Source organism: Pseudomonas sp. PDM04 (genome assembly GCF_014851765.1).
Lineage (GTDB): Bacteria > Pseudomonadota > Gammaproteobacteria > Pseudomonadales > Pseudomonadaceae > Aquipseudomonas.
In genome coordinates this window covers 57,148-285,211 of record NZ_JACVAI010000004.1, presented here as the reverse complement: position 1 = coordinate 285,211, position 228,064 = coordinate 57,148, and the positions used below count along the sequence as shown (strand labels likewise).

At 62.2% G+C, this 228,064-nt stretch carries 207 protein-coding genes, 1 tRNA gene, 1 pseudogene and 1 riboswitch (2 of these 210 running past the window's edge); of the genes and pseudogenes, 102 read left to right on the top strand and 107 right to left on the bottom strand.

What is annotated here, in order from left to right:
• From IB249_RS17370 to IB249_RS17355, 4 genes are all read left to right on the top strand, one after another.
• Positions 1–20, top strand: the 3' portion of a protein-coding gene (locus IB249_RS17370) for a putative 2-aminoethylphosphonate ABC transporter permease subunit (RefSeq protein WP_192306898.1). 1,705 nt of this gene lie to the left of the window's left edge; 20 of the gene's 1,725 nt are visible here — the last part of the coding sequence; its start codon lies off the left edge, out of view; the stop codon is at positions 18–20.
• Between the two features lie 45 nt (positions 21–65).
• Positions 66–1,091, top strand: a complete 1,026-nt coding sequence (locus IB249_RS17365) for a putative 2-aminoethylphosphonate ABC transporter substrate-binding protein (RefSeq protein WP_192306896.1) — start codon at positions 66–68, stop codon at positions 1,089–1,091.
• Positions 1,092–1,216: 125 nt separating this feature from the next.
• Positions 1,217–2,350, top strand: coding sequence for a TIGR03364 family FAD-dependent oxidoreductase (locus IB249_RS17360; RefSeq protein WP_192306894.1), 1,134 nt, complete (start codon positions 1,217–1,219; stop codon positions 2,348–2,350).
• Positions 2,350–2,910 carry a phosphonate degradation HD-domain oxygenase gene (locus tag IB249_RS17355; protein ID WP_192306891.1) on the top strand — a complete coding sequence of 187 codons (561 nt, stop codon included), beginning with the start codon at positions 2,350–2,352 and terminating at the stop codon, positions 2,908–2,910. Before IB249_RS17360 ends, IB249_RS17355 begins: the two co-directional genes overlap by 1 nt.
• Before the next feature lie 79 nt (positions 2,911–2,989).
• Here IB249_RS17355 and IB249_RS17350 read toward each other — a convergent pair whose 3' ends face one another.
• Together IB249_RS17350 and IB249_RS17345 are read right to left on the bottom strand one after the other, a co-directional pair.
• The gene (locus IB249_RS17350) at positions 2,990–4,366 is read right to left on the bottom strand and encodes a GTPase/DUF3482 domain-containing protein (protein ID WP_192306889.1); all 1,377 of its coding nucleotides are present in this window, start codon (positions 4,364–4,366) and stop codon (positions 2,990–2,992) included.
• Positions 4,359–5,729, bottom strand: coding sequence for a DUF2868 domain-containing protein (locus IB249_RS17345; RefSeq protein WP_192306887.1), 1,371 nt, complete (start codon positions 5,727–5,729; stop codon positions 4,359–4,361). Before IB249_RS17345 ends, IB249_RS17350 begins: the two co-directional genes overlap by 8 nt.
• Positions 5,730–5,814: 85 nt before the next feature.
• Here IB249_RS17345 and IB249_RS17340 point away from each other — a divergent pair, with 85 nt between their 5' ends.
• Entirely contained in the window at positions 5,815–6,327 is a 513-nt protein-coding gene (locus IB249_RS17340) for a dihydrofolate reductase (protein ID WP_192306885.1), read from the top strand.
• Positions 6,328–6,421: 94 nt separating this feature from the next.
• Here IB249_RS17340 and IB249_RS17335 read toward each other — a convergent pair whose 3' ends face one another.
• A complete protein-coding gene (locus IB249_RS17335; protein WP_192306883.1) occupies positions 6,422–7,813 on the bottom strand; it encodes an L-cystine transporter in 1,392 nt (463 codons plus the stop codon).
• 254 nt (positions 7,814–8,067) lie between these two features.
• Between IB249_RS17335 and IB249_RS17330 the strand changes: the two genes are divergently transcribed.
• Complete coding sequence (locus IB249_RS17330) at positions 8,068–9,132, top strand: haloacid dehalogenase-like hydrolase (protein WP_192307366.1); 1,065 nt, start codon at positions 8,068–8,070, stop codon at positions 9,130–9,132.
• A gap of 164 nt (positions 9,133–9,296) precedes the next feature.
• Here IB249_RS17330 and ilvD read toward each other — a convergent pair whose 3' ends face one another.
• The 3 genes from ilvD to IB249_RS17315 all read right to left on the bottom strand — a co-directional run bounded on the left by ilvD (position 9,297) and on the right by IB249_RS17315 (position 14,677).
• On the bottom strand, positions 9,297–11,138 hold the full coding sequence (gene ilvD, locus IB249_RS17325) for a dihydroxy-acid dehydratase (RefSeq protein ID WP_192306882.1): 1,842 nt from the start codon (positions 11,136–11,138) through the stop codon (positions 9,297–9,299).
• 338 nt (positions 11,139–11,476) lie between these two features.
• Positions 11,477–12,616: an MFS transporter gene (locus tag IB249_RS17320; RefSeq protein WP_225607076.1), complete on the bottom strand. Its 1,140-nt coding sequence runs from the start codon at positions 12,614–12,616 to the stop codon at positions 11,477–11,479.
• Positions 12,617–13,480: 864 nt separating this feature from the next.
• The gene (locus tag IB249_RS17315; protein ID WP_192306878.1) at positions 13,481–14,677 is read right to left on the bottom strand and encodes a class I SAM-dependent rRNA methyltransferase; all 1,197 of its coding nucleotides are present in this window, start codon (positions 14,675–14,677) and stop codon (positions 13,481–13,483) included.
• Positions 14,678–14,884: 207 nt separating this feature from the next.
• On the opposite strand from IB249_RS17315, the gene IB249_RS17310 reads away from it, so the two are divergent.
• Genes IB249_RS17310 through IB249_RS17300 form a run of 3 tightly spaced genes read left to right on the top strand, consistent with a single transcriptional unit; the run spans position 14,885 to position 16,920 of the window.
• On the top strand, positions 14,885–15,700 hold the full coding sequence (locus IB249_RS17310) for an HDOD domain-containing protein (protein ID WP_192307365.1): 816 nt from the start codon (positions 14,885–14,887) through the stop codon (positions 15,698–15,700).
• Positions 15,701–15,729: 29 nt separating this feature from the next.
• Entirely contained in the window at positions 15,730–16,542 is an 813-nt protein-coding gene (mutM, locus tag IB249_RS17305) for a bifunctional DNA-formamidopyrimidine glycosylase/DNA-(apurinic or apyrimidinic site) lyase (protein WP_192306876.1), read from the top strand.
• 54 nt (positions 16,543–16,596) lie between these two features.
• The gene (locus tag IB249_RS17300) at positions 16,597–16,920 is read left to right on the top strand and encodes a multidrug transporter (RefSeq protein ID WP_192306874.1); all 324 of its coding nucleotides are present in this window, start codon (positions 16,597–16,599) and stop codon (positions 16,918–16,920) included.
• A 109-nt stretch (positions 16,921–17,029) separates the two neighbouring features.
• Here the strand turns inward: IB249_RS17300 and IB249_RS17295 are convergent, their stop codons facing one another.
• The 5 genes from IB249_RS17295 to IB249_RS17275 form a co-directional block, all read right to left on the bottom strand.
• Positions 17,030–17,281 carry a YfhL family 4Fe-4S dicluster ferredoxin gene (locus IB249_RS17295; RefSeq protein ID WP_003195146.1) on the bottom strand — a complete coding sequence of 84 codons (252 nt, stop codon included), beginning with the start codon at positions 17,279–17,281 and terminating at the stop codon, positions 17,030–17,032.
• A gap of 100 nt (positions 17,282–17,381) precedes the next feature.
• Entirely contained in the window at positions 17,382–17,861 is a 480-nt protein-coding gene (gene coaD, locus IB249_RS17290; protein WP_045059801.1) for a pantetheine-phosphate adenylyltransferase, read from the bottom strand.
• A gap of 115 nt (positions 17,862–17,976) precedes the next feature.
• On the bottom strand, positions 17,977–19,572 hold the full coding sequence (locus IB249_RS17285; RefSeq protein WP_192306872.1) for a GMC family oxidoreductase: 1,596 nt from the start codon (positions 19,570–19,572) through the stop codon (positions 17,977–17,979).
• A gap of 143 nt (positions 19,573–19,715) precedes the next feature.
• Entirely contained in the window at positions 19,716–20,261 is a 546-nt protein-coding gene (locus IB249_RS17280) for a twin-arginine translocation pathway signal protein (RefSeq protein WP_192306870.1), read from the bottom strand.
• Positions 20,262–20,288: 27 nt separating this feature from the next.
• Positions 20,289–21,719, bottom strand: coding sequence for a coniferyl aldehyde dehydrogenase (locus tag IB249_RS17275; protein ID WP_192306868.1), 1,431 nt, complete (start codon positions 21,717–21,719; stop codon positions 20,289–20,291).
• Positions 21,720–21,868: 149 nt separating this feature from the next.
• On the opposite strand from IB249_RS17275, the gene IB249_RS17270 reads away from it, so the two are divergent.
• Together IB249_RS17270 and IB249_RS17265 are read left to right on the top strand one after the other, a co-directional pair.
• A complete protein-coding gene (locus tag IB249_RS17270) occupies positions 21,869–22,540 on the top strand; it encodes a TetR/AcrR family transcriptional regulator (protein WP_192306866.1) in 672 nt (223 codons plus the stop codon).
• Between the two features lie 44 nt (positions 22,541–22,584).
• A complete protein-coding gene (locus IB249_RS17265; RefSeq protein WP_192306864.1) occupies positions 22,585–23,439 on the top strand; it encodes a sulfurtransferase in 855 nt (284 codons plus the stop codon).
• Positions 23,440–23,549: 110 nt separating this feature from the next.
• Here IB249_RS17265 and IB249_RS17260 read toward each other — a convergent pair whose 3' ends face one another.
• The 5 genes from IB249_RS17260 to IB249_RS17240 are packed head-to-tail and all read right to left on the bottom strand — an operon-like array spanning position 23,550 to position 28,890.
• A complete protein-coding gene (locus IB249_RS17260; RefSeq protein ID WP_192306862.1) occupies positions 23,550–24,386 on the bottom strand; it encodes an AraC family transcriptional regulator in 837 nt (278 codons plus the stop codon).
• A gap of 1 nt (position 24,387) precedes the next feature.
• Complete coding sequence (locus IB249_RS17255; protein WP_192306860.1) at positions 24,388–25,386, bottom strand: hydrolase; 999 nt, start codon at positions 25,384–25,386, stop codon at positions 24,388–24,390.
• Positions 25,387–25,440: 54 nt separating this feature from the next.
• A complete protein-coding gene (rsmD, locus tag IB249_RS17250) occupies positions 25,441–26,052 on the bottom strand; it encodes a 16S rRNA (guanine(966)-N(2))-methyltransferase RsmD (RefSeq protein WP_192306858.1) in 612 nt (203 codons plus the stop codon).
• Positions 26,052–27,542: a M16 family metallopeptidase gene (locus tag IB249_RS17245; RefSeq protein ID WP_192306856.1), complete on the bottom strand. Its 1,491-nt coding sequence runs from the start codon at positions 27,540–27,542 to the stop codon at positions 26,052–26,054. The genes rsmD and IB249_RS17245 overlap by 1 nt, the downstream gene beginning before the upstream one ends.
• Positions 27,535–28,890 (bottom strand): M16 family metallopeptidase, encoded by a 1,356-nt coding sequence (locus tag IB249_RS17240; protein ID WP_192306854.1) that lies wholly within the window; start codon positions 28,888–28,890, stop codon positions 27,535–27,537. Before IB249_RS17240 ends, IB249_RS17245 begins: the two co-directional genes overlap by 8 nt.
• A gap of 342 nt (positions 28,891–29,232) precedes the next feature.
• Between IB249_RS17240 and ftsY the strand changes: the two genes are divergently transcribed.
• The 4 genes from ftsY (at position 29,233) to rpoH (ending at position 33,338) form a co-directional block, all read left to right on the top strand.
• Positions 29,233–30,684, top strand: coding sequence for a signal recognition particle-docking protein FtsY (gene ftsY / locus IB249_RS17235; protein WP_192306853.1), 1,452 nt, complete (start codon positions 29,233–29,235; stop codon positions 30,682–30,684).
• Entirely contained in the window at positions 30,681–31,352 is a 672-nt protein-coding gene (ftsE, locus tag IB249_RS17230; RefSeq protein WP_192306851.1) for a cell division ATP-binding protein FtsE, read from the top strand. Before ftsY ends, ftsE begins: the two co-directional genes overlap by 4 nt.
• Positions 31,349–32,371: a permease-like cell division protein FtsX gene (gene ftsX, locus IB249_RS17225; RefSeq protein WP_192306849.1), complete on the top strand. Its 1,023-nt coding sequence runs from the start codon at positions 31,349–31,351 to the stop codon at positions 32,369–32,371. The genes ftsE and ftsX overlap by 4 nt, the downstream gene beginning before the upstream one ends.
• Positions 32,372–32,483: 112 nt before the next feature.
• Entirely contained in the window at positions 32,484–33,338 is an 855-nt protein-coding gene (gene rpoH / locus IB249_RS17220) for an RNA polymerase sigma factor RpoH (protein ID WP_192306847.1), read from the top strand.
• 106 nt (positions 33,339–33,444) lie between these two features.
• Here rpoH and mtgA read toward each other — a convergent pair whose 3' ends face one another.
• The gene (mtgA, locus tag IB249_RS17215) at positions 33,445–34,167 is read right to left on the bottom strand and encodes a monofunctional biosynthetic peptidoglycan transglycosylase (RefSeq protein ID WP_192306845.1); all 723 of its coding nucleotides are present in this window, start codon (positions 34,165–34,167) and stop codon (positions 33,445–33,447) included.
• Positions 34,168–34,241: 74 nt separating this feature from the next.
• Here mtgA and IB249_RS17210 point away from each other — a divergent pair, with 74 nt between their 5' ends.
• From IB249_RS17210 to trmB, 4 genes are all read left to right on the top strand, one after another.
• Positions 34,242–34,622, top strand: coding sequence for a DUF423 domain-containing protein (locus IB249_RS17210; protein WP_192306843.1), 381 nt, complete (start codon positions 34,242–34,244; stop codon positions 34,620–34,622).
• Between the two features lie 71 nt (positions 34,623–34,693).
• The gene (gene thiS / locus IB249_RS17205; RefSeq protein WP_008026157.1) at positions 34,694–34,894 is read left to right on the top strand and encodes a sulfur carrier protein ThiS; all 201 of its coding nucleotides are present in this window, start codon (positions 34,694–34,696) and stop codon (positions 34,892–34,894) included.
• 63 nt (positions 34,895–34,957) lie between these two features.
• Positions 34,958–35,752, top strand: a complete 795-nt coding sequence (locus IB249_RS17200; RefSeq protein WP_192306841.1) for a thiazole synthase — start codon at positions 34,958–34,960, stop codon at positions 35,750–35,752.
• Positions 35,753–35,761: 9 nt separating this feature from the next.
• On the top strand, positions 35,762–36,487 hold the full coding sequence (gene trmB, locus IB249_RS17195) for a tRNA (guanosine(46)-N7)-methyltransferase TrmB (protein WP_192306839.1): 726 nt from the start codon (positions 35,762–35,764) through the stop codon (positions 36,485–36,487).
• 130 nt (positions 36,488–36,617) lie between these two features.
• Here trmB and IB249_RS17190 read toward each other — a convergent pair whose 3' ends face one another.
• The 9 genes from IB249_RS17190 to IB249_RS17150 all read right to left on the bottom strand — a co-directional run bounded on the left by IB249_RS17190 (position 36,618) and on the right by IB249_RS17150 (position 43,287).
• Positions 36,618–36,941 (bottom strand): DUF3392 domain-containing protein, encoded by a 324-nt coding sequence (locus IB249_RS17190; protein ID WP_192306837.1) that lies wholly within the window; start codon positions 36,939–36,941, stop codon positions 36,618–36,620.
• 9 nt (positions 36,942–36,950) lie between these two features.
• Entirely contained in the window at positions 36,951–38,156 is a 1,206-nt protein-coding gene (gene hemW, locus IB249_RS17185) for a radical SAM family heme chaperone HemW (RefSeq protein ID WP_225607072.1), read from the bottom strand.
• Positions 38,153–38,749 carry an RdgB/HAM1 family non-canonical purine NTP pyrophosphatase gene (rdgB, locus tag IB249_RS17180; protein ID WP_192306835.1) on the bottom strand — a complete coding sequence of 199 codons (597 nt, stop codon included), beginning with the start codon at positions 38,747–38,749 and terminating at the stop codon, positions 38,153–38,155. The genes hemW and rdgB overlap by 4 nt, the downstream gene beginning before the upstream one ends.
• Positions 38,746–39,180, bottom strand: coding sequence for a DUF4426 domain-containing protein (locus IB249_RS17175; protein ID WP_192306833.1), 435 nt, complete (start codon positions 39,178–39,180; stop codon positions 38,746–38,748). Before IB249_RS17175 ends, rdgB begins: the two co-directional genes overlap by 4 nt.
• A 26-nt stretch (positions 39,181–39,206) precedes the next feature.
• A complete protein-coding gene (gene metW / locus IB249_RS17170) occupies positions 39,207–39,827 on the bottom strand; it encodes a methionine biosynthesis protein MetW (protein ID WP_192306830.1) in 621 nt (206 codons plus the stop codon).
• 7 nt (positions 39,828–39,834) lie between these two features.
• Positions 39,835–40,974, bottom strand: coding sequence for a homoserine O-succinyltransferase MetX (gene metX, locus IB249_RS17165; RefSeq protein WP_192306829.1), 1,140 nt, complete (start codon positions 40,972–40,974; stop codon positions 39,835–39,837).
• A 172-nt stretch (positions 40,975–41,146) separates the two neighbouring features.
• Positions 41,147–41,737, bottom strand: coding sequence for a YggT family protein (locus IB249_RS17160; RefSeq protein WP_192306827.1), 591 nt, complete (start codon positions 41,735–41,737; stop codon positions 41,147–41,149).
• A 10-nt stretch (positions 41,738–41,747) separates the two neighbouring features.
• Entirely contained in the window at positions 41,748–42,566 is an 819-nt protein-coding gene (gene proC, locus IB249_RS17155) for a pyrroline-5-carboxylate reductase (RefSeq protein WP_192306825.1), read from the bottom strand.
• A 34-nt stretch (positions 42,567–42,600) separates the two neighbouring features.
• Complete coding sequence (locus IB249_RS17150) at positions 42,601–43,287, bottom strand: YggS family pyridoxal phosphate-dependent enzyme (protein WP_192306823.1); 687 nt, start codon at positions 43,285–43,287, stop codon at positions 42,601–42,603.
• Between the two features lie 56 nt (positions 43,288–43,343).
• On the opposite strand from IB249_RS17150, the gene IB249_RS17145 reads away from it, so the two are divergent.
• Positions 43,344–44,378 (top strand): type IV pilus twitching motility protein PilT, encoded by a 1,035-nt coding sequence (locus tag IB249_RS17145; RefSeq protein ID WP_192306821.1) that lies wholly within the window; start codon positions 43,344–43,346, stop codon positions 44,376–44,378.
• A 67-nt stretch (positions 44,379–44,445) separates the two neighbouring features.
• On the opposite strand, the gene IB249_RS17140 is transcribed toward IB249_RS17145, so the two are convergent.
• A complete protein-coding gene (locus IB249_RS17140) occupies positions 44,446–45,066 on the bottom strand; it encodes a C40 family peptidase (RefSeq protein WP_192306819.1) in 621 nt (206 codons plus the stop codon).
• A 249-nt stretch (positions 45,067–45,315) separates the two neighbouring features.
• Between IB249_RS17140 and IB249_RS17135 the strand changes: the two genes are divergently transcribed.
• Positions 45,316–45,747 (top strand): NINE protein, encoded by a 432-nt coding sequence (locus IB249_RS17135; protein ID WP_192306817.1) that lies wholly within the window; start codon positions 45,316–45,318, stop codon positions 45,745–45,747.
• 78 nt (positions 45,748–45,825) lie between these two features.
• Here the strand turns inward: IB249_RS17135 and IB249_RS17130 are convergent, their stop codons facing one another.
• From IB249_RS17130 to gshB, 7 genes are all read right to left on the bottom strand, one after another.
• Positions 45,826–47,097, bottom strand: coding sequence for a dihydroorotase (locus tag IB249_RS17130; protein WP_192306815.1), 1,272 nt, complete (start codon positions 47,095–47,097; stop codon positions 45,826–45,828).
• Positions 47,094–48,113 carry an aspartate carbamoyltransferase catalytic subunit gene (locus IB249_RS17125; RefSeq protein WP_192306813.1) on the bottom strand — a complete coding sequence of 340 codons (1,020 nt, stop codon included), beginning with the start codon at positions 48,111–48,113 and terminating at the stop codon, positions 47,094–47,096. The genes IB249_RS17130 and IB249_RS17125 overlap by 4 nt, the downstream gene beginning before the upstream one ends.
• Positions 48,114–48,140: 27 nt before the next feature.
• Entirely contained in the window at positions 48,141–48,644 is a 504-nt protein-coding gene (gene pyrR, locus IB249_RS17120) for a bifunctional pyr operon transcriptional regulator/uracil phosphoribosyltransferase PyrR (protein ID WP_192306811.1), read from the bottom strand.
• A 94-nt stretch (positions 48,645–48,738) separates the two neighbouring features.
• Positions 48,739–49,176 (bottom strand): Holliday junction resolvase RuvX, encoded by a 438-nt coding sequence (gene ruvX / locus IB249_RS17115; RefSeq protein WP_192306809.1) that lies wholly within the window; start codon positions 49,174–49,176, stop codon positions 48,739–48,741.
• Positions 49,176–49,748, bottom strand: coding sequence for a YqgE/AlgH family protein (locus tag IB249_RS17110; RefSeq protein ID WP_192306807.1), 573 nt, complete (start codon positions 49,746–49,748; stop codon positions 49,176–49,178). The genes ruvX and IB249_RS17110 overlap by 1 nt, the downstream gene beginning before the upstream one ends.
• A gap of 99 nt (positions 49,749–49,847) precedes the next feature.
• Entirely contained in the window at positions 49,848–50,747 is a 900-nt protein-coding gene (locus IB249_RS17105) for an energy transducer TonB (RefSeq protein WP_192306805.1), read from the bottom strand.
• A 77-nt stretch (positions 50,748–50,824) separates the two neighbouring features.
• Entirely contained in the window at positions 50,825–51,778 is a 954-nt protein-coding gene (gene gshB, locus IB249_RS17100; RefSeq protein WP_192306803.1) for a glutathione synthase, read from the bottom strand.
• Between the two features lie 267 nt (positions 51,779–52,045).
• Here gshB and pilG point away from each other — a divergent pair, with 267 nt between their 5' ends.
• The 15 genes from pilG (at position 52,046) to madM (ending at position 69,514) form a co-directional block, all read left to right on the top strand.
• The gene (gene pilG / locus IB249_RS17095; RefSeq protein WP_192306800.1) at positions 52,046–52,462 is read left to right on the top strand and encodes a twitching motility response regulator PilG; all 417 of its coding nucleotides are present in this window, start codon (positions 52,046–52,048) and stop codon (positions 52,460–52,462) included.
• Between the two features lie 46 nt (positions 52,463–52,508).
• On the top strand, positions 52,509–52,874 hold the full coding sequence (gene pilH, locus IB249_RS17090; protein WP_007987790.1) for a twitching motility response regulator PilH: 366 nt from the start codon (positions 52,509–52,511) through the stop codon (positions 52,872–52,874).
• Between the two features lie 10 nt (positions 52,875–52,884).
• The gene (locus tag IB249_RS17085) at positions 52,885–53,424 is read left to right on the top strand and encodes a chemotaxis protein CheW (protein ID WP_192306798.1); all 540 of its coding nucleotides are present in this window, start codon (positions 52,885–52,887) and stop codon (positions 53,422–53,424) included.
• Between the two features lie 143 nt (positions 53,425–53,567).
• Complete coding sequence (locus IB249_RS17080) at positions 53,568–55,625, top strand: methyl-accepting chemotaxis protein (protein WP_192306795.1); 2,058 nt, start codon at positions 53,568–53,570, stop codon at positions 55,623–55,625.
• 17 nt (positions 55,626–55,642) lie between these two features.
• Positions 55,643–61,549, top strand: a complete 5,907-nt coding sequence (locus tag IB249_RS17075) for an Hpt domain-containing protein (RefSeq protein WP_192306793.1) — start codon at positions 55,643–55,645, stop codon at positions 61,547–61,549.
• Positions 61,542–61,997: a chemotaxis protein CheW gene (locus IB249_RS17070; protein WP_192306790.1), complete on the top strand. Its 456-nt coding sequence runs from the start codon at positions 61,542–61,544 to the stop codon at positions 61,995–61,997. Before IB249_RS17075 ends, IB249_RS17070 begins: the two co-directional genes overlap by 8 nt.
• Before the next feature lie 249 nt (positions 61,998–62,246).
• Positions 62,247–63,917 (top strand): malonate decarboxylase subunit alpha, encoded by a 1,671-nt coding sequence (gene mdcA / locus IB249_RS17065; RefSeq protein WP_192306788.1) that lies wholly within the window; start codon positions 62,247–62,249, stop codon positions 63,915–63,917.
• Positions 63,917–64,792 carry a triphosphoribosyl-dephospho-CoA synthase gene (locus IB249_RS17060; protein ID WP_192306786.1) on the top strand — a complete coding sequence of 292 codons (876 nt, stop codon included), beginning with the start codon at positions 63,917–63,919 and terminating at the stop codon, positions 64,790–64,792. The genes mdcA and IB249_RS17060 overlap by 1 nt, the downstream gene beginning before the upstream one ends.
• Positions 64,792–65,091 carry a malonate decarboxylase subunit delta gene (locus tag IB249_RS17055; RefSeq protein ID WP_192306785.1) on the top strand — a complete coding sequence of 100 codons (300 nt, stop codon included), beginning with the start codon at positions 64,792–64,794 and terminating at the stop codon, positions 65,089–65,091. Before IB249_RS17060 ends, IB249_RS17055 begins: the two co-directional genes overlap by 1 nt.
• Complete coding sequence (locus tag IB249_RS17050) at positions 65,084–65,935, top strand: biotin-independent malonate decarboxylase subunit beta (RefSeq protein ID WP_192306784.1); 852 nt, start codon at positions 65,084–65,086, stop codon at positions 65,933–65,935. Before IB249_RS17055 ends, IB249_RS17050 begins: the two co-directional genes overlap by 8 nt.
• The gene (gene mdcE, locus IB249_RS17045) at positions 65,932–66,735 is read left to right on the top strand and encodes a biotin-independent malonate decarboxylase subunit gamma (protein WP_192306782.1); all 804 of its coding nucleotides are present in this window, start codon (positions 65,932–65,934) and stop codon (positions 66,733–66,735) included. Before IB249_RS17050 ends, mdcE begins: the two co-directional genes overlap by 4 nt.
• Positions 66,729–67,349 (top strand): malonate decarboxylase holo-ACP synthase, encoded by a 621-nt coding sequence (locus IB249_RS17040; RefSeq protein ID WP_192306781.1) that lies wholly within the window; start codon positions 66,729–66,731, stop codon positions 67,347–67,349. The genes mdcE and IB249_RS17040 overlap by 7 nt, the downstream gene beginning before the upstream one ends.
• Positions 67,346–68,266 (top strand): malonate decarboxylase subunit epsilon, encoded by a 921-nt coding sequence (gene mdcH / locus IB249_RS17035; RefSeq protein WP_192306780.1) that lies wholly within the window; start codon positions 67,346–67,348, stop codon positions 68,264–68,266. The genes IB249_RS17040 and mdcH overlap by 4 nt, the downstream gene beginning before the upstream one ends.
• Before the next feature lie 65 nt (positions 68,267–68,331).
• A complete protein-coding gene (madL, locus tag IB249_RS17030) occupies positions 68,332–68,748 on the top strand; it encodes a malonate transporter subunit MadL (RefSeq protein ID WP_192306779.1) in 417 nt (138 codons plus the stop codon).
• Position 68,749: 1 nt separating this feature from the next.
• Positions 68,750–69,514 (top strand): malonate transporter subunit MadM, encoded by a 765-nt coding sequence (gene madM / locus IB249_RS17025; RefSeq protein ID WP_192306778.1) that lies wholly within the window; start codon positions 68,750–68,752, stop codon positions 69,512–69,514.
• 111 nt (positions 69,515–69,625) lie between these two features.
• On the opposite strand, the gene IB249_RS17020 is transcribed toward madM, so the two are convergent.
• On the bottom strand, positions 69,626–70,540 hold the full coding sequence (locus IB249_RS17020; RefSeq protein ID WP_192306777.1) for a LysR substrate-binding domain-containing protein: 915 nt from the start codon (positions 70,538–70,540) through the stop codon (positions 69,626–69,628).
• A gap of 132 nt (positions 70,541–70,672) precedes the next feature.
• Between IB249_RS17020 and trhA the strand changes: the two genes are divergently transcribed.
• Positions 70,673–71,290, top strand: a complete 618-nt coding sequence (trhA, locus tag IB249_RS17015; RefSeq protein WP_192306776.1) for a PAQR family membrane homeostasis protein TrhA — start codon at positions 70,673–70,675, stop codon at positions 71,288–71,290.
• A gap of 50 nt (positions 71,291–71,340) precedes the next feature.
• On the opposite strand, the gene IB249_RS17010 is transcribed toward trhA, so the two are convergent.
• Complete coding sequence (locus IB249_RS17010; RefSeq protein WP_192306775.1) at positions 71,341–72,258, bottom strand: LysR family transcriptional regulator; 918 nt, start codon at positions 72,256–72,258, stop codon at positions 71,341–71,343.
• Between the two features lie 108 nt (positions 72,259–72,366).
• Between IB249_RS17010 and IB249_RS17005 the strand changes: the two genes are divergently transcribed.
• Genes IB249_RS17005 through IB249_RS16995 form a run of 3 tightly spaced genes read left to right on the top strand, consistent with a single transcriptional unit; the run spans position 72,367 to position 74,918 of the window.
• Entirely contained in the window at positions 72,367–73,608 is a 1,242-nt protein-coding gene (locus IB249_RS17005) for a D-amino acid dehydrogenase (RefSeq protein ID WP_192306774.1), read from the top strand.
• 27 nt (positions 73,609–73,635) lie between these two features.
• Positions 73,636–73,986: a RidA family protein gene (locus IB249_RS17000; RefSeq protein WP_192306773.1), complete on the top strand. Its 351-nt coding sequence runs from the start codon at positions 73,636–73,638 to the stop codon at positions 73,984–73,986.
• A gap of 29 nt (positions 73,987–74,015) precedes the next feature.
• Positions 74,016–74,918, top strand: a complete 903-nt coding sequence (locus IB249_RS16995) for a transporter substrate-binding domain-containing protein (protein ID WP_192306772.1) — start codon at positions 74,016–74,018, stop codon at positions 74,916–74,918.
• A gap of 30 nt (positions 74,919–74,948) precedes the next feature.
• Here IB249_RS16995 and IB249_RS16990 read toward each other — a convergent pair whose 3' ends face one another.
• Complete coding sequence (locus IB249_RS16990) at positions 74,949–75,668, bottom strand: 16S rRNA (uracil(1498)-N(3))-methyltransferase (RefSeq protein WP_192306771.1); 720 nt, start codon at positions 75,666–75,668, stop codon at positions 74,949–74,951.
• Positions 75,669–75,798: 130 nt separating this feature from the next.
• Positions 75,799–77,205, bottom strand: coding sequence for an adenosylmethionine--8-amino-7-oxononanoate transaminase (locus tag IB249_RS16985; RefSeq protein ID WP_192306767.1), 1,407 nt, complete (start codon positions 77,203–77,205; stop codon positions 75,799–75,801).
• Between the two features lie 223 nt (positions 77,206–77,428).
• Between IB249_RS16985 and IB249_RS16980 the strand changes: the two genes are divergently transcribed.
• The 3 genes from IB249_RS16980 (at position 77,429) to IB249_RS16970 (ending at position 80,648) form a co-directional block, all read left to right on the top strand.
• The gene (locus tag IB249_RS16980) at positions 77,429–79,177 is read left to right on the top strand and encodes a flavin monoamine oxidase family protein (RefSeq protein WP_192306766.1); all 1,749 of its coding nucleotides are present in this window, start codon (positions 77,429–77,431) and stop codon (positions 79,175–79,177) included.
• Positions 79,178–79,486: 309 nt separating this feature from the next.
• The gene (locus IB249_RS16975) at positions 79,487–80,038 is read left to right on the top strand and encodes a cytochrome b (protein WP_192306765.1); all 552 of its coding nucleotides are present in this window, start codon (positions 79,487–79,489) and stop codon (positions 80,036–80,038) included.
• A gap of 31 nt (positions 80,039–80,069) precedes the next feature.
• Positions 80,070–80,648, top strand: coding sequence for a YceI family protein (locus IB249_RS16970; RefSeq protein ID WP_045121911.1), 579 nt, complete (start codon positions 80,070–80,072; stop codon positions 80,646–80,648).
• Between the two features lie 153 nt (positions 80,649–80,801).
• On the opposite strand, the gene IB249_RS16965 is transcribed toward IB249_RS16970, so the two are convergent.
• The 4 genes from IB249_RS16965 to ahcY all read right to left on the bottom strand — a co-directional run bounded on the left by IB249_RS16965 (position 80,802) and on the right by ahcY (position 86,307).
• Entirely contained in the window at positions 80,802–82,673 is a 1,872-nt protein-coding gene (locus IB249_RS16965; protein ID WP_192306764.1) for a DEAD/DEAH box helicase, read from the bottom strand.
• 222 nt (positions 82,674–82,895) lie between these two features.
• Positions 82,896–83,699, bottom strand: a complete 804-nt coding sequence (locus tag IB249_RS16960; RefSeq protein ID WP_192306763.1) for a substrate-binding periplasmic protein — start codon at positions 83,697–83,699, stop codon at positions 82,896–82,898.
• A gap of 193 nt (positions 83,700–83,892) precedes the next feature.
• Positions 83,893–84,738, bottom strand: a complete 846-nt coding sequence (gene metF / locus IB249_RS16955) for a methylenetetrahydrofolate reductase [NAD(P)H] (protein WP_192306762.1) — start codon at positions 84,736–84,738, stop codon at positions 83,893–83,895.
• A 159-nt stretch (positions 84,739–84,897) separates the two neighbouring features.
• Entirely contained in the window at positions 84,898–86,307 is a 1,410-nt protein-coding gene (gene ahcY / locus IB249_RS16950; RefSeq protein ID WP_192306761.1) for an adenosylhomocysteinase, read from the bottom strand.
• A gap of 22 nt (positions 86,308–86,329) precedes the next feature.
• A riboswitch (S-adenosyl-L-homocysteine riboswitch) is annotated at positions 86,330–86,428 on the bottom strand.
• Positions 86,429–86,626: 198 nt separating this feature from the next.
• On the opposite strand from ahcY, the gene IB249_RS16945 reads away from it, so the two are divergent.
• Positions 86,627–87,031: an acyl-CoA thioesterase gene (locus IB249_RS16945; RefSeq protein ID WP_192306760.1), complete on the top strand. Its 405-nt coding sequence runs from the start codon at positions 86,627–86,629 to the stop codon at positions 87,029–87,031.
• A 218-nt stretch (positions 87,032–87,249) separates the two neighbouring features.
• Entirely contained in the window at positions 87,250–88,137 is an 888-nt protein-coding gene (locus IB249_RS16940; protein WP_192306759.1) for a formate/nitrite transporter family protein, read from the top strand.
• Between the two features lie 24 nt (positions 88,138–88,161).
• Here IB249_RS16940 and IB249_RS16935 read toward each other — a convergent pair whose 3' ends face one another.
• Together IB249_RS16935 and IB249_RS16930 are read right to left on the bottom strand one after the other, a co-directional pair.
• Positions 88,162–90,045: a patatin-like phospholipase family protein gene (locus IB249_RS16935; RefSeq protein ID WP_192306757.1), complete on the bottom strand. Its 1,884-nt coding sequence runs from the start codon at positions 90,043–90,045 to the stop codon at positions 88,162–88,164.
• Between the two features lie 388 nt (positions 90,046–90,433).
• Positions 90,434–91,603: an MFS transporter gene (locus IB249_RS16930; protein ID WP_192306755.1), complete on the bottom strand. Its 1,170-nt coding sequence runs from the start codon at positions 91,601–91,603 to the stop codon at positions 90,434–90,436.
• Between the two features lie 214 nt (positions 91,604–91,817).
• Between IB249_RS16930 and IB249_RS16925 the strand changes: the two genes are divergently transcribed.
• Both IB249_RS16925 and IB249_RS16920 read left to right on the top strand, forming a co-directional pair.
• Positions 91,818–92,651, top strand: coding sequence for an EamA family transporter (locus tag IB249_RS16925; protein ID WP_192306754.1), 834 nt, complete (start codon positions 91,818–91,820; stop codon positions 92,649–92,651).
• A 48-nt stretch (positions 92,652–92,699) separates the two neighbouring features.
• Entirely contained in the window at positions 92,700–93,083 is a 384-nt protein-coding gene (locus IB249_RS16920) for an MAPEG family protein (RefSeq protein ID WP_192306753.1), read from the top strand.
• Positions 93,084–93,228: 145 nt separating this feature from the next.
• On the opposite strand, the gene IB249_RS16915 is transcribed toward IB249_RS16920, so the two are convergent.
• Entirely contained in the window at positions 93,229–94,398 is a 1,170-nt protein-coding gene (locus IB249_RS16915) for a murein transglycosylase A (RefSeq protein ID WP_192306752.1), read from the bottom strand.
• A 128-nt stretch (positions 94,399–94,526) separates the two neighbouring features.
• Here IB249_RS16915 and IB249_RS16910 point away from each other — a divergent pair, with 128 nt between their 5' ends.
• Positions 94,527–94,976 (top strand): c-type cytochrome, encoded by a 450-nt coding sequence (locus IB249_RS16910; RefSeq protein ID WP_192306750.1) that lies wholly within the window; start codon positions 94,527–94,529, stop codon positions 94,974–94,976.
• 51 nt (positions 94,977–95,027) lie between these two features.
• On the opposite strand, the gene IB249_RS16905 is transcribed toward IB249_RS16910, so the two are convergent.
• The 4 genes from IB249_RS16905 to IB249_RS16890 form a co-directional block, all read right to left on the bottom strand.
• Positions 95,028–95,423, bottom strand: a complete 396-nt coding sequence (locus IB249_RS16905) for a DUF1090 domain-containing protein (protein WP_192306748.1) — start codon at positions 95,421–95,423, stop codon at positions 95,028–95,030.
• 95 nt (positions 95,424–95,518) lie between these two features.
• On the bottom strand, positions 95,519–97,195 hold the full coding sequence (ligB, locus tag IB249_RS16900) for an NAD-dependent DNA ligase LigB (protein ID WP_192306746.1): 1,677 nt from the start codon (positions 97,193–97,195) through the stop codon (positions 95,519–95,521).
• A gap of 253 nt (positions 97,196–97,448) precedes the next feature.
• On the bottom strand, positions 97,449–98,639 hold the full coding sequence (gene metK, locus IB249_RS16895) for a methionine adenosyltransferase (RefSeq protein ID WP_192306744.1): 1,191 nt from the start codon (positions 98,637–98,639) through the stop codon (positions 97,449–97,451).
• An 18-nt stretch (positions 98,640–98,657) separates the two neighbouring features.
• Entirely contained in the window at positions 98,658–99,653 is a 996-nt protein-coding gene (locus IB249_RS16890) for an ArsR/SmtB family transcription factor (RefSeq protein WP_192306742.1), read from the bottom strand.
• A 260-nt stretch (positions 99,654–99,913) separates the two neighbouring features.
• On the opposite strand from IB249_RS16890, the gene tkt reads away from it, so the two are divergent.
• The 6 genes from tkt to fba all read left to right on the top strand — a co-directional run bounded on the left by tkt (position 99,914) and on the right by fba (position 106,178).
• The gene (tkt, locus tag IB249_RS16885) at positions 99,914–101,911 is read left to right on the top strand and encodes a transketolase (RefSeq protein ID WP_192306738.1); all 1,998 of its coding nucleotides are present in this window, start codon (positions 99,914–99,916) and stop codon (positions 101,909–101,911) included.
• A gap of 152 nt (positions 101,912–102,063) precedes the next feature.
• A complete protein-coding gene (epd, locus tag IB249_RS16880; RefSeq protein ID WP_192306736.1) occupies positions 102,064–103,131 on the top strand; it encodes an erythrose-4-phosphate dehydrogenase in 1,068 nt (355 codons plus the stop codon).
• Between the two features lie 12 nt (positions 103,132–103,143).
• Positions 103,144–104,307: a phosphoglycerate kinase gene (locus IB249_RS16875; protein WP_192306735.1), complete on the top strand. Its 1,164-nt coding sequence runs from the start codon at positions 103,144–103,146 to the stop codon at positions 104,305–104,307.
• 34 nt (positions 104,308–104,341) lie between these two features.
• Positions 104,342–104,563, top strand: a complete 222-nt coding sequence (locus IB249_RS16870; protein ID WP_192306733.1) for a hypothetical protein — start codon at positions 104,342–104,344, stop codon at positions 104,561–104,563.
• Between the two features lie 55 nt (positions 104,564–104,618).
• Positions 104,619–104,951, top strand: a complete 333-nt coding sequence (locus tag IB249_RS16865; RefSeq protein ID WP_192306731.1) for an MliC family protein — start codon at positions 104,619–104,621, stop codon at positions 104,949–104,951.
• Between the two features lie 162 nt (positions 104,952–105,113).
• Positions 105,114–106,178, top strand: a complete 1,065-nt coding sequence (fba, locus tag IB249_RS16860) for a class II fructose-bisphosphate aldolase (RefSeq protein ID WP_007913760.1) — start codon at positions 105,114–105,116, stop codon at positions 106,176–106,178.
• Positions 106,179–106,257: 79 nt separating this feature from the next.
• Here fba and IB249_RS16855 read toward each other — a convergent pair whose 3' ends face one another.
• Entirely contained in the window at positions 106,258–106,926 is a 669-nt protein-coding gene (locus IB249_RS16855; protein WP_192306730.1) for a polysaccharide lyase family 7 protein, read from the bottom strand.
• A 319-nt stretch (positions 106,927–107,245) separates the two neighbouring features.
• Here IB249_RS16855 and IB249_RS16850 point away from each other — a divergent pair, with 319 nt between their 5' ends.
• The 3 genes from IB249_RS16850 to IB249_RS16840 are packed head-to-tail and all read left to right on the top strand — an operon-like array spanning position 107,246 to position 110,217.
• On the top strand, positions 107,246–109,369 hold the full coding sequence (locus tag IB249_RS16850) for a putative bifunctional diguanylate cyclase/phosphodiesterase (protein ID WP_192306728.1): 2,124 nt from the start codon (positions 107,246–107,248) through the stop codon (positions 109,367–109,369).
• Positions 109,370–109,413: 44 nt separating this feature from the next.
• Positions 109,414–109,905, top strand: coding sequence for a M48 family metallopeptidase (locus IB249_RS16845; RefSeq protein ID WP_192306726.1), 492 nt, complete (start codon positions 109,414–109,416; stop codon positions 109,903–109,905).
• Between the two features lie 15 nt (positions 109,906–109,920).
• The gene (locus IB249_RS16840) at positions 109,921–110,217 is read left to right on the top strand and encodes a winged helix-turn-helix domain-containing protein (RefSeq protein ID WP_008033286.1); all 297 of its coding nucleotides are present in this window, start codon (positions 109,921–109,923) and stop codon (positions 110,215–110,217) included.
• Positions 110,218–110,323: 106 nt separating this feature from the next.
• On the opposite strand, the gene IB249_RS16835 is transcribed toward IB249_RS16840, so the two are convergent.
• Complete coding sequence (locus IB249_RS16835; RefSeq protein ID WP_192306724.1) at positions 110,324–110,776, bottom strand: GNAT family N-acetyltransferase; 453 nt, start codon at positions 110,774–110,776, stop codon at positions 110,324–110,326.
• Positions 110,777–111,032: 256 nt separating this feature from the next.
• Between IB249_RS16835 and IB249_RS16830 the strand changes: the two genes are divergently transcribed.
• Complete coding sequence (locus IB249_RS16830; RefSeq protein ID WP_192306722.1) at positions 111,033–111,770, top strand: substrate-binding periplasmic protein; 738 nt, start codon at positions 111,033–111,035, stop codon at positions 111,768–111,770.
• Between the two features lie 101 nt (positions 111,771–111,871).
• Here IB249_RS16830 and yccS read toward each other — a convergent pair whose 3' ends face one another.
• The 9 genes from yccS to betI all read right to left on the bottom strand — a co-directional run bounded on the left by yccS (position 111,872) and on the right by betI (position 125,673).
• Positions 111,872–114,058 carry a YccS family putative transporter gene (gene yccS, locus IB249_RS16825; RefSeq protein WP_192306720.1) on the bottom strand — a complete coding sequence of 729 codons (2,187 nt, stop codon included), beginning with the start codon at positions 114,056–114,058 and terminating at the stop codon, positions 111,872–111,874.
• A 223-nt stretch (positions 114,059–114,281) separates the two neighbouring features.
• Entirely contained in the window at positions 114,282–115,460 is a 1,179-nt protein-coding gene (locus IB249_RS16820; RefSeq protein ID WP_192306718.1) for an NAD(P)/FAD-dependent oxidoreductase, read from the bottom strand.
• Between the two features lie 141 nt (positions 115,461–115,601).
• Positions 115,602–116,939 carry an ATP-dependent RNA helicase DbpA gene (gene dbpA, locus IB249_RS16815; RefSeq protein ID WP_242525479.1) on the bottom strand — a complete coding sequence of 446 codons (1,338 nt, stop codon included), beginning with the start codon at positions 116,937–116,939 and terminating at the stop codon, positions 115,602–115,604.
• A gap of 141 nt (positions 116,940–117,080) precedes the next feature.
• Entirely contained in the window at positions 117,081–118,508 is a 1,428-nt protein-coding gene (mdtD, locus tag IB249_RS16810; RefSeq protein WP_192306714.1) for a multidrug transporter subunit MdtD, read from the bottom strand.
• Positions 118,509–118,660: 152 nt separating this feature from the next.
• Complete coding sequence (locus IB249_RS16805; protein ID WP_192306712.1) at positions 118,661–120,010, bottom strand: TldD/PmbA family protein; 1,350 nt, start codon at positions 120,008–120,010, stop codon at positions 118,661–118,663.
• Positions 120,010–121,452, bottom strand: coding sequence for a TldD/PmbA family protein (locus IB249_RS16800; RefSeq protein ID WP_192306710.1), 1,443 nt, complete (start codon positions 121,450–121,452; stop codon positions 120,010–120,012). The genes IB249_RS16805 and IB249_RS16800 overlap by 1 nt, the downstream gene beginning before the upstream one ends.
• 242 nt (positions 121,453–121,694) lie before the next feature.
• A complete protein-coding gene (gene betA, locus IB249_RS16795) occupies positions 121,695–123,395 on the bottom strand; it encodes a choline dehydrogenase (RefSeq protein ID WP_192306708.1) in 1,701 nt (566 codons plus the stop codon).
• A gap of 149 nt (positions 123,396–123,544) precedes the next feature.
• Positions 123,545–125,017 carry a betaine-aldehyde dehydrogenase gene (gene betB / locus IB249_RS16790; protein WP_192306700.1) on the bottom strand — a complete coding sequence of 491 codons (1,473 nt, stop codon included), beginning with the start codon at positions 125,015–125,017 and terminating at the stop codon, positions 123,545–123,547.
• Positions 125,018–125,079: 62 nt separating this feature from the next.
• Positions 125,080–125,673, bottom strand: a complete 594-nt coding sequence (gene betI, locus IB249_RS16785) for a transcriptional regulator BetI (protein WP_192306698.1) — start codon at positions 125,671–125,673, stop codon at positions 125,080–125,082.
• Between the two features lie 380 nt (positions 125,674–126,053).
• On the opposite strand from betI, the gene IB249_RS16780 reads away from it, so the two are divergent.
• Complete coding sequence (locus tag IB249_RS16780) at positions 126,054–128,003, top strand: BCCT family transporter (protein WP_318653504.1); 1,950 nt, start codon at positions 126,054–126,056, stop codon at positions 128,001–128,003.
• Between the two features lie 108 nt (positions 128,004–128,111).
• Here IB249_RS16780 and choV read toward each other — a convergent pair whose 3' ends face one another.
• From choV to IB249_RS16765, 3 genes are all read right to left on the bottom strand, one after another.
• Positions 128,112–129,290: a choline ABC transporter ATP-binding protein gene (gene choV, locus IB249_RS16775; protein WP_192306694.1), complete on the bottom strand. Its 1,179-nt coding sequence runs from the start codon at positions 129,288–129,290 to the stop codon at positions 128,112–128,114.
• The gene (gene choW, locus IB249_RS16770; protein ID WP_192306691.1) at positions 129,287–130,132 is read right to left on the bottom strand and encodes a choline ABC transporter permease subunit; all 846 of its coding nucleotides are present in this window, start codon (positions 130,130–130,132) and stop codon (positions 129,287–129,289) included. The genes choV and choW overlap by 4 nt, the downstream gene beginning before the upstream one ends.
• A gap of 65 nt (positions 130,133–130,197) precedes the next feature.
• Entirely contained in the window at positions 130,198–131,145 is a 948-nt protein-coding gene (locus IB249_RS16765; RefSeq protein ID WP_192306689.1) for a choline ABC transporter substrate-binding protein, read from the bottom strand.
• A 436-nt stretch (positions 131,146–131,581) separates the two neighbouring features.
• Between IB249_RS16765 and IB249_RS16760 the strand changes: the two genes are divergently transcribed.
• Positions 131,582–132,958 (top strand): L-serine ammonia-lyase, encoded by a 1,377-nt coding sequence (locus tag IB249_RS16760; RefSeq protein ID WP_192306687.1) that lies wholly within the window; start codon positions 131,582–131,584, stop codon positions 132,956–132,958.
• Between the two features lie 537 nt (positions 132,959–133,495).
• Entirely contained in the window at positions 133,496–134,599 is a 1,104-nt protein-coding gene (locus IB249_RS16755) for a GlxA family transcriptional regulator (protein WP_192306686.1), read from the top strand.
• Positions 134,600–134,701: 102 nt separating this feature from the next.
• On the opposite strand, the gene IB249_RS16750 is transcribed toward IB249_RS16755, so the two are convergent.
• The 6 genes from IB249_RS16750 to IB249_RS16725 form a co-directional block, all read right to left on the bottom strand.
• Positions 134,702–134,968 (bottom strand): hypothetical protein, encoded by a 267-nt coding sequence (locus tag IB249_RS16750; protein WP_192306684.1) that lies wholly within the window; start codon positions 134,966–134,968, stop codon positions 134,702–134,704.
• Between the two features lie 338 nt (positions 134,969–135,306).
• Positions 135,307–136,470, bottom strand: coding sequence for a gamma-butyrobetaine dioxygenase (locus IB249_RS16745; RefSeq protein ID WP_192306682.1), 1,164 nt, complete (start codon positions 136,468–136,470; stop codon positions 135,307–135,309).
• A 13-nt stretch (positions 136,471–136,483) separates the two neighbouring features.
• Positions 136,484–136,960: a thioesterase family protein gene (locus IB249_RS16740; protein ID WP_192306680.1), complete on the bottom strand. Its 477-nt coding sequence runs from the start codon at positions 136,958–136,960 to the stop codon at positions 136,484–136,486.
• Between the two features lie 117 nt (positions 136,961–137,077).
• Positions 137,078–138,043 carry an L-carnitine dehydrogenase gene (locus tag IB249_RS16735; protein ID WP_192306678.1) on the bottom strand — a complete coding sequence of 322 codons (966 nt, stop codon included), beginning with the start codon at positions 138,041–138,043 and terminating at the stop codon, positions 137,078–137,080.
• A 151-nt stretch (positions 138,044–138,194) separates the two neighbouring features.
• Complete coding sequence (locus tag IB249_RS16730; protein ID WP_192306676.1) at positions 138,195–139,082, bottom strand: 3-keto-5-aminohexanoate cleavage protein; 888 nt, start codon at positions 139,080–139,082, stop codon at positions 138,195–138,197.
• 115 nt (positions 139,083–139,197) lie between these two features.
• Entirely contained in the window at positions 139,198–140,142 is a 945-nt protein-coding gene (locus IB249_RS16725; protein ID WP_192306674.1) for a choline ABC transporter substrate-binding protein, read from the bottom strand.
• Between the two features lie 208 nt (positions 140,143–140,350).
• Here IB249_RS16725 and IB249_RS16720 point away from each other — a divergent pair, with 208 nt between their 5' ends.
• Complete coding sequence (locus IB249_RS16720) at positions 140,351–141,334, top strand: GlxA family transcriptional regulator (protein WP_192306672.1); 984 nt, start codon at positions 140,351–140,353, stop codon at positions 141,332–141,334.
• Here the strand turns inward: IB249_RS16720 and IB249_RS16715 are convergent.
• The 4 genes and pseudogenes from IB249_RS16715 to IB249_RS16700 all read right to left on the bottom strand — a co-directional run bounded on the left by IB249_RS16715 (position 141,328) and on the right by IB249_RS16700 (position 145,301).
• Positions 141,328–144,030: an RHS repeat-associated core domain-containing protein gene (locus tag IB249_RS16715; protein ID WP_192306670.1), complete on the bottom strand. Its 2,703-nt coding sequence runs from the start codon at positions 144,028–144,030 to the stop codon at positions 141,328–141,330. The two genes, IB249_RS16720 and IB249_RS16715, sit on opposite strands and share 7 nt — an antisense overlap.
• A 178-nt stretch (positions 144,031–144,208) precedes the next feature.
• The gene (locus tag IB249_RS16710; protein WP_192306668.1) at positions 144,209–144,625 is read right to left on the bottom strand and encodes a DUF3010 family protein; all 417 of its coding nucleotides are present in this window, start codon (positions 144,623–144,625) and stop codon (positions 144,209–144,211) included.
• 33 nt (positions 144,626–144,658) lie between these two features.
• Positions 144,659–144,889: pseudogene (locus IB249_RS16705) on the bottom strand (helix-turn-helix domain-containing protein); the annotation flags it as partial.
• Between the two features lie 10 nt (positions 144,890–144,899).
• The gene (locus IB249_RS16700; RefSeq protein WP_192306664.1) at positions 144,900–145,301 is read right to left on the bottom strand and encodes a lysozyme inhibitor LprI family protein; all 402 of its coding nucleotides are present in this window, start codon (positions 145,299–145,301) and stop codon (positions 144,900–144,902) included.
• A gap of 234 nt (positions 145,302–145,535) precedes the next feature.
• On the opposite strand from IB249_RS16700, the gene IB249_RS16695 reads away from it, so the two are divergent.
• The 7 genes from IB249_RS16695 (at position 145,536) to IB249_RS16665 (ending at position 154,025) form a co-directional block, all read left to right on the top strand.
• Positions 145,536–146,513, top strand: coding sequence for a dipeptidase (locus tag IB249_RS16695; RefSeq protein ID WP_008033250.1), 978 nt, complete (start codon positions 145,536–145,538; stop codon positions 146,511–146,513).
• Positions 146,514–146,591: 78 nt separating this feature from the next.
• Positions 146,592–147,122: a DUF5943 domain-containing protein gene (locus IB249_RS16690; protein ID WP_011336290.1), complete on the top strand. Its 531-nt coding sequence runs from the start codon at positions 146,592–146,594 to the stop codon at positions 147,120–147,122.
• Positions 147,123–147,137: 15 nt separating this feature from the next.
• The gene (gene dgcA, locus IB249_RS16685) at positions 147,138–149,198 is read left to right on the top strand and encodes a dimethylglycine demethylation protein DgcA (protein ID WP_192306662.1); all 2,061 of its coding nucleotides are present in this window, start codon (positions 147,138–147,140) and stop codon (positions 149,196–149,198) included.
• A 163-nt stretch (positions 149,199–149,361) separates the two neighbouring features.
• A complete protein-coding gene (gene dgcB, locus IB249_RS16680; RefSeq protein WP_192306660.1) occupies positions 149,362–151,308 on the top strand; it encodes a dimethylglycine demethylation protein DgcB in 1,947 nt (648 codons plus the stop codon).
• Positions 151,308–152,528: an electron transfer flavoprotein subunit alpha/FixB family protein gene (locus IB249_RS16675; RefSeq protein WP_192306658.1), complete on the top strand. Its 1,221-nt coding sequence runs from the start codon at positions 151,308–151,310 to the stop codon at positions 152,526–152,528. The genes dgcB and IB249_RS16675 overlap by 1 nt, the downstream gene beginning before the upstream one ends.
• 15 nt (positions 152,529–152,543) lie before the next feature.
• A complete protein-coding gene (locus IB249_RS16670) occupies positions 152,544–153,314 on the top strand; it encodes an electron transfer flavoprotein subunit beta (RefSeq protein ID WP_192306656.1) in 771 nt (256 codons plus the stop codon).
• A gap of 138 nt (positions 153,315–153,452) precedes the next feature.
• On the top strand, positions 153,453–154,025 hold the full coding sequence (locus IB249_RS16665; protein ID WP_192306654.1) for a GNAT family N-acetyltransferase: 573 nt from the start codon (positions 153,453–153,455) through the stop codon (positions 154,023–154,025).
• A gap of 694 nt (positions 154,026–154,719) precedes the next feature.
• Here IB249_RS16665 and gbcA read toward each other — a convergent pair.
• A complete protein-coding gene (gene gbcA, locus IB249_RS16660) occupies positions 154,720–156,015 on the bottom strand; it encodes a glycine-betaine demethylase subunit GbcA (RefSeq protein ID WP_192306652.1) in 1,296 nt (431 codons plus the stop codon).
• A 291-nt stretch (positions 156,016–156,306) separates the two neighbouring features.
• Between gbcA and gbcB the strand changes: the two genes are divergently transcribed.
• Complete coding sequence (gbcB, locus tag IB249_RS16655) at positions 156,307–157,407, top strand: glycine-betaine demethylase subunit GbcB (protein WP_192306650.1); 1,101 nt, start codon at positions 156,307–156,309, stop codon at positions 157,405–157,407.
• Between the two features lie 106 nt (positions 157,408–157,513).
• Here gbcB and IB249_RS16650 read toward each other — a convergent pair whose 3' ends face one another.
• On the bottom strand, positions 157,514–158,338 hold the full coding sequence (locus tag IB249_RS16650; RefSeq protein WP_192306648.1) for an SDR family oxidoreductase: 825 nt from the start codon (positions 158,336–158,338) through the stop codon (positions 157,514–157,516).
• Between the two features lie 202 nt (positions 158,339–158,540).
• Positions 158,541–159,581: a low specificity L-threonine aldolase gene (locus IB249_RS16645; RefSeq protein WP_192306646.1), complete on the bottom strand. Its 1,041-nt coding sequence runs from the start codon at positions 159,579–159,581 to the stop codon at positions 158,541–158,543.
• A 133-nt stretch (positions 159,582–159,714) separates the two neighbouring features.
• On the opposite strand from IB249_RS16645, the gene IB249_RS16640 reads away from it, so the two are divergent.
• The 8 genes from IB249_RS16640 (at position 159,715) to fdhA (ending at position 169,678) form a co-directional block, all read left to right on the top strand.
• Positions 159,715–160,428 carry a TraX family protein gene (locus tag IB249_RS16640; protein ID WP_225607068.1) on the top strand — a complete coding sequence of 238 codons (714 nt, stop codon included), beginning with the start codon at positions 159,715–159,717 and terminating at the stop codon, positions 160,426–160,428.
• A gap of 179 nt (positions 160,429–160,607) precedes the next feature.
• The gene (gene glyA, locus IB249_RS16635; RefSeq protein ID WP_192306644.1) at positions 160,608–161,861 is read left to right on the top strand and encodes a serine hydroxymethyltransferase; all 1,254 of its coding nucleotides are present in this window, start codon (positions 160,608–160,610) and stop codon (positions 161,859–161,861) included.
• Between the two features lie 23 nt (positions 161,862–161,884).
• On the top strand, positions 161,885–163,135 hold the full coding sequence (locus IB249_RS16630; protein WP_007980419.1) for a sarcosine oxidase subunit beta: 1,251 nt from the start codon (positions 161,885–161,887) through the stop codon (positions 163,133–163,135).
• Between the two features lie 15 nt (positions 163,136–163,150).
• Positions 163,151–163,480 carry a sarcosine oxidase subunit delta gene (locus IB249_RS16625; protein ID WP_192306643.1) on the top strand — a complete coding sequence of 110 codons (330 nt, stop codon included), beginning with the start codon at positions 163,151–163,153 and terminating at the stop codon, positions 163,478–163,480.
• Positions 163,477–166,494, top strand: coding sequence for a sarcosine oxidase subunit alpha (locus IB249_RS16620; RefSeq protein ID WP_192306640.1), 3,018 nt, complete (start codon positions 163,477–163,479; stop codon positions 166,492–166,494). Before IB249_RS16625 ends, IB249_RS16620 begins: the two co-directional genes overlap by 4 nt.
• Positions 166,495–166,648: 154 nt before the next feature.
• Positions 166,649–167,281, top strand: a complete 633-nt coding sequence (locus IB249_RS16615; protein WP_192306638.1) for a sarcosine oxidase subunit gamma — start codon at positions 166,649–166,651, stop codon at positions 167,279–167,281.
• 154 nt (positions 167,282–167,435) lie between these two features.
• The gene (gene purU, locus IB249_RS16610; RefSeq protein ID WP_077046872.1) at positions 167,436–168,293 is read left to right on the top strand and encodes a formyltetrahydrofolate deformylase; all 858 of its coding nucleotides are present in this window, start codon (positions 167,436–167,438) and stop codon (positions 168,291–168,293) included.
• A gap of 185 nt (positions 168,294–168,478) precedes the next feature.
• Positions 168,479–169,678, top strand: coding sequence for a formaldehyde dehydrogenase, glutathione-independent (fdhA, locus tag IB249_RS16605; protein WP_192306636.1), 1,200 nt, complete (start codon positions 168,479–168,481; stop codon positions 169,676–169,678).
• Between the two features lie 309 nt (positions 169,679–169,987).
• Here the strand turns inward: fdhA and IB249_RS16600 are convergent, their stop codons facing one another.
• Positions 169,988–170,290, bottom strand: coding sequence for a DUF6124 family protein (locus tag IB249_RS16600; RefSeq protein WP_192306634.1), 303 nt, complete (start codon positions 170,288–170,290; stop codon positions 169,988–169,990).
• A gap of 692 nt (positions 170,291–170,982) precedes the next feature.
• Between IB249_RS16600 and IB249_RS16595 the strand changes: the two genes are divergently transcribed.
• Positions 170,983–171,531 (top strand): DUF2780 domain-containing protein, encoded by a 549-nt coding sequence (locus IB249_RS16595; protein WP_192306632.1) that lies wholly within the window; start codon positions 170,983–170,985, stop codon positions 171,529–171,531.
• Position 171,532: 1 nt separating this feature from the next.
• Here IB249_RS16595 and IB249_RS16590 read toward each other — a convergent pair whose 3' ends face one another.
• Complete coding sequence (locus tag IB249_RS16590) at positions 171,533–172,420, bottom strand: acyltransferase (RefSeq protein WP_192306630.1); 888 nt, start codon at positions 172,418–172,420, stop codon at positions 171,533–171,535.
• Between the two features lie 265 nt (positions 172,421–172,685).
• On the opposite strand from IB249_RS16590, the gene IB249_RS16585 reads away from it, so the two are divergent.
• The 5 genes from IB249_RS16585 (at position 172,686) to IB249_RS16565 (ending at position 177,122) form a co-directional block, all read left to right on the top strand.
• Positions 172,686–173,189 carry an ATP-dependent zinc protease gene (locus tag IB249_RS16585; RefSeq protein ID WP_192306628.1) on the top strand — a complete coding sequence of 168 codons (504 nt, stop codon included), beginning with the start codon at positions 172,686–172,688 and terminating at the stop codon, positions 173,187–173,189.
• Positions 173,190–173,263: 74 nt separating this feature from the next.
• Entirely contained in the window at positions 173,264–173,944 is a 681-nt protein-coding gene (gene creB / locus IB249_RS16580; RefSeq protein ID WP_192306626.1) for a two-component system response regulator CreB, read from the top strand.
• Positions 173,944–175,362: a two-component system sensor histidine kinase CreC gene (gene creC / locus IB249_RS16575; protein ID WP_192306624.1), complete on the top strand. Its 1,419-nt coding sequence runs from the start codon at positions 173,944–173,946 to the stop codon at positions 175,360–175,362. The genes creB and creC overlap by 1 nt, the downstream gene beginning before the upstream one ends.
• Positions 175,363–175,536: 174 nt before the next feature.
• On the top strand, positions 175,537–176,907 hold the full coding sequence (creD, locus tag IB249_RS16570; protein WP_192306622.1) for a cell envelope integrity protein CreD: 1,371 nt from the start codon (positions 175,537–175,539) through the stop codon (positions 176,905–176,907).
• A complete protein-coding gene (locus tag IB249_RS16565) occupies positions 176,904–177,122 on the top strand; it encodes a hypothetical protein (protein ID WP_192307378.1) in 219 nt (72 codons plus the stop codon). The genes creD and IB249_RS16565 overlap by 4 nt, the downstream gene beginning before the upstream one ends.
• Here the strand turns inward: IB249_RS16565 and IB249_RS16560 are convergent.
• From IB249_RS16560 to IB249_RS16525, 8 genes are all read right to left on the bottom strand, one after another.
• Positions 177,083–177,712 (bottom strand): glutathione S-transferase, encoded by a 630-nt coding sequence (locus IB249_RS16560; RefSeq protein ID WP_192306620.1) that lies wholly within the window; start codon positions 177,710–177,712, stop codon positions 177,083–177,085. The two genes, IB249_RS16565 and IB249_RS16560, sit on opposite strands and share 40 nt — an antisense overlap.
• A 164-nt stretch (positions 177,713–177,876) precedes the next feature.
• On the bottom strand, positions 177,877–178,056 hold the full coding sequence (locus IB249_RS16555) for a hypothetical protein (RefSeq protein ID WP_192306618.1): 180 nt from the start codon (positions 178,054–178,056) through the stop codon (positions 177,877–177,879).
• Positions 178,053–179,183 (bottom strand): PepSY-associated TM helix domain-containing protein, encoded by a 1,131-nt coding sequence (locus IB249_RS16550; protein ID WP_192306616.1) that lies wholly within the window; start codon positions 179,181–179,183, stop codon positions 178,053–178,055. Before IB249_RS16550 ends, IB249_RS16555 begins: the two co-directional genes overlap by 4 nt.
• Before the next feature lie 69 nt (positions 179,184–179,252).
• Entirely contained in the window at positions 179,253–181,661 is a 2,409-nt protein-coding gene (locus tag IB249_RS16545) for a TonB-dependent siderophore receptor (RefSeq protein WP_192306614.1), read from the bottom strand.
• Between the two features lie 211 nt (positions 181,662–181,872).
• Complete coding sequence (locus IB249_RS16540) at positions 181,873–182,844, bottom strand: FecR domain-containing protein (protein WP_192306612.1); 972 nt, start codon at positions 182,842–182,844, stop codon at positions 181,873–181,875.
• Positions 182,841–183,359, bottom strand: a complete 519-nt coding sequence (locus IB249_RS16535; RefSeq protein WP_192306610.1) for an RNA polymerase sigma factor — start codon at positions 183,357–183,359, stop codon at positions 182,841–182,843. Before IB249_RS16535 ends, IB249_RS16540 begins: the two co-directional genes overlap by 4 nt.
• Positions 183,360–183,598: 239 nt before the next feature.
• Positions 183,599–184,306: a PolC-type DNA polymerase III gene (locus IB249_RS16530; RefSeq protein WP_192306607.1), complete on the bottom strand. Its 708-nt coding sequence runs from the start codon at positions 184,304–184,306 to the stop codon at positions 183,599–183,601.
• Positions 184,303–186,243 carry a putative nucleotidyltransferase substrate binding domain-containing protein gene (locus tag IB249_RS16525; protein WP_192306605.1) on the bottom strand — a complete coding sequence of 647 codons (1,941 nt, stop codon included), beginning with the start codon at positions 186,241–186,243 and terminating at the stop codon, positions 184,303–184,305. Before IB249_RS16525 ends, IB249_RS16530 begins: the two co-directional genes overlap by 4 nt.
• Positions 186,244–186,497: 254 nt before the next feature.
• Here IB249_RS16525 and IB249_RS16520 point away from each other — a divergent pair, with 254 nt between their 5' ends.
• Entirely contained in the window at positions 186,498–186,944 is a 447-nt protein-coding gene (locus tag IB249_RS16520; protein WP_192306595.1) for a response regulator, read from the top strand.
• 82 nt (positions 186,945–187,026) lie between these two features.
• Here IB249_RS16520 and IB249_RS16515 read toward each other — a convergent pair whose 3' ends face one another.
• Positions 187,027–189,204 (bottom strand): malate synthase G, encoded by a 2,178-nt coding sequence (locus tag IB249_RS16515; protein ID WP_192306593.1) that lies wholly within the window; start codon positions 189,202–189,204, stop codon positions 187,027–187,029.
• 542 nt (positions 189,205–189,746) lie between these two features.
• On the opposite strand from IB249_RS16515, the gene IB249_RS16510 reads away from it, so the two are divergent.
• The gene (locus IB249_RS16510; protein ID WP_192306591.1) at positions 189,747–190,265 is read left to right on the top strand and encodes a glycine cleavage system protein R; all 519 of its coding nucleotides are present in this window, start codon (positions 189,747–189,749) and stop codon (positions 190,263–190,265) included.
• 216 nt (positions 190,266–190,481) lie between these two features.
• Here the strand turns inward: IB249_RS16510 and rarD are convergent, their stop codons facing one another.
• The 5 genes from rarD to IB249_RS16485 all read right to left on the bottom strand — a co-directional run bounded on the left by rarD (position 190,482) and on the right by IB249_RS16485 (position 196,340).
• Positions 190,482–191,369 (bottom strand): EamA family transporter RarD, encoded by an 888-nt coding sequence (gene rarD / locus IB249_RS16505; RefSeq protein ID WP_192306589.1) that lies wholly within the window; start codon positions 191,367–191,369, stop codon positions 190,482–190,484.
• A 200-nt stretch (positions 191,370–191,569) separates the two neighbouring features.
• Positions 191,570–192,544 (bottom strand): serine/threonine protein kinase, encoded by a 975-nt coding sequence (locus tag IB249_RS16500; RefSeq protein WP_192306587.1) that lies wholly within the window; start codon positions 192,542–192,544, stop codon positions 191,570–191,572.
• 161 nt (positions 192,545–192,705) lie between these two features.
• Positions 192,706–194,607, bottom strand: a complete 1,902-nt coding sequence (locus IB249_RS16495) for a PhoX family protein (protein WP_192306577.1) — start codon at positions 194,605–194,607, stop codon at positions 192,706–192,708.
• A gap of 57 nt (positions 194,608–194,664) precedes the next feature.
• On the bottom strand, positions 194,665–195,429 hold the full coding sequence (locus tag IB249_RS16490; protein WP_192306575.1) for a TOBE domain-containing protein: 765 nt from the start codon (positions 195,427–195,429) through the stop codon (positions 194,665–194,667).
• A gap of 176 nt (positions 195,430–195,605) precedes the next feature.
• A complete protein-coding gene (locus IB249_RS16485) occupies positions 195,606–196,340 on the bottom strand; it encodes a ComF family protein (protein ID WP_192306573.1) in 735 nt (244 codons plus the stop codon).
• A 109-nt stretch (positions 196,341–196,449) separates the two neighbouring features.
• On the opposite strand from IB249_RS16485, the gene bioB reads away from it, so the two are divergent.
• The 10 genes from bioB (at position 196,450) to IB249_RS16435 (ending at position 209,048) form a co-directional block, all read left to right on the top strand.
• Positions 196,450–197,505 (top strand): biotin synthase BioB, encoded by a 1,056-nt coding sequence (bioB, locus tag IB249_RS16480; protein WP_192306571.1) that lies wholly within the window; start codon positions 196,450–196,452, stop codon positions 197,503–197,505.
• A 151-nt stretch (positions 197,506–197,656) separates the two neighbouring features.
• Positions 197,657–198,835 carry an 8-amino-7-oxononanoate synthase gene (bioF, locus tag IB249_RS16475; protein ID WP_192306569.1) on the top strand — a complete coding sequence of 393 codons (1,179 nt, stop codon included), beginning with the start codon at positions 197,657–197,659 and terminating at the stop codon, positions 198,833–198,835.
• Entirely contained in the window at positions 198,828–199,559 is a 732-nt protein-coding gene (locus IB249_RS16470) for an alpha/beta fold hydrolase (protein ID WP_192306567.1), read from the top strand. The genes bioF and IB249_RS16470 overlap by 8 nt, the downstream gene beginning before the upstream one ends.
• Positions 199,552–200,364 (top strand): malonyl-ACP O-methyltransferase BioC, encoded by an 813-nt coding sequence (bioC, locus tag IB249_RS16465; protein WP_192306565.1) that lies wholly within the window; start codon positions 199,552–199,554, stop codon positions 200,362–200,364. The genes IB249_RS16470 and bioC overlap by 8 nt, the downstream gene beginning before the upstream one ends.
• The gene (gene bioD / locus IB249_RS16460; protein ID WP_192306563.1) at positions 200,361–201,041 is read left to right on the top strand and encodes a dethiobiotin synthase; all 681 of its coding nucleotides are present in this window, start codon (positions 200,361–200,363) and stop codon (positions 201,039–201,041) included. The genes bioC and bioD overlap by 4 nt, the downstream gene beginning before the upstream one ends.
• Before the next feature lie 122 nt (positions 201,042–201,163).
• Positions 201,164–201,460 (top strand): pyrroloquinoline quinone biosynthesis protein PqqE, encoded by a 297-nt coding sequence (locus IB249_RS16455; protein WP_192306561.1) that lies wholly within the window; start codon positions 201,164–201,166, stop codon positions 201,458–201,460.
• A gap of 276 nt (positions 201,461–201,736) precedes the next feature.
• Positions 201,737–203,542, top strand: a complete 1,806-nt coding sequence (locus IB249_RS16450) for a phenylacyl-CoA dehydrogenase (protein WP_192306559.1) — start codon at positions 201,737–201,739, stop codon at positions 203,540–203,542.
• Between the two features lie 347 nt (positions 203,543–203,889).
• Positions 203,890–205,179 (top strand): GGDEF domain-containing protein, encoded by a 1,290-nt coding sequence (locus IB249_RS16445; protein WP_192306557.1) that lies wholly within the window; start codon positions 203,890–203,892, stop codon positions 205,177–205,179.
• Positions 205,180–205,268: 89 nt separating this feature from the next.
• A complete protein-coding gene (locus IB249_RS16440) occupies positions 205,269–207,065 on the top strand; it encodes an acyl-CoA dehydrogenase C-terminal domain-containing protein (protein WP_192306555.1) in 1,797 nt (598 codons plus the stop codon).
• A gap of 204 nt (positions 207,066–207,269) precedes the next feature.
• On the top strand, positions 207,270–209,048 hold the full coding sequence (locus IB249_RS16435; RefSeq protein ID WP_192306553.1) for an acyl-CoA dehydrogenase C-terminal domain-containing protein: 1,779 nt from the start codon (positions 207,270–207,272) through the stop codon (positions 209,046–209,048).
• A gap of 227 nt (positions 209,049–209,275) precedes the next feature.
• On the opposite strand, the gene IB249_RS16430 is transcribed toward IB249_RS16435, so the two are convergent.
• On the bottom strand, positions 209,276–210,196 hold the full coding sequence (locus IB249_RS16430; protein ID WP_192306551.1) for a LysR family transcriptional regulator: 921 nt from the start codon (positions 210,194–210,196) through the stop codon (positions 209,276–209,278).
• Positions 210,197–210,365: 169 nt separating this feature from the next.
• Here IB249_RS16430 and IB249_RS16425 point away from each other — a divergent pair, with 169 nt between their 5' ends.
• From IB249_RS16425 to IB249_RS16410, 4 genes are all read left to right on the top strand, one after another.
• Positions 210,366–211,649, top strand: coding sequence for an aspartate aminotransferase family protein (locus IB249_RS16425; protein WP_192306549.1), 1,284 nt, complete (start codon positions 210,366–210,368; stop codon positions 211,647–211,649).
• A gap of 251 nt (positions 211,650–211,900) precedes the next feature.
• A complete protein-coding gene (locus IB249_RS16420) occupies positions 211,901–212,263 on the top strand; it encodes a type II toxin-antitoxin system RelE/ParE family toxin (RefSeq protein ID WP_192306547.1) in 363 nt (120 codons plus the stop codon).
• Positions 212,256–212,576, top strand: a complete 321-nt coding sequence (locus IB249_RS16415; RefSeq protein WP_192306545.1) for a helix-turn-helix domain-containing protein — start codon at positions 212,256–212,258, stop codon at positions 212,574–212,576. The genes IB249_RS16420 and IB249_RS16415 overlap by 8 nt, the downstream gene beginning before the upstream one ends.
• 84 nt (positions 212,577–212,660) lie before the next feature.
• Entirely contained in the window at positions 212,661–212,819 is a 159-nt protein-coding gene (locus IB249_RS16410; RefSeq protein WP_003228885.1) for a YqaE/Pmp3 family membrane protein, read from the top strand.
• Positions 212,820–212,960: 141 nt separating this feature from the next.
• Here IB249_RS16410 and IB249_RS16405 read toward each other — a convergent pair whose 3' ends face one another.
• From IB249_RS16405 to IB249_RS16360, 10 genes are all read right to left on the bottom strand, one after another.
• Entirely contained in the window at positions 212,961–214,781 is a 1,821-nt protein-coding gene (locus IB249_RS16405) for a S9 family peptidase (RefSeq protein WP_192306543.1), read from the bottom strand.
• A complete protein-coding gene (pqqE, locus tag IB249_RS16400; RefSeq protein ID WP_192307362.1) occupies positions 214,747–215,889 on the bottom strand; it encodes a pyrroloquinoline quinone biosynthesis protein PqqE in 1,143 nt (380 codons plus the stop codon). Before pqqE ends, IB249_RS16405 begins: the two co-directional genes overlap by 35 nt.
• Positions 215,890–215,893: 4 nt before the next feature.
• On the bottom strand, positions 215,894–216,169 hold the full coding sequence (pqqD, locus tag IB249_RS16395) for a pyrroloquinoline quinone biosynthesis peptide chaperone PqqD (RefSeq protein WP_192306541.1): 276 nt from the start codon (positions 216,167–216,169) through the stop codon (positions 215,894–215,896).
• Complete coding sequence (gene pqqC, locus IB249_RS16390) at positions 216,166–216,918, bottom strand: pyrroloquinoline-quinone synthase PqqC (RefSeq protein WP_192306539.1); 753 nt, start codon at positions 216,916–216,918, stop codon at positions 216,166–216,168. The genes pqqD and pqqC overlap by 4 nt, the downstream gene beginning before the upstream one ends.
• 50 nt (positions 216,919–216,968) lie before the next feature.
• The gene (pqqB, locus tag IB249_RS16385; RefSeq protein ID WP_192306537.1) at positions 216,969–217,880 is read right to left on the bottom strand and encodes a pyrroloquinoline quinone biosynthesis protein PqqB; all 912 of its coding nucleotides are present in this window, start codon (positions 217,878–217,880) and stop codon (positions 216,969–216,971) included.
• Between the two features lie 87 nt (positions 217,881–217,967).
• A complete protein-coding gene (gene pqqA, locus IB249_RS16380) occupies positions 217,968–218,042 on the bottom strand; it encodes a pyrroloquinoline quinone precursor peptide PqqA (RefSeq protein WP_009045898.1) in 75 nt (24 codons plus the stop codon).
• Between the two features lie 153 nt (positions 218,043–218,195).
• The gene (pqqF, locus tag IB249_RS16375; RefSeq protein WP_192306535.1) at positions 218,196–220,622 is read right to left on the bottom strand and encodes a pyrroloquinoline quinone biosynthesis protein PqqF; all 2,427 of its coding nucleotides are present in this window, start codon (positions 220,620–220,622) and stop codon (positions 218,196–218,198) included.
• Positions 220,623–220,660: 38 nt separating this feature from the next.
• Entirely contained in the window at positions 220,661–221,455 is a 795-nt protein-coding gene (locus IB249_RS16370; RefSeq protein WP_192306533.1) for a carbon-nitrogen hydrolase family protein, read from the bottom strand.
• A gap of 12 nt (positions 221,456–221,467) precedes the next feature.
• On the bottom strand, positions 221,468–223,150 hold the full coding sequence (locus tag IB249_RS16365) for a flavin monoamine oxidase family protein (RefSeq protein ID WP_192306531.1): 1,683 nt from the start codon (positions 223,148–223,150) through the stop codon (positions 221,468–221,470).
• Positions 223,151–223,319: 169 nt separating this feature from the next.
• Positions 223,320–223,781 carry an Lrp/AsnC family transcriptional regulator gene (locus IB249_RS16360; protein ID WP_192306529.1) on the bottom strand — a complete coding sequence of 154 codons (462 nt, stop codon included), beginning with the start codon at positions 223,779–223,781 and terminating at the stop codon, positions 223,320–223,322.
• 214 nt (positions 223,782–223,995) lie between these two features.
• Between IB249_RS16360 and IB249_RS16355 the strand changes: the two genes are divergently transcribed.
• A complete protein-coding gene (locus IB249_RS16355) occupies positions 223,996–224,622 on the top strand; it encodes a peptidase M41 (protein ID WP_192306527.1) in 627 nt (208 codons plus the stop codon).
• 38 nt (positions 224,623–224,660) lie between these two features.
• Here IB249_RS16355 and IB249_RS16350 read toward each other — a convergent pair whose 3' ends face one another.
• Both IB249_RS16350 and IB249_RS16345 read right to left on the bottom strand, forming a co-directional pair.
• Positions 224,661–225,872 (bottom strand): glycosyltransferase family 4 protein, encoded by a 1,212-nt coding sequence (locus IB249_RS16350; RefSeq protein WP_192306525.1) that lies wholly within the window; start codon positions 225,870–225,872, stop codon positions 224,661–224,663.
• Between the two features lie 342 nt (positions 225,873–226,214).
• The gene (locus IB249_RS16345) at positions 226,215–226,490 is read right to left on the bottom strand and encodes a DUF6124 family protein (RefSeq protein ID WP_318653503.1); all 276 of its coding nucleotides are present in this window, start codon (positions 226,488–226,490) and stop codon (positions 226,215–226,217) included.
• 152 nt (positions 226,491–226,642) lie between these two features.
• Between IB249_RS16345 and IB249_RS16340 the strand changes: the two genes are divergently transcribed.
• On the top strand, positions 226,643–226,861 hold the full coding sequence (locus IB249_RS16340) for a hypothetical protein (protein ID WP_192306523.1): 219 nt from the start codon (positions 226,643–226,645) through the stop codon (positions 226,859–226,861).
• A 344-nt stretch (positions 226,862–227,205) separates the two neighbouring features.
• On the opposite strand, the gene IB249_RS16335 is transcribed toward IB249_RS16340, so the two are convergent.
• Positions 227,206–227,282, bottom strand: a tRNA-Ile gene (locus IB249_RS16335).
• 15 nt (positions 227,283–227,297) lie between these two features.
• Positions 227,298–228,064, bottom strand: partial view of an EAL domain-containing protein gene (locus tag IB249_RS16330; protein WP_192306521.1) — the end only. 2,980 nt of this gene lie beyond the right edge of the window; only the last 767 of its 3,747 coding nucleotides appear in the window; its start codon lies beyond the right edge, outside the window — the gene reads right to left on this strand; the stop codon is at positions 227,298–227,300.

Below are 228,064 nucleotides of genomic sequence, written 5' to 3'. Positions count from 1 at the left end.
AGACCGCCCCCGGTCATTGATTCGCCTTGTCCTTGTCCCCCACCCCTCAACACAGGAAAAAGATCATGTTCAAGCCCATGGCCCTGGCCGCTGCTGTCCTCACTGCTTTCAGCCTGAACGCCTTCGCGGCGAAAACCGAGTTGACGGTGTACACCGCGCTCGAAGCCGAACAACTGAAGACCTACAAGGAAGCCTTCGAGAAGGCCAACCCGGACGTCGAGATCAAGTGGGTACGCGATTCCACCGGCATCATCACGGCCAAGCTGCTGGCGGAAAAAGCCCGCCCGCAGGCCGACGCGGTGTGGGGTCTGGCGGCGTCCAGCCTGGCGATCCTCGACCAGCAGGGCATGCTGCAAAGCTACGCGCCAAAGGACCTGGGCAAAATCGGCGGCAACTACCGCGACGCCGCCAACCCGCCTGCGTGGGTGGGCATGGACGTCTGGGCCGCGACCATTTGCTTCAACACGGTCGAAGCCGAAAAGCAGGGCCTGAGCAAACCGGTGAGCTGGCAGGACCTGACCAAGCCTGAGTACAAAGGCAAGATCGTGATGCCGAACCCGGCGTCGTCCGGCACCGGTTTCCTCGACGTCAGCGCCTGGTTGCAGACCTTCGGCGAGAAGCAGGGCTGGCAGTACATGGACGACCTGCACCAAAACATCGGCCAGTACGTTCACTCCGGTTCCAAGCCGTGCAAACTGGCGGCGGCCGGTGAATTCCCGATCGGCATTTCCTTCGAATACCCGGCCGTTCAGCTCAAGCGCCAGGGCGCGCCGCTGGACATCATCCTGCCGAAGGAAGGCCTGGGCTGGGAGATTGAAGCCACCGCCGTGATCAAGGGCACGCCACACGAGGACGCGGCGAAAAAACTGGCGGACTTCTCGGCCAGCCCGCAGGCGATGGAGCTGTACAAGGAGAACTTCGCCGTGCTCGCCCAGCCCGGCATCGCCAAGCCGCAGACCGAACTGCCGGCCGACTACGAGCAGCGCCTGATCAAGAACGACTTCGCCTGGGCCTCGAAGCATCGCGACGAGATCCTGGCCGAATGGCGCAAGCGTTATGACGGCAAGTCCGAGAAAGTGGCCGCCAAGTAGATCTCCATCGGCAGGAATGCCGCCATCGCGAGCAGGCTCGCTCCCACATTAATTGTGTGCAACACAGATCTATTGTGGGAGCGAGCCTGCTCGCGATAGCGGTCGTCAATTCAGGACATTTTCAGATGACCCAACACAACGACATGCTGATCGTCGGCGCCGGCATCCTCGGCCTGTCCCACGCCTACGCCGCCGCCAAGCGCGGCTTGAAGGTCCGCGTTTTCGAACGCAGCGAAACGCCTCTGGGCGCTTCGGTGCGCAACTTCGGCCAGGCCCTGGTCACCGGCCAGCCGCCGGGTCCGATGCTCGAACTGGCCAAGGCCACTCGCGACATCTGGGGGCAGTGGGCGCAGCTCGCCGGCCTGCATCTCAAGCGTAACGGCTCCTACCTGTTCGCCCGCACCGAGGCACAGGAGCATTTGCTCGAGGCGTTCTGCGCAGGTCGCGCCGTGCAACACGGCTACCGCGTCGAACTGCTGCAAGGCGCGGCGTTGCGCGACCTGTACGGCGGCCAGTTCAGCCATCACCGCGCCGCGTTGCATGGCCTGGACGACCAGCAACTGTATTCCCGCGAGGCGCTGCCGGCGTTGATCGACTACCTGCGCCGCGAGTTGAAGGTCGAGTTCCACTTCTCCACCCTGGTGCGCGACATCGAGCCAGGCCGCCTGCACAGCACGGCAGGCACCTTCAGCGCCGAGCAGATCATCGTTTGCTCCGGTCACGATTATCAGACGCTGCTGGCGGAGCCGATCGCCGAACTCGAACCGCGCATCTGCCGCCTGCAAATGCTCCGCGCCCGGCCACAGGTCAATCTCAACCTGCAACACGCGCTGCTCACCGGGTTGAGCGGCGTGCATTACGGCGCCTTCGCCGATCTGCCGGAAGCGGCGGCGGTGCAGGCGCAAATCCTTCGCGACGAACCGCACCTGCACGACAACGGCATCCACTTGCTGATCAGCCCGACACCTTACGGCGAACTGATCATCGGCGATTCCCACCACTACGGCCGCGACGCCTCGCCCTTCAACAGCGAGCAGGTTGACGACTGGATGATCGAACTGGCCGAACAGACGCTGCGCTGCAAGGTGAAAGTGGTCGAGCGTTGGCAGGGTGTCTATGGCGCGCGCGGGCCGGGTCCCTTCTCGTTCCTGCGTCCGGCCCCGGGCCTGGGCGTGGCGCTGATGCACACGGGCGTTGGCATGAGCGTCGGGCCGGCCATGGCTGAACACAATGTCGCGACTGTGCTGGGAGAATGTTGATGGACCGTCATGCGCAGGTGATCGATGAGGTCTTCGCCCTGTACCAACGCTTCGGCGACAGCGACTACATCGGCGAGCCGGTGTCGCAGATCGAGCACATGTCCCAGGCCGCCGAACTGGCCATGGCCGAAGGCTTCGATGACGAAGTGGTGCTGGCGGCGTTCTTCCATGACATCGGGCACATCTGCGTCGAACACGCAGACAACATGGGCGGCTTTGGCGTGGTCAGCCATGAACGGCTGGGCGCCGATTACCTGCGTCGCGCCGGTTTCAGCGAGCGCCTGGCGCGATTGGTGGAGTATCACGTGCAGGCCAAGCGTTACCTGACACTCACGGAGCCGGGGTACTACGAGCGCCTGAGCGAAGCGAGTCGGCGGACCCTGGAATACCAGGGCGGGGTGATGAGCGCTGCCCAAGCGCAGGCTTTCGAGCGGGACCCGCTGTGCGCGATCAGCCTGCGCATGCGCCAGTGGGATGAGCTTGCCAAGAAAACGGGGGTGCCGGTGATGGACCTTGAGGTGTTGAAGGGCAAGGCAGCCGAGGTTCTAGCCAGGACCTGAACCGAGTCACGGCTATCGCGAGCAGGGATCACCTCGAACCTGTGGGATCGAGCCTGCTCGCGATGGGGGCGTCAGAGAACTAAAGCTGCTGCGCCAACAGCTCGACCTGCTCCTGGCGTTCGGCCTGGCTCAACTTCGCAAGCGGGTTGAGCGATGACCACTGCGGATGCGCCCGCGCCTTGTTCAGGGCTTCGGGCAGTTTGCCTTCGCGCCAGGTCTTGTCCTGAGGCGTGGCGACCTGGATGCTGTCCAGCGCCGCATGGCCACGGGCATTCAATGCTTGCAGCAGTTGCCGCTGACGCAGGGCCAACAGACGCAGCACGCTGTCGTCGACCGTCAGTTCGCGCTGGCCCCTGATCTTGCCCAGCAGGCGACTGCCATAGCTGCGTGCCGTCTGCAGGGCGCCGCCGGCAATCGCCCCGGCCAGGGCGGCGGCGCCCAGGGTAATGCCGCCCACCAGCAGATCGACGCCGGCCCCGGCCGCTGCGCCGGCTGCGATGCCGCCGCCGACCCGCACGCCCAACAGCTTGAGGGTTTCGGGGTTGAACAGGTCGTCGCCCCAGCGACCATCGAGCAGCGGCAGGTCACTGGCGGCGGCGTCCTGCGGGCGGAAGGCGTAGAGCTTGAGCAAGGCTTCGACGCAGCGTTGTTCGCGTTGCCGAACGGCTTTGCGCAACTCGCCCACGGCGTGCTGTTCTTGCGCCGCCTCGCTGGCCACGCTGCGTCGGCAGGCGGCGCAATCGATCAACAATTCGGCAATCAACCGCTTCGCACTGTGCTGGCGAGCCAGACGTTGGGCCTGTTGATCGGCGATCAGTCGCTGCAGGGGCTCGCGGGCGTTTTCCAGCAGCAACGCGAGGCTTTCATAGAGCCGGCGTTCGCCATCCTCCGGCGGGGCGACGCTGTCGAAACGCACCAGGGCGTGCAAGCCCAGGCGTGCCAAGGCTTCGCGCCAATCCGGCTCGCGGTGGTGGGCGCTGCTGACAAAGTTCAGCACCGGCAGCAGCGGTTTGCCGCAGCTGGCGAGCACTTCCAGCTCGTCGCGGTACTTGGCCAGTACCGGTTCGCGGGCGTCGATCACGTAGAGGCCGGCGTCGCAGGTCAGCAGTTGCCGCAACACCTTGGCCTCCTGTTCGAAACGCTGCCGGGCTTCGCTGCCTTCGAGGAAGCGGGCCAGGCGCGCCGGGCCGTCGAGGCGCTCCCCCGGTCGTTCCAGGCGTTCGAGGTAGTCGAGCAAGGCGATGGCGTCTTCCAGGCCGGGCGTATCGAACAGGTCGAGCAAGGGTTCGCCATCCACCGACAGCCGCGCGCCTTCGACATGTCGCGTGGTGCTGGGGCGATGGGACACTTCGCCGAAGCCGACATCCCGGGTCAGCGTGCGCAGCAACGAGGTTTTGCCGACGTTGGTGTGACCCACCACGGCGAGCTTCAGCGGCGGTTTCCAGGATTCAGTCATGACCGGTCTCCAGCCAGTTCAGCGGGGCGCAGTCGGCGTACGGCAGTTCCAGCTGTTGCAACGCCACATGCCAGTCGCCCAGGCGTTCGGCATCCAGCGCTTCGCCGGGCGGTGCCTGGAGCAACCAGATACGCGTGGCGCTGGCGTTGCGCGCCAGTTCGGCGATCAAGGCCAGGCTGCCGCGATCCGGTGAGCGACGCGGATCGCAGGCGATGACCAGGCGCGCCGCCGGAAAGCGGCTCAGCTGTTCGAGGAGCCGGTGGCGAGATTCGCGGCTGTCGAGGATGCCCGCGTCACTCACGGTTTTCGGCAGGGGCGGCGGCCAGGGGCGCTGACCGTCGAGCTCGATGGCCACCAGCAGCGCACCCTCGCTTTGCAGCTCGCTGGCCGTGCTTTGCTCGTGATGCAACTGCTCGGGCGCGGCGTCGCTGATGCCCAGGCGTTCGCTGGTGGGCATCAGACGCTCGCGCAGTTGCGCGTAGCCGGGCAGGTTCAGGTCCAGGTGCAGCCGGGCGCGTCCGCGTTTCCAGCGCCACAGGCACAGCAGCGCCAGCAACAGGCGCGGCAGCAGGCCGTAGACCACGAGCACCCCGACCAGCCAGGTCGCCCAGGCCTGACGGGCGCTTTCGATGTTCAGGGCGGCGTCGCCACTGGCGCGGATCATCTCCACCGTCGGCACGTTGAATCCCAGCAGCGCCGGCAGGGTGCCGAGGGCCTGGGTCAGGGTCACGAAGGTGTCGGCGCCGAGCAGGGTGGTTTCCCAGACGAAGCCGTAGCGCCGGGTCGCCATCAGCGCCAGCAGAATGACCAGGGCGCTGAACATCGCCAGCAGCCATACGCCGTTGACCAGCACGCCGAGTGCCCAGCGATTGAGTTTGTGTCGTTGCAGCAACAGCAGCAGGGCGGGGGCCAGTTGCGCAGCCTTGGCATCGCGCGCGAGTTTCTCGCTGAGCCACAACCACAGGCGCCCCAGTGTCGCACCGTGCTCGCCGGCAAACACCAGCCCCAGCGCCCAGCTCAGCAGCAGAATCAGGTTCAGCCCGAGCAGGCTGCCCAGGGCCCAGAACACGTTCACCGGCGCCTGTCCGTTGCCCAGCGCGGCGAAGGCCAGTCCGGCGCCGCTGACCACGGCCAGCACGGCCAGCACCAACAGCGCCAGGCGCGCGCCCTGCAGCCAATGCCGCAGAGCATCGCTCAGCCCATCGCGCTCGGCCAGCCACAGGGCGCGACGTTGAATCCGTGCCGACAGGTCGCCGCCGGCACTGCGGGCCACTCGATTGGCTTCGGGGTCGTCCAGCGGGCCCGCGTGCTCTTCACGCAGGCGAATGGTTTCCGTCAGCCAGAGGTTGTTCAGTTCAGTCACGCGCCATCCCGTCGCTCCATTGAGCTGTGAGCATAACCGCTGTGGCGCTTATCGGGGTACGGGAGGCTCTGGTATCCTCGCCGGCATGACTAAATCACTTCCTCTCAGCCTGATCGCAGCCCTCGGTGAAAACCGCGTGATCGGCGTCGACAACAGCATGCCCTGGCACCTGCCGGGGGACTTCAAATACTTCAAGGCCACCACCCTGGGCAAGCCGATCATCATGGGGCGCAAGACCTGGGATTCGCTCGGTCGTCCGCTGCCGGGGCGCCTGAACATCGTGGTCAGCCGTCAGGCGGGCCTGGTGCTGGAAGGCGCGGAGGTTTACCCGTCGCTCGAAGCGGCGGTGATTCGCGCCGAGCAATGGGCGAAAGAACAGGGCGTCGATGAGCTGATGCTGATTGGCGGCGCGCAGTTGTATGCGCAAGGGATGGCCGAGGCGGACCGGCTGTACCTGACCCGCGTGGCGCTGAGCCCGGAGGGGGATGCGTGGTTTCCGGAGTTTGATTTGAACCAGTGGCAATTGGTGTCGAATGTGCCTAATCCGGCTGAAGGTGATAAACCTGCCTACGCCTTTGAGGTGTGGGAAAGAGCTTGAAAGCTTCGCGGCAAGCCCGCTCCCACGGTTGACTGCGTTCTTTCCTGTGGGAGCGAGCCTGCTGGCGAAGCGGCCCGCCCAGTCGCTGGAAGCCTTAAGCGTGCGCCAACTCCCCATGCTCATCCGCTTCGAGCAGCGCTTTATCGGTCTGCTGCATCACCTGGCTGGTGATCGCCCCGGCCGTGATCGAACCGCTCACGTTCAACGCCGTGCGCCCCATGTCGATCAGCGGCTCCACCGATATCAGCAACGCCACCAGTGACACCGGCAAGCCCATGGCCGGCAGCACGATCAGCGCCGCGAACGTCGCGCCACCGCCCACGCCGGCCACGCCGGCCGAACTCAGGGTCACGATTGCCACCAGTGTGGCAATCCACAACGGGTCCAGCGGGTTGATGCCCACGGTCGGCGCCACCATCACCGCCAACATCGCCGGGTACAGGCCGGCGCAGCCGTTCTGGCCAATGGTTGCGCCAAACGAAGCGGCGAAACTCGCCACCGACTGCGGGATGCCCAGGCGGCTGGTCTGCGCTTCGATGCTCAACGGAATGGTCGCGGCGCTCGAACGGCTGGTGAAGGCGAACGTCAGCACCGGCCAGATCTTGCGGAAGAAGCGCAGCGGATTGATCCCGGCCGCCGACACCAGCACGCCGTGGACCACGAACATCAGACCCAGGCCGAGGTAGGACACCACCACGAAACTGCCGAGCTTGATGATGTCCTGCAGGTTGGAGCCTGCAACCACTTTGGTCATCAGTGCCAACACGCCGTAGGGGGTCAGCTTCATCACCAGGCGCACCAGACGCATCACCCAGGCTTGCAGGGTGTCGATGGCGTTGAGCACTTTCTGACCTTTTTCCGCGTCATCCTTGAGCAGCTGCAGCGCGGCCATGCCGAGGAACGCCGCGAAGATCACCACGCTGATGATCGACGTCGGCTTGGCGCGGGCCAGATCGGCGAACGGGTTCTGCGGGATGAACGACAGCAGCAGTTGCGGCACATTCAGGTCCGCGACCTTGCCGGCATAGTCGGTCTGGATGGTTTGCAGGCGCGCCATTTCCTGAGTGCCAGCCACCAGCCCTTCGGCGGTGAGGCCGAACAGGTTGGTCAAGCCGATGCCGATCAACGCCGCGATGGCGGTGGTGAACAGTAGGGTGCCGATGGTCAGAAAGCTGATCTTGCCCAGCGACGAGGCGTTGTGCAGGCGGGCCACAGCGCTGAGGATCGAGGCAAACACCAGCGGGATCACGATCATTTGCAGCAACTGCACGTAGCCGTTGCCCACCAGGTCGAACCAGCCGATCGAGGCTTTTAGCACCGGGTTGCCGGCGCCATAAATCGTGTGCAGAGCAACACCGAATGCCACGCCGAGCCCCAGCGCGAGCAGGACTTTTTTGGCCAGGCTCCAGTTCGTGTGGCGGGTTCGTGCCAGGCCCAGGAGCAGGGCAAGGAACACCAGTAGATTGAGAATCAGCGGCAGATTCATAAACACTCCGAAGTGACGTGTGCCAGCCACCGTCCGGGGCAGCTGCGAGCCGGCAAGCCTAACAGCTTGATTTTCAATGAATTAATACCAAAAAAATCTGAGAGCTGTCGTTTTTGGAATAAGCCGGTGTCGCTGTCGGGGATGCAGCTGGCGCGAAAGGGATGTGTGCGGTCGCTGACAGGCGTGGGCTGTCACACTTATTTGTTAGCGTCGGGGTTCTTGAATCAGGACCTTTCAATGAGGGAAGCATGCCAATGAAACGTGCACCGAAATTTCTGGCCGCTTTGGGATTGAGCTTGAGCCTGGGCCTTGCCGGCCACGCGGGCGCAACGGATTTGAAACACTGGCCCGCCGATCAGGCCAAGGCGCTGGACGCCATGATCGCGGCCAATGCCAACAAGGGTAACTACGCGGTGTTCGACATGGACAACACCAGTTACCGCTATGACCTTGAAGAGTCGTTGCTGCCGTTCATGGAGAACAAGGGCCTGATCACCCGCGACAAACTCGACCCCTCCCTTAAATTGATGCCGTTCAAGGACACCGCCGATCACAAGGAAAGCCTGTTCAGCTACTACTACCGCCTCTGTGAAGTCGACGACATGGTCTGCTACCCCTGGGTCGCCCAGGTGTTCTCCGGCTTCACGCTGCAGGAACTCAAGGGTTATGTCGACGAACTGATGGCGTCCGGCAAACCGGTGCCGGCCACTTACTACGAAGGCGACGTGGTCAAGAACCTCGACGTCAATCCGCCGAAAATCTTCACCGGCCAGCAAGAGCTGTACAACAAGCTGATGGAGAACGGCATCGAGGTCTACGTAATGACCGCCGCTTCCGAAGAGCTGGTGCGGATGGTGGCTTCGGATCCGAAGTACGGCTACAACGTCAAGCCGCAGAACGTGATCGGCGTGAGCCTGCTGCTCAAGGACCGCAAGACCGGTGAACTCACCACCGCGCGCAAGCAGGTCACCGCCGGCAAGTATGACGAGAAGGCCAACCTCGGCCTTGAACTGACCCCCTACCTGTGGACCCCGGCCACCTGGATGGCCGGCAAGCACGCGGCGATCCTGACCTACATCGACGAGTGGAAAAAGCCGGTCCTGGTCGCTGGCGACACCCCGACCAGCGACGGCTACATGCTGTTCCACGATGTGGACGTGGCCAAGGGCGGCATTCACCTGTGGATCAACCGCAAGGACAAGTACATGACCCAACTCAACGGCATGATGGCCAAGCATGCGGCGGCCCAGGCCAAGGAAGGGTTGCCAGTCACGGCGGACAAGAACTGGGTGATCGTCAAGCCTGAGGAGATTCAATAAAGCCCGCTGTGGGAGCGAGGTGAACGCGAGGCGGGGTGTCAGCCAGCCTGTACCTCGACGGGCACGACGCTTTCGCGAGCAGGCTCGCTCCCACATGGACTGAGGTGAACGCGCAAAAAAATGCCCCGCACTTGGCGGGGCATTTTCATTGTGGCGGCTGACGCTTACAGGCCGTCGAGCATCGCCTTGTTGCGTACCGCACCCTTGTCGGCGCTGGTCGCCAGCAGGGCGTAGGCTTTCAGGGCGGTGGTGACCTTGCGTGGGCGTTTTTCCACAGGCTTCCAGCCTTTTTTATCCTGCTCGACCCGGCGCGCGGCCAGCTCTTCGTCGCTGATCAACAGGTTGATCGAGCGGTTCGGAATGTCGATCAGCACCTTGTCGCCGTCTTGCACCAGGCCAATCGCGCCGCCGGCCGCCGCTTCCGGAGAGGCATGGCCGATGGACAGGCCCGAGGTGCCGCCGGAGAAACGGCCGTCGGTGAGCAGGGCGCAGGCTTTGCCCAGGCCCTTGGATTTCAGGTACGACGTCGGGTAAAGCATTTCCTGCATGCCCGGGCCGCCTTTCGGACCTTCGTAGCGAATGATGACGATGTCGCCTTCCTTCACTTCATCGGCGAGGATGCCGCGTACGGCGCTGTCCTGGCTTTCGAAGATCTTCGCGTTGCCTTCGAAGACGTGGATCGACTCGTCGACGCCAGCGGTTTTCACCACGCAGCCGTCCAGGGCGATGTTGCCGTACAGCACGGCCAGGCCGCCTTCTTTCGAGTAGGCGTGTTCGAAACTGCGGATGCAGCCGTTTTCACGGTCGTCGTCCAGGGTTTCCCAGCGGGTCGACTGGCTGAACGCGGTTTGCGTCGGGATGCCCGCCGGACCGGCCTTGAAGAAGTGATGCACCGCTTCGTCGTCGGTCTGGGTGATGTCCCACTTGGCGATGGCTTCTTCCATGCTGCGGCTGTGCACGGTCGGCAGGTCGGTGTGCAGCAGGCCGCCACGGGCCAGCGAGCCGAGGATGCTGAAGATCCCGCCGGCACGGTGCACGTCTTCCATGTGGTACTTCTGGATGTTCGGCGCGACCTTGCACAGTTGCGGCACCTGGCGGGACAGGCGATCGATGTCGCGCAGGTCGAAATCGATCTCCGCCTCCTGGGCCGCCGCCAGCAAGTGCAGGATGGTGTTGGTCGAGCCACCCATGGCGATGTCGAGCATCATGGCGTTTTCGAACGCCTTGAAGTTGGCGATGTTGCGCGGCAATACCGACTGGTCGTCCTCGCCGTAGTAACGCTTGCACAGCTCGACGATGGTGCGACCGGCCTGAAGGAACAGCTGCTCGCGGTCGCTGTGGGTGGCCAGGGTCGAACCGTTGCCCGGTAGGGCCAGGCCCAGGGCCTCGGTCAGGCAGTTCATCGAGTTGGCGGTGAACATGCCGGAGCACGAACCGCAGGTCGGGCAGGCACTGCGCTCATACTCGGCGACCTTCTCGTCAGAAGCGCTGGAGTCGGCGGCGATCACCATGGCGTCGACCAGGTCGAGACCGTGGCTGGCCAGCTTGGTCTTGCCGGCTTCCATCGGGCCGCCGGACACGAAGATCACCGGGATGTTCAGGCGCAGGGCGGCCATCAGCATGCCAGGGGTGATCTTGTCGCAGTTGGAAATGCACACGATGGCGTCGGCGCAGTGAGCATTGACCATGTACTCGACGGAGTCGGCAATGATCTCGCGGCTCGGCAGCGAATAGAGCATGCCGTCGTGGCCCATGGCGATGCCGTCGTCCACGGCGATGGTGTTGAATTCCTTGGCCACACCGCCTGCGCGTTCGATTTCACGGGCCACCAGTTGACCCAGGTCCTTGAGGTGGACGTGGCCCGGCACGAACTGCGTGAAAGAGTTGGCAATGGCGATGATCGGCTTCTTGAAGTCGTCATCCTTCATCCCCGTGGCACGCCACAGTGCACGGGCGCCGGCCATGTTGCGGCCATGGGTGGATGTTTTCGAACGGTAATCAGGCATGAAGCACTCCGGGCGGCTAATCAGGTATCAAAAGGGAAGTGAGCTTCTATGAACGCCGGGAACACGCGGAAATGGCCGTGTGTCGGGACGCTGCCGATAACTTTGCGGGATCGCCGCGCGCTTCAGCTTGAGCTCATAAACCCGCCGGGGGATGAATGGCGATGAATGTTCGCGATTCTACACGGCTGGTGGCTGGAGGGAATGGGGGCGAGACGTCTGGCTTGCCTCAAACCCTGTGGGCGCGAGCATATTCCAGGCGGCATTCCGACGATGGTTCCGGGAACGTCGCTGGGTAACAGGTCGCCCCCTTCATCATTGGCGACCATCGGTAACCAAAATTACACCTCCCTCCTGTGGCTTGTGCATATCCAGTAATTGAGTCCCAATCCAGCGCCGCTTAACAACACGCAAGCCACCGCCAAGGCTATCTGCAAATTTGTCCCACTCAGATTTACCAAAGCGCTGATCGCCCCCCCACAGATAAATATCAGGGTATTGCCGGCAGATGCCGAGGTACCTGCACTGTCCGCAAATACGTCCATGGCTTTCGAGGTGGCGATCGGGCGGGCGATGGTGATTCCGGCCGTACAGATGATCATCGGAGTCAACACCGTCAGGACCGAAAGCTTACAAATAGCCGAGAACAGGAGTAGCGCCAAACCTGAAAACAGAATCATGCCCAGACCTGCGATGATCTGGGTATTGGCCTTGATACGACTGGCGAGTAAGCGCGCTGCGATACCCCCGAAAATGTAGGCGGTGCCATAAAGCAGGAGAGTCAGGGAATATTCGTACGTCGACATGTGCAACTGATCCATGAAGATCAACGGCGAAACGACAATGAATGAGAAGTGGCATGAGAAGGTGGCCGCAGCGATCAGCCAGTAGCTGTTGAAAACCGCATTGCCGTAGACCCTTCGGTATGACTGAAGAATGCCGGTGTGTAAGACCGTCTCAGAGCGTGGGCTTTCTTGCATGAACCATGTTTTCACCAACACCACGGTGCTCAAACAGATAAATACAAGAAAACTGCCGGGCCAGTCCGCGGCCTGCTGCAGCACACTGCCGAGCAATGGGGAAACCGTGATGAACACCCCGCTGGCAGTCACCAGCAGAATTCTTAGCTGTTCGCGTTCTTCGCCCTGAAACAGGTCCTGAATCAGCGCTTGCGACAGCACGAAACATCCGCAGCCAATCGCCTGGATCACGCGAAATATCATGAATACCGTGAAGTCGTCGGTCAGCAGACAACCCGCTGCCCCCCCAATCGAAGTCGCCATACCTGCCAACAGCAGACGCTTGCGCCCAAAAGTGTCCGAAAGCGGACCCACGAGCAGTTGAGACAACGAGATGCCAAACGCGAACAGGCTGACGGACAGTGCAATGTCGGCTGGCGTTGTTTGTAAATGGTCAGCCAGAGCCGGGAAGGATGGCAATAACACATCAAGGGGAAAGACCCCGAGCAACACCATTGTCATCAATAGAATGACCGCAGCGCGTTTTTTATCTGACCGACCAACCCTCGTTCTTTTAGCGAATAGGTTCACAGTTTTCGTATTCAGGATTGGCATTTGGCGGGGTGGGTGAAGATAGCACGTCGGTGCAATGTGAAAGATACTGTACAGCCCACTCACTGACATTTTGAGGAATGTTATTGAATGGTATGTTTTTAGTGCCTATATGAAATATTTTCGATAAGTCGTCCCAGCCCCATTTGGGTGTCTGATGCGGTGTACTTGTCAAAATCCCGGCATTTAGCAGCTCGAGGTCTATTGTCTTTGAATCGTCGAATAGCGTTGGCTCGTTTATCAGTTCTATGAATCTGGTTGCATACGTTTTATTTAATTCAAATTGATTGTGGTTTTTGTAGTCCCAAATAATAAGATTGGGCGCGCGCGGAAGCATGAATAGGTAGGGGTAGATATTCATGTGGGTAATTCTCTGGATGCTCGATCAAAAGACGCTGGGTAGCCGGCACTCCCCAGCGACTCATTTACTTAGCAATTTTTTGGGGCGACCAAAAAAGCCAGGTTGGCGATGCAGTTTACTTCCAGAGAGATTGATTTCATTTTGAAGCTCCTTTTCATTGATGTCGAGCGTCACTTGTTGTGACGAATAAATCGTAGTTCCTGATCGATATTTTATCCATTAAATATCAAGTCGGATATTTCCAGTTTTTTTGTGGGGCGCGTCTTACGGATTATTTTTATTTGCAGATTCGTATAGTCAATAAAAAGTCGTCGAGGAAATTTCCCACGACTCTTCAGGAGTTTGGTGTAGGTAAGCGGATTATTTGTTAATTCAAGAAATGGCGGGGAATGCCCCCGCCATTAGCGATAGAATTAGCTATTGGGCAACAACCGGCAAGTAATGCTCTTGATATAGCGCGTCTCGGCAATCGCCGGGTGTACCGGGTGGTCCGGGCCCTGGCCGCCGCGTTCGAGCATCTGGATGTTGCGGTCCAGGTGGCGGGCGCTGGTGAGCAGGATGTTCTGCAGGTCGTCTTCGGGCAGGTGCATCGAGCACGATGCGCTGACCAGGATGCCGTCCTTGGTCAGCAGGCGCATGGCTTGCTCGTTCAGGCGGCGGTAGGCGCCTTCGCCGTTTTTCATGTCTTTCTTGCGTTTGATGAACGCGGGCGGGTCGGCGACGATCACGTCGAAACGCTCTTCGCTGGCCTTCAATTCCTTCAGGGCTTCGAAGACGTCGCCTTCGATGCAGGTCATTTTTTCGGCGAAGCCGTTCAGCGCGGCGTTGCGCTCGACGCCGTCGAGGGCGAAGGCCGAGGCGTCGACGCAGAACACTTCACTGGCGCCGAACGCTGCGGCCTGCACGCCCCAGCCGCCAATGTAGCTGTACAGGTCGAGGACGCGTTTGCCTTTGGCGTAAGGGGCCAGGCGGGCGCGGTTCATGCGGTGGTCGTAGAACCAGCCGGTTTTCTGGCCCTGAATGACCGGCGCTTCGAATCTTACGCCGTTCTCTTCCAGCGCCACCCACTCCGGCACCACGCCGAACACAGTGTCGACGTAGCGCTCCAGGCCTTCGGCATCACGGGCTGCCGAGTCGTTCTTGAACAGGATGCCGCTGGGCTTGAGCACCTGGGTCAGCGCCGCGATCACGTCATCCTTATGCGCTTCCATGGTCGCCGAAGCGATCTGCACCACCAGGATGTCGCCGAAACGGTCGACCACCAGGCCGGGCAGCAGGTCCGAGTCGCCGTAGACCAGGCGATAGAACGGCTTGTCGAACAGGCGCTCGCGCAGGGACAGGGCCACGTTCAGGCGATGCACCAGCAGCGATTTGTCCAGCGGCAGCTTGATGTCGCGCGACAGCAAGCGGGCGCAGATCAGGTTGTTCGGGCTCATGGCGACGATGCCCAGCGGCTTGCCGCCGGCGGCTTCGAGGATCGCCTGGTCGCCGGCCTTGAAACCGTGCAAAGGCGTTGCGGCTACATCGATTTCGTTGCTGTAGACCCACAGATGACCGTTTCGCAGGCGACGATCGGCGTTGGCTTTGAGGCGCAGGCTAGGCAGGGACATGTCGTCGCTCCGGAAAAAAGAGCGGGAGTATACCGTGTCGAGGCCCTTGCAGGTTCGGCGCTGGACATGTGGCGAGGGCATTGGCTTGAGATTTGATATGTCGGATCCAACATTTAGAAGCTAGAATCAGCGCCTGCCCAAGAGTGTGTACTTATGTCCCAAGAACTGACTTCCGAACAGATCCAACAGTCCCTGCAAGGCATCAGCGTGCCCGCCCAGCCGCAGATCATGGTGGATCTGCAGATGGAGCAGTACATGCCCGATCCGGACCTCGAGGTGATCGCCAAGCTGATTTCCCAGGACCCGGGGCTCTCCGGCTCCCTGCTGAAAATCGTCAACTCGCCGTATTACGGCCTGAGCAACAAGATCGCCTCGATTCAGCGTGCGGTGAACCTGCTGGGCAGCCGGTCGATCATCAACCTGATCAACGCGCAGTCGATCAAGGGTGAAATGAACGATGACACCATCGTCACCCTGAACCGTTTCTGGGACACCGCGCAGGACGTGGCGATGACCTGCCTGACCCTGGCCAAGCGCATTGGCGTCGAGGCCGGTGATGAAGCCTACGCGCTGGGCCTGTTCCACGACTGCGGCGTGCCGCTGATGCTGCAGCGCTTTCCGAACTACATGACGGTGCTGGAAGAGGCCTACGCCAGCGCGAGCGTAGAATGCCGGGTGGTGGACACCGAGAACCGGGTGTTCAACACCAACCACGCGGTGGTCGGTTACTACACGGCCAAATCCTGGCGCCTGCCGGAGCACGTGAGCACCGCGATTGCCAATCACCACAATGCGCTGGCGATCTTCCGCGATGAATCTTCACGCAACAGCCAGCTGAAAAACCTGCTGGCGATCCTGAAGATGGCCGAACACATTTGTGCGTCCTACCGGGTGCTGGGCAACCAGACCGAGGACCACGAATGGAACTGCATCGCGCCGTTGGTGCTCGACTACGTGGGGCTGTCGGACTACGACTTCGAAACCCTCAAACAAACGATTCGCGACCTGGGCACTCACCACTGAGTACCGTGGGCGCCTGATCCGAGAGCACCATGCCTGAACTGCCGGAAGTCGAAACCACCCGTCGCGGGATCGCGCCCCACCTGGAGGGCCAACGCGTCAGTCGGGTGATCGTGCGTGACCGGCGCCTGCGCTGGCCGATCCCCGAAGACCTCGATGTGCGGCTATCCGGCCAGCGCATCGTGCTGGTCGAGCGGCGCGCCAAATACCTGTTGATCAATGCCGAAGTGGGCACGCTGATCAGCCATCTGGGCATGTCGGGCAATTTGCGCCTGGTGGAAATCGGTATGCCGGCCGCCAGGCACGAGCATGTGGATATCGAACTGGAGTCGGGCCTGGCCCTGCGCTACACGGACCCGCGCCGGTTTGGTGCAATGCTCTGGAGCCTGGATCCGCTCAACCACGAGTTGCTGATTCGCCTGGGGCCGGAGCCGCTGACCGACCTGTTCGACGGCGAGCGCCTGTTCCAGCAGTCCCGGGGGCGTTCGATGGCGGTCAAGCCGTTCATCATGGACAACGCGGTGGTGGTGGGCGTCGGCAATATCTACGCCACGGAAGCGTTGTTCGCGGCCGGTATCGACCCGCGGCGCGAGGCGAAAAGCATATCCCGGGCGCGTTACCTCAAGCTGGCCATCGAGATCAAACGCATTCTGGCGGCCGCCATCGAGCGGGGCGGCACCACGCTGCGCGATTTCATCGGCGGCGATGGCCAGCCCGGTTATTTCCAGCAGGAATTGTTCGTCTATGGCCGTGGTGGCGAGGCGTGCAAGGTCTGCGGGACGGCGTTGCGAGAGGTCAAGCTCGGGCAGCGCGCCAGCGTGTTTTGCCCGCGTTGCCAGAGCTGAAACGCCCTACGGTCTATAGTCAGTGTTCCCACTGCCAAGTCGAAGGACCGTGCCATGAACCTGTTTCGAACCCTTGCCGTTGTTGTGCTGCTGAGCGTCGGTACGCCGGTGCTGGCGTCCAACACCGGCAGCGGCGACCCGCGCTACACCATTCAGAATCCCCCGGCGTACGCCATGCTCGGCGACCTGCTGATCGCCCGTCCCTTGCTGGTCGTGGCCACGGTGATCGGTGCGGGGGCGTTCGTGGTGTCCCTGCCGTTTACCGCGCTTGGCGGCAATGTTGGCGATGCGGGGCAGGCGCTGGTGGTCGATCCGGGCAAAGCGGCGTTCGTGCGGTGCCTGGGGTGTATCGGGGAGGGGTTCGAGCAGCGGGAGTGAATCAGACATTTTTTTGCCCGATCGCGAGCAGGTTCGCTCCCACCGTTGAAGTGCACTTCCCGTGGGAACGAGCCTGCTCGCGATTAGGGGGCCACAGACGGTAAAAGACTCACGCCTTCCCGGTGATCTTGCGGTACTTCTCCATCAACTGCTCTTCAGTTTCCGGATGCGCCTCGTCCAGCGGGATGCAGTCCACCGGGCAGACCTGCTGACACTGGGGTTCGTCGTAGTGGCCGACACATTGAGTGCACAGGTTCGGGTCGATCACGTAGATCTCTTCGCCTTGGGAAATCGCCGCGTTCGGGCACTCGGGTTCGCAGACGTCGCAATTGATGCAATCGTCGGTGATGATCAGGGACATGCTAACTCCAGCCGGGGCGGACAACCATGGCGCAATAAACCAATGGGCGTAATTGTGCCGCATTGGCGCTGCTGGAGCCAGCAGGCTGGCTCCAGCAGGGTTATTTCTTGAAGCGCTCGGTCAGGGCATCGGCCACGGCAGGGTGGACGAACTTGGTGATATCGCCGCCCAGGGCTGCGATTTCACGGACCAGCGTCGAGGAAATGAACGAATAACGTTCGGACGGGGTGAGAAACAGGCTTTCCACATCCGGCGCCAACTGACGGTTCATGTTGGCCAGCTGGAATTCGTATTCGAAGTCCGATACCGCGCGCAAGCCACGCAGGAACACATTGGCGTTCTTTTCTTTGGCGAAATGTGCGAGCAGTGTCGAAAAGCCGACCACTTCCACGTTCGGCAGATGTTTAGTGACCTCGCGGGCCAGCTCCACACGCTGTTCCAGGGGAAACAACGGGTTCTTCTTCGGGCTGGCGGCAACGGCGATGATCACATGATCGAACAGGCGCGAGGCACGCTCGACCAGATCGCCATGGCCCTTGGTAATAGGGTCGAAGGTACCTGGGTACAACACTCGGTTCATCGCGTCGTCCTGGCGGGAGTCCGTTGGGGAGTCGGATGGTATCGCAGCCGTCCCGGTCGGCCAAGTCGCCTGATCGGTAAGAAAGCACTATAGACCATCGCAATAATCACTCTTTTCAGGGCGTTTTCAAACGTTCGGCAAGGTCCGTCGCCAGTTGCGCGGTCAGTCCGTAGACTGATAATTGCGGGTTTGCGCCAATGCTGGTGGGGAACAGCGAGCCATCGTGAACGGACAGGTTACGGAGTTGATGATGCCGGCCAAGGCTGTCGGTGACCGCCTTTTTCGGGTCTTCGCCCATGGCGCAACCGCCCATCACATGGGCGCTGCCCAGGCGTGTGCGATACAACTCGAGGCTCAGGCCGTCGATCAGCGTGCGGGCTTCGGCCAGGGTGTTCACATAGCGGGCATCGGCGTGCATCGGCATCACGGCCCGGGCGCCACCGGCGAACTGGATCTGCGCCATGCTGTGGAAGGCTCGGCGCACCCCATCCCAGGCGTAGGGCGATACCTGGTAGTCGAGCACGGGCGTGTTGTCGCCGCGCAGCTCGACGCTGCCGCCGGGGCTGTCCGGGTGAAAACCGTCGCGCAGCAACGCCAGCATGGCATGGGTATGGGGCAGTTGTTCCATGCGTTGCGCATTGTCCTGGCCGAAGCCGCCGAGCAGGGTGGCGGCCAGGGCCGGATGCAGGGGCGGCACCTCGAGTTTGTAGGCCATCCTGCCGGTGGTGCCGTCCCGCCATTGGAAATGGTCGGAGTAGATTGACTGTGGCGCGCCGTAGAACGGGTTGATCACCTCGTCGAACAACCCGGCGGACATGTTCACCAGGTGCAGGAACGTGCGTTTGCCCAGCCGCTTGTGCGGGTCTGGCGCGTCGGACCGCAACAGCAGCGCGGGGCTGTTGATCCCGCCTCCGGCCAGCACGTAATGCCTGGCCTTGACCGTGATGGTCGTGCCCGTGGGCGCCACGCTGCGCTCGTCCATCGCCACGCATTGCAGGCCGGTGACCTGATCGTCCTTGATCAGCAGTTTTTCAGCGCGGGCCAGGTAGAGCAGTTCGCCACCCTTGTCCAGGGTCGCCGGAATCGTCGTCACCAGCATCGACTGCTTGGCATTGACCGCGCAGCCCATGCCGCAATAACCAAGGTTCCAGCAACCGCGCACATTGCGCGGGATGACGTGCCAGGCGTACCCCAGTTGCTCGCAGCCCTTGCGGATCACGTCGTTGTTGGCGTTGGGCGGAACCCGCCAGGGCGCGACGCCGAGGCGCTGTTCCATGGCCTCGAACCAGGGCGCCATGTCGGCCGGGCTGTGGCCCCGGACGTCGTGTTCCCGGGCCCAGTGTTCGAGTGTCGGGTCCGGGGTGCGAAAGCTCGACGTCCAGTTGATCAGGGTCGAGCCGCCCACCGCACGGCCTTGCAGGATGGTGATGGCACCGTCCTTGCTCATGCGGCCTATGCCTTCCTGATAGAGGCTGGTGTAGGCCTGGTCTTCGAGCAACTTGAAATCGCTGCTGGTCTTGAGCGGGCCTTCTTCGATCAGCAACACCTTGTAGCCGGCGGCGCTGAGTATCTCCGCCGTGGTGCCGCCGCCCGCGCCGCTGCCGATGATGGCCACGTCGGCCTCCAGGTGCAGGTCTTCGTTCAGTTGCGCGCCGTTGCGGGTTTTCCAGCCACGGGCCATGCCTTCGCGGAACGGGTCGGGTACGGGCATCTTGGGTTCTCTTGTTTTTATGGTTAAGAGCTGTGTCGTTCCTGGAATCGCTATCGCCAGCAGGCTCGCTCCCACAGGGGTTGCAAGGCCGCCTCAGACCCTTGTGGGAGCGAGCCTGCTCGCGATGGAGTCGACTCGGTCGATCAGACCACCGGCGGCCCGGGGTACCCGCAATGCGCCCACGACTCCCGACGGCTGTACCACGCCATCATCACCATCTGCTGCAATGAGCTGTGCCCCATGCGCAACAGGGTCAACGAGCTGTTTTCCCAGCGTCGGAGAAAGTGCCGCATCTGCTCGGGGCTGGCGTTCTCCCAACTGCCCCAGATGCCGGTCAAGGGCCCGCGGGTCACGGCCATGGCCAGCACATCGAACAATTGACGGGTCAGCTTGAGCATTTCCGGCGACAGGTGGGCCAGGCCGGTATCCAGGGTTTTCAGGGTGCCTTCGAGTGCTTGCGGCATTTGCTCGGCGGCCACGCCACCTTCGAGCATCACCGGGATCAGCGCCCGCAGGAACAACAGGTCGGCGCTGCGCAATATCGCAAAACCGTTGGCCGAAAGGCCCGAAGAACAGCCGCTCAGGCTCGCGCCCAGCCCGGCCGTGGCCAGGAACGCCGTGGCCCCGACACTCAATTGCAGCAGGCCGCGCCGTGACAGCGCGGGTGGATCGGACAGGCCTGGGTTCATTGTTGTTATTGCCCGAGCAGTGAATCGTTAGCGGATGAACAGCTTCTGGATCAGTTTCTGAATGGATGTGCCGTAGGGTGGGTAAACCAGTTTTGCGGCGTTGAAGCGCTGCTTGGTCAGCACGCCCTTGGCCTTGCTGAAGGTCAGGAAGCCTTCGTGGCCGTGGTAGTGGCCCATGCCCGAGGCGCCGATGCCACCGAAGGGCATGTCGTCCTGGGCGACGTGCAGCAAGGTGTCGTTCAGGCACACCCCACCGGAGTGGGTCTCATGCAGCACGCGGTTTTGTTCGCGCTTGTCGTAGCCGAAGTAGTACAGCGCCAGTGGGCGCGGTCGCTGGTTGATGTAGGCAAATGCCTGATCAAGATCGGTGTACGGCACGATCGGCAACAACGGTCCGAAGATCTCGTCCTGCATCACCACCATCTCGTCGCTGACGTTGAGCAGCAGGCTGTGGTTCATGCGGCGTCGCTGGCCCTGATCGAACAGCGGAATCAGCAGCGCGCCTTTGCTGGTGGCGTCGCTGATGTAGCCGCTGAGCCGAGCCAGTTGTCGTTCGTTGATGATTGCGGTGTAGTCCGGGTTATCCGCAAGGGTCGGATAAAACCCGCGAACCGCCTGGCGATAGGCTTCGACGAAAGCGCCTACGCGGTCCTCCGGCACCAATACGTAGTCCGGGGCCACGCAGGTTTGACCGGCGTTGAGGGTCTTGCCGAAGGCGATGCGTTCGGCGGCGTCCTTGAGTGGCACATCGCGGGAGACGATGGCCGGGGACTTGCCACCCAATTCCAGCGTGACCGGTGTCAGGTTCTCGGCGGCGGCGCGCATCACGTGCTTGCCGATGCTGGTGGCTCCGGTGAACAGCAGGTGATCGAAGCGCAGGCGGGAGAACGCGACGCCGATGTCGGCTTCACCCAGCACCACGCCCACCAGGTCTTCGGGAAAGATCCGCCCCAGCAACTCCTTGAGCAGCAGGCCGGTGGCGGGGGTCGATTCGCTGAGTTTGAGCATCACCCGGTTGCCCGCCGCCAGTGCCCCGACCAAGGGGCCGATGGCCAGGTAGAGAGGGTAATTCCACGGCACGATCACCCCGACCACGCCCAGCGGCTGATAAACCACCTTGGCCGAAGCCGGCTGGAATGCCAGGCCGACCTTGCGCCGGGACGGCTTCATCCAGCCGTTGAGGTGCCGACTGGCGTAGTGAATGCCGTGCAGGCTGGGCATCAATTCGGCGAGCAGGGTTTCGTCGGCGCTGCGGTGGCTGAAGTCCTGGCTGATTGCATCGATCAGCGCCTGGCGCTCGGCACTCAACAGCTCTCGCAAGGCTTTGAGCCATTGCTGGCGCTGCGCGGCGGGCGGCATCGGGTTGGCGGCGTAGGCGGCGCGCTGGGCCTCGAACAGGCTTTGGAGTGCGTCCAGAGGCTGCTGCAGGGTCTGCAGGTAGGCAATGTCAGCCGTCATGGTCATCTCCCTGGTTTTATTGTGATGAAGAGCTTTTTAGAGTCTATGCTCTATAAAGTCAAATGACATCCCGACGCGGCTTTGTTTTATCCCCTTGCGGATAGGTCGTAAGATGCCCGTCAACGCACCCTGGAATTAAAGCTCAAGTCATGGCCCCACGGATCAAAACCAGCGAGCGCATCGTGCAGAACAGCCTGGAGTTGTTCAATCAGCAGGGCGAGCGCAGCATCAGCACCAACCACATTGCGGCCCATATGGAAATTTCCCCGGGCAACCTCTACTACCACTTCCCCAACAAGCAGGCGATCATCGCCGTGTTGTTCAGTGAGTACGAAAGCCTGGTGGACAGTTTCCTGCGCCCGCCCCAGGGGCGCGCCGCCACGGTCGAGGACAAGCGCTACTACCTCAAGGAGTTGCTGGCGGCCATGTGGCGCTACCGCTTTCTGCACCGTGACCTCGAACACCTGCTCGACAGCGACCCGGAACTGGCGGCGCGCTACCGGCGTTTCTCCCAGCGCTGCGTGATCCAGGGCACGGCGATCTACAAGGGGTTCGTCGAGGCCGGCATCCTGAAGATGGACCGCGTGCAGATCGAATCCCTGACGATCAATGCCTGGATCATCCTGACGTCCTGGGTTCGCTTTCTGTGCACCACGCGGGAGAACTCCAATCACCTGAGCGAACAGGCGATCAAGCGCGGGGTTTACCAGGTGCTGGTGTTGGAGGCCGGGTTTGTCACGGACCAGTCCCGCGATGCGGTCAACGCCCTGTTCGAAGAGTTTTATGTACCGCTCGCCCAGGCGCTGGAGGAAGTGGGATAGGTAACTGGGGTAGGATTCGGTAACGCCCACCACAGGAGCCTGTTATGCCCATTGCGCGATTGATCAGCCCGCAAGCGTTGGACCTGAAGAAGGAGCAGCCGGGGCGGGTGATCCTTGATTGTCGTTTTGCCCTCGAAGACCCGGACTACGGTCAGCGCAGCTATGCCGAAGGGCACATCGCCGGATCGAGCTTTGCCGATCTCGAACGTGACTTGAGCGGGCCTGTGACCAAGGGCGTGACCGGGCGGCATCCGTTGCCGGATCCTGGCGCCTTGATCGAGCGTTTGCAGGCCTGGGGCATCAATGCCGACAGCGAAGTGATTCTGTATGACGACGGCCCCGGTGCCTTTGCGGCGCGGGCCTGGTGGTTGCTGGCCTGGCTGGGCAAGCGTGAGGGTGTGTTCATTCTCGATGGCGGGCTCAAGGCCTGGCATGCGGCGGGCCTGCCCCTGAGCCTGGATGCGCCGCAGATTCAGCGCGGCACCTTCAGCGGGACGCCGGACACGACACTGCTGCTCAGCGCCGACCAGCTTCAGCAGCGCCTCGGCCAACCGGCCCTGACCCTGCTCGATGCCCGGGCCTTGCCACGCTTCAAGGGTGAAGTCGAGCCCATCGACCCGATTGCCGGGCACATCCCCGGTGCGCAATGCGCAGCGTTCACTGACAACCTGGGCAGCGACGGGCGCTTCCTGCCGGCCGATCAGCTCAAGCAACGGTTCGCGGCGAAACTGGGCAGCCGCTCACCGAGCGATCTGGTGGCGTATTGCGGCTCCGGCGTGACGGCGTGCCATAACCTGTTCGCCCTGTGCCTGGCCGGTTATCCGTTGGGGGCGTTGTATGCCGGGTCCTGGAGCGAGTGGATCAATGATCCTGCGCGTGGTGTCGCGACGGGCGAGTGATAATTGGGGGAGCGGGCTTGCCCGCGAAAGCGGTGCGACATCGGACATAACAGTCGACTGACACTCCGCTTCGCGAGCAAGTCCGCGCCCACAGGGGCGCTCCAGTGATTTCAAGCGTCTGGCAACTGCCGCGCCCTGCGATAGGCCCCCGGCCCGACCCCGTAAACCTGCTTGAACTGCCGACTCAAATGGCTCTGGTCAGCGAAGCCCAACTGTGTGGCCACTTCCAGCGGCAGGCATCCTCCCTGCAATAACGTCCGCGCCCGGGCGATGCGCTGCTGCATCAGCCAGGTGTGCGGCGGGATGCCGGTGGCGTGGCGGAATACTCGGGCAAAGTGAAACGGTGACAGGTTCACCGCTGCCGCGAGCTCTTCGAGGGATGGCGGCGCTGCCAGTTGCGCCTGCAGCAACTCCTTGGCCCGGCTCACAGCCCGGTGTTCCTTGCCGGGTTTTCCAGGGTCCGCAACAGCCGCGTGGCGTTGCAGCAACGAGAGCATCAGTTCCCGCCAGGCGGTTTGCTGTTGCAGCGCGCTGGCCGGACTTTCGAGCAGGCGATGCAACTGGCAGAACCCCTTGACCAGGTCCGGATCGCGATAGAGCGTGGCGCCAAACGCCGGCAAGCTGTGGGTGGGCAGTTCAAGTTCGTTCAGCAGCGCGAGGATCTGCCCGCTGTCGGGATAAAACGCCCGATACAACCAACCGTCTTCCGTGCCCTTGTGCCCGGTGTGCACTTCATCGGGGTTGATCAGCACCAGCGTGCCGCTGCCCGCCAGGTGCTCGGCACCGCGATAGCGATAGCGCTGGGCGCCGGCCATGATCATGCCGATCACGAAACCGTCGTGCACATGAGGGGCAAAGCGGTGCTCGATGTAACGCGCGGACAACAGCTCGACCCCCGCCAGCGGCGCGGTTTGCCAGAAACGGATCGATTCACCCCCGGTGTTCATGTCACGCATGCCCCTGTGCGGCCAGCCACTGCGGTATGCGTCGTTCCAGGTAGTAACCCGGGTGGCGGAACGAGCCATCGACGAAGCCGACATGCCCGCCTTTGGCATGCAGCTCGAACTGCGTGCAGGCGGACAGCTCCTCGGCCTGGGGCAGGCTGTGGGGGAACACGAACGGGTCGTCGGCGGCCTGGATGATCAGCGTCGGCGTGCGAATCTCGCCGAGGTAATAACGGCTCGAGGCACGGCGGTAGTAGTCCTGCGCGTCGGTGAAACCGTGCAGCGGCGCGGTGATCCGGCCATCGAAATCCCAGAAGGTGCGCATGTTTTCCAGCGAGCCCAGCGCGGCCAGTTTCGCCAGGCCATCCTCGCGCCCGTCATGCTGGAACTGGCGTTGCTTGTTCTTGATGTAGGCGACCATCTCGCGCATGAAGTGCGCCTGATAGACCCTGGAGAAACCCTGGCCGATACGGTCTGCGCATTGATCGAGGCGAAACGGCACCGACACTGCCACGGCGCCGAGCACGCCACTGTCGCTGCCGGCCTCGCCCAGGTGCTTGAGCAGAACATTGCCGCCCAACGAATAGCCGACCGCGTAGAGCGGCGCCAGGGGCCGCCTGGCCCGCAGGTGCCTGATGGCTTCGGCCAGGTCTTCGCTGGCGCCGGAGTGATAGCTGCGCGGCAACAGATTCGGCTCGCCCGAACAACCACGCCAGTTCAGCGCTACGCTGGCCCAGCCCTGGGCACCCAGCGCTTTTTGCAGGCCGGCCACGTAGGGTGAATTGGACGAGCCGGTCAGGCCGTGCAACAGCAGCACCAGTGGGGTATCGGCGTTGTGCGGGCCGTGCCAGTCCAGGTCAAGGAAGTCGCCATCCTCGAGCCAAAAGCGTTCGCGCTCGCGTTCGATGTGCGTGGTTTTGCGCCAGAGCGGCCCCCACAAGGTCTGCAAGTGCGGGTTGCCAAGGCCGAAGGCGGGGCTGAAGCGTTCTGACGGAAGGGACACGATTGCTCTCGATGCAGCGGTGCGCAACCTGTGCGCACCTTTCAGGCCGGTCGGTTAACCAGCGATCTCTGCCATACGTTGCCACAACGAGTAGTACACGCGCCCGGATTTCTGCTCGCGGTGCAGGCGCCAGTTACCCGGCAGACCGAGCGTCGAGGGGGCGCTTTCACTTTCGGTGTAGATCCAGGCGTCGGCCGCCAGCCATTGGCGCTCTTCAAGCAACGTGCACACGGCCGGCAGCAGGTTCTGGTTGAACGGTGGGTCGAGGAACACCAGGTCGTACGCGCTGGCGGGCTGGGTTTCCAGATAACGCAGGGCGTCGGCGGTCTGCACCTGGCCGTTGGTGCAGCGCAGTGTGCCCAGGTGTTCCTTCAGACTGGACACCGCCACATGGCTGGCGTCCAGCGCCTGGCCCGTGGCTGCGCCGCGGGACAGCGCTTCGAGAAACAGCGCACCGCTGCCGGCGAACGGATCGAGCACCCTGGCCCCGGGCACGTAGGGTGCGAGCCAGTTGAACAGGGTTTCACGTACCCGGTCCGGGGTAGGGCGCAACCCCGGCGCATCGGGAAAGCTCAGTTTGCGGCTGCGCCATTCGCCGCCGATGATGCGCAGCTGGTTCACACCGTTGTGCACGTTTTGCGCAGGTTTTTTAGGACGGGTAGCCATTAATGCTCCGGAACCCCGAGCGGTTGCTCGGCAGGTTTGTCAGTGGGGGCCGGCAACGGCTTTTGCGGCACGGTCGGGCCAGCGGTGACGATGACCATCTTGTCCGCGCTCAGGTGTTTGTTCAGTGCGTTTTTGACTTGCTCGACCGTCAGGCTCTGGGATTGCTGCATGAAGTCTTCCAGGTAGCTCAGTGGCAGATTATAGAAGCCCATGGCGCCGAGTTGGCCGACGATGTCCGCGTTGCTGGCGGTGGACAGCGGAAAACTGCCGGCCAGTTCGCGTTTGGCGTCTTCGAGTTCCTTCTCGGTCGGGCCGGTCTTGAGGTAGTCGGCCAGCACGTCTTGCACCAGCTTGAGTGTGCCTTCGCTCATCTCGGCGCGGGTCTGCAGGTTGATCATGAACGGGCCGCGCGCCTGCATCGGGGTGAAGCCCGAGTACACGCCATAGGTCAGGCCGCGTTTCTCGCGCACCTCGCTCATCAGGCGGGTGCCGAAACCACCGCCGCCGAGGATCTGGTTGCCCAGGGACAGGGCGGCGTAATCCGGATCGTCCCGGTCGATGCCCAGTTGCGCGAGCATCAGGTTGGTCTGCTTGGACGGGAACTCGATGTGGCCGATGCTGGCCTTGGGGTCAACCGGCTGCGCCAGTTTTGCCAGCGCCGGGCCTTTTGGCAGGGCGCTGGACACCTGGGCGGCAATCGCTTCGGCTTCGGCACGCGACAGGTCGCCCACCAGCGCAATCACCACGTTGCCCGCCGCGTAGGCTTTCTCATGGAAGGCCTTGAGTTGCGCCAGGGTAATGCCCGGAATGGTTTTCGCCGTGCCATCGCTGGCATGGGCGTAAGGGTGGTCGCCGTACAGGCGATTCATCAACTCGATACTGGCCAGTTTGCCGGGGTTCTGTTTCTGGTACTCGAAGCCGGCCAGCATCTGGTTCTTGATGCGGTCGAACGAGTCGGCGGGGAAGGTCGGCTTGCCGACGACCTCGGCGAACAGTTTCAGTGCGGGCTCACGTTTGTCCACAGCGCTGAGGCTGCGCAGGGAGGCCAGCGCCATGTCCTTGAACGCGCCGTTGCCGAAGTCGGCCCCCAGGCCTTCGAACCCTTCGGCGATGGCGCTCACGTCCTTGCCGGCAACGCCTTCGTTGAGCATCGCGTTGGTCAGCGTCGCCAGGCCCGGCGCATCGCCGTCCTGACTGCTGCCGGCGGCGAAGATCAGGCGCATGTCGAACATGGGCAGCTCGCGAGCCTCGACGAACAGCACTTTGGCGCCTTCGGCGGTACTCCAGTTCTGAACGTTCAGGGTGCGCCGACTGGGCGTCTTGCCGTCGAGCTCGGCCAGCGATTGCAGCTTCTGGCTGGACTTGGCCTTGTCCAGCGCTTCGCTGGCGATGGATTCATCGGTCTTCGAGAAATAGAAGGCAGCCGACCCGATCAGGGCGACAGCGATCAGGCCCAGCAGGGCCAAACGTGGTTTTTTACGCTCACTCATGAGTCGTCTCCAGTGGCAGGACATGGGCGACGCTCAGACGTTCGCGGGTGAAGTACAGCTTGGCGGCGTTCTGGATGTCTTGCGGCGTGACCGCTTCCAGTTCGGCCAGTTCGGTGTCCATCAGTTTCCAGGACAGGCCGACGGTTTCCAGTTGCCCGATGGCGGTGGCCTGGCTGGTGATCGAGTCACGCTCGTAGACCAGGCCAGCAATGACCTGTGCTCGTACCCGTTCCAGTTCGTCGGCGGACGGTGCAGTGGTCTTCAACTGCTCGAGCAGTTTCCACAGGCCGGCTTCAGCCTGGGCGATGGATTTGTTTTTCTGCGTGTTGGGGGTGGCGGACAGGGTGAACAGGCTGTCGCCCCGGGTGTAGGCGTCGTAACTCGACGAGCCGCCGGACACCAGTTCTTCACCGCGTTCCAGTTGGGTCGGGATGCGTCCGCTGTAGCCGCCGTCGAGCAGGGCCGAGATCAGGCGCAGGGCGTTGACCGAACGCTTGTCTTCGGCCGTGGCGATGCTCGGTACGTTGAAGCCCAGCATCAGGCTCGGCAATTGTGTCTGCACGTGCAGGGTGATCTGCCGCTCGCCGGGTTCGGCCAGTTCCAGCGGGATCTTCGCCGGTGGCACGTCGCGCTTGGCAATCGGGCCGAAGTAGCGCTGGGCCAGCGTCTTGACTTCATCCGGGGTGACGTCGCCGACCACCACCAGCGTGGCGTTGTTCGGCACGTACCAGGACTGGTACCAATGGCGCAGTTCTTCGACTTTCATGCGGTCCAGGTCGGCCATCCAGCCAATGGTCGGCGTGTGGTAGCCGCTGGCCGGGTAGGCCATGGCCTTGAAGCGTTCGTAGGCCTTGGACATCGGCTTGTCGTCCGTGCGCAGGCGACGCTCTTCCTTGATGACTTCGATTTCGCGGGCGAACTCGTCGGCCGGCAGGCGCAGGCTGGCCATGCGGTCGGCCTCCAATTCGAAGGCGACGCCCAGGCGGTCGCGGGCCAGCACCTGGTAGTAAGCGGTGAAGTCGTCGCTGGTAAAGGCGTTCTCCTCGGCGCCGAGGTCGCGCAGGATCAGCGACGCCTCGCCGGGGCCGACCTTCTCGCTGCCCTTGAACATCATATGCTCCAGGGCGTGGGACAGACCGGTCTGGCCCGGCGTCTCGTAGCTTGAGCCGACCTTGTACCAGACCTGGGAAACCACCACCGGCGCGCGATGGTCTTCGCGCACGACAACCTTCAGACCGTTGTCGAGGGTGAACTCATGGGTCGGTTGCGGATCGGCAGCGAGGGCTGAAAATGGCAGGCAAACTGTGCTGAACAGCAGGCCTGCAGCGCGGCGGGCAAGAGCATTCATTCGTTTTTTAACCTTTGGGGCTGCCCGCTAGGTCTTAGCGTCGGCGGGCGAGAGGGTGCTAGGATACTGATCCGTTTTAGTGGCGGCCACGCCTATCAGGCCATTACGTTTGATCAGGTTGAAAGGGTTTGCGGCATTCGGCGCTGGTTTGTCGACTAAACTCTGCGTTTTCGCCGATTTTGCTGCGTCAGTCCTTCGTAAAGTCGTTTTTGTAAGGCGCTGTTTGCGCCTGTGCAAAGGTTGCGCGTGAACAAGCTGGGTCAATTGCAGTCTGTTCTGCATCGAATATTTATTTACCGGGGCGCCCTTTGGCGCGTCGCTACCGTGAGATAGCCGTCCTCCATGTTTGGTTCCAACGACGACAAGAAAGCCCCAGCTGCGGCTGGCGAGAAGAAAAGCCTGTTCGGATGGCTGCGCAAAAAGCCGCAGGAAACCGTCGTCGAACAGCCCCAGCCACTCCCTGAGCCTGCACCTGCGCCCGTCGCTGAAGAGCCGGCGCCGATCGTCCTGGAGACGGCCGAACCGGTGCTGCAGCCGGTCGTCGAAACCGAGGCGGTCGTTGAACAACCCCTGACCCCGGCCGCCGAGCCGTGGCTGCAATTGCCGGTGGCCGAAGAGCCGGTCGCGCTGGTCGAGGACGATCTGGCCCCGCACGTCGTGCCGCCGATCCCGGCACCCGGCGAGTTTTCTCCCGAGCCTGTCGAAGTGCCTTCATTGGCGGTGGCCGAGCCGGTTCCGGTGGTTGATCACGCTGTGGTTGCAGCTCCGGTCGTTGCTGAGCCTCTGCCGATCCCTGCGCCTGTCGCTGCCGCGCCTGCGCCCGTCGAAGCGCCCGTCGAGCCGGCGCCCACGGCGGAAACCAAGGCCGGTTTCTTCGCCCGCCTCAAGCAGGGCCTGTCCAAGACCAGCGCCAGTATCGGCGAAGGCATGGCCAGCCTGTTCCTCGGCAGGAAGACCATCGATGACGAACTGCTCGACGACATCGAAACCCGCCTGCTGACCGCCGATGTCGGGGTCGAGGCCACTTCGGTGATCATTCAGCGCCTGACGCAAAAGGTCGCGCGCAAGGAGCTGGCGGATGCCGATGCGCTCTACAAATCCCTGCAGGCCGAGTTGGCCGCCATGCTCAAGCCGGTCGAGCAGCCACTGAAAATTGCTTCGCAGAACAAACCGTTCGTCATTCTGGTGGTCGGCGTCAACGGCGCGGGCAAGACCACCACCATCGGCAAGCTGGCGAAGAAGCTGCAACTGGAAGGCAAGAAAGTCATGCTCGCCGCTGGCGACACCTTCCGCGCCGCTGCCGTCGAGCAGTTGCAGGTCTGGGGCGAGCGCAACAAGATCCCGGTGATCGCCCAGCACACGGGCGCCGACTCGGCCTCGGTGATTTTCGACGCCGTGCAGGCCGCCAAGGCCCGCGGTATTGACGTGCTGATCGCCGATACCGCCGGGCGCCTGCACACCAAAGACAACCTGATGGAAGAATTGAAGAAGGTGCGCCGGGTCATCGGCAAGCTCGATGCCGACGCGCCGCACGAAGTGTTGCTGGTGCTCGACGCCGGCACCGGTCAGAACGCCATCAACCAGGCCAAGCAATTCAACCAGACCGTCGAACTGACCGGCCTGGCGCTGACCAAGCTCGACGGTACCGCCAAGGGCGGGGTGATTTTCGCCCTGGCCAAGCAGTTTGGCTTGCCGATTCGCTACATCGGCGTCGGTGAAGGCATCGACGACTTGCGCACCTTTGAAGCCGAACCCTTTGTCCAGGCATTGTTTGCCGAGCGGGAGCGTTCATGATTCGTTTCGAACAGGTCGGTAAACGCTACCCGAACGGTCACGTCGGCTTGCATGAGCTGAGCTTTCGAGTCCGTCGCGGTGAATTTCTGTTTGTGACCGGCCACTCCGGCGCCGGCAAAAGCACCTTGTTGCGTCTGTTGCTGGCGATGGAGCGCCCGACCACCGGCAAATTGCTGCTGGCAGGCCAGGACCTCGGCACCATCAGCAATGCGCAGATTCCGTTCCTGCGCCGTCAGATCGGCGTGGTGTTCCAGAATCACCAACTGCTGTTCGATCGCACGGTGTTCAACAACGTCGCGCTGCCGTTGCAGATTCTCGGCCTGTCCAAGGTCGAGATCGCCAAGCGCGTGGATTCGGCCCTGGAGCGCGTGGCGTTGTCGGATAAATCCGATCTGTACCCCGGCGACTTGTCCACCGGTCAGCAACAGCGGGTCGGCATTGCCCGGGCCATCGTTCATCGTCCGGCCCTGCTGCTGGCGGACGAACCGACCGGTAACCTCGATCCGCGCCTGGCGGCCGAAATCATGGGCGTGTTCGAAGACATCAACCGTCTGGGCACCAGCGTGCTGATCGCCAGTCACGACCTGGCGCTGATCGCCCGCATGCGTCATCGCATGTTGACCCTGCAACGCGGCCGATTGATCGGCGACGGGGAGGCCGGCGTATGAGTGCGACACGTAGCCCCAAGGTTTCCGAACGCGTGGCGCCAAAGGCCGCCGATCCGCAACCGCAGAAGAAAAAGCGCGACGACGATGACGGTCCGGATTTCGCCACCTTGTTCCACGCCTGGATCGAAAGCCACCGCGCCAGCCTGCTGGACAGCCTGCGGCGCCTGGGCAAGCAACCCATTGGCAGTTTCTTCACCTGCATGGTGATGGCGGTGGCCCTGAGCCTGCCCATGGGTCTGTCACTTTTGCTGAGTAACGTCGAACGCCTGGGTGGTTCCTGGCAGCGTGCGGCGCAGATTTCCCTGTACCTGCAACTCGAGGCCAGCCCGGCCGAAGGCGAATCGCTGCGTGACCAGATCAAGCGCATCCCGGGCGTCGCCGATGCCGAGTACGTGGGTCGCGACCAGGCGCTGGAGGAATTCCAGCAGCAGTCCGGGCTGGGCGATGCCTTGAAGGAACTGCCGGAAAACCCGCTGCCGGGCGTGGTGCTGGTGACCCCGAACGAGGTCGACAAGCCCGCGCTTGAAGCATTACGACAACAACTTTCCGAATTGCCCAAGGTACAACAGGCGCAACTTGATCTAGTCTGGGTCGAGCGTCTGGCAGCCATCCTCAAGCTGGGTGACCGTTTTGTCTTCGGTCTGACCGTCCTTCTGGTTTCTGCATTACTTTTGGTGATAGGCAATACCATTCGTCTTCATATTGAAAACCGCCGCACAGAGATAGAAGTGATTAAACTCGTCGGCGGCACTGACAGTTATGTGCGCAGGCCCTTCCTTTATATGGGCGCGTTGTATGGCTTCGGTGCGGGGATACTGTCCTGGGGTGTATTGGCGTTTGGCCTGGACTGGCTGAACGATGCGGTGGTCGGGCTGGCCGGTTTGTACGGCAGCGATTTTGCGCTGGCCGGTGTGCCGGTAGCCGACGGTCTGTCGCTCTTGCTTGGCGCGGTGCTGTTGGGGTATATCGGTGCATGGATTGCAGTCGCACGCCACCTGAGGGAGCTTGCGCCTAAGTAGTATCATTTTGCTCGTATTGACCTTTCAGCGTTTTTGGGAACTTGTCTTTCGGTTTCCGGTCAATTTTCGCAGTGCTGAACTGCACGAGTTTGTAAGTGGGAGGTTTTGTCGTATGACCAATTCTTTGCAACCTGCGTATGCGCTGGTCCCGGGTGCGAACCTGGAAGCCTATGTGCACACCGTCAACAGCATTCCTTTGCTGACGCCGGAGCAGGAGCGTGAACTGGCCGAGAGTCTCTACTATGAGCAGGATCTGGGGGCGGCTCGGCAGATGGTGCTCGCCCACCTGCGTTTTGTCGTACATATCGCCCGTAGCTACTCCGGCTACGGCCTGGCTCAGGCTGACCTGATCCAGGAAGGCAACGTCGGCCTGATGAAGGCCGTGAAACGCTTCAACCCGGAAATGGGTGTGCGTCTGGTTTCGTTCGCCGTGCACTGGATCAAGGCGGAAATCCACGAGTTCATCCTGCGCAACTGGCGCATCGTGAAAGTCGCGACCACCAAGGCTCAGCGCAAGCTGTTCTTCAACCTGCGCAGCCAGAAGAAACGCCTGGCGTGGCTGAACAACGAGGAAGTCCACCGCGTAGCGGAAAGCCTCGGCGTGGAGCCACGGGAAGTGCGCGAGATGGAAAGTCGCCTGACCGGCCAGGACATGGCCTTCGACCCAGCCGCCGAAGCGGACGACGACAGTGCTTTCCAATCGCCGGCCAACTACCTGGAAGACCACCGGTATGACCCGGCGCGTCAACTGGAAGACGCCGACTGGAGCGACAACTCCAATCACAACCTGCACGAAGCGCTGGAAGTGCTGGACGACCGCAGCCGTGACATCCTCTACCAGCGCTGGCTGGCAGAAGACAAAGCCACGCTGCACGACCTGGCGCAGAAGTACAACGTGTCGGCCGAGCGTATTCGTCAGCTCGAGAAGAGTGCGATGAACAAGCTCAAGTTGTCGATCGCTGCCTGACCTGCGAACCGGTAACGCAAAACGCCCCGATCAATGATCGGGGCGTTTTTGTTTGTGCTCGATTGTCAGCCCTGACTCATACCCTGTGAAAGGGGGCTTGATCATGTCACTTCGCCCAAGGCGCTCGGCGCGAATCATTGAGCCCAACCAGATAGCCGTCGCCCCCGAGCTGGTTCATCTGCTGGCGAATCCAGCCCGCGCGGCGCGCAACATAGCTGCTCGGATGGCTGGCGCTCCACACGCGCGGGTTGGGCAAGACCGCCGCGAGCAGGCTCGATTGCTGGCGACTGAGGTTCTTCGCGCTCACGCCAAAGTGATGCCGGGCCGCCGCTTCCGCGCCAAACACACCGGCGTCCCACTCGACACTGTTGAGGTAGACCTCAAGAATTCGCTGCTTGGGCCAGAACACTTCGATCAGCCCGGTAAACCAGGCTTCCAGGCCCTTGCGCAGCCAGCTGCGGCCGGACCACAGGAACAGGTTCTTCGAGACTTGCTGGCTGAGCGTGCTGGCGCCGCGAACCGATCCGCCCAACTCGTTGTGGGCCAAGGCCGCACGAATCGCCCCGAGGTCGAAGCCCCAATGCTCGGGAAACTTCTGATCTTCCCCGGCGATTACCGCGACTTTGAGGTCGTCGGAGATTTCATCCCAGGGTTTCCAGGTGCGTTGCAGGTCAATCGGCTCGCCGTCGAACCAGGATTCGACCTTGCGCTCGACCATCAGCGCCGTGCCCGGTGGCGGCACCACGCGAAAAATCAGCACCAGCACGACGCTGCCCCCGGCGAACCAGAGCAGGGCCTTCGTGAATCGTCGCAAAAATAAACGCAGCATAGAGATGGCTTGGCCGAACCCGTCGAGCGGGCCATTATACAGACCCTGTTGATCGAGTCTGACTGGAGTTCTTCATGCTGCGTGGCTTTCTGATGCTGGCCGCTTTCTTCGGTTTCACCGGCGTCGCCCTGGGCGCGTTTGCCGCCCATGGCTTGAAAAGTCGCCTCACCCCCGAGTACCTGGCGATCTTTCATACGGGCGTAACCTATCAGTTGGTGCATGCCCTGGCGCTGTTCGGGGTGGCATTGCTGGCCGCGTACATCCCGGGCCGGCTGGTCACCTGGGCCGGCCTCTCGTTCACGATCGGCATCCTGCTGTTTTCCGGCAGCCTGTACCTGCTGACGACGGTGGGCATCGGCAAGCTCGGCATCATTACGCCTTTCGGCGGCCTGGCCTTCCTGATCGGCTGGCTGTGCCTGGGGCTGGCCGCCTGGCGCCTGCAGGCGACCGCTTGACGCTTGTTACTGACCTTTAGGTCATGATCGGGCTAGAATGCCACCCCCTAAAAATGATGGCGGCATTTGGCATGCGCATTCAGTTGAACGGCGAATCCCTTGAACTGCCCGACGGTGAAACCGTTGCGGCCCTGCTGACCCGTCTGGAGTTGACCGGACGCCGGGTGGCGGTCGAGCTCAATCTGGATATCGTCCCGCGCAGCCAGCACGCAGACACCACGCTCAATGACGGCGATTCGGTCGAAGTGGTGCACGCCATCGGCGGCGGCTAGCCGTCTGGCCCGAGCGGCCACAGAATCATTGTGCAAGAACCTCACCCCAACAGAGGATTTCCCATGAGCATCGTTCGCACCGACAAGCCCTTCGTCCTGGCCGGTCGTACTTACCAGTCGCGTTTGCTGGTCGGTACCGGCAAGTACCGTGACATGGAAGAAACCCGCCTGGCCATCGAGGCTTCGGGTGCCGAGATCGTCACCGTGGCCGTGCGCCGGACCAACATCGGCCAGAACCCGGGCGAACCGAACCTGCTCGATATCCTGCCACCGGATCGCTACACCATCCTGCCGAACACGGCCGGTTGCTACGACGCCACCGAAGCCGTGCGCACCTGCCGCCTGGCCCGTGAGTTGCTCGATGGCCACAACCTGGTGAAGCTGGAAGTGCTGGCCGACCAGAAAACCCTGTTCCCCAATGTGATCGAAACCCTCAAGGCCGCCGAAGTGCTGGTCAAGGAAGGCTTCGACGTGATGGTCTACACCAGCGATGACCCGATCATCGCTCGCCAACTGGCGGAAATCGGCTGCATCGCCGTGATGCCACTGGCCGGCCTGATCGGCACGGGCCTGGGAATCTGCAACCCGTACAACCTGCAGATCATCCTCGAAGAGGCCAAGATCCCGGTGCTGGTGGATGCCGGTGTCGGCACCGCCTCCGACGCCACCATCGCCATGGAACTGGGCTGCGAAGCCGTGCTGATGAACTCGGCCATCGCCAACGCGCAACAGCCGATCATGATGGCCGAAGCCATGAAACATGCGATCGTCGCCGGCCGCCTGGCGTACCTCGCCGGCCGCATGCCGAAAAAACTCTACGCCAGCGCCTCTTCGCCGCTGGATGGTCTGATCAAGTAAGAGCCATTGATGACTGAATCAAACGACACGCCAATCCAGACGGAAGAAGGCGACGAGCGCCAACACCGCCGCATCAAGAGTTTCGTGATGCGCGCCGGGCGCATGACCGAAGGCCAGCAGCGCGGCCTCGAGCAGGGCGCACCGCTGTTCGTGCTGCCGCTGGCGGACGCGCCGGTGGACTATGACCAGGTGTTCGGCCGTTCGGCACCGCGCTCGCTGGAAATCGGTTTCGGCATGGGCCATTCGCTGCTGGAAATGGCGGCGGCTGCGCCTGAACAGGATTTCATCGGCGTGGAAGTGCACCGTCCGGGTGTCGGTGCGCTGCTCAACGGCGTGCTGACCCAGGGCCTGACCAACCTGCGGGTCTACGATTGCGATGCCATCGAGGTGCTCAATCGCTGCGTGGCCGATAACAGCCTAGATCGCCTGATGCTGTTTTTCCCGGACCCGTGGCACAAGAGTCGCCATCACAAGCGTCGGATCGTCCAGGCCTCGTTTGCCGAGCTGGTGCGCAGCAAGTTGAAGGTCGGCGGGGTGCTGCACATGGCCACCGACTGGGAACCTTACGCCGAGTACATGCTGGAAGTGATGAACGTCGCGCCGGGTTACCGCAACCTGGCCGAAGACGGCCAGTGCGTCCCGCGCCCGGCCGAGCGCCCGATCACCAAGTTCGAACGCCGCGGCGAGCGTCTTGGGCATGGCGTGTGGGATTTGAAGTTCGAAAAACTGGCGTAAAAGATAGCGTCTTCTACTGTGGGAGCGAGCCTGCTCGCGATAGCGTCAAGCCAGTCGATATCAATGTCGAATGACAGAACGCCATCGCGAGCAGGCTCGCTCCCACAGGGGTTTAGGGGTGTTGCACAATTCAGCGGCGATCAGCGACCACGCCAATCAGCACCAGCACCACCAGCAACACTGGCGCCAGGCTGTAGTTGTTGAACTGGCTCAGGCCGCGAATGACCCAGGGGGTCGCGTAGATCAGCGCGGCGCCGCTGCCGATCATGCACAGCAGGGCCATCAGCGGGACGCGCAAGGCGCCGGCGATGCTGCCCAGGCGTTGCTCGACCCAGCCTTTGAAATCTGCACCGAACAGCACCAGCAGGCAACCCACCAGGGCCAGGGCGATTTCCGAGAGGTTGCTGCGGCTCCAGCGAGACACGGTGGCGAGCAGGTCGAGTACCAGATCCATTCGATTTCCTTAAGTCAGAAATTTTTGCAGCAAGTCGTTGAGAAACAGCTGGCCGCGTTCCGTGGCCGCCAAGCGTGACGGTTCGACCCGCAACAGGCCACTTTGTTCGGCGTCGCGACGGCCTTCGGCAAGGCTGTTCAGCGACAGGCCGGTGCGTTCCGGGTACAGCCGCGATTCGACGCCCTCCGTCAGCCGCAAGGCGTTCATCAGGAACTCGAACGGCATTTCATCATTGGTCAGCGCCTTTTCGCCAGCCTTGAAGCTTTTCGCCGGGTTGAGGTAATCCTTGGGCAGGCGCGTCTTCCAGGTGCGCACGATGCGCCCGTCCGGATGGCTGAGCTTGCCATGGGCGCCGGCGCCGATGCCGATGAAATCGCCGAAGCTCCAGTAGTTGAGGTTGTGCCGCGCCGCCCGCCCGGGTTGGGCGTAGGCCGAGACCTCGTATTGCGCGTAGCCATGCTCGGCCAGCAGTGCCTGCCCGGCTTCCTGGATGTCCCACAACGTATCGTCTTCCGGCAGCGTCGGCGGCTGGTTCCAGAACACTGTGTTCGGCTCCAGGGTCAGCTGGTACCAGGACAGGTGTGTCGGCTTCAGGGCAATGGCGGTGTGCAGGTCGGCCAAGGCGTCATCCAGGGACTGGTCGGGCAAGCCGTGCATCAGGTCCAGGTTGAAGTTGTCGAACCCGGCCTGGCGCGCCATGCCGGCGGCCCGCACGGCTTCGTCGCCGTTGTGGATGCGCCCCAGCGCCTTGAGCTTTTCCTGCTGGAAGCTCTGGATGCCGATCGACAGGCGATTGATCCCCAGCTTGCGGTACGCGACGAACTTGTCCTGTTCGAACGTGCCAGGGTTGGCTTCAAGGGTGATTTCGATGTCGTGGGCAAACGGGATGCGCTGTTCGACCCCCTGGAGCAGCCGCCCCAGGGCCTGAGCGCTGAACAGGCTGGGCGTGCCGCCCCCGAAGAAGATCGAACTGAGCTCGCGACCGTAGACGGCGTGCAGGTCCTGGTCGAGATCGGCCAGCAACGCGTCCACGTATTCCTCTTCCGGCAGCACCGGGCTGGCGGTGTGGGAGTTGAAGTCGCAATAAGGGCATTTGCGCACGCACCACGGAATGTGGATGTACAGCGCCAGGGGTGGCAGCACCGGCAGGCCCGAGCGAGGCGATGCGGCGTCGCCGCCGTAGATCAGCGACGACGCGGATGATCCGGGGGTCATTTCAAGCCCAGACGCTGGCGCAGCAGATCCATTGCGCGGGCGCGGTGACTGATCTGGTTCTTGTCGCCGGGCGTGAGCTCGGCGCTGGAGCAGTCGCGCTCAGGCACCCAGAACAGCGGATCGTAGCCAAAGCCATGTTCGCCGCTGGCCTGGGTCAGGATGCGGCCGTGCCACAACCCTTCGCAGAGGATCGGCAAGGGGTCGTCGGCGTGCCGAACCAGGGCCAGCACGCAGACGAACTGTGCGCCGCGCTCGGCTTCAGGCACGTCCTTCATCGCGTCGAGCAGCTTGGCGTTGTTCGCCGCATCGCCCTTGCCATCGGCATACCGTGCTGAGTAGATCCCCGGCGCACCGCCGAGGAAATCCACCGCCAGGCCCGAGTCGTCGGCCAGTGCCGGCAAACCGGAAATGCGTGCGGCATTGCGGGCCTTGAGGATGGCGTTTTCGACGAACGACAGGCCGGTCTCGTCAGGCTCGACGCTGCTGAACTCGCCAATCGAGCGCAGTTGCACCGACTGGCCGAGCATGGCCTGGAGTTCCTTGAGTTTGCCGGCGTTGTGGCTGGCCAGTACGAGTTGCGTGAAGTTGATCATTCGCCGGGGAAGAGCTCTTGGTTGAAATTGATGGTGTTGATGTTGTCACCAGTCTGCACCTTGATCTGGAAGGTGCGGGTTTCCTGCTGCGGTACCGGGTACTGGGCGATGTAGTAGATCGCGCCCTGTTCAGTCACCTGCTTGAAGTTCAGGGTCACGCTCTGGCTGGTCAGGTCCTTGACCGTGCCGCTGACCTGGGCCATTTGCGGCTTGCCGTCCTTGAGCACCGAAATATTGATCACACCCTGGTTCTTGCTGCGGGTGAGTTCCGCGGCCTTGGCGACTTCCGGCGTCAGGTACGTGGAATTGAAGGTGTTGTAATGCACCGTGGTGTCGCCGAATTTCTCCTGGCGATCACTCTTGATGGCATCAGCGGCCATGGCCGTGACGCTCAGGCAGGCAGTGAATAAAAGCAGCGCTAGACGACCCATGACCGTTCTCCTTGCAATGGCGCGGTTCAGACCGCGATCTTGTGGTCCTGCAGCCCGGGGCTGCTGACACGGTAGATACCGATCTCACCTAATAGATTAGGCCATAGCTTACTGGCCCACCCGTGGCGGTGCTGTTGATCCACGGCAAGCCGATCAATGACCTTGGCTTCACGTTCGCTGCAAAGTGCTTCAAAGTCTTCGAAGGTGCAGAAGTGGATGTTCGGCGTGTTGTACCAGGTGTAGGGCAGGAATTCCGAAACCGGCATCCGGCCCTTGCTCGCCAGGTACCAGCGGCAGCGCCAGTGACCGAAGTTGGGGAAGGTGATGATGCACTGACGACCGACGCGCAGCATTTCGTCGAGGATCTTGTCCGGGTAGTGCACCGCTTGCAGCGCCTGGGTCATGACCACGATGTCGAAGCTGTTGCTGGCGAAGTTGCCCAGGCCCTTGTCCAGGTCCTGTTCGATGACATTGATGCCCTTGGCCACGCACTCGGCGATGTTGTCCGGGTCGTTTTCCAGGCCGTAGCCGGTGACTTGCTTGTTGTCGCGCAACCACGTCAGCAGTTCGCCGTCGCCGCAGCCCAGGTCGAGCACGCGGCTGCCGGCGGGGATCCATTCCTGGATGATTTCCAGATCAGCTCTCATGGCTTTCTCACAACGCAATACGGTTCATGTAATTGCCGAACGCCTGCAGGTAGCGCGGGATCGGAATCAGGAAGGCGTCATGGCCTTGCGGAGCATCGATCTCGAGGTAGCAGACGTCTTTCCTGGCCGCCATCAGGGCGTCCACCAGTTCCCGCGAGCGGGCAGGGGAGAAGCGCCAGTCGGTGGTGAAGGACATCACGCAGAACTTCGCGGTGGCGTTGGCGAAGGTTTTCGCCAGGTCATCGTCGAAGTTCGCCGCCGGGTCGAAGTAGTCCAGCGCCTTGGTCATCAGCAGGTAAGTGTTGGCGTCGAAACGCCCGGAGAACTCTTCGCCCTGGTAACGCAGGTAGCTCTCGACCTGGAACTCGACGCTGTGGAAGTCGTAGTTGAGCTTTTCGCTCTTCAGGCCGCGGCCGAATTTCTCGCCCATGGAGTCGTCGGACAGGTACGTGATGTGCCCGACCATTCGCGCCAGCATCAGGCCGCGCTTGGGGATCACGCCCTGTTCCTGGAACGAACCGCCGTGGAACTCGGGGTCGGTGAGGATCGCCTGGCGCGCCACTTCGTTGAACGCGATGTTCTGCGCCGACAGCTTGGGGGCCGAGGCGATGGCCAGGCAGTGCCGCACGCGGTCGGGGTAAGTGATGGTCCACTGCAGGGCCTGCATGCCGCCGAGGCTGCCACCAATCACCGCCGCCCATTGGCCGATGCCGAGCCGGTCGGCCAGGCGTGCCTGGCTGTGGACCCAGTCTTCCACGGTCAACACCGGGAAGTCGGCGCCGAACGGTTTGCCGGTTTCCGGGTTGAGGCTGCTGGGACCGGTGGAGCCGTTGCAACCGCCGAGGTTGTTCAGGCTGACCACGAAGAACTTGTTGGTGTCGACCGGTTTGCCGGGGCCGATGCAGCTGTCCCACCAACCGGGCTTGCGCTCGTCGGGGCTGTGGAAACCGGCAGCGTGATGGTGGCCGGACAAGGCGTGGCAGATCAGCACGGCGTTGCTCGCCGTGGCGTTCAGCGTGCCGTAGGTTTCGTAGATCAGGTCGTACGCCGGGAGCGAACGGCCGCAGGCCAGGGCCAGGGGCTCGCTGAAGTGCGCCACTTGCGGCGTCACCAGACCAACAGAATCGGGGGGGAAGGCAGCTGGCATCGACCCTGCTCTCGTTGAAATGAGGCGTAAGTCTAAAGACCGGTGGGGTCAGCGGCAAGCGAAGGGCGGGGTTGATTGTGTCCAGCTGGATCGGGGTGGATCCATCGCAACAGGCTCGCTCCCACAGGAGGGGTATGCACTCCCGTGTTCGAGCGAGCCTGCTGGCGGTGGATCAGATCAGCAGACGCAGGATTTCCGGCATCATGGTCATGGCGGCGAGGTTGTTGATCACCAGCATGTCGATCAGCTTGAGCACCATGAACGCGAGGATCGGCGAAATATCCAGGCCGCCCATGCTCGGCAGGATCCGGCGGAACGGCGCCAGGGCCGGCTCGCAGATCTGGTTCACCAGTTCGGCGCCCGGGTTATGGCTGCCCGGGGCAACCCACGAGAGGATCACGCTGATGATCAGCGCGAAGAAGAAAATCTTCAGGAACAGCGCGGTCACGCCAATCAGCGACCAGATCACCAGTTGCAGCGGATTGCCGGTGGTGCCGTAGGTCAGCAGCAGGGTCAGAGCCATCAGCGCCATTTGCACCAGGATCGCCAGCACCAGCGAGGACATGTCCAGGCCGAACAGGCTCGGGATGATCCGTCGCAGGGGCTTGAGCAACGGCTGGGTGGCCTTGACCACGAACTGGCACAGCGGGTTGTAGAAGTTCGCCCGCACCAGTTGCAGCACGAAGCGCAGCAGCACGATCAGCAGGTACAGGCTGCCGAGGGTTTGCAGCACGTAAACCGCTGCGGTGTTCAATCCAATCATGTAAGGCTCCTTATTGACCCAGTTGTTCGGCCATCTCGGCCGAGCGGTGCGCGGCGGCGCCGAGTGCTTTTTCGACCAGGGCTTCGAAGCCTCCAGCCTGGAAGGATTTGATTGCAGCTTCTGTGGTGCCGGCCGGAGAGGTCACGCGGCGACGCAGTTCGGCGGCATCGACATCGCTGGAAACCGCCATGTGCGCGGCGCCCAGGGCCGTTTGCAGGGTCAGTTGGGCGGCGATGTCGGCGGGCAGGCCAAGCTTCACGCCCGCAGCGGTCATGGCTTCGATCAGCAGGAAGAAGTACGCAGGGCCGGAGCCTGAAACGGCGGTGACCGCGTCCAGTTGCCGTTCTTCGTTCAACCACAGGGCGATGCCCACGGCGGACAGCAGTTCCTGTGCCTGCTGGCGTTGTTCGGCGCTGACCTCGGCGGTGGCGAACAAGCCGCTCACGCCCTGACGCAGCAGCGCCGGGGTGTTGGGCATGCAGCGCACAATCGGCTGTGCACCCAGCCAGTTGTTCATGCTGGCGCAGGTGATGCCGGCGGCGATCGATACCACCAGTTGATTGGGCTGGAGGCTGGAGCGCAGCGCTTCGCACACGGCTTTCATCGCCTGGGGCTTGACCGCCAGTACCACCACGTCGGCGCCCTGGATAGCCTCGGCGTTATCGGCAAAGGTTTCGATGCCGTGCTCGGCGTTCACTTTGGCGCGGGTCTCGGCACCCGGATCGCTGGCGCGGATCTGCGCAGCGTCCAGGCCCTTGGCGCGCAGGCCACCGATCAGGCTGGCGGCCATGTTGCCTGCACCGATGAAGGCAATGCGAGTCTTGCTCATGTGAGGTCCTTATAAAGAAGAGAGTCAGCCATGTTCACGGCTGGGAATAGTCGCGGGCGCCAAACAGGGCCGTACCGATACGAACCCAGGTGGCGCCCTGGGCGATGGCCGACTCGAGGTCGTGGCTCATGCCCATGGAAAGTGTGTCGAGTGGCAGGTCGAGGCTGGCTTGCAGGCTTTGCACGGCAGCAAATGCAGCGTCCTGGGCGGCGCGATCTTCCGTCGGCTCGGGGATGGCCATCAACCCGCGCAGCTGCAGGCGCGGCAGTTCGCTGATGGCTTTGGCCAGGGCTGGCAGGTCGGCGGGGGTGCAGCCGGACTTGCTGGCCTCGCCGCTGACATTGACCTGAATGCAGATGTTCAGGGGCGGTAGATCGGCGGGGCGTTGTTCGGACAGGCGTTGTGCGATTTTCAGACGATCCACGGAGTGCACCCAGGCGAAGTGTTCGGCAATAGCGCGAGTCTTGTTCGACTGAATGGGGCCGATGAAGTGCCAGATCAAGGGCAGGTCGGCCAATTCGAGCTGTTTGCCCAGGGCTTCCTGCAGGTAATTCTCGCCAAAGTCGCGCAAGCCGGCGGCATGGGCTTCGCGCAAGGCGGCGGCGGGCTTGGTCTTGCTGACCGCCAGTAACTGCACGCTGTGCTCGTCGCGGTGAGCGGCAAGGGCGGCAGCCCGGATGCGTGAACCAACCTGTGCAATGTTGTCTGCTATCGTGGACATTCAAGAGGCGCCAGCGGTCTGAGGTTGGCGGCATTCTACTGGAATTGAGGAGTGCTATGGATATCACTGAGCTGCTGGCTTTCAGCGCCAAACAGGGGGCGTCCGACTTGCACCTGTCTGCCGGGCTGCCGCCGATGATTCGCGTTGACGGCGATGTGCGGCGCATCAACCTGCCCGCGCTGGATCACAAGGAAGTCCAGGCGCTGGTCTACGACATCATGAACGACACCCAGAGGATGGAGTTCGAAAAGCACCTGGAAACCGATTTTTCCTTCGACGTGCCCGGTGTCGCGCGGTTTCGGGTCAATGCCTTCAACCAGAACCGGGGGGCTGGCGCGGTGTTCCGCACCATTCCCTCCAAGGTCCTGAGCATGGACGACCTGGGCATGGGCGAGGTGTTTCGCAGGATCACCGATTCACCCCGTGGCCTGGTGCTGGTGACCGGGCCGACCGGCTCGGGCAAGTCCACCACCCTGGCGGCGATGATCGATTACCTCAACAACCATCGTCATCAACACATTCTGACCATCGAGGACCCGATCGAATTCGTTCACGAATCGCGAAAATGCCTGATCAATCAGCGCGAAGTTCACCGAGATACTCGCAGTTTCGCCACTGCCCTGCGTTCGGCGCTGCGCGAAGACCCCGATGTGATCCTGGTCGGGGAGATGCGCGACCTGGAAACCATTCGCCTGGCGCTGACGGCGGCCGAAACCGGGCACCTGGTGTTTGGTACGCTGCACACGACGTCGGCGGCGAAAACCATCGACCGGGTGGTGGACGTGTTTCCGGGCGACGAGAAGTCCATGGTGCGTTCGATGTTGTCCGAGTCGCTGCTGGCGGTGGTCTCGCAGACACTGGTGAAGAAGGTCGGTGGCGGGCGGATCGCGGCACACGAAATCATGTTGGGCACGTCGGCGATCCGTAACCTGATCCGTGAAGACAAGGTCGCGCAGATGTATTCGTCGATCCAGACCGGCGGGAGCCTGGGGATGCAGACGCTGGACATGTGCTTGAAGGAGTTGGTGACCAAAGGCTTGATCACCCGCGATCACGCGCGGGAGAAGGCGCGGTCGCCGGATAATTTCTGAGGGGGATTTGCAGCCATTTCAAAAGGCGCCATCGCGATCAGGTCGAATCGCGATGGCGTTGCAGAGGTTAGCGCTGAACAACCTGCAAGCTGTTCTTCTCTTTCGGCAGAACCCGCTTGGCAACGACGTAGTGCTTTTCCCAGTACGGTTTCTTCAGGGTGTCGATGGTCACCGACTTGCCACGGCGTGGTGCGTGGATGAAGCGATCGTTGCCCAGGTAGATGGCCACGTGATTGACCCGACGGCTCTTGATGTTGAAGAAAATCAGGTCGCCCGGCTTCAGGTCGTTGCGATCGACTTTCTCGCCATGACCGCTGGCCATGGCGTTCGAGGTGCGGGGCAGGTCGAAGGTGGCGTCGTTGAACGCGTATTTCACCAGGCCGCTGCAGTCGAAGCCTTTACTTGGGCTGCTGCCGCCCCAACGGTAGGGTGTACCGAGGACGTTGACGGCACGGCTCAGTACGTTGCTGCTTTCCTTGCTCCCCATCGGCGGGACCAGGCCGCTTTTGCTGGAGCTCAGTTGTGGAGCGTTCTTGATCGACTTCTTGCTTTTGCTCGAAGGAGCAGAAGCATGGGATTTGGGCGTGTAACCATTGACGTTCGGAAGACGTTGCTCACGATTGGTGGCGTGGGCGGCCAGTGGCAGCAATAGGCAAATGGTTAGCCATGTCTTGAAAAATGGACGCATTAGGCAAGGCTCATATGGGTTAGCGCGCAACTTTATAACAGCTTTTTTTGGCTTCCCGAGGCCGTTGGTCGATTCCATCGGCTGCCAATGGAACCAAATACGCGGCAAATGCACGCAATTGTCGGACAGAAGTCAGCTGCTACAAGGGTTTGACGGCATACAAGGTACCACCTGCCATCCGTCGGCCACTCGTAAAAAAGTCACAAAGATTTAAAGAAAATTTATCTATCGTGTGTATTGAGGTCATCCATGAACACCTATCAACACCCCGTTTCGCATCACGACACCCACAGCAAGGTGATTGGCTACCTGTTGTGGATTTTCGGATTTACCGGTGCCCACCGCTTTTACTACGGCAAGCCGGTGACCGGGACGATCTGGTTTTTCACCTTTGGACTGTTGGGCATCGGCTGGCTGATCGACCTGTTCCTGATCCCGGCCATGGACCGCGAGGCCGACCTGCGTTTCACCGCCGGGCCGATCGAATACAACGTTGCGTGGATTCTGCTGACATTTCTCGGGGTGTTCGGCGTACACCGGATGTACCAGGGGAAATGGATCAGCGGGTTGCTGTACCTGGTGACAGGCGGGTTGTTCTTCCTGGGGGTCCTGTATGACTTCTGGACCCTGAATGACCAGGTGTCGGTTCGCAACGCACTGAACCGCGGGACCTTCCAGTAAGCCCGCGCGAGCGGCCTCGCTCCCGTACATGCAGTGTGGGAACGAGGCCGGCTTGCCGTCGAATGCCGGCGGCGCGGCTTATGCCTGGTGGCTGATGCGGCCATCCACCAGGGTGTAACGCACCACGCCCGGCAAGCTGTGCCCGATGAACGGGCAGTTCTCGCCCTTGGACAGCCAGGTTTCACCGGCCACGGTCGACGCTGTCGGGTCGAACAGCACGATGTCCGCCGCTCCCCCCACCGCCAATTGCCCGGCTGGCAGGCGCAACGCCTCGGCAGGTCCGGCGCTCAGGCGCGCCAGCAGGGTCGGCAGGTCCAGCAAACCATCCTCCACCAGCGTCATCGCCAGCGGCAGCAGGAGCTCAACGCTGCTGATGCCCGGCTCGGTCGCACCGAACGGCGCGAGCTTGGCATCGCGCTCGTGGGGTTGGTGATGGCTGGAGATGGCCGAAACCACGCCCGACTTCACCGCCTCACGCAGACCATCGCGGTCGGCGCGGGTGCGCAGCGGCGGCTGGACGTGATACAGGCTGCTGAAGTCGATCAGGGCTTCGTCGGTCAGGATCAGCTGATACAGGGCGACATCGGCGGTCACCGGCAAACCGCGGGCCTGGGCCTGGGCAATCAGGGCCACGCCGCGAGCGCTGGTCAATTGGCTGAAGTGCGCGCGTACGCCGCTTTGCTCGACCAGCAGCAGGTCCCGGGCCAGGGCGACGGTCTCGGCGGTTTCCGGGATGCCCGGCAAGCCGAGGAAGCTGGCGGTCGGGCCTTCGTGGGCCAGACCGCCTTCGGCCAGGTCATGGTCCTGGGAATTGAAAATGACGGTCAGGTCGAAGGTCGCGGCGTACTCCAGCGCCCGGCACAGGGTGCGGGTGTTGCGGAAGCTGTCCAGGCCGTTGCCGAACGCCACGCAGCCGGCATCGCGCAATGCCACGAGCTCGGCCAGTTGTTCGCCGTCCAGGCCCTTGCTCAAGGCGCCAATCGGGAAGACCTTGGTGTTGCCGGCCTCGCGGGCGCGGTCGAGGATCAACTCGGCCACCGCCGAGGTGTCCAGCACCGGTTTGGTCTTCGGTGGGCAGCACAGGCTGGTCACGCCACCGGCCGCAGCGGCACGGGTTTCGCTGACAATCGAACCTTTACGGCTATAACCGGGTTCGCGCAGGGCGACGTTCAGGTCGACCAGCCCCGGTGCGGCCACCAGGCCCTTGGCGTCGATCGAATCGACGGCGACGAAGCCGGCCGGCGCGGCGCCAAGGGCGACGATCTTGCAGGCTTCGATGTGGATATCGGTTACTTGATCCAGGCCGCTGGCTGGATCGATGACACGGGCGCCGAGAATGCTGAGCTTCACTGGGCGTTCTCCTGCTCGAATTGGCCTTGATCTAATTGGCGCTGCGCCGTCTGCCCGCTCATGGCCATGGACAGCACTGCCATGCGGATGGCGATGCCGTAGGTCACCTGGTTGAGAATCACCGAGTGCGGGCCGTCGGCCACCGCCGACTCGATTTCCACGCCGCGGTTGATCGGTCCCGGATGCATCACGATGCAGTCCGGCTTGGCGCCGGCCAGGCGCGCAGTGGTCAGGCCGAACAGGCGGTAGAACTCGCCTTCGCTCGGCAGCAGGCCGCCGGCCATGCGTTCGCGCTGCAGGCGCAGCATGATCACCACATCGACATCTTTCAGGCCTTCGGCCATGTCGGTGTAGACCTTCACGCCGTATTGCTCGATGCCGATCGGCAGCAGGGTTTTCGGTGCGATCACCCGAATATCCGGGCAGCCGAGGGTTTTCAGGGCCAGCATGTTAGAGCGCGCCACCCGCGAGTGCAGGATGTCGCCGACGATGGCCACGGACAGGTTTTCGAAGCCGCCCTTGTGCCGGCGGATCGTCAGCATGTCGAGCATGCCCTGGGTCGGGTGCGCGTGACGGCCGTCGCCGCCGTTGATGATCGCCACCTGCGGGCACACGTGTTCGGCGATGAAGTGCGCGGCGCCGGAGTCACCGTGGCGCACGACGAACATGTCGGCAGCCATGGCTTCGAGGTTGCGCAGCGTGTCGAGCAGGGTTTCGCCCTTGCTCGCCGACGAGGTGGACACGTTCAGGGTGATCACGTCGGCTGACAGGCGCTGGGCTGCCAGTTCGAAGGTGGTGCGGGTGCGCGTGGAGTTCTCGAAGAACACGTTGCACACGGTCTTGCCGCGCAGCAACGGGACTTTCTTCACGGCCCGGGCGCCGACTTCGAGGAAGGAGTCGGCGGTGTCGAGGATTTCCGTCAGCAGCTCGCGGCGCAAGCCGTCGAGCGAGAGGAAGTGGCGCAGCTGGCCCTGATCATTGAGCTGCAGCGGGCGCTTGGTTTCTAGAGGCGTCATCGCGAAGGGGACTCTCAATAGGGCGGATTAAAGGGAGAGGTCTTGCAGTTCGAGCTTGAGTTCCGGGCCGGACAGTTTCACCCGCTCATGGGCGGCCAGCGCCAGGGTCGCACCGACGACATTCGGTCGGATCGGCAGTTCGCCGGCGTCGAGGTCGAGCAGGCACACCAGCGTTACGCTGGCCGGACGGCCGTAGTCGAACAGTTCGTTCATGGCCGCGCGGACGGTCCGGCCGCTCATCAGCACGTCGTCGATCAGCACCAGGTCCTGGCCTTCGATCTCGAATGGCAACGCCGAAGGGCGCACTTGCGGGTGCAGACCGTTCTGGCTGAAGTCGTCGCGGTAAAAGGAAACATCGAGCGTGCCGAGCGGCGCAGCGCTGCCCAGCTCCTTGAGCAGGGCCTGGGCAACCCAGACGCCGCCGGTCCGGATGCCGATGTAGCGCGGCTCGCTGATGCCGCGTTTGGCCAGGTAGGTGTCAAGACGGATCGCCATCTGGCTGATCAGTTCGGCGGGATTTGGCAAGCTCATGGTTGCTCCTTTTTGGGCCCGGGGCCGCTACGGCTTGAGATGGCCCGGGGTATCACTAAAAGAGCCGCTAGGCGGCTCTTTCGGGTTGAATGCATCAGGTTTCGAACAGCTCGCCGTTTTCATCGAGCCAGCCTTGCAACAGCAGGGCGGCGGCGATGGCGTCGACCGGGTTGTCGCGGTAACTGCCTTTCTGCCCGCCACGGGCCAGGCGCTCGCCCTTGGCTTCGAAGGTGGTCAGGCGCTCATCGTGGGTATAGAAGGGCAGGTTGAAACGGCCGTTGAGGCGGCGGGCGAACTTCTCCGCGCGGGCACACATGTCGCTGGGCGTGCCATCCATGTTCAGCGGCAGGCCGACGACCACGGCGTCGGGTTTCCACTCCTTGATCAGCGCTTCGACCTGGTTCCAGTCGGGAATGCCATTCTGTGCCTTCAGCGTGCACAGCTCGCGGGCCTGGCCGGTCACGACCTGGCCGACCGCTACGCCGATCTGTTTGGTGCCGTAGTCGAAACCCAGGATCAGGCGCAGGGCCATCAGGCGTGCCCCGCCTGGCTGGTGAGCAGGCTGAGGTTGACGCCCAGGTGCCGGGCCGCTGCTTCGAGGCGCAGTTCGCTGCTGGTGTTGAACAGGATGTCGGCGTCGAACGGGCAGGTCAGCCAGGCATTCTGCGCCAGCTCGGACTCCAGCTGCCCGGCTTCCCAGCCGGCGTAACCCAGGGTGATCAGGCTCTTGGCCGGGCCGACGCCATCGGCGATGGCGAACAGAACGTCCTGAGAAGTGGACAGCGAGAGCTCGCCTTCCAGATCAACGGTCGCCTGATATTTCTGTCCGGAGGGGTGCAGGACAAAACCGCGATCGGTCTGCACCGGCCCGCCGATGAAGATCGGCACGTGCTGGCAGAGCAGCGGCGGTTCGATATCCGGGCGCAATTGCTCGAGGATATCGGCCAGGTTCAGGTCCTGCGGGCGGTTGACCACCAGCCCCATGGCCCCATTGGCTGTGTGCTCGACGATGTAGGTCAAGGTGTGCGCAAAGTTCGGGTCGGCCATGTGAGGCATGGCGATCAGGAAGTGATGCTTGAGGTAGCTGGGGCTGACATTTTTCATGAGCGCTAGTGTGGCGTTGGAGGGGCGAACTGACAAGCTGGGGATGTGTAGGAAATGCCGCAAATCCCCATAAACGACCCTGAATCCTGTGGGAGTCGATCAGTTACTGGACAACCGATCCCCGCGCGCAAATTTCCAGGTGCGGATGATTTCCAGGCGGTCGATGTCCGACAGGTCGCCGGTAAACGGGGCGAACGGCGCCGCCAGCCTGACGATGCGCTGGGCCGCCTGGTCGAGCAGCGGTTGGCCGGAGGATTCCAGCACCAGCACTTCATACAGCGAGCCGTCGCGGTTGATCGAGACCATCAGCCGCAAATTGCCGTAGATCTGCTTGCGCCGCGCTTCCTCGGGGTAATTGAGGTTACCGATGCGCTCGACCTTCTTGCGCCATTCGTCCTTGTACCAGGCCCCCTTGTCGCGCATGGTCGAGGCCGCGCTGAGGCGGTGGATGCGCGGGCGCTTGGCATACAGCTGTTGTTCGTTGGCCAGCTCGGCTTCCAGGCTGGCGATGTCGCTGGACAACTGCTCGGCATCAAACGTCGGGGCGGCCACGGCGGGTTTGGTGACGGGCTTGGGTTCTTCGGTCTTGGGCGCCGCTTTTTTCGGCTTGGGCGCGACGGTGGTCACCGCAGCCTTGGGGGCCGTTTCCTGGACTTGCGGCTTGGCGGCCGGTGGTGGCGTGACTTTCTGCACCTTGTTGTCCTGGAACGGCGCGACCTCGGTGGTCTTGGGGATCGCTTTTTTATCCAGCGTGCCGCTGCCTTCCTGGTTTTCCTGCGCCAGAAAATCAGCCTTTTGCGGCTTCTTTTCGCTTTTGAAGGTGGCGAGGGTGATTTCCAGGGTTTTGCTGATCTGCTGGGGTTCGACCATGGTGAACCCGACACCCAGCAGCAGCGCCAGGTGAATCAGCGCCGCGAGAAACAGGGTAAATCCGAGGCGATCGGCCGGGCGCACGCCACGGTGGGCGAGTTCGGCGGGCAGGTCGGACGGCAGTGTCATGACAAGAGAACCAACATCGCGTTTTTTACAGGTCGCGGATGATAACGCAATGTTGGTTCCAACTTGGGTGTTCTACATCAACGAGCGTTGAGCTTCTGATCGATGGCATCCATCAGCAGGCCGCCGATGTCGGTACCGAACGCATTATCGATCTCGCGAATGCAGGTCGGGCTGGTGACGTTGATCTCCGTCAGATGCTCGCCAATCACGTCCAGGCCCACGAACAGCAGGCCCTTTTCACGCAGGGTCGGGCCGACTTGCGCGGCGATCCAGCGATCCTTGTCGGTCAGCGGACGGGCCTCGCCACGGCCGCCGGCGGCAAGGTTGCCACGGGTTTCGCCGACGGCCGGAATCCGCGCCAGGCAGTAATCCACAGGCTCGCCGTCGATCATCAGGATGCGTTTGTCGCCGTCCTTGATTGCCGGCAGGTAGGCCTGCCCCATGATCTGCTGGGTGCCCAGCGCCGTCAGGGTCTCGAGAATCACCGACAGGTTCGGGTCGCCCGCGCGGTGGCGGAAAATCGAGGTGCCGCCCATGCCATCCAGCGGCTTGAGGATCACATCGCCATGTTTCGCCGCGAATTCGCGCAGCACGTCGGCACGGCGGCTGACCACGGTGGGTGGCGTGCAGTGCGGGAACAGCGTGGCAAACAGTTTTTCGTTGCAGTCGCGCAGGCTCTGCGGCTTGTTCACCACCAGCACGCCCGCGCGCTCGGCCTGTTCCAGCAGGTAGGTGGAGTACACGAACTCCATGTCGAACGGCGGATCCTTGCGCATCAGGATCACGTCCAGGTCGCTGAGCAGCGAGTCTTGCTCGGCGTCCAGTTCGAACCATTTTTCCGGGTTGGCGAACACTTTCAGGGGACGCATCCGCGCCCGTGCCTGGCCTTCGGCCTGGTACAGGTCCGGCTGCTCCATATAGAACAGTTCCCAGCCGCGTTTCTGCGCGGCCAGCAACATGGCCAGCGAGCTGTCCTTTTTATAGGAGATGCTGGCAATGGGGTCCATGACAATCCCGACGCGAACGCTCATGGGTTTTTCCTCGAAATGGGGGGTATGTCGATCTGCGGGAGCGAGCGGGCCCGCGCCTGCAAAAGACCGTAAAAAGTGGCGTCAGAGTGGCGCCGAGTGTGTCCCCGGTCAAGGAAAAACCATCGAGCAGGCTGGCCGATAGATTGCGTTTGGAGACTGTGCTAAAAAGGCTGCCATGTCGTACGGACCCTTGCGTATCAAGGGTTTCGAGCCACCGAAGGTCCGAAAACGGACAAAATGATTCGCAAAGGCGACGGTAGAGCATTTATGGATCAGCATTCCAGCGCCTTGAAGGTCATGGTGATCGACGATTCGAAGACGATTCGCCGCACCGCCGAAACGCTGCTGAAGAACGTGGGATGTGAGGTCATCACGGCCGTCGACGGGTTCGATGCCCTGGCCAAGATCGCCGACAATCATCCGGGCATTATCTTTGTCGACATCATGATGCCGCGCCTGGATGGTTATCAGACCTGCGCCCTGATCAAGAACAACAGTGCGTTCAAGTCCACGCCGGTGATCATGCTGTCGTCCAAGGACGGGCTGTTCGACAAGGCCAAGGGGCGCATCGTCGGCTCCGACCAGTTTTTGACCAAGCCTTTCAGCAAGGAAGAACTGTTGAATGCGATCCAGGCCCATGTACCGGGCTTCGCCGCCGTTTTGCCGCAACAGGACACGCAGTGACGCCCGGCCATCGGGCCCGGCGTCGACAAGAAGAATGGGGAAAACCATGGCACGTATTCTGATCGTCGACGATTCGCCGACCGAAATGTACAAACTGACCGGCATGCTGGAGAAGCACGGTCATGAAGTCTTGAAAGCCGAGAATGGCGCCGATGGCGTGGCGCTCGCCCGCCAGGAGAAACCCGACGCCGTGCTGATGGACATCGTCATGCCCGGCCTCAACGGTTTCCAGGCGACTCGCCAGTTGACCAAGGATCCGGAAACGGGGCATATCCCGGTGATCATCATCACCACCAAGGACCAGGAAACCGACAAGGTCTGGGGCACGCGCCAGGGCGCCAGGGATTACCTGACCAAGCCGGTCGATGAAGACACCCTGATCAAGACCCTGAACAACGTGCTGGCCGGCTGATACCCCAACCATGACCGAGTCGCTGACCGCTTTCGAACTGCTGTTGCAGATCGACCAGCGCTGTCGCCTGCTGGCGGCGGACCTGCCGTCGCAGCCTGCCCGACAGGACAGCTGGAGCGGCATCGGTTTTCGCCTCGGCGAGCACTGGTACGTCGCGCCCATGGGCGAAGTCAGCGAAGTCCTGCACGAGCCGCGGCTCACCCCTATGCCCGGCGTCAAGCCCTGGGTCAAGGGTGTGGCCAACCTGCGCGGGCGTCTGTTGCCGATGATGGATCTGTGCGGCTTCTTCGGTCATGAACTGTCGACCGTGCGCAAGCAGCGACGGGTGCTGGTGGTGGAGCATCAAGAGGTGTTTGCCGGGTTGCTGGTCGATGAAGTCTGCGGCCTGCAACACTTCGAACAGGACAGTTTCGAGCCGCTGCCGGTGGGTGAACGACAGGGTGCCAAGGCCGAGTTCGTTCGCGGGCATTTTCGCCGCGAGCGAGACTGGCGGGTGTTCAGTCTGTTTGCGCTGGCGCGGTCCGTGAGTTTCATGAACGTAGCGATATAGCAGTAACGACACAGAGCATCTGTGGGCGCGAGCCTGCTCGCGATTGAACGATAACGCGGTGTGCCTGGCTCACCGTGGCGCCCGAATCGCGAGCAGGGCCCGCTCCAACAGGACTCCGGTAAGGTTCAAATGGGCGAGGACCGATGACGAAAGCAAAAACAGGCAAGCCGGAAGGGTCGCGCAGCCGATCGCAGATCATCGTGCTGTTCATCGCGCTGATTGTCTTCATCATGCTGTTGTTCGCCAACTTCGCTTACCTCAACACGCAAGCCACGTACGACAAGCAGTACATCGGCCACGCCGGCGAGTTGCGCGTGCTGTCCCAGCGCATCGCCAAGAACGCCACTGAAGCGGCTGCCGGCAAGGCGGCAGCGTTCAAGTTGCTGAGCGATGCGCGCAACGACTTCGCCCAGCGTTGGGGCTACCTGAAAAAAGGCGACCCGGCCACCGGCCTGCCGCCTGCGCCGTCCACCGTGCGCCCGGAAATGCGCGCGGTGCAAATGGACTGGGAGCGCCTGCTGAAAAATACCGACGCGATCCTGTCCAGCGAGCAGACCGTGCTGTCCCTGCATCAGGTGGCCGCCACCCTGGCCGAAACTGTGCCGCAGTTGCAGGTCGAGTACGAGAAGGTCGTCGAGATCCTGCTGCAGCGTGGCGCGCCGGCGACCCAGGTGGCCATGGCCCAGCGCCAGTCGCTGCTGGCGGAGCGCATTCTCGGCGCGGTGAACACTGTGCTGTCCGGCGACGAAAACTCACAGCAGGCGGCCGATGCGTTCGGGCGCGACGCCACACGTTTCGGCCAGGTGCTCACGGGTATGCTGCAGGGCAACCCGGCGTTGAAAGTCAGCCAGGTCGAAGATCGCGATGCCCGTGCCCGGCTGATCGAGATTTCCGAGCTGTTCGAATTCGTCTCGGGGTCGGTGGACGAAATCCTCGAAACCTCGCCGGAGCTGTTCAAGGTCCGCGAGTCGGCGACCAATATTTTCAGCCTGTCGCAAACCCTGCTCGACGAAGCCTCGCAGCTGGCCATCGGGCTGGAGAACCTGGCCGGCGGACGCGATACCGACACCATTGGTGGCTATGTGCTGGGGCTGCTGGCCTTGATGTCGATCATCCTCATTGGCCTGGTGATGGTTCGCGAAACCAACCGCCAGTTGCGCGAGACCGCCGAAAAGAACGAGCGCAACCAGAACGCGATCATGCGCTTGCTCGACGAGATCGAAGACCTGGCCGACGGCGACCTGACCGTGACAGCCTCGGTGACCGAGGATTTCACCGGCACCATCGCCGACTCGATCAACTATTCCGTCGACCAACTGCGCGACCTGGTGGCCACGATCAACCTCACCGCCGGCCAGGTGGCGGCCGCTGTGCAGGAAACCCAGGCGACCGCCATACACCTGGCGCAAGCCTCGGAGCATCAGGCCCAGCAGATCAGCGAAGCATCCACGGCGATCAACGACATGGCGCAATCCATCGACCAGGTGTCGGCCAACGCCGCCGAATCCTCGGCGGTCGCCGAGCGCTCGGTGGAAATCGCCAACAAAGGCAACGAGGTGGTGCACAACACCATCCACGGCATGGACAATATTCGCGAGCAGATCCAGGACACCGCCAAGCGCATCAAGCGCCTGGGCGAGTCCTCCCAGGAAATCGGCGACATTGTCAGCCTGATCGATGACATTGCCGATCAAACCAACATCCTCGCGTTGAATGCGGCGATCCAGGCCTCCATGGCTGGTGATGCCGGACGCGGTTTTGCCGTGGTGGCCGACGAAGTCCAGCGCCTGGCCGAGCGTTCGTCCGCCGCGACGCGGCAGATCGAGACACTGGTGCGGGCGATCCAGGCCGACACCAACGAAGCGGTCATCTCCATGGAGCAGACCACCACCGAAGTGGTGCGCGGCGCACGTCTGGCGCAGGATGCCGGAGTGGCCCTGGAAGAAATCGAAGGGGTCTCCAAGACCCTGGCCGCGCTGATCCAGAGCATCTCCAATGCCGCCCAGCAGCAGACCTCGTCGGCCGGCCAGATTTCCCTGACCATGAACGTGATCCAGCAGATCACCACGCAAACCTCGTCCGGCTCCTCCGCCACGGCCGAGAGCATTGGCAACCTGGCGAAAATGGCCAGCCAGTTGCGCCGCTCGGTATCCGGTTTCACCTTGCCGGCCGCCAAGGCGCAGACTGTGGATAAAGTGTGACGCGCACGGGAGTCGTTATGGGTGATCGGCACGACTATGTAGCCCTCGAGTGGGTCAAGGGCGAGATTGCCGAAACGTTGAAAGTGGCGCATCAGGCGATAGAAACGCTGCTGGATGACCCACAGGCGCCGCACGCCCTGGACGAGTGCCTGGCGTGCATCCATCAGGTTCACGGCAGTTTGCAGATGGTCGAGTTCTACGGCGCGGCCCTGCTCGCCGAAGAAATGGAGCACCTGGCCAGCGCCCTGCAACAGAGCCGGATCAGCCATCGCGACGAGGCGACTCACCTGTTGCTGCAAGCCTTGGGGCAATTGCCGGTCTATCTGGACCGTGTCCAGGCTGCGCGTCGCGATCTGCCGCTGGTGGTGCTGCCGCTGATCAACGATCTGCGCAGCGCCCGGGGCGAAAGCCTGCTGTCGGAAACCAGCCTGTTCGCCCCGCAATGGCCGGAGTTGCCGCCGCTTGACGACGAGGCGCTGGCGTTGCTGGAACCGGCGGACCTGCCGAATGTGTTGCGCAAACTGCGCCAGATGTTGCAGATGGCCCTGGTCGGGTTGCTGCGCGAACAGGACGATGAAACGCACCTCGGTTACCTGGCCAAGGTGTTTTCCCGCCTGGAAGGGTTGTGCGGCAACGCGCCCCTGAGTCCGTTGTGGCAGGTGGCCTCGGCGCTGGTCGAAGGCATGCGCGGCGGCGCGATAGCCAACAGCCCGGCCCTGCGCAGCCTGTTCAAGGACGCCGACAAGGAACTCAAGCGCGTGCTCGAACAGGGCATGACCGCGATCAACCAGCCGGCGCCGCCGGAGCTGCTCAAGAGTTTGCTGTTCTACATCGCCAAGGCCGAACACCCCACCGGACAGATGCTGACCATGAAAGACCGCTACGCACTGGACGATGCGCTGCCTGACAGCGCGATGGTCGATGAAGAGCACGCACGGCTGGCCGGCCCCGACCGCGATGCCATGCGCTCGGTGCTGGCCGCGCTGTGCGAGGAACTGGTGCGCGTGAAAGAGCGCCTCGACCTGTTCGTGCGCAGCGACCGCCAGCACACCTCGGACCTCGACAGCCTGCTCGCGCCGTTGCGGCAGATCGCCGACACCCTGGCGGTGCTGGGCTTCGGCCAGCCGCGCAAGGTCATCATCGATCAACTGGCGGTGGTGCTGAGCCTGGTCCAGGGCCAGCGCGCACCCGACGACGCGGTGCTCATGGACGTCGCCGGTGCCTTGCTCTACGTCGAGGCGACGCTGGCCGGCATGGTGGGCACCGTCGAACCGGAGAATCCGGAAGACAGCGGGCTGCCGACCACCGACCTGACGCAGATCCATCAGATCGTGATCAAGGAAGCCCGCATCTGCCTGCAGCAGGCCAAGGACATGATCGTCGACTACATCGACGCCGACTGGGACCGCCAGACGCTGCAACCGCTGCCGGCCCTGCTGACCCAGGTGCGCGGCGCACTGGCGATGATCCCGCTGAGCCGGGCGGCGAGCCTGATCGACACCTGCAACCATTTCATCCGCGATCATTTGCTGGTGGAGCCGGGGCAGCCTGACTGGGAAGAATTGGACAGCCTGGCCGACGTCATCACCAGCATCGAGTATTACCTGGAGCGCTTGAGCGACGACCCGGAGACCACCAGCGAACAGTTGCTCGACGTCGCAGAGACCAGCCTCGCCTCGCTCGGGTTTTTCCCCAGCGAACACGATGTGCCGGTGCTCGACGATGTGCTCAGCCCGAGTGAGGCGCAGGTGATGCAGGACTTGCAGGAACTGGACGATCCCGATGTCGTTCAGACCTTGGCCGATGTCCTCGCCAATCCGCTATCGGCGGTCAATCCGCCAGCACTGAGCACGCCGGGCAGCCTGTTACCGCCGCCGGCAGGCGAAGCAGCGGTGGACGAGGAACTGCGCGAGGTGTTCCTCGAGGAGACCGAGGAAGTCCTGGACATCCTGCGCGAGTACCTGCCCCGCTGGCTGGCCGATCCCGCCGATGAGTCGAGCCTGGGGGAATTGCGTCGGGCCTTCCATACGCTCAAAGGCAGTGGGCGCATGGTTCGTGCACTGGTGCTGGGCGAACTGGCCTGGGCTGTGGAAAACCTGCTCAACCGTGTGTTGGAACGCAGTGTCCAACCCGCTCCTGCGGTGCACAAACTGTTGGACGATGTGCTGGGCCTGCTGCCGGAGTTGATCGATGAATACGCCGATCATGCCCAGCGCCAGCGTCTCGACGTCGACCAGTTGGCCGCCCGTGCCCATGCCCTCGCCAAGGGCGCTGAGCCGCTGGCCGATGAAGACGTGCAGGACGTCGCGGCCCTGGACCCCTTGTTGCTGGATATCTTTCGCAAGGAGGCCGAGACCCACCTGGCAAGCCTCAACCGGTTCCTCGATCAGGCGGCCGAGCATGTGCCGTTGCCCGCCAGCGACGAGTTGCAACGGGCCTTGCACACGCTCAAGGGCAGCGCCTCGATGGCCGGCGTGTTGCCGATCGCCGAACTGGCGGCGCCCCTGGATCAACTCGCCCGCGAATACAAGGCACACCTGATCGCCCTGGACCTGGACGAAGTCGAGCTGCTGCTGGAAGCCGAAGGCGTTTTCCGCCTGGGGCTGCGTCAGCTCAAGGTCGATCCGCTGGCGCCGATCCCCGGCGCCGCGCCGCTGATCCAGCGGACCCAGGCCGTTCTGGCCGAACGTCTGGAGAAATTGATGGCGGCGCCGAGCGCGACGCTGCGAACCAAGCGCGATCCGCAGTTGATCAACAATTTCCTGGCCCAGGGCATGGACATCCTGCTGGACGCCGAGAGCCTGTTGCAGCGCTGGCAGGAGCATCCCGGCGAACGCCAGGAACTCAGTGCGCTCCTGGATGAATTGACCACCCTGGGCGAGAGCGCGCACCTGGCCGACCTGCACCCGGTGGACGAACTCTGCGAAGCCTTGCTCGACCTGTATGGCGCGGTGGAAGAAAGCAGCCTGGCGGTTGACCAGCGGTTTTTCCACGAAGCCCAAGGGGCCCACGAGGCGCTGATCAACATGCTCGACGAACTGGCCGCCGGCCAGGAAGTCAGCCCGCAACCGGCGCGTGTCCAAGCTCTGCGCGACCTGCTCGATGAAGGCCTCGACCCGTCGGCCCTGGGTCTGGTCCGCAGCGACGGCAGTCGTCCCCTGAGCATCCGTGACCTGAGCGATGCCACCGCGGAACTCGAGCGCACGCGCACCGTCGCTCCCACCGCGGACCTTGACGACGAGATCGTCTCGATCTTTCTCGAGGAGGCGGTGGACATCCTCGAAAGCGCTGGCCAGGCCCTGCAGCGCTGGCTGGACGACCCGGAAAACGCCGCGCCGCTGCTCTCGCTGCAGCGCGATCTGCACACCCTCAAGGGCGGTGCGCGGATGGCTGAAGTCGAACCGGTCGGCGACCTCGCCCATGAGCTGGAAAGCCTCTATGAAGGGCTGGTCGATCGGCGCTACAACCACGCCGAGGCGTTGGCGCAGTTGCTGCAAAAAAGCCATGACCGGCTGGCCCAACTGCTTGAACAACTGCAGACCGGCAAACCCTTGAGTGACCCGGCAGAATTGATCGAGGCCATCCGTGCGTTCCGCCAGGGCAAGGCCGGCGCGCCTGAAATCGCCGAGTCGTCACGGGCGCAGGAGTCGGCGGGGCATGATCCGGAGCTGCTGGACATCTTCCTCGAGGAAGGCTTCGACATCATCGAGAACTCCGGCGCGGCGTTGCTGCGATGGCAGGCCGACCCCTCCAATCGCCAGGAGGCGGAGACCCTGCTGCGTGATCTGCACACGCTCAAGGGCGGTGCGCGAATGGTGGAAATCACGCCGATCGGCGACCTCGCCCATGAGCTGGAATTCCTCTACGAAGGCTTGTCTGCCGGGGTTCTGAAGCCCACCGAGGCCCTTTTCGAACTGTTGCAGAGCAGCCATGACCGGCTGGCGCACATGCTCGATGCCACCCGCGCCGGGCTGGCCTTGCCGTCGGCGGACCGACTGATCGAAGCGATCCGCAACTTCAGTCATCAGGCGCAGGATGCGGCGGTGCCGGTGCCCGTTGCGCCCAAGATCGAAGCGCCGACCCCACCAGCCGATGCCGGTGCCGACCAAGTCAAGGTGTCGGCGGAACTGCTCGACGACCTGGTCAACCTGGCCGGTGAAACGTCGATCTTCCATGGCCGCATCGAGCAGCAGGTCAGCGATGCGCAGGTGACGTTGAGCGAGATGGAAACCACCATCGAGCGCATGCGCGACCAACTGCGCCGGCTCGATACCGAAACCCAGGGGCGGATTCTCAGTCGCCAGCAGGTCGATGCCGAGCGTTCCGGCTACGAAGAATTCGATCCGCTGGAAATGGACCGCCACTCGCAGTTGCAGCAACTGTCGCGGGCGCTGTTCGAGTCCGCCTCGGACTTGCTGGACCTCAAGGAAACCCTCGACCGGCGCAATCAGGATGCGGAGAACCTGCTGCAACAACAGGGCCGCATCAACAGCGAACTGCAGGAAGGCCTGATGCGTACGCGCATGGTGCCTTTCGAGCGCATGCTGCCGCGTCTGAAACGCATCGTCCGCCAGGTCGCCGGGGAGTTGGGCAAGGACGTGGCCTTCGTGGTCGGCAATGCCGAAGGCGAGATGGATCGCAACGTGCTGGAGCGCATGGCGGCGCCACTGGAGCACATGCTGCGCAATGCCGTCGACCATGGCCTGGAGCCCGCCGACGTGCGCCTCGCGGCGGGCAAGCCGGCGCAGGGGCGGATCACCCTCGACCTGTCCCGCGAAGGCGGCGACATGATTTTCGATATTCGCGACGACGGCGCCGGCGTGCCGCTGGAGGCGGTCCGGCGCAAGGCGATCAAGCGCGGCTTGCTGGCCCCGGACAGCGACATCAGCGATCGCGACGTGCTGCAGTTCATCCTGCAACCAGGGTTCTCCACGGCCGAGAAGATCACCCAGATCTCCGGGCGTGGCGTGGGCATGGACGTGGTGCATGAAGAGGTCCGGCAGTTGGGCGGCAACATGAGCATCGACTCCGTGCCGGGGCAGGGCGTGCATTTCCGTATTCGCCTGCCGTTCACCGTCTCGGTCAACCGGGCGCTGATGGTGCATTGTGCCGAGGATCAATACGCGATCCCGCTGAACACCATCGACGGCATCGTGCGCGTGCTGCCCAACGAACTCGAGGAGCATTACCGGCTCGATCCACCGACCTACCGGTATGCCGGGCAACGCTACGAACTGTGCTACCTGGGCGAACTGCTGAAGACCGGCCCCCGTCCGAAGCTGCTGGGCCAGAGTCAGCCGTTGCCGTTGTTGCTGGTGCAGTGCAACGAGCGGCACATCGCGGTGCAGGTCGATGCCATGGCCGGCAGCCGGGAAATCGTGGTGAAAAGCCTCGGCCCACAATTTGCCACGGTCCAGGGCCTGTCCGGGGCGACGATCCTCGGGGACGGTCGGGTCGTGCTGATTCTCGATCTGCTGGCGCCGCTGCGCGCCATGCAGGCACAGCTCGCGCAACGCGCGCAGGCACCGGCCAGCGAGCCCGAACCGCACAAGCCTTTGCTGGTGCTGGTGGTCGATGACTCGGTCACCGTGCGCAAGGTCACCAGCCGCTTGCTCGAACGCCACGGCATGAGCGTGCTGACCGCCAAGGACGGGGTCGACGCCATGCTCCTGCTCGAGGAGCACATGCCCGACCTGATGCTGCTGGACATTGAAATGCCGCGCATGGACGGTTTCGAAGTCGCCACCCAGGTGCGCGCCGACGAGCGCCTGAAGCATCTGCCGATCATCATGATCACCTCGCGCACCGGCCAGAAACACCGCGATCGCGCCATGGCCATCGGCGTCAACGACTACCTCGGCAAGCCCTATCAGGAATCGGTGCTGCTCGACAGCATCGCGCTGTGGAGCAAAACCCATGCTTGAGCACCGCACCAGTCAACTCACGGGCCTGCTGTTGCCGATGGCCGACCGCCATCTGATCCTGCCCAACGTGGCGGTTGCCGAGTTGATCGACTACCAGCCCGCCGCCTTCGACCTCGACACCCCGCCGTGGTACCTCGGCCGGGTCGTGTGGCGTAATCGGCAGATTCCCCTGATCAATTTCGAATCCGCCTGCGGCCAAAAAATCGTCATTGGTGAGCGCGCCCGCATCGTCATCCTCAATGCCCTGGGCGGGCGGCCTGAACTGAAATTCATCGCGATGCTGGTCCAGGGCATCCCGCGCTCCTACAAGCTCGACAGTCAGTTGAGCTATGTGGATGTGCCGTTGTGCCCGCTGGAAAAAGCCGCGGTGCAGGTGGCCGACCAGGTGGCGAGGGTCCCGGACTTGCTGGCGCTGGAGGAGATGCTGGTGGCGGCGGGTTTGGGCTGAGAATTGAAGATTCCCAAAAACGGATCAGTGGTTCCTTTTTGCGACTGATAGGGTGACATCGACGAGATCGCTCGATGGGCTCAGACAGTGCGATCGTTCGCGTTGTGTCACGAACGGCGCAATCTTGCAGAATACGAAGGCTATGTAGATTCATTACTCTGACCGTAACAATCGTTCGCCGGGCTTGATTGATGCTTGCCGCCCAACCCTCCTAAGGTGACCCCACGACAGCGAACCCGTGGAGTGGTCATGACAACAAGAATATCCCCCGACTCGCGATGGAGCCGGCGGCGCAGCGAGAAGCAGCGACGTCTGGAGCTGGTCAAGGGCCTGGCTGACGGTGTGGTCCTGCCCACCGAGCACATTGTGGCGGCACTGGAGGCGTTGATCCTGCCGGGCGACCGTGTGGTGCTGGAGGGCAACAACCAGAAGCAGGCGGATTTCCTTTCGCGCTCCCTGGCCAAGGCCGATCCGGGCACGCTTCACGACCTGCACATGATCATGCCCAGCGTCGGTCGCGCCGAGCACCTGGACCTGTTCGAGCGCGGCATTGCCCGCAAGCTCGACTTCTCCTTCGCCGGCACCCAGAGCCTGCGCATCAGCCAGCTGCTGGAGGACGGCCTGCTGGAAGTCGGGGCCATCCACACTTACATCGAGCTCTATGCGCGGCTGGTGGTGGACCTGATTCCCAACGTCGTGCTCTCGGCCGGTTTCATGGCCGACCGCGCCGGCAACATCTACACCGGGCCCAGCACCGAAGACACCCCGGCGCTGATCGAACCGGCCGCGTTCAGCGACGGTATCGTCATCGTCCAGGTCAACCAGTTGGTGGACGACGTCAGCGACCTGCCTCGGGTCGACATTCCCGCCTCCTGGGTCGATTTCGTGGTGGTGGCCGACAAGCCGTTCTACATCGAGCCGCTGTTCACCCGCGACCCCCGGCACATCAAGCCTGTGCACGTGTTGATGGCGATGATGGCGATCCGTGGCATTTACGAAAAACACAACGTCCAGTCCCTGAACCACGGCATCGGTTTCAACACTGCCGCCATCGAGCTGATCCTGCCGACCTACGGTGAGTCCCTTGGCCTCAAGGGCAAGATCTGCCGCAACTGGACGCTCAACCCGCACCCGACTCTGATCCCGGCCATCGAAAGCGGCTGGGTGGAAAGCGTGCATTGCTTCGGCACCGAGCTGGGCATGGAGCAGTACATTGCCGCACGGCCGGACGTGTTCTTCACCGGGCGCGATGGGTCCTTGCGTTCCAACCGGATGTTCAGCCAGCTGGCCGGGCAGTACGCGGTGGACCTGTTCATCGGCGCCACCCTGCAGGTCGATGGCGATGGCCATTCCTCCACTGTGACCCGTGGCCGCCTCGCCGGTTTCGGCGGTGCGCCGAACATGGGGCATGACCCTCGCGGGCGGCGCCACGGCACGCCGGCGTGGCTCGACATGCGCCACGGCGGTGCGGCCGAGCCGATGCTCGAACGCGGCAAGAAACTCGTGGTGCAAATGGTCGAGACGTTCCAGGAGGGCGGCAAACCGACCTTCGTCGAAACCCTCGACGCCGTGGAAGTGGCCAGGAAAAGCGGGATGCCCCTGGCACCGATCATGATCTACGGCGACGACGTCACTCACCTGCTGACCGAAGAAGGCATCGCCTACCTGTACAAGGCGCGTTCGCTGCAAGAGCGTCAGGCCATGATCGCCGCTGTTGCCGGCGTGACGGCCATCGGACTGCGGCACAACCCGAAAGACACCGCGCGCCTGCGCCGCGAAGGGTTGATCGCCTTGCCCGAAGACCTCGGCATCCGCCGCACCGACGCCACCCGCGAACTGCTGGCGGCGAAGAGCGTGGCCGATCTGGTCGAGTGGTCCGGTGGCCTCTACAACCCGCCCGCCAAGTTCAGGAGCTGGTAATGCACGCCTTCAATCTGCAACCCAAACCTCTCACCCTGGCTGAACGGCTGGCGGACCTGGCGGTGGACGCGTTGATCGACGAAGCCGACCTGTCGCCGAAACCGGCACTGGTGGACCGTCGCGGCAATGGCGCACACACCGATTTGCACCTGGGCTTGATGCACGCTTCGGCGTTGTCGTTGTGGCCGGCGTTCAAGGAAATGGCCGAAGCCGCCATCGAGCTGGGTGAAATCGCCTTGCCGCTGCGCGAAGCCATTGGGCGGATCGGCCGGGAAGGGGAGCACGCCATGCTCGCCACGACCGGCGGGGTGAACACCCATCGCGGGGCCATCTGGGCCTTGGGCCTGTTGGTCAGCGCCGCCGCCCTGGCGCCGCAATCCTGCATGGCCAGCTCGATCACCTTGCGCGCTGCGCGCCTGGCATTGCTCGACGATCGCTACGCGCCACGCCCCTTGAGCCATGGCGCGCAGGTGGCCCAGCGCTACGGCGCGCATGGTGCCCGTGAAGAAGCCCAGCTCGGCTTCCCCGCCGTGATGCAACGGGCGTTGCCGCAACTTCAGCGCAGCCGCGCCGCCGGTCATGGCGAACAGAACGCCCGACTCGATGCGTTGCTGGCGATCATGACGCGCCTGGCCGACACCTGCGTGCTTTATCGCGCCGGTGAAACCGGCCTGCACACCATGCAACAGGGCGCCCAGGCCGTGCTCGACGCGGGCGGCAGCGCCAGCCTCGTCGGTCGCCGGCGCCTGCATGAACTGGACGAACAATTAATCGCCTTGAATGCCTCGCCCGGCGGTGCAGCGGACTTGCTCGCTGCCTGCCTGTTCATCGACCGTATCGGCTCGGCTGACGGCATCCACCCGGGAGCGTTTTGATGGAAACCTTGACTTTTGAATTTCCCGCCGGGCAGCCGCCGCGCGGACGGACCCTGGTCGGCTGTGTCGGCTCGGGCGATCTGGAAGTGCTGATCGAACCGGGGCAACCCGGCACACTGAGCATCACCGTACAGACGTCGGTCAACGGCAGCGAACAACGCTGGCAGCATCTGTTTGCGCGGATGTTCGACGGCCAGACACCACCGGCCATGACCATCGACATCCACGACTTCGGCGCGACGCCGGGGGTGGTTCGCTTGCGCCTGGAACAAGGCTTCGAGGAGATTGGCCATGACTGATAACGCCGCACTCCTGCACAAGCGCAGTTTTATCGAACTGGGTGCGCGGCAGCGGGCGAAAGCCTTGCTCGATGCCGGCACCTTCCGTGAATTGCTCGACCCGTTTCAACGCATCATGTCGCCATGGCTGGCGCGCCAGGGCGTGGTGCCGCAAGCCGATGACGGCGTGGTGATCGCCAAGGGCAGCATTGGCGGTCTGCCAGTGGTGCTGGCGGCCATCGAAGGCGCGTTCCAGGGCGGCAGCCTCGGAGAAGTCGGCGGGGCGAAGATTGCCGGCGCCCTGGAACTGGCGGCCGAAGACAACCGCAATGGCATTCCCACGCGCGCCGTGTTGCTGCTGGAAACCGGCGGCGTGCGCTTGCAGGAAGCCAACCTCGGGCTGGCGGCGATTGCCGACATCCATGCGGCGATTGTCGACCTGCGCCAGTACCAACCGGTGGTCGGGGTGGTGGCGGGCAGTGTGGGCTGCTTTGGCGGGATGTCGATTGCCGCCGGGTTGTGCAGCTACCTGCTGGTGACCCAGGAGGCCCGGCTGGGCTTGAACGGTCCGCAAGTGATCGAACAGGAAGCCGGGCTGGCGGAGTACGACTCCCGCGACCGGCCGTTCATCTGGAGCCTGACCGGTGGCGAACAGCGGTTCGCCAGTGGCCTGGTGGATCGGTATGTCGCCGACGACGTGGCGCAGATTCAGCAGCAGGTCAGCGAGTTGCTGCACCAGGGGTTGCCGGAACAGCCCCGCAGCCGTCAGGCCGATCTGTTTCTGCAACGGCTGGCCCGCCTGGACGCCGAGCCGCAAATCGAGCCGGCAACGGTTCGCCACCTGTACCAAGGAGAGCGCCCATGAGTTCGTATTCCCTGAGGGGTTTGCACTGGTTCAACGCCCTGAGTGCAGGGGCGAACACTGTTGAAGGCTTGCCAACGTCGTTGAAAGTCGCCGATGGCGTATTGGGCGAGCAGGCGGTGCGCTTCATTGCGGTGGTGGCCGATCCCGACAACCGTTTTGTCCGGGCACGCAACGGCGAAGTCGGTTTGCTCGAAGGCTGGGGACTGGCCAAGGCAGTGGATGACGTCATCGTCGCCGATGCGCAGAAAGCGCAAAAGCGCCCCTTGATCGCCATCGTCGACGTACCGAGCCAGGCCTATGGCCGACGCGAAGAAGCGCTCGGCATTCACCAGGCCTTGGCCGGCGCGGCGGACAGCTACGCCCGCGCACGGCTGGCCGGCCACGCGGTCATTGCGCTGCTGGTGGGCAAGGCGATGTCGGGAGCGTTTCTGGCCCACGGTTATCAGGCCAACCGCTTGATCGCGTTGCGCGATCCGGGGGTGATGGTGCATGCAATGGGCAAGGCTTCGGCGGCGCGGGTGACCCTGCGCAGCGTCGAAGAACTCGAGGCGCTGGCCGCCAGCGTGCCGCCGATGGCCTATGACATCGACAGCTATGCCGGCCTGGGTTTGCTGTGGGAAACCCTGTCGGTGGAGCGGATCGAACAACCGACCGCAGCCGACCTGACGCGGGTCACTGAGTGCCTGAGCCAGGCCATCGGCGATGTGGCCGCCAACGGCCGCGATTTGAGCAGCCGCCTGGGTGCCGGCAATCGCGCGGCGTCGAGCCAGGTTCGCCAACTGCTGAGAGCGCAGTGGTGAGTACTTTTCTGGCCCACGACCTGCTCTGGGGCATGTCCCCCGGGCAGTTGCCGTCGGACGCGCCGGGCTGGGCGGTCGAGTCGCTGCGCGCCGGTCAGCCGGTGGTGGTCCGGCGTGCACTGAGTGCGGCGGGCCAGGTCGCGGTCGGCGTGCGTGGGCGCCTGCGCGAACAGCGTTACGCGACACTGATGGCGGTCGAGTCGGTCCAGCGTTGCGTGAGCCCGGAAGCCCTGTGTCATGTCTCGACGGACCGCGACTTGCCGGCCCTGCGTGCGCTCGACCAGTTGCGTCCGATACTGGATGAGTGCGGTTGGACCTGGGGTGTCAGCGGCAGCGCCGGCTTCGAGTTGGCCAGCGGTATTCGGGCCTTGCACGAGGGCAGCGATCTCGACCTGATCCTGCGCACGCCACAACCGATGGAGCGCTCCCGGGCGCAGGCCTGGGTGAAGATTCTGGACTCGGTGGTGTGCCCGGTCGACATGCAATTGCAGACGCCGTTTGGCGCGGTTGCCCTGCGTGAGTGGGCCGGTGCGGCACACCGGGTGTTACTGAAAAATGCCAGCGCAGCCTGTCTGGTCGCGGATCCGTGGCAGCCGCTGGAGCAGGTGGCATGAGCAGCCTGCTGGTGTTTCCCGGCCAGGGCGCGCAGCAGCCGGGCATGCTTCATCGCTTGCCGGCGCCAACGCTGATCGAGGCCAGTGACGTCTTGGGCGAGGACGTCCTGCGGCTGGATGCGGCCGACGCGTTGAAGTCGACACGGGCCGTTCAGCTGTGCCTGCTGATCGCGGGGGTGGCCGCCGCACGTCAGCTGGCGATGGCGCCGGACTACGTCGCGGGCCTGTCCATCGGTGCCTACCCGGCGGCGGTGGTGGCGGGCGCATTGAGTTTCAGCGATGCATTGCAACTGGTGAGTCTGCGCGGTGAGCTGATGCAACAGGCCTATCCGCAGGGCTATGGCATGACGGCAATCATCGGTCTGGACCTGGCGACAGTGGAAGCTTTGCTGGCGCAGGTCCACAGCACCGATTCACCGGTTTACCTGGCCAACATCAACGCCGATAACCAAGTGGTGATCGCCGGGAGCGATGAGGCGATGAAGGCCGTGGCCGGGCTGGCGAAGGCGCGTCGCGGGGCGTGTACCTGTGTGATCAAGCGTCTTGCGGTCAGCGTGCCCTCCCACTGCCCGCTGCTGGAGGCACCGGCGAAAGCCCTGGCGCAAGCGTTCGCCAGTGTGACACTGAACACCCCGGTTTTGGGTTACCTGAGCGGCAGTCGTGCACGGCCCTTGGTCAAGCCCGACGCCTTGCGCGACGACCTCGCGTTCAACATGTGCCGCGTGGTGGATTGGCGCGGCACGGTGCAAAGCGCCTACGAGCGCGGCGTACGTCTACAGATCGAACTGCCGCCCGGTGCGGTGTTGACCGGGCTGGCGCGCCGGGTGTTCGAGCAGGGCACCGTGATGGCTTTCGACGGTGCGCGGCTGGACACCTTGCAGGCGCTGTTGCGAGAGGAGGGAAGCCGCCAACTTTAAATCACCGACTCAGGCCTTCGAACAACAAAAACAACATTCGACGATGCACTTTGAGGACAACAACAATGATTATTTACGGTGTGGCGCTGTTGGCGATCTGTACGCTGGCAGGGGTGATCATGGGCGACATGCTGGGCGTGTTGCTGGGTGTGAAATCCAACGTGGGCGGGGTCGGAATCGCGATGATCCTGCTGATCTGCGCGCGGTTGTGGATGCACAGGCGCGGCGGCATGACCAAGGAATGCGACATGGGCGTCGGCTTCTGGGGCGCGATGTACATTCCGGTCGTGGTGGCGATGGCGGCGCAACAGAATGTGGTGACGGCCCTGCATGGCGGTCCGGTGGCGGTGCTGGCGGCGATCGGCTCGGTGGTGCTCTGCGGTTGCACCATTGCCTTGATCAGCCGGACCCACAAGGGCGATCCCTTGCCCGATGAGCCGCAAGACCTGTCTCCCGCTGGCACGCCGGTAGGAGGTCGCTGATATGTGGGATCTCATCGAGAAAGGTCTGGAGCATAACGGTCTGATCACGGCGTTCGCCTTTGTGGGCGTGATCATGTGGGTATCGGTGATTCTGTCGAAACGCCTGACGTTCGGGCGTATCCATGGCTCGGCGATTGCGATTGTCATCGGGCTGGTCCTGGCCTGGGTCGGCGGCACCATGACCGGCGGGCAAAAGGGCCTGGCGGACCTGACGCTGTTTTCCGGCATCGGGTTGATGGGCGGTGCGATGCTGCGCGATTTCGCCATCGTCGCCACCGCGTTCGAGGTGCAGGCGACCGAGGCGAAAAAGGCCGGTCTGATCGGTGTGATCGCGCTGCTGCTGGGAACGGTGCTGCCGTTCATAGTCGGGGCCTGCATGGCCTGGGCGTTCGGCTACCGCGACGCGGTGAGCATGACCACCATCGGCGCGGGCGCGGTGACGTACATCGTCGGGCCGGTGACGGGCGCCGCGATCGGTGCGAGTTCGGATGTGATGGCCTTGTCGATTGCCACCGGCTTGATCAAGGCGATTCTGGTGATGGTCGGCACGCCGGTGGCGGCGCGCTGGATGGGCCTGGACAACCCGCGCTCGGCCATGGTGTTCGGTGGGCTCGCCGGAACGGTCAGCGGTGTCACGGCAGGGCTGGCGGCGACGGACCGGCGATTGGTGCCTTATGGCGCGCTGACGGCGACGTTCCATACCGGGCTGGGCTGCCTGATGGGGCCTTCGGTGTTGTACTTCATTGTTCGCGGGGTTGTGGGATAACCCCTTGCACCGTCATTGACAGTGCCGGCGCCATCGCCGGCAAGCCGGTCTCGCTCCCACCCTGGATTTCCTTGTGGGAGCGAACCTGCTCGCGACAGGGACGACTCGCTCTCAAGCCTGCCGATTGGCGTACATCCGGCACTCCGCCAACAATGCCAGCAGGTTCGGATCGCGCTCCTTGGCCTTGAGAAACACCACCCCGATGTGCTGCTGCAACCGATACTTTTCCTGCAACGGGATCAGCTTCACCCGGTTCTCGTACACCGCCGCGATCCGCCCCGGCAGCAGCGCATAACCCACCCCCGAACTGACCATGCTGAGCAAGGTGAAGATGTCGTTGACCTGCATCGCCACCTTCGGCTCGAACCCGGCCTGGCTGAACACGCGGTTCCCGTCCTGGTGAGTGGCGAAGCCCTGGGTCAGGGTGATGAAGGTTTCGTCGCGCACTTCGGCCAGGTCGACCTCGGAGCGCTGAGCGAACCGCGAATCTGCCGGGGTCGCCAGGAAAATGTCATCGGAAAACAGCGGGATATGTTCGCAATCCGGGTCATTCACGCTGTCGTCCAGCGACACCAGGATCGCATCGACCTCCATGTTCTTGAGCTTGTAGAGCAGGTCGAAATTCGAGCCCAGGATCAAGTCGATGTTGAGTTCGCTGCGGCGGATTTTCAGGCCCATGATCAGCTGCGGCACCGTCTTCACCGTCAGTGAGTACAGCGACCCCAGCTTGAAGCGCTCGGCGGAGAAACCGGCGGCTTCGCGGGTCAGGCGCACGCTTTCGACCACGTCCTGGATCAGCTTCTGCGCCCGTTCTTCCAGCACATAGGCGCTTTCCAGCGGCGTCAGGTTGCGGCCTTCGTGCTTGAACAGCGGGCAGCGCAAGGCGCTTTCCAGGGAGTGGATGGCGCGGTGCACGCTGACGTTGCTGGTCTGCAACTCGGCGGCGGCCCGAGCCAGGTTGCCGGTACGCATGAAGGCCAGGAACACCTCGAGTTTTTTCAGGGTCAACTCTTCGTCGATCAGCATGGGCCGGACTCTTATTGGAATGAGCTGATTGTGCCCAATTATTGTTGTCGATGTCGTTTGGAAACATTGCGCTTTTACGCTCGAAGCCTGAGCCTTGCGCAATGCGGTATTGGTTTTGGAGGTGAGCGACGCATGTATCACGGGGAAAAACTGAACGCCTGGACGCATCTGGTCGGGGCAGTGGCGGCGACGGTCGGGATGGTCTGGATGCTGGTGATCGCGGCCGTGGACGGCAGCCCATGGAAGATTGTCAGCGTGGCGATCTACGGTTTCACCTTGATGGCGCTCTACAGTGCGTCGACGGTGTATCACAGCGTGCGCGGGCGCAAGAAAGCGATCATGCAGAAGGTCGATCACTTTTCGATCTATCTGTTGATTGCCGGCAGTTACACGCCGTTTTGCCTGGTCACCCTGCGCGGGCCGTGGGGCTGGACGTTGTTCGGCATTGTCTGGGGCCTGGCGCTGATTGGCATCCTGCAGGAAATCAAGCCGCGCTCGGACGCGCGAATCCTGTCGATCGTGATCTATGCAGTGATGGGCTGGATCGTGCTGATAGCGGTCAATCCGTTGCTCACCGTGTTGGGCACGACCGGGTTCGCCTGGCTGGCGTCGGGCGGGATCCTGTACACCGTGGGGATTATCTTCTTTGCCCTGGATCATCGCCTGCGGCATGCCCACGGAATCTGGCATCTGTTCGTGATTGCCGGGAGCTTGCTGCACTTCGTGGCGATTCTGGTGTATGTCCTGTAGTCCCTGGGATCGGGCGCGGGTCCGCGCCCACAGGGTTTTTGCGTTCTCGGTCAGGTGGGCGTTGAGACCAGACGATCCAGTTGTTCCCGGGCCCGACGGCTGAATATCTGCAATAGGTCGTTCAGCGTGTGTGGCGGCGGCTCGGATGCACGGGTCACGGCGTACAGGGTGATCGGCAGCGGCGGTGCCAGCGGGCGGATGGCCGTCGTGGCACACGCGGCGCCCAGGGCGGTGAACGGGTCGATCACCGCCAGTCCGGCGCCGGATTCCACCATCGCCCGGGCCAGCGAATAGGTCTGCACGGCGATGCGCACCCGGGGTGGCGGCTCGACCGCCTCCAGGTAGCTGTCCAGTCGGGCGGCCAGTGGATCGGCGCTGGACAAGCCAATCAACGGCGCGCCCGCCAATGCCATCAACGGCAACGCCTGACCGACGTCTTCCTCTGGCCAGAAACCCTTCGGCGCCAACGCCACCAGCACCCCGCTCGCCAGGGCTTGCGCCTTCAGTCCAGGGTGATCCGGAGGCTGCAAGGTCAAGGCGACATCCACTTCGCGCATCAGCAGGTTCTGCACCAGTTCGCGGCTGTGGGCACTGGACAGTTCGCAGGCGATATCCGGGTAACGCCCGGTCCACTCGTGAATGGCCGGGGGCAGCAATGACAGGGCCAGGGCCGGGGTGGCGCCGATCCTCAGACTGTGGCCGGGGTCGCGGCGCAGGCTCTGGGCCAGGCGTCGCACGCCTTGCAGGCTTTCGCTGACCTTGTCGACTTCACGCTCCAGTTCCAGGGCCTCGGGCGTGACCTGCAACTTGCCGCGCACCCGCAGGAACAGCGGGAAACCCAGTTGCTGTTCGGCATGCTGCAGCACTTTGGTCACCGCCGGTTGCGAGACGTGCAGCAACTGAGCGGCGGCGCTGATCGAGCCGGTCTGGCGGATGGCCTGGAAAATCTCGATGTGACGAAGGCGCATGGCAGTCCATAACCTTTGTTTATGGGATGGGTATCTTTATTCATTGTTCGCCGCCTGTCACTCGGCTCTAACCTCGTCCGGGTCTTCATAACGGTTTCAAGGACAGGCATGGCTCAGCGTGTATGCATCATCGGCGGTGGCGTGATTGGCCTGGCAACGGCTTATGCGCTGGTGCGCGATGGCTTGGAGGTGACGGTGGTCGAGGCGCGGGACTCACTGGGCAGCCAGACCAGTTTCGCCAACGGCGGCCAGCTTTCCTATCGCTACGTCGCACCGCTGGCCGACGCCGGCGTGCCGTTGCAGGCGATCGGCTGGATGCTGCGCGGCGACTCGCCGTTGAAACTGCGCCCGCGCTTCGACCCGGCCCAATGGCGTTGGATGGTGTCGTTCCTCGCCGCGTGCCGCCGTTCGGTCAACCGGGAAAACGCTGCACACCTGCTGCGCCTGGCGCTGTTCAGCCAGGGCACACTCAAGCGCTGGCGCGAGGATGACGGGCTGGTCGGCTTTCACTGGCGGCGCAACGGCAAACTGGTGACGTTCCGCAACGCGGGCAGCTTCGAGCACGCGCGCCATGGCCTGGCCGATCCGCACCAGCAGCAGGTGCTGTCGGCGAGCGAGTGTGCGGCGCTGGAGCCGGCGCTGGCCGACGGACCATTCGTGGGGGCGATTTACACCCCGGACGAAGAAGTGGGTGACTGCCACGCCTTCTGCCAGTCGCTGGCCGCAAGGCTGAACGCCTCCGGGCGTTGCGAGTGGCGACTGGGGCAGGCGGTGACCGGGATTCGCCATGCCAATGGCAGCGTCCATGCCATCGAGTTGGGGGAGCAGGTGCTGGCCGTCGATCAACTGGTGATTGCTGCGGGCCACCGCAGTCCGCTGCTGCATCTTCCCGGCCTGCAATTGCCGCTCTACCCGCTCAAGGGCTACAGCCTCACCGTACCGATTGACGCCGGCCACCGGGCGCCGGACGTGAGCATCACCGACTATGACCGCAAGATCGTCTACGCCCGGATCGGCGAACAATTGCGGGTGGCGGCGATGGTCGACATCGTCGGCTTCGACCCGTCCGTAGACCCCAGGCGCCTGGCCCTGATCAAGCGCCAGGCCCGCGACACCTTTCCCCAGGCCGGTGACTACGACAACGCCGTGGAGTGGGCCGGCATGCGTCCGGCGACGCCCAGCGGCGTACCGTTGCTGGGGCCAACGGCGTATCGCAACCTGTGGCTCAACCTTGGCCACGGTGCCTTGGGTTTCACACTCGCGTGCGGCAGCGCACGACTGCTCAGCGAGCTGATCGGCCAGCGTCAACCTTCCATCGACTTGCACGGTTTCACCCACCGTGCCGCCTGAATACCTGTCCAACAAGGAGTCTGCGTCATGACGATTCAACGCCTGCACACAAATCCGCGCCTGTCCGCTGCCGTGACCTTCGGCGACCTGGTGTTTCTGTCCGGCCAGGTGCCGGGCGAGGCCACGGACGCCAGCGGCCAGACCCGTGAAGTACTGGCGAGGATCGACGCACTGCTGGCTGAAGCCGGCAGCGACAAGGATCATTTGCTCAGCGCCACCATTTACCTGAAAAACATCACCGAGGATTTTGCCGCGATGAACGAAGTGTGGTCGGCCTGGCTGTCGCCGGGGCACGCCCCCAGTCGGACCACGGTGCAGGCGCAACTGGCCCGACCGCAGGTGCTCGTGGAAATCACCGTCATCGCCGCTCGCTTGTGAAACACCCTCACCCACAACGGAGAATAACAATGCAAAAAATCACGTTGCTCGGCTGCACCCTCGGACTGTTGCTCGGCAGCCAGGTCCAGGCCAACGAAGCGCCGCTGACCGGTACATTGGGCAAGATCGCCAGTGCCCGCAGCATCACCCTGGGCTATCGCGATGCGTCGGTGCCGTTCTCCTACGTGGGTGATCACACAGGCAAGCCCATGGGTTATTCGGTGGACCTGGCGAGCAAGGTTGTCGAGCGCATCCAGCAGCAGCTGGCGCTGCCGGACCTCAAGGTCAAATACAACCTGGTGACCTCGCAGACCCGTATTCCGCTGGTGCAGAACGGCACCGTGGACCTGGAATGCGGCTCTACCGGGGTGACCGCCGAGCGCCAGAAGCAGGTGGCATTTTCCTACGGTTTCATTTACGTCAAAGGCCAGTTGCTGACCGCCAGGGACAGCGGCATCCAGGGCTTCGACGACCTGCGTGGCAAGAACGTGGTGACCACCGCCGGCACCACCAACGAACGCTTCCTGAAAAGCTACAACGTCGACAACAAGGCTGACATGTTCGTGATCAGCGCCAAGGACCACGGCGAAGCCTTCCAGATGCTGCAGTCGGGCCGTGCCGCAGCGTTCTACATGGACGACGCGCTGCTCTACGGCGAGCGCGCCAAGGCCCACGATCCGCACAAGTGGGTGGTGGTCGGCAAGGAACAGTCGCGGGAAATCTACAGCTGCATGGTGCGCAAGGACGATCCGCAGTTCCTGGCGCTGGTCAACGGGGTGCTTGGCGAGCTGTACAGCTCAGGTGAAATCAACGGCATCTATCAGCGCTGGTTCGAACAGCCGATTCCGCCGAAGGGCCTGAACCTCGAGTTCCCGATGACCAGCGAGCTCAAGGCGATCATTGCCCGGCCGGTGAGTGATCCGGTGCAGTAAATACCTTGCGGGACCGCCAGCGAGGGCGGCCTAGAAATCGCCCCAAAGCTGCTGGGCGACGGACAGCGCCACCACCGGCGCTGTCTCGGTCCGCAAGACCCGCGGACCGAGGCGGGCGGCATGGAAACCACTGGCGTTGGCCTGTGCCACTTCCGCATCCGACAACCCGCCCTCGGGCCCGATCAGGAACGCCAGCGTCGTCGGTTTGGCGTGACTCACCAGCGGCTCGGCCACCGGGTGCAGCACCAGCTTGAGGTCCGCCTCGGTCTGCTTCAGCCAATCGGCCAGCAGCACCGGCGGATGAATCACCGGCACCCTTGAGCGGCCACACTGTTCACAGGCGCTGATCGCCACCTGGCGCCAGTGCAGCAGGCGCTTGTCGGCGCGTTCATCCTTGAGGCGAACTTCACAGCGCTCGCTGAAAATCGGGGTGATCTCACTCACGCCCAGTTCGGTGGCTTTCTGAATGGCCCAATCCATCCGCTCGCCACGGGACAGGCCCTGGCCGAGATGGATCTGCAACGGCGACTCGACCTGGCCGGCGAAGCGTTCATCGATCTGCACCACGACGCGCTTCTTGCCGACCTCGGCCAGGGTGGCGCGAAACTCCTGACCCGAACCGTCGAACAACTGCAACGCATCGCCCTCGGCCATGCGCAGAACGCGGCTGATGTAATGCGCCTGGGCCTCGGGCAGCTCGTGCTCGCCGGTGCTCAGGGGGGCGTCGATAAAGAAGCGGGACAGTCTCATTTCGGGTCTCTGCAAAGGTGTGAATCATTTGAATCGGTGTTGACTGCAATCGCGAGCGGGGGCCGTGGGCAGACCTGAACCCTGTGGGCGCGAGCCTGCTCGCGATGGGGCAGGCCCGGACACCGGACCATCAGCCCGGATCACGGAAACCCGGATGAAAGTCCTTCGGCACCGCCACGCTGACACTGTCGCGGGTGGCGATGTCGATCCCTTCGCTGGCCACTTCGGCCAGGAAATCGATCTGCTCCGGGGTGATCACGTACGGCGGCAGGAAATACACCACGCTGCCCAACGGCCTGAGCAAGGCTCCGCGCTCCAGCGCGTGCTGGAACACCTTCATGCCGCGGCGCTCCTGCCAGGGATAAGCTTCCCGGGTCGCCTTGTCCTTGACCATCTCGATCGCCAGGACCATGCCGGTCTGGCGAATCTCGGAAACGTTCGCATGGTCGGCCAGGTGTGCGGTGGACGAGGTCATGCGCCGGGCCAGCGCCTTGTTGTTCTCGATGACGTTGTCTTCTTCGAAGATATCCAGCGTCGCCAGCGCCGCCGCACAGGCCAGCGGATTGCCGGTGTAGCTGTGGGAGTGCAGGAAGGCGCGCAGGGTCGGGTAATCATCGTAGAACGCGCTGTAGACCTCATCGGTGGTCAGGCACGCCGCCAACGGCAGGTAACCCCCGGTCAGGGCCTTGGACAGGCACAGGAAGTCCGGGCGGATGCCGGCCTGTTCGCAGGCGAACATCGTGCCGGTGCGGCCGAAGCCGACGGCGATTTCGTCATGGATCAGGTGCACCCCGTAACGGTCGCAGGCTTCACGCAGCAATTTGAGGTACACCGGGTGATACATGCGCATGCCACCGGCGCCCTGGATCAAGGGTTCGACGATCACCGCCGCGACGCTGGCATGGTGCTCGGCCAGGGTCTGTTCCATGGCGGCGAACAGGTTGCGCGAATGTTCTTCCCAGCCCATGCCCTCCGGACGCAGGTAGCAGTCCGGGCTCGGCACCTTGATCGTGTCCATCAGCAGGGCTTTGTAGGTCTCGGTGAACAGCGGCACATCGCCCACCGCCATCGCCGCCATGGTCTCGCCGTGGTAGCTGTTGGTCAGGGTGACGAAGCGCTTCTTGTCCGGCTGGCCACGGTTGAGCCAGTAGTGAAAGCTCATTTTCAGCGCAACTTCGATGCAGGACGAACCGTTATCGGCGTAGAATACCCGGTTCAGGCCTTGCGGGGTCATGTTCACCAGGCGCTCGGACAGCTCGATCACCGGTTGATGGCTGAAACCGGCAAGGATCACGTGTTCCAGCTGATCGACCTGATCCTTGATCCGCTGGTTGATGCGCGGGTTGGCGTGGCCAAACACGTTGACCCACCAGGAGCTGACGGCATCGAGGTAGCGCTTGCCTTCGAAATCCTCGAGCCACACGCCTTCGCCGCGCTTGATCGGGATCAGCGGCAGCTGTTCGTGGTCTTTCATCTGGGTGCAGGGATGCCACAGCACCGCGAGATCGCGTTGCATCCACTGATTGTTCAGGCCCATGTTCGGTCTCCTCGAGGCAATCCGCGACATGCGCGGACATACAATCGCGCAAGCCTATGCAATGCGTCGCACAGGAACAACCCATTGTGTCGATTGAGCTACTTTGTATGGGGCGATAGACGTCGCTGGCGGCCCAATGATGGCTGACGTATTCTTCGCGACTCTTTGAGTCGTCTGGCTCGTGAAGCTGCCTTTTCCTACGTGTATTTCCGGAGTTCGCTGAATGTCTGCTGGTTGGCTGCGCGCCTGTGCGCTGGTGATGTTGGGGCTGTTCAGCGTGTCAGCGCTGGCCAAGGATAAAACCGCAATCGTGATCGGCGGCGGGCTTTCCGGCCTGACGGCGGCGTATGAACTGCAGAACAAGGGCTGGCAGGTCACCCTGCTGGAAGCCAAGCCGAGCCTGGGCGGTCGTTCCGGCATGGCCACCAGCGAATGGATCGGCAACGACAAGACCCAGCCGGTGCTGAACAAGTACGTGTCCACCTTCAAGCTCAGCACCACGCCGGCTCCCGAGTTCGTGCGCACGCCCGGCTACCTGATCGACGGCGTGTATTACACCGCCGCCGACCTCACCACCAAGGAGCCGGCGACCGCCGAGGCGTTGAAACGCTACGAAAAGACCCTGGATGACCTGGCGCGCTCCATCGAAGACCCGCTGAACCCGGCCGCCAACAACACCCTGCATGCCCTGGACCAGATCAACGTGTCCAACTGGCTCGATCGCCTGAACTTGCCGGCCACGGCCCGTCAGTTGGTGAACCAGCAGATTCGCTCCCGTTATGACGAACCTTCGCGCCTGTCGCTGCTGTATTTCGCGCAGCAGAACCGCGTCTACCGTGGCGTCTCCGACCGTGACCTGCGCGCTTCGCGCCTGGTCGGTGGCAGCCCGGTGCTCGCCCAGGCTTTCGTCAAACAGCTGAAAGTCATCAAGACCAGCTCGCCGGTATCGGCGATCAGCCAGGACAAGGACGGTGTGACGGTCAAGGTCGGCAGCGTCGGTTATCAGGCTGACTACGTGGTCCTGGCCGTGCCATTGCGCGCACTGAACAAGATCCAGATGACCCCGGCGCTGGATGCCCAGCACCTGGCGGCGATCAAGGGCACCAACTACGGCTGGCGCGACCAGATCATGCTCAAGTTCAAGACGCCGGTGTGGGAAAGCAAGGCGCGCATGTCCGGCGAAATCTACAGCAACACCGGGCTCGGCATGTTGTGGGTCGAGCCGGCACTCAAGGGCGGTGCCAATGTGGTGATCAACCTGTCCGGCGACAACGCACGCGTCATGCAGGCGTTCGGCGATAAGCAGATGGCCGATCAGGTGCTGATCCGTCTGCACGCGTTTTATCCACAGGCGCGGGGTTCGTTCACCGGTTATGAAATCCGTCGCTACAGCACCGACCCGTCGATGGGGGGCGCCTACCTGGCCTTCGGTCCGGGCCAGATCAGCAAGTTCTGGCGCCTGTGGGAGCGTCCGGTTCAGCGCGTAGCCTTTGCGGGCGAACACACCGACACCCTGTACCCGGGCACCCTGGAAGGCGCGCTGCGCACCGGTCAGCGGGCGGCCAGTCAGGTGGAAGACCTGGCTGCCGGCAAGTCGTTCGAACCGGCGAAAGTGGTCCCGGCAGCGACCGCAGCGGCGGCTGGTGCAGTGGCGGCGAAGAAGGGCAACTTCTTCAGCAACCTGTTTGGCGGCTCCGATGACGACAAGAAACCGGAACCGGTGAAGGCACCCGAGCCTGCCCCGGCGCCAGTCCCTGCTCCCGCGCCAGCGCCGACACCGGCCCCTGCACCGGTGGAAGCGGCGAAGCCTGCCGCACCGGTGAAAGCCGAGCCGGCGAAGAAAGCCCCGGCCAAGGCCCCGGTGAAAAAACCGGCGGCCAAGACCGAGGCAAAAAAGGCCCCGGCCAAGGCGCCGGCAAAAAAGGCCGAGCCGGTCAAGAAGCCAGCGGCCACTGAGACCAAGGCGCAGTAAGGCCTTGCGATGAACGAAAAGCGCGGCTCTGATGCCGCGCTTTTTTATTGCCCGTCAGACCGATTCGCGATCAGGTTCGCGCCCTCACAGTATTCCCGGTGGGCGCGCGACCGGCTTGCCGGCGATGTAGGCGGCACAAATTCCCAGCCTGCCACTAACATCCCGCCACAAATTCGCCTTTAATCTTTCCTTAACGCGTCTATTTCAGACTCTTGATCGTATTTCTCGATATTTCAAAGCAAAATTTTCCGCTTTAATTCGATAGATAAGTCGATAGTCTTGGTTCGCAGTTCTCACAGGATTTGGGCAATGCAGCTACGTAACTCTTCTTCACGCTATGGTTGGATCAGCATCTTCATGCATTGGGGCGTGGCGCTGGCGGTCTTCGGGCTGTTCGCACTCGGCCTGTGGATGGTGGGGCTGGACTACTACAGCACCTGGCGCAAAGACGCGCCGGACCTGCACAAGAGCATCGGACTGGTGCTGTTGGGTGTGATGCTGCTGCGGGTGCTGTGGCGCTTTGTCAGCCCACCGCCACCGACGCTGCAAAGCTACAGCCGGATGACCCGCATTGGCGCCAAATTCGGCCATGGGTTTCTCTACTTCGGTCTGTTCGCTGTGATGATTGCCGGTTACCTGATTTCCACCGCAGACGGTGTCGGTATCCCGGTGTTTGGCCTGTTTGAAGTGCCTGCATTGATCTCCGGACTACCGGATCAGGCAGATACCGCTGGGGTGATTCACCTGTACCTGGCGTGGGCGCTGGTAATTTTCTCCGGTCTCCATGCGTTGGCAGCATTGAAGCACCACTTTATCGATCGTGATGCGACCCTGACGCGAATGCTCGGTCGCAAAGCCTGAAATTCAACCTCGACTCAAAGGAAAAGAAAGCATGTTGAAAAAGACTCTGGCCGCTCTGGCAATCGGTTCTGCCGTACTGTCCGCCAACGTAATGGCCGCTGACTACGTCGTCGACAAGGAAGGCCAGCACGCCTTCGTCGACTTCAAGATCAGCCACCTGGGCTACAGCTTCATCACCGGTACCTTCAAGGACATCGACGGCAAGTTCAGCTTCGACGCTGCCAAGCCTGAAGACAGCAAGATCGAGTTCAACGTCAACACCGCCAGTGTGTTCACCAACCACGCCGAGCGTGACAAGCACATCGCCAGCGCTGACTTCCTGAACGCGAGCAAATTCGCCAAGGCAACGTTTGTCTCCACCAGCGTCAAGTCCACCGGTGCCAACACCGCTGACGTGACCGGCGACCTGACCATCCTGGGCGTGACCAAGCCGGTGGTGGTCAAGGCGACCTTCCTGGGTGAAGGCAAGGATCCATGGGGCGGCTACCGTGCCGGCTTCGAAGGCACCACCACCATCAAGCGTTCCGATTTCGGCAAGCAGAAAGACCTGGGGCCGAAGTCCGATGCGGTCGAGCTGTACGTATCGTTTGAAGGTGTGAAAGCGAAGTAATTTTCGCCCGCGACACACAGACGCCCGCCCTCTCACGAGGGCGGGCGTTTTTTTTGGCCAGGTATCAGGGCTCGCGCCCACATGGGTTTTTCGTGAGGCATGAAAAATGCCCCGGCTCTTGCGAACCGGGGCATTTTTTGTCGCCGTGAAAACTCAGCGGTTGCGGGTCAGCAATGCCGGTTTTTCACCGCGAGGGCGCACGGGCAATTGATCAAGCTGTTCAGGTGTCGGGAAACGATCGGATTTCGACTCCTTGTGAATGATCTTCGGCGCCGGGCTGCGGGTGTTCTGCACGGCCGGTTCCGAGCGCGACTGATCGTCACGGGCCGGACGGCGGTTGCGACCTTCTTCGCGGCGAGCCTGGCCGTCACGCGGCGCGCCATTGCGCGGACCATTGCGCTTGCCGGACGAGGAGCCGTTGGCGCCGTCGCCGCGTGGACCGCCTTGACGGCCCTGTGGCTTGCCGCCGTTGCGTGGAGCACCTGCGGCACCTGGAGCCGTGCCCTGTGCCGGAGCACCCGGACGGCGGCCTCGGCCCGGGGCCGGTTTGCTCTGAGGCACGTAGTCGACGCGGTTACCGAAGTTGTCGACATCGTCGTCCAGGAACTCGTCCGGGGCACGATCAGGTGCCGGGCGTGGGGCTGCCGCGCGCTGTTGCTCGCGAGCCGGTGTGCCTTCGCGTGGCTTCTGTTCGCGTGCCGGGCGCTCGCCGCGACCGCTGGCAGCCGATTTTTCCTTGCCCTTGTCCTTGCCCTTGTCTTTACGACCGCCACCACCGCCGCTGCCGTTCGGGCCGTCGCCGCGCGGGCCACGTGGGTTGCGCGGGTTACGCACATCCGGACGCTCGCGCACTTCAGGTTTCTCGGCTTCCACGGCACTGGAGTCGAAGCCCATCAGGTCACCGTCGGCGATTTTCTGCTTGGTCATGCGCTCGATGCTTTTCAGCAGCTTCTCTTCGTCCGGGGCCACCAGCGAGATCGCCTCGCCCGAACGACCGGCACGGCCGGTACGGCCGATACGGTGTACGTAATCTTCGTCGACGTTCGGCAATTCGAAGTTGACCACGTGGGGCAACTGGTCGATGTCCAGGCCACGCGCGGCGATGTCGGTGGCGACCAGAATACGCACGGAACCGGCCTTGAAGTCAGCCAGGGCCTTGGTGCGCGCGTTCTGACTCTTGTTGCCGTGGATCGCGACGGCGCTCAGGCCATGCTTGTCCAGGTACTCGGCCAGGCGGTTGGCGCCGTGCTTGGTGCGCGTGAACACCAGCACCTGTTCCCAGGCGCCGGCGGTGATCAGGTGCGCCAGCAGCGAACGCTTGTGGTTCGCCGGCAGGCGGAACACCCGCTGTTCGATACGTTCGACCGTGGTGTTCGGCGGCGTGACCTCGATGCGCTCGGGGTTGTGCAGCAGTTTGCCGGCGAGGTCGGTGATGTCCTTGGAGAAGGTCGCCGAGAACAGCAGGTTCTGCCGTTTGGCCGGCAGGCGGGCCAGGACCTTCTTCACGTCATGGACAAAGCCCATGTCGAGCATGCGGTCGGCTTCGTCCAGCACGAGAATTTCCACGTGGGACAAGTCGACGCTGCCCTGGCCGGCGAGGTCGAGCAGGCGACCGGGGCAGGCGACCAACACGTCGACACCGCGGGCCATGGCCTGAACCTGCGGGTTCATGCCGACGCCGCCGAAGATGCAGGCACTGACGAATTTCAGGTCACGGGCGTAGACCTTGAAGCTCTCGTGAACCTGGGCCGCGAGTTCGCGGGTCGGGGTCAGGACCAGCACGCGCGGTTGGCGCGGGCCGTGACGCTGGGATTTGTCCGGGTGACCGTTGGGGAACAACCGCTCCAGAATCGGAAGGGCGAAGCCGCCGGTTTTACCAGTACCTGTCTGTGCCGCAACCATCAGGTCGCGACCTTGCAACACGGCGGGGATGGCCCGCTGTTGCACCGGAGTAGGCTCGGTATAGCCCGCATCTTCGATAGCGCGGACCAAAGCCTCGGAGAGACCGAGGGAAGCAAAGGACATGAGTAATCCTGTTTTAGTTAGGGCTTGGCCCAATGGGAGTCTTGCCTGGCGCGAATGGCGTTCAAGAGAAACGCAATCCCGTCCGGTCCTGCTGGGCCTTGAAAGCACGTCGGGTGCGCTCGCGCGGGCGATGAAGCTGCGCAGTAGCGGTTCGAGATGCCTTGAAAAAGTCCGAGCGTCCGGGCGTGAGCCTGGCGGGAACGCCGGAGTATAACAGAGCAATCACTGCGCGCCGCTTTCCTGCTGCTCAACGGTTTTTTCCCGGGCGACGGCAGTCGTGCCGGTTTTCGGCGCGGCACCGTAGCGGGCGCTCAGCTCGGCGTAGGCGGGCTCGCGCTTGAAACGCTTGAGTTCGGCACCGAAGCGTTGCACCAGCAGGTCCATGCCGGCATTGCGGCGCACTGCCAGAAACTGGCTTTGCTGGCTGATGACCGTCGGATTTTCGCTGATCTTGTCGCGAATATTCAATTCGTCGAGCAAATGCTGGCCCACGCGACGGTCGGTGATCAGCAGGTCGATCCGTCCGCGCACCAGCTTGCCGAAGTTGGCCTCATGGGTGGGCGCAGGTTCTCGGATGAACAGGGGCGACTCCCTGAAATCGGGGCTGTACAGATAGCCCGGCGAGGTGCCGATGGTCAGGCCCTTGAGGTCTTCGAGGGTACGAAACGGATGAGGACGCTCGTTGGCGTAGAACATCACGAACTCGACTTCCGAAAGGGGTTCGCTGGGGTAGAGCAGGGTGGCATCACGCTCGTCGCTGTGGAAAATGTCCAGCGCGCCATCCGCCTGGCCGGTTTCGAGCATCGACAGGCAGCGTTTCCAGGGCAGGAACTGCCACTCGACTTCGATCCCCAGGCGTTTGAAAACAATGGCCGTGGTTTCATAGTCCAGGCCCAGCGCCTTGCCGTTTTCCTCGTAGACGTAGGGCGCCCAGGGCTCCGTGACAATGCGCAATTTCTCGCCCCGGGCGGCGAAGCTCAGGCAAGTGAAAAGCAGTACGGTGAATAGCTGGGTGATCAGAGGCATGGCTTGAGATTACGACGAGAAAGCGTAAACCGCCAGAAACCCGCTTCCGAAGCTCTGGCTCCGTGCATTGCTGCACAAAAAACAGGCTAAAAATGCAAAAAAATCGCCGCCCCTGGCCGTGTCTGCTACTGCGCGTGAACGCCTGCGGGCACTGCCGGAAACGGCGATTTTTCTAGCTTGCCTGGCGGCTCGCTTAACGTGGCAGCTTCAGGTTGTTCCACACCGCCAGGCTCGCTTCGGCCTGGTTCAGGGTGTAGAAGTGCAGTCCCGGCGCGCCACCTTGCAGCAGGCGTTCGCACATCTCGGTGATGACCTGCTCGCCAAAGCCCTGAATGCTTCGGGTGTCGTCGCCGTAGGCTTCCAGTTGCTTGCGGATCCAGCGCGGGATTTCCGCACCGCAGGCATCGGAGAAGCGCGCCAGCTTGCTGTAGTTGGTGATCGGCATGATCCCCGGCACGATCGGGATGTTTACGCCCATCGACCGTACACGCTCGACGAAGTAGAAATAGCTGTCGGCGTTGAAGAAATACTGGGTGATCGCACTGTCGGCACCGGCGTTGGCCTTGCGCACGAAGTTGAGGAGATCGTCTTCGAAATTGCGTGCCTGCGGATGCATTTCGGGGTAGGCGGCGACTTCGATGTGAAAGTGATCAGCGGTTTCTTCACGAATGAATTCAACCAGGTCGTTGGCATGGCGCAGCTCGCCGCTGGCCATGCCCATGCCCGAAGGCAGGTCACCGCGCAGGGCAACGATGCGCTTGATGCCGGCAGACTTGTATTGCGCCAGCAGGCTGCGCAGGTCGTCCTTGCTATCGCCCACGCATGACAGGTGCGGTGCGGCCGGGACTTTGACTTCGCTTTCGAGTTGCAACACGGTGTTGAGGGTTCGATCACGGGTCGAACCGCCGGCGCCATAGGTGCAGGAGAAGAAATCGGGGTTGTAGGTAGCCAGCTGACGAGCAGTGGCGAGCAGCTTTTCATGCCCAGCATCGGTCTTCGTCGGGAAGAACTCGAAACTGTAGCGACGATCTTGGGACATGGTCATATCCTTGGATACACAGGAGTCTGCGAGACAACACAGTCCAATGCGGGAGCGAGCCTGCTCGCGATAGCGGTCTGACAGTCATCGTCGAGATGTTTGTACGGCCATCATCGCGAGCAGGCTCGCTCCCACAGGGAAGGCGAAAATCAGCGCCTGTTAGTAGCGGTAAGCGTGCGGCTTGAACGGACCTTCGACGGCCACGCCGATGTAGTCGGCCTGGGTCTTGGTCAGTTGAGTCACGACGCCGCCGAAACCGCGGACCATTTCCAGGGCCACTTCTTCGTCGAGTTTCTTCGGCAGTACTTCAACGGTCAGGCGCTCGGCTTTCTGGGCTGGCGACAGGTCGGCGTACTTCTGGCCGAACAGGAAGATCTGCGCCAGTACCTGGTTGGCGAACGAACCGTCCATGATGCGGCTTGGGTGACCGGTGGCGTTACCCAGGTTCACCAGACGGCCTTCGGCCAGCAGGATCAGGTAGTCGTCGTTCTGGGCATCGAAGCTGCCGGCACCGGTACGGTGGATCTTGTGCACCTGTGGCTTCACTTCTTCCCATGCCCAGTTCTTGCGCATGAAAGCGGTGTCGATTTCGTTGTCGAAGTGACCGATGTTGCAGACGACAGCGCGCTTCTTCAGGGCCTTGAGCATGTTTGCATCGCAAACATTGACGTTACCGGTGGTGGTCACGATCAGGTCGATCTTGCCCAGCAGGGCCTTGTCGATGCTGGCTTCGGTGCCGTCGTTGATACCGTCGATGAACGGCGATACCAGTTCGAAACCGTCCATGCAGGCTTGCATGGCGCAGATCGGGTCGACTTCGGAGACCTTGACGATCATGCCTTCCTGACGCAGGGACTGGGCCGAGCCCTTGCCCACGTCACCGTAACCGATGACCAGCGCTTGCTTGCCGGACAGCAGGTGGTCGGTGCCGCGCTTGATCGCATCGTTCAGGCTGTGACGGCAGCCGTACTTGTTGTCGTTCTTGCTCTTGGTCACCGAGTCGTTGACGTTGATGGCCGGGATCTTCAGTTCGCCCTTGGCGAGCATGTCCAGCAGGCGGTGAACGCCGGTGGTGGTTTCTTCGGTCACGCCGTGGACGCGATCCAGTACTTGCGGGTATTTCTTGTGCAGCAGCTCGGTCAGGTCGCCGCCGTCGTCGAGGATCATGTTGGCGTCCCAAGGCGCGCCATCCTTGAGGATGGTCTGCTCCAGGCACCACTCGTACTCTTCTTCAGTCTCGCCTTTCCAGGCGAAGACCGGAATGCCGGCCGCGGCGATGGAGGCGGCAGCCTGGTCCTGAGTCGAGAAAATGTTGCAGGACGACCAGCGGACTTCGGCACCCAGGGCAACCAGGGTTTCGATCAGCACGGCAGTCTGAATGGTCATGTGGATGCAGCCGAGGATCTTCGCGCCCTTGAGCGGTTGCTCTTCGGAGTACTTGCGGCGCAGACCCATCAGGGCAGGCATTTCCGATTCGGCGATGATGGTTTCGCGACGGCCCCAGGCGGCGAGGGACATGTCGGCGACTTTATAGTCGGTAAAACCTGCAGGCGTGATTACAGCGCTCATGAGAGCCTCCATTCGTAATGTATGCGAATGGGCGCCGTTGTGCGTTTAGTGTCGGGCATTGGCCTGACAACGCCCCATCCGAGCCTGACAGGTCGAACCTGCTGCAGCGCCCCTCGGACAGGTGGCGGGAAAACGGTAGCAATCGGAAGTTACCGTTTTGAAACGGGGGCGATTATAGCGGGCTATGCTGATCTTCCAAAGCCTTTCTGCAAGTCAATGCCCGAACGGTAATCGAGACCATAGTCGATGCCTGATAGAGCTCTAGCCCGCGCTCTGCCATGATGCGTGGCATCAATCGGCAAGACGGTCAGGAGAGTGTATGAATTTTCACACCCGCAAATGGGTAAAACCGGAAGACCTGAACCCCAACGGCACGCTGTTCGGCGGCAGCCTGTTGCGCTGGATCGACGAAGAAGCGGCGATCTACGCCATCGTCCAGCTGGGCAACCAGCGCGTGGTCACCAAATACATTTCCGAAATCAATTTCGTCAGCGCCTCGCGCCAGGGCGACATCATCGAGCTGGGCATCACGGCCACCGAATTCGGCCGCACCTCGATCACCCTGACGTGTGAAGTGCGCAACAAGATCACCCGCAAAAGCATCCTGACGGTGGAGAAGATGGTCTTCGTCAACCTCGGTGAGGACGGCCTGCCCGCGCCCCACGGCCGGACCGAGATCAGGTACGTCAAGGACCAGTTCAAGGATGACCAGATCCACGATTGAGGGGTGGGTAGACCCTGAAGCCGATGTGGGGAGCGAGCCTGCCCGCGATAGCGGCCTGACAGTCATCATCGAGGTGTCTGCACAACCATCATCGCGAGCAGGCTCGCCCCCACTGTCATTCCAGGCGTCAGCCCATCGATGATTTAGCGGGCGACCACTGAACAGCGCCGAACCCTGCGTGTCGTAGTTACATTGCACGCCACAGGTTCAGGAACGCTATGAATACCCGCAAAGACGGCAAGACTCCGGACCTCTCGGCGAAAGAGCGGCACGAGGTCGAAAAGAACCAGCCACCGCGCGCGGCGGTGCTGCACGAGATCATCCGCACCCAGGGCGACCTGGAACTGGAGCGCAGCATCGCCGCGCTCTGGTGGTCAGCCCTTGCCGCAGGCCTGACCATGGGGCTGTCGCTGATGGCCATGGGGTTGCTGAACTCGCGACTGCCCGAGGGCGAGGGTTTCAAGGTGATCGCCAGTTTCGGTTACTGCGCCGGGTTTCTCGCGGTGATCCTCGCCCGCCAGCAACTGTTCACCGAAAACACCCTGACGGCGGTGCTGCCGATCATGAGCAAGCCCACGCTGGGCAACTTCGCTCGATTGCTGCGGTTGTGGTCGGTGGTGCTGGTGGGCAACCTCTGTGGCACCTTGCTGGTGGCCTATGTGATGCTGGAACTGCCGATTTTCGACAGCAAGACGGACATCGCCTTCCTCGACATCGGTCGCAAAGTCATGGAGAGCGATCCCAGCCAGATGTTCTCCAAAGGCATTATTTCCGGCTGGATGATCGCCACCATGGTGTGGATGATTCCGTCCATGGAAAGCGCGAAGGTGTGGATCATCGTCCTCATCACCTACTTCATGGCGCTGGGTGATTTCACCCACATCGTGGTCGGTTCGCTGGAGGTGTCGTACCTGGTGTTTGCCGGGGAGCTGCCGTGGAGGGATTTCTGGCTGGTGTTCGCCGGGCCCACGCTGGCGGGGAACATCATCGGCGGCAGCTTCATTTTCGCGCTGATCAGCCACGCGCAGATTCGCAGTGAGTCCGGCGCACCCAGCGACAAGGGGACAGAGACCGGGACGCCGGTCGACAAGGACGACCGGCAATGATGCGCGCCAGCGCGGGTTTTTCGATCATCCGCCGCGGATCAGCCAGGCGCGGGCCTGATCAACCGTCGTGGAGCTGAACGCTCGCTTAGAGGACGGCCACGTGCGCGGGACGTACTGATTGGCGATCCGATTCAATACCTCATTGAAACCTTCGCGCGTGAGGACATTGTGCAAGTCCTCAATGGCCGCGCTCAGCAATGTGACGTTCGAGTCAGGCTGGCCCAGGCGAAACAGCGAGGGGTAGATCACTTCGCGAATGAAGTTCTCGCTTTTGGTGACGATATCGCGCCGGTCCATCTCCTGGATCGCCTCGCTCATGACCGGGGATTTTTCCCCCGTCGAACCAGCGTCCAGGCGTTTTACTGCTTGCAGTAACGACATGAACACCGGGTCGCTGCCCTGGTTGAGCTGTTTCGCCAGCCACGCCCGTTTGCCGGGCGCATCACCCAGCTGATCCAGGGCGTCCACGGCGACGCGAAGGGGCGCGGTCAGGGTCAATGGTCCTTCCTGGGTGGCAGCGACAGCGACCAGGGTGCGCTTGAGATCGGCCAGCGCCTGTTGCGCGTGATGCCGGAACTCGATGACGGCAGCCGCGTCGGGGTGATCATGCAACTCAAGCGCCGCTGCTTCGAACATCGACTCGTTCAATGCCAGCAGGGCTCCCCCCATCGATGCGAAGGTGTACGTCTGGCACTGCTGATGACGGGCCAGGTACTGCTGCACGTCGAATTCCAGCGTTTGCTGCAAATGGTTCTTGTGTTCGTTGGCCATGTTGAAGTTGACGGTGCCCTGCAGCGTACCGGTGAAATCGCCTTTGTCGACCTTCAGGCGCACGGTGACGATCTGGTTGGCAAACGCCGCGAGGCCGGCGTTTTGCTGGGCGTGTCGGGCTGAGTAGGGCGCACCGATAAACCGGTCGGCCAGGGTCGAGAACAGGGTGCCGCGATCATTTTTCTTCTTGCTCTGCGCGCTCTCGAACTTGAGCACCAGCTGTTCACTGTCGGGCATGACGCTCGCCGAAAATTGCGGTTCGTACAGGTCCAGAACCGGCGTGTTGAGCATGATCCCTCCATCTTGAAAGAAGGTGCGCTGCGGGCCCGCCTGGAATGGCAGGTGCTGTTCCGAGGGTTGGGCGAAGACCACCGGCAGCGAGCCGGAAATATGGGCCGCGCGGGCGACGTCCATGTCCGGAGTCAAACTGGCATTGAACACCACCATTTGCGGACGTCCGTCGAACATGGCCGTGCCGGTGACGTTCAGTTGCTTGATTTCAGGCAGGTCATTGCTCAGGGTCGCCAGGTCGGCAAATGTCACGAACCCCTGGCTTCTTATTTGCGCCAGTCGGATTACGCCCGCCGGCGAAAGTGCGCGCTGTGGGTCCCCCGACGCCCGGGCAACGCAGGCCTGAATCGACTCGATCATTTTTTCGCGGATCAGGTTTTCCAGCGGCGTGGCCTTGGATTGCAAGCGCGGCATCAGGTCGAACAGCAATTGGCCGATGCTGCCAGCCTTGCCGGGTAGTTTGGCAATACCGCGTCCCAGGGTGGAACTGACCTGCTGTATCGGTCCCAGCATTTTGCTCTGGCTGTCGAGCAGCGAGACGAGGTTGGTTTCATCCGACAGCCTGTCGAAGTCCGCTGGCCCCATGCCGCTGGCCAGGAGTGCGGCGGAAATGGCGCCCGCTGATGAACCCGAGAGGGTGCGTATCGGGTCCAGTGCCTGATGGTCTGCCAATGCCTTGACCATTCCGGAGAACGCAACGCCCTTGGCGCCCCCACCACTGAGCACCAGTCGTTCGATGGCGGGGCGCTTGAGCTCCACTTCGATGACGCCATTGGCGAATTGGCGAATCGACAGTTTCCGCTCGGTCAGTGCGTGCACGAGCGTTTGTGCTCGACCTTGGCCCACGTGGGCAGATCCCTTGGCGAAGTCACCCCAGTCGACGTCACCGCCAGTGACGGCGTGGGACGCAGGCCTGTCAGGCGGCGATGACGGGCTTGAAACGGGCGATGAGGAAAGCGTGGGGCTGATCATGGGGCGTCTCGTCCTTGGGAGTGAAAAACGGCACTTTAGGCGAGACGAGTCAGCAGCGGAGCATGAGGAAATGGCTCGGCACACATACCCGGCGGCGGTTCGGGACGTCCTGGGGTCTGCGTTGAAAGGCCCTGAATAGGGCCTTTCAAATCGATCGCTGGGAAGATTGGAGGGGGCTGTAGATGTTTCGTACAACCTGCGTCCAGATTGCCGGGTGTGTCGGCAGGGTGTTTCCCATCAAAGGTCTGGTTCGATCCGGCGGCTAACCTTTTGCAGCGATCACCGCAATGTCACGACGCTGCCGGTAGATGAAGTAGAGCGCGGTCAATACCGTCAAGCCACTCACCAGGGCGCCGGTCCAGGGCAGGTCCGCCAGGTCCGCGCCGCTGGCGACCACCAACCCGCCGATCCAGGCGCCGGCGGCGTTGCCGAGGTTGAAGGCGCTCTGGTTCAGGGTCGAACCGAGGTTGGGGGCTTCATGGGCCTGGTCGATGATCAGCAGTTGCAGGATCGGGCACAGGGCAAAGGCAAAAATCCCCCACAGCACCAGGGTCACCGCCGCCGGGATCACCGAGCGGCTGGTCTGGCTGAACGCGGCCAGCACCAGCACCACGGCCAGGGCCATGCCCACCAGCGAGGGCAGCAGGCGGCTGTCGGCCAGGCGGCCACCGAGCATGCTGCCGGCGGTCAAGCCCACGCCGAACAACAGCAGCATGATCGTCACGCCATGGGGGCTGACGCCGGTGATGTCCTGCAGGATCGGCGCGATGTAGGTGAACACGCTGAACAGGCTGGTCGAGGCCAGCACGCTCATTCCCAGGGCAAGCAACACACTGGCTTTACCCAGCACCTTGAGCTCGCTGGCCAGGTTGGCCTTGTCCATGGCGATCTCTTTCGGCAGCCAGACCCATTGGGCAATGGCGGCGATCACGCCGATCACCGACACCGCCCAGAACGTCGAGCGCCAGCCGGCGTATTGGCCCAGTGCAGTGCCCAACGGCACGCCGAGCACATTGGCCAGGGTCAGGCCGGTGAACATCATGGCAATGGCCTGGGCCCGTTTGTTCGGCGCTACCAACCCGGCGGCCACCACCGAGCCGATGCCGAAAAACGCACCATGGCACAGCGCGGTCACCACCCGGGCGGCCATCAGCGTGGCATAGTTCGGTGCCAGCGCGCAGAGCGTGTTGCCCAGGATGAACATCAGCGTCATGCCCAGCAGGGTGGCCTTGCGCGGCATGTTGGCAGTGCCGACCGCAAGGATCGGGGCGCCGAACACGACGCCCAGGGCATAGCCGGTGATCAGCAGACCGGCGTGGGGAATGCTGACCGAGAGGTCCCGGGCGACATCGGGCAGCAGGCCCATGATGACGAATTCAGTGGTGCCGATGCCGAACGCGGCAACAGCGAGGGCAAGCAAGGCGAGGGGCATGCGCAAGGTCTCTTTCTATCGTTTTGGCGCGGCGATCAGGCATACGCATGCCAGGAGCCGTCGTCTTGAAAGCGGCCCGAAGCAGAAATTATTGGAATTAGTCTGTGCGCAACTGAGTGCGGCGTGGTCGCTTGCAGTATAAACAGCTGCTGAAATATGGCGAATCAATTCTTCCCCCGAACCCTGTTGGAGGGGGCCATGAAAGGAGTGTGCCGTGCTTGCGACGGCGTTGGTGTTGGTGGCGGCGCTGTTGCATGCGGCGTGGAATACCCTGATCAAGTTCAGCGCCGAACGGCTGCTGGTGGTGGCGTGCATGGACAGCGTCGCACTGTTGTTCGTCGCGCTGATGCTGCCGTTCGTGGCGTTGCCGCCGATGGACATCTGGCCATGGATCCTGGCCTCGGCGGCGTTCGAATTGCTCTATCGCTATTTGCTGATCCAGGCTTATCGCGTCGGTGACCTGGGGTTGGTCTATCCGTTGATGCGCGGCCTGTCGCCGTTGGTGGTCCTGGCGTTGACGCTGATCTTTGCCGGGGAGGAGCTGACCCATCAGCAGATCTTCGGCATCCTGCTCATCCCCTTCGGCATGGTCTGCCTGTTGTGGCAGGGCGGTGGCGGTGCGCGCCTGCCATGGTCGATGCTGCCGGTGGTGGTGCTGATCGGCCTGTGCATCGGTTGCTACACCTTCATCGACGGCCAGGCGCTGCGGCGCTGGTCACATCCGCTGGATTACCTGGTCTGGGTCACGCTGCTCAGCGCCTGGCCGTTTCCATTGCTGGCGCTGGTACGCAAGCGCCCGGCCTTCAGGTCATTCTGGCGCGAGCAGTGGCGACTGGGCCTGGCGGTCGGGTTCTGCGTGTTGTTCAGCTACGCTCTGGTGCTGTGGGCGATGCAGCTGGGGTCGATTGCCGAAGCGGCGGCGTTGCGCGAGATCAGTGTGATTCTGGTGGTGCTGTTCGGCATGCGCTACTTGAAAGAACCTTTCGGCAGGCCGCGGCTCTTAGCCTGTGGACTGGTGTTGATCGGCATACTGGTGATGAAGTTCTGACGGATCGATAACAGCTCCATACCTGAAAACCAAGAAGGGATGACTTTTATGACGGTGGCTCTGTGGTGCATTTTGATCGCGATTGTCCTGCCTTACCTGTGCACGCTCGTGGCGAAGATCAGTGGCGGCTACCGGCTGCAGGACAACCACGATCCCCGGGATTTTCTCGATTCGCTGGAAGGGTTCGGCCGGCGCGCGCACGCGGCGCAATTGAACAGTTTTGAAATCACCCCGGCCTTTGCCGCCGCCGTGATCGTCGCGCACCTGGCGGGCAACGCCGAACTGGTGACGATCAATGTGCTGTCGGTCCTGTTCATCACCAGCCGCCTGCTGTACATCATTTGCTACCTGGCGGACTGGGCGATTCTGCGCTCGCTGGTGTGGTTCGTGGGGGCGGGGCTGATTGTGGGGTTGTTCTGGGTTTCGGCCTGAAAGGCGGCACCTGTCGATTTTGCGGGCCCCATCGTCGGAACGCCGCCCGGAGCAGGCTCGCTCCCACGATTGAAGCGCATGCTTCTGTGGCAGCGAGCCTGCTTCGGGCGGCGTTCCGACGAAGCGATCTATCTGCCTCGCGGATTTACTGATCAGCCACCTGTGGCACTTGCGGCAATGCCGCGCCTTTTGGCCACAGCATCCAGATCTGACCCTGTTGTTTCATGTCGCCTGCCAGTTGCCCGGCCGCTTCGCCTGTGCCCCAGAACAGGTCCGCACGGACTTCGCCGGTAATCGCGCCTCCCGTGTCCTGGGCGGCCACCGGGCGAACCAGTGGCGTGCCGTCCGGTCGGGTGGTCGACAACCACATGAGGCTGCCCAGCGGGATCACCTTGCGGTCCACTGCCGCGCTGTAACCGGCGGTCAGAGGCACGTTCAGCGAGCCACGAGGGCCTTCGTTGCTGTCCGGGTTGCGGGTGAAGAACACATAACTGGGGTTGCTGCCGAGCAACTGCGGGATACGCTCGGGATGAGCCTTGGCCCAGTCGCTGATGGCGCCCATGGTCACCTCTTCTTTCTTCAGTTCACCTTGTTCCACCAGCCAGCGACCTATCGGGCGATACGGATGGCCATTCTGGTCGGAATAGGCGATGCGCAACTGGCGGCCATCGTCGAGCTGAATACGGCCGGAGCCCTGTATCTGGAGGAATTGCAGGTTCATCGGGTCGGTCAGCCACGCCACCACGGGCGCCTTGACCCCCTTGCTTTCAATCGTGGCCGCATCGTCGTATGGCTTGAGCACGCGGCCTTCGAGCCTTCCACGCAGGCGTTTGCCCTTGAGTTCCGGGTAGAGGCTGTCGAGGGCGACGATGATCATGTCCTCGGGCACGCCGTACACCGGGATGTTCGCCACGGTGGTCTGGGTCAGGCTGCCGGGGTAGACCGGCTCGTAGTAGCCGGTGATCAGGCCGTTGGGGTTGTCGTTGGCGGCCCGCAGACCATAGACATCGAGGTGTTGCTTGAGAAAGGCGCGGATTTCGCTGGCGGTCTGCGGCACATTGGCGGCAGCGGCGCAGGTCGAGCCCCAGACCGCGTCGGCCTTGAGTCGGGCACAGGCGCTGCGCCATGAGCCAAAGCCGGCCACCAGGTCGCTGTCGGTGACGGCGGGCAGCGCTTCCCAGGAGGCGCTGGAATAGGTCGCCAGGGCGTGGGTTTTCGGTTGACCACTGTCACCGCCGGTGCAGCCTGCGAGCACGGCGACCATCGGCAGTGTCCACGCGAGGTGGGCCCGCCATGCCTTGAAACGGCTGTTCATGAAATCATTCCTGTGTCGGTTGCCCGGGCGTTTGCTGCGCCCGAACAACCCTTATTGTTAATAGGGCTATTGGTGTTTGCCGGTGACGCGAGGATACTGGCCGCCGATTTCCGCGACCTGAAGCCACCATGACTTTGAAAAAAATGACCGTTGTATTGATGGCCTGCCTGACGTTGTCCGCGTGCGGTGGTGTCGACCCGAATTCGCCACTGGGTCAGCGCAAGGCGATCTTCAAGCAAATGCTCAAGACCGGCGAAGACCTGGGTGGCATGTTGCGTGGTCGCATCCCGTTCGACGGGCCCCGATTTGCCGAGGGCGCCGTGAAGCTCGATGCGCTGTCCCACGAGCCGTGGAAACATTTCCCGCAGGTGCGCGAAGAAGATCACAGCAGCGCCAAGGACGATGTCTGGCAGAAGCAGGCACGTTTTCAGGAGCTGGCTCGCACCCTCGAAGCCGCCACCGGTGAATTGGTGGTTGCCAGCAAGGTCCAGCCTTACAAGGCGAGCAACCTTGGGCCGGCGGTACAGAAAGTCGAAGATGCCTGCAGTGCGTGCCATAAGGAATTCAGGGATCATTGATGGGGGGCGGTCCTTCCCACGCCGGGCGTGGGAGCGATCGACCCGCTGTCTTCATTTATCCAGCTCATCCAGGGCGTCCTGCAGTTCCTTGCGGGACTCGGCCAGTTTGTCCTTGCGCTTGTTGATCTTCTCGGGGTCGCCTTTTTTCATGGCTTTTTCGAGATCGGCCTGGCGTTTGCTGACTTCGTGCCGGGCGTCGAGGACCTTGTTTTCCCGTTCCTTCTTCAGCGAGGCATCGGTGCAGTGGTCGGTGACTTCGCCCAGGGCCTTTTCAAGGCCTGCCTGCTGATCGGTGTTGCCCTGGGATTTGGCCAGTTCGATCTGGCTGATGATGCTCTGCTTCTTGGCGGCGCAACCGGTCAGCTCCGGCGCCTGCTCGGCCGCCATCAGCGGAGCGGCCATCACGCCGCATAGGGTCAGCAAGACGAGCGGTGAAAGACATTTCATAAAAGCTCCATGTGCAATTGCAATCGGGTCGATGCGGCGCTGGGCGTTTGAGCCCTCCGGTCACTTTGGGTTCCCGGGCAGGCGAGCTATCGCGGTCACTGGAAACCGTCGATCCCTGCTGCACGCAATGTTTCGCTCAAGGCCAGTACCTGCGGGTCGCGGAAAAACGCGCTCAGTTGCGCTGCCCGTCCCGGTCCGATACCGGACTCGGCCTGCCATTGTGCGATGTTTCGTTGAGCCAGCACCTGCCATGAGTCAGCAAGTCGTGCCTGGCCGGTTGGCGGTAAACCCAGAGCTTTGAGCCAGCGATAAAACGGACGTTGGCGGGCACTGTTGAAACTGTTCAAGAGGCGAGTCGCCTGGCGTTCGCCGAAGCCGTCAATGTTAGCAAGCTCTTGGGCGTCGAGGGTCAACCAATCCAGCAGACTGCCGAGGTGACCCGTTTCGAGAAGTTTCTCCCAGGTGCCTGGACCGACGTGGGGCAGGGCCAGGCCCTGTTTTCCGCTGAGCCAGGCCAGGCGTGCGAGAAACTGGCTTTTGCACCCTGGCGTCGGCTGCCAGCAGCTCAACGGATGGAAGTCGGCGGCCAATGGCACCTCCAGGTCGGTGCGCTCGGTGGCGCGCAGAACCACCCCGTCCAGCCTCGGGATCGTCAGCCCGGCGAGGCTGATGGCGACCTGATCGCCGGGGCGGATGTCCAGCGTCTCCCAGCGACGCAGGGAGCCGAGGCTTACGTGCCTGATCTGCCGGTCGTCGAGCCGCACCGGTTTCAACTCCAGCATGGGGGTGATCCGTCCGGTGCGACCGACCTTGAACTCGACCTTTCTCACTTCGGCCAGCGCCTGGGCAAAAGGGTATTTCCAGGCAACGGCCCAAAAGGGCGGTTTTGTCTGCCAGCGTTCGGCCGGTGGGCGCTGGCTCTGGCGCAAGACCACGCCGTCGCTGGCGAAGGGCAGGGGCGAGCGATACCAGCGATTGCGCCACTGTTCGGCGTCGGCCAGTGACCGGATCGGCTGGCTGTACGGCGTTGTGCCGGGGAACCCCAGTTCATCCAGCGCGTCGATGCGCGAGGGCAGGTCGGCGGGGCCTTCTGGCCAGTCCCAGACAAACAGCCCGATGCCGGCGGTTTGCCCAGGGGTGAGCGACTTGCGGGCCATCAGGCCAGCGACCCTGCTGCGTGCATTGAGGCTGCCGGCCCGGGCTTGTACATGATCGTCCAGACGCCAATAAAGTTCGCCTTGCACTCGCAGGTCCACGGGCCGGGTCAGGGTGTGGGGGATGGCCGGGATCAGCCGCGCCGTGGCGGTCCAGTCCTGGCCAGTCAGGCCATCGCCGCGACTGATGGCCTGGTGCAGCGTCCCGCCGCGATAAACCAGGGTGACGGCCACGCCGTCTACCTTGGGCTGTATCCAGATGTCCTTGCGGTGGCGCAGCCACTGCTCGACCGCGTGTTGATCGTGCAGTTTCTCCAGGCCGGTGTGGACGATCGGGTGAGCGACGGTTCCGCCAGCGGTCCGCAAGGGGGTGGGTGCCTGACCGGCGTTGAAGCACGTGCGCCATTCGCCCAGTCGCAAGCGTGACTGATCGTAGAGTTCGTCAGCGACCAGCGAGCGTCCGTCACGATGGTAGCTTTCGTCCCAGTGGTCGATGTGTTTCTGCAGGGCGGCGATTTGATTCAGCGCCCGGGCGGGTGGCCAGTCGGGGCAGTCGGCAGCGGTTGAGGCGGTCCAGGAAAAGGCCAGGAAAAAACCGAAAAACAGTCGCACAAGCATCGTGAGCGTCCTTGCTCAATGGAATGCCTGAAGGCTAGCCGGTGTTTTTCTGCCAGGACGAAAGGGTGTTTTACCCGGTGTTTCCGTTGGGTGTCTTCGCGACCCGGTTCGTTCGCGCGATGTTTTCCGGGCCCGACACAGAGCCCGTGGGAGCGAGCCTGCTCGCGAAAGCCGCTGCCCGGTGCAAGGTCAGCGCCAACAAAAAGCCCCGCACGGCGAACCGTGCGGGGCTTTGGGCACCGCCAGGGCGGCCTTAGAGGCCGGCAGCCGAGCGCAGCTGTTCGGCGCGGTCGGTTTTTTCCCAGGTGAAGGTGGTGAAGGTGTCTTCGCCCACTGTTTTGGTCGCCGGGGTGCGGCCGAAGTGGCCGTATGCCGCGGTGTCCTGGTACATCGGGTGCAGCAGGTCGAGCATGGTGGTGATTGCGTAGGGACGCAGGTCGAACACTTCGCGAACCAGCTTGATGATTTTGTCATCGCTGATTTTGCCGGTGCCGAAGGTGTTCAGCGAGATCGAAGTCGGCTGCGCAACACCAATCGCGTAGGAAACCTGAATCTCGCAACGCTCGGCCAGGCCGGCCGCCACGATGTTCTTGGCGACATACCGACCGGCGTAGGCGGCTGAACGGTCAACCTTGGATGGATCTTTACCGGAGAATGCGCCGCCACCGTGACGGGCCATGCCGCCGTAGCTGTCGACGATGATCTTGCGGCCGGTCAGGCCGCAGTCGCCCACCGGGCCACCGATGATGAACTGGCCCGTCGGGTTAATGTGGAACTGGGTGTCCTTGGTCAGCAGCTCGGCAGGCAGTACGTGCTTGACGATCAGCTCCATCACGCCTTCGCGCAGGTCGTTGTACGACACGTCCGGGTTGTGCTGGGTCGACAATACAACGGCGTCGATACCCACCACCTTGCCGCCTTCGTAACGGCAGGTCACTTGCGACTTGGCGTCCGGGCGCAGCCACGGCAGCAGGCCGGATTTGCGGGCTTCGGCTTGCCTTTGCACAAGCTGGTGCGAGAAGGTGATCGGCGCTGGCATCAGCACGTCGGTTTCGTTGCTGGCGTAGCCGAACATCAGGCCTTGGTCGCCGGCACCCTGATCTTCCGGCTTGGCGCGGTCGACACCCTGGTTGATGTCAGGGGACTGCTTGCCAATGATGTTCATCACACCGCAGGTCGCGCCGTCGAAGCCGACGTCGGAGCTGTTGTAGCCGATGTCGAGAATCACGTTACGCACGATCTCTTCCAGGTCGACCCAGGCCGACGTGGTGACTTCACCTGCAATGATTGCCACGCCGGTTTTCACCAGCGTTTCGCACGCCACGCGGGCGAACTTGTCTTCGGCAATGATGGCGTCCAGCACCGCATCGGAAATCTGGTCGGCGATTTTGTCCGGATGCCCTTCGGACACGGACTCGGAGGTGAAGAGGGAGTATTCGCTCATCTCGATTTTTTCCTGAATTTACCGATGGTGAGTGTCGCCAGCCGGCCGCTGAAAGTGGCGGACCTGGATCTGGAAACCATTACGTAAGCCTACATAGAGGCTTTCCCCGGGAACGAGTCCCGCAGCGGTGGCCCAACGGGCCAAGTCGTCCTGTTCAAACCCCAACCACAGATCACCGCAGGCCTCCCTGGCCCAACTCTGGTTGTGGCTGCATAACTCTGTCACAAGCAGGCTACCGCCCGGTTGCAGCAGGCCGGCCATGTGCTTTAGGGCATCGGCCGGCGCAGCAAAGTGGTGCAACACCATGTTCAGTACCACGCAATCGGCCTGCAGGCTGACACCCGTCAGTGCATCGGCCAGTTGCAGGCTGACGTTAGCCAGCTTTTCGCGCTCACAGACCTGGCGTGCCAGTTCAAGCATGGCCGGGCTGTTGTCCAGTGCCGTGACGTGACCGAAGCGTCGCGCCAGTTCCGGCAGAAATGCGCCGTCGCCGGGGCCGACTTCGATGGCGCTGGCGCCTTCGTTGAAACTCAGTTTGTCGAGCAGGGCCACCACGCTTTCGCGGTACTGTGGCAGGCCGGCAATCAAGTCCTGCTGGGCACGAAACTTTTCCGCGACCCGTGAAAAAAAGTCCTGGCTGGCCGCCGCTCGCTGCCCATGGACCTGACCGATCCGCGACTGCACGTCGGCAGGCAGGGTCAGGTTATCCACTTCATCGAGCAGCGCGGCATGCAGCTTGCCGCCCAACTGTTCGGTATGGGGCAGGGCGCGGCGATAGAAGATCGCGTTGCCTTCACGGCGCGTCGCCACCAGACCGGCCTGGGCCAGGACCTTGAGGTGATGGCTCATGCCCGACTGGCCGATGCCGAAGATCTGCGCCAGCTCCAGCACACCAAACGAATCGTTGGCCAGTGCGCGCAAGACATTCAACCGCAGTGGATCGCCGCCGGCCTTGCACAGGGCCGCCAGTTCGTCGCAATCGTCATGTTGAATGGAAGGCACGCGCAAGTTCATAGGGGCAGCAGTCTAGTGACGGCCGGAAAACACCGCAAGGGCAATATCAAAAAGTTTTGATATTGCACGATAGATGGCACTTCTCGGGGCGCGGGTCACTCTACAAATCGTCAGCGGAAAGGTTTCACCAGGCGAATGAGAATTTATCCACCGGAAAAACACGTCCAGATGACTATCTGTCATTGCCCCGAGGCGGGTCGGTGAGGGAAAATGCTCGCCTTTTTTCCGTTTCGTTTTATTCAAACCCTAGGAGATCAGCGATGCCCAGCCGTCGTGAGCGTGCCAACGCCATTCGTGCCCTCAGCATGGATGCCGTGCAAAAAGCCAACAGCGGCCATCCCGGTGCCCCGATGGGTATGGCGGATATCGCCGAAGTACTGTGGCGTGACTACCTGAAGCACAACCCGAGCAATCCATCGTTCGCCGACCGTGACCGCTTCGTGCTGTCCAACGGCCATGGCTCGATGCTGATCTACTCGCTGCTGCACCTGACTGGCTACGACCTGTCGATCGATGACCTGAAAAACTTCCGCCAACTGCACAGCCGCACCCCGGGCCACCCGGAGTTCGGCTACACCCCGGGTGTTGAAACCACCACCGGCCCACTGGGCCAGGGGTTGGCCAACGCCGTGGGCTTTGCACTGGCGGAAAAAGTCCTGGCGGCTCAGTTCAACCGTCCCGGCCATAACATCGTCGATCACCACACCTACGTGTTCCTGGGTGATGGCTGCATGATGGAAGGCATTTCCCACGAAGTTGGCTCCCTGGCCGGCACCTTGGGCCTGGGTAAACTGATTGCCTTCTACGATGACAACGGCATTTCCATCGACGGCGAAGTCGAAGGCTGGTTCACCGACGACACGCCTAAGCGTTTCGAAGCCTACAACTGGCAGGTGATCCGCAATGTCGACGGTCACGATCCTGAAGAGATCAAGACCGCCATCGAGACGGCTCGCAAAAGCGCACAGCCAACCCTGATCTGCTGCAAGACCACCATCGGTTTCGGTTCGCCGAACAAGCAAGGCAAGGAAGATTGCCACGGCGCCCCGCTGGGCGACGCGGAAATCGCCTTGACCCGCGAGGCGCTGAAGTGGAATCACGGTCCATTCGAAATCCCGGCCGACATTTATGCCGAGTGGGACGCCAAGGAAGCCGGCCGCGCCGCCGAAGCCGAGTGGGATCAGCGTTTCGCTGCCTACTCCGCCGCGTTCCCGACCGAAGCCAATGAGCTGATTCGTCGCCTGAGCGGTGAACTGCCGGCTGACTTCAGCGAAAAGGCCGACGCCTACATCGCCGAAGTGGCCGCCAAGGGCGAAACCATCGCCAGCCGCAAGGCCAGCCAGAACACCCTGAACGCCTTCGGCCCGCTGCTGCCCGAGTTTCTCGGCGGCTCGGCCGACCTGGCCGGTTCCAACCTGACCCTTTGGAAAGGTTGCAAAGGTGTCAGCGCCGAAGACGCCAGCGGCAACTACATGTACTACGGCGTGCGCGAATTCGGCATGACCGCGATCATGAACGGCGTGGCCCTGCACGGCGGTCTGGTGCCGTACGGCGCGACCTTCCTGATGTTCATGGAATACGCACGCAATGCCGTGCGCATGTCGGCGCTGATGAAGCAGCGCGTGATCCACGTCTACACCCACGATTCCATCGGCCTGGGCGAAGACGGTCCGACGCACCAGCCTATCGAGCAACTGGCCAGCCTGCGCTGCACGCCGAACCTCGACACCTGGCGCCCAGCCGACGCCGTTGAGTCGGCGGTGAGCTGGAAGCACGCGCTCGAGCGCAAGGACGGCCCTTCGGCGCTGATCTTCTCGCGCCAGAACCTGCAGCATCAGGCGCGCAGCGCATTGCAGATCGCCGACATCGCCCGTGGTGGTTATGTGCTCAAGGACTGCAGCGGCGAGCCGGAGCTGATCCTGATCTCCACCGGTTCCGAAGTCGGCCTGGCCGTTCAGGCTTTCGACAAGCTGACCGAGCAGGGCCGCAAGGTCCGTGTGGTCTCCATGCCCTGCACCAGCGTGTTCGATGCCCAGGACGCCGACTACAAGCAATCGGTCCTGCCGTTGCAAGTGGGCGCCCGAATCGCCATCGAAGCCGCCCATGCGGACTACTGGTACAAGTACGTGGGCCTGGAAGGCCGCGTCATCGGCATGACCACCTACGGTGAGTCGGCGCCTGCACCGGCGCTGTTCGAAGAGTTCGGCTTCACCCTGGAAAACATCCTGGGCCAGGCTGAAGAGCTGCTGGAAGACTGATCCACACGCTGTGTGGTCAGGACTGCCGTCATCGCGAGCAGGCTCGCTCCCACAGGGCTGCACATTGGCCCGTGTGGGAGCGAGCCTGCTCGCGATAGCGGTGGCCCAGTCACCAACGCGATAACGGAATCACCACGGTAATCGAGAACCCCATGCCTCAACCGCGTCCCTACAAAGTTGCACTCAACGGCTACGGCCGGATTGGTCGTTGCGTCTTGCGTGCGTTGTTCGAGCGAGGCGAGAGGGCCGGGTTCGAGATTGTCGCGATCAACGATCTGGCGGACATGGCCAGTATCGAATACCTGACACGTTTCGACTCCACCCACGGGCGTTTTCCCGGCGAGGTGAAGGTCGACGGCGATTGTCTGCATATCAATGGCGACTGCGTGAAGGTCTTGCGCAGTGCCACCCCCGAAGGCATCGATTGGGCGTCGTTGGGCGTCGATCTGGTGCTGGAGTGCTCGGGTGCCTACCACACCCGGGAAGATGGCCAGCGTTTCCTCGACGCCGGCGCGCCCCGCGTGCTGTTCTCCCAGCCGATGGCCAGCGAGGCGGATGTCGACGCCACCATCGTCTATGGCGTGAACCAGGATTGCCTGAGCGGCGACGAGCTGCTGGTGTCCAACGCCTCCTGCACCACCAACTGCGGCGTACCGCTGTTGCGCCTGCTGGACCAGGCCATTGGTCTGGAATACGTGTCGATCACCACCATCCACTCGGCGATGAACGATCAACCGGTCATCGACGCCTATCACCACGAGGACCTGCGCCGCACCCGCTCGGCGTTCCAGTCGGTGATCCCGGTGTCCACCGGTCTGGCGCGCGGCATCGAGCGCCTGTTGCCGGAACTTGCCGGGCGAATTCAGGCCAAAGCCGTACGCGTACCGACGGTGAACGTGTCTTGCCTCGATATCACGATGCAGACCGTCAGCGACACTGACGCCGCCGAGGTCAACCGGATCCTGCGCGACGCCGCCACCAGCGGCCCGCTCAAGGGCCTTCTGGCCTACACCGAGTTGCCTCACGCCAGTTGCGATTTCAACCATGACCCACATTCGGCAATTGTCGATGCCAGTCAGACCCGCGTTTCCGGCCCACGGCTGGTCAACATCCTGGCCTGGTTCGACAACGAATGGGGTTTTGCCAACCGAATGCTGGACGTTGCGGAACACTATCTGCAATCAGCTGACTCTCAAAAACACTGCTCTCCAAAACAGTAGGAAATGCGACCCATGACCGTGTTGAAGATGACCGACCTCGATCTGCAAGGTAAGCGCGTACTGATCCGCGAAGACCTCAACGTCCCAGTCAAGGACGGTGTAGTCACCAGCGATGCGCGAATCCTGGCTTCGCTGCCGACCATCAAGCTGGCCCTGGAAAAAGGCGCGGCCGTGATGGTCTGCTCGCACCTTGGCCGTCCGACCGAAGGCGAGTTCTCCGCCGAGAACAGCCTCAAGCCAGTCGCTGACTACCTGAGCCGCGCCCTGGGCCGTGAAGTGCCGCTGGTGGCCGATTACCTGGGCGGCGTTGACGTCAAGGCCGGCGACATCGTGCTGTTCGAAAACGTACGCTTCAACAAGGGCGAGAAAAAGAACGCCGACGATTTGGCCCGGCAGTACGCCGCTCTGTGCGACGTCTTCGTGATGGACGCCTTCGGCACCGCCCACCGCGCCGAGGGTTCGACCCATGGCGTGGCCAAATTTGCCAAGGTGGCTGCGGCGGGCCCGCTGCTGGCCGCTGAGCTGGAAGCACTGGGCAAGGCCCTGGGTTCGCCGGCCCAGCCGATGGCGGCCATCGTGGCCGGCTCCAAGGTGTCGACCAAGCTCGACGTGCTGAACAGCCTGAGCCAGATCTGCGACCAGTTGATCGTGGGCGGCGGCATTGCCAACACCTTCCTGGCTGCGGCCGGCCACCCGGTCGGCAAGTCGCTGTACGAACCGGACCTGCTGGACACCGCCCGCGCCATCGCGGCCAAGGTCAGCGTGCCATTGCCGGTGGATGTCGTGGTCGCCAAGGAGTTCGCTGAAAGCGCCGAGGCGACAGTCAAGCTGATCGCCGACGTGGCGGCCGACGACATGATTCTGGACATCGGCCCACAGACGGCCGCGAATTTCGCCGAGCTGCTGAAGTCGTCGAAGACCATCCTGTGGAACGGCCCGGTCGGCGTGTTCGAATTCGACCAGTTCGGCAATGGCACCAAGGTGCTGGCCGAAGCCATCGCGCAAAGCGCGGCGTTCTCCATCGCTGGCGGCGGCGACACCCTGGCGGCCATCGATAAATATGGCGTTGCCGAGCGTATCTCCTACATTTCCACCGGTGGCGGTGCCTTCCTCGAGTTCGTCGAAGGCAAAGTGCTGCCAGCCGTTGAAGTCCTGGAAAGTCGGGCCAAGGCCTGAGGGGGTTGAATTGACCAGGCGAGGGAGTGTTCACATGGCCAGGACGCTTGCGCTGTTGATCGTGGCGGGTTTGCTGGCGGCGTGCGGGAGTCATCCGAAAGCCCAGCCGGAACCTGCGCCGCAAACCGTGGAAAAGGGCTGCTACCAGGCCGACTGGCAAGCGGAAACCAACCCGGTGATCAACAAGCGCTCCGGGCCGGATGGCCTGGACAAATACGAAACGCAGACCCCCGCCAAGGAACATGGTTGTCCTTGACGGGTCTGACTCCTTACTCAGGGCGGGCGGCGTGGCCGTCAGTCGAGGAACACGGATGAAAGGTTTTATCGCCATTACGGCGCTGGCACTGCTGGCAGGTTGCTCCAGTTTCGACCTGTTCAAACCTGCCGAATCGACGGACAACTGGACGACCTGGACCTGCGACAGTCAGGCCAAGGTGCTCTGGCGCTACACTGATGACAGTCGCAAGGCCGTCGATGTGCGTCTCGGCGGTGCCGATCAGGTGTATCGCCTGAAGGAGGAGCCAGGTGCGTCGGGTGTGCTGTACAGCAATGACATGCTGGCGTTTCACATGAAAGGTGAGGAAGGCCTGGTTTACTGGGTCGCCACCAATGATTTGATTGGCCGTGGTTGCAAGTCCGAGTAATTGAAGCACTGCGCTCCCACAGGGAATCTGCGCAGTTCTCACGATTTTGTTGTACCGAATCACCAGAGCGGGCCTCGACCCCCGATCTGCAAAACTTGAATAGCCGCCGCCGCTCCGGCAGGCTGGCACGATTAACGACCCAAACCGGGAGAGAGACACACAATGGCACTTATCAGCATGCGCCAGATGCTGGACCACGCAGCCGAGTTCGGCTACGGCGTCCCAGCCTTCAACGTCAACAACCTTGAGCAGATGCGCGCCATCATGGAAGCCGCTGACAAGACTGACTCTCCGGTGATCGTTCAGGCGTCGGCCGGCGCTCGCAAATACGCCGGTGCGCCGTTCCTGCGTCACCTGATCCTGGCAGCCATCGAAGAATTCCCGCACATCCCGGTGTGCATGCACCAGGACCACGGCACCAGCCCTGATGTCTGCCAGCGTTCGATCCAGCTGGGCTTCAGCTCGGTGATGATGGACGGTTCCCTGGGCGAAGACGGCAAGACCCCGACTGACTACGACTACAACGTGCGCGTCACCCAGCAGACCGTGGCCATGGCTCACGCCTGCGGTGTTTCGGTGGAAGGTGAGCTGGGCTGCCTGGGTTCGCTGGAAACCGGCATGGCCGGTGAGGAAGACGGTATCGGCGCCGAAGGCGTTCTGGACCATAGCCAGATGCTGACCGACCCTGAAGAAGCCGCTGACTTCGTCAAGCGTACCCAGGTCGATGCCCTGGCCATCGCCATCGGCACCAGCCACGGCGCCTACAAGTTCACCAAGCCGCCTACCGGTGACGTGCTCGCCATCGACCGCATCAAGGAAATCCACAAGCGCATTCCGAACACCCACCTGGTGATGCACGGTTCGTCTTCGGTCCCGCAAGAGTGGCTGGCGATCATCAACCAGTACGGTGGCGACATCAAGGAAACCTACGGCGTACCGGTTGAGGAAATCGTCGAAGGCATCAAGTACGGCGTACGCAAGGTCAACATCGACACCGACCTGCGCCTGGCGTCCACCGGCGCGATGCGTCGCCTGATGGCCACCAACCCGAGCGAATTCGACCCACGTAAATTCTTCGGCGCCACCGTCACCGCCATGCGCGACGTGTGCATTGCCCGTTACGAAGCCTTCGGTACCGCCGGCAACGCTTCGAAGATCAAGCCGATCTCCCTGGAAGCGATGTACCAGCGTTACCTGAAGGGTGAGTTGAACGCCAAGGTCAACTAAGCGTCAGGCAACAACAGGAAACCCGCAGAAATGCGGGTTTTTTATTGCCGATCATCAGGCTGGGAGCGGTGTCTGCCGTCTACTTGTCATGATCGATATCCAGCTTGCTGAACGTCACCTTGCCGCCTTCACTGGTGTAACCGGTGTTGTCCTGCACATAGACCCCGGCCTTGAAGTACAGGGGTTTGACCCGCCAGGTCGCGCTGATGTTGGTGTCCCACTGGTAGCCGGCGGCGCTGATGCCGAGCGCGCCACCGGGGCTGAGGTGGATGAGGTAGGAAAACTCCTGGTCCAGTTTCACCCCGGTGGCGATGGTGATGACCCGTCCTTCGCCATCATCGGGGTGCATGCGCACCTTGGCGACGATGTTGCCGGTCTTGCTGGCGGTCTTGTACTGGTACTCGACCTTGACCATGGGTTTCTGGCTTTCGTAGGCATGGATCTGGCCGATGACGATCTTGCCCGAGCTTGGCACCTGGTTCACTGCCAGGGTGGCGCGCAGGGAGTTGTCGGCGTCCGGGTAGTACCAGTTTTTCAGGGTGCCGTTGCTGTAGGTTTCCCTGAGTTCGGTGCGGGGGTACTTCGCGTTTTCGGTGCGAGTCCCTGTGACTGGCGACCAGAAAAACAGTGTGCCGGTGTCGGAATGGAAGTATTGATTCTTGTAGCCCTTCACCAGTTTGTTTGTTTCAACCGTGTACGGCGGGCTGCCGACGGGGACACTGAGGTTCCAGGATGCGAGGTCGATCATAGGCAAAATTCCACAACGTTTTTCCGGCACGGACGTGCCAGAAGCTCTAGCACGGGCCTTGGAGGGCGCCCTTTATAAGCGTAGAGGGATTTTTTGTTAACGCCGGACTGACAGATGGATGACGTCAAAATCCTGTTAAAACGCCATCTTTCCCGTGTTTAGCGGGCTGTAGAGGCGACCGTTAGTCGGCAAGTGATCGCTGTGCTTAAATGATGGCGTACTGACAGCTTCTGCTTTCTCAGTTCCCGGTCTAGAGTGAAGGCTCAGTACTGTCCGGTTTTCACGAGAAACCGGCCGACGTCCCGACAAGAGAAGCAGCATGGAATGCGCGCAAACTACGCCAGCCGAAGGCACCTCAACCCTTTTGATCGTCGATGATTACCCTGAAAACCTGATCAGTATGCGCGCCTTGCTGCAGCGTCAGGATTGGCAGGTGATGACGGCTGCATCCGGTTTTGAAGCCCTCAGCCTTTTACTCGAACACGATGTCGACCTGGTGCTGCTGGATGTGCAGATGCCGGGCATGGATGGTTTCGAGGTTGCGCGCCTGATGCGAGGCAGCCAGCGAACCCGTCTGACGCCGATCATCTTCCTCACCGCCAACGAACAGTCCCAGGACGCCGTGATCAAGGGCTACGCCAGTGGCGCGGTGGATTACCTGTTCAAACCTTTCGATCCGCAGATTCTCAAGCCCAAAGTGCAGGCGTTGCTGGAGCACCAGCGCAATCGCCGCGCCTTGCAGCGCCTGAGCCACGATCTGGAGGTGGCGCGTGCCTTCAATGCGTCGGTGCTGGATAACGCGGCAGAGGGCATCCTGGTGGTCGACGAAGGCGGGGTGATCCGCTTTGCCAACCCGGCCATGTCGCGTCTGCTCAACGCCACGCAGCAGGACCTGCAAGGCACGGAATTCCTCGATTACCTGCAAAAACCGCATATTCCGGTCTGGGCCGACTCGGAGCTGTTCAGCGGTTACAAGCGCGGCGAAACCTTCCGCCTGCACGATGCGTTGCTGCGCACCGCCGCCGGCCAGCAGGTGCCTGTGGCATTGTCCTGCGCGCCGCTGCCCGCCGAGCAGCACGCGATGGTGGTGACGGTGCTGGACATGTCGGTGGTGCGCCACCTGCATCAGCAGCTGGAATTCCAGGCGGTCACCGACCCCTTGACCGGCCTGCTCAATCGCCGGGGTTTCTACCAGACGGTGGAAAACCTGTTGCTGCGCGGTGAGCGTTCCGACCGAGCCTGGGTGTTGTTGTACCTGGATCTCGATGGCTTCAAGCGGGTCAACGACTCCCTCGGGCATGACGCCGGTGACCGGGTGTTGCGCTGGGTTTCCGAACAGTTGAAGGCTTGCTTGCGTCCCTTCGACATTCTGTCGCGCATGGGCGGTGACGAATTCACGGCCCTGCTCGACCTGGAGTTTCCCGAGCAAGCGGCGAAGATTGCCGAGAAGCTCATCGAGCGGGTCTCGATCTGCCAGCAGATCGACGGCCTGGATATCGCACTGGGCGCCAGTATCGGTATCGCCACGTTTCCCGACTGCGGTGCCAACCTCGATGGTTTGTTGCGCGCGGCCGATATCGCCATGTACGAGGCCAAGCGTGCCGGCCGCCAGCAGTATCGCTTCTATGACCATGACATGAACGGTCGGGCCCGCTCGCGGCTGATGCTCGAAGAAAGCGTGCGCAGTGCCATTGAGAACCGTGATTTCAACCTGGTGTATCAGCCGCAGGTGGCCATTGAGGATGGACGGATCCGTGGTTTCGAAGCGTTGTTGCGCTGGCAGCACCCGAGTGTCGGCGACGTGCCTCCCGGGCTGTTCTTGCCGTTGCTGGAAGAGGCGCGCCTGATCAGCCGTCTGAGCACCTGGATCTATCAGCGCGGCGCCGGGCAGCGCAAAGCCTGGGAAACCGTGTTCGCCGAGGACCTGGTGCTGGGCGTCAGTCTGAGCAGCACGCAGTTCGGCATGCCCAACCTGGTGACCGAGTTGCGCCAGGTGCTGGAACGCCATGGTTTGCAGGCCAGTCACCTGGAAGTCGAGGTGACGGAAGAAGCATTGATGCTGAACCCTGAGGAAACCCGCAAGCAGCTGCGGTTGCTGCACAACCTGGGGGTTCGCGTGGCGCTGGATGATTTCGGTTCCGGGCCGTGCTCGCTGTCTCATCTGCGCGACCTGGAGCTCGATACGCTCAAGCTCGACCGCCACGTGATCGCCCGGTTGCCCGACTCCTCCAGGGACGCGGCGCTGGTGCGCAATGTGATCGACCTGTGCAGGCAATACTCGATCCTGGTGATCGCCGAGGGTGTGGAAACCGTCGAGCAGTATGAGTGGTTGCGGGCCAATGGCTGCGAGTACGTGCAAGGTTTCCTGGTGGCGCACCCGATGGTGGCCGAGGACGTCGGCGGCTTCGCGCAACCGTTCGACTGGAGCGCGTTGACGAACTGAATTCGCTACACTGGCGATCTTTGCGTAATTGATGTGCCGCCCCCATGACTGCCCTGAAATTTCTCCAGGCCTATCCCGTTGCGTTGCAGGACCAGGTGCGCCAGCTGATCGCCGAAGGTCGGCTGGGCGATTACCTGAGCCGGCGTTACCCGCAACGGCACGATGTGCAGAGCGACAAGGCGCTGTACGCCTACGCCCTGGACCTGAAGCAGGCATACCTGCGTAACGCCCCGGCCATCGACAAGGTGTTGTTCGATAACCGCCTGGACCTGACGCACCGCGCGCTCGGCCTGCACACCACGATCTCCCGGGTGCAGGGCGGCAAGCTCAAGGCCAAGAAGGAAATTCGCGTCGCCTCGCTGTTCAAGGAGGCACCCGCCGAGTTTCTGAAAATGATCGTGGTGCACGAACTGGCGCACTTCAAGGAATCGGATCACAACAAGGCGTTCTACCAGTTGTGCGAGCACATGTTGCCGGGGTATCACCAAGTGGAATTCGATCTGCGGGTGTACCTGACGTGGCGGGAAATGCAGTAGCGAGGGAGTGTGTGGATGGACGTGAGCAAGACCAAGAGCAGCTTCTATCGCCGTCTGTACGTGGCGTACCTGATCGACAGCGGGCTGGCCAGCAGCGTACCGGCCCTGACCGACGTGACGGGCATGCCCCGGCGTACGGCCCAGGACACCATCGCTGCCTTGGCGGACCTGGACATCGTGTGCGAATTCGAGCAGGAAGAGGGCGCGCGCAACCATGCCGGGCGCTATCGGATTCGCGAGTGGGGAGCGATCGATCGGGGCTGGATCGAGCGTAATCTGCGGCAGATCAAGGCGGTGTTGGAGTATCCCTAGGTCTCGCTGTGATAGATCGGACGCCTATCGCGAGCAGGCTCGCTCCCACAATGGATCTCCATTGTATTCAGTTACCGTGGGAGCGAGCCTGCTCGCGATGGGGTCCTCAGGAGCGCCGCATACCTATATGTGGAATGCCATCCTCGACATACTCCTCACCCGCCACCTGGAACCCGTACCGCCCGTAATACCCCTGCAGGTGCGCCTGGGCCGATAGGTAGATCGGGACATCGGGCCAACGTTTTTGCGCCTGTTTCAGCGCCTGGGCAATCAGTTCGTGGCCCAGTCCCTTGCCGCGATAATCGGGCGCGGTGATCACCCGTCCGATCACGACGTCGCCGCCTTGCAGTTCAGGGTCGAGCAGGCGCAGGTACGCTGCCAGCCGATCCCCGTCCCAGGCCATCAGGTGGCAGGTATCGCCTTCCAGATCCTGGCCATCCACGTCCTGGTAGACACATTTCTGTTCGACCACGAACACGCCGACGCGCAGTTGCAGAATCGCGTACAGCTGCTCCTTGCCCAGATCGCTGTGGTGTTTGCAGACCCAATCGATTGTCATCTTCACGTTTCCTTGTCTCAGTGATTGCGATACTAAGCGTCCGGGCGGGGGATGTCTGTATGGCGCAGAAATCTGTGACAAAGGCCAAAATGCCATCATTCATTTCGTGCGGTGCCTTCTTCTTTGTGTAATCTGAAGTGAAGCGCTGTGCTGTGGCTTCTATGAACTAAGGTTAGTAGCTGGGTCTTGCCGGTAAGGGTCCCTGGAGTTTTGGCTGAAAACACGTGGGCAGCCTGCCCGCTAAGGATTTTCGAGCATGCCGCGATTGCATCGAGCGTTGGTCTTGATCGGATTGCTGTTGCTGACTCAAAACGCGGCAGCGGAAAAGCTGCGACTGGTCGCCGACGCCTGGCCACCCTTTACCGACGCCACGCTGGTCAACGGTGGATTGGCCACCGACATCGTCGCCACCGCGCTGGCTCGCGCCGGCTACGCCAGCGAATTTGAACAGGTGCCGTGGGCGCGCGCGTTGATGGGCTTGGGCGAAGGGCGTTACGACGTACTGGTGAATGCCTGGTACGCCGAGGAGCGCACGAAACTGGGGCAGTTTTCCGGCGAGTACCTGCTCAATCGCGTGCGCTTTCTCAAGCGCAAGGACGCGCCCATCGAGTTCAATAACCTGCAGCAACTGCACATGTATCCCATTGCCGTGGTGCGCGGCTACGCCTATTCGCCGGCCTTCGAGGAAGATGCCTCGCTACAGAAAGTCCCGGTGCACAGTTTCGCCATGGCCGTGCGCATGGTTGCCGCCGACCGGGTCAAGCTGACCCTGGAAGACGAATACGTCGCGCGTTACTACCTGGCCCGCGAGTCGGCCAAGGTCCGCAACTCCGTGGAGTTCCTGCCCAAGCCCCTGAGCGAAAACAGTCTGCACATTCTGGTCAGCCTGAAGAATCCGCAGCATGCGCAGATCGTCGCCGGCTTTGATCGGGAGATTGCCGAGATGAAGGCGGACGGCAGTTATGCGCGGTTGATGAAGCAGCATGGGATGTGAGTCCGCGATAAGGAATCCGACGCCCTCGCGAAAAGGCTCGTCTCCACAGGGAAGCGTATTCCAAGGTCGGAGCGAGCCTGCCCGCAAGGGGGCATCAGCCGCTATGAATCCTCGCCAGTGTCCTTGATCAAGTGCGCCGCGAGTGTGCGCAACGGTCCCAATTGCCGGCAGATCAGCGCCAGCTGAGTCTGCACCAGTCGCTGACCCTCATCGATTTCGTCCGGCATCCGTTCCAGATCGTCGGCCAGCGCTTCTTCTTCATCGCTCTGAATCGCAATCGGCGTTTTGCTCGCCAGGCCCTGGGCGATTTCGTCGATGCTGTGCGCCAGTTTCACCCCGGCGCCTTCGATCAAGTGCTCGCGCACGTCCGCCGGCAGCAGGGTTTCCCGGTGCGCGCCCAGCCCTGACAAATAGCTGAGCAAGGTGTGTGACAGCACCAGGAAACGGAACCCGACATCCGCTTCCTTGCGGAAATGCCCCGGCTCCATCAGCATATTGGCCAGGGTCGTCGACAGCGCCGCATCGGCGTTGTGCGCGTTGCGCCGGGCGAGGCGATACGCCAGGTCGTCGCTTTTGCCTGCGGCGTATTGCTGCATGATCTGGCGCAGGTAGATGCTGTTGCAGGTCAGGGTGTTGGCCAGCACCTTGTTCAGGCGTCGACCCTGCCAGTCAGGCAGGAACAGGAACACCGCCAGCCCGGCGATCAGGCTGCCGAGCAATGTATCGAACAGTCGCGGCAGGAACAGGCCGTAGCCATCGCCCACCTGGTTGAAGCAGAACAGCACCATCAGGGTGATCGCGGCGGTGGCCAGGGTGTAGCGGGTGGTTCGGCTGATAAAGAACACCACCCCGGCGGCGATGGCGAAGCACGACTGCACCAGTGGGTTGGGAAACAGGTCGAACAGCGCCCACGCCACCGTCAGGCCGATGGCGGTGCCGACGATCCGCTGCCCGAGCTTGCGGCGTGTGGCACCGTAGTTCGGCTGGCAGACGAAGAGCGTGGTGAGGATGATCCAATAGCCCTGGGACGGGTGAATCAAATGCACCATGCCGTAGCCGATGCTCAAGGCCAGGGGCAGGCGCAGGGCGTGGCGGAACAGCAGCGAAGTCGGTGTCAACTGCGTGCGCAGGCGAATCCATACGTCCTTGAGATTGCGTGGCGAGCGGTCGAGCAGGCTGCTGTCGCTGGCGTCGGCAAGGGCGTCGGGGTTGCTCGCGTCGCTGAGCAGGCGGTCCAGGGTGCCGAGGTTGGCGGACAGCGCCCGCAGGGACCGCAGCAGCCCGCGCCAGGCCGGATTGCTCTGGATGCGCAGGTGCTCGAGCGAGGCATTCAGGTCTCCCAGGGCCTCGGCGAAGCTGGCGTCGTAAACGAACGGCTGGCGCATCTGGATTGATTCCGCCAAAGCCCGGCAGGCCTTGCCTTGCTGGCGCAGCAGGCGCTGGCAGCGGAACAACACGTCGCTGTGGAAAAACGCCTCGGCCAGGGCGTTGTACGGATAGTGCGAGGAACTGGCGCGTTCGTGGATGTCCTGGGCGAGGAAGTAGAGCTTCAGGTAGCGGCTGACTTTCGACCCCGGCCGGCCATTGCCGACCCGGTGCAGGATGATTTCCTTGGCGGCGTTCAGTGCGGCGACGACGCGGCCGTTCTGCTGGGCCAGTTCCAGTCGGCGCGCTTCCACGTCCAGCTGGCGGATCGGTTCCAGCAGTGACGATTTCAGCTTCAGGTAGAAGCCCAGCTCGCGAAAAAGACGCGCCAGGCTCTGCTGCACCGGCTGGTTGGAAAACAGTGCCTGCCACAGAACCGACAGCGCGCCGTACCACGCTGCCCCGGCCACCAGCAGCATCGGTTCGTGCCAGAAATCGGTGACTGCGCCGCCGCGCTGGTCCACGCCGATCATGGTGTAGACCGACAGGATCAGGGTCGCCGAGGCGATGGCGCCATAGCGTTCGCCCAATGCTCCGAGCATGGTCAGGCCGAAACCGGCCAGGGCCAGGGCGATGACAAACAGGATCGGGTAGGGGAACAGCAGTTCGACCGACAGCGCGGCGATGCTGAAACACACCAGCGTCACTGCCAGCGAATTGAGGCGGCCCTGCCAGCTGTCGTCGGTCTCGGCCAGGGCGCTGGCGATGATGCCGAGGAACAGTGGGATGAGCAGGCCCATTTCATCCTGATACCAGCACAGCGCCATGCTGCCGGTCAGGGCGATGAACACCCGCACACTGTAGCTGAATTTATCCAGCGCCCAGATACGACGCAGAGACTGACGAAGAGGGGTCGATGACATGAAGTGCGAAGGCCTTCCGAGGCAATGACGCTAAATTGAGCCAGTAATGACGTCGACGCAATGGCGCCGATCACATCTGACAGCAAAATCTGTTCCTTCAAGCGCGACGGATGATCATTGTGGGAGCGAGCCTGCTCGCGAAGAGGCCGGCACAGTCAACCTCTGAGCTGATCACAAGAGCGCTTTCGCGAGCAGGCTCGCTGCCACATTGTTGGGCGCACGATCAGACATACTGCGCAGCGGCGTAACCCGAGGCCCAGGCCCACTGGAAGTTGAAGCCGCCCAGGTGACCGGTGACGTCGAGCACTTCCCCAATGAAATACAAGCCCGGGCTTTTCAGTGATTCCATGGTCTTGGACGAGACTTCGCGAGTGTCGACGCCACCCAGGGTGACTTCGGCGGTGCGATAGCCTTCGGTGCCGGCCGGGACGACTTTCCAGCTCGCCAGTTTCTCGGCAATGTCGGCCAGTTCGGCGTGGGTGTACTGCTTGATCGGTTTGGACACGAACCAGTTGTCCGCCAGCAGGTTGGCCATCTTCTTGGTGAAGATCTCGCCGAGCAGGGTTTTCAGCTCGCTGTTCGGGCGTTCGCTTTGCTGCTGTTGCAGCCAGCCTGGTACGTCATGGTCCGGCATCAGGTTGATTTCGACCGTGTCGCCGGATTCCCAGAACGAGGAAATCTGCAAAATCGCCGGGCCGCTGAGGCCTCGGTGGGTGAACAGGATGTTTTCGCGGAAGCTCTGGTCGTTGCAACTGACCAGGCAATCCACCGAGGTGCCGGACAGCTCGGTGCACAGTGCCTTGAGCTGGTCGGTGATGGTGAACGGCACCAGGCCGGCGCGGGTGGGCAGCATTTCGTGGCCGAATTGCTTCGCCACCTGATAGCCGAAACCGGTGGCGCCCAGGGTCGGAATCGACAGGCCGCCAGTGGCGATCACCAGCGATTGGCAGGTGATCTGGCCGAGGGTGGTGTCCAGCAGATAACCGCTTTCCAGCTTCTCGATGCTCTGGATCGATGTGTCCAGGTGCAGGCTGACGCCGACCTGCTCGCACTCGTTGAGCAGCATGTCGAGAATGTCGCTGGATTTGTTATCGCAGAACAACTGACCGAGCTTTTTCTCGTGGTATGGCACGCCGTGCTTGGCGACCATGCCGATGAAATCCCATTGGGTGTAGCGCGCCAGGGCGGATTTGCAAAAGTGTGGGTTGTGCGAGAGGAAATTGCCCGGTTCGCTGTACATGTTGGTGAAATTGCAGCGCCCACCGCCCGACATCAGGATTTTCTTGCCGGCCTTGTTGGCATGGTCGAGCAACAACACCTGGCGCCCGCGCCCGGCGGCGGTCAGTGCACACATCAACCCTGCGGCGCCAGCGCCAATGATCACGACTTCGGTAGAACGCAAAACGGTGTCCTCTGGATGACTCACCACAAAACAAACTGTGGGAGCGAGCCTGCTCGCGATGGCAGCGTGCCAGATACATTCAAGTGTCTGATACTCCGCCATCGCGAGCAGGCTCGCTCCCACAGGGAAAGTGCGGCGTTGTTACAGAATACGCACGCGCAACGAACGGCCCTTGATCTTGCCGTCGTTCAGGCGCTGCAAGGCCTGTTTGGCGACGCCGCGTTCCACGGCCACGTAGGCCTGGAAGTCGAAAATCGCGATCTTGCCGACCTGGGCGCCGGGAATGCCGGCATCACCGGTCAATGCCCCCAGGATATCGCCCGGGCGCACCTTGTCCTTGCGGCCGGCGGCGATGCACAGGGTGCTCATCTGCGGCAGCAGCGGACCGCCGCCCTGGGATTTGAGGTTGTCCACCTGGTCCCAGGTCAGCGGGGTCTTCTGCAGTTCTTCGATGGCTTGCGCACGCTGTGCTTCGGACGGCGCCACCAGGCTGATCGCCAGGCCTTTCTCGCCGGCGCGACCGGTACGGCCGACACGGTGGATGTGAATTTCCGAGTCGCGGGCCAGTTCGACGTTGATCACCATGTCCAGCGAATCGATGTCCAGGCCGCGGGCGGCGACGTCGGTGGCCACCAGCACCGAGGTGCTGCGGTTGGCGAACATCGCCAGGACCTGGTCGCGGTCACGCTGTTCCAGGTCGCCGTGCAGGCCGACCGCCGAAATGCCTTTGGCGGTCAGGTGATCGACCGTTTCCTGAACCTGCTGCTTGGTGAAGCAGAAGGCCACGCAGGACGCCGGGCGGAAGTGGCCGAGCACCTTGGTCACCGCGCTCATGCGCTCTTCCGGGGAAATCTCGTAGAAACGCTGCTCGATCTGCGTGTCGTCGTGGAACGCCTCGGCCTTGACCTGCTGCGGATTGCGCATGAACTTCGCCGCCAGTTGCTTGATGCCGACCGGGTAAGTGGCGGAGAACAGCAACGTCTGGCGACGCTCCGGGGCCTGCATGATGATTTCTTCGATGGAATCGTAGAAACCCATGTCGAGCATGCGGTCGGCTTCGTCGAGGATCAGCGTGTTCAGGCCATGCAGGACCAGCGAACCCTTGCGCAGGTGCTGCTGGATGCGCCCCGGCGTGCCGACGATGATGTGCGCGCCGTGTTCCAGCGAAGCGATCTGCGGGCCCAGGGACACGCCGCCGCACAGGGTCAGGACCTTGATGTTGTCTTCGGCGCGGGCCAGGCGGCGGATTTCCTTGGCGACCTGGTCGGCCAGTTCGCGGGTCGGGCACAGGATCAGCGCCTGGCAGCCGAAATAACGCGGATTGATCGGGTTCAGCAGGCCGATACCGAAGGCCGCGGTCTTGCCGCTGCCGGTCTTGGCCTGGGCGATCAGGTCCATCCCCTTGAGGATCACCGGCAAGCTTTGCGCCTGGATCGGCGTCATCTGGGCATAACCGAGGGATTCGAGGTTAGCCAGCATGGCGGCGGACAGCGGCAAAGTATTAAAAGCGGTGGCAATGGTGGTCACGGGACTGGCCTGCAAAACAAAATGTCGCGCAGTGTATCAGTCCCGCTGCCCCGACCTGTAATTTCTGGACGAATTGCTTTATGCGACTCCCGGTCAGTGCTCGATATCGTGTTCGCGACTGACGACCCGGCGCCCGTCCCTGGGCGAGAGCTGGGAGAAAATCGTCGCCGCCAGCATCGCCATGATGCCGACGGTGACGAACGTCAGCTGGAACGCCCCCAGCACCGTGTCCACGCCGTCGTTGCCCACTTGCGCGGTGAACCCGCCGAGCAGGGCGCCGGCGCAGGCCACACCCAGGCTCAGGGACAATTGCGCGACCACCGACAGCAGGCTGTTGCCGCTGCTGGCGCTGGCGTCGTCGAGGTCGATCAGGGTCACGGTGTTCATCGCGGTGAATTGCAACGAGTTGATCGCGCCCAGGATCGCCAGCATCCCCAGCAGCAGCCAGTAGGGCGTCTGCTCACTGACCAGGCCCATGCTCGCCAGCATCAGGCCCAGTGCCAGGGTGTTGCCGGTGAGGACGATGCGGTAGCCCAGGCGCTCGATCATCGGGCGCGCCACCGATTTGGCGACCATCGCTGCCGCCGCCAGCGGCAACATGCTCATCCCGGCCTGGGACGGCGAGTAACCCAGCGCCACTTGCAGCAGCAACGGCACGAGGAAGGGCAGGGCGCCGCTGCCCAGGCGGGCGAACAGGTTGCCGAGAATGCCCACGGCGAAGGTGCGGGTCTTGAACAGCGAAGGCGCGAACAGCGGGTTTTCGATGTGCCCGGCCCGCAGCCAGTAGGCCGCCAGGCACGCCATGCCGCCGAACAGCAGCAACATTACCCGCAGGTGCGGCAGGTGCAGTTCGCCGAGGCCTTCCATGGCAATGGTGATCAGCACCATCGCGGCGCCGAACAGCAAAAAGCCCAGGCTGTCGAAGCGCGTGCGCTCGCTGCCACGCAGGTCTGGAATGAATTTCCACACGGCATAGCAACCGATGGCGCCGACCGGCAGGTTGATCAGGAAGATCCAGTGCCAGGTCAGGTACTCCACCATCCAGCCGCCCATGGTCGGGCCGATCAACGGGCCGAGCAGGCCGGGAATGGTGATGAAGCCCATGATTCGCACCAGCTCGGAGCGCGGGTAGGCACGCAGCACCACCAGTCGCCCGACCGGCAGCATCAGCGCGCCGCCCAGGCCCTGGATGACCCGGGCGCCGATCAGCATGCCCAGGCTGCTCGACAGGGCGCAGAGCAACGAGCCGATGCTGAACAGCAGGATCGCGCCAAAGAAGATTTTCTTGGTGCCGAAGCGGTCGGCAATCCAGCCCGAGGCCGGGATCAGCAAGGCGACGGTGAGCATGTAGGCGATGATCACACCCTGCATGCGCAAGGGGTCTTCCGCCAGGTCGCGGGCCATGGCTGGCAGGGCGGTGTTGAGGATGGTCCCGTCCAGGGACTGCATGAAGAAGGCGATTGCGACGACCCAGGGCAACCAGCGGGCGGTGACGGCATCGAGCGTTGGGCGGTTGGGCATGGGGCCTCGTGTCAGATTAACCGGTGGAGGGATTTACCTTGTGGGAGCGAGCCTGCTCGCGAGGAGCGTAAACGATGACACGGGCTGTCTGAATGCGTGCATCGTCTATGAATCCTTCGCGATCAGGCTCGCTCCCACAAGAGGTGCAGGTGTTACAGGGTCAACGTCAACCGGCTGATCAGCGCACCCGGCAACAGCGCCGACGCGGTTGCCCGCTGGCTGTAGGTGCTCGCCGACAGCAACAGTTCCCGCTCGGTCGTCAGCGCTTCGAGCTGCGAACCGAGCAGGCTGAAGGCGCTGTCGTCGAAGCGCATGGTGCTGACCGGCGCCTGTATCTCGCCATTCTCGACCCAGAATGTCGCGAACCGCGTCATGCCGGTCATGCGCGCGCCCGGCAGGTCCGAGTAGTTCAGGTACCAGAGGTTGCTGATGTACAGCCCCGTGCCCAGTTGCCTGAGCACGTCGGCCTCCGGCAGCGCTCCGGCCGCCATGTTCAAGGCGCTGGGGGCCTCGCCGCCGCCGGCGCCGTTGGCGGTGAGGCCGTACTCGGCGGCGCTGCGCGAGCTGACCAGCTGCGCCTCGGCCTGGCCTTCGACGATCAGCTTCAGGTCGCTGCGCGGGTAACCCTCGCCGGAGAAGGCCGGGCTCAACGAGCCACTGACGTGCTCATCCAGTGACACCAGCGGGCTGAACGAATGGTCGCCGCTGTAGAGCTTCTGCATTGGGCTGCTCTTGCTGGCGATCGACTGCGCCGAAAACCCGCCCCAGCTCAGCAGGCTCATGATTTCCTCCAGCGCTGCGGGCGCCAGGTAGGCGCGGTACTGCCCCGGTGCCAGGGTACGCAGGGGGCGACCGAGAAACGCCAGTTGCTCGCGGGCCTGGGCAAAACGCCGGGCGAAGCCTTCGCTGTCCCATTGGTGCCCGGCGTAGCTGGCTTTTACCGCCTGGCCGTTGGCATGGAACAGGCTGAAATCAAAGTTGAAGCTGTTGGCCTGATGCCAGCCGAACGCGCCCGCCGAACTGGCGAAACCCCGACTGATCGGCCCTGCCGCATAGAAGCCCACCAGGTCCAGGCCTTCGGCGGCGCGGGTGATTTCGCCGACCACCTGCTCGGTGTCCGGCAGCGGATGCGCCTGCACATTGTTGCTTTGCCAGCCGTTATGGTTGAGCAGCAGGTAAGGGTCCGGGGGCAGCAGCGGCAAGGTTTCGCGCAACTGCTGCAAGCCGTCGGCCAGCCGCCGGGCATCGACCTCTGCAGCGCCCGACAAGGTGATGTCGAGGTCGGCGTGCCGACCATCGTTGATCAGTTTCAAGCCCACGCTGGCCTGCTGCACCTGACCGGCCTGGCGCACCTTGGCATGGTTGAAACGCACGAAGGCCGACGCTTCGGCAGCGTAGCTGAGGGTGAACTGCTCCGGCTCGCGAATCGCTTCGCGCAATCCGTTGACCAAGGCCTTGAATGACGCCGCCTGGCTGTTTGCTGGAGTCGTGTACGTCGTCATCAGGCGTCTCCCCCGAATACATCCACCTGGCTGAACACACAGGCCGGCGACGCGTGACCGACACGAATCACCTGGTTGGGTTCGCCCTTGCCGCAGTTCGGCGTGCCCAGTACCTGGAAGGTGCTGGTGTCGCCGACCGCGCTGAGGCTTTTCCAGAACTGCGCGGAAACCCCCCGGTAGTTCGGGTTCTTCACCACGCCCTTGAGTTCGCCGTTTTCGATCAACTGCCCCCATTCGCAGCCGAACTGGAATTTGTTGCGGGCGTCGTCGATCGACCACGAGCGGTTGGTCGACATCAGGATGCCGTGCTCGATGTTGCCGATCAGTTGCGCCAGCGACTGATCGCCGGGCTCGATGTTGAGATTGGCCATGCGGTCGATGGGCGGACGGTTCCAGCTGCAGGCGCGGCTGTTGGCAACACCGTCCATGCCGGCGCGGAACTGCGACAGCGCGCCGCCCAATGGTCGCAGGAGCAAGCCTTCCCTGATCAGGAACTGCTTGCTCGCCGCGCTGCCGTCGTCGTCATGGCCGTAGCTGGCGAGTTGCTCGGGAATGTCCGGGTCGAAGGTCACGTTGAGCCATTTCGAGCCGTATTGCAGCTGGCCGAAGTCTTGCGCCTTGACGAAGCTGGTGCCGGCGTAATTGCGCTCGTCGCCGAGGATGCGGTCCAGTTCCAGGGGGTGGCCGATGGATTCGTGGATCTGCAGCATCATCTGGTCGGGCATCAGCAGCAGGTCCCGCGCACCCGGCGGGGTGTTTGGCGCGAGCAGCAGTTGCAGGGCCTGGTCAGCGATGTGCGGACCGGCACCGATCAGGCCGCAGCGGCTGATCACATCCGCGCCACCCTGCTGGCCGAAGTTCTCGCGGCCCAGGCTGCGGGTCTGGCTGTCGCTGCCGTCGTAGGCGGTGACGTCGAGGCCCGGATAGACGAAACGCTGGGCCTGGCGCAGTTCAGCGCCGGCGCTGCTGAGGTAGATCTGCTCGACGTGGGTCATGCCGATGCTGACCTGCCAGTTGACCAGTCGCTCATCCCGGGGCACGGCGGCGGATTCGGCGCCGAGCAGCTCGTAGCATTCACTCAGGGACGGGAAGGGCTGGTCGAGATTCGGCGAGAAGTAGTCCGCGCGGTCGCTGGAGAACCGTTGGTCGCGCAGGTCGAGCAAGGCGTGAGGCTTGAGCTGGCGGGCCTGCTGCTCGGCTTTGTCGAGCGCGGCTTGCAGGCCCGCCGGGGACAGGTCGTTGGTCGCGGCATAGGCCTCGACGCCGTTCACGCGCACGGTCAGCATCGCGCCTTCGTCGCGCCGCAGGCTTGGCGGTTCGGCGACGTTCTTGCGCACCGACAGGTACTGCCCGGACTCGCGCACATAACGCAGGGAAAAGAATTCAGCGCCCGTGCGCAAGGCAGCAAAGCGCTGCTTGAGCTGGGGATGGAAATCGAACATGCGTGAAACCTCCTGGCGATGCAGTGGTGGTGAAGCCGTGTTGCGGGAGGAGGGGGTGAAACGATTGCGTGGCGCTAGAGTAGGCCGGCGAGGGGGGAGGATCAAGTTTGCAACGGTGGGGATGTGTGGTTTGTCAGGTCCTCATCGCGAGCCGGCTCGCTCCTGCACTGATCCCGGTCGTACCGAAAATCATAGGTGGGAGCGAGCCGGCTCGCGATGGACCGTGACGCGGTGTATCGGTATCAGGCGATCTGGCTCACTTCGCGCAAAGCCTTGCCCTTCACCGGCGCATCGCCCGCGACGTAGTAGTCAGCCGTGCTGCGCGGCAATGGCTGGCGACCACGGATCTTGTCGGCGATTTTCTCGGCCATCATGATCGTCGGCGCATTCAGGTTGCCGGTGGTGATGATCGGCATGATCGAAGCATCGACCACACGCAGGCCTTGCATGCCGTGCACGCGACCCTGGCCATCGACCACGGCCATGTCGTCGGTGCCCATCTTGCACGAGCAGGATGGGTGGAACGCAGTTTCGGCGTGTTCGCGGATGAACTTGTCGAGCTGCTCGTCGGTTTGCACCTCGATGCCCGGGCTGATTTCGCGGCCACGGAAGGCGTCCAGCGCCGGTTGCTGCATGATTTCACGGGTCAGGCGAATGCCGTCGCGGAACTCCTGCCAGTCCTGCTCGGTGGCCATGTAGTTGAACAGGATGCTCGGGTGCTGGCGCGGGTCCTTGGACTTGACCTGGATGCGCCCGCGGCTTGGCGAACGCATGGAGCCCATGTGTGCCTGGAAGCCGTGTTCCTTCACACCGTTGCTGCCGTTGTAGTTGATCGCCACCGGCAGGAAGTGGTACTGGATGTTCGGCCATTCGAATTCCGGACGGCTGCGAATGAAACCGCCGGCTTCGAACTGGTTGCTGGCGCCGATGCCGGTGCCGTTGAACAGCCACTCGGCACCGATGGCCGGCTGGTTGTACCAGAGCAGCGACGGGTACAACGAGACCGGTTGGGTGCAGGCGTACTGCAGGTACAGCTCAAGGTGGTCCTGCAGGTTTTCACCGACGCCTGGCAGGTCGTGGACCACTGGGATATCGAGGCTTTCCAGCAGCTTGGCCGGGCCCACGCCGGAACGTTGCAGCAGTTGTGGCGAAGCGATCGCGCCGCTGCACACCAGCACTTCCTTGCGTGCGCGCGCTTCAACGCGTTCTTCGGCGGCGCCGACCAGGTAACGCACACCGACCGCGCGCTTGCCTTCGAACAGGATCTTGTCGGTCAGGGCGTGGGTGACGATGGTCAGGGTCGAGCGCTGCTTGGCGACGTCCAGGTAACCGCGGGCGGTGGAAGCACGACGGCCATTGGGCGTCACGGTGCGGTCCATCGGGCCGAAGCCTTCCTGTTGGTAGCCGTTGAGGTCTTCGGTACGTGGATAACCGGCTTGCACGCCGGCTTCGACCATGGCGTGGAACAGCGGGTTGTTTCCGGCTTTCGGCGTGGTCACGCTGACCGGGCCGTCGCCACCGTGGTAGTCGTTCGGCCCGATGTCGCGGGTTTCAGCTTTTCGGAAATAGGGCAGGCAATCGAGGTAGGTCCAGTCTTCCAGGCCTGGCAGCTTGGCCCAGCCGTCGTAGTCCATGGCGTTGCCGCGGATGTAGCACATGCCGTTGATCAGCGAAGAACCGCCCAGGCCCTTGCCGCGACCGCATTCCATCCGGCGTCCGTCCATGTGCGGTTCCGGATCGGTTTCGTACGCCCAGTTGTAGCGCCGGCCTTGCAGCGGGAAGGCCAGGGCGGCCGGCATCTGGGTACGGAAGTCCAGGCGGTAGTCCGGGCCACCCGCTTCGAGCAGCAGAACGGTGACGCCGGCGTCTTCGGTCAGGCGGGTCGCCAGGGTGTTACCGGCCGAGCCGGCACCGACGATGATGTAATCGAATTCTTGGGACATTGAATGCACCCTCTTTGAAATTGGGTCAGGTCATGGCGAGTGCTGCGCACTCGATCGCGAGCCGGCTCGCTCCCACAGTGGAGCGTGTGCTTCTGTGGGAGCAGGCTTGCCCGCGAAGGCGGCCTCGCGGGCAATGCAGGGCTCGGGGCTTAGAACACCGAGACGTAATCGCCCAGCTCGACCTGTACCGATTTGATGCGAGTGAAGTTGTTCAGCGAGCTGATGCCGTTCTCGCGGCCCACACCCGATTGCTTGTAGCCACCGACCGGCATCTTGGCGTCGGATTCGCCCCAGGCATTGATCCAGCAGATGCCCGCTTCCAGTTGGTGAATGATGCGGTGGGCACGGTTCAGGTCCTTGGTGACCACACCGGCGGCCAGGCCGAAGTCGGTGTCGTTGGCACGGCGGATCACTTCTTCTTCGCTCTCGTAGCTCAGGATCGCCATCACCGGGCCGAAGATTTCCTCGCGCACGATGGTCATGTCGTCGGTGCAGTCGGTGAACACGGTCGGTGCGACGAACGCGCCCTTGCCGAGCTCGCCTTCGGTCAGGCGGCTGCCACCGCACAGTACGCGAGCGCCTTCTTCCTTGCCCTTGGCGATGTAGCCCAGCACGCTTTCCATGTGGGCGAAGCTGACCAGCGGGCCGAAGTTGGTGTTTTCGTCTTCCGGGTTGCCGATGCGGATGCGCGCCACGCGCTCGGCGATCTTGGCTTCGAAGGCGGCCTTGAGGTGGCTCGGCACGAACACGCGGGTGCCGTTGGTGCAGACCTGGCCGGAGCTGTAGAAGTTGGCCATCATCGCGGTGTCGGCGGCGCGATCCAGGTCGGCGTCGTCGCAGATGATCAGCGGGGATTTGCCGCCCAGCTCCATGGTCACGTCCTTGAGCGAGGAGCTCGAGGCGCTGGCCATGACTTTTTTGCCGGTGTCGGTGCCGCCGGTGAACGAGATTTTTTCGATGCGCGGGTGCTCGGTCAGCCAGGTGCCGACTTCACGGCCGCTGCCGGTCAGGACGTTGAACACACCCGCCGGCACACCGGCCTCGGTGTAGATCTCGGCCAGTTTCAGGGTGGTCAGCGACGTGACTTCGCTGGGCTTGAAGATCATCGCGTTGCCGGCGGCCAGGGCCGGTGCGGATTTCCACAGGGCGATCTGGATCGGGTAGTTCCACGCGCCGATCCCGGCCACCACGCCCAGCGGCTCGCGACGGGTGTAGACGAAGGACGTGGTGCGCAGCGGAATCTGCTCGCCTTCGATGGCGGGCACCAGGCCTGCGTAGTATTCCAGTACATCGGCGCCGGTGACGATGTCGACGTAGCGGGTTTCGGAGTAGGCCTTGCCGGTGTCCAGGGTTTCCAGGGCGGCCAGTTCGTCGTTGCGCTCACGCAGGATCTCCACGGCGCGACGCAGGATGCGCGAACGCTCCATGGCCGTCATGGCGGCCCAGATTTTCTGGCCCTTTTCGGCGCTGACCACGGCACGCTCGACGTCTTCTTGGGTGGCGCGTTGGACTTTTGCGAGGACTTCACCGTTAGCCGGGTTGATGGCTTCGAACGTGGCATCGCTGCCAGCGTCGGAGTAAGCGCCATCGATGTAGAGTTTTTGCAGTTCGAAACGGGCCATAAAGTCCTCGCAAGTGCATCAGTGATTGGCTCGATCCGGGTGTTGAGCGTTCTAGATGTGCTCTAACTCACCCGCTTGGCCAGTTGGAAATCCATGTATTCGTAAGCGATCCGGTGTGCCTGCTCGGTGTCGAAAGCATCTCCCGACAGCGCGCCGCGCAACCACAAGCCGTCAATGAGCGCCGCCAGGCCCCGGGCTGCACTGCGCGCATCATCGAGCGGCAATACACGGCGGAACTGGCAGCACAGGTTGGAATACAGACGGTGATCGTTGATCCGCTGCAACCTGTGCAAAGACGGGTGGTGCATGCTGGTGGCCCAGAAGGCCAACCAGGTTTTCATTGCCGGGCCATTGACCTGGCTGGCGTCGAAGTTGCCTTCGATGATCACCTGCAGATGCGCCCGCGGGCTGTCATCTGTCAGCGCCTGCCGGCGCGCGGTGACGTTCTCGCTGAGGACGGTCATCAGGTACTGCGCAGTGGCAGCGATCAGGCCGTTCTTGTCCTGAAAGTAATGACTGATGATGCCATTCGAGACACCGGCCAAACGGGCGATCAGCGCAATGCTGGCGTCCCCCATCCCGACCTGATCGACCGCTTGCAACGTGGCTTCGATCAACTGCTGGCGACGGATGGGTTGCATACCGACCTTGGGCATCTTGCACATCTCCTTAGGCCTTGCGGCAGACGTCAAACGGCTACCGGCTTGTGGGCCAGTCTATTTTGTTTTGATTGAACGTTCAATCAACAAAGAATAAGCTCTGCGACAAATCGTCGCTCCTTGCCGGTTTTTCCAAGCTGTAAAGGGCGATAAACCGACATCCGAATCGGCTCGAAACCGGCGTGCGAAAGCATCGGCGGGCTTCGGGCTTTTTTCGGGGTGTCTTTATATCACCCGCCGGTCGGCTGCCCACTAACCGATTGGTCGGGTACCGCGTTTGCCTTGTGTTCTTCTGCCGCACTGCCCGGAGCATCTGTGCCATGAGTTCTGCTTCCCTGATAAAGACCCCACCGGAGAAGGTGACGGTCAACGGTTGGGTGTTCTACACCTCTACCGCGTTGATCCTGTTGTTGACCGCCATCCTGATCATCGCCCCCCAAGAGGCGGGCAGGATGCTGAGCACGGCGCAAGCCTGGCTGTCCCGCAGCTTCGGCTGGTACTACATGGTGGTGATTGCCGCCTATCTGATCTTTGTCGTCGGCCTGGCGTTTTCGTCCTACGGCAAACTGAAACTGGGCAGCAAGGACGACACCCCGGACTTCAGCTACGGCGCCTGGGCGGGGATGCTGTTTTCCTCGGGCATCGGCATCTCGTTGCTGTACTTCGGTGCGTCCGAGCCGCTGGATCACTATTTCAACCCGCCGGAAGGCGTGGCCGGCAGCAACCTGGCGGCGCGCCAGGCGGTGCAACTGACCTTCCTGCACTGGGGCCTGCATGGCTGGGCGATCTACGCGCTGGTCGGCCTGGCCGTGGCTTACTTTGCCTATCGCCACAATCAGCCGCTGGCGTTGCGTTCGGCGCTGTACCCGCTGGTGGGTGAGCGCTGGGTCAAAGGCGCGGCCGGCCATGCGGTGGACGGCTTCGGCATGTTCGTGACCCTGCTGGGGCTGGTGACAAACCTGGGGATCGGTTCGCTGCAAGTGTCGTCGGGCCTGGAAAACCTGTTCGGCATGGAGCACAGCAACACCAACCTGCTGATCGTCATCATCGTGATGAGCACCGTGGCGACCATCGCCGCCGTGTCCGGCGTGGAAAACGGTATTCGTCGGCTGTCCAACCTGAACATCGTGCTGTTCAGCGGGCTGCTGATTTTCGTGCTGCTGTTCGGCCCGACCTTGCACCTGCTCAACGGTTTCGTGCAGAACGTCGGCGATTACCTGAACGGCGTGGTGCTCAAGACCTTCGACCTGTACGTCTATGAAGGCGACAGCGCCAAGTCCGACCGCTGGCTGGGCCTGTGGACCCTGTTCTACTGGGCCTGGTGGATTTCCTGGGCACCGTTCGTGGGCATGTTCATCGCGCGTATTTCCCGTGGTCGCACGGTGCGTGAACTGGTGGCTGGCGTGTTGCTGATCCCGTTGGGTTTCACCCTGGCGTGGCTGTCGATCTTCGGCAACTCGGCGCTGGACCTGGTGATGAACCACGGTGCGGTGGAACTCGGCAAAACCGCGCTGGAACAGCCTTCCATGGCGATTTATCAGCTTCTTGAACATTACCCGGCGTCGAAGGTGGTGATCGGCGTGTCGATTTTCGTCGGTTTCGTGCTGTTCCTGACCCCGGCGGATTCCGGGGCGGTGATGATGGCCAACCTTTCGTGCAAGGGCGGCAATGTCGACGAGGATGCGCCGCACTGGCTGCGGATCTTCTGGTCGGTGGTGATCACGCTGGTGACCATCGGGCTGCTGTTCGCCGGTAATTTCGAAGCCATGCAAACCATGGTCGTGCTGGCGGGCCTGCCCTTCTCGGTGGTGCTGGTGTGCTTCATGTTCGGCCTGCACAAGGCGATGCGCCAGGACAAGCAGATCGAACAGGAGCAAGCGGAACTGGCGGCGCGCGGTCGCCGTGGTTTCAGTGAACGCCTGACCCAGCTGGACCTGCAACCGAACCAGTCGATCGTGCAACGCTTCATGGACAAGCATGTCAGCCCGGCGCTGGAGGAGGCGGTGGTTCAACTGCGTGGCAAAGGCCTGGACGTGCAGACGTTGCTGGGCAAGGCCAAACGCTGCATTGGCCTGCGGATCGAGATGGAAGAGGGCAACCCGTTCGTCTACGAAGTCAGCCTGGACGGCTACCTGGCCGCCGCCAGCGACACGGTGCCGGCGCACAGCGCGGACGAGCCCCGGGCCCGCTACTACCGCGCCGAGGTGTACCTGCACAACGGTAGCCAGGACTACGACTTGATGGGCTTCACCCAGGAGCAGATCACCCGTGACGTGCTCGATCAGTTTGAAAGCCATCGGCAACTCCTTGGCCGGGTGTATAGCTGAGGGGTGAAGGGATGCGGTGTTTCTGTCTGAGCACCGCGTCGCATTCTTCGCGATAAGCCATAAACAAAAACGCCGCGATCCTCTCGCGGCGTTTTCGTGTCTGTTGCCTTAACCCAGGTTCTTGCCGAGCAGTGCGTGGTACAGCTCGCTGTCGCCGAGGATCCCCACCACCCTGTTGTTGTCGTGCAGCACCAGTTTGTTACCGGTCTGGTAACGGATCTGCAGCGCGTCACGCATGCCGATGTTGGAGTCCACCAGCGTCGGCCGGCGACCCAGACCTTCCACGGCCTGCCCGGGTGCCCAGTTCTGCAGATCGAGGCTGGCACCGTTCTGGCGGGCGCCCTTGATCGTGTTGCCTTCCGCCAGGTCCAGCCACGAATCGCCGCCCGGATCGAGGCACACCGAGCCGTTGATGCGCTTGCAGTTGTCCAGGGTGCGCATCAGGCTGCGTCCGCACAGCACGTTCAGCGGGTTGGTGTGCGCGACGAAGGTGCGCACGTAGTCATCCGCCGGGTTGAGCACGATTTCTTCAGGCTTGCTGTACTGGATGATCCGCCCGTCTTTCATGATCGCGATGCGGCTGCCCAGCTTCAGGGCTTCGTCGAGGTCATGACTCACGAACACGATGGTTTTGCTCAGCTTGCGTTGCAGTTCCAGCAACTCGTCCTGCAGGCCCTGGCGGATCAGCGGGTCAAGGGCCGAGAACGGTTCGTCCATCAGCAGGATGTCGGCGTCCATCGCCAGGGCGCGGGCCAGGCCGACGCGTTGCTGCATGCCGCCGGACAGTTCGTCGGGCTTCTTGTTGCGCCATTGGGTCAGGCCCACCAGTTCGAGTTTCTCATCGACCAGTTTCCTGCGGTCCTTCTCCGGACGACCCTGCATTTCCAGGCCGAAACTGATGTTCTCGCGCACCGTCAGCCAGGGCATCAGGGCGAACTTCTGGAACACCATTGCAATGCGTTTGGTGCGCATCATCTTCAGTTCGGCAGCGCTGCAGGAGGCGATGTCGATCTGTCGGCCCTCGTGCTCGACGAACAGCTTGCCGCGGCTGACGGTGTTGAGGCCGTTGATGCAGCGCAGCAGGCTGGACTTGCCGGAGCCGGACAGGCCCATCAATACGCAGATTTCACCTTTCTCGATATCCAGGCTGGCTTTCTCGACACCGACGATCTGCCCGGTCTTTTTCAGGATCTCGTTACGGGTCATGCCCTGATCCAGCAGCTTGAGTGCCTCGCGCGGATCCTTGGTGAAGATTACGTCGACGTCTTCGAAGCGAATAATGCTCATGCGTCACCCCCTACTTTAGCGTCGGGTTGTTTGCAGATACGGTCGAGCATGATCGCCAGCAATACGATCGCCAGGCCCGCTTCGAAGCCCAGGGCGATATCAGCAGTGTTCAGTGCGTTGACCACCGGTTTGCCGAGTCCGTCGGCGCCCACCAGTGCCGCGATCACCACCATCGACAACGACAGCATGATGCACTGGGTGATGCCGGCCGCGATGCTCGGCATGGCGTGGGGCAGTTCGATCCTTGTCAGCAGTTGGCGACGCGAGCAGCCGAAGGCCTTGCCGGCGTCCATCAGTTCCTGTGGAACATCGCGGATACCCAGGTAGGTCAGGCGAATGGGCGCGGCAATCGCGAACACCACTGTCGAAATCAGACCCGGGACCACACCCAGCCCGAAGAGGGTCAGGGTAGGAATGAGGTATACGAAGGTTGGTACGGTCTGCATCAGATCGAGTACCGGTCGCATTAGAGTGTAGAACATGGGTTTGTGCGCGGCGACGATGCCCAGCGGCACGCCGATCAGTACGCAGACCAGGGTGGCGAACATGACCTGGGCGAGGGTTTCCATCGTTTCCTGCCAGTACCCCAGGTTGAGGATCAGCAGAAAGGAGGCAACGACGAAGGCGGTCAGGCCCCATTTACGCTGGATGAAGTGTGCCAGCAGGGCAATCAGGCCGATCAAGACCAGCGGGTTGAACCAGGTCAGCGCAAACGTCACGCCGTGGATCATCGTTTCCAGTGACACGGCGATTGCGTCGAAGGTGTTGGCGCCGTGTTGCGTCAACCATTCAACGAATCCCGCGATGTACTGGCCTAGAGGTATTTTCTGATCAATCAGCATGGTAGTGAACGTCCGCATGCAAGGAATAAACAGCCAGGCGGGCAGGCCCGCCCGGCATAAGCGATTTACTGCGCGAGCTTGGCTTTCACGGCCTCCAGGCCAGGTTTACCGTCAATGGTGGTCACGCCAGCGAGCCAGGTATCGAGGACCTGTGGGTTCTTTTTGAGCCAGGCCTTGGCGGCCGCGTCAGGCTTCATCTTGTCGTCCAGGATGTTGCCCATGAGTTCGCTTTCCATGTCGACGGTGAACTCCAGATTTTTCAGCAACTGGCCCACGTTGCTGCATTCCTCGGCGTAACCCTTGCGGGTGTTGGTCGCCACGGTGGCGGCACCGAAATCCGGGCCGAAGAAATCATCGCCACCGGTGAGGTACTGGATCTTGAAGCGCTTGTTCATCGGGTGCGGCGCCCAACCGAGGAAAACCACGGCGGTGTCGCGTTTCTGCGCGCGGTCGACCTGCGACAGCATCCCCGCCTCGCTGGATTCGACGACCTTGAAGCCCGCGTCCTTGAGGCCGAAGGCGTTCTTGTCGATCATGCTCTGGATCAGGCGGTTGCCGTCGTTGCCGGGCTCGATGCCGTAGATCTTGCCGTCGAGTTCCTTCTTGAATTTGGCGATGTCGGCGAAGTCGTGCAGACCCTTGTCGTACAGGGCCTGAGGCACGGCCAGCGTGTACTTGGCGCCCTTGAGGTTGGTGCGCACGGTTTCAACGGTGCCGGCGTCGCGGTAGGCCTTGATGTCGTTTTCCATGGTCGGCATCCAGTTGCCGAGGAAAACGTCCATGTTCTTGCCGTCGGCCAGGGACTTGTAGGTCACCGGTACGGAAATCATGGTGGTCTTGGTCTTGTAGCCCAGTGCGTTGAGCACGACGCTGGTGGTGGCGGTTGTCGCGGTGATGTCGGTCCAGCCGACATCGGAGAAGTTCACGGTATTGCATTGGGCCGGTTCGGCGGCTTGCGCCAGAAACGGCAGGCTCAGCATGGCGGCCAACAACAACGACGGGGAACCTTTCATGAATGGACTCCTTGGTGTTTTTTTTTGGCAGTGTTCCGACTGGGACCACCGCACTTATGGGTTGCGGTTGGGTGGCGTTCTTGTGACAGCTCTACCGCAGCGCCTTGCAATCGAGTCGATAAGATCATGTACCAGTGAAAATCTGACGCCTACAGGGTGCGTCGTAACCAGTACAGGGAGGGTCGCATCCAGTGTCGGTGACGTCGTTTACAGATTTTTTCAGGCCCATTTGCCGCGCTGAGCCGCAAAAAAGCGGCGAAACATGGCGTAAAACGCCAGCGGCGTTTGTGGACATGAGTGCGTCGGTTCGAGACGTCGCACGTCACCGCAAAAGCCTGATGATGCGGCCATCTCGGCGGATTGCAGCTTGAGCGTAGCAGCTCCGTCACCGGGCGCTTCTGCGCCTGGAGTTGGCACATCCAGGAGTTCGGCAGCAATGGCTATCAGCGTTTTCGACCTGTTCAAAATCGGCATCGGTCCTTCCAGTTCGCACACCGTCGGGCCGATGCGCGCCGCGGCGCTGTTCGTGCAGGGGTTGCGTGAGCAAGGGCTGCTCGAGCAGGTGCGGCGTGTCGAGGTGCAGCTCTATGGTTCGTTGTCGGCCACCGGCATCGGACACGGCAGCGACAACGCGGTGATCATGGGGCTGATGGGGGAGTGGCCGGATGCGATCGATCCGTCGCAAATCGGCATCCGCATCGCGACCCTGCGCGAAACCGACACGCTGTTGCTCGACAGTCGCCTGCCGGTGTCATTCATCTGGGCGCGTGACATGCGCCTGATCGATGAAAACCTGCCGTTCCATCCCAACGCCATGACCCTGGTTGCCGAGGGCGCCGACGGCGAGCTGCACCGCGACACCTACTATTCCGTCGGCGGTGGCTTTGTCGTCGATGAAGCGCAAGCCCGCAGCGGTGTGGTGGATCTGGATCGCACCGAGCTGCCCTACGATTTTTCCAGCGCCGTCGAGCTGCTCGAGCTTTGCAAGCGGCACAACCTGCGCGTGGCCGAACTGATGATGGCCAATGAGCGGGTCTGGCGCAGCGAGGATGAAATCCGTGCCGGTCTGATGAAGCTCTGGCGCGCCATGCAGGAGTGCGTCGAACACGGGCTCAAGCACGAAGGCATCCTGCCCGGCGGCCTGAACGTGCGTCGGCGTGCGGCCAAGCTGCACCGCAGCCTGCAGGAGCTGAACAAACCCAACGTGATCGGCTCGACCTTGAGCGCCATGGAATGGGTCAACCTGTTTGCCCTGGCGGTCAACGAGGAAAACGCCGCCGGCGGACGCATGGTGACGGCGCCGACCAACGGCGCGGCGGGGATCATTCCGGCGGTGCTGCATTACTTCATGAAGTTCAGCGAGGCGGTGACAGACGCCAACGTGGTCGACTACTTCCTCGGCGCGGCAGCGGTGGGGATCCTGTGCAAGAAGAACGCGTCGATTTCCGGTGCCGAAGTCGGTTGCCAGGGTGAAGTCGGCTCCGCCTGCGCCATGGCGGCGGCGGGCTTGGCGGAAATCCTCGGGGCCACGCCGGAGCAGTTGTGCAACGCGGCGGAAATCGGCCTGGAACACAACCTGGGCCTGACCTGCGATCCGGTGGGCGGCCTGGTGCAGGTGCCGTGCATCGAGCGCAACGCGATTGCCGCAGTGAAGGCGATCAACGCGGCGCAGATGGCGCTGCGCGGTGACGGCCAGCACTTCATTTCCCTGGACCGGGTGATCCGCACCATGCGCGATACCGGCGCGGATATGCATGACAAATATAAAGAGACATCGCGGGGCGGGTTGGCGGTGAGTGCGGTGGAGTGCTGACGCCGCGTTGAGCCAATCGCCAGCCGGCTCCCCCCAGGTATTTTGAGGTGTGTTCCCGATAACAGGCACACCGAAACCCGGTGGTAGCGAGCCTGCTCGCGATGCGCCGGACCAGTCAAAACTGCGCGCAAATCGAACACCTGCACAAACATGCGCCACCTTTTAGCGCGTCGCTTACAGATAAATGGCCTCATCCCCGGCCGGGTTGAATGCCCCCCGCTTCCGCCCGTCGCCCCGCGCCTTGGGTGACACTCTCTCCCGAACGCCCGCAGCCCAGTTCCCACAAGTGCTACCGATCTGCTCACAGCCTTCTGGGCAGGGCCCTTTGCGCCATTGATGGCACTTATTACCCCCACTCGTGGCACGGCTTATATAGACCGGTCGACAGGTCGTTTTCAGGATTTATTGAACGCGCATTCAAATTTAGGCATGGCATTTGCTCTGTCATTACAAAGCCCGTCTCCAGTGCGAGAACGATGGCAATAACAAGAGCCTCCGCCTGAGGCCATCACCCGCTTTGTGTGAGGAGATACCGCGATGACGTCGTTCAACTCCGGGGCCCAACCCCAGAACCGTGCGCCTCAATCCATCGGCTTTCTGCTGCTGGACAATTTCACGCTGATTTCCCTGGCCTCTGCCGTAGAACCGCTACGCATGGCCAATCAGCTGTCCGGTCGCGAGTTGTATCGCTGGACCACGCTCACCGTCGACGGCGGCCAGGTCTGGGCCAGTGACGGCCTGCAGATCACCCCCGACGCCTCCATGCACAAAGCCCCCGCCATGGACACCATCATTGTCTGCGGCGGTATTGGTATTCAACGCACCGTGACCCGTGAGCACGTGTCGTGGCTGCAAAGCCAGGCGCGGCAGTCCAAGCGTCTGGGTGCGGTCTGCACCGGCAGCTGGGCCCTGGCCTGCGCCGGCCTGCTGGACGGTTTCGATTGCAGCGTGCACTGGGAATGCCTGGCCTCGATGCAGGAAGCCTTCCCGCGTGTGGCCATGAGCACCCGCCTGTTCACCCTGGACCGTAACCGTTTCACCAGCTCCGGCGGCACCGCGCCACTGGACATGATGCTGCACCTGATCAGCCGTGACCACGGTCGCGAACTGTCGGCAGCGATTTCGGAGATGTTCGTCTACGAGCGTATCCGCAACGAGCAGGATCACCAGCGTGTACCGCTCAAGCACATGCTGGGCACCAACCAGCCGAAGCTGCAGGAAATCGTCGCGCTGATGGAGGCCAACCTCGAAGAGCCGATCGATCTCGACGAACTGGCGGTGTACGTCGCCGTCTCCCGTCGTCAGCTCGAGCGGCTGTTCCAGAAATACCTGCACTGCTCGCCGTCGCGTTACTACCTGAAACTGCGGCTGATCCGCGCTCGCCAGTTGCTCAAGCAAACGCCGATGTCGATCATCGAAGTGGCGTCGGTCTGCGGGTTCGTCTCCACGCCGCACTTCTCCAAGTGCTACCGCGAATACTTCGGCATTCCACCGCGTGACGAACGCGTGGGCTCCAACACCACCCAACAAGTGGCATTGATGCCACTGCCGCAAGCGTTGGTACTGTCGCCGCTGTCCGGGCCGTTGTCGGCGTTGAGCCAGGCGCGCAACGAGTCGACCTTTGCCAGTGTGAGGCTTTAAACCGCATCGCGAACAGGTGGAATCTTCGCACCGTCACTCCCAAGGTTCCGAGACCGGATCACAGTGGGAGCGACGGTGCGAAGCTGCTCATGCATGGATGTGTCAGGCGCTACGGCCCTGTTGTTGATACGCCGCCAGCGCCGGCAGCAGTTGCTTGTCGATGGCCTGGCGCACCGCCGGCAGGATGGTCGCGCTGCTGGTGTACATCTGCTTGACCATGGTGCGCAACGTCATCGCCCGCTCATCGTTCAAGCCGCGCACGGCACACTCGCAGGCCTGCTCGGCAGTCGAGCCATTCGGTACTTGAAAACCCAATGACTTGAGTTGGCCCAACAGGTCTTCCTGATCGATCAAATCGGCATGCATCATGGCGCAAATCCTTCTTCCGGGAACGGTGTCGTGGCTCGATTCTGGTAGGGGCGATGGGTGGCGGCAAGGGCGATTTGTCGCAATGGCCGCAATGACTATGAACAGGTCGTTTTCGGCTAACTTGCCTTGTCAGGGACTGGGCACACTGGACCCAGCTTGCTTCACGAAGGTTTGGTCACCCTCGCATGGCGGCTCCTCAACAGTACCCTCTGCCCCGATCCTGTCACGGCTTGCATCGGGGCTTTTTTTGTCCGTGAATCCTGGGGTTTTGTGGGGTTTGGGTGGGCCCCATCGCGAGCCTGCTCCGGGCGGCGTTCCGACGATGAGGTTGATTCTGTCTAACGCTGCAACACCAGGATCCGCGACAACAGCTCATCGCGATCCACATAACACCCCTGGAAATGCCGCGCCCCGGTGGCAGGGTCAAACGCATTGCGCGCATGCAGTGTGCGCCGGTTGTCGAAGCACCAGAGCTCGCCCGGGTTGAGCCTTTGCATCACCCGAAAGCGCTGCTCGCGGGTCATTTCGATGAACCGCCGATAAGCCCGGTAAAGGGTGGGCATCTGCTCCACCGAGGTGTCGAACGGCCCGCGCAGGAAGTTCGCCATGCGGATTTCCGACACCTGCCCCAGGGCGTTCAGCGCGATGATCGGCGCGAGGCAGCGGTAGTCGCTGTGGCGGTCCTTGTTGCGGAACTCCACGGGGATTTCACACAGCGCCTGAAACGACCCGGGGTCTTCCTCGCGCAACGCCTGGGCGATGGCAAAACCGTCGACGAAAATGCTCTCGCCGCCCTCGGCGTCGTTGACCAGGCAATGCAGGAATTGCAGCCCCGGTTGCAACTCGCGGGTCGGCAAGTCGCTGTGCAGGGGCAGATTGAAGGCGGTGTAGGCGTTGCTGTCGGCGTCGGCCTTGGATTGCACGTTGAACAGCACGCCGAAATTGCTCTCGCGGATGAACGAGATCCGCTGGGCGATCAGCTTCAGCGAGCCGGGCTCGGTGGGCACGCCGCGCACCTGGGTCAGGCCGACATCGCGCACGGCCAGTAACCATTGCAACAACGCAGAGTTGTCGTTCATCAGCGCCGAATATTCGAAGACCGGCAGCGCCAGATCGCTGTGCCAGAGCCTGGCCCCGGGCTTGCTGGCCAGGCGCTCGGCGCGGGATTCGTCATCGTAGGCATGCGCCCGCAACCATCCGGGGTCGAAGCGACTGTGGTGACCATCCTGCCAGTCGATGCTCAGGCAACCTTGACCGTCTATACCGGCGTCAGTGGCCGTCAGGTCCTGGGCGACGTCAACGATTTCCAGCACTTGTTCACGGGTCACGGTGTAGACGCATTGCACACACGGGCAGTTGTCCCGCAGCCATTGATGATGGAAGGGGCTGACGCGGTTGTCGGCCCACTTGACCAGAACACGATCCGCCAGGGCCTGCACGCCATTCAGCGCGCTGATCAACGGATAGGTACGAAAGTCGGCGAGCGCTGCGGCGTTGTTCATGGCGATCTCCTGATTATTTTTTTGTCGGTAGAGCGATCACCCGGCCAATGTAGTCGGGAGCCGGCAGGTCGGCCTGGTCGGCGACGATGGCTTGCAGGCTGGCCAGTGTCGTCTCGCTGAACGGGGTGGATCGCGGCCCGGCGAGGTCGACGTGCAGCAGCATCTGTTCGTTGCCTGCCAGTTCCTTGTCGTCACCGGCCAGGTGCAGGCTGTGATAAAGGTGCAGGCGTTTGCTGTCGTGGCCGATGATCTGCGTGCGCACGTCGACGTCCGCGTCGAGCTTCACTTCGTGCAGGTAATTGAGGTGCAGTTCCAGGGTGAACAGCGAGTGGCCGCTGGCTTCGCGGTTGTGGCTGTCCATGCCCAGGCGATCCATCAGGGCGTCGGTGGCGTAGCTGAAGATCAGCAGGTAGAACGCGTCGCGCAGGTGGCCGTTGTAGTCGACCCAGTCGGGGATGATGCGGGTCTGGTAGGTGGTGAGGAAGGGCATGTCGGCTGATCCAGAAGGTTTGGTGATTGCACCGTCTTCATCGCGAGCAGGCTCGCTCCCACAGTTGACCGCGTTGTCCTTGTGGGGGCGAGCCTGCTCGCGATGGGGCCGGGCCTGTTATTCGCTGAAGCTCATCCCGTGCTTGGCCTTGGTGGTTTTCACCGCCTCGAGCACGGCCAGCAGGCAATCGTCACGATAGCGCTCCAGTGCCGAAATGCTGTGTTTGCCCAGCTGTTCGCCGGTGCCGTCCACCACGTCATCGATCAGCTTTTCCGTCAGCTCCGGTGCCGGCAGGTAGGTCCACGGCAACTGCAGCGCCGGGCCGAACTGCGCCATGAAGTGACGCATGCCGGCATCGCCACCGGCCAGGGTGTAGGTCAGGAAGGTGCCCATGAACGACCAGCGCAGGCCCGCGCCAAAGCGGATCGCGTCGTCGATTTCACCGGTGGTTGCCACGCCGTCGTTGACCAGATGCAGCGCCTCGCGCCACAGCGCTTCGAGCAGGCGGTCGGCGATGAAGCCCGGCACTTCCTTGCGCACGTGCAGCGGGCGCATGCCCAGGGATTCGTAGACGCTCATCGCCGCCTGCACCGCTTCGGGTGCGGTGTTCCTGCCACCCACCACTTCCACCAGTGGCAGCAGGTAGACCGGGTTGAACGGGTGGCCGACCACGCAGCGTTCCGGATGGGTCGAACTCTCGTAAAACTCGCTCGGCAACAGCCCCGAGGTGCTGGAGCCGATCAGTGCGTCGGGTTTGGCCGCTGCGCTGATCTTGCTGTGCAGTTCCAGTTTCAGTTCGAGGCGTTCCGGGGCGCTTTCCTGGATGAAGTCGGCATCGCGCACGCATTCTTCGATGGTGCTGACAAAGCGCAGGCGGTCCTGCGAGGCGCCGGGCGTCAGGCCCTGTTTTTCCAGCGCTCCCCAGGCATTGGCCACGCGTTTGCGCAGTGCCGCTTCGGCGCCGGGAGCCGGGTCCCAGGCCACCACGTCGAGGCCGTGGGCGAGGGCGCGGGCCACCCAGCCACTGCCGATGACACCGCTGCCCAGGGCGGCGAAAGTTTTGATGTTGGTGATGAAGGTCATGGTGACTTCCTGAATGAATTCGGTGACTTCATGTGGTGGCGAGGGGGACGCCTGGTCCCTGCTCGCGATGGTGTTCCAGGCGCAGAAAAGCGTCGGTCGTACCATTTTCGCGAGCAGGCTCGCTCCCACAGGGGGTTGCGTAAGGTGGGGATCAACCGCGCTGTGTCAGGCCCATTTTCTTGCGGCCCTCGGCCGGGGTCAGGACGCGGGCGCCCATGCGGCTGAGGATTTCGCTGGCGCGCTCGACCAGTTGGCCGTTGGTCGCCAGTACGCCCTTGTCCAGCCAGATGTTGTCCTCCAGCCCGACCCGCACGTTGCCGCCGAGCAGTACGGCCTGCGCGGCCATCGGCATCTGCATGCGCCCGATGCCGAACCCGGCCCAGACCGCGTCCGCCGGCAGGTTGTCGACCATGGCTTTCATGGTGGTGGTGTCCGCCGGCGCACCCCACGGGATGCCCAGGCAAAGCTGGAACAACGGATCGTCGAGCAGGCCTTCCTTGATCATCTGCTTGGCGAACCACAGGTGACCGGTGTCGAAAATCTCCAGCTCGGCTTTTACGCCCAGCTCTTGAATGCGCTTGGCACCGGCGCGCAGTTGCGCCGGGGTCGACACGTAGATGGTGTCGCCATCGCCGAAGTTCAGGGTGCCGCAATCGAGGGTGCAGATTTCCGGCAACAGTTCCTCGACGTGGGCCAGGCGGGTCAGCGGTCCGACCAGGTCGGTGTTCGGGCCGAACTCCATGGGGTTCTCACCCGCGCCGATCTCCAGGTCGCCGCCCATGCCGGCGGTGAGGTTGACGATGATGTCGATGTCCGCTTCGCGGATGCGTTCCATGACTTCACGGTACAAGGCCACGTCACGGCTGAACTTGCCGGTTTCGGGGTTGCGTACGTGGCAGTGGACCACAGTGGCACCGGCCTTGGCGGCTTCCACGGCGGCCGCGGCGATTTGTTTCGGGGTGACCGGCACGTGCGGGCTCTTGGCGGTCGTGTCGCCAGCACCGGTGAGTGCGCAGGTGATGATGACGTCGTGGTTCATGGGTGGTTCCTTACAGGCGAGTGCTTGAGGTGAAAGCTTTCCGGGTGAAAAGCCGGGCGTGGTGGTGCCGTTCGCAGCCCCTCGGGCTGCGAATCGGTGGCCAGGTTCGGATGATTCAGTTGCTGGTGAGTTTCAGGTTTTCAGCCGCCGGCTTGCCGTCGAAGGTGGTGACGCCCTCAAGCCAGCGCGCTTTGTCTTGCGGGTGATCCTTGAGCCATTGCCTGGCCGATTCGAGTGCGTCCTTGTGATCCAGCAGCGGCTGCATCATCCGGCTCTCGTCTTCGGCGGTGAAGGTCAGGTTGGTCAGCAGGCGCCCGATGTTCGGGCATTGCTCTGCGTAGGTCGGGGCGGTGACAGTCCACACGGTGGCCATGCCTTCGTTCGGGCCCAGGGCGTCGTCGCTGCCGGTCAGGTAAGTCATTTGCACGTTGACGTTCATCGGGTGCGGCGCCCAGCCGAAGAACACCACCGCCTCCTTGCGGCGTACGGCGCGGTCCACGGCGGCGAGCATGCCGGCCTCGCTGGACTCGACCAGCTGGAACTTGCCGAGGCCGAACTGGTTCTTGGCGATCATGGCCTTGATCTGGGTGTTGGCGCCCGAGCCTGGCTCGATGCCATAGATCTTGCCGCCCAGCTCCTTTTCGAATTTGGCGATGTCGGCGAAGGTTTTCAGGCCCTTGTCGGCAAGGTAGGTCGGCACGGCGAGGGTGGCGCGTGCGTCTTTCAGGCTCGGCGCATCAAGCACCTTGACCTGGTTGGCGTCGACGAACGGTGTGATGGTCTGGGTCATCAGCGGGTTCCAGTAGCCCAGGAACAGGTCCAGGCGCTGGTCGCGGATGCCGGCGAAGATGATTTGCTGGGAGGCGCTGGTCTGTTTGGTTTTATAGCCGAGGCCGTCGAGCAGAACCTGGGTCATGGCACTGGTGGCGATCACATCGGTCCAGTTCACGACGCCCATGCGCACGTTCTGGCACGACGCAGGTTCGGCCGCCATGACGCTGGCGCTCAGGAAAGCGGTACCGCTGAGTGCAAGAACACAGCTGCTGATCAGTCGTTTCATCTCAGGTTTCCTCGGCAGTTCGTTTATTGTGGATTCCGGCGTCTGTGCGCCGGTGATGCCAACGTTACGCAGCCTAGCCCCGGTAAAAACGCACTGCGGCGACCCGCTCTTGCACTGCAGCGACCTGTGCTCTTGAATGCCGCTTGCAAGTGGCGTATCAACGTCGAAACGCTTCCCGCCTCTCGTGACCTGAAATCGAGTGCGCTCCATGTCCCAGGATTTCTACTTGTTGTTGATGCCGGGTTTCTCGGCCATCGGGTTCATCTCGGCCATCGAGCCGTTGCGGGTCGCCAATCGCTTTCGCGGCGAGCTGTATCGCTGGCATGTATTGAGCGCCGATGGTGGGGCGGTGTTGGCCAGCAATGGCATGTCGGTCAACGCCGATGCCGCGCTGGAGCCATTGAAGAAAGGCGCGACGCTGTTGGTCGTCGCCGGGTTCGAACCGCTGGAGTTCGCCACGCCGGCCCTGCAACACTGGCTGCGCCGGCTGGACAAGGAGGGCGTGACCCTCGGCGCCATCGACACCGGCAGCTTCGTCCTCGCCGAAGCCGGCCTGCTCGACGGTCATCGCCTGACCCTGCACTGGGAAGCCATCGATGCGTTCAAGGAGTCGTATCCGCAGCTCAGCGTCACCCAGGAGCTGTTCGAGATCGACCGTCGGCGCATCACCTGCGCCGGGGGCACCGCTTCCATCGATTTAATGCTCGACCTGATCGCCCAGGCCCACGGTCCGGAGCTGGCGATTCAGGTCAGCGAGCAATTCGTGCTGGGCCGCATCCGTCCGCGCAAGGACCACCAGCGCATGGAAGTCGCCACCCGCTACGGCATCCGCAACAAGAAGCTGGTGCAGGTGATCGGCGAGATGGAACAGCAGAGCGAGCCGCCGCTGACCACCCTGGCCCTGGCCGAGTCGATCAAGGTGACGCGCCGGCAGCTCGAACGCCTGTTTCGCCTGCACCTGAACGACACCCCCAGCAACTTCTACCTGCGGTTACGGCTGGAAAAGGCCCGGCAGTTATTGCGCCAGACCGACATGAGCGTGCTGGAAGTGAGCATTGCCTGCGGGTTTGAATCGCCGTCGTATTTCACCCGCAGTTATCGGGCGCGGTTTGAGCGGTGTCCAAGAGAGGATCGGCGTAGTGGTGGCGTACGCCAAGCAGCCAGCGATTCACAGGCGCCGATGATTCAGTGAGTCTGCTGAGGTCTGAACTGGAGAATCAGAGCGGTGAGGCTGTCGGCGTTGTGGGTGAAGACAGTAATCCGCGCAGCCGAGTGCTGACGTTCCACATCGGGGTACTTGGCGATTGCCTGTTTTACGAGCTCCAGTTTGGCTGCTTTCAGGCTGTCGGGGAGCCTAGATAGATCGGGGACGCGTGCGGGATCTCGGAAGGGGGCTTCGGTGTCGGCCTGCACGGAAGCATCGATAGCCGTTTGCTGAGCGTTACGCGAGGTCGCGGCAAACAAATACCAGAAGTCAAGAGTGCCGGCATGGACATGGCTAAGCTCATGTAAAAGTATAGCGGCTCTCATGGTTGCTGATTCGCTCGACATCATAGGGGGAATGTAGATGAACTTATCCGCGTTTACATTTGTAACGGGGGTATATGCTTGTGAACTAGGATCTGCCGGGTTAGCGCTGACAAACACGAACCGATCTCCGCTAATGTAATCCTCCATTGCGGCAGAGAGTAATGTATCCAGTTTTTCCTTCGCCGCTTCGGCAGCCATCTTCAAGTACTGCTCGTTACTTCGTTTTCCAAAAACGATGCCAAGTTTATCTTTAGTATCTTCTGACAGATATTCCTGCCCTAAAGCCCTTAACGCATCGCGCGTAAAGTCGATTGCGCTGGAGAAGTCGCTCTCGAACTCGTCTCTCAGTCCTTCAGGCAAGTCGTCGGCGCGACGGTACCGTATTACCGCTCCTTGATTGACCAGCCATCTTTCAAAATCATTAATGGGTTGAACCGGCGACAAACCCTGGCTATCCCTGAATCGCAACGGATTATTGCGCACCATCCTGTACCGATTGAACCCATCAATATCTCCCGCCGGATCCGGATTGATCCAGCGCTGTAACCAGGGCGCGTAATAGCGAAACCCATAGTAATAAAGTCCGGTGGCATCCCGCTCCTTCCCGCAAAACCGATGGGTTTTGCAGCTGGCCTCCGTTTCACCTCGCGCAAGCCACCAAGCCGTTTCACCGTAAGCGTAATAACCTTCATGGCTGATGATTGCGGCGTTTTCGTCCAGTTCCAGCGTGCAGGATCCGAGGTGATCACCCAGGCTGTAACGGATTTGATCATTGGCCGCGTTTTCGAGTGATGTTTGATGCCAATGCAAGACCCGGGCATTGCAGTCGCCTGAGTCGACGCCCATCACGTAGCGCACTTCGTCATCACCGGTGTAATGAATTTCCAGACCTGGCAGATAACGCACCTCGCGGGTCGAACTTGCCGATTTTGTCTTGCGGTGGATGACCTTGCGCAGCCGCTGGCCGCCGCTGTCGTAGCGATAGCGTTCATCGTCATCAGGGACAACGGGCCTCGAGACTTGAACGACCTCGCTGAGTCGATTGCGACAATCCCAGTGCATCGCCTGAGCGCCCGGTGATAACACCAGCAGATTGCCGTTGCTGTCGAAGCTTTTGATGAAGTCCGGCTCACCCGTTTCCGGTTTGACCAGGCTGCGGTTACTTGAGGGCTCGGTCACCATTTGCCGGGTGTAGCCCCGAACACCCTCATGGACAAGGCTCAGCAAATTACCCGCCTGATCATATGAAAAGGTTTGCTTGTAAGTGCTTAACTCATCCGGGTTGGCGATGCATTCACGACCGCTTGCTTCAATCAATTGTGACAGCGAGTCATATCGGTATTGGTTGATGGCGTCAGTGCGTTGATTTTTGAAGTATCGCGCGACCGGCACGAAGTCCTGAATCCGGTTGATATTGCCGACGGGGTCGTACTCGTAGGCAAGGTCCTGGAAGACGCGGCTTGAACGAACGGAAGTCAGTCGCAGCAGTCGGTCGTCCTGAGCGTCAAGGCAACGGGTCGTTTCAACACCGTTACCGGCCGTTTCGTGCTCGATCTGCCTGGTTGCGCTGTAACGCCTGCTTGTGAGCAAAGGGGTACTGGGTAATCCGATGCGTTTCATGTCTATTCGTAGCACCTGGCCGGCGATGCCATAAGCAAAGAGGCGTTGGTTTTCTCGAGCGTCGGTCTGGGACAGCAGGTCGCCCACAGCGCTGAATCGCCAGACGGTGGTTTCACCCTCCGCGATGAGTTTTTCATCTCGGTCAACCCAGCGCTCTGGCCAGTTGGCAAGCGACATATCGCTGGTGAAATGCCGGGTTTCGCTGAGCCTTGATCCCCTGAGGTCGTAGTCACCGGCATGCAGGCAACCGGCAGGATCATCCTGGCGAATCAGGCGTGCGCATTGATTGCGCAAGGCGAACTCAGTACGGTTATCACCGTAGGCCATGCGTTCGCTGGTCACCGGTGGTTCGTCGCCAACCCGCTCCGACAAGGCGGTCGGACGTAACTGGTTGTCGTAGTCGATCCAACGGTGAATGCCCCGACCGTCCCATTCGCATCGAAGCTCGTGGGCGATGCCCGGCATCCTGAGCTTCCAGCCTGAATCAACACTGCAGCTTAGTAATGGCTCGCCGGAGAGGGTATGGACCCGTGTCAGATTAGGGTCACCCGCCGTGGCCCATTGCCGTGGGTCCCAGCCCGCCCGCTGGTGCCCGATCGTGTCGTACACCTGGCGGGTGATGCGCGACTCCGGCATTTCTCCCGGGTGAGTGCGACAGTAGCCCACGCTGCGAACCAACTGGCTTCGCGGGTCCTTTACCTTCAATTCCGGCGTCGAGGAATGAATGTTGGCAGTCATAGGCTTGATGAGAACTGACGGTGGTTCCCAACATATGCGCCGATTTTGTCCGGTTGCCTACTGACAGAAATAACAGGTGTTGAGCCAGGGCACTAGGTCATCAACGCTCAACAGGTGCCCTCGGAGGCCGTTGAAGTGTCCGCACGGCACACACCTGTTCGTTCCGATGGCTTTGACTTCACTTCTTGACCAACGCCGAACACGCCGCCTTGTAAGCCTCATGCTGATACTTGTTCAGCGTCGCCGGCAGCTCGAAGCCGTGCTTCTTGGCCTGTGCATTGATCGTCTGCGGCGACAGCAGCGTCACCTCGCAGCTGTCCAGCAGCTGGAAAATACCTTCGATCTTGAAGGTCGTCGGCCCACCGGCGAACTCGCCTTTCTTGCTGCGCTTCTTGATGGCGATCCGGTCGACCGAGTTCTCGCGAACGAAAGAGGCGACCTGCGCGGCGAACACCTTGACGTTCGCAGCCTCGTCGTCATCGTCCAGGGCGATTTTCTTGGTAGCCAGCGGGACGTGCTCCAGCGCCTGGCCGTCGAGCGCCGCCACGGCGATGATCGCCTCGCTGCCTTTGATTTCGATGCCGCAGACTTTCATGGTGAATCCCTGAAGTGGCTGATGGTGCGCTGTTTACAGTTCGAGCTGATCGCCCTTGATGCCAAATGCGGCAGCAATTTTTTCGCGGGTCGCCTTGCGCGGTTTGGCAACGGTTTCCTGTTGGGCATAGTCCGAATGCGAGATGCCCATGCGTTTGGCCACTTCTTCCTGGCTAAGGTTCAGATGTTCGCGCCAGGCTTCTACCGGTAATGCTCCGTCAACGATGCGGCTGACGACTTCGTGCGGGATCATGTTGTTTTCCATATTCATAGTTTCACTCCTGCCCAATCGACTCCAGAAATTCTGACCGCTCGTCACTCATTCGTGCCACGCAGTCATTCTGGGCAATGGTGAAGGCCTTGCTGCCGCTGGTCGCCGGGAAGGCTTCGACGGCGCAGTCGGCGTCGCGGGTTTTCAGCCATTGCTGCTGGGCGTTCTTGAGCTTGGCGGTGATGTCGGCCAGTTGCGTCGGGTTTTTGCCATAAGCGCTTTGCAGGCGTTCGGTCAGGGCCTGGTCGTTGTCCTTGAGCAGGTCTTCGGCGGTGGTTCGGCTGTAGACCGAGCATTCCAGGGTCTGGACGTCGTTTTCGACGGCGTCGCAGGGATTGCTGTCGGATTCTTCGGCCGCCTGTACGCCGGTCGCTATCAGTGCCATTGCCAGTAAGATCGATTTCATTGCGCCTGCGCCCCTTTTGCGCTGCAAATCCCGTAATGGCGCGAATTCTGGCCCATGCGCAAGCCCTTGAACAGGTGGCCTGAGGCCTCCGCCGTCGACCCTTTGTCGCGGATTGACGCTTTCGGCAATTCCCCTGTCGTTTTTGCACCCGGCTGCCAATGCACCGAGGCATATGCTGGCCCCAAAGCGCCGGCACACGATTCGGCGCATGAATCGCCAAGAGGGGACAGCCTGATGAGCCCAGCCGAATTGCACGCCGACAGTATCGTTATCGACGGGCTGATTATTGCCAAATGGAACCGTGAGCTGTTCGAAGACATGCGCAAGGGTGGCCTGACCGCAGCCAACTGCACCGTTTCGGTGTGGGAAGGTTTCCAGGCCACCGTCAACAACATCGCCGCCAGCCAGAAACTGATCCGCGAGAACAGCGACCTGGTGATTCCGGTGCGCACCACCGCCGACATCCGCAAGGCCAAGGAGCAGGGCAAGACCGGCATCCTGTTCGGGTTCCAGAACGCCCACGCGTTCGAAGACCAGATCGGCTATGTCGAGGTGTTCAAGCAACTGGGCGTCGGTATCGTGCAGATGTGCTACAACACCCAGAACCTGGTGGGCACCGGTTGCTACGAGCGCGATGGCGGCCTGTCGGGCTTCGGGCGTGAAATCGTCGCGGAAATGAACCGCGTCGGCGTCATGTGCGACCTCTCCCACGTCGGCTCGAAAACCTCGGAAGAGGTCATCCTCGAATCGAAGAAACCGGTGTGCTACTCCCACTGCCTGCCCTCCGGCCTGAAGATCCACCCGCGCAACAAATCCGACGAAGAGCTGAAGTTCATCGCCGACCACGGCGGTTTTGTCGGCGTGACCATGTTCGCGCCGTTCCTGGCCAAGGGCATCGATTCGACCATCGACGACTACGCCGAAGCGATCGAATACACCATGAACATCGTCGGCGAAGACGCCATCGGCATCGGCACCGACTTCACCCAGGGCCATGGCCAGGACTTCTTCGAATACCTGACCCATGACAAGGGCTACGCCCGCCGCCTGACCAGTTTCGGCAAGATCATCAACCCGCTAGGCATTCGCACCGTCGGCGAGTTCCCGAACCTGACCGAAACCCTGCTCAAGCGCGGTCATTCCGAGCGCGTGGTGCGCAAGATCATGGGCGAAAACTGGGTGAACGTCCTCAAGGATGTCTGGGGCGAGTAAGCCGCAGCACTTCTGAATCCTTCCCCCCGGCCATTCGCGCCGGGGGCAACACCAAAATTATTCTGGAGTTAAGTTTCCATGGCCAAGATCGCCCCGCAATTGCCTATCGAAGTCGACAGCGAAACCGGTGTCTGGACCTCCGATGCCCTGCCGATGCTGTACGTGCCGCGTCATTTCTTCGTCAACAACCACATGGGCATCGAGGAAGTGCTGGGCGCCGACGCCTACGCCGAAATCCTCTACAAGGCCGGCTACAAGTCCGCCTGGCACTGGTGTGAAAAGGAAGCCGAGTGCCACGGCCTGGAAGGCGTCGCGGTGTTCGAGCATTACATGAAGCGCCTGTCGCAACGCGGCTGGGGTCTGTTCAAGATCCAGGACATCGACCTGGACAAAGGCACCGCCAGCGTCAAGCTCGAACATTCGGCGTTCGTCTACGTCTACGGCAAGGTCGGGCGCAAGGTCGACTACATGTTCACCGGTTGGTTTGCCGGTGCGATGGATCAGATTCTCGCCGCTCGCGGCAGCCAGATCCGCACCGTGGCCGAACAAGTCTACGGTGGCTCCGAAGAGGGCCACGACGACGGTTTGTTCACCGTCAAGCCGTTGTAAGTCGAGGAACCCGTCATGGCTTTCGAAGCAATGTTCCAGCCGATCCAGATCGGCAAACTGACCATCCGCAACCGTGTGCTCAGCACCGCGCACGCCGAGGTCTACGCGACCGACGGCGGCATGACCACCGACCGGTACGTCAAGTATTACGAAGAGAAAGCCAAGGGCGGGATCGGCCTGGCGATCTGCGGCGGTTCGTCGGTGGTCGCCATCGACAGCCCGCAGGAGTGGTGGAGCTCGGTGAACCTGTCCACCGACCGGATCATTCCGCACTTCCAGAATCTGGCCGATGCGATGCACAAGCACGGCGCCAAGATCATGATCCAGATTACCCACATGGGCCGTCGCTCGCGCTGGGACGGCTTCAACTGGCCAACGCTGATGTCGCCGTCCGGCATCCGTGAGCCGGTACACCGCGCCACCTGCAAGACCATCGAGCCGGAAGAAATCTGGCGGGTGATCGGCAACTACGCGCAGGCGGCCCGTCGCGCCAAGGCCGGTGGCCTGGACGGCGTCGAACTGTCGGCCGTGCACCAGCACATGATCGACCAGTTCTGGAGTCCGCGGGTCAACAAGCGTACCGACGAATGGGGCGGCAGCTTTGAAGGCCGCATGAAGTTCGGTCTCGAGGTCCTGAAAGCCGTGCGCGCCGAGGTCGGTGACGATTTCTGCGTGGGCATGCGCATCTGCGGTGACGAATTCCACCCCGATGGCCTGTCCCACGAGGACATGAAACAGATCGCCAAGTATTACGACGACACCGGCATGCTCGATTTCCTCGGTGTCGTGGGCTCGGGTTGCGACACCCACAACACCCTGGCCAACGTGATCCCGAACATGAGTTATCCGCCGGAGCCGTTCCTGCATCTGGCGGCCGGCATCAAGGAAGTGGTCAAGGTTCCGGTGCTGCACGCGCAGAACATCAAGGACCCGAACCAGGCAACGCGAATTCTGGAAGGCGGTTACGTCGACATGGTCGGCATGACCCGCGCGCACATCGCCGACCCGCACCTGATCGCCAAGATCAAGATGGGGCAGGTCGACCAGATCAAGCAATGCGTGGGCGCCAACTACTGCATCGACCGTCAGTACCAGGGCCTGGATGTGTTGTGCATCCAGAACGCCGCAACGTCCCGTGAATACATGGGCGTGCCGCACATCATCGAAAAAACCACCGGTGTGAAACGCAAGGTGGTGGTCGTCGGTGCCGGTCCTGCGGGGATGGAAGCCGCCCGTGTCGCAGCCGAGCGTGGCCACGACGTGACCCTGTTCGAGAAGAAGGAATTCATTGGCGGGCAGATCACCACGGCCGCGAAAGCACCGCAGCGGGATCAGATCGCGGGCATTACCCGTTGGTATCAACTGGAGCTGGCACGCCTGAAAGTCGACCTGCGCCTGGGCACGGCGGCTGACGCGCCGACCATCCTGGACCTGCGTCCGGATGTGGTGGTGCTGGCTGTCGGCGGCCATCCGTTCCTCGAGCAGAACGAGCACTGGGGCGCGGCCGAAGGCCTGGTGGTCAGCAGCTGGGATGTGCTCGACGGCAAGGTCGCACCGGGCAAGAACGTGCTGGTCTACGACACCATTTGCGAGTTCACCGGCATGTCCACTGCCGACTTCCTGGCCGACAAGGGCAGCCAGGTCGAGATCGTCACCGACGACATCAAGCCCGGCGTGGCGATTGGCGGTACGTCGTTCCCGACCTACTACCGCAGCATGTATCCCAAGGAAGTGATCATGACCGGCGACATGATGCTGGAGAAGGTCTACCGCGAAGGCGACAAGCTGGTGGCGGTCCTGGAAAACGAATACACCGGCGCCAAGGAGGAGCGGGTGGTGGACCAGGTGGTCATCGAGAACGGCGTGCGTCCGGACGAAGAAATCTACTACGCAATGAAGGAAGGCTCGCGCAACAAGGGTCAGATCGACGTCGAAGCGCTGTTCGCGATCAAGCCGCAGCCAAGCCTGGCGCAGAGTGGCGACGGTTACCTGCTGTTCCGCATCGGCGACTGCGTGGCGCAGCGTAACGTGCACGCGGCGATCTATGACGCGCTGCGGCTGTGCAAGGATTTCTAAAGGCCGGCACATGACCCTGTGGGAGCGGGCTTGCTCGTGAAAGCGGTGGATCAGTCAATGAAAATGTGACTGACAGAATGCATTCGCGAGCAAGCCCGCTCCCACAGGAACCCGAGTAAGGCATCTCGACCTGCTACACCCCGCAGTCTTTGGGAGCTTCACCATGTTGAACACCCTTCTTCCAATCCTGTTGTTCGCAGCCTTGGGCCTGGCGGTCCTCGGCGCGTTGCGGCGGGTGGCCATGTGGCGCCGGGGTCGAGCCTCGAAGGTCGATCTGATCGGTGGCCTGTTCGCCATGCCCAAGCGCTACATGGTCGATCTGCACCATGTGGTCGCGCGGGACAAATACATCGCCAACACTCACGTGGCCACGGCCGGTGGTGCGGTGGCGTCCATCGTGCTGGCGATTCTGGTGCATGGTTTCGGCCTGCATAACCGCTTGCTCGGGTATGCGCTGCTGCTGATGACGGCGGTGATGTTCGTCGGTGCGGTCTTCGTTTACCTGCGCCGGCGCAACCCACCTTCGCGCCTGTCGAAAGGCCCGTGGATGCGGCTGCCGAAAAGCCTGCTGGCGTTCTCGGCATCCTTCTTCCTGGTGACCCTGCCGGTGGCCGGGATTCTGCCGGAGAACTTCGGTGGCTGGCTGCTGGCGGTGATCCTCGGGACCGGCGTGCTGTGGGGCGTGTCGGAGCTGTTCTTCGGCATGACCTGGGGCGGGCCGATGAAGCACGCCTTCGCCGGTGCGCTGCACCTGGCGTGGCACCGTCGTGCCGAGCGTTTTGGCGGTGGCCGTTCCACCGGCTTGAAACCACTGGACCTCAATGACCCGGCCGCACCGCTGGGCGTGGAAAAGCCCAAGGATTTCACCTGGAACCAACTGCTCGGCTTCGACGCCTGCGTGCAGTGCGGCAAGTGCGAAGCGGCGTGCCCGGCCTTTGCCGCCGGTCAGCCGCTGAACCCGAAAAAACTCATCCAGGACATGGTCGTCGGCCTGGCCGGCGGCACCGATGCCAGTTTTGCCGGCAGCCCGTATCCCGGCAAGCCCATCGGTGAGCATGCGGGCAATCCCCATCAACCGATCGTCAACGGCCTGGTGGATGCCGAAACCCTGTGGTCCTGCACCACGTGCCGGGCCTGCGTCGAGGAGTGCCCGATGATGATCGAGCACGTCGATGCCATCGTCGACATGCGTCGCCACCTGACCCTGGAAAAGGGCGCGACCCCGAACAAGGGCGCCGAAGTCCTGGAAAACCTGATCGCCACCGACAACCCGGGCGGGTTTGCGCCGGGCGGGCGGATGAACTGGGCGGCGGACCTCAACCTCACCTTGCTGAGCGAGAAGAAATCCACCGACGTGCTGTTCTGGGTGGGCGACGGTGCCTTCGACATGCGCAACCAGCGCACCTTGCGGGCCTTCGTCAAAGTGCTGAAAGCGGCCAGGATCGACTTCGCGGTGCTCGGCCTGGAAGAACGCGACAGCGGTGACGTGGCCCGCCGCCTGGGCGATGAAGCCACCTTCCAGCTGCTTGCCAAACGCAATATCCAGACCCTGGCCAAGTACAGCTTCAACCGCATCGTCACCTGCGACCCGCACAGTTTCCATGTGTTGAAAAACGAGTACGGCGCCTTCGACGGCAACTACCTGGTGCAGCACCACAGCACCTACATGGCGGAAATCATCAAGGCGGGCGCGCTGAACCTCGGTCAGCACAAGGGCGACAGCGTGACCTATCACGACCCGTGCTACCTCGGCCGCTACAACGGCGAGTACGAGGCACCGCGCGAAGTGTTGCGCGCCCTCGGGATCGAAGTGAAAGAGATGCAACGCTCCGGCTTCCGATCACGCTGCTGCGGCGGTGGTGGCGGTGCGCCGATCACCGACATTCCGGGCAAGCAACGGATTCCCGACATGCGCATGGAAGACATCCGCGAGACCGGTGCCGCCCTGGTGGCGGTGGGTTGCCCGCAATGCACGGCGATGCTCGAAGGCGTGGTCGAACCCCGGCCGCTGATCAAGGACATTGCCGAGCTGGTGGCCGACGCGCTGCTTGAAGAGGACGCGCCGAAGTCGACCTCGCCGGCCAAACGCGAACCTGCGGAGGTGCACTGATGAGCGACATTATCCGCCGCGACCCCCGCGCCGAATGGATTGCCCGCAACCGTCTGCACCCGCTGCACGCGGCCATGCAGCCGGAACAACACAGCTGGATGGGCCCCAATGGCGTCATCCGCAAGAACCCCCATGGCATCGGCTTCATCGGCCCGCATGGCATCAAGCGCATTGACCGCAGCGGCGTCCAGCAGGGCGGCGCGACCAAGCGCTCGGCGACCGTGGAAGTGCAACTGCCGCTGCATCAGGTGGCGGCTCCGGCGTTCTACATCGGCGTGGTGCCCGACATGGTCGGGGGTCGCCTGAGCAGTCACGACCGCGACCTGCTGGGCCTTGCCCATCAGCTGGCCGGCAAGGAGGGTGCGGTGTTGGCCGTGGTCTTCGGCGAACACAAGGAAAACACCTTCGCCACGGCGGGCGTCGATCGCCTGCTGGTGCTCGAAGGCGAGGCATTCAGTGGTTATGCACCGGAGCAACGGATCCAGGGCCTGCGGGCTGTGGATAACCAGTTCAACCCTCGCCACTGGCTGCTGCCGGACAGCCGCAGCGGTGGCGGTGAACTCGGCCGGCGCTTTGCCGCCGCGCTGGGCGAGCGCCCGGCCACACGGGTCTGGCAGGTCAAGGACGAGCAGTGCATCGGCCGTGCTGGTGCCGGGCTGCAGGACCTCGCACGTCCGGTCGCCCGGTTGATCCTGGGGGCCGTCGAATGTGCCGAACCGGTCAGCGAGACCCGTCACGAAGCCTTGCCGGTGGAGTTATCCACAGCCGTGGCACGCAGCTTGTCGCGCATCGAGGACTTGGGCGCGGTAGCGGTGGACCCGGCAGCGATTCCGATGGCCGAAGCCGAGTTCATTTTCTCCGGCGGTAACGGGGTCAAGGACTGGGAGCTTTTCCACAGGACGGCCGCAGCACTCGGCGCCACCGAGGGGGCCTCACGGGTTGCGGTGGACGATGGCTTCATGGCGCGCGACCGCCAGGTCGGTGCGTCCGGCACCTGGGTCACCGCGCGGGTCTATGTGGCGGTGGGGATTTCCGGGGCGATCCAGCACCTGCAAGGCATCGGTGCCTGCGACAAGGTGGTGGCGATCAACCTCGACCCGGGGTGCGACATGATCAAACGGGCCGACCTGTCGGTGATCGGCGAGAGCGCCGAGCTTCTTCAAGCCTTGATCGATGCGATAGCGGCTTATCGCAACGACGCCAAGCGCGATGCGGCTTAAGGAAAGGAAAGGGTTATGAGCACGAAAATCGTCAGCCTGGTGTCCATCGGTGCCCACCCGACCTCCGGCCGTCCACGCCGCGCGGAACAGGATGCGCGGGCGGTGGAACTGGGCCTGCAACTGGCTGGGGACAACTTGCAGGTGCTGCATGCCGGGGATGTTGCGGAGCCGGCGTTGCGAGCCTATCTGGGCATGGGCCTGGAGCAGTTGCATGTGCTGGAGCAACCGTCGGGTGCCGATGCGTTGCCGGCGTTGACCGCTTACCTGCGCGACGCCGGGGCACAGGTGGTGCTGACCGGCAGCCAGGCGGAAACCGGCGAAGGCTCGGGCATGTTGCCGTTCCTGCTGGCGGAAGGCCTCGGCTGGCCGCTGGTGGTCGGGTTGGCGCAGGTTGAATCCATCGAAGGTGGTTCGGCCCTGGTGCTCCAGGCCCTGCCCCGTGGTCAGCGTCGCCGCCTGAAGGTGCGGCTGCCGTTCCTGGCCACCGTGGATAACGCCGCGCCCAAGCCACGGCAGAGCGCCTACGGCCCGGCCCGCCGCGGGGTGTTGCAGGCGAATGAGGTCGAGGTGATCGACGACGAACTGTTAGCGGTCGCCACCTTGCAGCCGGCCAAGCCACGGCCAAAACGCTTGAAAGTGATCAAGGCCAAGAGCGGTGCCGACCGGATGAAGGCCGCCACGGCCAAGGCCAGCGGCGGAGGCGGGCAAGTGCTCAAGGGCGTGACCGCGCAAGCGGGCGCCGAGGCGATCCTCAAGCTGCTGATCGAAGAAGGCGTGGTGCGCTGACTTCATTCACCTTCAATACAACTGTGGGAGCGAGCCTGCTCGCGATAGTGGTCTGAGAGTGACGTGCCTGTCGACTGGTGCACCGCCATCGTCGGCATGCCGCCCAGAGCAAGCCCGCTCCTGCAAGGGAAAAAATCAATGCCAGTTGAATTCCGTCCCGCCTTGCGCAGCGACGCCCGGGAGATTGCCCGTCTGTTCCAGATTTCCTCCGAAGGAGCCGCCGATTACATCTGGAGCCAGATCGCCGCTCCCGGCCAGGACCTGTTGGATGTGGGGGCGCTGCGTTATGCCCGTGACGATGTGGACTTCTCGTACCAGAACTGCCTGATTGCCGAGGCCGATGGCCAGGTCATCGGCATGATGCACAGCTATGCCATGCGCCACGACCCGCTGGCCGAGCCGACCACCGACCCGGTACTGGCGCCCTACGCCGACATGGAAATCCCTGACACCCTGTACATCTCCAGCCTGGCGTTGCATGAAGGCTGGCGCAGCCAGGGGCTGGGCAAGCACTTTCTCGACCATGCCCATGAGCGTGCCAACCGGCTTGGCCTCAAGGGGCTGAGTCTGATCGATTACGCCGCCAATGCCGGCGCCCGGCGCTTTTACGAGCGACATGGCTTTCGCATCGCCGACACTTGTCTGATCACTCCCCATCCGATGATCCGGGTCACCGGTGAGGCCTACCTGATGCACTGGTCTGAAACCTGAACAAATCTCCTGCGGGTGGTGGTTACCCACAAACACTGTTAGCGCTTCTGTGGATAACATGTTCACCCTTCATGCAACGCCACGAAAATCAAGCCCTGCAGGCCTTCGTACGAAAATTGACCAGTCTAAGTCACGGTTTTCACAGACTTTTTCCCCAGGCTGGCGGCCAAAGTTGCCCCCAATCTCTGTTGGCGCATCTGTGGATAAGATGTTCGCTCTCTCCTGAAGGCCTTGTAAAACAAGGCCTGCGAAGACTTGGTCAAAAAGTAACCATATTCGAATTATGACCCTGTCAAAACGCTGGGAACCCTTGTTTTTCCAGTCTTTCAGCGGTTTTCCACAGCCGTGCGCAAGTTGCCCCCAAAGTCTGTTGGCGCTTCTGTGGATAAGGTGTTCGCGATCGGCTACAGGCCTTGCAGACATTGGCTTGCAGGGTTTAGATCAAAAAACGACCAGTCGTTATCCAAAGCGGGGCTTTTGGATAAGTCACGGATTTTCTTTGGTTTCTGCGGATAAAGTGGGCGTTGAATCCACAGTTGTCCCCATTTGCTGTGGGTGGAGATGTGGATAACTTGTTCGCGGAGGGCTGGAAGCCCCGGAGTGTGTGGCGTTGAATGCGCTAGATCAAAATTCGTACAGAACTTGTAGGAGCGAGCAAGAACCAGGCGTCTCCCTCGCTTCTACAAGGGTAGTGTCAGCCCTGAACCGGTACCCCTTTGAGGTACGGCGCAGGCTCGGCACCGAGGTTGCTCAGCAGGCGCTCGCTGTACCAGTCCACAAAGTTGACCACACCGAACTCATAGGTCTTGGAGTAAGGGCCAGGCTGATACGCCGTGGAGTTGATGCCGCGCTGGTTCTCTTCAGCCAGGCGACGGTCCTGGTCGTTGGTGGCGTCCCAGACCTGGCGCATGCGCTCCACGTCGTAGTCCACGCCCTCGACCGCGTCCTTGTGCACGATCCACTTGGTGGTGACCATGGTTTCCTGGGCGCTGATCGGCCACACGGTGAACACGATGATGTGGTCGCCCATGCAGTGGTTCCACGAATGCGGCAGGTGCAGGATGCGCATCGAGCCCAGGTCCGGGTTCTTGATGCGGCCCATGAGTTTGGCGCAGCCCTGTTTGCCGTCCAGGGTCATCGATACGGTGCCCTTGAGCAGCGGCATGCGCACGATGCGGTTACGCAGGCCGAAGCTGGCGTGAGCGTAGGGGATCTTCTCGGCTTCCCAGGCCGCGGCGGAAGCGGCGACATGGTCCTTGAACGCCTGGTCGGCGCGCGGGTCGGTGACGTCGTCCCACTCCAGCAGGGTTTTCAGCAGTTCCGGGTGCGACGCGTTGCAGTGGTAGCACTCGCGGTTGTTTTCCAGCACCAGTTTCCAGTTGGCCTTTTCCATCAAGGTGGTTTGCACCGCCACCTTGGTGTTTTCCATGTCGTACGGTTCCATGTAATGGTTGAGCGTCGACAGGAAGTCATCGATGGCCGGTGGGTTTTCCGCCAGGCTGATGAAGATGTAGCCGCCAGCGGTTTTCACATTCACCGGCTTGAGGCCGTACTGCTTCATGTCGAAGTCGGCGCCCATTTCGGTGCCGGCGAACAGCAGGCGACCATCGAGCTCGTAGGTCCATTGGTGATAATGGCAGACCAGTTTGGCCACCTTGCCCTTGTCGCTGGTGCACAGGCGCGAGCCACGGTGACGGCAGACGTTGTGAAAGGCGTGGACCACGCCTTCGGCGCCCCGGATCACGATGATCGGGTTCTTGCCGATCTGCAGGGTCAGGTAGTTGCCCTTGGCCGGGATCTCGCAGGTCATGCCGGCGATCAGCCACTCTTTCTGGAAAATCTCCTGCATGTCGATATCGAACAGGCGATCGTCGCAATAGAACGGCTGCGGCAGCGAGAAGGTGCGTTCGCGCTCCTGCAGCATCTGTGCGGTGGCCTTGCGTGCGGGTTCCAGCGGATCGCCCAGGCTCAGGGTAGTAGTGACGGTCATCGTTTAATCCTCATGGCCATCTGCGTGGCCGGCGAAAAGGCTTGGTGGTCGGTGTGGCGGGTTGCTACGCAAGGTGTAAAGGTTCTGTCTTGGTATGGGGCGAGTGTGGGGCCGGCGTTGCCCGCAACCTTATCCATGGGCGACATGGCCCAATCTGTTCCCGACGCGCAACCCCCGGTAGTTGGGGGCTGGTCGCGATAAGTATGTGAATGTCGCTGATAGGTAAATGGGTGGTTCGCGCTATACGCAGAATCGCCACCATAAGGCCGACCATCGGCTACGGAGAACAGCATGTCCAACAACTTCCTGAACCCGGTAACCACCCAGACCTGGGCCAATGGTCGACACATCGTCCGTTGCGTCAAAGTCATCCAGGAAACCTGGGATGTGCGCACCTTCTGTTTCATGGCCGACCAGCCGATCATGTTCTTCTTCAAGCCGGGGCAGTTCGTCACCCTGGAGCTGGAGATCGAAGGGCAGCCGATCATGCGCTCGTACACCATTTCCAGTTCGCCCTCGGTGCCGTACAGCTTCTCGGTGACGATCAAGCGCGTGCCGGGCGGCAAGGTCTCGAACTGGTTGCACGACACCCTGCACGAAGGCCAGGAGCTGGCGGTGCACGGCCCGGTCGGGTTGTTCAACGCGATCGACTTTCCCGCGCCCAAGGTGCTGTACCTCAGCGGCGGCGTCGGGATCACCCCCTGCATGTCCATGGCCCGATGGTTCTACGACACAAACGGCAATGTCGACATGGTGTTCATCCACAGCGCCCGTTCCCCCAAGGACATCATTTACCACCGCGAGCTGGAGCACATGGCGTCGCGAATCGACAACTTCAGCCTGCACCTGATCTGCGAGAAGCACGGGCTGGGTGAACCATGGGCCGGCTATCGCGGTTACCTGAACCACAAGATGCTCGAGCTGATGACGCCGGACTTCATGGAGCGCGAAGTGTTCTGCTGCGGCCCTACGCCGTACATGAACGCCGTCAAGCGCATGCTCGAGTCGGTGGGCTTCGACATGAAGCGGTATCACGAGGAATCCTTCGGTGCCACGCCTCCCGAAGCCCGTGCTGATGCCGTGGAACAGGCCGAACAGGCCGCTGACGCTCCGGAAGTCGATGCGGCGGACCTGCATCAGGTGGAATTCATCGCCTCCGGCAAGAGCATCCGCGTGGCCCCGGGCGAGACCGTGCACGCCGCAGCGGCCAAGGTCGGCCTGCTGATTCCCAAGGCTTGCGGCATGGGCATCTGCGGCACGTGCAAGGTGCTGAAGCTCGGTGGTGAAGTCGAGATGGAGCACAACGGCGGGATCACCGAGGAAGACGAAGCCGAGGGCTACATCCTGTCGTGCTGCAGCGTGCCGAAGGGGGATGTGCGCATCGAGTTTTGATCGCCCTGGGCTTTATGCCTTCTGTGGGCGCGAGCCTGCTCGCGATAGCGGTAGTGGACGCAGCGCCGCTATCGCGAGCAGGCTCGCTCCCACAGGAGATGGGCGATCAATCGATAAACAGGTCCGGCATCAGCTTGTCGTTGCTGTCGGGCGCGAACCGGTAGTGTTCGAACTCGGTGGCGCCGTTCTCGCGCAATATTGCCTCATCGACCAGCAGCCGTCCGGTCAGGCTGCGACCGGTGCTGCTCAGGATCACATGCGCGGCATCCGCCATGATCGCCGGCGTCCTGGCGTGTTTAAACGACTCCCGTGAGCCCAGTTGAAACTCGATGGCGGCGGTGGCGATCATGGTTTGCGGCCACAACGAGTTGACGCTGATGCCGTAGCTTTTGAATTCCTCGCTCATGCCCAGCGTCAGCATGCTCATGCCGTACTTGGTCACGGTGTACGGGCTGTATTGGGCGAACCACCGGGTGTCCAGATTCAGCGGTGGCGACAGGTTGAGGATGTGTCCCGCTGACTTCTTCAGGTAGGGCAGCGCCGCCTGGCTGCACAGCAGCACGGCGCGGGTGTTGATCTGGTGCATCAGGTCGAAGCGCTTGAGTTCCAGGTGCTGGACTCCGGTCAGCTTGATGGCGCCGGCGTTGTTGACCAATGCATCGATGGCGCCGAAATGTTCATTGGCCCGGGCCAGGGCCTGATGCACCGCGACCTCGTCACGCACATCCACTTGCAGCGCCAGCGCCTGGCCTCCCGCCGCCTCGACTTCCTTGGCCACGCTGTGGATCGTGCCCGGCAATTTGGCGTGTGGCTCGGCGCTTTTGGCCGCAATCACGATATTGGCGCCATCGCGCGCCGCGCGCAGGGCGATCTCACGGCCAATCCCGCGGCTGGCGCCGGTAATGAATAGGGTTTTGCCTTGCAATGACATGCGGATGCTCCTGATTGTTGTTTTGTGAGCAGGTGGGCTCGACAAACAATGTAGACGAAGACATTCGTTGCGAAGGGGGAGGGCGGGCCGATGGCGTGTTTGTGGGGGCGAGTCCGGCCTGGCGATGACGGCGTGCCGGCGGACTCGCGCCTGGAGTGCCGGCTTCATCGCGAGCCGGCTCGCTCCCACGGGTGCTTCGGGGTCAGCGCGCCATGACTTCGCGGATGTCCGCCGCCAGTTCACGCACGCGTTCTTCCTCGGTATCCCAGGAGCACATGAAGCGTGCGCCGCCTTTGCCGATGAAGGTGTAGAAGCGCCAGCCCTTGGCGGTCAGGGCGGCGATGGCCGGTTCCGAGAGCTGCAGGAACACGCCGTTGGCCTGCACCGGGAACATCAGTTCGACGCCGGGGATATCGCTGACCAGCTCGGCCAGCAGTTGCGCGCAGTGGTTGGCGTGGCGGGCGTACTTGAGCCAGGCGTCGTTTTCCAGGATCCCGACCCACGGCGCCGAGAGGAAGCGCATTTTCGACGCCAGTTGCCCGGCCTGTTTGCAACGGTAGTCGAAGTCTTCGGCCAGCTTGTGGTTGAAGAACAGGATCGCTTCACCCACCGCCATGCCGTTTTTCGTGCCGCCAAAGCACAGCACGTCAACACCGGCCTTCCAGGTCAGGTCGGCAGGCGTGCAGCCCAGGTAGGCGCAGGCGTTGGAGAAACGGGCGCCGTCCATGTGCAGGTTCAGGCCCAGTTCCTTGCAGGTGGCGCTGATGGCGCGGATTTCTTCCGGGGTGTAGACGCTGCCGACTTCGGTGGCCTGGGTCAGGGTGACGACACGGGGTTTCGGGTAGTGGATGTCCTGGCGCTTGAGCGCCACTTCGCGGATGGAGTCCGGGGTCAGCTTGCCGTTTTCGGTGCCGGCGATCAGCAGCTTGGAGCCGTTGGAAAAGAACTCCGGGGCACCGCATTCGTCGGTTTCGACGTGGGCGGTTTCCGAGCAGATCACGCTGTGGTAACTCTGGCACAGCGACGACAGGGCCAGCGAGTTGGCGGCGGTGCCGTTGAAGGCGAAGAAGACCTCGCAGTCGGTTTCGAACAATTTGCGGAATTGATCGGACGCGCGGGCGGTCCATTCATCGTCGCCGTAGGCGCGCTGATGGCCATGGTTGGCCTGTTCCATGGCCGCCCAGGCTTCAGGGCAGATGCCGGAATAGTTGTCGCTGGCGAATTGTTGGCTCTTATCGGTCATGGCCCTGCTTTCCGTGGTCGAGACGCCTATGGTGAAGCGTCTCGTGGTCATTGATGGTGCGCACTTTACCGAAGATCATCCGGGGAGCACACAGGATGCGTCAGACAAAAAAATTCAAAGACGACGGGCAATTATGCACATGACGCACAGGGATGGGGCACTGGATCTGCTCAAATGGCTGGCGTTGCTGAGCATGGTGCTCGATCACCTGCGATATGTCGGTTTCTCCGCCGATTGGCTGTATGTGCCGGGACGTCTGGCGTTTCCCTGGTTCTGCCTGGCGATGGCGGCCAATCTGGCGCGGGACTCGGGTGCAAGGCCTGACCGGTGGCGCTATCTCGGCTGGTTGGTGCTGTTCAGCGCGGTGAGTGAAATCCCCTACCGGTTGTTCATCGTCGATGCCGACACGCTGAACGTCATGCCCACGTTGGCGCTGGGCCTGCTCGTGGTGCGCGGCTGGCAGGACCGCGGCCTTCAGGCGTGGCTGCTGGCGGTGGTGGCCGTGGTGCTGGCGGCCCTGTTCGCGGCGCACTTGATGTTTGGTTTTTTCGGTGTGTTGTTGCCGCTGGCGATCTGGCTGGTGATTCGCCGTCCCTGGTATTTCGCGCTGCTGCCAGGCCTGGTGTGCCTGGCGGCCAATCAATGGCAGGTGCTGTATTACTCGGTGCGACTGGGCAGCTCCGTGGCGATGGCGGCCGTCGGCACATGCCTGATTGCGCCAGGGGTCGGACTGTTCCTGTTGCGACAGGCAAGGGGCGTAAAACCACCACCGATGCGGCGCTGGGCGTATGGGTTGTATCCGGGGCATTTCCTTTTGCTGTCGCTCGTGCGCCAGATCTTCGCCTGAGCCCGCTCCCGCAAGGTTTCGCACTGCCTGGTCAGGCCATGTCGTAAACGCGCCTTTGCGTGGCGTGCGTAGGCATTTGACCTGTCTGCGCCGGTCATACCATCGCATCAAAGGGCACGGTCGAAAAACCGTTGCCTCACCGAGACGAATGGCGCACAGATGCCGCTGGGAGAGACGCGATGTTCAGCAAGCAAGACCAGATCCAGGGTTACGACGATGCACTGCTGGCGGCGATGAATGCCGAGGAGCAACGTCAGGAAGATCACATCGAGCTGATCGCGTCGGAGAACTACACCAGCAAGCGCGTCATGCAAGCGCAGGGCAGCGGCCTGACCAACAAATACGCCGAAGGCTATCCGGGCAAGCGCTACTACGGTGGCTGCGAGCACGTGGACAAGGTTGAAGCGCTGGCCATCGAACGCGCCAAGCAACTGTTCGGCGCCGATTACGCCAACGTCCAGCCGCACTCCGGTTCCTCGGCCAACAGCGCCGTGTACCTGGCCCTGCTGCAAGCCGGCGACACCATCCTGGGCATGAGCCTGGCCCACGGCGGTCACCTGACCCACGGCGCCAAGGTGTCGTCCTCGGGCAAGCTGTACAACGCCGTGCAGTACGGCATCGACACCAAGACCGGTTTGATCGACTACGACGAAGTCGAGCGCCTGGCCGTTGAATGCAAGCCGAAGATGATCGTCGCCGGCTTCTCCGCCTACTCCAAGACCCTGGACTTCCCGCGTTTCCGTCAGATCGCCGACAAGGTTGGCGCGCTGCTGTTCGTCGACATGGCCCATGTGGCTGGTCTGGTCGCTGCCGGCCTGTACCCGAACCCGCTGCCCTACGCCGACGTGGTCACCACCACCACCCACAAGACCCTGCGTGGTCCGCGTGGCGGGCTGATCCTGGCCAAGTCCAACGAAGAGATCGAGAAGAAGCTCAACGCGGCGGTCTTCCCCGGCGCCCAGGGCGGCCCGCTGATGCACGTGATCGCCGGCAAGGCGGTGTGCTTCAAGGAAGCGCTGGAGCCTGGCTTCAAGGCTTACCAGCAGCAAGTGATCGACAACGCCCAGGCCATGGCCGGCGTCTTCATCAAACGCGGCTACGATGTAGTGTCCGGCGGCACCGACAACCACCTGTTCCTGGTCAGCCTGATCCGCCAGGGGCTTACCGGCAAGGACGCAGACGCCGCGCTCGGCCGTGCTCACATCACCGTGAACAAGAATGCCGTGCCGAATGATCCACAGTCGCCGTTCGTCACGTCTGGCCTGCGCATCGGCACCCCGGCGGTGACCACGCGCGGTTTCAAGGTGACCCAGTGCGTCACGCTGGCCGGCTGGATCTGCGACATCCTCGACAACCTCGGCGATGCCGATGTCGAGGCCAATGTCGCCCAGCAGGTATCGGCCCTGTGCGCGGACTTCCCGGTTTATCGCTGAGTGCGGTTTTGGAGTAAATGACTATGCAACGCTATTCGGGCTTCGGCCTCTTCAAGCACTCTCTGAGCCATCACGAAAACTGGCAGCGGATGTGGCGCACGCCCACGCCGAAAAAAGTCTACGACGTGGTCATCGTCGGTGGTGGCGGGCACGGTCTCGCCACGGCTTACTACCTGGCCAAGGAACACGGCATCACCAACGTCGCCGTGGTCGAGAAAGGCTGGCTGGGCGGTGGCAACACCGCGCGCAACACCACCATCGTTCGTTCCAACTACCTGTGGGACGAGTCGGCGCACCTGTACGAACACGCGATGAAACTGTGGGAAGGCCTGTCCCAGGACCTGAACTACAACGTGATGTTCTCCCAGCGCGGCGTCTACAACCTGTGCCACACCCTGCAGGACATCCGTGATTCCGAGCGTCGGGTCAGCGCCAACCGCCTCAACGGCGTCGACGGCGAACTGCTGGATGCCAAGCAGGTTGCCGACGAGATCCCGTACCTGGACTGCTCGAAGAACACCCGTTACCCGGTGATGGGCGCCACCGTCCAGCGTCGCGGCGGCGTGGCCCGTCACGATGCCGTGGCCTGGGGCTTTGCCCGTGCCGCCGACGCCCTGGGCGTGGACCTGATCCAGCAGACCGAAGTGATCGGTTTCCGCAAGGAAAACGGCGTGTGCATCGGTGTCGAAACCAACAAGGGTTTCATCGGCGCCAAGCGCGTTGGCGTGGTGACGGCCGGTAACTCCGGGCACATGGCCAAGCTCGCCGGCTTCCGCCTGCCAATCGAATCCCATCCGTTGCAAGCGCTGGTGTCCGAGCCGATCAAGCCGATCATCGACAGCGTGATCATGTCCAACGCCGTGCACGGTTACATCAGCCAGTCCGACAAGGGCGACCTGGTGATCGGTGCCGGCATCGACGGCTACAACGGCTATGGCCAGCGGGGTTCGTACCCGGTGATCGAACACACCATCCAGGCCATCGTCGAAATGTTCCCGGTCCTGTCGCGCGTGCGGATGAACCGCCAGTGGGGCGGCATCGTCGACACCACGCCGGACGCTTGCCCGATCATCTCGAAAACCCCGGTCCCGAACATGTTCTTCAACTGCGGTTGGGGCACCGGCGGCTTCAAGGCCACACCGGGTTCGGGCAACGTGTTTGCCGCGAGCCTGGCCAAGGGTGAGATGCACCCATTGGCCGCCCCTTTCTCCATCGACCGTTTCCACAACGGTGCGTTGATCGATGAACACGGCGCTGCTGCGGTTGCCCACTAACAGGAGAAATCCACCATGTTGCATATCTTCTGTCCTCACTGCGGCGAACTGCGCTCCGAAGAGGAATTCCATGCATCCGGCCAGGCGCACATCCCGCGCCCACTGGACCCGAACAGCTGCACCGACGAGGAGTGGGGCGACTACATGTTCTTCCGCGACAACCCTCGTGGCCTGCACCATGAACTGTGGATCCACGCCGCCGGTTGCCGTCAGTACTTCAACGCCACCCGCGACACCGTGACCTACGAGATTCTGGAAACCTACAAGATCGGCACCAAGCCACAATTCACCGACAAGACCGACAGCCCGAAAGCGGCCGCCACGGCTCTGGGAGAGAAGGTATGAGCCAGATCAATCGCCTGTCCAACGGCGGACGGATCGACCGCAACAAAGTCCTGAGCTTCACCTTCAACGGCCAGACCTATAAAGGTTTCGAAGGCGACTCCCTGGCCGCTGCACTGCTGGCCAACGGCGTCGACATCATCGGCCGCAGCTTCAAGTATTCCCGCCCGCGGGGCATTTTCGCCGCCGGTGCCGAAGAACCGAACGCGGTGCTGCAGATCGGCGCCACCGAAGCCACGCAGATCCCCAACGTACGCGCCACGCAACAGGCGCTGTACCAGGGCCTGGTCGCCACCAGCACCAATGGCTGGCCGAGCGTGAACAACGACATGATGGGGATTCTCGGCAAGGTCGGCGGCAAGCTGATGCCACCGGGCTTCTACTACAAAACCTTCATGTACCCGCAATCGTTCTGGATGACTTACGAGAAGTACATCCGCAAGGCCGCAGGCCTGGGCCGCTCGCCGACCGAGAACGATCCGGACACCTATGACTACATGAACCAGCACTGCGACGTGCTGGTGGTGGGCGCCGGTCCTGCGGGCCTGGCGGCTGCCCTGGCGGCTGCGCGCAGCGGCGCCCGGGTGATCCTCGCCGATGAGCAGGAAGAGTTTGGCGGCAGCCTGCTCGACTCCCGCGAAAGCCTCGACGGCAAGCCCGCGACCGAATGGGTCGCCAGCGTCATCGCCGAATTGAAGAACACCCCGGACGTGCTGCTGTTGCCGCGCGCCACGGTCAACGGCTACCACGACCATAACTTCCTGACCATCCACGAACGCCTGACCGATCACCTCGGCGACCGTGCGCCGATTGGCCAGGTGCGCCAGCGCATCCACCGGGTTCGTGCCAAGCGCGTGGTCCTGGCGACCGGCGCCCACGAGCGTCCATTGGTCTACGGCAACAACGACGTGCCGGGCAACATGCTTGCCGGCGCCGTGTCGACCTACGTTCGCCGTTACGGCGTGGCTCCGGGCAAGAAACTGGTGCTGTCGACCAACAACGACCATGCCTACCGTGTTGCCCTGGATTGGCTCGATGCCAGCCTGCAAGTGGTGGCCATCGCCGACGCCCGCAGCAACCCGCGCGGTGCGCTGGTCGAAGAAGCCCGTGCCAAGGGCATCCGTATCCTGACCGGCAGCGCGGTGATCGAAGCCCGTGGCAGCAAGCACGTGACCGCTGCCCGCGTGGCCGCGATCGACGTCAAGGCCCACGCCGTGACCAGCCCTGGCGAATGGCTCGATTGCGACCTGATCGCCAGTTCCGGCGGTTACAGCCCGGTGGTTCACCTGGCTTCGCACCTGGGTGGCAAGCCGACCTGGCGTGAAGACATCCTCGGTTTCGTACCGGGTGAAGCGCCGCAAAAACGCGTGTGCGTCGGCGGCATCAACGGCGTCTACGGCCTCGGCGATTCCCTGGCCGATGGTTTCGAAGGCGGTGCTCGCGCTGCCAGTGAAGCCGGTTTCGGTGTGGTCGAGGGTACCTTGCCCAAAGCCCTGAGCCGTCTCGAGGAGCCGACCCTGGCGTTGTTCCAGGTGCCGCACGAAAAGAGCACCGCCCGTGCGCCGAAGCAATTCGTCGACCTGCAGAACGATGTCACCGCCGCCGCCATCGAACTGGCGACCCGCGAAGGCTTCGAGTCGGTCGAGCACGTCAAGCGCTACACCGCGCTGGGCTTCGGCACCGACCAGGGCAAGCTCGGCAACGTCAATGGCCTGGCCATTGCCGCTCGCTCGCTGAACGTGACCATCCCGCAGATGGGCACCACCATGTTCCGTCCGAACTACACGCCGGTGACCTTCGGCGCCGTGGCCGGTCGTCACTGTGGGCACATCTTCGAGCCGGTGCGCTTCACCGCGCTGCATCACTGGCACGTGAAGAACGGTGCCGAGTTCGAGGACGTCGGTCAGTGGAAACGTCCGTGGTACTTCCCGAAGAACGGTGAAGACATGCACGCCGCGGTGAAACGCGAATGCAAAGCCGTGCGCGACAGCGTCGGCCTGCTCGACGCTTCGACCCTGGGCAAGATCGACATCCAGGGCCCGGATGCGCGGGAGTTCCTCAACCGCATCTACACCAACGCCTGGACCAAGCTCGACGTGGGCAAGGCGCGCTACGGCCTGATGTGCAAAGAAGACGGCATGGTGTTCGACGACGGCGTGACCGCCTGTCTGGCCGACAACCATTTCGTGATGACCACCACCACTGGCGGCGCGGCACGCGTGCTGCAATGGCTGGAAATCTACCAGCAGACCGAATGGCCGGACCTGAAGGTGTACTTCACCTCCGTGACGGATCACTGGGCAACCATGACCCTGTCCGGGCCGAACAGCCGCAAGCTGCTCAGCGAGGTCACCGACATCGACCTGAGCAACGAAGCGTTCCCGTTCATGACCTGGAAAGAAGGTCTGGTGGGTGGCGTGCCGGCGCGGGTGTTCCGGATTTCGTTCACCGGTGAACTGTCGTACGAAGTCAACGTGCAAGCCGACTACGCCATGGGCGTGCTGGAAAAAATCGTCGAGGCGGGCAAGCAGTACAACCTCACGCCGTACGGCACCGAGACCATGCACATCCTGCGGGCGGAGAAGGGCTTCATCATCGTCGGCCAGGACACCGACGGCTCGATGACCCCGGACGACCTGAACATGGGCTGGTGCGTGGGTCGCACCAAACCGTTCTCGTGGATCGGCTGGCGTGGCATGAACCGTGAAGATTGCGTGCGCGATCAGCGTAAGCAACTGGTGGGCCTGAAACCGATCGACCCGACCAAATGGCTGCCGGAAGGTGCGCAACTGGTGTTCAACACCAAGCAGGCGATCCCGATGACGATGGTCGGTCACGTCACCTCCAGCTACCTGCACAACTCCCTGGGCTATTCGTTTGCCATGGGCGTGGTCAAGGGCGGCCTGAAGCGTATCGGTGAGCGCGTGTTCGCCCCGCTGGCCGACGGCAGCGTGATCGAGGCGGAAATCGTTTCTTCGGTGTTCTTCGATCCGAAAGGCGAACGGCAGAACGTTTGATTGGCTTGGGTCCTGTGGTGAGCCTGCGGTCGCCCTCGCGAGCAGGCTCGCTCCCACAGGAGATGCGTACCCCTTGTGGGAGCGAGCCTGCTCGCGATGGCGGCGGGGCTGCCACCACAAGGACCGGAACAACAGAATTCAGCAAAGGTGCTTTATGACCGCAGCCAATGTTTACCAACAACGCCCAACCACCGGGGCCAAGGCCGAGTCGTCGCTGCATCACGCCGACCTCGCCAGCCTGGTGGGCAAGGGTCGCAAGAGCGCCGGCGTGATCGTGCGCGAAAAGAAACTCCTCGGCCATCTGACGATTCGTGGCGATGGCCATGACGCCGCATTTGCCGCCGGCGTGCACAAGGCCCTGGGCATCGAACTGCCGGCCGCGCTGACCGTGATCGTCAAGGGTGAAACCAGCCTGCAATGGATGGGCCCGGACGAATGGCTGCTGATCGTGCCGAGCGGCGAAGAATTCGCGGCCGAGCAAAAACTGCGTGAGGCGCTGGGCGACTTGCACATCCAGATCGTCAACGTCAGCGGCGGCCAGCAGATCCTCGAACTGAGCGGCCCGAACGTGCGCCAGGTGCTGATGAAGTCCACCAGCTACGACGTGCACCCCAACAGCTTCCCGGTGGGCAAGGCCGTTGGCACCGTGTTCGCCAAGTCGCAACTGGTGATCCGCCACACCGCCGAAGACACCTGGGAACTGCTGATCCGTCGCAGCTTCTCGGACTACTGGTGGCTGTGGTTGCAGGACGCGTCGGCCGAGTACGGCCTGAGCGTGCAGGCCTGACAAAGGCGATCACCTGTGGGAGCGAGCCTGCTCGCGATGGACGTCAACGATGACGCGGGGTGTCTGATTCAACGCGTCGTTCTCAAGCCCATCGCGAGCAGGCTCGCTCCCACAGAAAGCAACTCCGTTTATCGTTGTTTCAGGAGCTACAACTATGAGCCGCGCCCCAGACACATGGATCCTGACCGCCGACTGCCCCAGCGTACTCGGCACCGTGGACGCGGTGACCCGCTTTCTGTTCGAGCAGGGCTGCTACGTGACCGAGCACCATTCCTTCGATGACCGGCTCTCGGGCCGCTTCTTCATTCGTGTGGAATTTCGCCAGCCCGACGGCTTCGACGAGCAGTCATTCCGCGCCGGCCTGCAGGAGCGCGGCGAATCCTTTGGCATGGTCTTCGAACTGACGCCGCCGCACTACCGGCCCAAAGTGGTGATCATGGTCTCCAAGGCCGATCACTGCCTCAACGACTTGCTCTACCGCCAGCGCATCGGCCAGTTGTCGATGGACGTGGCAGCGGTGGTGTCCAACCATCCGGATCTCAAGCCGTTGGCCGACTGGCACCAGATTCCGTACTACCATTTCCCGCTGGACCCGAACGACAAGCCGTCGCAGGAGCGCCAGGTGTTGCAGGTGATCGAGGAGGCCGGTGCCGAACTGGTGATCCTTGCGCGCTACATGCAGGTGTTGTCGCCGGAGCTGTGCCGCAAACTCGATGGCAAGGCCATCAACATCCACCACTCGCTGCTGCCGGGGTTCAAGGGCGCCAAGCCGTATCACCAGGCCTACAACAAGGGCGTGAAACTGGTCGGCGCGACGGCGCACTACATCAACAACGACCTGGACGAGGGCCCGATCATCGCCCAGGGCGTGGAAGTGGTGGATCACAGTCATTACCCGGAGGACCTGATCGCCAAAGGGCGGGATATCGAGGGGCTGACCCTGGCGCGGGCGGTGGGTTATCACATTGAACGCAGGGTGTTTTTGAACGCCAATCGCACGGTCGTTCTTTAGTCAGCTATCGCGAGCAGGCTCGCTCCCACAGGGGCTTGTGTGTTCAAACCGGTCTACCGTGGGAGCGAGCCCGCTCGCGATAGGGCCATAACAGGCAACACAAGAAACAGCATCTGTACCCGAGCACTTAACGCGCTGCCTGCCTGGGCAACGCGGTTCCATAAAAACAACAGCGAGGTGAAAGCATGTCTGGCAATCGTGGTGTGGTGTATCTCGGCGCTGGCAAGGTCGAAGTACAGAAAATCGACTATCCGAAAATGCAGGACCCGCGCGGCAGGAAGATTGAACACGGTGTCATCCTGCGTGTGGTTTCCACCAACATCTGTGGTTCCGACCAGCACATGGTGCGCGGCCGTACCACGGCTCAAACCGGTCTGGTCCTGGGCCATGAAATCACCGGTGAAGTGATCGAAAAGGGCAGCGACGTCGAGAACCTGAAAATCGGCGATCTGGTGTCGGTACCGTTCAACGTGGCTTGCGGGCGCTGCCGTTCCTGCAAGGAGCAACACACCGGCGTGTGCCTGACCGTCAACCCGGCTCGTGCCGGCGGCGCCTATGGCTACGTCGACATGGGCGACTGGACCGGTGGCCAGGCCGAATACGTGCTGGTGCCGTATGCCGACTTCAACCTGTTGAAACTGCCGGATCGCGACAAGGCCATGGAGAAAATCCGTGACCTGACCTGCCTCTCCGACATCCTGCCCACCGGTTACCACGGTGCCGTGACGGCCGGTGTCGGCCCAGGCAGTACCGTGTACATCGCCGGTGCCGGTCCGGTGGGTCTGGCGGCCGCCGCTTCGGCGCGCCTGCTGGGTGCCGCCGTGGTGATCATCGGTGACGTCAACACCATTCGCCTGGCGCACGCCAAGGCCCAGGGTTTTGAAGTCGTCGACCTGTCGAAAGACGCACCGCTGCACGAACAGATCGCCGCATTGCTGGGCGAACCGGAAGTGGATTGTGCGGTGGATTGCGTGGGCTTCGAAGCCCGTGGCCACGGCCATGACGGCGTGAAACACGAAGCGCCGGCGACCGTGCTCAACTCGCTGATGGGCGTGGTGCGGGTGGCCGGCAAAATCGGTATCCCTGGCCTCTATGTCACCGAGGACCCGGGCGCTGTCGACGCCGCCGCGAAGATGGGCAGCCTGAGCATCCGCTTCGGTCTGGGCTGGGCCAAATCCCACAGCTTCCACACCGGCCAGACTCCGGTGATGAAGTACAACCGCGCGCTGATGCAAGCCATCATGTGGGACCGCATCAACATCGCCGAAGTGGTGGGCGTGCAGGTCATCAGCCTCGATCAGGCGCCGGAAGGTTACGGCGAGTTCGATGCCGGTGTACCGAAGAAATTCGTGATTGATCCGCACAAGCTGTTCAGTGCGGCGTAGGGATCTGCGCAGAACGAAAAGGGCGACTGAGGTCGCCCTTTTTTTGGCCGTCAGGTCGGTCGTCGGTTGGTTTCCGAAACTTGCCTGCCAATTTCCTCAGCCTTGAGCGAGTTGAGTTTTGCTTTGTGCCCGGACAGCGGGCGGGATGGCATGGTCGAAATTTGCCAACTGGCAGATCTGATAGTCCGACCGTCGATCAACTGTAGGAGCGAGCTTGCTCGCGATGGTCGTAAACGATGACGCTGGCTGACTGATACCCCGCGGCGATCACACGTTTTTCGCGAGCAAGCTCGCTCCTACAGGGCCTCATCATTCGCCCGGATCGAGTTGGTCCAGTGCGCTGTTCACCGAGACTTCCGCCAGCATGACGATTTGCGCAATGCCCAGCAGGGTGTTGCGGCCGGGGCCGGTTTCCCGGTCGGCGAGGTCCATGGTGATGACGGCGGCGGAAGCCAGGGATTCACTGACGCTGCCCAGCAAATCCTGAACGTGAACGTCGGGGTTGATGAAGTACATCGTACAGGGCGTGCGGGGTGTGGCTTGAATATCGGCGGCGGAGAGGGGGGCTTCGTCGGTGTCGGTTTCGGGTGGATCAGGTTTGACCTTGCGCATGACTGAGTTCTCTACGGAGGCCAACCCTTCGCGCCGCTAAGCAAAAGAGGGGTGGCAGCTGCACGCAGGTTAGCGGACCGGAAAACTCAGCAAAGCCGGTGCGCCCGAAGGCGCCCTGCGTACAGCCACCATTGAACCGCAGGCATGGGAAGACCTTTGCGGTGGTTGCACGTGCAGCTGAGTTTACGGGCCGCTAAGCCCGACCACTGACGTTCAGTGGCGGGTCAACGATAGAGCCCTCGGCCTGGCTGCACTAGCCGGCGGATTCTGGGCGGGCCGTAGGGAACGACGCAAGGTTTTGTGGCTTTCAGGAAGTAACCAGGTCCTGGTTTAAACAGCGCCGATAAACAGGGTTGTTTTCTGACAGGTCTCGCCTTGGGGTAAGACTTTCCGGCGATTGCCCCGGACAGTTCTGATCGCTGAGGTTGAGCGGATGCCGCTATCGCGAGCAGGCTCGTTCCCACAAGGATCTGCCGTGTTCATGCTATTGGCTTAACACCCTGAAACCCGGTGGGAGCGAGCCGGCTCCGGGCGGCGTTCCGACGATGGACGACAGAACACCGCAGAACCTCTCGCCCCGGCTTCACCGTTGATCGCCGCGACGGCGGACGAGGAACAATGCCTGGGGTTACCAGTCCAACAAGCAGTTTTGGCCGCCCATTCCCGGGCGGTTTTTCATTGAGGGTGTCTGGATGAAGGTTTCACGCGGTTTTGTACTGGCATCGCTCATGACACTGGCCGCCAGTCCGGTCTTTGCGCAATTCAGTTTGGGCGACGCGGCCAATGCCATCGCGAGCATGAAGGGCGACAACGCCGCCACCAAGGCGGCGCCGACCTCGGAGACGGCGGATCTGCTGGGGGCGCTCAGCCAGCTGGACGTGACGCCGCAACAAGCCGTCGGCGGCACCGGGGCGATGTTGGGTTTGGCCAAGAATCAGTTGAGCACCACCGATTACGCCGAGCTGGCCAAGAGCGTGCCCGGTATCGACAAGCTCTCGGGTGGCGGTGAGTTGGGCGCGCTCGCCAGCCTGCTGGGCTCCAATGGCAAGGCCGCCGGCCTGGACAATGCCCTGGGCAACGTCAAGGACACCAATGACCTGAACAACGCCTTCAGCGCCCTGGGGATGGACAGCGGCATGATCGGCCAGTTTGCCCCGGTGATCCTGCAGTACCTCGGTCAACAGGGCGTCGGCGGTTCGTTGCTGCAAAGCCTGGGCGGTATCTGGGGCACCGGCAGCTGATTCAGCGGCGCTCGGCGCGCGAGGCGGCGATGCGCTGGTCCTTCTCGGTCCAGAGCTGGTTGACCCAGTTCTGCACCGTTTCGCGAAACTGCGGATCGTTTTCGTAATCGCCCTGCCACAGCGCCGGGTCGAGTTCACGGGTGTGGATGTCGATGATGACCCTCGGCACATTGCCGCTGATCAAATCCCAGAAACCCGGAATCTTCGCCTGCGGGTACACCACCGTCACGTCGAGAATGGCATCCAGCTGTTCGCCCATCGCCGCCAGCACGAAGGCCACGCCGCCGGCCTTGGGCTTGAGCAGATGGCTGAACGGTGATTGCTGCTGGGTGCTTTTCGCCAGGGTGTAGCGGGTGCCTTCCAGGTAATTCACCACCGTCACCGGTTGGCGTTTGAACAGTTCGCACGCAGCCTTGGTGATCTCCAGGTCCTTGCCCGCCAGCTCCGGGTTTTTCGCCAGAAAGGCCTTGGTGTAGCGTTTCATGAACGGGTAATCCAGCGCCCACCACGCCAGCCCGAGGAAAGGTACCCAGATCAGTTCTTTCTTGAGGAAGAATTTGAAAAACGGGGTGCGCCGGTTGAGCGTCTGGATCAGCGCCGGAATGTCGACCCAGGATTGATGGTTGCTGATCACCAGGTACGAGGTGTCGCGCCGCAGGTCGTCGCCGCCACGAATGTCCCACTGGGTAGGGATGCACAGGCGGAAGATCAGCTTGTCGATTTCCGACCAGGTCTCGGCGATCCACATCACCGACCAGGAAGCGTAATCGCGAAAACGACCCGGCAAGACCAGCTTGAGCAGGGCAAACACCATCAACGGTCCGATCAGGACCAGGGTGTTGAGCAACAGCAGCAGGGCGACGAAACAGCCGGTGAGCAGGCGGCGCATAGGCAACTCTTGAAAGCGTTTGGGCGGGCCATGATAAGCAGGTTCGGGTGGCAGGCCAAATGCGAGGTTACAAATGTTTCACCTGACCGGCGTCAAGCTCGAATACATCGTCAGGCACCAAGCCCCTCGCGAGCAGGCTCGTTCTCAAAGGAGTCAGCGTTCCAATGTGGGAGCGAGCCTGCTCGCGATGCAATCTGAAGAACGAACGATTGGCCAACTGACGGTCTAAAATCCCGCTGCCACTTCTTTCAAGGACAACCGTCACGTGAAATCTTTACTTGCAATTTTGGCCGTCGTTGCCCTGCCGGTCATGGCCGCCGAGCCCACCCTTTATGGCCGATACGAATACATCGCGCTGCCGGAAATCGGCGGTGAAGTGCTCAAGGCGAAAATGGACACCGGCGCGCTGACCGCCTCGCTGTCGGCCAAGGACATCGAAACCTTCACTCGGGATGGCGAAGAATGGGTGCGTTTCCGCCTCGCCACCAAGGATGCGAGCAACAAGGTCTACGAGCACAAGATCGCGCGCATCAGCAAGATCAAGACCCGCTCCGAAGAGGACGACGACGAAGAAGTGGCGGCGCCGACCAAGCGCCCGGTGGTCGATCTGGAACTGTGCCTGGGCAACGTCAAGCGCACCGTCGAGGTCAACCTCACCGACCGCAGCAGCTTCAATTACCCGTTGCTGATCGGTGCCAAGGCCCTTCGCGAGTTTGGTGCGGCGGTGAATCCGGCACGGCGCTTTACCGCCGACAAACCGGACTGCTGATTTCCCGTCGCCCGATTGACGGGATGTGAGGCTTGCGTCACCGTTCGCCCACTCCATTGCCGGGCTCGGACGCCATGCCTCACATCCTGATTGTCGAAGACGAAGCGGCGATTGCCGATACGCTGATTTTTGCCCTGCAGGGCGAAGGCTTCAGCACGACGTGGCTGAGCCTGGGCGCCGACGCGCTGGCGCATCAGCGGCAGACGCCGGCTGACCTGATCATTCTCGACATCGGGCTGCCTGACATCACCGGCTTTGAAACCTGCAAGCAGCTGCGGCGCTTCAGCGAAGTCCCGGTGATTTTCCTCAGCGCCCGGGACGCCGAAATCGATCGGGTCGTGGGCCTGGAGATCGGCGCCGACGATTACGTGGTCAAGCCTTTCAGCCCCCGAGAGGTGACGGCGAGGGTCCGGGCGATTCTCAAGCGCATGGCGCCGCGCGTGGAGGCCGAGCCGTCGTCGGCCTTGTTCCGTATCGATAGCGAACGGGTGCAGATCAGCTATCGCAGCCAGTGGCTGACCCTGACCCGCCACGAATTCCGCCTGCTGCAATGTCTGCTGGAACAGCCCGAACGGGTGTTCAGTCGCGAGCAGTTGCTCGACGCACTGGGCGTTGCTGCCGACGCCGGTTATGAGCGCAGCATCGACAGCCACATCAAGAGCGTGCGTGCCAAGTTGCGTGGGGTGAAGGCCGATGCCGAGCCGATCCAGACCCATCGCGGGCTCGGCTACAGCTACAGCCCGGGGCACAGCTGATGCCGTTGGGGATGCGGATTTTCCTGGTCTATGTGCTGTTCATCGGCCTGACCGGCTATTTCGTGCTCAGCACCGTGATGGAAGAAATTCGCCCCGGCGTGCGCCAGTCCACCGAAGAAACCCTGGTCGACACGGCCAACCTGATGGCCGAGATCCTGCGCGACGATTTCAAGGCCGGCACCCTCAACCAGAATCGCTGGCCGCAACTGCTCAAGGCCTATGGCGAACGACAACCGAAGGCGAACATCTGGGGGTTGCCGAAGAATCAGGTCAACCACCGCATCTACGTCACCGACGCCAAGGGGATTGTGGTGCTGGACTCCAGCGGCATGGCGGTCGGCCAGGATTATTCGCGCTGGAACGACGTGCTGCTGACCCTGCGCGGTGAATACGGTGCCCGCTCCAGCCGCAGCGATCCGAACGATGCCAGCTCTTCGGTGATGCACGTGGGCGCCGCCATTCGCGATAACGGTCAGATCATCGGCGTGGTCACCGTGGCCAAGCCCAACAGTTCGCTGCAGCCCTACGTCGATCGCACCGAGCGACGGCTCCTGGCCTATGGCGCCGGGCTGATCGGCCTGGGCCTGTTGTTCGGGGCGTTGCTGTCGTGGTGGCTGAGTGCGGCGCTGCGGCGCCTGACCGCCTATGCGCAGGCCGTGAGCGAAGGCCGCCGGGTCGAGGTGCCGCATTATCGTGGCGGTGAGCTGGAGCAACTGGCGAGCGCTGTGGAGCAGATGCGCACACAGCTTGAAGGCAAGGCCTATGTCGAGCGCTACGTGCATACGCTGACCCATGAACTGAAAAGCCCGCTGGCGGCGATTCGCGGCGCCGCGGAGTTGCTGCAGGGCGAGATGCCGATGGCGCAACGGCAGCGTTTTGTCAGCAACATCGACAACGAAAGCGCGCGCATGCAGCAGTTGATCGAGCGCTTGTTGAATCTGGCACTGGTCGAACAGCGCCAAGGGCTGGAAGAACGGGTGGCGGTGCCGTTGGCGAGCCTGGTCGATGAGTTGCTGGGCGCGCAGGCTGCACGCATCGAAGGCAAGCAGCTGCGCGTGGAGCAGGCGATTGCCGGGGATCTGGCGCTGATGGGCGAGCCGTTTCTGTTGCGCCAGGCGCTGGCGAACCTGTTGGAGAACGCTCTGGACTTCACCCCGCCTCAGGGCGTGTTGCGCTTGAGCGCCGAACGGCTGGGCGAGCAGGTCGAGATCAAATTGTTCAACCAGGCCGAGGCGATTCCCGACTATGCGCTGCCGCGCCTGATCGAGCGCTTCTATTCCCTGCCGCGTCCGGACAGTGGGCGCAAGAGCACGGGGTTGGGGCTGAATTTTGTTGAGGAAGTGGCCAAGTTGCATGGGGGCGGCTTGAGGATCGGCAATGTCGAGGGTGGGGTGGCGGTGATTTTGCGGCTGCCTTAGGACTGGGGCGGATGTATCGCGAGCAGGCTCGCTCCCACAGAAGAGCGCATTCCGATGGGGGAGCGAGCCTGCTCGCGATAACGGCGGCCAATTCTCCACACAATCTCCATATTCCCCCCACAAAGCCCCCACACACCGATTCCAGACTCTCTCCATCCAAACAGGGAGAGTCCCATGAACCGCAATCTGACCTTTAAACTCGGGGCCATCGCCCTGTTGATTCTATTGTTGCTGATCCCGTTGTTGATGATCGACGGCGTGATCCAGGAGCGTCAGCAACTGCGCGATGGCGTGCTGGAAGACATCGCCCGCAGCTCCAGCTACAGCCAGCAATTGAGCGGGCCGTTGATGGTGGTGCCCTACCGCAAGGTGGTGCGCACCTGGAAGCTCAACGAAAAGACCAACCAGCGTTACCAGGAAGTCGGGGAGGAGCGGGGGCGTTTGTACTTCCTGCCGGAACGCTTCGAACTCGATGGCCAGGTGCAGACCGAATTGCGTGCCCGTGGCATCTATCAGGCGCGCCTGTTCCATGCCGACAACCGCATCAATGGCCATTTCTCGTTGCCGGCCCAACTGGGCATCAAGGAAGACTTCGCCGATTACCAGTTCGACCAGCCATTCCTGGCGGTGGGTATCAGTGACATTCGCGGTATCGAGAACGCCTTGAAACTCGAACTCGGCAGCCAGCGCCTGGACTTCGTTCCCGGCAGCCAGGTGGGCTGGCTGGGTGAGGGCGTCCATGTGATGCTGCCGACGCTGGACGCCCGGCAAACCACGCAACTGACGTTCGCCTTCGACCTGAAACTGCAAGGCACCGGCCAGTTGCAGGTGCTGCCGGTGGGCAAGACCAGCACGGTATCGTTGACCGCCAACTGGCCGCACCCCAGTTTCATCGGCAACTACCTGCCGGCCCGGCGCGACATCAGCGACCAGGGTTTCTCCGCCGAATGGCAGACCTCGTTTTTCTCCACCAACCTGCAGGAAGCCCTGGATGATTGCGTGTTGCGACGCAGCTGTGAGGCGTTCAATGGGCGCAGCTTTGGCGTGAGCTTCATCGACCCGGTGGACCAGTATCTGAAAAGCGACCGGGCGATCAAATACGCGCTGTTGTTCATCGTCCTGACCTTCGCCGGCTTCTTCCTGTTCGAAGTGCTGAAAAGCCTCGCGGTGCACCCGGTGCAATACGCCTTGGTCGGCGTGGCACTGGCGTTCTTCTACCTGTTATTGCTGTCGTTGTCCGAACACATCGGCTTTGCCGCGGCGTATCTGCTGTCGGCCAGTGCCTGTGTGTCGTTGATCGGGTTCTACGTCTGCCACGTGCTGCGCAGCGTGCGCCACGGCTTGAGTTTTTCGGCGGGGCTGACGACGTTGTATGGCTTGCTGTATGGCTTGTTGAGCGCCGAGGACTACGCGCTGTTGATGGGCTCGGGGCTGCTGTTCGGCGTGCTCGGGGTGTTCATGGTGCTGACGCGCAAACTGGACTGGTATGGCGTCGGGCAGAAGGCAGGCAAGCCGCTGGCGTTTGATCTGGGAGAGGTGAAATGAGCCGTTCGTTGGGGTTGCGCGAGGATCAGCGGGTGGGGGCGCGGTTGGCGACGCTGATTGGCGGGTTGTTTGCGGTGGATCCGCTGTGGGGCATTTGCGAGCGGGAATCAAAGGCGGGAGCGACGGTGCGACGACTCGACCTGCTCCCGAAGAGACCCGCCCAGGCGAAGAAGTGTCAGACCTTGGGCATCGTCGCCACCATCGAAGGTCGCTGACTCACTTCGAAATACCACGCCGCCAACTGCGGGTTGGCGTCGCGCCACGCCAGGTCCGGATGGCGCAGATCCAGGTAACCCAGGGCACAGGCCACGCTGATCGCCGCCACATCGAAATGGCTGGTCAGCTCGGCAATCGCGTCCTTTTCCAGCAGGCCCAGAGCCCGGCGGATCTTGTCGCGTTGGCCGTCGAGCCATTCGGCCCAGTGTTTTTCCGGGGCGCGCAGGGCGACTTCGTAGCGGGTCAGCACGGCGGCGTCCATGATGCCGTCGGCCATCGAGGCCAAGGTCAGACGCCGCCAGCGGGCCGAGCCTTCACGGGGGATCAGCGGATTGCCGACGTGCTGGTGGTCGAGGTAGTCGAGGATCACCCGGCTGTCGTGGATGACGCTGCCGTCGGCCAGGCGCAGGGCCGGGATCTTGCTCAGGGGATTGTCGTCGATCAGCGCCTTGTCCGGATCGACTGGCGTCAGGACGCAGTTTTGCAGGCTGACGCGATCCTGTTGACCGGTTTCGTGCAACAGCACCATGACTTTGCGAACGAAGGGCGACAACGGGTTGTGATAGAGGGTCATGCTTGGGGTGGACATGGCAACGTCTCGGTCGGGGGACAGTGCCGGCAGCATAGCGCGTTGGGGCATGAGCTCAAACCACCGCACCTGTGGGAGCGAGCCTGCTCGCGAAGCGGTGTATCGGGCGGTAGCAGAGGTGCCTGATCCGACGCCATCGCGAGCAGGCTCGCTCCCACAGTCAGTCAGCGGCGTTGCAGCAGGCCGCGCAGCGCCAGGACGGCCGGAATGCCCAGTCCTACCCAGCTCAGGACATCCCACGTCCCGTCACCCAACAACGCGGCAAACAAACCCGCGGCAGTGAACAGGGCGATGACGGTGGGCGTGCCGAAGACCTTCCAGAAATTCGATTGCCGGGGCTTCATGCGGCGCTCTCGACTGTTCCCAGCGCCGGTTTTGCCGCCTTGCGCCGTACCACCCACAGGTACACGCCGCTGCCGAGCACGATGATGGTCAGCCCATCGAGGGTGGCCCAGAGGATTTTCATCGGCATGCCGCCGTAATCACCGAAGTGCAGCGGCTGCGACATGCCCATGGCGTCCATGTACCACGGCCGCTCGACCACGGCGGTGACTTGCAGGTTACTGGCGTCGATCAATATCGGGGTCAGCAGGTGGGACGTCAGGTGCGTGCTGCCCTTCATGAACACCGCGTAATGGTGCTCGCTGGAAAACCGCGTGCCGGGGAAGGCGATGAAATCCGGCTGCATGCCGGGGGCGACCTCCCGGGCAATGTCGAGCAGCCGGGTGGCCGGGGCCAGGTGGGTCAGGGGTGGGGCATCGCGGTAGGGCGCGACCATCGCGCTGAGGGTGTCGTTGCGCCAGGCGGCGATCAGCAGGTCGGCGCAGGCGCTGATCACACCGGTCACGCCGACCACCAGCGCCCAGGTCAGGGTGACGACGCCGATCAGGTTGTGCAGGTCGAGCCAGCGCAGGCGGGTGGATTTGTCCTGGCGCACGGTGGCGAATTTCAGCCGCCGCATGAACGGCAGGTACAGCACCGTCCCGGAGACGATCGCCACCACGAACAGCAGGCCCATGAACGCGAGCAACAGCTTGCCGGGCAGGTCGGCGAACATGTCCACGTGCAGGCGCAGCATGAACATCATGAAACCGCCATTGGCCGACGGCATCTCCAGCGCCTCGCCGGTGCGGGCATCGAGCATGAAGGTGTGGGACTCGTTGGGGCCGGTGCCGGCGGTGGCCGCCATGATCGCGATCGCGGCGTTGGGCTCGTCTTCGTCGAAACCGAAATATTGCATGACTTCGCCCGGACGGTGTTTTTCCGCCGCCTGCACCAGTTGCTGCAGATTCAACGGCGGGGTATCGGCCGGCATCACCTTCAACGCCGGCGCATCGCCCAGCAGATGATCGATCTCGTGATGAAAGATCAACGGCAGGCCGGTCAGCGCCAGCATCAGCAGGAACACCGTGCAGATCAGGCTGGACCAGGTGTGGACAAAGGACCAGCGGCGGATTGTTTTGCTTTTCATAACCCATCCAGATGCAAAAGGGCCACGGCTGTGCCGTGACCCTTGTATGACCGCGAACCGATCAGTGGCTTACCACTTGTAGTTCACGCCCGCGATGACGTTGCGCTCGTCACCGTAGTAGCACCAGGTGCCGTCGCAGGTCGACAGGTAATCCTTGTTGAACAGGTTCTTCGCGGTGACGTCAACCGAGATCCCCGCCAGCGCCGGGTTGAGACGGCTCAAGTCGTAATGCACGGCCGCATCGTAGACGGTGTAGGAACCCACATGGCCGTTGTCGGTGTTGGCGGTGTTGCCGTAGGTGTCGCCCACATAACGTACGCCCGCCCCCACGCCAAACCCGTCAAGCACACCGGCGTGCCAGGTGTAGTCGGACCACAAGGAGGCTTGATTGCGCGGGACCAGCTTCATCCGGTTGCCCTTGTCGTCGCCCTTGAGGATCTCGGTATCGGTGTAGGTGTAGGAACCCACCAGTTTCAGGTTGTCGGTGACGTCGGACGTCGCTTCCAGCTCGATGCCCCGCACTTTCAATTCACCAATCTGACTGGTGACGTTGTTCTGCGATACCGACACGTTTTCCTGGCGCAAGTCGAACGCTGCTGCGGTGAGCAAGGTGCGGCTGCCCGGCGGCTGGTATTTCACACCCACTTCGGTCTGCTTGCCTTCGGTAGGCTTGAACGAGCGGGTTGCATTGGCCTCAGCGCCCATCGAAGGCTGGAACGACTCGGTATAGGAAATGTACGGGGTAATACCGGAATCGAACACGTAACTCAGGCCGGCGTTACCGCTGAAGGCCTTGTCGCGCTGGGTATTGGTCGCATCATTCTGGTTATTGAACTGAGTGGCGGAGTGAATCCAGTCTTCACGACCGCCCAGGGTCAGGCGCCATTTGTCCAGGGAGATTTGATCCTGTGCGTACAGGCCGGTCTGGTTGGTCTTCTGGTTGTAGTCATAGAAGGTGGCGTACGAAACGTTGGAGAAGTCCGCGCCACGGATCGGGTGGATCACGTTGCTGTCCGGGGCGTTGCCTTCCAGCCATTTGTAGTTGGTATTGGTCCGTTGGTGGTCCAGGCCCAGCAGTACCACATGGCTAAGCGGCCCGGTCTGGAAGTCGGCCTGGAAGTTGTTGTCCACGGCGAACTGGCTGATGTCTTCATCGACTTTGTCGACCAGACGACGGAGGGTTCCATCAGGGGCTACTACGTCACCGAACGACGCGTAGGCTTGTTGGAACGAGAGGTCGCTTTTGGTGTAGCGCAGGTTCTGCTTGAACTGCCAGACATCGTTCAAGCGATGGTCGAAGGCATAACCCAGCGCGTAATAGGTCCGGTCGTAGTGATCGGAGTCCGGGTCACCCAGGTTCTTGTGGTGGGAAATTTTTGCGCCTGCCGGAGAGGCCAGCTTGGTGCCTTGCAGCGGCAGGAACTGGCCGCTGACCCCGGTATCGTCGCGAGTGAACTGAGAGAGGAACGTCAGGTGCGTGTCGTCGTCGATGTTCCAGGTCAGGCTCGGTGCCAGGTTGTAACGCTTGTCATCGGTGTGATCGATCGGCATCCCGCTGTCACGCACCACACCGTCGATGCGGTACAGGAACTGCCCCTCGTCATCGATTTTTCCGGTGCTGTCGAAGTTGATCTGCTTGCGGTTGTTGCTGCCGACTTCGGCGCGCACTTCGTGGCTGGCAATGGCGTCGGGGCGGCGGCTGACCATGTCGAGCATGCCGCCTGGTGGGGTCTGGCCATACACCGAGGAAGCCGGCCCGCGCAGGAGTGTGATGCGTTCCAGGTCCCAGGTTTCAGCCTTCGGGTTGGCGTAGGAGCCTTTCGGCAGTGGCAGGCCATCGAGGAACTGGGTGGGTTCGAAACCTCGCACGCGCAGCCAGTCGGCACGGGAGTCGCTGCCATAGCTGCTGGCGATCACACCGGGCATGTAACGTACGGCGTCATCGAGGTTTTGCACGCCGCGATCTTCCATCTGGGCACGGGTGATCACTGACATCGAGCGCGGAGCTTCGACAATTGGCGTGTCGGTCTTGGTGCCTGCTGCAGTGCGGGTCGCCACGTAACCGTCCACCGGCCCCCAGGCATTTTCAGTGTTTTCAACGCCGATCACGCTGGTCTCCGGCAGCGCCATCACACCCTCGGGAGCGGCCACCAGGCTGTAGGTGCCGGTGCTGCTCTGTTCCAGTTGCAGACCGGTGCCGCGCAACGCAGCGCGCAGGGCGCCGGCGGCGTCGTATTGGCCGTTGACCGGTGCCGAGGTCTTGCCGGCGGCAAGCGATGGATTCAGCGACAGCGCCAGGCCCGACTGGCTGGCGATCTGGTTCAGGGTGCTGGCCAATGGCGCGGCCGGCAGGTTGTAGGGGCGAACGCTGGTCGCCTGTTCAGCGGCGATCAGCTGGCTGCTGACCAGAGGGGCACAAAGGGCAATGGCGACGGCCAGCAGGCTGGGGCGCAACAAGGTGTCTAGCGTACGGGACATACAAGGGCTCCTGAAAGGGAATACTTCTCAATTGCCTAGGTGCCGAACGAGAATTCAAAAGTGATAGGGCTGGATGAAAATAATTTCCATTCAGTGAATTTTTGCCAGGGCTGGCGGCTTCATCGCAAGCAGGTTCGCTCCCGCAAAAGCAGCATGATCACCTGTGGGAGCGAGCCTGCTCGCGAAAACGTCGGCCAGAGCGCCGCGAACATCAGGGTTTGGCGTCAGCCTTCGCCACTGTCACCCACCACGCCGTGTGCTGCTCGATCTGCACCGGCAAGGTTGGCAGCAGGGCGCTCAAGGCCAGGTCGGTGTCGTTCAACGGGAAGCTGCCGGTGATGCGCAGGTCAGCGACTTCCGGCGCTACGCCAAGGTGCCCGCGGCGATAGCGGCCGAGCTCATGCACCAGGTCTTCCAGGCGCGCGTTGTCCACCACCAGCATGCCGCGGGTCCAGGCATCGGCGCCGAGGTTGAGCGCAGCGATGGGGTCCAGGCCATGGCTGCGCATCAGCACTTGCTGGCCTTCCTGCAGAATCTGTTCGTCGGCACTCGACTGCGGATGAGCCGCCACGGCCGACTTCAACACGCTCAGGCGCGTGCCTTGCTCTTCGCGCTTGACCAGGAAGCGGGTGCCCAAGGCGCGCAGGCGACCTTCGCGGGTTTCGACGATAAAGGGCCGGGCATCGCCATGGCCGGTTTCGACGAGGATTTCGCCATCCTGGAGAATGACCCGGCGCTGCTTTTCATCGAACCGCACATCCACGGCACTGTGGGTGTTGAGGTTGATCACCGTGCCGTCGCTCAGGCGCAGGGTGCGCTGTTCCCCTGTGGCGGTGCGCTGATCGGCGAGCCAGTAATCCAGCGGCACGTACCGCTCGCCGGCGAACAGGGCCAGGCCGATCACCGCCACGATGCTCGCCAGGCCATTGCCCAGCTTTCGCACCCGTCGACGAACGCTCGCGCGCGATTGCAGCAACGCGGCGCGGGCCGGGCCGCTGGCCACGCTGAAACGCTGGTCGAGCATGCCCAACTGGCGCCAGGCCCGGGCATGTTCTTCGTGGGCGGCGTGCCATTTGGCGAATTCTTCGCGTTCTACCGGGTTGGCGGAGTCCAGCGACAATTGCCAGGCAATCGCTGCGTCCAGCACCTGTGCCGAGACCGGCTTGGAGCTGGCCGGGATCATACCGGTTCACCGTACAGAGCGATGTAGCACTGGCGAATGCCCTGGGCCAGGTATTGGCGAACCCTTGGCACCGACACCCCCAGGCGCTGGGCGATGTCCGCATGGCTCAGGCCGTCCAGCCGGTTGTAGAGAAAAGCGGCCCGGGCCTTGCTGGACAGTTTGCCCAGCAGGCGGTCGATGTTCTTCAGGTCTTCGAGGATCATCTGCCGTTCTTCAGGCGAAGGCTGTTCGTCTTCGGGAATCAGCATCAGCTCGGTAAGGTAGGCCTGCTCCAGCGCGGCTCGGCGGAAGTAGTCGAACAGCAGGCCTTTGGCGATGGCCACCAGAAACGCCCGGGGTTCGCGTGGTTCCTTGAGTTCCTCGCGGCCCAGCAGACGCACGAAAGTGTCCTGGCTCAGGTCCTCGGCCCGTTGCGGGCAGGCGACGTTGCGTCGAAGCCAAGCCAGCAGCCAACCGCGATGGTCGCGATACAGCGCACCGACGAGCTCACTTTGAGGGCTGGGAACTGACGACACGCCGTATCACCGATTAAGAAGTGTTAACTAACGAGAATTGTTCGCGATTGTGGCAGAGGCGCGAGCGCTAAGCAATTGGCCACTGGTCAGGTGATGGGAAGGGTTTCGGACCGCGTTATCGTTCATCGCGAGCAGGCTTGCTTCCTCAGGGGCCAAGCGTATCCACAGAAGCCACGTTCACTGGAGATTCCTGTGGGAGCGAGCCTGCTCGCGATGACGGTCGAAAAGACGCCGCAGATCTAGAAAGACGGCGAATTCTGCCGCCGTTTCCACTGGTTCAGCCGTTGTTGCAGATTCAACGGACTGTGGATTTGCTGCTGTCGTGCCCGGCTGAACAGGATCAGCGCCAGTTCAGCGGTGGCCAGTGCATCGGCACTGGCGTGGTGGCGCTCCTGCACCTGGAGTTTGAACCAGTCGATCCAGTCGTCCAGCCCGGCCTCGCGAATGCGCGCCTGGGGACACAGCAACGGTGCAATATCGGCGACATCCAGAAACGTATGCTGCAACTTGTAGCCCAGGTGATCTTTTAACGCGCGCCCGAGCATGTGTTGGTCGAACGGCGCATGAAACGCCAGCATCGGACTGTCGCCGACGAACTCCATGAACTCGATCAAGGCCTGCGCCGGATCGCTGCCAGCGGCCACCGCGCTCGGGCCCAGGCCGTGGATCAACACGCTGGGCGCCACTTTCATGTCGGCGCATTGCAGGGTGCGTTCGAACTGCTGGCTGAAATCGATCGCGCCGTCCTCGATCACCACGGCGCCAATGGACAGTACACGATCCTTGTTCAGGTTCAGGCCGGTGGTCTCCAGGTCCAGCACCACCCAGCGCTGCTGGCGCAGGCTGCACTCGCCCAGTTCGGTGGCCGCGGGCAGGTCCTTGAGCCGTTGCTGCAATTCACCGGACAACATCGGGCCTGCCGGTCGCAGCCATGAAAACAGGCTCATAGCTGATACCGCAGGGTCAGGCTGCTCTGCAGGCGTTGGGCCTGGCGCAGGGATTCACGCAGGATCCGCCGGTCCAGATGATTGAGGCTGTCGGGATCGACCCGATTGGAGTAGGGCAGATTCTCCCGGGTCTGCAGCTGATGTTGCTGCATGCGGGTTTGTTGAATGAAGTGATACGCCTCTTCGTACGCCGCACCGTCCAGGGGTTCGATCACCTGTTTTTCGACCAGTTGGCGGAAGCGCTCCAGCGTATTGTTCGCCCCGATGCCATGGGCCAGCGCGAGCAATCGGGCGCCGTCGACGAAGGGCGTCAGCCCTTGGACTTTGAGGTCCAGGGTGGCTTTCTCACCGTTCTTGCGCGCCAGGACAAACTCGCGGAAGCGCCCGACGGGCGGACGGTTGCGCAGGGCGTTCTCGGCCATCATGCGCTGGAACAAGCGGTTGTCGCCCACCTGGTCGAGAATCCCCCGACGCAATTGTTCGCCGCTTTGCTCCTCGCCCCAGACCACCCGCAGATCGAAGTAGATGCTCGACCCCAGCAGGTTCTCCGGCGTCGCTTCGCGTATGAACGCCGCAAAGCGCCGCGCCCACTCGGCGCGGGACAGGCACAGCTCGGGGTTGCCGGCCATGATGTTGCCTTTGCACAGGGTGAAGCCGCACTGCGCCAGGCTCTGGTTGATGTGTTGCGCGATGGGCAGCAGCTTGCCGCGAATCTCGGCGGCATGGGCGGCGTCGCGGGCTTCGAACAGGATGCCGTTATCCTGGTCGGTGTGCAGCGTCTGCTCGCGGCGACCTTCGCTGCCAAAGCACAACCAGCTGAACGGTATGCCGGGATCGCCTTTCTCGGCGAGCGTCAGTTCGATCACCCGGCACACGGTGTGGTCGTTGAGCAGGGTAATGATGTGGGTGATCTGGGTCGACGACGCGCCGTGGGCGAGCATGCGCTCCACCAATTGGCCGATCTCGCCGCGCAGCGCCACCAGGTTTTCCACCCGTTGGGCGCTGCGGATGGTGCGGGCCAGGTGCACCAGGTCGACCCGTTGCAGGGAAAACAGGTCACGCTCGGACACCACGCCACACAGGCGCTGATCCTTGACCAGGCAGACATGCGCGATGTGCCGCTCGGTCATGGCAATCGCCGCGTCGAAGGCGCTGTGATCCGGGCTCAGAAAAAACGGCGCCCGGGTCATGTGCCGGTCGATGGCCTCGTTGAAGTCACTGGTGCCGCCCGCCACCACCTGGCGCAGGTCTCGCAAAGTGAAAATGCCCTGGGGGGCCTTGTTTTCGTCGACGACCACGATGCTGCCGACCTGCTGCTCGTGCATCAGGCTCACGGCTTCGCGCAGTGGCGTGGCGGGGCTGCAGGTCACCGGATGACGCATGGCCAGCTCGCCCAGGCGAGTATTGAGCGAATACTGGGTGCCGAGGGTTTCCACGGCTTTCTGCTGGACTTGCTGGTTGACCTGGTCCAGCAGGCTGCTGACGCCGCGCAGGGCGAAGTCGCGAAAGGTGTTGGACAGCGCAAACAGCTTGATGAATGCCAGCTTGTTCAGTTGCAGGCAAAAGGTGTCTTCGGCCGCCAGGTGTTCGGTGCGGGTCGCGCGTTCACCCAGCAGCGCGGCGAGGGGAAAGCACTCCCCGGTGGTGATTTCGAAGGTGGTTTCGGTGCCGCCCTTGGCGCTGTGGGGACGCTCGCCGACCACCCGACCCTGCTTGACGATGTAGAAATGCTCAACCGGGCCATCGGCGGGCTTGATGATGCTTTCGCCCGGTGCATAAAAACGCAGCTGACATTGTTCGACCAGGTACGCCAGGTGGGCGTGTTCCATCTGATTGAAGGGCGGGAAGCGCTGGAGGAATTGCAAGGTACCCTGGATGTTCTGCAATACCGCGGTTTTCCCTGCCTGTGTGAAGGCGTCCGCTCTACTCATAACCATTACCGCAGTCTTTTTTCGAATTGTTGTTGTCGGATGACTCGGTCATGGTCAGCCCCTGAGCGCTGAGTGCCCATTGGACGTAAGTCTAGGTTGGGCCCCAGGGCGTCAGATAAAGGAAAACCCCTACGAAAATCGAGGAAGAACCTATCCTTTCCCTTATAGGCAAAAAATCCGACGAAGTGCACATTAGAAGGTCTGCTTAGCGATGTCTCACCACTGAGCCAGGGAACGAATTTGATCATTTAGAGATTGCCATGTCCGACCACGATATTTTGAGTGACGCCGAGCGCGAGGCGCTGAGCGCCGTCATGCTGGAGCCCGACCTGCCGCCGCAACGCGTACTGATCGTCGATGACGATAAAGACGCACGCGAGCTGCTGTCGGAGATCCTCGGTCTGGATGGCATTCGTTGCATGACCGCTGCCAGCGGTGAAACGGCACTCAAGATGTTGAGCGAAAAACCTTCGATCGGCCTGGTGATCACCGATCTGCGCATGGGGCATATCGATGGCCTGGATTTGATCCGCCAGGTGCGCGAATCGGTGCGAGCGGCAATGCCGTTCATCATCGTTTCCGGTGATGCCGATGTGAAGGACGCGATAGCCGCCATGCATTTGAGCGTGGTGGATTTCCTGCTCAAACCGATCGATACGCAAAAATTGCTGGCGCTGGTCAAGCATGAACTGGGGATGGAGCCTTAGTACTGCGCCTGCCCTGTGGCAGCGAACAAAAAAGCCCTGATCTTTCGATCAGGGCTTTTTCGTTTCCGGTATCGACGCTCAGTTACAGGCCATTGGCAGCCTTGAACTCGCGACGACGACGGTGCAGGACCGGCTCGGTGTAGCCGTTCGGCTGTCGGGTGCCTTCGATCACCAGTTCGACCGCCGCCTGGAAGGCGATGTTGCTGTCGAAGTCCGGTGCCAACGGGCGGTACAGCGGGTCATTGGCGTTCTGGCGATCGACCACCGGTGCCATGCGCTTGAGGCTTTCCATCACCTGCTCCTGGGTGACGATGCCGTGGCGCAGCCAGTTGGCGATGTGCTGGCTGGAAATGCGCAGGGTGGCGCGGTCTTCCATCAGGCCGATGTCGTTGATGTCCGGCACCTTCGAGCAACCCACGCCCTGATCGATCCAGCGCACCACGTAACCGAGAATGCCCTGGGCGTTGTTGTCCAGTTCGTTCTTGATCTGTTCGTCGGTCCACTGCGGGTTCACTGCCAGCGGGATGGTCAGGATGTCGTCCACCGACGCCGGCGCGCGCTTGGCCAGTTCGGCCTGGCGGGCGAACACGTCGACCTTGTGGTAATGCAGCGCGTGCAGTGCCGCCGCCGTTGGCGACGGAACCCAGGCCGTGTTGGCGCCGGCCAGTGGGTGAGCGATTTTCTGTTCGAGCATCGCCGCCATCAGGTCGGGCATGGCCCACATGCCTTTACCGATCTGCGCGCGACCTTGCAGGCCGGTGCTCAAACCGATGTCGACGTTGGAGTTCTCGTAGGCGCCGATCCATTTTTCCGCCTTCATGTCCGCCTTGCGCACCATCGGGCCGGCTTCCATGGAAGTGTGGATTTCATCGCCGGTACGGTCGAGGAAACCGGTGTTGATGAACACGACACGCTCGCTCGCCGCCTGGATGCAGGCCTTGAGGTTGACCGTGGTACGGCGCTCCTCGTCCATGATCCCGACCTTGAGGGTGTTGCGCGGCAGGCCGAGCACGTCCTCGATGCGGCCGAACAGCTCGTTGGTGAACGCAGCTTCTTCGGGGCCGTGCATCTTCGGCTTGACGATGTAGACCGAGCCGGTGCGGGTGTTCTTGCGCGTGGTGTTGCCGTTGAGGTTGTGCAGGGCCGCGAGGCTGGTCACCAGGCCGTCGAGGATGCCTTCCGGCACTTCGTTGCCATGCTTGTCGAGGATGGCATCGATGGTCATCAAGTGGCCGACGTTGCGTACGAACAGCAGCGAGCGCCCGTGCAGGCTCAGTGCGCTGCCGTCGACTGCGGTGTAGGTGCGGTCGGCGTTCATGGTGCGGGTGAAGGTCTTGCCGCCCTTGGCGACTTCTTCGGCCAGGTCGCCCTTCATCAGGCCGAGCCAGTTGCGGTAGATCACCACCTTGTCATCGGCATCGACGGCGGCGACGGAGTCTTCGCAGTCCATGATGGTGGTCAGCGCCGCTTCCATCAGGATGTCTTTGACACCGGCGGCATCGGTCTGGCCGACCGGCGTGCTGGCGTCGACCTGGATCTCGAAATGCAGGCCGTTGTTTTTCAGCAGGATTGCGATCGGTGCCGAGGCATCGCCCTGGAAACCGATCAACTGGGCGTCGTTGCGCAGGCCGCTGTTGCTGCCGCCCTTGAGCGCGACCACCAGTTTGCCGTCGACGATCGTGTAGCGGGTGGCATCGACATGGGAGCCGGCGGCCAATGGCGCCGCTTCGTCGAGGAAGGCGCGGGCGAAGGCGATGACCTTGTCGCCGCGAACCTTGTTGTAGCCTTTGCCTTTTTCCGCGCCATCCGCTTCGCTGATGGCGTCGGTGCCGTACAGCGCGTCATACAGCGAACCCCAGCGGGCGTTCGAGGCGTTGAGCGCGAAACGGGCATTCATCACCGGCACCACGAGTTGCGGGCCGGCCATACGGGCGATTTCTTCATCGACGTTTTGCGTCGTTACCTGGAAATCGGCCGCTTCTGGCAGCAGATAACCGATGTCTTGCAGGAACGCCTTATAAGCCACGGCGTCATGGGCCTGACTGGCGCGTTCCTGGTGCCAGGCATCAATGCGAGCCTGGATATCATCGCGTTTGGCGAGTAGGGCTTTGTTCTTCGGTGCCAGGTCATGGATGACCTTGTCGGCACCGGCCCAGAACGTGTCGGCGGTGAGGCCGGTTCCGGGAATGGCTTCGTTGTTCACGAAGTCGAACAGGACTTTGGCGACCTGCAGGCCACCGACTTGAACGTGTTCAGTCATTGCTTGCCTCACTCTGCTCAGCTATTTCTTTTTCTTCAAATTGACAATGAAGCCTCGGGCTATTTAAACCACAAACCCTTTCCCCCGGTACATGCCATTGCGGGCGGCCGGGCTGGAACCGATCAACGGCTTTGAGGCCTTGCTGACAGGGCTTTCAGGGTTGCGATCGTGCCTGCGGCAGACATCGATCCAACGTTATGTAGTGCGCGCTGCGGAATACTACATGATGAATTGCGGTTGTGAAAATTAGACTAATTACGTCGTTCTGCGACCCCGTGACGCATTGCAGTCACAGCGGGGCACAGGATGTTCTCAAAAAACAGATGGATTGTTCCAGTTAAATATCGTGAGTTGTACACGATTTGTTGGGCGGCTCAAGATTGTGTGGCCTTCAATCGCGAGCACGCTCGCTCCCATAGGGGGCCGGCGTTGTTCGTGTGGGAGCGAGCCTGCTCGCGATGGGGCCAGCCGGTCCGGCGCAGAGCCACCCCTTGCCTATACTTGCCCTTCAAGCACAAACGTCATTACCAGAGGGCTGCGCCATGGACCACCTCGTACTCACAGTTTTCGCGCCGGACAAGGCTGGGCAGGTCGAGCGCATCGCCCAGTGCATCGCCGAGCAGGGCGGTAACTGGTTGGAAAGCCGCATGTCACGGATGGCCGGGCAGTTTGCCGGGATTCTTCGGGTGGGCGTGCCGGCGGAGGCCTACGACGCATTGGTCGATGCCCTGCAGGGCTTGTCGGCCCATGGCATCCGGGTGTTGATTGCCGAAAGCGGCATCGAGCAATCCTGCACCTGGAAGCCGATTGCAATGGAGTTGGTGGGCAATGACCGCCCCGGGATCGTGCGTGACATCACGCGTCTGCTGAGCGAGCAGGGGGTGAACCTGGAACGGCTGGTCACCGAAGTGCGCCCGGCGCCGATGAGCAGTGAACCGCTGTTTCACGCCGAGGCGATCCTGGCGGTGCCGCTGACCCTGTCCCTGGACGTGCTGCAATCGCGCCTGGAAACCTTGGCGGATGATTTGATGGTGGAACTTGTCCTGCGCAGTGAACCCTGACAGGGTTATCCAGTTTTTACCTGCACCTGCCTGTGGATAACCTGTAGAGACAGCCCGCCAGGCCACGCCGTTCGAGGCTTGGCCAGGGTTGGTCAAAAAAACGCCAACATTCAGTGACTTGCGCACAAACGCCGGGGATCACGCTGTGGATAACCTTGGGAAGAAACCCTTCAGGCCACGTATAACGCGGCCTGCAGAGATTTGTGCGTTTTTTGATCAGCTACGCCGGCGCAGACTGACCCACGCATCGACGCTGTAGACCGCCAGTCCGGCCCAGATGAAAATGAAGGCCAACAGGGTGCTGGACGACAAGTGTTCGCCAAACAGCAGCACGGCTTGCAGCAGCACCAGTGTGGGCGCCAGGTACTGGAGGAAACCCAGGGTCGTATAGGGCAAATGCCGCGCGGCGGCGTTGAAGCAGACCAGCGGCACCAGGGTCACCGGTCCGGCGGCCACCAGCCACCAGGCTTCGGACGTAGTCCAGAACTCGGGTTGCGCGCTCATGGCCGTCTGATTGAACAGCAACCAGGCCATGGCAATGGGCACCAGCATCCAGGTCTCTACCACCAGGCCGGGCAGGGCCTTGACCGGGGCTTGCTTGCGGATCAGGCCATAGAATCCGAAGGTCAGTGCCAGCACCAGCGATACCCACGGCAGGCTGCCGACCTGCCAGACCTGCTGCGCCACGCCGACTGCCGCCAGGCCGACCGCGATCCACTGCATGCGCCGCAGCCGCTCGCCGAGGATCAGCATCCCCAGCAGTACGTTGACCAGCGGATTGATGTAGTAGCCGAGGCTGGCCTCCAGCATGCGCCCGTTGTTCACCGACCAGACATACGTCAACCAGTTGGCCGCGATCAGCGTACCGCTCAGCGCGAGTATCGCCAGCCGTTTGGGGTTGTCACGCAATTCACGCCACCAGCCAGGATGCTTCCAGACCAGCAGCAACAAGGCGCCGAACAAGGCCGACCAGAGCACGCGGTGAATGATGATCTCCACGGCGGGCACGTTGGCGATGGCTTTGAAGTAGATCGGGAACAGGCCCCAGATGATGTAGGCACTCAGGCCCAGGATGTACCCGCGACGCGGGTTGGCGGCTTGCATGCAGAGTCCTTGCTTAGGCAGCTAACAAAGAGGGGATTGTAAGGAAATTTGTCTACGAATGTCCTGTTCGAATAGGTACTGCAATTGTGAACACGGGTCTGTGGCGAGCCTGCTCGCGATGGCGGATAGACCTTCAGCACACCGTGGCCTGATAGGTCGGCATCGCGAGCAGGCTCGCTCCCACACTTGAGTCGGGTGAATCAGAACAGTTTCAAGGGTTCTTCGTTGAGCGCCGCCAGTTGTTCGCGCAACGCCAGTACCTGGTCGCCCCAGTACCGCTCCGTGCCGAACCACGGAAAACTGTGCGGGAACGCCGGGTCGTCCCAACGCCGGGCGAGCCAGGCGCTGTAGTGCATCAGGCGCAATGCGCGCAATGGCTCGATCAAGGCCAGTTCCCGCGGGTCGAAGTCGTGGAACTCGTTGTAGCCGTCCATCAATTCCGACAATTGTCCCAGGCAAGCCTGGCGATCACCGGCGAGCATCATCCAGATGTCCTGCACGGCCGGTCCCATGCGGCAGTCGTCGAGGTCGACGATGTGGAAGACCTCGTCGCGGCACATCATGTTGCCGGGGTGGCAATCGCCATGCATGCGGATGTTCTGGTGCGGCGTGGCCTGATAGACCTCCTCGACCCGCTTGAGCAGGTCGCGTGCCACGGACTCGTAGGCCGGCAGCAGGCTCTTGGGGATGAAATTGCCGTCAAGCAGTGTGGCCAGCGAGTCATGGCCGAAGTTCTTCACGCCCAGGGCTTCACGGTGTTCGAACGGCTTGGTCGAGCCGACGGCGTGTAACCGGCCGAGCAACTGGCCGAGGCGATACAGCTGATCGAGGTTGCCCGGCTCCGGCGCCCGGCCGCCACGGCGCGGAAACAGGGTGAAGCGGAAACCGTTGTGTTCGTGCAGGCTGGCACCGTTGTGAATCAGCGGTGCCACCACCGGCACCTCGCATTCGGCGAGTTCGAAGGTGAACTGGTGCTCTTCGAGGATCGCTTCATTGCTCCAGCGCTGCGGGCGGTAGAACTTGGCGATCAGTGGCTCGGCGTCTTCGATGCCGACTTGATAGACGCGGTTTTCGTAGCTGTTGAGCGCCAGAATGCGGGCGTCACTGAGAAAACCGATGCTTTCGACGGCATCGAGCACGAGGTCTGGGGTGAGGGTTGCAAACGGGTGGGCCATGCTGACTCCTGCGCGCAGCAGGCTGCTGCGTCCGGCCAGGCATGGTAGCGCAGACGGGCGTGGATAGGTGGTGGCTGTGCGGACGCCTTCGCGAGCGGGCTCGCTCCCACAGGAGCCTGTGCGGACCCTGTGGGAGCGAGCCCGCTCGCGAAAGTGGCCTGTCAGGCGCCGACGATCCCACCGTCTTCACGGGTGATTGCCATCACCGAAGACCGTGGCTTGCCGTTCGGCAAATGCTCGGGGAATGTCGAACCACCGTTCTCCCCGGGATGCTGAATCCCCACGAACAGCGTCTTTTGATCCGGCGAGAAGCTGATCCCCGTGACCTCGCAACCAATCGGTCCGACCATGAAACGCCGGATTTCCCCGGTCGCCGGGTCGGCGCAGAGCATCTGGTTGTTGCCCATGCCGGCAAAGTCACCGGCATTGCTCGAGTCGCCATCGGTGAGGATCCACAACCTTCCGGCCTTGTCGAAGCCCAGTCCATCCGGGCTGTTGAACATGTTCTGCGGCGTGATGTTGGACGAACCACCCTTCGGCGTACCGGCGTGGACCTGCGGGTTGCCCGCGACCACGAACAGGTCCCAGGCAAAATTGTTCGAGGCGTGATCGTCGCGGTCGGTGCGCCAGCGCAGAATCTGTCCGTAGACATTTTTCTCCCGCGGGTTGGGGCCGCCGACGGGCTGGCCATCTTCACCGCGCTTGGCGTTGTTGGTCAGGGTGCAATAGACCTGGCCATCCTTGGGGCTGACGACGATCCACTCCGGGCGGTCCATGCGCGTGGCTTTGACCGCCGTAGCCGCGAGGCGCGCGTTGATCAGCACGTCGGCCTGGCTGGCGAAGCCACTGCTGGCGTCGATGCCGTTCTTGCCGTGCGTCAGCTCGACCCATTCGCCCTGGCCTTTCGGGTGGTCGGTATTGCCGTCGCCTGCATCGAAGCGCGCCACGTACAGGGTGCCGTGGTCCAGCAGGTCGCGATTGGCTTTAGGGTGCTTGTGGTTGATCCGGTCGCGGCTGACGAACTTGTAGATGAACTCGCCGCGCTCGTCGTCGCCCATGTACACCACCGCGCGACCGTCATGGGTCTCGGCCAGGGCAGCGTTTTCATGTTTGAAACGGCCCAGGGCCGTGCGCTTGACCGGCGTCGATGTCGGGTCGAACGGATCGATTTCCACCACCCAGCCGTGACGGTTCAGTTCGTTGGGGTTTTTCGCCAGGTCGAAGCGCTCGTCGTGTTGATGCCAGTTGATCTCTTTACTGGCGGCGACCACACCGTAGCGTTTCTGCGCGGCATCGAATTTCTGCTCGGCATTGCTGCTGCCGAAGCAGTCGGTGAAGTTCTCTTCACACGTCAGGTACGTGCCCCAGGGTGTCTTGCCGTTGGCGCAGTTCTGGAAGGTGCCGAGGACGTTCCTGCCGTGCGGGTCGGCGCTGGTTTTCAACAGGTCATGGCCGGCGGCGGGGCCACTCAGGCTGATCGGCGCGTTACCGTGGATGCGCCGGTTGTAGCGCGAGCCCTGGACGAACTGCCACTGGCCCTTCTTGCGCTGCACTTCAATCACCGACACGCCCTCGCAGGCCAGCGCCTTGCGCACTTCTTCAGCCGACTGCGGCATGCCGCCGTGGGGGTAGAGGTAGCGATAGTTGGTGTATTCGTTGTTGATCGCCATCAACGCCCGGTCTTTTTCACCGGGGAATTCGAACAGGCTCATGCCGTCGTTGTTGTCGCCGAACTGCACTTCCTGCTGCGCGGCAGTGCCGTTGCCGCTCGGGTCGAACGCCGGACCGTCCTTGTGCAGCGGTTGGCCCCAACTGATCAGCACCGAGGACTTGTAGCCCGGCGGCAGGGTAATGGCATCGCGGGTGGCGGCCGGGATGCTGGCAAAGCCCAGCAGTGTGCTGTTGCCGGCGCTGACGCTGGCGGCGAGTACGCTGCGGCTGAGCAGATTGCCGCCCAGGAACATGGCGGCACCGCACAAGGCGCCCGCGCTGATGAAGCCACGACGGCTGAGGCCGACCATGTTTTCAAGGTCGGTGGATTGGTTGTCTTCTAATAGGCTCACGTCAGGCTCCCTGCGGTTTTTGCAGTCACCTTAAAGCGCATAAATGACGCTTGTGTTTCAGAGCTGTGTACCGAGCAGCACGTTCGACGCGGCGAACTGCACCCGCACCGCTCGATTGACCGACAAACCACGGGTTCGCAGATCCAGTGGTTCGGCCAGTGCGCACAGGGTCTGGCCATTGGGCAGGGTGATGCGCACCTCGCTGGGGCCGTCTTCGGCGTCGAGGATTTCTTCGATAATGCCGGTCAAGTCATTGTGTCCCGGTGTTGCAGGGCTCTCGATGGGCAGCACGTCGAGCCAGCCGGCCTTGATCAGGGCGACCACTTCGCTGCCCGGTTCCAGGGCCAGGCGCAGGGTGCTGTTGTGAGTGATCTGTGCGTCGAGGATCAGGCCTTCGGCCAGTTCCAGGCGAATCAGGTCGTTGCGCCCCTGTGCCTCGATCGCCTTGACCTTGCCGTGCAACTGATTGCGAGCGCTGGTTCTGAGCATCAGGCGACCGAGCAGATCGAGGTCGCTGGCCTCTTCCGCGGCTTCCAGCACCTGGGCCTGCAACGCCTGCAGTTTCTGATACAGGCGCAGGACGCGCTCGCCCTCGCTGGACAGCTTGGCGCCGCCACCGCCCTTGCCGCCGACACTGCGTTCCACCAGGGGTTTTTGCGCGAGGTTGTTCAATTCGTCGATGGCGTCCCATGCCGCTTTGTAGCTCAGGCCCGCGCTTTTCGCGGCGCGGGTGATCGAGCCCTGATCGGCGATGTGTTGCAGTAACGCAATGCGTTGAGGGCGACGAACGATGTGTTGGGACAGCAGGGTAGGCAGGGACATGGCTGGGTGCTTTGGCGGATGTATGTCAAGACGTTGGCGGCTGAAGCCCCGGTAGTCAAGTTGGACCGCGATCCTGTGGGAGCGGGCTTGCTCGCGATGGCGGCCTCACAGACGACTTTGAAGTTGAATGCCGAGCCGCTTTCGCGAGCAAGCCCGCTCCCACAGGGTGTGCGGGGTTAGTCCCCTGGTTTGGGCGTGCGTGCCAGGCAATAGACGTCGACCCGCGCGGCACCGGCCTCCATCAACAGGCGTGCCAGGGCCTGCGCGGTGGCGCCGGTGGTCAGCACGTCGTCCACCAGGGCCAGGTGGCGCCCCCTGATCGACGCCTCAGGCATCAGGGCGAAGGCGTGGCGCAGGTTTTTCCGGCGGGCATCGGCCTTGAGGGCCTGCTGGGCGCTGGTGTCCTGGGTGCGCTGGAGCAACCGTTCGTCGCAAGGGATGCCCAGGCGCTCACTCAACCAGCGGGCCAGCATCGTGGCCTGGTTGAAACCCCGCTGGCGCAGGCGTTTAACGGCGAGCGGAACGGGAACCAGCGCATCCGGTCGTGCCAGTGCTTCATCGAAACGGTATTGCAGGGATTGCGCGAGAAGTTCGGCCAACAGGCGGCCAAGGGGCCACTTGGCGCTGTGTTTGAAGCGGGTGATCAGGCTGTCGACCGGAAAGCTGTAGGTCCAGGGCGCAATCACCTGTTGAAAAGCCGGTGGCTGCTGCAAGCATTGACCGCAGGTCAGGCCCGGTGAAGGCATGGGCAAGGCGCAGGTGTCGCAGTGATCGCCCAGCCAGGGCAGATCGGCTTCGCAGGCCAGGCAGATGGGCCTGACGTCTTCGGTGCATTCACTGCACAATAAACAGTTCTGATCATTATTTAACCAGATGTAAACCTTTGCTGCGTGACGTGGTTGACAGTGCATCGCTCTTCCTTAAATATGCCAAACATCCGTGTCGCGTCTGGGGTTATTCCCTGCCCCAGTCGTCAGTCCAGCATAGAACTTTGCCCTGCTTAAAATAAAGGTAACGCCCATGAGCGCCAGCACCTCTGCCACCCTGCGTCATGACTGGTCTTTGGCCGAAGTCAAAGCTCTCTTCGTTCAGCCATTCAATGACCTGTTGTTCCAGGCGCAGACCGTGCACCGCGCGCACTTCGACGCCAACCGTGTGCAGGTGTCCACGCTGCTCTCGATCAAGACCGGCGCCTGCCCGGAAGACTGCAAATACTGTCCGCAGTCCGGTCACTACAACACCGGCCTGGAAAAAGAAAAGCTGATGGAAGTGCAGAAGGTCCTCGAAGAGGCCGCCCGCGCCAAGGCCATCGGTTCGACCCGGTTCTGCATGGGCGCCGCCTGGAAACACCCGTCGGCCAAAGACATGCCCTACGTGCTGAAAATGGTCGAAGGGGTGAAGGCCCTGGGCCTGGAAACCTGCATGACCCTCGGCCGCCTCGATCAGGAGCAGACCGAGGCGCTGGCCAAGGCCGGTCTCGACTACTACAACCACAACCTTGATACCTCCCCGGAGTTCTACGGCAGCATCATCACCACCCGCACCTACAGCGAGCGCCTGCAAACCCTGGCCTACGTGCGGGATTCGGGGATGAAGATCTGTTCCGGCGGTATCCTCGGCATGGGCGAGTCTCTCGACGACCGCGCCAACCTGCTGATCCAGCTGGCCAACCTGCCGGAGCATCCGGAGTCGGTGCCGATCAACATGCTGGTGAAAGTGGCCGGCACACCGCTGGAAAACGCCGAAGACATCGACCCGTTCGACTTCATCCGCATGCTCGCCGTTGCGCGCATCCTGATGCCCAAATCCCACGTACGCCTGTCCGCCGGCCGCGAAGCCATGAACGAGCAGATGCAGGCCCTGGCGTTCTTCGCCGGCGCCAACTCGATCTTCTATGGCGAAAAACTGCTGACCACCGCCAACCCGCAGGCCGACAAGGACATGCGACTGTTTTCGCGTCTGGGCATCCTGCCGGAAGCCCGCGAGGAACATGCCGATGAGGTGCACCAGGCCGCCATCGAGCAGGCACTGGTCGAGCAGAAGAGCAGCGAGATGTTCTATAACGCCGCGGTTTGACGCGACACACATCGAATGTGGGAGCGGGCCTGTTCGCGAAGACGGACTGACACTCACGTTCATGTCGTCTGATACACCGTTTTCGCGAGCAAGCCCGCTCCCACATGAGATCGGGTTCCTGATTTATGCAATCTGACAGTCCGAGGCCTGCATGTCTTTCGATCTCGCTGCACGCCTGGCTGCCCGTCGTGCCGACAACCTCTACCGCCAACGCCCCTTGCTCGAAAGCCCGCAGGGACCCGAGGTGGTGGTCGATGGTCAGCCGTTGCTGGCGTTCTGCAACAACGATTACCTGGGCCTGGCCAATCACCCGCAGGTGATCGAGGCCTGGCGCGCCGGCGCTGCGAAATGGGGCGTCGGTGGTGGCGCCTCGCACCTGGTGATCGGCCACAGCGGCCCGCATCATGCACTGGAAGAAGCCCTGGCCGATTTGACCGGGCGTCCGCGTGCGCTGCTGTTCACCACCGGTTACATGGCCAACCTCGGCGCTGTCACGGCGTTGGTGGGGCAGGGCGATACCGTGCTGGAAGACCGGCTCAATCACGCCTCGCTGCTCGATGCCGGGCTGTTGTCCGGTGCGCGATTCAGTCGCTACCTGCACAACGACCCGGCGAGTCTGGCCAATCGTCTGGAAAAGGCCACCGGCAATACACTGGTGGTCACCGACGGTGTGTTCAGCATGGACGGCGACCTCGCCGACCTGCCGGCCCTGGCCCGCGAGGCCAAGGACCGGGGCGCGTGGCTGATGGTCGACGACGCACACGGCTTCGGTCCGTTGGGCGCCAATGGCGCAGGGATCGTCGAGCATTTCGGCCTGAGCCAGGATGACGTCCCGGTGCTGGTCGGCACCCTCGGCAAGGCATTCGGTACGGCGGGCGCCTTTGTGGCCGGCAGCGAGGAGCTGATCGAAAGCCTGATCCAGTTCGCCCGCCCCTACATCTACACTACCAGCCAACCGCCGGCCCTGGCTTGCGCGACCCTGAAAAGCCTCGAATTGTTGCGGACTGAACATTGGCGGCGCGAGCATCTGAACGCGCTGATCCGGCAGTTCCGTCAAGGCGCGGAACAGATCGGTCTGGAGCTGATGGACAGCTTCACGCCGATCCAGCCAATCATGATCGGCGATGCCGGGCGTGCGGTGCGCCTGTCCCAAGGGCTGCGTGAACGCGGGTTGATGGTGACCGCCATCCGCCCACCGACCGTGCCCGCCGGCAGCGCTCGCTTGCGCGTGACCCTGACCGCCGCCCACAGCGCGGCGCAGGTGCAGCTATTGTTAGAGGGACTGGCCGATTGCTTTCAATCTTTGGGACCGGAGCCAAGCCATGCGTGACCGCCTGATTCTGCTGCCCGGCTGGGGGCTCGGCATTTCTCCGCTGGAGCCATTGGCCGCCGCACTCAAAGGGCTGGACGAACACCTGCGGGTCGAGATCGAACCGCTGCCGGAACTGACATCCTGTGACCCTGGCGACTGGCTCGACGAGCTCGACGCCAATGTGCCACAGGACGCCTGGCTCGGTGGCTGGTCCCTGGGCGGCATGCTCGCTGCCGAGCTGGCGGCGCGGCGCGGTGATCGTTGCTGCGGCTTGCTGACCCTGGCCAGCAATCCCTCGTTTGTTGCTCATGAGCAATGGCCGGGTGCGATGCCCGGCGAGACTTTCGACGCCTTCCTGGCCGGCTGCGCTGCCGATCCACGGGGGACGCTCAAGCGTTTTTCTCTGCTCTGTGCCCAAGGTGCCGAAGACCCGCGCGGGCTGTCACGGTTGCTGCTCGGCGGTGCGCCCAATACCGCGACAGCGGTATTGATGAGTGGTTTGGAATTGCTGGCACAACTGGATACCCGTCAGGCGTTGCAAGCGTTCCGCGGCCCGCAGATGCACCTGTTCGCCGGGCTCGACGGCCTGGTGCCGGCAGAGGCCGCGAGTGATTTGCTGGCGTTGCTGCCGGATGTCGAAATCGGCCTGATTGAACAGGCCAGCCACGCGTTTCTCCTGGAAGACCCGCACGGAGTGGCGGGTGCGATCCAGGCCTTTTTGCATGAGTCCGGCGATGACTGATTTATCCTTTCCAAAGCTGCCCGGCGCGTTGCCGGACAAGCGTCAGGTGGCGGCTTCCTTTTCCCGCGCGGCGGCCAGCTATGACAGCGTGGCCGAATTGCAACGCGATGTCGGCAATCAGTTGCTGAGCCGATTGCCTCGTGACTTCGTGCCGGGCCGCTGGCTCGACCTGGGCAGTGGCACCGGGCATTTCAGTCGGTTGCTGAGCACGCGCTTTCCCGAGGGCGACGGCGTGGCGCTGGACATCGCCGAAGGCATGCTCAATCACGCGCGTCCGCTGGGCGGGGCCGCCCATTTCATCGCTGGCGATGCGGAGCGCCTGCCGCTGCGGGAAGCGACCTGTGACCTGATTTTCTCCAGCCTGGCCGTGCAGTGGTGTGCCGATTTCGCCTCAGTGCTCAGCGAAGCGCGGCGTGTACTGAAACCGGGTGGTATTTTCGCGTTTGCTAGTCTGTGCGTGGGCACACTGGCAGAGCTGCGTGACAGCTGGCGGCAAGTGGACGGCATGGTCCACGTCAATCGCTTCCGTGAGTTCGAGGGTTATCAGCACCTGTGTGCCGCCAGCGGTTTGCGGATCGTGGGTCTGCAAACCCGGGCACATGTGCTGCATTACCCGGATGTGCGCAGCCTGACCCATGAACTGAAGGCGTTGGGGGCGCACAACCTGAACCCTGGGCGACCCGGTGGATTGACCGGGCGGGCGCGGATTCTCGGTCTGGTGGAGGCTTATGAGCAGTTTCGCCAGGCCCCTGGGCTGCCGGCGACTTATCAAGTGGTGTATGCCGTTTTGGAGAAACCCTTATGAGCGCAGCGTATTTCATCACCGGTACCGACACCGATGTCGGCAAGACCACCGTCGCCGCAGGTCTGCTGCATGCGGCAAGGTTGGCAGGGCTGAGTACGGCGGCGGGTAAACCGGTGGCCTCGGGTTGCGACGTCACGCCCAAGGGCTTGCGCAATGCCGATGCACTGGCACTGCTGGCCGAATGTTCGCTGCCGCTGACCTATGCCCAGGTCAATCCGGTCGCGTTCGAACCGGCCATCGCGCCGCACCTGGCGGCGCGGGAGGCGGGCGTGGCGTTGACCGTGCAATCGCTGCTGGCACCGATGCGGCAGATTCTGGACATGCAGGCCGATTTCACCCTGATCGAGGGCGCAGGCGGCTGGCGTGTGCCCTTGGCAGACCAGGACAACCTGTCGGACCTGGCCATGGCGCTGGGCCTGCCGGTGATTCTGGTGGTCGGCGTGCGGTTGGGGTGCATCAACCATGCGTTGCTGACGGCCGAAGCCATTGCCCAGGACGGTTTGCAACTGGCCGGCTGGGTGGCCAACATCATCGATGCCAAAACGGCGCGCCTGGAAGAAAACCTCGCCACGCTGGCCGAACGCATCCCCGCACCGTGCCTTGGCCGGGTGCCTAAGCTCAAGCTGCTGACGGCCGAAGCGGTCGCCGAACACCTTCAACTGGATCTGCTGGACTGACGCCTGGCGGCAATGGTTTTGCCTATGACAAGGCACTGTGCCATTAGTGTTTTTGTCGAGCGTTATGCCGCGATGTCTGCTTCAATAAGCACCGTTGATCCTTTGTCAGGACGAGTTCTCCCATGGAAATCTCAGGAAACACCGCTTTTTATGCCGGTCTGAGCACTATTCAGACGGGGCAGAACCGTGTCGATCAGGCGTCTGGCCAGATCGCCAACAATACGATCGAGCGTTCGGTCACCAGCCAGTCTTCCGAAGTCCAGGTCGATCGCCTGCGTTCTGTCGATCGCAGCCAGCAATCGGACCTGAGCAGCAACATGGTCGAAATGGCCCAGGGCAAGTTTCAGGTCGAGGCGGGCGTCAAGGTTGCCAAGGCTTCCGATGAAGTGCTCGGCACGCTGATCGACACCTTCGCCTGATTCTGCGCTGAATTCACACTGCCAACGCCGCGACCTGTCGCGGCGTTTTTGCGTGTAAGTCCTTCTTCTCCCACTAAACTTTCCTGTGCGCTCGCGCGCCTTCGCAGCGTCGTGCCGTTCGCGTGCGTGCGACATTCGCGCACAGTGATGACGAACGGCAAAAGATCGACGCTTGACAAGATTTAGGCGTAAACGTATGTTTCAAACAACTGTTTGACCGTCACAACAAAACAAGCGGTCGTTCATTCCCGGTTACATCAGCAGAGGTTTATCGCTATGCCTGACTACAAGGCCCCCTTGCGTGATATTCGCTTCGTTCGTGACGAACTGCTCGGCTACGAAGCGCACTATCAGAGCCTTCCGGCTTGCGCAGACGCCACTCCGGACATGGTTGACGCCATTCTCGAAGAAGGCGCCAAGTTTTGTGAACAGGTGCTGGCACCGCTGAACCGCGTGGGTGACACCGAAGGCTGCACCTGGAGCGAGTCCGGGGTTAAAACCCCGACCGGTTTCAAGGAAGCCTACAAGCAATTCGTCGAAGGCGGCTGGCCAAGCCTGGCCCACGACGTCGAGCACGGCGGTCAGGGCCTGCCTGAGTCGCTGGGGCTGGCGGTCAGTGAAATGGTCGGCGAAGCCAACTGGTCGTGGGGCATGTACCCGGGCCTGTCCCATGGCGCGATGAACACCATCTCCGAGCACGGCACCCCTGAGCAGCAAGATGCCTACCTGACCAAACTGGTCTCGGGCGAGTGGACCGGCACCATGTGTCTGACCGAGCCGCACTGCGGCACCGACCTGGGCATGCTGCGGACCAAGGCCGAGCCTCAGGCCGACGGTTCCTACAAAGTCTCCGGCACCAAAATCTTCATCTCGGCCGGTGAACACGACATGGCCGACAACATCGTCCACATCGTGCTGGCTCGCCTGCCGGATGCCCCGGCGGGTACCAAAGGTATTTCGCTGTTCATCGTGCCCAAGTTCCTGCCAAACGCAGACGGCTCGATCGGTGCGCGCAACGCCGTGTCCTGCGGATCGATCGAACACAAGATGGGCATCCACGGTAACGCGACCTGCGTGATGAACTTCGACGCCGCCACCGGTTACCTGATCGGCCCGGCGAACAAGGGCCTGAACTGCATGTTCACCTTCATGAACACCGCACGTCTGGGCACCGCGCTGCAAGGCCTGGCCCACGCTGAAATCGGTTTCCAGGGTGGCTTGAAATACGCCCGTGATCGCCTGCAGATGCGTTCGCTGACTGGCCCGAAAGCGCCGGACAAAGCCGCTGATCCGATCATCGTTCACCCTGACGTGCGCCGCATGCTGTTGACCATGAAAGCGTTCGCCGAAGGCAACCGCGCAATGGTCTACTTCACCGCCAAGCAGGTCGACATCGTCAAATACGGCGTGGATGAAGAAGAGAAGAAGAAAGCCGACGCGCTGCTGGCGTTCATGACGCCGATCGCCAAGGCCTTCATGACCGAAGTCGGTTTCGAATCGGCCAACCACGGCGTACAGATCTACGGTGGTCACGGTTTCATCGCCGAGTGGGGCATGGAGCAGAACGTTCGCGACAGCCGCATTTCGATGCTGTACGAAGGCACCACCGGTATTCAGGCCCTCGACCTGCTCGGCCGCAAGGTGCTGATGACCCAGGGCGAAGCCCTGAAAGGCTTCACCAAGATCGTTCACAAGTTCTGCCAGAGCAACGAAGGCAACGAAGCGGTTCAAGAGTTCGTCGCACCACTGGCTGCATTGAACAAGGAATGGGGTGAGCTGACCATGAAGGTCGGTATGGCCGCCATGAAAGACCGCGAAGAAGTCGGCGCGGCCTCCGTGGACTACCTGATGTATTCCGGTTACGCCTGCCTGGCCTATTTCTGGGCTGACATGGCGCGTCTGGCCGCCGAGAAACTGGCGGCCGGCACTACCGACACCGCGTTCTATACGGCGAAGCTGCAGACGGCGCGTTTCTACTTCCAGCGCATCCTGCCGCGTACCCGCACTCACGTTGCAACCATGCTGTCGGGCGCCAACAACCTGATGGACATGAAAGAAGAAGACTTCGCCCTGGGCTACTAAGCCTCAAGGCGGTCTCATCGAAAACCGCTGCCCCTTCGAGGGCAGCGGTTTTTTTTTGCGCTCGTTTGTTCCTGAGCGCCGATGAGGCCGAGACATTGCACCGTTTCATGGATATCTGCCTGACAGACCTGTATGGAGGAAAGTGCAGGCCCTGTCCCAGTGCCCCTTGCGGGTCATTCCCGCAGCGATCTCTGACTGTCGATGGGAGCACCGGGATGCACGGTTGCATCCCGTTACACAGCAGTCTTAAAAAAACCTGACTAAATGACTCAGAAAGTCGGGGGTTCTGCCGTTAAAGTATGTGGGCACATTGCCATCTATTGATCTGACGGGTCGGAGCTTTACCCTTGCCGCGTTCTTCCGCTGTACGTTTCAGTCATTTCCTGCCGTCTCTCCTGCTGTTGTTCTCGGGGCTGGCGGCGGCGTACGTCAAGGATCTGAACGTCTTCTTCACTTCACTGTTCAACGTGCTACCTACGTTGGTGCTGCTGCTGGGCGGCGCGTACTGCGCGGTTTACCGACGTCAGCGCGAGCTGTTTCTGATGGTCACGGTGTACATCGCCTACTTCCTGCTGGATACCCAGACCGATTACTACCGCGACAATGGCCGGGTGCGCGAAGACGCGGCGGTGATTTTCCACCTGTGCTGCCTGTTGTTGCCGCTGATGTTCGGTCTGTTCGCCGCGTGGCAGGAGCGGACCCATCTGTTTCAGGACATGGTGGCGCGATTCGCCGTGCTGCTGGCGGTCGGCAGTGTGGCGTTGGGTCTGGAGCAAAGTTACCCGCAGCCGTTGCTGATGTGGTTGTCGGAAATCCGCTGGCCGGCCCTGCACGGTGCCTGGATGAGTCTGATCCAGTTGTCCTACCCGGTGTTCTTCGCCGTATTCCTGTTGCTGGGCTGGCAGTACTGGCGCAGCCCGCGTCCCTTGCACGCGGCACAACTGGTCGGCCTGCTCGGTCTGTTCTGGGCCTTGCCGAAAACCTTCATCCTGCCGTTCACCCTCAACATCATGTGCAGCCAGGTGATGTTGATGATCGCTGCGGCAGTCGCTCACGAAGCCTATCAAATGGCTTTCCGCGACGAGCTCACCGGCCTGCCGGGTCGCCGTGCGTTGAACGAGCGCATGCAACGGCTGGGGCGTAACTACGTGCTGGCGATGAGCGATGTCGATCACTTCAAGAAATTCAACGACACCCACGGACACGATGTCGGCGACCAGGTGCTGCGGCTGGTGGCCAGCAAACTGTCGAAAATCGGCGGTGGCGGCAGGGCGTATCGCTACGGGGGCGAGGAATTTGCCCTGGTGTTCGCGGGCAAGACGCTCGAGGAGTGCCTGCCGCACCTGGAAGTCATCCGCGAATCGATCGAGACCTACAGTATTCACCTGCGTAACCAGGACAGCCGTCCCCAGGACGACCAGCAAGGCCGCCAGCGCCGTTCCGGTTCCGCTGCGTCCACGGTATCGGTCACCGTCAGCATCGGCGTCGCCGAGCGCGTGGACCAGCGCAACCCGGAGAAGGTGCTCAAGTCCGCCGACGAAGCCCTCTATGCAGCCAAGGGGGCCGGGCGAAACTGTGTGATGGCCTATGGGCAGAACCGCCGCGGCGCAGTGCGCACGGAGACGGCTGTCGGTTGAGTGATGATGGCGCATTCAGCGTCTGGACTGTGATTGTGGGGTGGGACCGGCGGCAGTAGGTTTAGGCATCGGCTACCGGAGGAATGACCATGCCCGAGTACAAGGCCCCCCTGCGCGACATGCGCTTTCTGATCGACCATGTCTTCGATTTCCACGGCAGCTATGCGGCGCTGGGCGCCACCGAGGCCAGCCCGGACATGGTCAATGCGATCCTCGAAGAGGGCGCGAAATTCTGCGAGAACGTGCTCGCACCGCTCAATCGCAGCGGTGACGAGGAAGGCTGTCATTTCGACAATGGCGTGGTGACGACCCCGGCGGGCTTCAAGCAGGCATTCGCCCAATACGTGGAGGGTGGCTGGCACGGGCTGGCGGCAGATCCCGCCTATGGCGGCCAGGGTCTTCCCAGTTCCCTGGGACTGGTCATCAGCGAGATGGTCGGCTCCAGCAACACCTCCTGGGGCATGTACCCCGGCCTGACCCATGGGGCAATGTCGGCCATCCACGCCCATGGCACCGATGCACAAAAAGCCACTTATCTGAGCAAGCTGACTGCCGGCCAATGGACCGGCACCATGTGCCTGACCGAGGCCCATTGCGGTACAGACCTGGGCATCATCAAGACCCGCGCCGTGCCGGCCGCCGACGGCAGTTACGCGATCTCCGGCAGCAAGATCTTCATCTCCGCCGGCGAGCACGACCTGAGTGACAACATCGTGCACCTGGTGCTGGCGAAACTGCCGGACGCTCCGGCGGGGACCAAAGGCATTTCGCTGTTCATCGTTCCCAAGTTCCTGCCCGATGTTCACGGTGAAGCAGGTGAGCGCAATGGCGTTTCCTGCGGTTCGATCGAACACAAGATGGGCATCAAGGCATCGGCCACCTGCGTCCTGAACTTCGATGAAGCCAGGGGCTTTCTCATCGGTGAACCGAACAAGGGCCTGAACTGCATGTTCACCATGATGAACCATGCGCGCCTCGGCACCGGGATGCAGGGCCTGTGCCTCGGTGAGGCGAGCTTCCAGGGCGCGATCAGGTACGCCAACGACCGTCTGCAGATGCGCGCGCTGACCGGCCCGAAAGCGCCAGAGAAAGCGGCTGATCCGATCATCGTCCACCCTGACGTCCGCCGGATGCTGCTGACGATGAAGGCCTTCAACGAAGGCAACCGCGCGCTGACGTACTTCACCGCACAGCTTCTGGATGTCGCGCATTTGAGTGCGGACGAAACGGCGCGTCAGGACGCCGAAGACCTGCTGGCCTTCCTGACACCGATCTGCAAGGCCTTCATGACCGACACCGGGCTGGAAGTGACCAACCACGGCATGCAAGTGTTCGGCGGTCACGGCTTCATTCGTGAATGGGGCATGGAGCAGTTGGTGCGCGATTGCCGGATCGCGCCGATTTACGAAGGCACCAACGGCATCCAGGCACTGGATCTGCTGGGGCGAAAAGTGCTGGGCAGCCAGGGCAAGCTGTTGCGTGGTTTCACCCGCATCGTCCACAAGTTCTGCGCGGCGAACGCCGGACATGCGCAACTCGGCAGCTATGTGGCGCAACTCAATGAGCTGAACCAGCAGTGGGGTGAAGTGACCACCCGGGTTGGCATGGCGGCGATGAAAAACCCGGACGAAGTCGGCGCTGCGTCCGTGGACTATCTGATGTACAGCGGTTACATCATCCTGGCCTACCTGTGGTTGCGCATGGCCCTGGTGGCGCAGGCGCAGTTGGAGGCAGGCGACGGCGATGCCGACTTCCATCGGGGCAAACTGGCGACCAGCGCGTTTTACTTCAAGCGCCTGCTGCCGCGTACTGCGGCCCACCGCGCCGCCATCGAAGCGGGGAGCGATTGCCTGATGACGCTGCCAGCGGAGTCGTTTGCGCTTTGACGCCAGGGCGTTAATGGCATCGCGGTCCTTTCGGTGATTCGAAGGGGCCGCGAGTGCGTTCGATCGTCATAAAAGCGCAATGACTAAAAATTACAAAAGGGTCACTAGCTGACCCTATGTGTCGCAAAAGTTGTTGGGTTACACTCGAGCCCAACGAGACACTCTTCCTACGAATCACCTGTATAAGATCCTGCGAGGTTTGCCATGGCTGACTACAAAGCGCCCCTGCGCGATATGCGCTTCGTCCTCAATGAAGTGTTCGAGGTCGCCAAACTCTGGGCCGAGTTGCCTGCACTGGCCGACACCGTCGACGCGGAAACCGTTGAAGCCATTCTTGAAGAAGCCGGCAAGGTCACCAGCAAAAGCGTCGCTCCGCTGAGCCGCGCGGCGGACGAAGAAGGTTGTCATTGGGCGGAGGGTGCCGTCACCACGCCGGCAGGTTTCCCACAGGCTTATCAGACTTATGCCGAAGGTGGCTGGGTCGGTGTCGGCGGCGATCCGGCCTACGGTGGCATGGGCATGCCCAAGGCGGTGTCGGCCCAGGTCGAGGAAATGGTCAACTCGGCCAGCCTGTCGTTCGGCCTGTACCCGATGCTGACTGCCGGTGCCTGCCTGTCGATCAACGCCCATGCCAGCGAAGAGCTGAAGGCCGCATACCTGCCGAACATGTACGCCGGTATCTGGGCCGGCTCGATGTGCCTGACCGAGCCTCACGCCGGGACGGACCTGGGGATCATTCGCACCAAGGCCGAGCCTCAGGCCGATGGTTCCTACAAGGTCAGCGGTACCAAGATCTTCATTACCGGCGGCGAGCACGACCTGACCGAGAACATCATTCACCTGGTGCTGGCGAAACTGCCGGATGCACCGGCCGGGCCGAAAGGCATTTCGCTGTTCCTGGTGCCGAAGTTCATGGTCAATGCCGATGGCAGCCTGGGCGCGCGCAACCCGGCGAACTGCGGCTCGATCGAACACAAGATGGGTATTCAGGCGTCCGCGACCTGTGTGATGAACTTCGACGAAGCCGTGGGTTATCTGGTCGGCGAGCCGAACAAAGGTTTGGCGGCGATGTTCACGATGATGAACTACGAGCGCCTGGGGGTGGGTATCCAGGGCCTCGCCACGGGTGAGCGTTCCTATCAGAACGCCGTCGAATACGCCCGCGACCGTTTGCAAAGCCGTTCGCCAACTGGCGCGCAGAACAAGGACAAGGTGGCCGATCCGATCATCGTCCACCCGGACGTGCGTCGCATGCTGCTGACCATGAAAGCCTCGAACGAAGGCGGCCGGGCGTTCTCGACTTATGTGGCCATGCAACTGGACACCGCCAAGTTCAGCGAGGACGCGGCCACCCGCAAGCGCGCGGAAGACCTGGTCGCGTTGCTGACGCCGGTCGCCAAGGCATTCCTCACCGACCTGGGGCTGGAAACCACCGTTCACGGGCAACAAGTGTTCGGCGGTCACGGTTACATCCGCGAGTGGGGCCAGGAACAACTGGTGCGTGACGTACGCATCACCCAGATCTACGAAGGTACCAACGGTATCCAGGCGCTGGACCTGGTCGGGCGCAAGGTCGTTGGCAGTGGCGGGGCGTTCTACACACTGTTCGCCGACGAGATTCGTCATTTCACCGCGACGGCCAGTGCCGATCTGTCCGAGTTCACCAAACCGCTGAACGAGGCGCTGACCACGCTCGATGAATTGACCGCGTGGTTGCTGGATCGGGCGAAGAGCAATCCGAACGAAATCGGCGCGGCCTCGGTGGAATACCTGCAAACCTTCGGTTATGTCGCTTACGCTTACATGTGGGCGTTGATGGCCAAGGCTGCCTTGGGCAAGGAGGCGCAGGAAGATTTCTACGCGAGCAAAGTCGGTACGGCGCGGTTCTATTTCGCACGCCTGCTGCCGCGCATTCATTCGTTGAGTGCTTCGGTGAAAGCCGGCAGTGAGTCGCTGTTCCTGCTGGATGCCGCGCAGTTCTGATCGCAAGGCGTCATGTAAGCATTCTCTTACATGACGTGCTGCTCATCTCCCATAGATGCAGATTGGATCCACGGCTAATCTACTTCTCATGGACGTCGCGCAGGAAGCGCAAAGTAACAACACGGACACGTAGGATTCTGCCAGGATGGCGGAGTGAAATGGATGTCAGGGAAACAGTCTGCAAAGCCCCGCTTCGGCGGGGTTTTCTTATGCCTGCAGAAAAGTGTTCAGCTCAGCCCATCCAGGGTGATCGAGCGTTCGTCCGTGGCACTCATCACTTCTTCGAGCAATGTCCGCAACAGGGTCATGGATGCCTGTTGACGTTGCACATCGCGGCACACCAGCCCGACTTTCAGCGGCACCCTCGGTTCGGTCAGCGGCTTCCACAGCAGCGCCTGGTGGCCGAGCATCTTTTGCGAACGCCCCGGAAGAACCGTCGCCAGACGGGTGTGGGGCAGGCTGTCGAGAATCCCCGCCATGTTGTTCAGCTCCGCCTGTACGTGGGGGCGCCGCCCCAGGCTGGCGAGTTGCGTCTGCCAGATCTGCCGCACCTGAAACTCTTCACCCAGCAGCAACATCGGCAACTCGGCTGCCTGGGCCATGGAAACCTTCTTGAATTCGCGCAATGGATGATCCTCCGGGATGACGAGGGTCAGTTCATCTTCGTACAGCATCACGCCATGTAAACCGGGCTGCCGGGGAGGCAGGTAGCTGATGCCGATGTCCAGCGAGCCGTTGAGCAACCGTCGCTCGATCTCCAGTCCCGACAGTTCATAGATCTGCACCACGAGATGCGGCTGCGCCTTGCGCACCCGCTCGAGCATCTGCGGCACGAGACTGGTGTGCACGGTCTGCAGCACGCCGATGGCCAGGGTACGCAACGCCTGCCCCTTGAAGTTGCCAAGGGCTTCGCGTGCCCGTTGCAAACCGTCGAGCAGCGGCAGGGCATGGTTGTACAGCGTGTGTGCGGCCAGGGTCGGCAACAGACGCTTGCTGCTGCGCTCGAACAGGCTGAGGTCGAGGTTTTTTTCAAGCTGGCGGATCTGCTGCGACAGCGCCGGCTGAGAGATCGACAGGCGCTCGGCAGCCCGGCCGACATGCCCTTCTTCGTAGACCGCGACGAAATAACGCAGTTGCTTGAAATCCATAAGTTCTGCTTATCGAAAATACTGGGAAATCGAAATGGCCCAAGGCCCGCCATGCGCCTAGTCTAACCGCATTCACAAGGCTTACAGGGCCAAAGAGCGCGATGAATACCCTTCACCGAAAGCGTGTTTGCATAGGTAAGACAAAAAACCTCAAGCGAGGTTTTTCCGGATGAACCTGTTCAGCCTCCGGCGCAGCACGCCCAGCCTTGATGACTTGTACGCTGACGATTTCGTGCCCTCCAAGGGCGACAACCTGTCCAGCGAATGCCTGATGCCCAGCGTCGAGCGGCCCAAGCAGGTGTTCCTGCGCGGCCAGGGTTCGTGGCTGTGGGACAGTGAGGATCGCGCTTACCTTGATTTCTCCCAGGGTGGCGGTGCCAACAGCCTTGGACACAGCCCTTCGGTGCTGGTCAACGCCATTGCTGCCCAGGCGCAATCGCTGATCAATCCGGGGTTCGGCCTGCATAACCGCGGCATGCTCAACCTCGCCGAACGCTTGTGCGCCAGCACCGGCAGCGATCAGGCGTACCTGCTCAACAGCGGCAGTGAAGCCTGTGAAGCGGCGATCAAACTGGCACGCAAATGGGGCCAGCTGCATCGAGGTGGCGCTTCGCGGATCATCGTGGCGAACAAAGGGTGTCATGGGCGTAGCCTCGGGACGATTCCGGCGTCGGACAGTTCCAACCTGACCAACCGCTTCGAACCGCAACTGCCGGGCTTCAGCCATGTGCCGTTCAACGATCTGGCTGCACTGCATGCCGCCGTCGACGCCCGGACCGTCGCGATCATGCTCGAACCGATACAGAACGAAGCCGGAGTGATTGTTGCCACCGAGCATTACCTCAAAGGCGTCGAGCGTCTGTGCCGCGAACTGGGCATTCTGCTGATCCTCGACGAGGTGCAAACCGGGGTCGGTCGCCTTGGCAGCTTGCTCGCGGAACAGTCCTACGGCGTGCGGGCAGATATCGTGGTGCTCGGCAAAGGGCTGGGTGGTGGCGTGCCGTTGGCGGCATTGCTGGCCCGGGGCAAGGCCTGCTGTTTCCAAGTGGGCGAATTGACGGGCACCCATCATGGCAACGCCCTGATGACGGCGGCCGGTCTGGCGGTGCTGGGCAGCGTCCAGGACAAGGGGTTTCTCAAGCATGTCGCGCAAACCGGTGAACACCTGCGCGAAGGCCTGGTGCGACTGGCTCACCGGTATGCTCATGGCGAACTGCGCGGGCAAGGCCTGCTGTGGGGCTTGACCCTGTCCGATGATTCGTCGCGCGCGGTGGTCAAGGCCGCGATGTCCGAAGGTCTGCTGCTGGACGCGCCGCAACCGGATTGCCTGCGTTTCACCCCGGCGCTCACCGTCAGCACTGCCAACATCGATGAAATGCTCCTGCGCCTGGCCCGCGCCTTTTCCCGCGTGCGTACCGCACAACTGCAATGCCGCAAAGGGATTGCCGTCTGATCAGATGAATCCTGCACGAATGTCCGAACCGTCTCGCGGTAATAACGCGTCGCCCCACGTTTGATTCTTTTGACGTGGGGCGTTTTTTTGTCTCGGTGTTTTTCCGACTGACATTCCGGACTTGAGCCGTAGCGCAATCGGTGGCTTTTTAGTGGGCGTCGGCAAGGAGTGCCGACTCCGGCGACACAACAAGCTTGTTGAGCGGGTTTTGATATCTATACCACTCAGTGGTATGTTTGTTGGAGGAAGGGATGCCTTTACCACCCAGATTGTTCAAGACAAAACGGTTTGCAGTGCAAGCGGGTAAGGCATGGATTGGTGACGATGAACTACTGGATGCCTTCACCGAAATGCTGAGGGGACAGGCTGAAAGCCTTGGCGGCGGGGTCTGGAAGAAGCGCTTGAATGCCAATCGTCATCGCTCGATTGTCGTGGCCAAGGGCGGAAATTACTGGGTTTACCAGTTCCTGTATGCAAAGAAGGATCAAAGCAATATCAGTCAGGCTGATCTAGTCGGTTTTCGGAAAGTGGCGAAGACCTACGAAGCGCTGACAGAGCAGCAGATCCAGTACCTGTTGGATAAAAAGGAGTTTTTGGAGATATCTCATGACTAGAAAATTCAAGAGTGAGGCATTGGAGTCGGTGCACGAATCCGCCAGCGCCCTCTACGCCATCGGCGCCATCAGCAAGGCCACCATGCGTGAGTTCGATGAGTCTTGCCTGGCGAATGTCCCGGACGCAATCCCGGCGGACCAGATCAAGGCATTGCGCGAGCGCAACAATGTCAGCCAGCCGGTTTTTGCACGTTACCTGAACACCAGCGCTTCGACCGTCAAGCAATGGGAAGCCGGTGCCAAGCAGCCAAGCGGCATGGCGCTCAAACTATTGAGCATCGTCCAGAAACATGGGCTTGAAATACTGGCTTGAGGGTGCGAACTGAACCCTGACGAACGGTGCAGGTCGATTAGCTGTACGGCTCGCAAGAGCCCACTTCAAATCAGGAGCTGCCCCATGGATTTCATTCGCATCATCATCGCCATTCTGCTGCCGCCACTGGGTGTGTTTCTGCAAGTCGGCTTCGGCGGCGCATTCTGGCTGAACATTCTGCTGACGTTGTGCGGTTACATCCCTGGGATCGTGCATGCGGTTTACATCATTGCCAAGCGCTGAAAGGTGTAGCAGTCGCTAGATCGCTTTCGCGAGCAAGCCCGTCCCGCATTTGACCGCATTCCCTCTGAGAGAATTCGGTCAACGGTGGGAGCGGGCTTGCTCGCGAATAAGGCGCCGCCACGCCTGCTTGCAACCCGGACTTCAGCCCGCCAACGCCATCACCCGCCGATAAAACATCCATTCCTGTTCCAGTGCATGAGCCTGGTTGCCGGCCTTGCGAAAGCCATGACGTTCGTCCGCATAATAGTGCGCTTCAACCAGAATGCCGTTTTGCTCCAGCGCCTCGACCATGTCGCTTGTCTGCTGCGGCACGACGACTGCGTCGAGTTCCCCCTGAAAGAAGATCACCGGTACGCTGATGTTCCCCGCATGCAGCAGGGGCGTTCGCGCGGCATACCGCTCGGCGTCCTTGTCGGGGTCGCCGATCAACCAGTCCAGATAGTCACCCTCGAACTTGTGGGTCACCCGGCCCAGGGCCACTGGGTCGCTGACACCATAGAGGCTGGCGCCGGCACGAAACACCTTATTGAATGCCAGGGCGCACAACGTGGTGTAGCCACCGGCACTGCCGCCGCGAATGAAGGCCTTGTCGCCATCGATCAGTCCGCGCTCGGCCAAGTGCGTGACCACCGCACAGGCGTCCTCCACATCCACGTCACCCCAACTCAAATGCAACGCCTGGCGATAAGCCCGGCCGTAGCCGCTGCTGCCACGGTAGTTCAGGTCGGCCACGGCGAAGCCGCGTTGCGCCCAGTACTGGATGCGCGGATCAAGCACCGGGTAGCAGGCCGACGTCGGTCCGCCGTGGATGAAGACCACCAGCGGCGGTTTTGCCTCGCCAGACATCGCCGGATAAAAGAACCCGTGAGCCTCGCCCGATCCGCTCGGATAACGCAGGGTCTGCGGGACACTGATCTGGTCGACGGGCAGTGGCGCCACACCCCCGGCCAGGACGTTGGCCTGACCGGTGCGGCGCTCGATGGCGATGACGGCGGAAGGGCTGACGGGAGAGGCGGCGATGCCGTAGATGAAGTGTTCATCGATGGCGAGGTGACGGAAACGACTGTAGTCGCCCGTGAACTCTTCAACGGTGTCACCGCACAGGGCCAGGCGGCCGAACCCCTCTTCGGTCCAAGTGGCCAGGTAGGTGCTTTCTCCGAGCGGCAACCAGGTGCAGCCACCCAATTGCCAGGGCGCCGGCCCATGGTCAGCTGCCACGCCGGGTAACGGGCGCAGACCGTCTGATGACTCCATCCAGGGCTGCCAGTAACCGTCGCGATCCGTCAGACAATACAGTCGACTGCGCTCGTCGAATCGAGGCTGCTGCAACGACTCCTGAAACGCGTCGCCGGCCACGCAACGCGCTTGAGCGAAACCGCCACTCACGCGTTCGGCAACCATCAGGCGCGTGGCGGTCCATGGCTGCTCCGGACGGCTCCATTCGATCCAGGCCAAGCGCTGCGCGTCGGGGCTCAGTGTCGGTGCCGCATAGAAATCCGCACCCTCGGCCAACACGTGACGCGCCCCGTCTGCCAGATCGATGGCCACCAGGCGATGGCGATCACGCTGTTCTTCAACCGCCAGCACCTGGCCGTGGGCAAACTTCAGGTCGCCATACCGGCATTCGCCGGACGTCAGTACCACGGGCGTCTCGCCTTCCAGCGACTGGCGATACAGTTGCTGATCCGCCTCGTTGACGAAGACGATGGCGTCGTCCGTCAGACAGAAGGCTCCACCACCGTATTCGTACACGCGACTGCGCACGCTGAAACCGGCTGGCGTCAGGCAGTGCGCCTGGCCGTCACGCCAATGCCAGATCCGGCACGCAGCGTCCTCGGGGCGGTATTCATTCCAGAACAGGCCATGCCGCCCGACCTGCAGTTCGGCGAAGTCGACACCGGCGGCCACGGCTTTTGCGGCGCTGAGTTCAGCTTTTGGCGATGAGTCGTGAGTTTCGTTCATTGCGAAAGGCCAGTTGTTCGATGGTCTGGGTGGCATGCTCGGCTTCTTCGCGGGCCTGGAGAATCATGCCGTGATGCGGCGACTTGCTGCACACCGGGTCAGCGTTGCTGGCGTCACCGGTGAGCATGAAGGCCTGGCAGCGACAGCCGCCGAAGTCTTTCTCTTTTTCATCGCAGGAGCGGCACGGTTCGGGCATCCAGTCATAACCGCGGAAGCGGTTGAAGCCAAAGGAGTCGTACCAGATGTGTTGCATGCTGTGGTCGCGCACATTGGGAAACTGCACAGGCATCTGTCGGGCTCCGTGGCAGGGCAGGGCGGTGCCGTCCGGTGTCACCGTCAGAAAAATACTGCCCCAGCCATTCATGCAGGCTTTCGGGCGTTCTTCGTAATAATCCGGAGTGACGAATATCAGCTTGCAGGGGTGCCCTTCGGCTTCCAGCCTGGCGCGGTATTCATTGGTGATCCGTTCGGCGCGAACCAGTTGCTCCTTGGTCGGCAACAGACCGACCCGATTGAGCTGCGCCCAACCGTAAAACTGGCAGGTCGCGAGTTCGACGAAGTCGGCCTCAAGTGCGATGCACAACTCGATGATCCGGTCGATCTTGTCGATGTTGTGCCGATGGGTGACAAAATTCAGCACCATCGGGTAGCCGTGGGCTTTTACCGCGCGGGCCATTTCCAGCTTCTGCGCGAACGCTTTTTTCGAGCCGGCCAGCAAGTTGTTCACCTGCTCATCACTGGCCTGGAAACTGATCTGGATATGGTCCAGGCCCGCTTTCTTGAAGTCGCTGATTTTCTGCTCGGTCAGGCCGATTCCGGAGGTGATCAGGTTGGTGTAGAAACCCAGCTGGCGCGCCTCGGCAATCAGCTCGGCGAGGTCCTGGCGCACCAGCGGTTCACCGCCGGAAAACCCCAACTGCGCTGCGCCCATTTCCCGCGCTTCGCGAAACACCTTGATCCACTGCTCGGTGCTCAGTTCCTTGCCCTGCTCGGCGAAATCCAGTGGATTGGAGCAGTAAGGGCATTGCAGCGGGCAGCGATACGTCAGCTCGGCCAGCAGCCACAGTGGCAGGCCGATTTGCGGTTTGGGCGGTAACTTGTCCGACACGGAGTCAGGCAAGTTCGATCCAGTGCTGAGCACGGGCGACCTCCATGAATTGCTCGATGTCCTCACCGAGCTCGGGCACGCCGGGGAACTGCTGGTCCAGTTCGGCAATGATCGCCGCGACATCACGCTGGCCGTCGATCAAGCCGCCGATCAGCGCGGCGCTTTCGTTGAGTTTGATCATGCCTTCGGGATACAGCAGCACATGGCCCTTTTGCGCCGGTTCGTACTGGAAGCGGTAGCCGGGGCGCCAGGCCGGGGTTTTGCTGCGATCGAAACTCATAGGTTGATTCCTTTATGCCAGACCCGCTGCCCGGTCACGCTGTGATACGGCGGGCGGTTCAGTTCGTAGGCCATGCTCATGGCATCGAGCATGCTCCAAAGAATATCCAGTTTGAACTGGAGAATTTCCAGCATGCGCTCCTGGCCCTCGCGTGTCGTGTAGTGCTGCAAGGTGATCGCCAGGCCGTGCTCCACATCGCGGCGCGCCTGGCCCAGGCGAGTGCGGAAATACTCGTAGCCGGCCGGGTCGATCCACGGGTAATGCTGCGGCCAGCTGTCCAGGCGCGATTGGTGGATCTGCGGCGCGAACAGCTCGGTCAGCGAGCTGCTGGCGGCTTCCTGCCAACTGGCGCGACGGGCGAAGTTGACGTAGGCGTCCACGGCAAAACGCACGCCGGGCAGGACCAGTTCCTGGGAGCGCAGTTGATCCGGATCGAGACCGACGGCCTGGCCCAGGCGCAGCCAGGCTTCGATGCCGCCGTCTTCGCCGGGAGCACCGTCATGGTCGAGCAGGCGCTGGATCCACTCGCGACGAATCTCGCGATCCGGGCAGTTGGCCAGGATCGCGGCGTCCTTCAGGGGAATGTTCACCTGATAGTAGAAGCGGTTGGCAACCCAGCCCTGGATCTGTTCGCGGGTGGCGCGGCCTTCATACATCGCCACGTGGTAGGGGTGATGGATGTGATAGTAAGCGCCCTTGGCGCGCAGGGCGGCCTCGAATTCGGCGGGGGTCAATGGGGTGTCGGTCATCTTGGTGCTCCGTTGCAAATCCTTGGATTCGCGGTGTCTGGTCTGGCGTCTTACAGAACAATACTCATCCCGTCATACGCCACTTCAACGCCTCGCCGAACCAGTTCCGCCCGCTCCGGCGAGTCTTCATCGAGTATCGGGTTGGTGTTGTTGATGTGGATAAGCACCTTGCGCTGTCCGGGCAATTGTTCAAGCACCTCCAGCATGCCGCCGGGGCCGTTCTGCGCCAGGTGGCCCATTTCACGGCCGGTGCGGGTGCCGACGCCGCGGCGCTGCATTTCGTCATCGTCCCACAGCGTTCCGTCCACCAGCAGGCAATCGCTGCCTGCCATGATTTCCAGCAGCGGCGCGTCGACCTTGCCCAGGCCCGGGGCGTAGAACAGTTTGCCGCCAGTGTTCAGGTCTTCGACGATCAGGCCGATGTTGTCGCCCGGGTGCGGATCGAAGCGGTGCGGCGAGTAGGGTGGCGCCGCACTGCGCAGCGGCAGCGGAGTGAACCGCAGACTGGGGCAGGCCGGGATGGTGAAGCTGCGGTCGAGTTCGATGCGGTTCCAGCTCAGCCCGCCGTTCCAGTGGGTCAGCATGGTGAACAGCGGAAAACCGGTGCTCAGGTCCTCGTGGACCATGTCGGTGCACCAGACGTTGTGCGGGCAACCCTCGCGCAGGCTGAGCAGGCCGGTGGTGTGGTCGATCTGGCTGTCCATCAGCACGATCGCGCTGATTCCGGTGTCGCGCAGGGCCCGGCCCGGTTGCATCGGGGTAAAGCTCTGGAGCTGGGCGCGGATGTCCGGCGAGGCGTTGCACAGGACCCAGTTGATGCCGTCATCGGAAATCGCGATGGACGACTGGGTGCGTGCCCTGGCATTCAGGCTGCCGTCGCGAAAGCCCGCGCAGTTCACGCAGTTGCAGTTCCACTGGGGAAAACCGCCGCCGGCAGCGGAACCTAGGATCTGGACAAACATGGACGCTCCATCATTTCAACGCTGAAAATAAAAACGCCCCGGTAAACCGAGGCGTTGCACATCGCTTTCTATCTACAACGTCAGGCCTTAGCGGCTGGCGAAGTACATGGTGACTTCAAAGCCGATACGCAGGTCGGTGTATGCAGGTTTGGACCAGGACATGGGAGCGCTCCTTGGGTGATGGGACGGTTGAGATCTATACATATAGTCCACCTCCGACCGGAGATGTTCAGATAGTTAGGTGGCTATGTTACTCAAATTTACAAATGAGTGGCCTGCATTCTCGGAAAAAGCTCATTGCACCAGGGGTAACGATCATTTTGTCGCTTGCCATGACGCTGGCGGCTGCGAGCAGCTGGCCAGGCAGCGCCAGCCGCCCTCGGCGTTGCCCAGCCGATGGGCGGCGGCGATCAGGTGTGGGCGCTCGATGGCCTGAATCGCCAAAGTCAGCTGCGTCAGATAATCCGACGAGCGGCCAGCCATCTTGCCCTGCCACAGCAGTTCGGCGGCCTGGTCCAGGGGCAGGACGGTCAGATCGAATTGGTTGGCCAGCGCCTGGCGCTGGTTCTCGAATAGGGCTTCGTCCATCGCCTCGATCCGGTCGGGCAGTTCGCCGAGCAGGCGTTCGATGTGTTCCAGCAACTGCAATGGCGCGGTGTCTGGAGATTGCACGCCGATCAGGAGGGCGGTCTGCCCCTGGACCTGGCGCAGGGTGCTGAACACCGCGTAACCCAATTGCAGTTCCACACGCAGACGCTGATAGAGGGGCGTCTGCAAGACCAGCGCCAACAGGCGCCACGCGGCTTCGTCGCAGAGGTCCCCCGTCGCCGTCGGGCAGAACAGCAACAGCGCGTGTTCACTCGTGCCGGTGTCGACGGTTGTCCACAGCCGTTGCCGGTTGATCGAGGCGGGCCAGGACGGTTGATGGTCGGCAACACCGGGCACGCGGCTCAAGGCCCGCCCCAATGCCGCCTGTGTCTGCGCTGACAAGCCGATGGCCAGACCTTCCCAGCGTGCGCTCGACCACAGGTGCTGCGCATCATCAGAAGACCCCGTGTGTTCAAGGCACTGATCGGGCATTGCCTTGAGCAGTTGCCTGATGGGCATCAGCGCAGGGCTGTTCGGTTCTTGCTCTGGCAAGTTATCGAGAGGTGTCGTCAGGTCTTTCAGCACCTGCTCCAGCACGCTCGGCATCGGTTCCTGCAACCCGATCATTTTCAGCAGCCATTCATGACCGGATGCACTGAAAGACACTTCAACGCCGGCCTGGCGTGCCTCTTCGCACAGCGGTTGCAGAAGGTTTTCCAAGTGCCGTTGCAGGCGCGGCAGAGGGCGGGCCTCAAGTCGCCAGCGCAGGTAAATTGCACCTTGCGCCGTGTGGTCCGGCAAGGCCTGGCTGAATTGCATCGGCGAATTTTCCCGACGGCTGCGCGAGCGGTCCTGGGCAAAGGTTCGCAGGCCGCGGTGTTTGCTGGTTTGTCCGCGAATCAGCCCGGCATTGGGTGCAGGTGCTTCGACACACAAGAACGGATTGGGCGCTGGCAGTTGCCATTCGTTGCTGAAGTTATCCACAGCGCCGATGGCTTTCAGGACGTGTTTGAGCGCGGCAACGCCTTGCCCGGACAGACCCGGTTCAAGTGGCTCACTGTCGAGCCGAGCCAGTTGCAACGCACCGCTGACCTGTTGCTGACGCTGCAGCAGGATGGCGTATTCCTCGCGCAGCCGTTCCCAGTCCTGCTGGGCGGCAAAGAAGCCCAGCCAGTCCAACAGCTTCTGGCGAATCACACTCGCTGCTGCCGTCGTGGTGACTTCGATGTGCAGCACCGCCTGGTCGGCAAACCGATACAGCACCTGCGCTTTCAAATGTCCGGCCAGATCATGGGCCCGCCATTGAGCCAACAGCCCACCGGGTTTTGCGACATTCAGCCACTGGCACAGAAATGCCAATGCTTCGCCCGACGACGCTGGCAGCCCTTCAAGGGCAAACAGCAGGTCGAGCCGGTGCTCGCTGACTTTCTGGTAATAGCCCTCAGCAGATTCCATCAGCGGCATCGGTTGGGTTTGCGGGATGTTTTTCCCCTCGCTCATCACCGCGCCGAACCCCAGTGCCAGTTGCCTCAGTTCTTCGATGCTCTGCGGGCCGACCAGGCTCAATGTCATCTGCCCGGTCTGATAAAACCGCCGGTGGAAATACTTCAGCGCTTGCTGGAAGTCCGCGTGCGCCACCGGCAGGCTGTCACGGTTGCCCGCGTGAAAGCCACGCAACGGATGGCTGGGCGACAACCCGTCGAACAGTGCCTGCTGCTGTTGCGCCCGCTCATCCTGCGACCAGGCGACAAATTCCGCGTGCAACACTTCCCGTTCCCGCTGCTGGTCCTCCGGATTCATTCGCGGGTGAGCGAGCATGTCCGACAGGCGTTCGAGCCCGGCGTTGAATGCCTGGGGAGGCAACTCGAAAAAGAAGTCGGTCGTGCGTTCGCTGGTCCGCGCATTCACCTGGCCGCCATGACCCTGGACATAGGCCATCAACCCCTGGTGCGCAGGAAAACGCTCGGTGCCGAGAAACAGCAGGTGCTCAAGGAAATGCGCCAGGCCTGGCCACGCCAGCGGTACGTCGTGGCTGCCTGCAGCCACCCGCAACGCCGCCGCGCAACGTTTCAAGTCCGGGACATGACGCAAGGTCACCCGCAAGCCGTTGGCCAGGGTTTCGGTGTGGGGGCGGAGGGGATTCAACGCGGCCATGAGCACTTCCAGGACAGAGAAGCGCCCATGCTAGCGGATCAGCGCTTGTTCAGCTCGCCGTAAAGCTCCGGACGGCGATCGAGCAGGTAGCGATTGGCCGCGCGGGAATCACTCATCGACTGGCGATCCAGCTCACCGACAATCAACGCTTCGTCCAGGCCGGCCTGGGCAATGCGGCTGCCATCGGGGGCGGCGATGCTGCTCTGGCCGCAATACTGGATATCGCCTTCGCTGCCGCAGTAATTGGTATAGGCGACATAGCACTGGTTTTCGAAGGCCCGGGCGCGCACGGTGACGTCGGCGACGAAGTCGTAGGGCACCATGTTGGCCGTTGGCACCAGGATCAGCTCGGCACCGGCCAGGGCCAGGCGCCGGGCGTTCTCCGGGAACTCCAGGTCGTAACAGATCAGGAAGCCGAGTTTCCAGCCGTTGAGCTCCACCAGCGGAAAATCATCCCGCCCGGCACTGAACATCGAGCGGTCGAGGTCGCCGTACAGGTGAGTCTTGCGGTAGTTGCACAAGCGTTCGCCGTTTGCGTCGATCAACTGCACGGCGTTGTAGATCTGCCCGTCCTCGGTGCGCTCGGGATACCCGTACAAAATGGCTAAGCCGGCCGATTTGGCGATGCGGGCGATCTGTTGGGCCGATTCACCGTTGTACACCTCTGCCAGCACGCTGACGGCGTCGACGCCGATGTTGTAGCCGGTCAGGAACATCTCCGGCAGCACCAGCAAGTCGGCACCCTTGGCCTCCTGTGCCAGTTGATGCAGGCGTTGCAGATTGCCGGCGACGTCCAGGGGCAGCGGTGGACATTGGTAAAGGGCTACGCGCATTTGGGGTTCCTCCTACTCGGGCAGGGCGATCGGACCGATCTCGTTGAATACATCTCCTGGACCCGGGTTCTCGGCGTGAGTTTCACCGCCGAAGTGTTTCATGATGCCCCAGACTGCATTGAGCGAGGTCTGCACCGCCCCTTCGACCCACGCCGGCGTCCACGAAACATCGTCGCCGGCAATGAAAATCCCGCGCTGCTCGGCCGGCATCCCATCCTGCATGAAGTGCGCATACATGCGCTGGTTGTAGCGATAGTGCCCCGGCAGTGCACCTTTGAAGGCACCGAGGAAATGCGGGTCGGCTTCCCAGGACACGGTGATCGGGTCACCGATGATCCGCGCGGCAATGTCGACCTTCGGATAGATTTTCTTCAGGGCGTCCAGTGCCAGCTTCACGCGCTTTTCCACTGGATGAGGGAGCATTTTCAGCGCATCGCTCATCCACGAGTACGACAGGCAGATCACCCCCGGCTTGTCATCACCGTTGTCGAACAGATAGGTGCCACGGGTCAGGCGATCGGTGAGGGTCATGCTCATCAGGTCGCGACCGGTTTGCGGGTCCTTGTCTTTCCAGAACGGGCGGTCGACCATCACGAAGGTCTTCGACGATTGCATGTAGCGGGTACGGTCCAGCGCCATCCACATCTTTTGTGAGAACAGGGTTTCGTCGCATTCGATCTGGGTGGTCAGCAGCCAGCTCTGGCAGGTGGTCAGCACCGCCGCGTATTCGCGGCTGTCGCCGTAGGTATCGGTCACGGTGAAGCGGCCGTTCGGCGCGTGGGCGATCTTCTTCACCCCGGAACGCGGCGCACCCCGGTGCAACGAACTGAGGCTGGTGCCCTCGGGCCAGTGCACGCAACGTTCCGGCACATGGCGCCAGATGCCCAGCGGCACTTGTTCGACGCCGCCGACGACCAAGTGCTGGTGGTCATCGCAGTTGGTCATGACCACGCGGAAGATTTCCAGCATCGAGTTCGGGAAGTCCGAGTCCCAGCCGCCGGTGCCGAAGCCAACCTGGCCGAACACTTCGCGGTGGTGGAACGAGAGCTTGGCAAATGCCTTGGAGGTGGCCACGAAATCGTAGAAGGTGCGGTCGTCCCACAGCGGCACCAGGGTGTTCCAGAGTTCCTTGAGGCGCGGTACGTCACGGTCGCGAATCGCTTGCTGGATGTCGGAGAACTGCGAGCCGGCTTCCAGTGCATCCGCCCAGGCGTCAGCCACTTCCTGGAACAGGGCCGGAAGGTCCGCCAGCTTCTGGGCGTAATGGGTCTTGCCTTCGAGGTCGATCACGGTGCTGCCCGAGGCGGGCGTCAGCGGGTTCGGGAACGGCTTGGTCTCCAGGCCCAGCTTGTCGACGTAGTGATAGAACGCAGTGGAGGACACCGGGAAACGCATGCCGCCGAGCTCGGCAATGATGCCTTCGGCGCCATTGAACGCTTGGGAACGCAGGCGCCCGCCCATTCTCGAGGCTTCGTAGACGACGGGCTTGAGCCCCAGTTTCATCAACTCGTAAGCCGCCACCAGGCCAGCGATGCCCGCGCCGACGATCGCCACTTCAGCGCCATGATGATGGGCAGGAATGCTGCCGAGGCCTGCGGGGTGTTCGATCCAGTCGTCGAAGGCAAAAGGGAAGTCCGGACCGAAAATGGTGACAGGCTTCTTGCCGTCTGCAGGGTGGCGATTGTTCTTGTTCATGGCTGGCCTTTGGCGTCCGGACGCGGGGTGCGCGTCTGAGTATAGGAAAAGATGGCAGCCATTCTAGAGAGCGTACAACACGTTAATAAGACGCAAATTGTCGTCGTTTTGCTGGTGAGTTGATCAAAAAGACGATCATCGGCGACATTCTGTTGCGTACAGGGCGTTTCTAAACAGGCTGCCCTCGATCGATCTTGCTGCTCAGGATGATCGAGGTGGTGGTCTTCTCCACGCCGTCGACACTGCCGATCTGGTCCAGCAATTGATCCAGCTGCTCGGGCGAGTCGGTGCGCAGCCAGGCCACGTAGTCAAATTCGCCACTGACGGCGCACAGTTGCTGCACTTGGGCCATGGCACTGAGGCGACGCAGCACCTCCTTGCCGGAACGGGGTTGCACCGTGATGCCGACATAGGCCTGCAAACCGCCGTCCACCACCCGCTGGCCCAGGCGGACGCCGTACCCGGTAATCACTTTGGCCTTTTCCAGCCGCGCCAGGCGCGACGTCACGGTCGTGCGCGCGATGCCCAATTGCCGGGCAAGCATCGCCACGCTTTCGCGGGCATTGATCTGCAGGGCCGCAATCAGTTGGCGGTCGATTTCGTCAAGAACGGGCGGGCGGACGTCGGGCAAGGGTGGGCTCCAGCGGTACAGATCCAGGAGACGACATGTTACAGGCACAGGCCCGATCCGGGATAAGGACCGTTCATGCCATTTCTGCCTGCCGCAGCGAGGCAGTCCTTGCCTGTCGGGGACGATGACCTGCGTTTTTTTGCCTGCGCGAATGGGGATGGACAGTCACCGTCGGGCGTAGTCGAATGCGAAATCGAGGAGGCGAGGCGACGAAATGACGAGGAACATGCCCAATGCCGTGCGGGCGCATGCGTTGCAGATTGCCCGGCACGAAATGGGCCATTACGTCATGGCTCGCGCCCTGGGGTTTGCAACCGGTGGCGTGACCCTGAGCGTGACCCTGGACTTGCGGCATCGCGGGGGTGCCGCCATTACCCTGGCCCAGCCCATCGCGTCGATGGCGGTCATGCAGGCGTACCTGGAAGCGCGGATGATGGTGCTCTTCGCGGGCGTCATGGCGCAGACCCTCTCGTCGGCACGCGTCGACAAATCGAAAGCGGTCGCCATCCTCAAGGGGGCGTTGGGCGCGGAACACGATTACGCGAAAATAAAGGAGCTGCAGCACCTGCTGCGCAATATCACCTTTCCCGAGACCGATCCCGGCTCATCCGGGCGAATTGCGGCTGAACTCAAATCGATAACCGATCGGGTCTGGGAGCGGGCTCAAACCGTCGTCGAACATCTGTCAGGCACGATCATCGAACTGGGAGGCCTGCTGGTCGACGGTATGGCCATCGTCGAGCAGTGGGGGCGGGCTGCTGATACGTACGAGGTGGTTTTCACCCGTGAGATGCTTGAAGCGCTCCCGTGTGTGCACACCATTCCCGTGCTGAAAACCTGATCCTCGGCCTGGCGCTCGAGGGTCGTTAAAGGCGCAGCTCAGGTTTGGGGGCTGGCATGGAGCTTCAGGCTGTTCTTCAGGAACGCTTCGCGGTCCTGATGCATCTGCAAATGCGTCTTCCCCATCGCGTACGCCAAACCGGCGAGGCCCATTTTCAACCCCAGTTCGGGATGTCGGGCGGCGTGGCGAATAACCTCTGCCAGGCTGGCAGGGTTACCGGTTTCGAACGTGAGCGCATTGTCCTTGTTCGTGATGTCCAGGATCCCGGAGGTGTCCGAACCGATGACCGGGACGCCCTGGCTGAACGCGTCGAAAATGATCCTGGGCTGCTCCTGCTTGAGTGTCGGGACCAGTAGCCAGTCATGCTGGGCAATAGCGTTGAAGAAGTCTTCGCCGTAATTGACCGTGTTCTGGAAGTTGACCCTGATACCGCCGTGGTCTTGGGCTGCAAAGCGCTGGCAATGCTCTTTCAGGTCCCCAGAGCCCATGATGGTGATATTGACGTTCAAGTTGTCGTGTTTGAGTTGCTCTATGGCGTCCAGCACAACCAGGACACCTTTATCCATGACCAGACGTGAGGGGTAGAAAATATTGAGTGCGCCGTCGCGCCGCTCTACGAACTTTCTGTTGACCGCGTCCGGGGTCGTGATGTGCTTTTTATCGACCCAGGTGGCATGGTTGATCAACGCTCGGCTGTCATCGTCGCCCAAGAAATATTCCCTGTAGAAAGACTGGGTGAATATCCGTGCGTTTGCCAACTTCAGGCAGCGTTTCAACAGAATTTTGTGCGCGTAGTGCTCAACCGTTTTCCGCAAGGTCCTGGCTTCGCCCTGACCCAGCATCCAGAATGAAGACTCGATGACGATAATCCATTGAAAACGGAAAATCGGCTTGAGCGGCAACAGATAAAAGGAGAGTGGGAATGCCCAGCCGGCGCCGTCGGAGTGAACGATCCTGGCTTTTTTGCAGGCCTTGATGACGGTGATGAAGTTCGGGATCAGGTTCTTCAGAACTGAAGTTAATCCGTAGTCGTTCTTCAGTGCAAAAAGCCACTTTATATTCAGGCTGGTTATGTTTTGCAGTCCCTCGACATCGTTGGTTTTTTCAACGGGGCAGCAAATTCCGAAGTTTTGTATATAGTCCAGATGAAGTTCTATGTCCTTGGCCCACAAGGCATCTGTAAATAGATTGCCTTGTTCGTCCTTTATAATCGGGATTCTTGTGAAAAGGATGTATGGCTCTTTAATCATATTCCCCTCACAGGAACCCTTGACCGCTATGTTGAGATGTCCTGCCGGGCGCCCGTCAGACCCTGAAAATTACTGACGCCATTTTTCTGCTGTCCGTTGAAGTTAACACAACGCGATTCGAAGGAATTGTAGCAGTCGGAAACATTTTTTTACGTCCGTAGCTTCATATTTTTAGAGGCCCGCCGGGCCGCTCGTTCCGGACGTAACATTGAACGAAATCCGTGGTTTTCCGAGTGACAGCAACCGAAGAACCACGGAGCGCGAGCTCTTTTTTTTGCGGTCACTGAGGTGCATGAGGGTCGAGTTGATCCAGCGCCCGGCTTACCGAAATCTCCGCCAACATCACCAGTGAGCAATGCCCAACAGCGAGTTGCGACTGGTGCCGGTTTCGCGGTCGGCAACATCCAGGGTGATCACGCTGGCCGAAGCCAGCGACTCGCTCACGCTGCCCAGTAGGTCGATGACATGAACGTCCGGATTGACGATGAACATCGTGGGAGGCGTGCGCGGGGTGGCGCGGATGTCGGCGTTGGAGAGGAGATCTTCACGCGGGCAGTTGATCTGTGGATAAAAGTGGCACGGACAGTGGCGAGTTTTGTGCGCAAAGGTCGCGATCAACTACTGAGTTCAGTAGCCAGAAATTGAGATAGAAGTTATTACATTCTGTTCTTATCAACTGTTGTTTTTCACAGGTTTCGCGAAAGTCTCTTTGTGTAAGGATGAAATATGGCATGAAACGCCATCATCACAACCGAGCAGGAGGAGTGGACATGGCTAACCAAGACACGGTCATCTTTGGCGTACCCACTGCGGCGACTGACCTATCCGTCATGATTGCCTTTGGCAACAAATTCGGCATTCCTCTGGAGAGCATCACTGCGAGCAGGAGTAGAGGGAATCTCGGGTTGCACATTACGGAGGGGCAGGTAAACCAGCAAAAACCTTTTCCACCAGAAATATCCTACTTCGACATTATCAGGGGGGTGTAAATCGCAGTGATCTGCTCGACCAATCATTGAGCTCAGTGATTTGGCCTTATTGTCAATCAATAGCCAAACTCGGTGAGTCATCTGCATTGTAAGGCGGCGTTTGTGATCGACAATCGCGAAGCTCAGCTGTTCCACGAGCATATGATCACGTGCTGGCCATCTCGACCCGACAACAAGCGAGCCAAGGCGTCTGCGTGGATCGTCACTAGACGTTGAAATGGTTAGGCATGAGAACATCCAACGTGGACGATTTGTGGACACTTTTGGCGTTTTTGCAGTTTGAGTGGCGGGAAATGAGTGCCACCCAGAAACACAAAAGCCGCGCAATGCGCGGCTTTCGAATTTGGTGGGCCCACACGGACTTGAACCGTGGACCAAAGGATTATGAGTCCTCTGCTCTAACCAACTGAGCTATAGGCCCTCAGTAGGTCGCGGATTATAGCGACGGTTTCTCGGCTGTGCTATCCGAAAAATCCGATATGGCCATGCGAAGAAACGTGGCGGCGAATTCGTCTGCGGGCATGGGCGGGCTGACGATGTAGCCCTGGATCTGTTCGCAGCTTTCCTGGGCGAGGAATTGCTGTTGGGCCAGTGTCTCGACGCCTTCGGCGATCACGGTGAATTGCATGCTGCGCCCCAGCGCGATGATCGCGCGGACAATGGCCACGTCATGGGGATCATCCGGCAGGCCCCGGACGAAGGACTGGTCGATCTTGAGGATATCCAGCGGCAGCCGCTTGAGGTAGCTCAGGGACGAGTAGCCCGTGCCGAAATCGTCGATGGCCAGTTGCACGCCCAGGTGCTTGAGTTGATGCAGCACCGCCAGCGCTTCCTCGGCCTGGCTCATGATGAAGTTTTCGGTGATTTCCAGTTGCAGCAGTTCGGGCTTGAGGCGGTTGTCCTTCAGCAGTTGTTCGATCCGGCCGAGCAGGTTGGGCTGGCGCAGTTGGGCGCCGGCGAGGTTGACCGACAAGGGGCCGAGGCATTCATACGTCAGGCCCCACTCGTACATCTGCCGGCACGCGGTTTCGAGCACCCAGTCGCCGATTTGCAGGATCATGCCGTTTTCTTCGGCCAGCGAAATGAAGTGTTCCGGCGGTACGTCGCCGAAGGTCGGGTGACGCCAGCGGAGGAGGGCTTCGGCGCCCACCAGGCGATTGTCTTCGAGGCTGATTTTCGGCTGATAGTGCAGCAGCAGTTCAT

Excerpts from the sequence above, each read along its gene's own strand:
- IB249_RS16530 (WP_192306607.1), bottom strand. The coding sequence starts at position 184,306 with ATGAGCCTGTTTTCATGGCTGCGACCGGCAGGCCCGATGTTGTCCGGT.
- ahcY (WP_192306761.1), bottom strand. The coding sequence starts at position 86,307 with ATGAGCGCTGTAATCACGCCTGCAGGTTTTACCGACTATAAAGTCGCC.
- IB249_RS16745 (WP_192306682.1), bottom strand. The coding sequence starts at position 136,470 with ATGAACAACGCCGCAGCGCTCGCCGACTTTCGTACCTATCCGTTGATC.
- creB (WP_192306626.1), top strand. The coding sequence starts at position 173,264 with ATGCCTCACATCCTGATTGTCGAAGACGAAGCGGCGATTGCCGATACG.
- IB249_RS16700 (WP_192306664.1), bottom strand. The coding sequence starts at position 145,301 with ATGAAATCGATCTTACTGGCAATGGCACTGATAGCGACCGGCGTACAG.
- IB249_RS16690 (WP_011336290.1), top strand. The coding sequence starts at position 146,592 with ATGGCCAAGATCGCCCCGCAATTGCCTATCGAAGTCGACAGCGAAACC.
- IB249_RS16405 (WP_192306543.1), bottom strand. The coding sequence starts at position 214,781 with ATGAACGAAACTCACGACTCATCGCCAAAAGCTGAACTCAGCGCCGCA.
- IB249_RS16910 (WP_192306750.1), top strand. The coding sequence starts at position 94,527 with ATGACTTTGAAAAAAATGACCGTTGTATTGATGGCCTGCCTGACGTTG.
- ftsX (WP_192306849.1), top strand. The coding sequence starts at position 31,349 with ATGAGTGCGACACGTAGCCCCAAGGTTTCCGAACGCGTGGCGCCAAAG.
- IB249_RS16645 (WP_192306646.1), bottom strand. The coding sequence starts at position 159,581 with ATGACCGATAAGAGCCAACAATTCGCCAGCGACAACTATTCCGGCATC.
- ftsY (WP_192306853.1), top strand. The coding sequence starts at position 29,233 with ATGTTTGGTTCCAACGACGACAAGAAAGCCCCAGCTGCGGCTGGCGAG.
- IB249_RS16560 (WP_192306620.1), bottom strand. The coding sequence starts at position 177,712 with ATGTCCACCCCAAGCATGACCCTCTATCACAACCCGTTGTCGCCCTTC.
- IB249_RS16355 (WP_192306527.1), top strand. The coding sequence starts at position 223,996 with ATGACGAGGAACATGCCCAATGCCGTGCGGGCGCATGCGTTGCAGATT.
- IB249_RS17270 (WP_192306866.1), top strand. The coding sequence starts at position 21,869 with ATGGCCCCACGGATCAAAACCAGCGAGCGCATCGTGCAGAACAGCCTG.
- IB249_RS16615 (WP_192306638.1), top strand. The coding sequence starts at position 166,649 with ATGACCGCAGCCAATGTTTACCAACAACGCCCAACCACCGGGGCCAAG.
- metX (WP_192306829.1), bottom strand. The coding sequence starts at position 40,974 with ATGCCAGCTGCCTTCCCCCCCGATTCTGTTGGTCTGGTGACGCCGCAA.
- IB249_RS16735 (WP_192306678.1), bottom strand. The coding sequence starts at position 138,043 with ATGACCTTCATCACCAACATCAAAACTTTCGCCGCCCTGGGCAGCGGT.
- IB249_RS16415 (WP_192306545.1), top strand. The coding sequence starts at position 212,256 with ATGACTAGAAAATTCAAGAGTGAGGCATTGGAGTCGGTGCACGAATCC.
- IB249_RS17080 (WP_192306795.1), top strand. The coding sequence starts at position 53,568 with ATGACGAAAGCAAAAACAGGCAAGCCGGAAGGGTCGCGCAGCCGATCG.
- yccS (WP_192306720.1), bottom strand. The coding sequence starts at position 114,058 with ATGTCATCGACCCCTCTTCGTCAGTCTCTGCGTCGTATCTGGGCGCTG.
- IB249_RS16855 (WP_192306730.1), bottom strand. The coding sequence starts at position 106,926 with ATGATCGACCTCGCATCCTGGAACCTCAGTGTCCCCGTCGGCAGCCCG.
- IB249_RS17335 (WP_192306883.1), bottom strand. The coding sequence starts at position 7,813 with ATGAATCTGCCGCTGATTCTCAATCTACTGGTGTTCCTTGCCCTGCTC.
- IB249_RS16915 (WP_192306752.1), bottom strand. The coding sequence starts at position 94,398 with ATGAACAGCCGTTTCAAGGCATGGCGGGCCCACCTCGCGTGGACACTG.
- IB249_RS17200 (WP_192306841.1), top strand. The coding sequence starts at position 34,958 with ATGAGCATCGTTCGCACCGACAAGCCCTTCGTCCTGGCCGGTCGTACT.
- trmB (WP_192306839.1), top strand. The coding sequence starts at position 35,762 with ATGACTGAATCAAACGACACGCCAATCCAGACGGAAGAAGGCGACGAG.
- IB249_RS16545 (WP_192306614.1), bottom strand. The coding sequence starts at position 181,661 with ATGTCCCGTACGCTAGACACCTTGTTGCGCCCCAGCCTGCTGGCCGTC.
- rdgB (WP_192306835.1), bottom strand. The coding sequence starts at position 38,749 with ATGATCAACTTCACGCAACTCGTACTGGCCAGCCACAACGCCGGCAAA.
- IB249_RS16670 (WP_192306656.1), top strand. The coding sequence starts at position 152,544 with ATGAGCACGAAAATCGTCAGCCTGGTGTCCATCGGTGCCCACCCGACC.
- madL (WP_192306779.1), top strand. The coding sequence starts at position 68,332 with ATGATTATTTACGGTGTGGCGCTGTTGGCGATCTGTACGCTGGCAGGG.
- proC (WP_192306825.1), bottom strand. The coding sequence starts at position 42,566 with ATGAGCAAGACTCGCATTGCCTTCATCGGTGCAGGCAACATGGCCGCC.
- IB249_RS16340 (WP_192306523.1), top strand. The coding sequence starts at position 226,643 with ATGGCTAACCAAGACACGGTCATCTTTGGCGTACCCACTGCGGCGACT.
- bioB (WP_192306571.1), top strand. The coding sequence starts at position 196,450 with ATGAGCGCCAGCACCTCTGCCACCCTGCGTCATGACTGGTCTTTGGCC.
- IB249_RS16510 (WP_192306591.1), top strand. The coding sequence starts at position 189,747 with ATGGACCACCTCGTACTCACAGTTTTCGCGCCGGACAAGGCTGGGCAG.
- mdtD (WP_192306714.1), bottom strand. The coding sequence starts at position 118,508 with ATGCCCAACCGCCCAACGCTCGATGCCGTCACCGCCCGCTGGTTGCCC.
- metW (WP_192306830.1), bottom strand. The coding sequence starts at position 39,827 with ATGAGAGCTGATCTGGAAATCATCCAGGAATGGATCCCCGCCGGCAGC.
- pqqB (WP_192306537.1), bottom strand. The coding sequence starts at position 217,880 with ATGTTTGTCCAGATCCTAGGTTCCGCTGCCGGCGGCGGTTTTCCCCAG.
- IB249_RS16715 (WP_192306670.1), bottom strand. The coding sequence starts at position 144,030 with ATGACTGCCAACATTCATTCCTCGACGCCGGAATTGAAGGTAAAGGAC.
- IB249_RS16550 (WP_192306616.1), bottom strand. The coding sequence starts at position 179,183 with ATGAAAAGCAAAACAATCCGCCGCTGGTCCTTTGTCCACACCTGGTCC.
- purU (WP_077046872.1), top strand. The coding sequence starts at position 167,436 with ATGAGCCGCGCCCCAGACACATGGATCCTGACCGCCGACTGCCCCAGC.
- IB249_RS17340 (WP_192306885.1), top strand. The coding sequence starts at position 5,815 with ATGACTAAATCACTTCCTCTCAGCCTGATCGCAGCCCTCGGTGAAAAC.
- glyA (WP_192306644.1), top strand. The coding sequence starts at position 160,608 with ATGTTCAGCAAGCAAGACCAGATCCAGGGTTACGACGATGCACTGCTG.
- IB249_RS17330 (WP_192307366.1), top strand. The coding sequence starts at position 8,068 with ATGAAACGTGCACCGAAATTTCTGGCCGCTTTGGGATTGAGCTTGAGC.
- IB249_RS17110 (WP_192306807.1), bottom strand. The coding sequence starts at position 49,748 with ATGAAAAATGTCAGCCCCAGCTACCTCAAGCATCACTTCCTGATCGCC.
- IB249_RS16835 (WP_192306724.1), bottom strand. The coding sequence starts at position 110,776 with ATGACAATCGATTGGGTCTGCAAACACCACAGCGATCTGGGCAAGGAG.
- bioF (WP_192306569.1), top strand. The coding sequence starts at position 197,657 with ATGTCTTTCGATCTCGCTGCACGCCTGGCTGCCCGTCGTGCCGACAAC.
- IB249_RS17135 (WP_192306817.1), top strand. The coding sequence starts at position 45,316 with ATGAACACCTATCAACACCCCGTTTCGCATCACGACACCCACAGCAAG.
- dgcA (WP_192306662.1), top strand. The coding sequence starts at position 147,138 with ATGGCTTTCGAAGCAATGTTCCAGCCGATCCAGATCGGCAAACTGACC.
- IB249_RS16425 (WP_192306549.1), top strand. The coding sequence starts at position 210,366 with ATGAACCTGTTCAGCCTCCGGCGCAGCACGCCCAGCCTTGATGACTTG.
- IB249_RS17320 (WP_225607076.1), bottom strand. The coding sequence starts at position 12,616 with ATGACAATGGTGTTGCTCGGGGTCTTTCCCCTTGATGTGTTATTGCCA.
- IB249_RS17280 (WP_192306870.1), bottom strand. The coding sequence starts at position 20,261 with ATGAACCCAGGCCTGTCCGATCCACCCGCGCTGTCACGGCGCGGCCTG.
- IB249_RS16410 (WP_003228885.1), top strand. The coding sequence starts at position 212,661 with ATGGATTTCATTCGCATCATCATCGCCATTCTGCTGCCGCCACTGGGT.
- IB249_RS17005 (WP_192306774.1), top strand. The coding sequence starts at position 72,367 with ATGGCTCAGCGTGTATGCATCATCGGCGGTGGCGTGATTGGCCTGGCA.
- pyrR (WP_192306811.1), bottom strand. The coding sequence starts at position 48,644 with ATGAGCTTGCCAAATCCCGCCGAACTGATCAGCCAGATGGCGATCCGT.
- IB249_RS16430 (WP_192306551.1), bottom strand. The coding sequence starts at position 210,196 with ATGGATTTCAAGCAACTGCGTTATTTCGTCGCGGTCTACGAAGAAGGG.
- choW (WP_192306691.1), bottom strand. The coding sequence starts at position 130,132 with ATGCTGATTGATCAGAAAATACCTCTAGGCCAGTACATCGCGGGATTC.
- IB249_RS17275 (WP_192306868.1), bottom strand. The coding sequence starts at position 21,719 with ATGACGGCTGACATTGCCTACCTGCAGACCCTGCAGCAGCCTCTGGAC.
- betA (WP_192306708.1), bottom strand. The coding sequence starts at position 123,395 with ATGTCCCAAGAATTCGATTACATCATCGTCGGTGCCGGCTCGGCCGGT.
- IB249_RS16630 (WP_007980419.1), top strand. The coding sequence starts at position 161,885 with ATGCAACGCTATTCGGGCTTCGGCCTCTTCAAGCACTCTCTGAGCCAT.
- gshB (WP_192306803.1), bottom strand. The coding sequence starts at position 51,778 with ATGAGCGTTCGCGTCGGGATTGTCATGGACCCCATTGCCAGCATCTCC.
- betB (WP_192306700.1), bottom strand. The coding sequence starts at position 125,017 with ATGGCCCGTTTCGAACTGCAAAAACTCTACATCGATGGCGCTTACTCC.
- IB249_RS16960 (WP_192306763.1), bottom strand. The coding sequence starts at position 83,699 with ATGCCTCTGATCACCCAGCTATTCACCGTACTGCTTTTCACTTGCCTG.
- IB249_RS16720 (WP_192306672.1), top strand. The coding sequence starts at position 140,351 with ATGTCCCAGGATTTCTACTTGTTGTTGATGCCGGGTTTCTCGGCCATC.
- IB249_RS17055 (WP_192306785.1), top strand. The coding sequence starts at position 64,792 with ATGGAAACCTTGACTTTTGAATTTCCCGCCGGGCAGCCGCCGCGCGGA.
- IB249_RS17125 (WP_192306813.1), bottom strand. The coding sequence starts at position 48,113 with ATGACGCCTCTAGAAACCAAGCGCCCGCTGCAGCTCAATGATCAGGGC.
- IB249_RS16665 (WP_192306654.1), top strand. The coding sequence starts at position 153,453 with ATGCCAGTTGAATTCCGTCCCGCCTTGCGCAGCGACGCCCGGGAGATT.
- IB249_RS16765 (WP_192306689.1), bottom strand. The coding sequence starts at position 131,145 with ATGAAAGGTTCCCCGTCGTTGTTGTTGGCCGCCATGCTGAGCCTGCCG.
- choV (WP_192306694.1), bottom strand. The coding sequence starts at position 129,290 with ATGAGCATTATTCGCTTCGAAGACGTCGACGTAATCTTCACCAAGGAT.
- IB249_RS17355 (WP_192306891.1), top strand. The coding sequence starts at position 2,350 with ATGGACCGTCATGCGCAGGTGATCGATGAGGTCTTCGCCCTGTACCAA.
- IB249_RS17150 (WP_192306823.1), bottom strand. The coding sequence starts at position 43,287 with ATGTCCACGATAGCAGACAACATTGCACAGGTTGGTTCACGCATCCGG.
- IB249_RS16970 (WP_045121911.1), top strand. The coding sequence starts at position 80,070 with ATGTTGAAAAAGACTCTGGCCGCTCTGGCAATCGGTTCTGCCGTACTG.
- IB249_RS16450 (WP_192306559.1), top strand. The coding sequence starts at position 201,737 with ATGCCTGACTACAAGGCCCCCTTGCGTGATATTCGCTTCGTTCGTGAC.
- IB249_RS16650 (WP_192306648.1), bottom strand. The coding sequence starts at position 158,338 with ATGTCATTGCAAGGCAAAACCCTATTCATTACCGGCGCCAGCCGCGGG.
- IB249_RS16420 (WP_192306547.1), top strand. The coding sequence starts at position 211,901 with ATGCCTTTACCACCCAGATTGTTCAAGACAAAACGGTTTGCAGTGCAA.
- dgcB (WP_192306660.1), top strand. The coding sequence starts at position 149,362 with ATGTTGAACACCCTTCTTCCAATCCTGTTGTTCGCAGCCTTGGGCCTG.
- pilG (WP_192306800.1), top strand. The coding sequence starts at position 52,046 with ATGGATCAGCATTCCAGCGCCTTGAAGGTCATGGTGATCGACGATTCG.
- IB249_RS17175 (WP_192306833.1), bottom strand. The coding sequence starts at position 39,180 with ATGGGTCGTCTAGCGCTGCTTTTATTCACTGCCTGCCTGAGCGTCACG.
- IB249_RS17070 (WP_192306790.1), top strand. The coding sequence starts at position 61,542 with ATGCTTGAGCACCGCACCAGTCAACTCACGGGCCTGCTGTTGCCGATG.
- IB249_RS16875 (WP_192306735.1), top strand. The coding sequence starts at position 103,144 with ATGACCGTGTTGAAGATGACCGACCTCGATCTGCAAGGTAAGCGCGTA.
- IB249_RS16710 (WP_192306668.1), bottom strand. The coding sequence starts at position 144,625 with ATGAAAGTCTGCGGCATCGAAATCAAAGGCAGCGAGGCGATCATCGCC.
- IB249_RS17050 (WP_192306784.1), top strand. The coding sequence starts at position 65,084 with ATGACTGATAACGCCGCACTCCTGCACAAGCGCAGTTTTATCGAACTG.
- IB249_RS17245 (WP_192306856.1), bottom strand. The coding sequence starts at position 27,542 with ATGAGTGAGCGTAAAAAACCACGTTTGGCCCTGCTGGGCCTGATCGCT.
- metK (WP_192306744.1), bottom strand. The coding sequence starts at position 98,639 with ATGAGCGAATACTCCCTCTTCACCTCCGAGTCCGTGTCCGAAGGGCAT.
- IB249_RS17300 (WP_192306874.1), top strand. The coding sequence starts at position 16,597 with ATGAACCTGTTTCGAACCCTTGCCGTTGTTGTGCTGCTGAGCGTCGGT.
- ligB (WP_192306746.1), bottom strand. The coding sequence starts at position 97,195 with ATGCTTGTGCGACTGTTTTTCGGTTTTTTCCTGGCCTTTTCCTGGACC.
- IB249_RS16985 (WP_192306767.1), bottom strand. The coding sequence starts at position 77,205 with ATGGGCCTGAACAATCAGTGGATGCAACGCGATCTCGCGGTGCTGTGG.
- IB249_RS17075 (WP_192306793.1), top strand. The coding sequence starts at position 55,643 with ATGGGTGATCGGCACGACTATGTAGCCCTCGAGTGGGTCAAGGGCGAG.
- IB249_RS17265 (WP_192306864.1), top strand. The coding sequence starts at position 22,585 with ATGCCCATTGCGCGATTGATCAGCCCGCAAGCGTTGGACCTGAAGAAG.
- dbpA (WP_242525479.1), bottom strand. The coding sequence starts at position 116,939 with ATGCTGGCTAACCTCGAATCCCTCGGTTATGCCCAGATGACGCCGATC.
- IB249_RS17285 (WP_192306872.1), bottom strand. The coding sequence starts at position 19,572 with ATGCCCGTACCCGACCCGTTCCGCGAAGGCATGGCCCGTGGCTGGAAA.
- IB249_RS16590 (WP_192306630.1), bottom strand. The coding sequence starts at position 172,420 with ATGCGCCGCCTGCTCACCGGCTGTTTCGTCGCCCTGCTGCTGTTGCTC.
- IB249_RS16805 (WP_192306712.1), bottom strand. The coding sequence starts at position 120,010 with ATGACGACGTACACGACTCCAGCAAACAGCCAGGCGGCGTCATTCAAG.
- metF (WP_192306762.1), bottom strand. The coding sequence starts at position 84,738 with ATGTCCCAAGATCGTCGCTACAGTTTCGAGTTCTTCCCGACGAAGACC.
- IB249_RS17060 (WP_192306786.1), top strand. The coding sequence starts at position 63,917 with ATGCACGCCTTCAATCTGCAACCCAAACCTCTCACCCTGGCTGAACGG.
- IB249_RS16515 (WP_192306593.1), bottom strand. The coding sequence starts at position 189,204 with ATGACTGAACACGTTCAAGTCGGTGGCCTGCAGGTCGCCAAAGTCCTG.
- IB249_RS17145 (WP_192306821.1), top strand. The coding sequence starts at position 43,344 with ATGGATATCACTGAGCTGCTGGCTTTCAGCGCCAAACAGGGGGCGTCC.
- IB249_RS16995 (WP_192306772.1), top strand. The coding sequence starts at position 74,016 with ATGCAAAAAATCACGTTGCTCGGCTGCACCCTCGGACTGTTGCTCGGC.
- IB249_RS17295 (WP_003195146.1), bottom strand. The coding sequence starts at position 17,281 with ATGTCCCTGATCATCACCGACGATTGCATCAATTGCGACGTCTGCGAA.
- IB249_RS17085 (WP_192306798.1), top strand. The coding sequence starts at position 52,885 with ATGACCGAGTCGCTGACCGCTTTCGAACTGCTGTTGCAGATCGACCAG.
- IB249_RS17210 (WP_192306843.1), top strand. The coding sequence starts at position 34,242 with ATGCTGCGTGGCTTTCTGATGCTGGCCGCTTTCTTCGGTTTCACCGGC.
- IB249_RS16440 (WP_192306555.1), top strand. The coding sequence starts at position 205,269 with ATGCCCGAGTACAAGGCCCCCCTGCGCGACATGCGCTTTCTGATCGAC.
- IB249_RS17020 (WP_192306777.1), bottom strand. The coding sequence starts at position 70,540 with ATGCTGATCGACGAAGAGTTGACCCTGAAAAAACTCGAGGTGTTCCTG.
- IB249_RS16905 (WP_192306748.1), bottom strand. The coding sequence starts at position 95,423 with ATGAAATGTCTTTCACCGCTCGTCTTGCTGACCCTATGCGGCGTGATG.
- IB249_RS16870 (WP_192306733.1), top strand. The coding sequence starts at position 104,342 with ATGGCCAGGACGCTTGCGCTGTTGATCGTGGCGGGTTTGCTGGCGGCG.
- IB249_RS17160 (WP_192306827.1), bottom strand. The coding sequence starts at position 41,737 with ATGATTGGATTGAACACCGCAGCGGTTTACGTGCTGCAAACCCTCGGC.
- IB249_RS16540 (WP_192306612.1), bottom strand. The coding sequence starts at position 182,844 with ATGATCCCGGCCAGCTCCAAGCCGGTCTCGGCACAGGTGCTGGACGCA.
- IB249_RS16500 (WP_192306587.1), bottom strand. The coding sequence starts at position 192,544 with ATGGCCCACCCGTTTGCAACCCTCACCCCAGACCTCGTGCTCGATGCC.
- IB249_RS16990 (WP_192306771.1), bottom strand. The coding sequence starts at position 75,668 with ATGAGACTGTCCCGCTTCTTTATCGACGCCCCCCTGAGCACCGGCGAG.
- ruvX (WP_192306809.1), bottom strand. The coding sequence starts at position 49,176 with ATGGCCCTGCGCCTGATCCTGGGTTTCGACTACGGCACCAAACAGATC.
- IB249_RS16470 (WP_192306567.1), top strand. The coding sequence starts at position 198,828 with ATGCGTGACCGCCTGATTCTGCTGCCCGGCTGGGGGCTCGGCATTTCT.
- fdhA (WP_192306636.1), top strand. The coding sequence starts at position 168,479 with ATGTCTGGCAATCGTGGTGTGGTGTATCTCGGCGCTGGCAAGGTCGAA.
- IB249_RS16750 (WP_192306684.1), bottom strand. The coding sequence starts at position 134,968 with ATGATGCATGCCGATTTGATCGATCAGGAAGACCTGTTGGGCCAACTC.
- IB249_RS16435 (WP_192306553.1), top strand. The coding sequence starts at position 207,270 with ATGGCTGACTACAAAGCGCCCCTGCGCGATATGCGCTTCGTCCTCAAT.
- IB249_RS16740 (WP_192306680.1), bottom strand. The coding sequence starts at position 136,960 with ATGCCCTTCCTCACCACCTACCAGACCCGCATCATCCCCGACTGGGTC.
- creD (WP_192306622.1), top strand. The coding sequence starts at position 175,537 with ATGAACCGCAATCTGACCTTTAAACTCGGGGCCATCGCCCTGTTGATT.
- IB249_RS16595 (WP_192306632.1), top strand. The coding sequence starts at position 170,983 with ATGAAGGTTTCACGCGGTTTTGTACTGGCATCGCTCATGACACTGGCC.
- gbcB (WP_192306650.1), top strand. The coding sequence starts at position 156,307 with ATGTCCAACAACTTCCTGAACCCGGTAACCACCCAGACCTGGGCCAAT.
- IB249_RS17260 (WP_192306862.1), bottom strand. The coding sequence starts at position 24,386 with ATGAACACCGGGGGTGAATCGATCCGTTTCTGGCAAACCGCGCCGCTG.
- ftsE (WP_192306851.1), top strand. The coding sequence starts at position 30,681 with ATGATTCGTTTCGAACAGGTCGGTAAACGCTACCCGAACGGTCACGTC.
- IB249_RS16920 (WP_192306753.1), top strand. The coding sequence starts at position 92,700 with ATGACGGTGGCTCTGTGGTGCATTTTGATCGCGATTGTCCTGCCTTAC.
- pqqF (WP_192306535.1), bottom strand. The coding sequence starts at position 220,622 with ATGGCCGCGTTGAATCCCCTCCGCCCCCACACCGAAACCCTGGCCAAC.
- IB249_RS16725 (WP_192306674.1), bottom strand. The coding sequence starts at position 140,142 with ATGAAACGACTGATCAGCAGCTGTGTTCTTGCACTCAGCGGTACCGCT.
- IB249_RS17315 (WP_192306878.1), bottom strand. The coding sequence starts at position 14,677 with ATGTCCCTGCCTAGCCTGCGCCTCAAAGCCAACGCCGATCGTCGCCTG.
- IB249_RS16850 (WP_192306728.1), top strand. The coding sequence starts at position 107,246 with ATGGAATGCGCGCAAACTACGCCAGCCGAAGGCACCTCAACCCTTTTG.
- IB249_RS16695 (WP_008033250.1), top strand. The coding sequence starts at position 145,536 with ATGAGCCCAGCCGAATTGCACGCCGACAGTATCGTTATCGACGGGCTG.
- IB249_RS16625 (WP_192306643.1), top strand. The coding sequence starts at position 163,151 with ATGTTGCATATCTTCTGTCCTCACTGCGGCGAACTGCGCTCCGAAGAG.
- gbcA (WP_192306652.1), bottom strand. The coding sequence starts at position 156,015 with ATGACCGTCACTACTACCCTGAGCCTGGGCGATCCGCTGGAACCCGCA.
- IB249_RS16940 (WP_192306759.1), top strand. The coding sequence starts at position 87,250 with ATGAATACCCGCAAAGACGGCAAGACTCCGGACCTCTCGGCGAAAGAG.
- mdcA (WP_192306788.1), top strand. The coding sequence starts at position 62,247 with ATGACAACAAGAATATCCCCCGACTCGCGATGGAGCCGGCGGCGCAGC.
- tkt (WP_192306738.1), top strand. The coding sequence starts at position 99,914 with ATGCCCAGCCGTCGTGAGCGTGCCAACGCCATTCGTGCCCTCAGCATG.
- IB249_RS17360 (WP_192306894.1), top strand. The coding sequence starts at position 1,217 with ATGACCCAACACAACGACATGCTGATCGTCGGCGCCGGCATCCTCGGC.
- IB249_RS16755 (WP_192306686.1), top strand. The coding sequence starts at position 133,496 with ATGACGTCGTTCAACTCCGGGGCCCAACCCCAGAACCGTGCGCCTCAA.
- pqqC (WP_192306539.1), bottom strand. The coding sequence starts at position 216,918 with ATGACCGACACCCCATTGACCCCCGCCGAATTCGAGGCCGCCCTGCGC.
- bioD (WP_192306563.1), top strand. The coding sequence starts at position 200,361 with ATGAGCGCAGCGTATTTCATCACCGGTACCGACACCGATGTCGGCAAG.
- trhA (WP_192306776.1), top strand. The coding sequence starts at position 70,673 with ATGTATCACGGGGAAAAACTGAACGCCTGGACGCATCTGGTCGGGGCA.
- IB249_RS16760 (WP_192306687.1), top strand. The coding sequence starts at position 131,582 with ATGGCTATCAGCGTTTTCGACCTGTTCAAAATCGGCATCGGTCCTTCC.
- madM (WP_192306778.1), top strand. The coding sequence starts at position 68,750 with ATGTGGGATCTCATCGAGAAAGGTCTGGAGCATAACGGTCTGATCACG.
- IB249_RS17350 (WP_192306889.1), bottom strand. The coding sequence starts at position 4,366 with ATGACTGAATCCTGGAAACCGCCGCTGAAGCTCGCCGTGGTGGGTCAC.
- IB249_RS17140 (WP_192306819.1), bottom strand. The coding sequence starts at position 45,066 with ATGCGTCCATTTTTCAAGACATGGCTAACCATTTGCCTATTGCTGCCA.
- betI (WP_192306698.1), bottom strand. The coding sequence starts at position 125,673 with ATGCCCAAGGTCGGTATGCAACCCATCCGTCGCCAGCAGTTGATCGAA.
- rsmD (WP_192306858.1), bottom strand. The coding sequence starts at position 26,052 with ATGGCTACCCGTCCTAAAAAACCTGCGCAAAACGTGCACAACGGTGTG.
- thiS (WP_008026157.1), top strand. The coding sequence starts at position 34,694 with ATGCGCATTCAGTTGAACGGCGAATCCCTTGAACTGCCCGACGGTGAA.
- fba (WP_007913760.1), top strand. The coding sequence starts at position 105,114 with ATGGCACTTATCAGCATGCGCCAGATGCTGGACCACGCAGCCGAGTTC.
- IB249_RS17190 (WP_192306837.1), bottom strand. The coding sequence starts at position 36,941 with ATGGATCTGGTACTCGACCTGCTCGCCACCGTGTCTCGCTGGAGCCGC.
- IB249_RS16455 (WP_192306561.1), top strand. The coding sequence starts at position 201,164 with ATGGAAATCTCAGGAAACACCGCTTTTTATGCCGGTCTGAGCACTATT.
- IB249_RS16930 (WP_192306755.1), bottom strand. The coding sequence starts at position 91,603 with ATGCCCCTCGCCTTGCTTGCCCTCGCTGTTGCCGCGTTCGGCATCGGC.
- IB249_RS16800 (WP_192306710.1), bottom strand. The coding sequence starts at position 121,452 with ATGTTCGATTTCCATCCCCAGCTCAAGCAGCGCTTTGCTGCCTTGCGC.
- ilvD (WP_192306882.1), bottom strand. The coding sequence starts at position 11,138 with ATGCCTGATTACCGTTCGAAAACATCCACCCATGGCCGCAACATGGCC.
- IB249_RS17010 (WP_192306775.1), bottom strand. The coding sequence starts at position 72,258 with ATGCGCCTTCGTCACATCGAGATTTTCCAGGCCATCCGCCAGACCGGC.
- hemW (WP_225607072.1), bottom strand. The coding sequence starts at position 38,156 with ATGACCCCCGGATCATCCGCGTCGTCGCTGATCTACGGCGGCGACGCC.
- creC (WP_192306624.1), top strand. The coding sequence starts at position 173,944 with ATGCCGTTGGGGATGCGGATTTTCCTGGTCTATGTGCTGTTCATCGGC.
- IB249_RS16555 (WP_192306618.1), bottom strand. The coding sequence starts at position 178,056 with ATGAAGCCCCGGCAATCGAATTTCTGGAAGGTCTTCGGCACGCCCACC.
- IB249_RS16525 (WP_192306605.1), bottom strand. The coding sequence starts at position 186,243 with ATGGTTATGAGTAGAGCGGACGCCTTCACACAGGCAGGGAAAACCGCG.
- rpoH (WP_192306847.1), top strand. The coding sequence starts at position 32,484 with ATGACCAATTCTTTGCAACCTGCGTATGCGCTGGTCCCGGGTGCGAAC.
- IB249_RS16890 (WP_192306742.1), bottom strand. The coding sequence starts at position 99,653 with ATGAACTTGCGCGTGCCTTCCATTCAACATGACGATTGCGACGAACTG.
- IB249_RS17365 (WP_192306896.1), top strand. The coding sequence starts at position 66 with ATGTTCAAGCCCATGGCCCTGGCCGCTGCTGTCCTCACTGCTTTCAGC.
- coaD (WP_045059801.1), bottom strand. The coding sequence starts at position 17,861 with ATGAACCGAGTGTTGTACCCAGGTACCTTCGACCCTATTACCAAGGGC.
- mutM (WP_192306876.1), top strand. The coding sequence starts at position 15,730 with ATGCCTGAACTGCCGGAAGTCGAAACCACCCGTCGCGGGATCGCGCCC.
- IB249_RS16865 (WP_192306731.1), top strand. The coding sequence starts at position 104,619 with ATGAAAGGTTTTATCGCCATTACGGCGCTGGCACTGCTGGCAGGTTGC.
- IB249_RS16365 (WP_192306531.1), bottom strand. The coding sequence starts at position 223,150 with ATGAACAAGAACAATCGCCACCCTGCAGACGGCAAGAAGCCTGTCACC.
- bioC (WP_192306565.1), top strand. The coding sequence starts at position 199,552 with ATGACTGATTTATCCTTTCCAAAGCTGCCCGGCGCGTTGCCGGACAAG.
- IB249_RS16485 (WP_192306573.1), bottom strand. The coding sequence starts at position 196,340 with ATGCACTGTCAACCACGTCACGCAGCAAAGGTTTACATCTGGTTAAAT.
- IB249_RS17240 (WP_192306854.1), bottom strand. The coding sequence starts at position 28,890 with ATGAATGCTCTTGCCCGCCGCGCTGCAGGCCTGCTGTTCAGCACAGTT.
- mdcE (WP_192306782.1), top strand. The coding sequence starts at position 65,932 with ATGAGTTCGTATTCCCTGAGGGGTTTGCACTGGTTCAACGCCCTGAGT.
- epd (WP_192306736.1), top strand. The coding sequence starts at position 102,064 with ATGCCTCAACCGCGTCCCTACAAAGTTGCACTCAACGGCTACGGCCGG.
- IB249_RS16370 (WP_192306533.1), bottom strand. The coding sequence starts at position 221,455 with ATGCGCGTAGCCCTTTACCAATGTCCACCGCTGCCCCTGGACGTCGCC.
- IB249_RS16980 (WP_192306766.1), top strand. The coding sequence starts at position 77,429 with ATGTCTGCTGGTTGGCTGCGCGCCTGTGCGCTGGTGATGTTGGGGCTG.
- IB249_RS16490 (WP_192306575.1), bottom strand. The coding sequence starts at position 195,429 with ATGTCCCTGCCTACCCTGCTGTCCCAACACATCGTTCGTCGCCCTCAA.
- IB249_RS16620 (WP_192306640.1), top strand. The coding sequence starts at position 163,477 with ATGAGCCAGATCAATCGCCTGTCCAACGGCGGACGGATCGACCGCAAC.
- IB249_RS16965 (WP_192306764.1), bottom strand. The coding sequence starts at position 82,673 with ATGTCCTTTGCTTCCCTCGGTCTCTCCGAGGCTTTGGTCCGCGCTATC.
- mtgA (WP_192306845.1), bottom strand. The coding sequence starts at position 34,167 with ATGCTGCGTTTATTTTTGCGACGATTCACGAAGGCCCTGCTCTGGTTC.
- IB249_RS16975 (WP_192306765.1), top strand. The coding sequence starts at position 79,487 with ATGCAGCTACGTAACTCTTCTTCACGCTATGGTTGGATCAGCATCTTC.
- IB249_RS17000 (WP_192306773.1), top strand. The coding sequence starts at position 73,636 with ATGACGATTCAACGCCTGCACACAAATCCGCGCCTGTCCGCTGCCGTG.
- IB249_RS16840 (WP_008033286.1), top strand. The coding sequence starts at position 109,921 with ATGGACGTGAGCAAGACCAAGAGCAGCTTCTATCGCCGTCTGTACGTG.
- IB249_RS17105 (WP_192306805.1), bottom strand. The coding sequence starts at position 50,747 with ATGACACTGCCGTCCGACCTGCCCGCCGAACTCGCCCACCGTGGCGTG.
- IB249_RS16675 (WP_192306658.1), top strand. The coding sequence starts at position 151,308 with ATGAGCGACATTATCCGCCGCGACCCCCGCGCCGAATGGATTGCCCGC.
- pqqD (WP_192306541.1), bottom strand. The coding sequence starts at position 216,169 with ATGAGTTTCGATCGCAGCAAAACCCCGGCCTGGCGCCCCGGCTACCGC.
- IB249_RS16600 (WP_192306634.1), bottom strand. The coding sequence starts at position 170,290 with ATGCGCAAGGTCAAACCTGATCCACCCGAAACCGACACCGACGAAGCC.
- rarD (WP_192306589.1), bottom strand. The coding sequence starts at position 191,369 with ATGCAAGCCGCCAACCCGCGTCGCGGGTACATCCTGGGCCTGAGTGCC.
- IB249_RS16350 (WP_192306525.1), bottom strand. The coding sequence starts at position 225,872 with ATGATTAAAGAGCCATACATCCTTTTCACAAGAATCCCGATTATAAAG.
- IB249_RS16830 (WP_192306722.1), top strand. The coding sequence starts at position 111,033 with ATGCCGCGATTGCATCGAGCGTTGGTCTTGATCGGATTGCTGTTGCTG.
- pilH (WP_007987790.1), top strand. The coding sequence starts at position 52,509 with ATGGCACGTATTCTGATCGTCGACGATTCGCCGACCGAAATGTACAAA.
- IB249_RS16565 (WP_192307378.1), top strand. The coding sequence starts at position 176,904 with ATGAGCCGTTCGTTGGGGTTGCGCGAGGATCAGCGGGTGGGGGCGCGG.
- IB249_RS16730 (WP_192306676.1), bottom strand. The coding sequence starts at position 139,082 with ATGAACCACGACGTCATCATCACCTGCGCACTCACCGGTGCTGGCGAC.
- IB249_RS16945 (WP_192306760.1), top strand. The coding sequence starts at position 86,627 with ATGAATTTTCACACCCGCAAATGGGTAAAACCGGAAGACCTGAACCCC.
- mdcH (WP_192306780.1), top strand. The coding sequence starts at position 67,346 with ATGAGCAGCCTGCTGGTGTTTCCCGGCCAGGGCGCGCAGCAGCCGGGC.
- IB249_RS16640 (WP_225607068.1), top strand. The coding sequence starts at position 159,715 with ATGCACATGACGCACAGGGATGGGGCACTGGATCTGCTCAAATGGCTG.
- IB249_RS16520 (WP_192306595.1), top strand. The coding sequence starts at position 186,498 with ATGTCCGACCACGATATTTTGAGTGACGCCGAGCGCGAGGCGCTGAGC.
- IB249_RS16845 (WP_192306726.1), top strand. The coding sequence starts at position 109,414 with ATGACTGCCCTGAAATTTCTCCAGGCCTATCCCGTTGCGTTGCAGGAC.